We start from the raw sequence: 230,686 nt of genomic DNA, 5'->3' as shown, positions 1-230,686 counted from the left end.
GATGACCACCAGGGTCGAGTTCGAGCCGGTCGACCGCAGACGCCACCGCCCCGCAGCCTGACCCACCGCAGGCCGCGCCGGCAGCGAGCCACCCCTGCACTCCCGACCCAGCGCCCCCTCCGCCGACGCCTCTGCGCGCGGAGGGCGATCGGAGCAACTCGCATGACTATCACGACGATCAGCCCTGCCCGTCACCGGTCGCTCGGCGACCACACCTGGCAGGACCAGGCCGTCTGCCAGAGCACCGAGTACAACCCGGTGGACCCCGAGATCTTCTTCCCGGACCCCGACGAGACCGACAAGATCACCGCCGCGAAGTCGCTGTGCGGCCAGTGCCCGGTCCGCCGCACCTGCCTGGACGCCGCCCTCGAAAACGGTGACATCGACGGCATCCGTGGCGGACTTACCGAGGAGGAGCGCAGGTCGCTGCACGCGAAGCTCGCCCAGCGCCTCGACTACAGCCGCGTCAACGCCACCATCGCCGGGCGCGACGTCCACCTCACCAAGGACGAGCGCCGCGCGGTCGTACACGCCGCCTACCACCACGGAGTGACCGAGCAGCGCCTGGCCTGGCTCCTGAAAATCACCGAGGAGCACGCCCAGAAGCAGTACCGCGAGATTCGCCGCGCACTGCGCAACCGGGACCTGGACCAGACTCCGACGACCACCCCGCCTCACGAGACCGACGACGACCGCCTGGGCCGCGACGACTTCGGGACGGCGGCGTGACCGACACGAGTGCGCCGAGGACGGCGCACATCACCGGCTGGGACCGCGCGGTCGTCATCGCCCTGGGCGGCGCCGGATGCGCGTTGTCATACGACGCCCTCCAGCAGATGGCCGTCGCCATCCACGTCCGCGGTCTCCTGACCTACCTCTTCCCGCTGGTGATCGACGGCTTCATCGCCTACGGCATACGGGCACTCCTGGTCCTGCGCGACGCACCCCTGCGCGCCCGGCTCTACGTCTGGACGCTCTTCGGCACGGCCACCGCCGCCAGCATCTGGGCCAACGCGCTCCACGCGGTGCGCCTCAACGAGGAAGCGGGCTCGGCCACCGGGCTCCGGCTCGGGGACACGGTGGTCGCGGTGCTGTCCACCATCGCCCCGCTCGCGCTGGCTGGCGCGGTCCACCTCTACATCCTCATCGCCCGGGGCCCGGTCAAGGGCAGTGACCGCGAAGTCCTCGGTCAGGCTGACCGGCCCGAGGGCATCGCGGTCACCCGGACTGACCGGGTCGGTCAGCACGAGCCGCAGGCCGGTCAAGTCAGCGCCGGGCAGCCGGTCACTGCGCTGACTGACCGGCCGCGCCTGTCCCTGGACAAGCAGACCCCGGGTCCCCGGTCACTGACCGGGGACAGTGCCACGGCGGTCAACGGCAACGAGGACACCGGTGACACCGGTCAGTCGCACGAGGCCGCTGACCAGTCCGGACAGCCGGACACCGTGCCGTCGGTCACTGACCGCCCGATTGGAACCACGCCGGTCAACGGCAACCAGGACACCCTCGTGCCGCTCACCGACCGCCCGGTCGCCCTGTCGCCGGTCACTGACCGGGACACCCGGACATCCAGTGACCGGCGTCCTGACCCGGACACCGAGGAGCTGCTGAAGATCGCCCGGTCGGCGGTCAGGGCCGAGGACAAGCTGACCCGCAAGGTGGTCGCCCAGGCGATCCGAGGTCAGCAGATCCCCCTGTCCAGCGACACCTTGACCGCGCTGATGGCCCAGCTCCGCGAGCAGCACGGACAGCCGGTCACCCCTGCCCGGGACTGACCGGACAGCACGAAGCGGGTGGCCGCGCCGGACGCCCTCGCCGGTCACCCGCTCCCGGCCACGCTCCCCACATCCTCCAGAAGCGAACCGGAGCACACTTCATGCGTACTCACCCGGCCACACCCGCCGAGGTCGACTCCTGGCTGACCGTCCTGCACCAGCACGGTCACCTCTACCGCGCCCAGTCCGGCCCTGATACCACCTGGACCGTGCAACGAACTAGGGACAGCCGCGCCTGGACCCTGCACCACCCGGTCCTGGCCATGGACTGGATCGAGGAACTCGTCCGCGAAATCCGGCAGGAGAATCCGGAGACGCGCCGGTGACCGCCAACGACCCTGTGGCCACCACGGCCGGACAGCAGCGTGACCCCAACACGGCTCCGGGCGGAGCAAGTTGTCGCCTACGACGGTCCTACGGCCCGACGTACGCACTTGCCCCCGCCCCGGAGGGTGAGGGAGGCCCGGTTGGTCCCCGAGCGAGGGCGCACGGGGACCAACCGGACGACGGACACCAGGGGGCGCCCGTCGCCGGGGGAGAAGCAGACGACCGCGAGCAACCGAGCCCGAACACCCCCGCCTTCCCCGACCGCACGCCGCGCCGCCGCAGCCGCAACCCGAGTCAGCGCACCCGCAAGACGACCACCCGCCTCTCCGACACCGAGAAAGCCGAGATCGTCCTCGCCGCCACGCAGCGCGGCATCACCGTCGCCCGATTCCTCGCCGCAACCGCCCTCGCCGCCGCCCGAGGTTCCTCCACCTTGTACGCCAACGAACAACTCGACACCGCTATTGACGAGTTGGCCGCCCTGCGCACCGCCCTCTCCCGCATCGGCAACAACATCAACCAAATCGCCTACGTCTACAACGCCGGAGGCCAGCCCCGTCCCGGCGAACTCGACCGCGCCTTCGCGATCCTGATCCGTCTCTTGGCGCGTATCGACGACGCGGCTGACGCCCTGGTGAAGAAGCGACTTTGATGGTGCCGAAGATCCGGCGCGGTTCGCGGACCTACGGTCTGCTGGTCTATCTGTACGGCCCTGGCAAGCGTGACGAACACATAGACGCCCACTTGGTGGGGAGTTGGGACGGCTTCGCGCCCGACCCCGGACGCGACACCAGCCCCGACCCCAAGGTCACGCTCGCCCGCCTCGCCGCCGCACTGGACCTGCGCGTTAACCAGGCCGGCGACAAGGCCCCTGCCCAGCACGTCTGGCACTGCTCGGTCCGCACCGACCCCGGCGACCGGCCCCTGACCGACGCAGAGTGGAACACCGTCGCCCGCCGACTGGTCCAGGCGGTCAACCTCGCCCCCGAAGGCGATCCCGACGGCTGCCGCTGGGTCGCCGTACGGCACGCCGACGACCACATCCACATCCTGGCCACCATGGTCCGAGGCGACCTGCGCCGCCCCAGGATGAACTACGACTTCAAGAAGGCCCAGGCCGAATGCCGCCGCATCGAGAAGGAGATGGGCCTGCGCCGGCTCAAGCCCGGCGACGGCACCGGAGCCAAGACCCCCACCAGCGCCGAACGCTTCAAGGCCGAACGCACCGGTCGCCCCGAGGCCCCGCGCGAAACACTCCGCGAAGCCGTCCGCCAAGCTCTCGCCGGCGCTGCCACCGAAGAGGAGTTCTTCGTCCGGCTGCGCGAGGCGGGCCTGCGCGTGAGGATGCGATACGCCCCATCCGGTGACGCCCTCGGCTACAACGTCGCACTCCCCGGTGACCGCAACCGCGACCGCGAACCCATCTGGTTCGCGGGCTCCACCCTCGCCCCCGACCTCTCCCTCCCCAAGATCCGCCGCCGCCTGGCCGACAGCACCATCGAACAGACCACGCCCTCGGCCGCCGCCGACGGCCGACCCGACTGGTCCCCGCCCGCCCGTGCACGACGCAACGCCACCGGTATCGCCGAGCGCGCCACCGTCCTCCTCGACAGCGATGACGACGAAGCCGCAGCCCAACTCATCGGGGTCGGCGAACTCCTGGATGCGGTCGCCCAGACCTCCCCGGCCACCCCCCGCGCAGAATTGGGTTCCGCCGCCCGCGCCTTCGAGCGTTCCACCCGCAGCCACATCCGAGCGGAACGCGCTGACACCCGCGCGATCCGCTCGGCTGCCCGAGGAATCATCCAGGCCGGCAACGCACTAGGCCGAGGCGAGGACGGCGGCACCACCGCCATGCTTGTCTCCACCCTGGTCCTGGTCGCTCTCGCCGCCGCCCGCTGGCACTCCGCCCGCGGCCACGCCCAGCAGGCCCACGCCTCCCGACAGGCCGCCGAGCACCTACGAGCCGCCTATTACCAAGCTGCCGCCACACCCCTGCAGAGGATGCGCGACCAAGGTCGTGCCCTGCCCGGGGCCGAGCGGCGAACTTACGAGGACACCATCCGTGCGGCCCTATCGGAACTGGGGGTGCCTGCACACAGCACGTCGACGACGACCGACGCCCTGGCCGCCACCCTCGCCCAGGCCGAGCAGGCGGGCCATGATCCCAAGGCCCTTCTGCAGCAGGCCATCGACTTGCGCGAACTCGGCACCGCCGCGGACGTGAACGATGTCTTGGTCTGGAGGCTGCGCCGTCTCGCCCAACTTCCCGCTCACCCGCGCGAATCGACCCGCAACCCCCAGGCCAGCCGCACCAGTGCGAGGACGGCGCCCACGCCAGCAGCTCGCCCCACCAATCCTGGTCCGCTCGAGCGCCCACCTCACCGCTGACCGGAGTTGGGCAGGCAGGTCACCGGCTCGCCCTACTCGGTAAAACCCCTGGACAGCCGTTTGCACCGGCTGTTACGGATGGAATCGGAAGGACCCCGACCCGGAGATGACGCACATGCCCAGAACCACCGACCGTCCAGCAGAGCCGACACCCGTTCTGCCCGTCCTTTCCGCCGACGTTGATCCCCTGCTGCAACTCACGTACGAGACGCAGCCCCCCGGTGGCCCGGGGGCGACGCGCTGCCTCGGTCACCCGCGCGCACTGGCCCTGCGCGGGATTCCCGTGATGTGCACGGCTTGCCGTGCTCGCCGCGACTGGCTGCTCATCAACCACGGCCGCAACGTCTGGATCGTCTGCCGGTCCGGGAACCAATGGCTCGAACCCGAGATCAGCCGAGCCGACTTCGACGCCCTGATCGACATCCCGGACGGGACGACGTACCCCAGCGTCGAGCAAGGCCTCGCCGCGCTCGGATTCGACGGGGCCTTCGCCGGTACTTACCTGGACTAGTGCAGCGAGTCGCATCCGCTGCGACAAACCGCCGAGTGTAGAACTTGGCTTCTTTGCAGGTCAGTTGGGCTCTTGCAGCATGGCGCAGGCGAGTTGACCGTCAGGGCGTACCGGAAGCAACCGTGGTGCGTAGGAGACGACGGAGAACGGGTCAGCGGATCTTCGTGGGGTGACGTACGTGGTGGGGGTACCTTTCACTCGGCTCAGGTTGGCCCCGCACCGACCGGAGTTGTGCCTAGCCAAAGGCTGATCGAGTCAGGAACGGTGTGCTCATGAGGGTCAACTCCATCGCCGCGAACAACTTCTTGTCGTTCTCCAGCTTGGAATTGGCTCTAGGACCGGGCGTTACGGTCCTTACTGGGCCTAACGGCGCTGGTAAGTCGAACCTGGGAGCAGCCGTGGCCTTGCCCGCCCTGGTTGTGGAGCAGGGGCTGCGTGGACCTACAACGACGGACGCCTTGAAGCTTTTCGAGGAAGCTGGGTATGAAGGGGCGGACGCTTTCAACGTCAGCGTCGGTATCGAGTTTGATCAGCCGGACGAGCAGGATCTCGTACGGATGTTCATCGAGGCGTGCATCAACATGCATGCTCTTCAGAAGCTTCCTGTCGCGGAGGGCCGCGTGGCCGCGCTTGCGGCACTTGCACACTCCTCGGTTGCGGAGGACTCGGTCCGTTCATTGTTCTGCGGAACCCTCCAAGTGGCCTTCGCTGCCAGGGAAAGTTCTCCCTGGTGGGCTGCCTGGAACTTCGAGCATGAAGGTGAACCCTTCCAGCTCCTCCTGCGGGGTGCTCATGCCGGCAGCCTCTGGCCGGGGCACTTGGGGCCCTGGATGGATGTCGCCCTGACCGGTTTTCGCAGGTCTGTTCCGCCGCTCGGGTACAGCGAGACGACGGACGACCCGAGCTTTGAGATGTTGGAGTCCTTTGTCACAGAGGCCGAGCCGACACAGATTGATTTCGGGCGCATCCTGGCGACCTTGCCCCCTGAGGGAGCTTTCTCCGTCGATGTCCCCACACTCACCAACGGAAACGCCGCGGAACCCGCCAGCCTGCGCGCACTCAGGCGGGCGCTCGGTCAGGAGAAGCAACACCGCAGCGACTCCCACTTTGACTTCCGGCATGTGCTGGCGCACCTCCTACGCCAGCGACTTGTCCTTACCGACAACCGGCGCCTTCCCCTGGACCGGCACTTCCCGCTGGAGCGCGTCGGCGCCCCAGTAGACCTGCGTGACGGAAGTGCCGTGGCCGCTGAACTTCACCGGCTCAAAAACGGCGACCTCCGAGAACAGGAGATCTTCCACCGGACCGTCACTACCTTCAAGGACATCACGGGGCTGGACCTCCACCTGCGTAGCCGGCCGATCGGAAGCGACGAGCTGGAGATCGATGTCCTGGTCGGAACCCATGAGTCGGTGCGGATCGTGCATTTCGAGGGCGCGGGCGTCCAAGAGGCACTACTGCTGTCCACTCTCATTGCCGGAGACCCAGGCCGGTTTGTCGTGCTTGACGAACCGGCTGTCAATCTCCACCCGGCCCTTCAACGCAACCTGGTCCGTCATCTGGCCGATCTCCACGGTGTCGTGATCACTCACAGTCCCGATCTGGTCCCCAGCCAGTCGATCGACGATCTCGCTCGCGTTGTGCGGCTGACCCGAACTCCCACCGGCACTCACACCAACACCTTGCCGTCCGACCGTGAGCAGCAACTTGGCCAGTGGATCCAGAAGCTCGTGGTTGCCGACATCCGAGCGTTGCTCTTCGCCTCAGGAGTAGTCCTGTGTGAAGGGGCAACTGAGGTGGGGGCTTTGGGGCAGTGGTGGAGGGACGGCACCTCCTCCTACGACTCGCCCGAGTCCGCCAACATCGTCCTCATTGACGTTGGGGGCGATAGCTCCTTCGGCGGCTTCATCAACTACCTGGAGGCATTCGGCATCCCCTGGGCCGCTATCGCCGACGGTCCCGCGTTCTCACCGATGAGCGGGCTCAGTAAGCAGCTCACGAACCTTGGATTGGCTCCTTCCGAGCCCTGCCCAGACGACGCTGACGATTTTCCCGCCTGGAGGGGCTACTGGGAGAAAGCAGGGGTTTTCACCGTTGCCGATGCCTTCGGTGGGCCCGAGAAATCAGGGGAGTTCGAAGCCTTCCTGCAGCGAGTCGACAAGGACTTGCTTGAGCAGGTAGGCAAGGAGGTCACTGGCAAACCGCAGGTCGGCGCAGTTTTCGCCGCCCGTCGACCTGAACTGCCGGACGAGGTGAAGGACCTCTACGAACGAGTTCGATCCCACCTCGCAAGGCCGCGTACGGCGAATAGCTGACCTACTTCTCGGGGTCTGACCGGGTGGTCGGCCGCGGTTGCCGTTCTTCTGCAGCTCACCCCGAAAGCCGCAGCCGGGGCACTTGTCCTTGTCCTGGCTATGGCCCTTGTACCAGCGGTGGACGGCCGCATGCAGGATTGCTTCCTCCACCCATGCCTTGCCGTTGCGGTTTCATGCGATGACGCTGCCGACGATCGCCCGGACGGAGCGTTCTCATGCTGGAAGAGACTATGCAGGTCGCGACGAGTTTCTCGGCCTACGGACCGCTGACCAACGTGTCTTCACTGTTCGTCAGTTAGCGGGCGTACGGCAGGGCCGCCCCTGCCTGATCGGCGTGGGGCGGCCTTCTGCGGATTCAGTCAGACCTGGGCGAGGCGATTGGACAGGTCGAGGGCGGCGGTCGCGACCGTGAGGGCGGCGCACAGGCCGAGCACTTCGTGGAGGGTGGGGCGGACCAGGTGCGGCCAGTCGTCCGGGGCGGCGGGCCAGGAGGCGAGATGCACCTCGGTGGTGGCCAGGCCCAGGTGGGCGGTGACGTTCCAGCCTGTGAGGGAGGCCGGTTCCCAGTGCAGGCGAACGCGGCCGAGGGGAAGTCTCGGAGCTTCGGCGGCGAGCCAGGTGACGACGAGTGGTCCGTCGGGGAGGGCGGAGACGCGGTGGACCAGAGCGCCGCGCACTCCGTTAGGTATGGGGTGTACGGCGAGGCGGTGCAGCGGAAGGAGACGTACAGGACGGGGTTGCGACGGGATGCGAACCTCCTGGTGGTGTTGGTGGGAGTGGTCAGGCCCAGGCGAGGGCATCGCTGACCGCGAGCGGGAGGTAGTCCTCCTGGCCGTCGTCGGTGATGAACGCCTTGCCGTCCCGGACGACTACCTCGGCTCCCACGTAGTGGGCGAACGGGAAATCCGGATTGATGGCGAGGCGGATCGGCAGATTGGGGTCAAGGCCCTGGAGCTGGCGGAGCAAGTGACCAACGGTCAGGTAGTGAGGCACGGAGTCCTTCCGAGGCAGGGGTTGGTAGCGCCGTCAGCGGGTGGGGCTAGCGATGAGCGCGGCGAGGAATCCCGCAACAGCCTCGGAGGGCGTGTGGAGGCCGAACTCCTGGGTCCACGGGTCGCCTTCGGTGGGCTGCACCTGGACTCGCCAGACGATGCCGCGCTTCCAGGCGGTGGGGTCTTCAGGGAGCCAGCCGACGTAGACGCGGCCGTCCGGACTGGTCACGTGGACGTTGGCTTCGGGGGTGTCGACGATTGCCCAGCCCAGGGCGTCGAGGAGGCCGAGGACTTGGTCCGCGCAGTGGTCGGAGGAGAGCCAGTCGCGGTCCTCCACGGTCGGGCGGACGGCAGCGGGAAGGAGGGCAGCGGAGGCGTTCACGAGTATGCGATCCCTTCGATGACCTGCGGTTTTTCCAACACCCGTACGTTGACATGCGGTCTGCCGAAGGACGTAGTCGTTTCCCGGGGAACAGCGTCTGCCGTGGGCGAACTGGTCGACGGCGGCAGCGAGAACGTGTTTCCGGGAATGGATCGGTGGACGCGCTTGTCGTACGGGGGTTGCGGCGACGAGCCGCACGGGACCGAAGGGGGAACGGGGATGACGGAGTCGCGCAGACACTGGGACGGCGCCGCGTTGGAACGCAAGATCCGTGCCGCCGGGCGGCCGTGGACGGTGGGCGACATAGTGATGGTCGCCGACGGCCAGTGGGCTGTCGGAGTGCAATCCGATCGGCGGCGGGACGAGGACGCGGTGGTGGAGAACCGGATCGCGGACGGACGGCACGTCGAGTTGACGTGGGAGGAACTGGCCCGCGCGGTGGGCTCCCGTCTCCGGGATGCCCACCGTGACGAGGACGGCGCCTGACCAGTCAGCGGTGCGGCCCCGGTCCGGCCACCGACGGGCCGACACCGGCCGACGGAGCGGGTTGGTCGGGTGACCGGCCCAGGGTGCGTGGAGCGTGCGCGGAGCGGGCGACAGCGGCCTGGGCCAGCCGGACTGCTGGGGCCCGGTCGGCGGTCTCGGCAGCTTCACGCGCTTCGATCACGTAGCTGATGGCCTGTAGGGACGTACGGCTCTCCGCTTGAGCGACATGAAGGTCTGCCGCCGCGTTGGTGATCCGCTCCATATCGTAGAAGGTCGGCACGTGGCCTGAGCGGGTGAGGGCGTGCAGCCGGTCCTGGCGTACGGCCGCGGCGTTGTCGGTGACGACCAGGGCCGAGCGGATGTGCATGGCCGAGCGGAGGAGCGGGTCGTTGTTGGGGCGGCGGACCGCGAGGGCTTCGAGGTCGTCGATGGAGTGGCCCCAGGCTTTTTCGATCATGGCGGTCGCCTGGTCGAGTGCAGTGGCGTCGGGCATGGAGGAACTCCCGGTATTCGGGGTGCTGTTGCTTGAGTCAGAAATGGGCCCGGAGCCCCCGGGTTCAGCGGCTGTAGCGCCGCTGGGCAGGCGAACTGGCCGGCGGCAGGGTCCCGGGAAGGTGCGCGGGCTTGCCCGACCGGATCTGGGCCGATGTCGCCGTGCGGCTGCGGGCGGCCATGATTCGGAGGTCGGCGGCTGTCTGCGGGACGCGTGCGGCACGGTGGACTGCCTGGGCGACAGCGGTGCGGCGCACGTCGAGTGGGGTCGGAGCACGAGGGATCTGGGGTGTGGGGGGAGCGACAGGGGTGAGCGTGACCAGCTGCTCCATCTTGCGGTGGAGGCGGTGCCGTGAGCGGATCACGGGGGTTGGATCGGCCATGGCGGCTGCCGTCGCGGCGATGAGGTGGGACGGGGTGCGGGCGGTGAAGACCGCCTCGGCGCGCGTGCCCCAGCCCGGTGGCCCGGCCCACAGCGTGACGTTTTCGTCGTCCCAGGCGGAGAGACGGTTGTCGATCAGGACGCCTGCCTGCCCGTCGGGGGCGACGATCTCGACGGTGCCGCGTTCGGTTGCTTTACGGCGCCAGCCTGCTTCGATAAGCGGTCGGACGGCGTCCACCCAGTACAGCGAGGGGCTTGCCAGGAAGCGTCCGCTGCCGTCGTAGGGATCGGCCCCGGCGTAGTCGTGAACCAGGGCGCTGGTGAGGCCTGCGACGATCTCGGCCGGAGTGACGTGGTTGAAGGTTGCCGTCCAACGGGTCGCGGGGGCGGCTTCCTCGGCGGCAGTGATCTTCCACAGCTCGAAGTCGTCGCCGAACCAGCCGATACGGATCCTCTGGTCGGGCGAGGTGACGAGGAGCTGGCAGGGGCCCTCGTCGAGATGGTGATGTGGCCAGTGGGCGACGGGGGCGAAGCCTGCTTCTCCGGAGCCGTTGGAACCGGCCAGGTACCTGGGGCTGACCAGTACGTCTTCGAAGTGGTTTTGGTCGTAGGGCAGTTGGGGGCTCATCGTCGGGACTCCGGGGCGTGGGAGGACAACGCGCCCGCGTGCGCAGGGGGTTGGTCTGCCGGACTGCACGCGGGCGCAGTGGCAACGGGGAGATGCGGCTCACTCTCAGCGCCACGTGGATCACCGGCTCCGGGAGGATGCCGACCGGGTGGTGACGGCTGCCGGCACCTGCGGTTGAGGTTGCGGTGCGTGACTGAACAGGGCATTGAGCACTGCGGAGCTCCGGCGCAAGGCTGCCGCGGTTCGGATGCCGTCCGCCCCCGGCGTGACGTCGGTGTGAGTCCGGGTGACAGTCGTGACGCGGGCAGGGGGCGCCGAGTTCCTCCATGAGGAGACGGGGTCGCTCCAGTACTCCACAGCCCCGTAGACAGGACCCAGCGCCCGCCCGGCATCAGTCAGGACGTACGGGTCACCGTGGCGCGGACCGGTGCGCGCGACCAGCCCGTCGGCCTGAAGCCGGTTGAGTCGATTCCGGGTGTAGCCGTTGTCCAGGCCGGTCTCCTCAGCGATGTGGCCGAACCGCATGGGGCCGTTCGCGTCGAGGAGCTGGATCACGGCGGTCGAATGGCGAAGGTAGAGACGCTGCACGGCGTTCTCGACGCGTTCGGCGCCGGCCATGCCGCCGAGCGGCAGATGGGTCTGGGACCAGTTCGACATGGCGTCGTGAACCGAGGAGAGGGAATCGCCGAATGCGCTGAGCTGGTAGGGAGCACCGCGGTGGTGACCGACTCGGACGACCAGCCCATCAGCGTGCATCTGGGCCAGCCGCTTGCTGACGAACGTCTCGCTGATGAAGGGGAGTTGGGCGGCGATCTCACCCACACGCATGGGGCGACCCTGCTGTGCCAGGGTCTGCGCCGACCAGGTCGTCCACCTGGGTGCAATCAGGCCCAGAGCGTCCTCGATGCTCTGGGCGTCGATCCAACGGATCGAGAAGTCGGAGGGCTGTACGGGGGTGGTCATGGAGGAGTTCCTTCTGGGGGATCAGAGCGAGCGGGAACGCTTTGTGGCCGGGCCCGTCGCGCGTGTGGCAGATGGGCCGGCGGCCCCCGGGAGCGCCGCCGTGTTGCTGCGGTTGAGGGCGGCGGCGACGCGTGGCGCGGCGGCATGCGCTTCTCGCAGGGCCACCTCGCCTTTCGGCGTGAGTGAGAGGAGCTGCCCAGGCCGGTACAGGCCCTCGCTGGTGTCCTGGTCCAACAGCCCGTCGGCGACCAGTCGTTGGACTGTTTCGGGCCAGACCCTGTCGGCGGGGCGCTCGCCGCGCGCGTCGGACAGGGAGATGCAGCCGTAGACGCCGCTCTGGTGGAACCGCAACCCGCCGGCCTCGACAGCCTCCAGGGCCCTGAGTTGGAGATCAGGGGACACGGCCCAGTCATCGTCGTGGCCGGAGACTTGACCGTTGTGTAGGTCGGGGGCTTTTGCGTCTGCGGCCGGAGCAGCGTCCGGCTCGGGAAGGAGACGGCGGTACGCGGAGATCGACTGGACTAGTTGCTCGTAGGCCTCGTTCTGGGCCGAGACGAGTCGGCCTATCTGCTCGATCGCGGACCGCAGCGGAGTGTACGAGCTGGGTGCACCGTTGAATTCGCCTCGCGCGACCGGTTCGAGCACTCCGAGAGCGGCCCGGGTCGCGCGAGTCACCCGGCCATGCAGCTCGTCGAGTTCGTGGGCGGCCCCGATGACGAGCGTTGAGGCGCGGTACAGCGGATCACTCGGCCGGTAGGAGATGTTCAGGGTCCAGGGGTCCTCGATGCCGAGCATCTCGGAAACGAGGTGAGCGCCCGGCCGCTCGGTCGCGTCATGGGGGTTCACTCGGCGGACTCCATCCGGGCGAGCAGCGAACGGACCAGAGTGGGCAGGCTGTCGGGGCCGTCACCGGTCCAGACGTGGTCGGTCGCCTCGCCGAGGACGTACGCGGCGTCTTCGAGGAGGCCGCTGGAGATCTCCATGCAGGCGTCGGTGATCCGGGAGGCGGCGAGCAGGGACTCGGAGAGCACTTCGACGTAGTCGGCCGGAGGCAGCCCGGCTGCCTCGGCGGCGGTATGGATCGCCGCCAACTCCATTGTGCTGAAGGCGAATTCGGCGTTGCTGTCCTGCTTCATCTTGGCGGACGCCGCCGCGGCAGGGGCCGGGGTCGGTGGTTGCACGGGGATGCCCACGCGCGTGCAGATCTGGTCGACCGAGCTCGTCAACTCGGCGAGGGATTCGGTGAGCCACCCCAACGCGGAGGCATAGGAGGCCAGGGCGAAGAGACCCGCGGGCGTGGTGGGGAGCGGTTCGTCGGCCAGGAAGCCTTCGAGTCGGTCGTTCAGCTCGCAGACCACTCGGGGTCCGGCGGACAGTGCGCCCAGCACGGGGTGCAGGTGGGAACGGCTGATGGCCGTCGGGTACTCGGCGGTGAGGATCCCGGAGATGCTCTGTGCGGCATCGGTGAGGAGAGCCGCCAGTTCGCTGCGGGCCATGGGGGCGCGGTTGGCAGTCATTGCTGGGGAACCTTTCGGGGTGCGGAGGCCGCGGGTTGAGCTGTCGCTGGAGGGGCTGCGGAGACGGCCGTAGGCAGGTCGACCGCGCGGGGAGAGCGCGATCGGGCGGCCTGAACGCGGGCTTCGGTGGTGGAGGCCGTCTCGGTGTCCTGGCGAGGGCCGGTGCGCAGGTGGGCTGAGCGGTAGACCGCGTAGTCCTGTCGGCTGCCGGCGGCGACGAGATAGATCTCGCGCTTGTGGCTCGACGTAGGCGGGGCTGGGCGGAACTGGATGACCATCCGGTACGAGACGGACGGGTCGACGTAGACCTTGTGGAAGCCCGCGAGGCGGCCTTTCAGCGGCAGACAGTCGTCGCTTCCGTGGACCAGGTTCTGCAGTTCGAGAAGTGCCAAGTCCCTTATGTCGTCGGGGAGTTCACGCAGGTCCGCGATGGCGTCCGGGTGTGCGGCGAAGGCGAAGCGGGCGCGGCTCACATCGGCCTCCGCGGGGACGGCTGCCGGGCTGCTTCTGCCGACCGCGCGAGGTGGGTATCGAGGCCGGTCTTCGGGAGCGCGGAGACACCGGCCGACCGGGTGAGGGCGACGCCGGCTCGGAGGGCGGCGGCTTCGTCGCGGTATGCCGGCTGTGGCAGCGGATTGCTGCGGTCCTCCAGCCAGTTGCGGGCGGTGTCCTCGTCGGCGAAGGCACCCTCGCGCATCGTGTACGTATGGGCGTCCACGTCACCCTCTTCGAGGAAGACCCGAATCGGTGCCTGATCGGAGCTGGAGTCCCGGGTCAGCGTCCACGTCTCACACGGGTCGAAGTCCGAGGTGTGGCTGGCGAGGATCTCGTAGCGAGCGCCCGACTCCCGGATCTGCTGCTCGATCCGGACGGTGAGGTCGTCGGCGGGCTTCATGAAGTTCCCGTCGACCTGGGTGATCTGCTCGGGTGGGCAGCCGCGCTCGATCAGCCAGTTCTGCGCGAAGGCCACGGTGGCGTGATAGGCCGACTCGAAGGTGAACGTGTTCAGACTCAGATCCCGCGCGACCACGATCGCGACGACCTGAGGATCGCCCGGAATGCCCCAGGTGATGGATCGGTCGTGGGCGACGACGAAACTGTGCGAACCGTAGGGAGTGGTGTGGTGCCTGGCGAGGACCGTGAGGTCGCCCGGCCAAAACGCCTCCTCCGCACGCTCGGAGGCCGTGTCGGCGGGCTCGAAGTCGTCGAGACGGAAGTCGAGTTCGTCGGCCGCTGGGTCGGTGGGCCAAGAACCTTGCTCCGGATACGCGGAGTCCGTGTCGTTGGGCTCGAAGTCGTAGGGGCCGAAGGGGTGTCCGTTGGTCATGCCGCCAGTCCCAGGTCCTCGGGCGCGGGCGTGGCCAGCACTCGGTGGTTGGGCCGGGTCGGGCTCGTCGTGCATGCGGCGAAGGGGCCGTCGGGAGCACGGAGTTGGACCAGCGTGTGGTCGAGATGATCGCGGTGCCACGTCGAAGGACTGGACAGGCCGGCCTCGGCGTCGGTGAGCTGCTGCCACGCGAGCCAGAGGGCGTGCAGCCGGGCGACGGCCTCGGGGTGTTCGTGCCACTGCGCACACCATGGGCGGGTCGTGCTGATCTCCCGTCCGTAGACCGGGAGGAAGAGGTAGTTCACCCAGTCGCTGAGGGCGGCGAGTTCGACGCTGTAGGCCTCGCCGCCCAGGGCAAGGATGAACACCGACGTGGGCCCATCCGCCTCGGAGGCTGTTTGTGCCGTCGGAGCGTCGACACCCTGAGGCGCAACGGCGGGCTCGGAACCCAGGCGGTCGAGGATGACGCCGTGCTGCCTGACCTCGGACATGGTCTTGGCGAGGGTGCTGGCGAGGTCGTCGAGGTCCCCGTCCGGGACCCGGAACGGCTCCGGGACGGGGGCGGTCGTGCTGGTGTCGGACATGAGGGCGTGCTCCATCTGTGAGACGGCGACATGCCGAAGAGGGTCCGCAGAAACCGCGATTTGGCCCGGCCGGGAAACCCCGCTAGAGGGCGCTACGCGGTCGTGCAGCGCGGGCAACGGGGGAAGGGGGTCAGCAACTGCATTGCCCGGGCGGCTTGTTGAGGCACGACGCCGTTGCCGAGTGCAGTGAGCTGAGCCGGTCGGCCGAGCCCCGGAGTAGCGGTCACCCAGCCGGGCTCCAGGCCCTGCATCCACTCCACGAAGTCGGCGCGCAGGCGTCCGGCGGCGTCGGTGGGCGGTGGCGCGGGGCGGGTGAGGATCTCCCATCGGGCGATGGCGGCGGCGTACGCTCCCCATCGCCCGTCGCTTCCCCGGACTCCGGAGGCGTCTCCCTCCAGAGCGGCAGGACCTCCGCCGGCAGGGGCGGGTGCGAGCCCTTGCCCGGGTGGAGGCCGTGGGTGCCGGTGCTGCTCGCCCTCTTGGTGGGGAGCAGGGACGCTGCCGCGCTCGGCAGGGTCATGTCCCCGTTGCCGTGCCGCTGGTTCGGCGAGCCCTTGATCCCGTCCGATGCCTTCGGCGTGGGCAGGAGCCACTCCACCTCGTCGGCAAGGTTCGGGCCGTGGCCCCCGCTTTTCCTCTTTGAGGGGTGCTGGGAGCCGCCGTTCCTGCCGATGTTGCTGGTCGGCGTCTTGAACAGGGTGTTCGGCGGGCCATGCGGTGAGGAAGGTGCGCTCGCGGCGATGGGGGGCTCCGATGTCGGAGGCGCGAAGCACGAGCCATCGCGCGTCGTACCGGAGGTCGGCCAGGGATCCGAGTACGGCACCAAGTGCCCGCAGAGGAGGCTGGGTTGGGCCGTCTCCCAGACACCACGGGCAGAATTCCACGTCGCCAGGGGCGCCGGCGGGCGATGTGAGGAGTCCGCGGACGTTTTCGATCACCACCAGGCAGGGGCGGAGGGCTTCGACCGCACGGGCGACATGCAGCCACAGCCCCGAGCGGGTGTGGGCGTTGAGTCCGGCGCGGCGGCCGGCGACCGAGACGTCTTTGACAGGGGAAACCGGCCGTCAGGACGCACACCCGGGGGACGGTGGACCAGTCGACGGTCGTGATGTCGCCCAGGTTCGGGACACCGGGCCAGTGGCGGGCCAGGATGCGTGAGGCGTCCGGATTGACCTCGGCGTGCCAGGCTAGGGTGCCGCCGAGGGCGGACTGGACACCGAGGTCCAATCCGCCGTACCCGGAGCAGAGCGAGCCGATCAACGGCGGGCGCGCGATGGTGGGTTGCATGTCACCGGCCACGAGCTGTCCGGTCCGCAGGAGTTGCGGCTGACGGGGGAGCAGCGGGAGGTGAACCAGGAGTTGGAACTGTGCTTGTGGTCCGGCTGCGGGCGGCTTTGAGCCGCAGATTCGGAGGCGAGACCATCGCCGATGCGACGTGAAGGGAGTCGGCGGCTTCCCGTAGGGCTGTGTCCGCCATGTCGAGCGCGTCGCTGAGCACCAGTGTGGCCGCCTCTCGCGCATCCCGGGCATCGGGCTGGTCGCGGAGGTGCTCGGTCTGGTCGAGGAACGAGAGTTGATGGGCCATTGACCCGAGGGCGGATGCTGCGCGGCCCGCAGGTTCCAGAGCGGCGGCGAAGCCGGCGATGGCCCGGGCGGAGTGGGTTTCCCGGTCCTGGTCGGCGGCGCGGAAGAGGACTTCGTCGCCCAAGTTGGTTATCAGCTCGCCGAGTTCGGAGATCTGCCTGGCGATGGCGACGTTGTCGGGCGACCGGTGAAGGTCTCCAGGAACCGGCAGTTTGCCGCGCTGGGCGTCGAAGGCCGAGGCCGCGGCACGCAGGGCCAAGGCGTCGGAGAGGGGGGTGTTGTTCACGGTGAATCCCAAGAGAGGACGAGCGACGAACAAGGGGAGGTCAGCCGTGACCACGCGAGAGAGGACGCGTGGCGGTCGAGACGGGCATCGAACCGGTCCGCGCCGAGGGTGGCGGCGCTGGGCGCGGCGTGCTGCGGGCGAGGGCTGCGTGGGCCCGCGCCGGTGAAGGAACCGACGCCGTTGGTGTCCGAGAGGGAAGGCCGTTCGCGCTCTGCCATCGGGAGCGCACGTCGTCGAGCGGGCCCAGCGCGTGCAGAGCGTGGTTGATGAGCTGCCCGGGTGCCAGTGCCTCGTTCTCCGCCAGGGACCGCACGGCACGCGCGGAGGCGCCTGCCGTGCGGGTGACCGAGGAGCGGATGACCCGCTCGCCGAGCCACTCGGCGCTGCCGGCGCCCACGCCGTCGCAGATGATGGTGAGCTGATCGGCGGTCAGCGTTCCGTCGGTCAGGAGCCCGCGTCGCTGGGCCTCCCAGAGCAGGGTGATCCGGTCGATGGGCTCGCCTCGGTGGTGCAGCGCGCCGAGGCAGCGGTAGAGCTGCTGGTGGGCCGGGTCGGCGAAGTCGTCCGGCCGCAACCAGTCCACCACCTCGTCCATCGCCCCGAAACGCTCGGCCAAGACGGCCAGAAGGAACTGCTCGTCCTCAGCAACCCGGTCGGCTAGGACCACCGATGGAGCGAGCGGTGCAGTGACCGGCACAGGAACCGGCGCGACGGGGCGTGGTTCGGTGCCCCAACGCCGTGCGAGGTCACCGAGCACCTCGGCCAAGACATCGGCGTGGTGCAGGGCACCCTCGACCTCACCTAGAAGGGCGTCGGCACGAGCCGCCTGGTGGAGGCGGACGGCGTGTTCGGTGACGCGGCGATGGATCGCGCCCTCCAGCACCATCCGGCCGTAGACCGGGGCGTGTTCGGAGCGAGGGCAGGCCGAGATCAGGATGTGAGGGTAGGTGGCGGTCAGACCCCTTACGTGGCGGCCGGCCTCGTTGACCGCGTCGGTCACCCACGACAGCGACGGTACGGACTTCTCGGCTGCCACCGCCGGATGACCGCGGTCTCGGAGGGCGCGCAGAGCGGCGAACAGGGCTCGGTGGACCGGCCGGTGGAAGTGATCCGGGTCGAGCCAGTCGAGACGGGAGAGCTGGCCGGGCTCGATCAGTACCGAGCCGAGAACCGCCTGCTCGGCCTTCAGCAGCGGGTTCATCGCAGCAGCCCGAGGTGGGATGGCGGCGGATTGTCCTGCTGGGTGCGGAGATTGGCGATGACCTGGTCGGAGGCGGCCATCGCGGCGGCGAAGCGGTCCAACTCACCGGTGAACGACGGATCGGTGGCCAGGACCGAGCCGGAATCGGCGACCAGCCACCACTGGCCACCGCGCCGGACGGCCGGCGACTGGGCAAGGCGTTCGGAGCGCGGCGGAGAGGCGGACGGAGTGGGCGAGGACACGAGGTAACTCCTGAACAGGGGAAGAGGAAGGCCAGGCCGGTGAGATCGACGGCTGCCTGCACAGGGGTGTCGGAGCGGCAGCACCAGGGCGAGTTCGACGGGTGCGGCGCGGGGGTGACGAGCCCTCAACTGCTGGGCAGAGTCACCGTTGCGACGCGCGATCTCGCCGGACGCTGCGGTTCACGAGGGGGCAGGTCTTGATCGACTGGCAGGTGGTGGTGTCCAGCGCGGGAAGCGTGCTGGTCACGCTCTCGGGTGTGGTCGCTGGTGCGGTGCTCGCCAATCGCTCGCAGAAGCAGCACAGAACTCGTGATCGGCAGATTGACGCGTGTGCTGCCGTAGTTGCCGAATCCACGCGCGTTCAGATCGCAATTCTGCGTGCGTGGAGGGAGGGCGCAACGGTTGACTGGACCGCCTGGAACATCGCCTTGGGCACTATCTGGCTGGTCGGCACACCGCCGGTGGTGAGCGCAGCAGCACAAATGGACGAGGTCTTTTGGAGGTACAGCAACCAGTTCATCCGAGGGGAGACCGCCGACGAGGGAACCTGGGACACGGTGAGAGATCTCATGGAGGCCGCGCGTCTCGACTTCATCAATGTGGCAAGGGACATGTCCGAAGCCGGCGAGCCCATGACCGAGGTCCCAGTGCGTCGCCCTCTACTGCCGGATCCGCCGGGACCACCGGATAGCAGTAGCTGACCTCGCCCGTTGCCGGAGGACACCTGCGGGACCAGAATCCCGGCGGGCGCCGCGATCTCCCGCTCGATGCGGTCGAGATGGTCGTAGATGGCGCGCGGCTCCCAACCGGTGTCCGCGAAGATCGCCACGTTCAGGCCGGGCAGATGGCCCTCGGCGGCCATGAGCAGCAGGCAGGTCGACTGGACCCCCGCGCCGAGCGAGAGCATCTTGAGCGTCGGGGCGCTCATGCCGACAGCCCGAAATCGTCGCGGCCCACGGACTTGGCGAGGGCCCGTTCCGTGATGGCCTTTGTCGCGCGGGCGGAGGCTGGAGCGACGGCCTTGGCTGAGGGCTCTTTGTACCAGGGCCGCAGATCGAGCATGGCGACCCGGATGCCGGTGGCGAGCAACAGTGCCTTGCCCTTGGGGAGCGCGCGGATCGCGTCCGGGGGCAGGATCCGCTCGGTGCGCATGCTCACCGAGGTGGACTTGCCGCTCTCGCTGGTGGACACCGAGGTGGTCTGGACGTCGTGATCACCGATCTGCCTGCTGAGCCGGTCGGCGAAGTCGGCGTCGTCGATACCGCTTCCGATGATCTTGATGGTGGCGGCGGACCAGAGGGCGTCCATGCCCGCCTCGCCCCAGCACCGCTGGCCCTGCCGGTAGGACTGCAGGATCGTCATCGGGATGACGCCCCGGCTGCCCAAGTGGGAGTACAGGTCGGGGAGATCGGAGATCTTGCAGACGTTCGCGGCCTCGTCGAGGACGCACAGTGCGGGAGGGTCGAGGCGCCCGCCGGAGCGCTCGGCGACGACTACGGCCGCGCGCATCACCGCGTCGGCCGCTGCCGCGATGATGGCACTCGCGCTGCCGCCGCCGTCCTTGCTCAGCAGGTACAGGGTGTCGCGGGACGTGGCGAACGTGAACGGCTTGAACTCGGGGAGGTCCTTGCTGGGCGTGACCCAGGCCGCGACGTCCGGGTCGAGGAGGCAACTCGCGTACTGCCGCGCGGTTTCGTAGATGCCGTCCCGCGTCTCCGTGGCCCCGCTCACGGTGCCCTGGAGCTGGGCGGCGACCGCGTCGTGTCCGGCGTCGGTGAGCAGGTCGACCGGGGTGCGGTCGGCGGGGGAGGCGAGCCAGGCCAGGACGTCGGTGATCGGACGCCGGTGGTTCGCGGCGGCGAGGAACAGCGCGCCGAGGGTGTTGCTCGCGGCGGTGGACCAGAAGTCGGATCCGTTGGACTCGTCCACGCTCGCGGCGACGAAGTGTCCGGCGAGACGTTTTGCCCCGGCCAGGTCGCGGGCGTCGGCCAGGATGTCCCACCACATCTCTCGCGGGTGGTGGGCGATCTGCTGGGGGTCGAGGGTCCAGACCGTGCCAACCTCGGCGCGGGCGTCCACGGTCGCGGTGAAGGCGTCGGTCGCCGCCTTGTTGGAGGTCAGCAATACCGAGCCAGGAGCCGCGAGGATCGCGGGGATCGCCAGTCCGGAGGTCTTCCCGCTCCGTGGAGCCATGATCGCGACGATCACGTCCTCCCAGGATGCGCGGACGTCGGCCCGGCCGGGGGAGAGGGCGCCCAGCAGGATGCCGCGGTCAGCAGGAGCGACCTCTTTTGCACTCCTGGCCGTTCAGGGACGGCCGCAGGCTCCGGGCCTTTGCGGTGATCTCCTTGTTCATCAGCGGGGCGAGGTCCGCCTTGCGGGCGAGGCCGTTCTTCGCGCCGCCGCGCAGACGACGCCACAGGATCAGGCCGACGGCGGTCAGCGACACGGTCAGCAGTCCGGGGATGATCCGCGCGCTGACGAGCAAGGCTGCGGGACTCAAGGACGGCCACAGCGCCTTTGGGTGGAGCAGCGCGTCGGTGGCATTGAAGGGCGTCCAAGTTCCGTCGTGGAAAAGGGAGTTGGTGATGTTTCCGGTCAGCCAGGCCAGTGATCCGAAGGCGAGGGCGATGCCGAGTGTGCCGATGAGGAGGGAGAGGAGCGCGTCCGACCCGGTGGTGGTCGAGGGCGTGCTGGTACGCGGTGCAGGCACGGTGGTTCCTGGGGGTGAGCTCAGGCGGGTGAGGTAGGCGGGGCGCGCGGGGCTGTTCTGCTGGTCATCGGGGTAGCTCCTGTTTGGGAAGTGAGGGTGAGATCCGGGTCATCAGGTGCGGGGAGCGCGGGGCGGCGAGGGGTCGGCCGACGCCTGCGGGGGACTCGGTGAGGGCGTCGTACGGTGGGCGACGGCCTGTGGCGAGCCAGTCCGGGCGGCGCGCTGACGGTTCGTTCCTGGATTCCTCTCGGCGGGTACGGCGACCGTGTCGGTGCCGAGGGCATCGCCGAGCTGTTCATCGGTCCGCAGGGCGTTGACCATGTCGTGGTGCCGGGGGTCGGTGGGTTCGGCCGGGCACACGGCAATACCGACCACGGCGCTCTCCAAGGCCTCCTGGACGTCTCGGAGCATGCCGCGTGCGGCGGCCAGCCGTGTCCACGTCTCGAACGTCGCGTTGGAGTGCGGGTCGTCGAATTCCAGGCGCACGCGGGTCCAGTCAGCCGTTGCGGCGACCAGTTCGGTCAACTGCGGCAAGGCGCCGTTGACCTCCTCGATGAGCGCGGCGACCTCGCTGGGTGCAGCGGTCTCCGTGAGCCGGGCGATCATCCCGGAAACCGAGTGCGGGTCGGCGGACGGGCGTGGCAGGGGACGGACTCGTGGGGAGCTGTCAGATCCGGGAAGCGGGTCGCCGTAGGCGAGCCGGATGTTGTGCTGCATCGCGGCGGCGACGGCCTCGCCCATGCTCGGGTAGGACTGGGGCACGGTTGTTCCTCGCTCGTTGTGCTGGAGCTTCGCGCGGCGGAGAGATACGCGGCAGACGTGCCATCCATCTGGAGGGACGGACTCGGTGGCCGGGGACACGTCTGGTGGCGGAGGAGGGCAGCGACGAGTTCACGGTGTGACCGACAGAGTCAGACCGCCGGCGAGGGACGAGAGCCTGTTCCGAGCTGCTGCGGGACTGTCGGCGGTGACGATGAGGAGGCCGACCCGGGCGGTGCGGTAGTCGCCCGCCGGTGGCAGGACGACCCGCTCTCCCACGTCGCGGAGCCAGGTCAGTTGGTGCAGCCACAGAGGCCGCGGGTCTGGGACGACGGCCAGGTCCCGTACGGAGAGGATGCCGGTGGCCGGGGGATACAGGATCTTGATCGCAGCGGTGGCGTGGGCCGTGCGCGTCAGATCGGGAGTCCTCCCGCAGGCGACGTCGGCGGCGATCCGGGGCAGGTCGAGGCCGGTGGCTAGGCGGACGAGCTTGCCGATCAGGTCTCCGGCGATACGGGAGTTGACCTCGATGATCCGCGGACCGGAAGCGGTGAGGCGCATCTCTACGTGCTGGACGCCATCGGTGACACCCAACGCCCGGACGGCCTGGACGGCGATGGGGGCGACCTCGGGCAGAAGTGGGTCGCCGGCATCGACAGTGTGGCCGACCTCCTCGAAGTACGGAGGGAAGGCGACCTCCTTGCGGGTGACCGCCAGCGCGGTGGTGACGCCGTGCCGGGTGACGCACTCCACCGATATCTCCGGCCCTGACAGGTACTCCTCGACCAGCACACCGCTGCCCTCCGGTCCCTGCTCGCCAGCTCCGGCGGATGCGAACTCCCAGGCAGTGGGCAGGAGTTCGGGAGTGTCGACGCGTATGACGCCGATGCTGGCCGCGTGGGAGGAGGGTTTGAGGACGACCGGAAAGCCGGTGCGGACCGCGGCGGTGGTCGCCTCGGCCAAGGTGTCAACGCGCGTGGACGCGGCCGAGGGCACGCCGTGCTCGGCGAACAGACGCCGACTGGTCGCCTTGTCCCGGCAGGCGGTCATCGCCACCGTGCTGTTGCCGGGCAAGCCGAGGCGGGTGGCGAGTTCGGCGGTCGCCACCAGCGTGTACTCGTCCCAGGTGACGACTCCGGCGATGGAGTGGCGAGCGGCCAGGGCCAGGCCGGCGGCGACCACGGCCGTCGGATCGCAGGTGTCGGCGACCTCGTGGTCGACCACCAGGTGTTGCTGCCAGGTCGGCGGCTTGGTGTCGATCAGCGCGATCGGATACGCGGCGGCGGTCTGTTCGATGCAGTAGCCGCGAAAGACGGGATTGGTTCCGCCGACGACGATGAGCAGCGGCTGGGCGGATCGGGACATGGGAAAACCTCCATCGAACGGCAGTGGGAAAGAAAAAAGAGGAAGGAGCGAGGCGCGGGTTGTCGGCTAACGGCTCATCGCCGGGCGTCCGCGGGGGACGGTTCCTTGTTGCGTGTAAGAACCGGTTGCTGAAGCGGCTCGTACGCGATCCGGTGCCGCCGGAGACCGGCGAAGCATGCGCTCAGTGCCAGGCCCTGCACAGCCGCGCACGCCAGCAGCAGGTGCGGAATCTCAGCGGCGGGAACGGCCGCGATCAGGGCTCCGGCCAGCGGCAGAGGTATCACCACCAGGATGATCGTCACCGCCAGGGTGGAGCCGAACGCCCGTACCGGAATGAGACGGGAGCGCAGCGTGCGCAGGATGACTGTGATCGCACCTTCGCTGGCCATGACCACCGTCACCATCACGATGTACGCGGTGAAATCCGGGGCCAGTGCGGTCGCCACGCACGCGGTGGTCGAGACGCTGGCCGTCACCGCGCCGACCGCCCAGACGCCGAAGCGGTCGATCGTACGGCGGCTGGCCCACACGGCGATCAGGGAGGCAACGGCTGCCGCGCTCCAGACCGAACTCACGGCAAGGGCGGAGTGATGGAAGTGATGGATGACCATGATTGGGGCGGCGGCCTGAAGGACGCCCGTGGCCAAGTTGGAGGCGGCCAGGCCACCGACCAACCAGGCGAGCGCCGGGGTACGGCGCACGGTCGTCCACCCCGTCAGGAGACTGCTGGGCACCGGGGCGTGACCCGTAGCGCCTCCATCGGCCGACGTGGTCGCTGCAGCAGTCAGGGCCAACATCGCAATCGTGGCCATCAGTACGGTCGGGCCGAGCAGTAGGAGCAGACCTCCGAGAAGCGGACCGACGAGCATCGCGCCCTGGTCGATCCCTGTCTGCACGGCCTGTACGCGGTGCGCCGCATGCCCCAACCTGCGGCCGGCCTCGGCACCCAGGGTCTCCACCGAGACGAAGGAGACCTCTGTGAGTAGCCCCGAGACAGCGCCGAAGGCCAGGACAACGCCGGTGGTCGTCGGCCCAGTGCTCGGCAGGGCCAGCAGTACCGCACCGGTCAGAGCGACTAGGACCGTGCGGATCAGGTTGGACATCTGGAAGACACGGCCGGCACCCCAGCGGTCGACCAGCGACCCGGCGAAAGCGAAGGCAGCCAGTCGCGGCGACCAATCGAGCAGAAATGCCAGGCCGGTCAGGGCAGTTGAGCCGGTGGTGACAAGGACAAGCAGCGGAAGCGCGTAGGTGGCTGTCGCGCCGGCCAACGCGTCGGCGGCGCGCATGACGTAGGTGCGTGGCGGGCCGGAAAGGGGAGTGCGCGAAGGGATCATCCCGGTCACCGGGTCCGGAGGCTGGGAGCCTGCGGCGCGCGTACGGCCGTGTTGGTGCCCGCGGCCCCGGCATCGGGCGATGGGGAGAGCTTGGCCCTTGCCGCTGCGGGCGATGTCCCAAGAGCGGCGCATCGGGAGTCGGGGAGTTTCGGGGACAGCGGCTGGGTCTCGGCCTGAGGGTGAGGCGAGTTGCCGACATGGCGCAACTCACCTTCCCAGTCAATGAGTTGCGACTGCGCTGAGCTGACGAACTCCGCGGCGAAGTCGAACCGGTCGGCGAGCTGGTACGCCTCGTCATCAAGGTCGGTGATCTGCTCGCCTGCCGCCTCCAGCGCTTCCCGGATGCGCTCCAACGCGCCGTGTTCGGGGTGAAGGAGGTGGTCGACCACCCGGAGAAGGGCGGCTCCGCCCTCGGCTGACCTGATCTGATCGGTGAGTTGAAGGAGTTCAGCGCCGGCGATGTAGGGCCCGAGAGGATGTACCGGGGTGCTCGTTCGGGAGGCGTCGAGAGCGGGGTCGAGGTCGACACCGTAACGAGCGGCCTCGAGCATCTCGGCTGCGTGGGTGGCGATGGCGACGCGGTCAGCGGCCGGGGTGGTGGTGGGAAGGCGATGGCGTCGGCCGTACCAGTCCTCGATCTGCTGGAATCCGGCGTGCCTGAGGAGCGTGGCGGAGAGGTCGTCGGTGGCGCCCTTCGCCGAAACGCTGCCGCTGGGCTCGGCGGTGATGGTGATGGAAAGGGCAGGCACAGGGGTCTCCTCGGCGCGGGGTGTCGGGTGTGGAGCGGTGGGCTGGTGACCCAGCTCGGCGGCGAGGCGGTGGCACTCGGTTTGGAGGCGGAAGGCGTCGCGGTAGGCGTTGTGCAGGCTGCCGTCCTCGCGAGCGAGGGTGGCCACGACGTGCACTTGCCGGGGCTGGTTGCGCAGGGCGATCCACCGGCAGGCATTCGGATCGCCGTTCGGGGCGATCCCGGTGGCGGCCACCAGGCGGCGGGCGACGGCGGCCCACTGCGCGTCGGTGAGATCTGGTCGGCGGGGGTCGGAACGGACCGAACAGATCCATACCGGCCGTTCGGGAGCGCGGACCCCGAGGCGCTCGACGGGTGCGTTGAGGGCGTGGGCCAGGTAGGGCAGCGAATCAGGCTCGGCGAGCAGTTCAATCGGGGCACCGTGGCCGTCTCCCGCGATCAGCCGCGGGCTGGTGTGGTTACCGCGTTCACCCGGCCCGTACAGGTACGTGAGCAGGCCGACAGTGTCGCTGGTGCGCTGCAGGTGGGCGATCACGGCGTTTACCTCGAAGGGGCCTGGTGGACAGGAGCCCGGATGTTCGGGCTGTCGAGGAGAGAGGATCTGCGGGATTCGCGATTTGGCACGGCCGGAGATCGCTGGTAGAGGTCCGATTCATCGCGCCTCGCCGAAGGGCTCGGCGTCACACGGGGGCAGGAGAGGGGTGTCCCGTGCCGCTGGATCTTGACCGTTTGCCATCGGCCTTTGACGGACGCGAGTTTGTGTCATCGGAGTTTGATCACCACAGGTCAGCGACTCAACGCACCTTCGGTACGCGCCGGGGCGTGGGAAAACCCGTGGCGCGCTGGAGGTGCTTCTGCCTGCCTTGACGGTCATCTGTACGGGTGCAGCCTGTCGTCACCGTTCCGTCACAAGCAGTCGCCGCACGGAACCCTGCCGCTCTCCCGTCCCCTCTGCACTCACGTACCACGACCACTCGCACCGCGGGGCAACAACCGACGACCGAAACCCGCGGACGAGACGACTCAGGGGGACGACAGCATGCGGCAAAGCATCGGCATTCGCAGGGCGGCTCTGGCGACGACGGCGGTCACGGCCGTCGCGGCGGCGGTGACCGGCATCCTGCCCGGCACCGCCATGGCGGCGAGTACCACCACCTCCACCCCGCCGCCCGCCTGCCCTGCCTCCGCCCTCCAGGTCAGCGCCTGGCAGGCCGCCCACCCGCCCGTCGGGACCGGGACCGGGGCGGCGGTCGTGCAGTTCACCAACACCTCCGGGAGGACGTGCGTCCTGAAGGGCCATCCGACGGTCGCGGGCGCCGGCAACGGCTCCCCCTCCCACAACACCCCGCTCACGGTCACCCCCACCGGCAGGGCGACCACCGTGACGGTCCGGCCGCACCACAAGGCGTGGGTGAAGCTGACCTTCGTCCAGGTCCAGGGCGAGGGCGACGGCTACTGCGTGTCGGGCAAGACCCCGAAGGCGTATCCGACGATGGTCATCGGGCTGCCGCACTCCGGGAAGCACCAGGTCGCCCTGAACGACGGGTGGTGGGCCGAGTGCGACAACAAAGTGACCGTCACCCCGGTCTCGTCGGTCAAGCCTTCCTGACCCCCCGTCCCCACATATCGAGCAGCCTGCATGACGATCGCAAGGCTCTGACCTACACGAGGAACTGCACATAGGTGCAGGTCAGCGACTCAGCACACCTTCGCTGCGCTGAGTCGCTGACCTGTGGTGATCAAACTCCGATGACACAAACTCGCGTCCGTCAAAGGCCGATGGCAAACGGTCAAGATCCAGCGGCACGGGACAAGGGGGCCCAGCGGCCGGGCGCGTCAGCTTGGCGAGAAAATCGAACATGTGGCCTAATAGCTGTCATGGAGCACGTCCCTCTCCCTCCCGACCTGATCGAACTCCAGGCGGACTGGCAGCGCACATACGCAGAGCTCGCCGTGCCGCGCCCCGTGCACGTCACCACCCTTCGCCGCCGCCTGCATGTGCTGTCCGGTCAGCTGCTGTTTCACCCGTACTGGTCCAGCCCCCGTCGACTGCCCGGCGCGCGGGTGGAGCTGCGGCGGCAGGCCCGCGCACTGGGGCGGTTGCCGTGACACACCTGGTCCGACTCCAGTTCGCGACCGGCGGGCCGGCAGTCTCCGGGGAGTGGGCCGACGATGCGACAGCCCGCCGAACCTGGCGGGACTGGGTCGGGCTCTACGGCAGCGACGAGAAGGTCGTCATCCGACTGACCGAGGACGCTGACGGGAACGAACGTGTCCTCATGGCCTGGGAGCGGGGGCGCGTCGTCGGGACGGGATCGGACGGCGGTACCCGGTCCAAGAGCTAGTGGGCCCACATGCCGTCCGCTGAACCACCACCTCCAGAGGTTCGAGTGCTCCTGCCCGATGGGCAGGAGCTACGAGGTCGGCTACACGCCCGAGGACAGTTCGCCAGGTCAGGGTGGATGTACTGGGTAGCCCTGCCCATGTGGGCCGACGACCTCGACGCCGAGACCGTCGAGCCGCGCGAGTACCGCGTCTGGCTCACCCCTGACCAGGCGTCACCCGTCGATGGCGTCCGGTACGACGCCGTCCCCACCTACCCACTGCGCCGCGAGGAGCCAACAGCTCAGGCAGCCGACCGGTGGGCGTGGAAGATTCAGCGGGCCCCGGCCATCGGAGGTCGTCCCGCCGCGCATATCGTGCACGTCTGGGACTGTGAAGAGGCGCCCCGGGAAGCTGAGGAACTGGACGTATTCGCCGCGCTTGAGGTCCTGCGCCGCACTGGCGCCATGCCCTGTACCGAGTGTGGGGCGGATGCCTCCCTCGGGCCGCTGGCGTAGCCGGGACGAACCGCGTGTCGCTGCGTGCGCTCCCTCGCCAGGGGATGTCTGGGCCGCGCATACGGACACCTGAAGTCCAGCTGTCGCATTCCGTACCCGCCCACCGTCAATTCCCGTGAAACGGCTGCCTCAAGGCAGCGCGATTCCTATGCTGACCGGTGGCATACCGGTACGTCGGTGCTTTCTCCCTCATGCGTTTCGGCCGCCCGGCCGGGACTCCACGCAAGACAAGGAGAGAGGCAGATATGACGGAAAGCCAACAGGATCAGGCAGACCACGAAGGGTGGAGGGATTGGTTACGCCGACGGTTTGCGCGTGTCGGCCACAGCCGCTGGTTCCAGGCGATGAGCATGGCCGCAGCTAGCGCTGTTGTGACCTCGCTGACCACCAAGTTCGTCAGCCTTCTCTGACCCCTTCCCGGATGCCACACATCCGGGAAGGGGCGGCCAGAGGATCGCTGCTGCCGATCACACACGTGGCCCGCGCTCTAGAGCGCGGGCCACGTGCACTGTGACTCTCACCGGCGCGACGCGCATAACTTGACGCTTAAGAAACTACAGTGCATGCCGAAACATGAGATTGCAACGCCTTCCCGGTGAATGGCCAAGTCCGAGGCAGCCGTTGCCATGTACCGGCAGGTCCGTCACTCCCGCTTCCGAGTGACAGTGCGGCGTTGTTGACAAGCCGGTCCACCACAGGGAGTTAGAGTCGTCCGCGCGGCATGACCACCGCTCCCCGGAGAATCCTCGGCCCCTTCGTCTCCAAGCTCGGGTGAACCGGTCACCTCAACTGATGTACACAGCAACCCGCATGGGTCTCACACATGCATGTCCTGGGCCGAGACGTGCGGAGAGCCATGACTGAGTTCACGCAGGAAACTGTTCAACAGCGGTGCCTCTACACCGGCGAGAGCTGGCAGCACGCTCAACGCGCCCTCAGCCGACTCCCTTCTGGGGCAGGGCCTCTTCCATCCGCCCAGGCCCTGGCCCAGGAGAGGCTGGACGCTCGCGTTCTCCTCGGACTCCTGGAGTCCCGCAACGTCTACACGCGCTTCCCGCTCGGCATCACGGCGGTCCATCCGGAGCGCACACGGGTCACCCTGTGCGTCGAGAGCGAGGAACGCGCCGCCGAGATCCTCTTCAACCTCCTTCCTGCCTATCCACCAGGCAGCGAGGTATACGGGGTTCCCGGGCTGCGGATCGTCCGGAGGTCCCAGACGGGAATCGAGCTGCGCGTGCTCGGCGCTTCGGCCCGCCTGCGGCTGACCGGGTTGCCCTCGACCGTGTGGCGCAGCGCCGAGAGCCGCATGCTCGACGAGTGGCTCGACGGAGTGCAGCACTGCTGGCGCTCCTCACCACGGGGGTGGACGGAGGCCGAACGCGAGCACCAATCCATGTGGGTTGATGGGGACGGCCGATTCGTCCGTGTGCAGCGCCGTGGGGCGTGGTTGGGCAGCGGCCTGCTCCGTCGCATCGCCCTGCTGCACACCGTCGCCAACACCTTCCTCGTCGATGGCTACAGGGGTGCTGCATTCGACGCGGCGCGACTGGTTCTCCGGTGTTCGCAGCTACCCGACCAGGGACCGGGGCCGCACCACATCATCTCCGCCCTCCTGGACCCGGTGTTCGGGCTGCCCTTGGAACTCACAAGGTTCCGCGGTGACACCGACGAAAGCCACGTCGGCAAGCAGGACTTCACCCTCGCAGACATGGGCAAGACGGTCCTGCTGGAGTTGCAGACCGCCCGGGAACGGCCGCCCTTCTCCCTGCCGACCGACGTCTGGCAGGCCATCCTGCGTCGGCTGCCCTCCGAAGGGTTCCCAAACGCCCGGGCGGTCAGCGTGTTCGCAGGGCTGCGCGTTGGCAGCGGGACGTAGGGGAGAAGTCCACCCACAGGGCACCCGGCGTAGTCACTGGACAGTGAGGGGAGAGCCGGTGCCCGCAGAAGCGGGCACCGGGCGGTCAGAAGTGCGGGTTTTCTGTGGGCCGGTCGGCCTCGGTGGCGGCCTGGAGTAGCTCGGTGAGGTCGTCGGGTTCGGAGGAGCGCTGGTCGATTCACCACCCGGCGCTGGTGATAGTGCGAGCGGCCTCCTCGATCACCACCCACTCCGTCTCGCTGGTCTCGCCTTCGAGAACCAGGGCGGCGTAGCCGGCCGCGAGGACTTGGTGGCGACAGCGCACGCCCCAGGCGACGGCCCGCTCGGTTCCTTCCAGAGGTGGCATCCGGTACTGCTGCGACCAGGCTTCGGATTCGGCCTGTTCTTCGGCTCGCCTGGCCTTCAACCAGGCGGCCTTGTCCTGCTCGTCGCCCTCTTTGGCGGCCCGCCAGCAGTCGGTGCACTCCTGCTTGGCGAGCCACTCGGCGAAGCCCGCACGGCGGTCGGCCGCCCGGTCAGACAGGTCCCGCTCGGCCTGGTGGCCGCAGGAGTGAGTGATCTGCCAGATGGTCTTCACCCCCGGGGAATTCCGTTTGATGGGCGTTACGTTCGAGGTCGGGCTGCTGGTCTGGAGTGCTTGGCGGTGGTTTCGGGGACGCTTCCGCCGTCTGCGTCGTCTCAGCGTGTCCTGCGGATGGCGTCTGTGGCCGCCGTGGCGATGGCGACGGGAGCGCTGGAGGGCTGGGGCAGGTGCAGCAAGGTGGTCCCCGGCAAGTGGTGGGACTGGGCGGTGAGGGTGAGCTGGAGTACGGCGCAGCCGGCGGTCGTGAGCTGCTGGACGCGGGTGACGGCTTGAGCGGTTTCGTCGCTGCCGTACCGGGCGTCGGTGACGATCACGAGGAGGCGGCCGGCGCCGGGGTGGCTGAGTTCGAGGCCGTGGTCGAGCGCGTCCAGGGCATTGGCGAGGTTGTGACTGCTGCCGTTGGCATCGAACGTTGTCACGCGCTCTGGTGCTCGGTGGGTGGGTCGGGTCAATGCGGTCAGGTGCTTGTCGTAGGCGATGGTGGCGGTGCGGGAGTCGGGGTCGGTCAGGGCTGCTGCGCGTGCCACGATCCAGGCAGCGGACGCGACGGGCGCGCAGGCGGCACGCATGGAGCCGGAGACGTCGACGGCGATACCCACACGCAGGGGTGGGGTGGGGGAGTTCCGGCGGCGGGTGTGGGTGAACGGTTGTGCGGTGGGGACCGACCCGGCCGCGCGCTGGGCGTCGCGGGCGAGGGCCGCGCGCATGTTGAGGCGGCCGGGCGGGGTGGGGCTGGTGGTCCGTTCCTCGGTCCGCTCGCGGTAGGCGGCGGTACGCAGGGCGCGGCTCAGGCGCGCGGCGGCACTCTGCTCGGCGGCGGTGGGCCTGCGGGTGCCGGTGACCGGGTTGCCGTAGGGCGCCGGTGTGCCGTCGGGGGTGACGGTGGTGCCACGGGCGTTGAAGACCGACTTGGCGGTGGCGGCGGCTTTGCGTCGCTGGCCGGCCCGCTGGGCGCGGTCCTGAGCCTGCGCCTTGGACTGCGCGGCCATGGCGTTGGTCGCTGCGGCCTGTGCCGCGAGGTCGGCGGCGTCGGTGGCTGCCGTGCTGTCCATGACGACCCCCACGGCGCCGGACAGCAGATCGGTGAGGTTCTCCGGCACGGGCAGGGCGGGGGCCGCGGTGTCCAGAGCGTCGCACCATTTTTGAGCGTGCGCGAGCATGGTCGTGGCGTCGTGGTCGGCGCACTGGTGGGCTGCGGTCCAGATGCGGGTGAGTGTGGCCAGCAGGTTTGCGCCCAGCACCTTTTCGCACAGATCGGCGACGGCCCGGGTCTCGCCGGCGTCCAGGATGCCGACGTCACGGCGGCCGAGGACCAGGGCCGCCACGGCGGCGGCGTGCTCGATGCCCTGGAGGGTGGGGTGCGCTGTGTCGGGCATGACCAGGGTTCGGGCACTGGTGCGCAGGTACGTGCGGTCCGTGGGCCGCGTGATCAGGTGTGCGCCTTCGACGCGGCTCTCCTCCAGCAGGAGCGCGGCCTCGACGACACGGGGGTTGGCTCCGGCAGGCTTCGTCCAGACGGAGTGGGCCGCGTGCGCGGCCTCGTGGACGAACACTCCCCAGGCGGCGGGATACCGGTCCTCGTCGCCCACGATCCGCGGATGGATCTCGTGGGGCTTAAGCGGGGCGAACAGGCCGGCGTCGAACTCGACCTCGCCCAGCGTGGGGAAGAACGCGGCCGGTGCGCCGCTGCGCGTGCCGGGGCGGCAGGTGACGAGGAGGTCTGGGCGGCCGGAGAGGGCGACCAGGCGGTCGCCGAGTTCGGCTCCCACGCGCAGCCACAAGTGCGGGGAGGAACGGGGTTGCGCGGGCGGGGCGCCGTCGTCGTCCCATCGCGCGAGGTCGGCGTCGTCGTCCGGCGTGGTGGCGGGGGACTGGACGTGGTGGTGGGCGCTCATCGCGAGCGGCCCCGGTGTGCGGAGCCGGTGCTGCCCGGGGGCTGGCGGACGGCCGAGGCGGAGAGCTGCTTGCCGAGGGTGAGGGGCGCGACCTCCTTGACGCCGGCAGCCTTGATGACGGCAGCGGCGACGGCGTCGCGATCCTCCAGAGGAGCGATGCCGACGAGGTTCGCGAGCGCGGCTTTGGTGCCGAGGACGGCCTCGGTCTTCTGGTAGCTGAGCAGCTCTCGCAGTTGGGGGGCCCATCCCAGTTCGCCGAGTTCGACTTGGTGGGCGAGGTGTCGGGCGACCCGGACCACCCGGGCATCGATCCTCAAGGCCAGGGCGAGGTCATAGTCCGTGCCGATCTGGATCTGCACGCTGAACCGGCTGGCGAGCGCCTCCGTCAACACCGCCCCGTGGACGCCGGGGTTGTGGCCCGCCACCACGTAGAAGCCCGGCTCGGCCTTGATGGTCTCGCCCTTGTGGGCCTTGACCTGGATCTGCCTGCGCCCGTCCATCGCGGGATACAGCGCCGCCAGGACCTTCGGTGAGATCAAGGTGGCATCGTCGATCAGCAGGGCGCGGCCCTCGGTCATCGCGGTGACCAGTGGACCGTACTGGAAGACGTAGGCTCCCGCGTCGTCCTGTGTGTACTCGCCGATCAAGTCGCCGACCGTGGTGTCGCCGTCACCGGCGACGGTGAGCAGGTCCGGGAACGCCGCCTCGACCAGACTCGTCTTGCCGGTGCCCGGAGGGCCGTAGAGCAGCACCGGCACGTCGGCGTCGCGCAAGCGATTCAACGCCTCGACGTCGGGCAGATCGGCCAGCTCCCGGGGGTGGTAGACCTGGCCCCCCGCGCGGCGGATCGGGCCGGTCTGCCTGGGTGTGGCTGCCGCGGGAATGGTCGTGCGGGCCGTGGCCGCCTGGGCGCGGGGAGAGTGGGTGCCCGGTGGGCTGATCACAGCGGTCTGCGCGGCTGCGGCGGTTTTCGCGTTCGCGCGGAACTCCGGTTGTCCCCTTCCGCCTTGGTCGGCCTCGCCGCGTCGCACCAGGGTGAGGGCGGCGTTGCGGACGGCGCCGTGGGAGTGGCCCAGCTGCCTGGCCATGTCCCCGATGGTGAGCGTGTCCGCCGGCCGGTCGGCCAGCAGTCGGGCCACCTTGGCCCGTAGTTCGCCGCCCTTGGTGCGCGCTGGACGGGTAGGCGTTCCGGGTGTGGTCACAACGAGGCCCCTTCAACAGGTGCGGGTGCGGGCGGGGTTGGCGATGCGCGGGAGAGGCTGGCCGCTCTCGGAGCGGATCACGGACTGTGCCGACATCGGCGACCGGGCCGACCGGGGCGTACCGTCGGCGCTCACCGGCCGACCGAGGGCTCGGTCCAGGTGCACGGGATGGCCGGCGACGAGCAGCTCGCTGGCTGCCGAGCAGGCCCGTGCGTCCGCCCCGTACCGGGTTCCGTCGCTCGGCAGGCGCAGCCTGGCGTCTCTTCGAAGCCGGCCTGGAGCAGGATCCGCCGGGCGGCGGCGTTGTAGCCGGTGGTGGTGATCTCGCCGGTGATGGTGTGCCGGATCGTCATGAACGGCTCTGCTGGTGCTTCGGGCAAGGCGGATCTCCTATCGGTGGTGGCGGGAAAGCGGTGGGGTGTTGGGCGAAGGCGAGGCGGCCCGGAGCTTCCAGCACATCAACGGTGCGTGGCTCGACCACGAACGATGGGCAATGACTGCCGACATGCTCCAGGGCGGGCCTCACCGCCCCGCAGCTACCTGACTCGCCTTTCCGCACGTTCCGATAGCCGGGTGTACCAACAACGGCCATGTGAACTGCTCCTTACGGGAGTTGGGTCAGCGGTTGCGGGAGAGGGCGATGCGCGGGTCGACCGGTTGGGCCGCCGGAGCGGCTGTGGCGGGAGTGGGAACCGGCGCCTTGTCCGTGAGGCCGGTGCGGGCTGGGCTGGCGGCGAGCGCGGCCACGCTGATGGAGAACTCGTCGGTGGTGCGTCCATGGCCGCGTTTGCGAGGTGCGGTCGGCGCGGACGCAGGTTGCCGGTAGGGCGCCAGGTCCTGGGCGAGGAGGGGCTCCACTACGGCTCGGAGTCCGGACCGGTGCATCGACGACGCGACGTTGGCGACCTTCTTCAAGGCTTCGGTGCGCCCGATGGCGGTGGGCAGGGTGTAGACGCCCGCGTTCGGATCGTGCCGCCAGCCCTCGTCGAGCAGGGCGAGTCGGCCTGCGGTCGCGGAGAAGTGGTGGCCGGCGGATGCGACGATGCCGAGTTGTGGATGCTCGGCGAACGCGATCTCTGGTTCTGGGCGCGGAGGTTGGTGGCGGGCGGCAGGTGCCGCGGAGGTGAGTGAGGGGTCGAACGAGGCGTCCGCATCAACCTGGTAGCCGCCTTTGCGCAGCAGTGCGATGGCCCGGGTGGCGCGCTCCTGTCCGTCACGCTGCTGGTCGGCGAGTGCGTACAGCGTCGGGTGGCCGGGGACGGGGTGGAAGTCGAGGCGCTTCAACATCCATGTGCTGGCGGCGAGTTGCTTGGGGTTCGCGGCGACGATGCCGTAGTCGGGGTGGTGGCCGACTGCGACATCGGGACGCGAGTCGTGATCGGGGGCGGGCATGGCTGATCCATCCGGTGCGGGCTCGGAGAGCGGGGCGGTCGAGGGCCGGGATGGTTCTGCTGGTGAGGGACATGGAGGACTCCGAGGCGGGACGCGGTCAGCGACCGGGTGCGGACAGGGGATGGGTGGGCGGCAACGTCGGGCGCGCGGCCGAAGCTGCCGGCAGGTGGGCTGGGACCGTGCGCTGGGCGGTCGGCGAGAGTGCGAGAGCAGCACTCACTCGCGGCGGGGCACCGTCCGCCGGTGGTAGCACGCCGAGTTGATTCAGGTGCGCGTCGATGGCGGTGAGCAGGTTCGGGATGCTGCCACTGTGTCGGGCCTGGGGGCCGTTGGGTTCCGAGTCGTAGAGCACTTCGTGGATGGCGCAGTTGTCTGGGTGTGTGCGGGTCACCAGCCAGCTTTCGGGGTGCCCGGGTGGGTGCTTGGTCGGCGGTTCCTGGGGTGGCGAGATCAACAGTGCGCTGCCGTCGGGGAGTTGGGCGTGGACGATGTAGTCGCTGAGGCCGTACTCGACGGTGCACTCAAGGCCGCGCCGACGAAGGAGCGCGGTGAGGTGGCCGTACCCGTGGTCTCGTTCCGGAGGGTCGGCGGCTGCGTGATGGGATGGAGGTTCGCTGGTCCGCGCAGTGATGCGTGAGCTCTCCTGCTGGATGGTGACCTGGGGCTGATTAGCGTGCACGAGTGTTCTCCGTGGCCGGGTGCCCTAGTGGTTGAGGGTGTGAGGCGTGGGCGTGTGGGGTGGGTCGGGGTGGTGGCGTTCCACGAGGATCCGGTGATCGGCCGGTTTGGCCGTGCCGTAGATCGGTGCTAGGGACGTCAGCGGGACCTGCGAGGGACCGGCGGGTTCGGCATTGCGGGCGTGGACGGGGAGGCGGGCAGGGCCGCGTGGTTGCCGGAGGTGGATCGAGCGAGGGCGACCTGGGCGCGGTCGGTCTGTGAGGGCTGATCGGGATCCATCCGGTTGGCCAGGTAGTCGGCTGCCCGGACGAGCGCCGGGCCTTGGAAGGACAGTTCGTCTGCGTAGTGCCAGCCTTCGGAGTTGCGGATCTCCTTGGCCCGGCTCTCGTAGAGCTGCAGTGAGCCGGGTTGCGAGCCCTCCATGAGGGCCATGACCTGGTCCCATTCGTGCTGGATCTGGCCTGCTCGTTCGAGGGTGGTGTCGATTCCGCGCAGCCGCTGGAGGTCGTCGCTGATTGGCCCCTCGACGTAGTCGGCACCGTTGGCGGCGGCGCGGACGCCGGCCAGTACCTCGGGGCCGTGGGCGAGGAAGACCTCGACGTGATTCCACGCCTCGGCATCACGTTTCACTTTGCCGTCCGCATACTCCTCCTCGTAGGTGGGCCACCCGTCGTGGTCGCAGAAGGAGTCCGAGACCGCGTCCCAAGCATCGGACGCCTGCCTGATGCCGGCAGCGGCGGAGGCCAGTGCCGGGATGTGCCGGGGCCACGCCGGGGGGTCGGTACTCGCCGACGGCTGGGTTTCGTGGGAAGCGGGAGGGGTGGGCACGGTTGTCCTCGTTCCTGTGCCGGTGGTCACCGCGAACGCGGCGTTGAGCGGACGGTGTTCGGTGCGAGGGGCGCTGGAGTCTCGCTCTGCCGGTCGACGGAAGTCCCGCGGACGGACACGGCTGGGGAGAGACCGGCCGCCGCTGCCGTTCGACGTGAGCGGGCGTGGATCTCGTGGCCCACGGCCTCTCCCACGAGGTGCAGTTCCTCGCCGAGGTCGGTCAGGCGGTCGGCAAGGGTGTCCAGCTCGGTGGCACTGCCGCGGGCGTCGTGGGTGCGGCACCACTGGGAGGCGGTTTCGAGCATCTGGTGCAGCCGGGCCACCGCGCCGAAGTCCTCCGTGATCGCTTCGTGGAACAGCTCGCCGAACTCTTGGGGCCGGGCAGTGGCGAGACGCTCGTTCCAGTCGACGGCCGGTGCGGCGGTTCCCTGACTCACGGCCGGGGCCCGCTGGTCTGCTCGCGGTACGGGTGACGTCATGCCCCAACTTCCTTCAGTAGCAGGCATGTTGGGTTAGGCGGACATGCGGGCGTCGGTGTCGAACAGCTCGCGTTCGGCCGGGTGCAGGATGTGCTGGGTGATGAAGCTGCGGCCCGCGACCTTCCACAGGCCTCGGCCCTTGGTCAGGGCGGACACCGCCTGGGTCTCTACGCCGGTCAGGCCCAACAGGGAGGCGGCAGCGGCCAGTTGGTCCGGCTCTTGGCGGTAGATGATGCGGGTGGAGCAGTCGGCCAGGAGGCCCTCGGCCAGTACCCGGCCGCGTGAGCCGGCGTCGCCGGCGCTGAGCAGGTCGCTGAGGCGGTGGATGACCATGAGGTTGGCGATGCCGAGGCCGCGCGAGAGCTTCCACTGGGACTGCATGCGCTCCAGCAGGCCGACGTGCCGCATCACCCGCCAGGCCTCGTCGTAGATCACCCAGCGTCGGCCGCCGTCCGGGTCGGCGAGCGCGGACTCCATCCACGCCGAAGCGCAGGTCATCGCGAGCACCAAGGCGGTGTCGTCGCCGGAACCGCCGAGACGGGACAGGTCGATGGACAGCATCGGGGTGGTCGGGTCGAAGGCCACCGTCGAGGGGGCGTCGAACATGCCGCTCAGGTCGCCGTGCACCAGGCGGCGCAGGGCGTGCGCGAGGTCCTGCGCGGCGGGCCCCATGCGGCCGGCCTGATCGCCGAGGGCCCGGTCGAGACGCTCGGGGGAGCCGAGGGCGTGCGCGATGTCGCCGAGCAGCGGCACCGTGCCGTCGGCGTCGGCCTCGGCGACGACCAGGTCGAGGGCGAGGTCCAGGGCGGTGTGCTCCATCGGCATCAGATCGCGCTTCAGCACGGTGCGGGCCAGGGCCGCCAGGAGCAGGAGGCGGCGCTTGCGGACCTCGGTCGACCAGTCGCTCTCGCTCACCGAGGCGGGCCGGGCCGGGGCATCGAGGGGGTTGAGCCTGCCGGGGAGTCCCGGGCCGAGGGCGATGCTGTAGCCGCCGAGGGCCTGGGCGACGGGCGTCCATTCTCCCTTGGGATCGCAGGGGACGTAGACCCGGTAACCGTGGGCGATGGCGCGGGTGGCGATGGACTTGGCCAGTGCACTCTTGCCCATGCCGATGATCCCGGCCAGGACGGCGTTCGGGTTGGTGAAGCCCTCGATCCGGCCGCTGCTGTAGAGGGAGAACGGGTCGTAGCAGAAGGCCGCTTCGGCATGTACGTCCCTGCCGATGAAGATGCCTTCCGCGCCCAGGCCGCCCTCGGCGAGGAAGGGGTAGGCCCCGGAGACGGTGGCGGTGGTCATCCGGTGGGCGGGGAGGCTGAGTTTGCCGCCGCGGGCGGAGGAGGGGCCGGGGCGTCCGGACGGCGGGTAGGTGGGGCGCAGTTGCGGGTCGAGGGTCTGTTCGGCGCGGTGCTTCGGCGGGGCGGTGGCGCGGCGGGCCTTGTGGCGGGCTGCGGCGAAACCGGCGCGGGCGGCCCGCTGCTCGGCGCGGGATGCCTTGCGCGGGACGAACAGGGGGGAGGCGCTGGCACGGGTGCGGGGCATGAAGGTTTCTCCGGATAGAAGTCGGGTCAGCGGCGGACGAGGCCGGTGAACGGCGCGTGCAGGTCGGCCGGGGTGGTGCGGCGGCGGACCAGGTGCGCGGTGCGCTGGTGGCGCTGGCAGATGGTCAACTCCGGTGCACCTTCGGGCAGTTGGGCCTGGCACGCCTCGCGGTCGGGTACCTCGCCGGAGTCCGGCCGGGGTGCCGCGTGGTAGGCGGCGTGGACGTGGTCGGCGGCCTGCCAGATCCGCGTGCGGGCGGCGCGGAGGTGGTCGCCCTCGGCCGGGACGAGCTGTCCGGTGCGGCCGGTATGGGCGTCGAGGAGAGCGTGCAGCGTGACGAGGTGGGCGTGCAGGGCGTCCAGCTCGGCGCGCGTGGTGACCAGCGGACCGCCCGGGATGTTGAGCGCGTGATGGAAGTCGAGCGCGGCGGTGGCGAAGGGCACGAAGTCCTGCGAGGTCGGGCCGGCGGTGCGGGACATGGGGAGCGCTCTTTCGGAGGGGAGGGACGGGCGCCGTCAGGCGGCGAGGGCGAGCGGCATGGCGGCGGCGGTGAACGCTTCGGCCTGCTGCCAGGTGAGCAGCCGCAGATCGAGCTGGGCGCCGACGGCCGCGGTCTCCACGACCGCGCAGGCGGAACGGAGTTCCTCCTCGCTGTCGGCCGAGACGGTCAGCAGGCCGGTCAGGGCGACATCCGCGTGGCCCGCGATGAGCTGGCGCTCACGGGACTTGATGTCCTGGTACTCGATCGAGTCGGCCTCGGAGTCGACCTGGCCGCGCCGGGCGCGCTCGGCGGCGTCCGCGATGACGCTGGCCTTTTTGCGCTGGACGTCGCGCAGGGCGGCGTCCAGTCCCTTCGGCTCGTAGGACAGCGACAGGGTGCGCCGGATTCCGGCGGTGAACAGGAGCTGGTGCAGGAAGCCTGCCGAGGTCTCGGTGCGGGGCCAGTTCTCCACCCAGTACGTGGTGTGGAGGGCTGAGTCGGTCGCGATGTGGTCCGCCTTCTCGACGACCACGACGGGCCCGGCAGCGGCGGGCTCAGCCTCAGGGCGCCCGGCGGAGGACCAACGATCCAGCGCTGCAAGGGACTTGGGGTCGTAGGCCGTTCGTACGACGGCTGCGATCTCACGGGCGCTGAGCCAGCCGGTGGGGCTGAGCCCCGCGGTCCGCGCGGCCTGGTCGAAGGTCGAGGTCAACTGCGCCAGGACGCTGAAGGACCCGGTCAGGCCGCCTCCGGCCTGGTTGATCAGACGCCGTGCGGCCTTCGCGTCCAGCGAGATGGCGACGTAGGCCTCGTGCGGTGCCGCAGCCGGACCCGCGCTCTGGATCAGCTCGTTGTAAATCCCGCCCGCCACCGGAGCCTCGGGCTTGCCGTGTTCCTCCCAGTAGCGGCGCAGGGCGTCGCCGGAGTCCGGGACGGTGCGCTCGATCACCTGGATCCGGGCGACCTGCCCGGTGCGGGCGAGGGCGGCCAGCGCGCGTCCCCAGCCGGTGACGTTGGCGTTCTGGGTGCCCGGGTCGAGGAGCGCGTAGGCGCGGGAGGAGACCTTGACGACGGCGGTCAGCGTGCCGGTGTGCGGGTTGTGGACCGCGCCGTAGCGGCGGTCGGGGGCGGTGACCACCCGCAGACTGGCCGCGGTACCGGGCAGATGGAGGAGTCCTTCGCGGACCGGACGCCGGGAGGGACGGGTGAGCCAGATCAGCTGGCCCCGCATCCGGCGCAGGACGTAGCGAGTGGCGATCGGAGCCCAGTCGGCCAAGGCACGACCTCGGTGACGGACGAAGACGAACAAGGCGATGGCGGCCCAGAGAGGGATGAGTTCGAGAGCACCGGCCACGCCTCGGGTGAGGATCACGGCGAGCAGGAGGAGGCCGGTGAGAGTGACGGCGATCAGTTGCGGGGCGGTCAGGCCGAGCAGGATGCCGCGCCTGCTGCGGTGCGGGAACTTCACGGTGGCCGTGGTGACTTGGGGCTTGTCGGGCATGGTGGTTCCAGACGGTGGGTGCGGGCGGAGAGCGAGGCGCGCGGCGCTCTTCTGGCGGTGGAGGTCATGGCAGGACTCCGTATCTGGTGATCGGCGGTGAGGGGGGGCGGGCTGTGGGTGCAGCCCGCCCCCTATCTGTGCGTCGGTCAGGACCCCGAAGGCGGCTGGGTGGGGAACACCCAGTTCGTCGGTGTCGGTGAACCGGTTGCTGACGGATCGGCGGAAGGCGGCGGTGGGGCAGGCAGCGTGCTCCCGGCGTGGGTCATGCTGCCGCCCGGAGCCGACGCGCCGGCGAACTGACCGTCCGGGGCGCCTCCTTCAGTGCTTCCGCTGTCGCCCTCGCCGGGCCTGGTGATGAGCGGCGGGATGCCGGGGCGCTGGATCAGGGCTCGGCCCTTGTCGCCGGAGGCGTTGGGGTCCTCGCCGTACCGGAACCGGGTCTGCGGCTTGGGCGGGCCGCCGTCGATGCCCTCCTTGCTGAGGTTGCCGCCGGAGGGGCTGATCCCGGAGGCGACACCGTCGCTGCCCGCGCCGGGGACCTGGCTGGGACCCTGCGGTGACGGGGTTCCGGTCCGGGTCTGCATCGCCAGGGTGCCCGCGGTCTTCGCGGCTCCGGCGGCGACCGCCAGGCCGGCGACGCCGGTGCGGTGCACGTCGTCGTGGCCGCCGCCGTCGCTGGCCCAGTGGACGAACTTGTAGGTGGCGTACGGGCACAGCAGGACCAGCACCATCACGACGATGCCTGCCATCGCGTCGGACAGCGCGGCCATGCCGTTGCTGGTATCGGACTTGCCCATCGCCGAGACGCCGATGAGGAAGACGACGGTCATCAGGAGTTTCGAGACGACCAGCGTGGCGGTGGCCTCGATCCAGCCGCGCCGCCAGCGCTTGGCTACCTCCCAGCCGCCCCCGGATCCGGCGAACACGGCGAGCGCGACCAGGACCAGGACGCCGACCTTCCGGGCGACCATCACTCCCCAGTACATGAACGCGCCGATCGCACATCCGAGGGCGACCAGGGATGGCACGCCCCAGCCCAGGCTGTACATCGCCCCCAGTTCGCTGACCTTCACCACACGCCGGACCGCGTCGTCGACCGAGGTGTTGGCCGCCTGGAACAGACCGTCGGACAGAGCGTCGACCACGGTGACGGCGACGGAGGTGAAGGCGACGGCGCAGAAGGAGAACAGGACCCCGGTCATCGTGCCGATCGCGGCCTGGGCGAGGGCGCGTTCGTCGCGCCGCCAGGCTGCGGACATCAGCTGGATGCAGAACGTGCCGACGGTCAGCGCGAGCCCGATGGGCAGCAGGAGTTCGTAGTTTTCCCGGAACCATCCGGCGTTGAGATCGATGGCGGTGGTCTCGTCGACGGCCTTCGCGGCGAGATCCGCAGCGCTGGCGGCGAGTTGGCCCGCCGACTTCGCGATCCACGCTCCGATGCCGTCGGTGACGGTCCCGGCGGGGTTGGTGGCGAAGTCGACAGCACCGCACACCTTGTCCATCAGCGGGTAGTCGCAGACTCCCATGGCGCTACCTCCTTTCCGGAAAGAGGGGTCAGGGCGCGACGGACGGCATGACGCCGGCCAGGGCGCAGGAACGGGAGGGACGGCACTGGATGGCGAGCGTGGTGACACGGCTCTCTGCACCGCCGGCGGGCGAGCCGTTCCAGGCGATCGACTGCTTGCCGGAGACGGTCACGGCGTAGACGTACGCCTGCGTGATCGTTCCGGGATCCGCCTGGAGGGCCTGGGTGAACGAGTCCGGGAAGTGACCCTCGTTCACGGCGGCGGTGGCGAACTGGCCGTTGGCGGCCATCTCCTTCCACAGCACGGCCGAGGGGACGAGGGCGGTGACCGAGGCGGAGTCGGCGTACTTGGACTCGGTGGTCAGCCACCCGTGCAGCGCGGCCAGCAGCTGCGCCCGGGAGTATGCGCGGGTGTCGTAGGACCACAGCGCTACGGCGGCGGCCTTCCCGAACACGACCGGATCGTGGGTGTCCGGCGGAACCGGGAGGGAGCGCGGGTGCGCACTCGGGGAGGACGACCCGGACGGCGAAGCAGCCGAGGAGGAGGGGACGGCCGAACTCGCCTGCGTGGCCGCGGAGTTAGAAGCCTGCCTGTCGTCGCGGGTGAGATAGGCGGCCAGGCCCGCGAGGGTGACGAGGACCACCAGGGCGGCGGTGCCGAGCAGCACCCGGCGGCGCACGCGAGAGGCGCCGCCGGGGTTCAAGGAGTGGGCAGGCATCAGTGGACCTGCGTCCCCAGCGTGCTGAAGAACGCGACCACGCCGTTCGCGGCACCCAGCAGAAGGGCCGCACCGGCGCCGACCAGCACACCCTTCTTGCCATTGGCCTCGGCCTGGTGTCCGCCGGAGTGGTGGCCCCAGGCCCACACGCCCGCGCTGACGGCGAGTGCGCCGACCACGGCGATGATCCCGAAGAGGTTGATGGAGCCGATCACCTGCTTGAGGACGGAAAGGCCCGGCAGCCCGCCCTCGTTCGGTTTGATCCCGGGGTCGTAGGCGAGCTGGACGACCTTGTCGGCGAGAAACATTAAGAACTCCAGTTCGATTCAATGCACGCCAAAGCCCCGCGAGGGCGAAGCGGCGGTGCGAGAAGAAGAGAGAAGGGGAGGGGGAGCGCCGGTCAGGCGACTCGGCGGGCCGCGAGAATCTGCGGCTTCCAGGACGCGAGGGTCGCGATACGGACCACGTCACCGGTGTGCGGGGCGTTGATGATCAGGCCCTGGCCGATGAACATGCCGACGTGCTCGGGGACTTGGGCCGTCCCCTCGGTGAAGACGAGGTCACCCGGCTCAAGAGCGTCGACGGATACCGCCGTGCCCTCCTTGACCTGCGTGTACGTCGTCCTGGTCAGGGTGAGCCCGGCGGCCTTGTACGACTGCTGCATCAGGGAGGAGCAGTCGCAGCGGCCCATGGGGTTCGACCCGTGAGAGTTGGTGCAGTTTCCGCCCCACTGATACGGCGTGTTGAGCTGACCCAGTGCCCAGCGGATCGCTGTCCGGACCTTCGCCGGAGCGTCGGCGGGGATCTTGTATCCGGCCGGCACCGCGCCGACGGGGATGGTTCCGAAGTCGGTACCGTCTCCGTCGGCCGTACAACTGCCCGCGGTAGTCGTCGAATTGCTGCCGGTGTCGGCCGAGCCGGACACCGACGCGCTCGCCGACGCGCCGCTGGCCGTCGGCAGCAGGGGCGCGATGGCCTGCTGCAAGGAGGTGGCCAGGGGCTCCCACTTGGCGTAGGCATCCCGGAACCCGGACCTCTGCACCGCCTGGGCGGCCTGGGTGATGGACAGGGACTGCCAGCCCGGGACCTTCTCCAGGGCCTCGTAGAACTTGGTCGAGGCGTGTACCGGGTCGAGGATCTCGTTGGCGGTGCCCCAGCCCTGCGACGGACGCTGCTGGAACAGCCCCAGCGAATCGCGGTCGCCGTAGGTGAGGTTGCGCAGGCGGCTCTCCTGCAGGGCGGTCGCCAGGGCTACGATCTGCCCGCGGGCCGGGATGTTCATCGCGACGCCGGTGGCCTGGATCGTCTTGGCGTTGGGTACCTGCTCGGCCGGATCGTCCAGCCCCGCCACGGAGACGGTCTCCTTGGTGTCGCCGTCCAGGATCGCCTTCACCTGAGCGGCAACGGCCGTGGTATTCACAGCCTGTGCGCCGCCGGTCGAGCAGGAGGCCGAAGCGCTCCCGGCGCCGACGGCGAGGATCGGAACGGTCAGCAGCAGCGAACCGGACCCGATGAGACCGACGACGGCCCCGGTGGTCTTCTTCATCACCGCCGCCGTTCACCAAGACGGTGATGTCGGCCGGGCAGCGGTACTGGGTCGGGACGCGGGGGTATCAGGGCATGCTGCATCGCAGCGGCTCCTCGTGGTTCGCAGGAGGCGCGGTTGCCGACTTCTCGTGCAAGGCCGTCGGCACCGCGTCGATGTGAATCCGCCTCTCAGGGCGGGCCCGGGTCAGGGGAGTTGGTAGCTCCCGGACGCCGGTCTCGGGTCACGCGCGGCAGCCGGCCGCGCTCGTAATCTCAGGCAGTACACGCGGCCTCCTTACGGCTTCCGGAACGCAGGGGTCAACTCGCCGTCCGTGTAACTCTGTTGGACGAGATGGCACGGATAAGCACCGGTCAGTGGGGGAGGAGCGAGGCTCTGGCCCGGTGACTTGGCGAGACAGTAGACGGGGATTCCGGCCGTACCAAACGGCTCTCGGCCCCGAACCTGGAGCCCGAAACGGTTCATTGGGTACGGCCGGAAAACGGGGCTACCGTCCGGCGCAACCCCGCCCCGGACGACCGCTGTTGAGCGCGGTCCGGAGTGGGCCGAGTCCCGCCGTGCCCTGAAAGAGGCCCCGCACATGAGCTACACGCTGCACCGAGGCGACGCCCTCACCGTGCTGAAGACCCTCCCGGACGAGAGCGTCAACGCCGTCATCACCGACCCGCCGTACAACTCCGGCGGACGCACGAGTTCGGACCGCACCGGCCGTACCGCACGCGCCAAGTACGTCACCAGCAACAGTGCCCACGACCTGCAGAACTTCCCCGGGGAGAACCGAGACCAGAGGAGCTACCGGAGCTGGCTGACCGCCCTGCTCACCGAGGCGTACCGGGCCTCCACCGAGCACGCGGTCGCCGTCGTCTTCTCGGACTGGCGCCAGGAGCCGACCACGTCCGACGCCCTGCAGATGGCGGGCTGGACCTGGAGCGGCACCATCCCGTGGATCAAGCCCGCCAGCCGGCCTCGCAAGGGCGGGTTCAAGCAGTCGTCCGAGTTCATCACCTGGGGCGTCAAGGGCAGCCTGGCGAAGGATCGCGACCTGTACCTGCCCGGGCATTTCATCGCCTCCCAGCCCCGTAAGGACCGAGTCCACATTACCCAGAAGCCGGTCGAAGTGATGCAGCAGCTCGTGCAGATCTGCCCCGAGGGAGGCGCCGTCCTCGACCCGTTCACCGGCAGCGGCTCGACAGGCGTCGCCGCCCTGCGCGAGGGCCGGCGGTTCGTCGGCGTCGAGCTGTCCTCGCACTACGCCGATGTGGCCGAGCGAAGGCTCCGAGCGGAGCTGACCCAGGAGGACTTCGTCCTGGCGGGGCCGGAGGAATGAATATGAGATCTCAACACCGACTTCGCGGCCCACGTACTGACGGGTGGCCGGAACTGCAAAGCTCCGGCCGCTCCCTCGGCGGGTGTGGGGGTTGCAGATCCGGCTACAGGTCGTCGAGCAAGGTCGTGTCCACAGGATGACGTCGCGTCTCGCCGAGGTGCCTGAGGGGACGGCGTTGCGGCAGACAGCTTCGAGACAAGTAGGGGATCGACCACAACTGCATCGGTGTGCGCACGAGTTACGGGTGCCTTTTGGAATACCCGTTGTTTCGAAATCTCACGGTCAACTCATAGTGAAGGCCATAAACGGAGAGCAAAGAAAGCCTCCGGCGTCACAGGTGTTGCACAGAAAATAATGGTGACAAGCTGCCCTTTCCGCACCACCCGTCTATCTGGCTTGATGGGGTCCCTCGCGTACGAGCCTGGGAAGTGGACGTTGCCCCTCCGCGCCGGGGCGGGAAACCATGCGTGGTGCGGCATGTTCATGACCGGCTGAGTGTCGCGGTGTCACGATGTTTCGTGCCAAGGGGGCTGTGTCATGAACAGAGGTCGATTCAGGCTGCTCGGATCCGGGGTGGTGTTCGCTCTCCTCTGGGGTCTGACCTCCGCCGCCCCGGTTGTGGCGGTGGCCGCGCCGGCCTCGGGCAGCGCAGTCTCCTCCACGGCGAAGTCGACGACGACCGCGAAGCCGACGACGAAGCCGAGACCCGTCGAGCCGCAGCATGCGATGACGCTCGCGCAGCGCCGCACCGAAGTCGCGCACGATCGCTCAACCGGCGTGCGTGCCACGTCCGTTGTGTCCCTGCGGGGATCGCGCCCCAGCTCCACCGCGCTGCGCACAGAGACCGACAAGGCGCGTAAGACCGCCTCGGCACACGGCGCCGCCGCGACAACTGCCGTACACCCGGACGCGGTTGCAGCCACCAGCGTCTGGGGCGTGCCGGACAACGTGGTGATAGCGGGGCCGGGCGGTGATCCGCGGGCCTGGGCCGACCTGGAAGTCTCACCGGGTTCTTTCAACATGGGTGTGGTGGTCCCGGGCGAAACGCTGACGCTGGGCGCGGACATCTGGAACTCGGTCGACGACTACGACTCGACGAGCGGCACCTATCTCAATGTGACCGCGACGGTGCATGTCACCTGGGAGCTCTCCGGCTGTGGCGCGAACATCACCCTCGACGACGGCCAAGTCGTCACCGCGCCCTCCACCTTCACCCAGCTCAACACCACCAACGGCGGTCCGACGCCGACCCCGCCCCGGGTGTACGAGACGTACACGGTGCCGCAGGACTGCCCCGCCGGCGGAGGCAAGTACATCAGCCTGGACGTGGTCGGCACTGTGACGGACACGGGCGGCACGTCCGGTGGGACCACGGTCAACGCCTACACCTTCCCCTCCCTCCAGGCCGCCCAGACCTACGGTGGCCGCTGCGGCGGCACGGCCTCCGGTGCCGCCCGGCCGCAGGCGCTGGACTGCGACCCGGTGAACTCGGCGACCGGTGCTTTCTCCGAGGCGTTCACCGACACGACCGTGGCCGCCCCCGGCGTACCGTTCACGCTGTCGCGCAACTACTCGTCCAATGACGCGACTTCGGGCGCCCTGGGCACCGGCTGGACCCTGCCCTGGGAGACCTCCCTCGCGGTGGCCGCGAACGGTGACGTCACGGTCCGCGACGAGAACGGCGCCACCTTCACCTACGCCAAGACCTCCACCGGCACCTTCACCACACCCCTGCTGGCCCGCTCGACCCTCGCGGCGGTCTCCGGCGGCGGTTACACGCTGACCACGCTGGACGGCCAGGCGCTGACGTTCAGTTCGGCGGGGCTGCTCACCGGCAGGAAGGACCGTTCGGGGCAGGGGCTCGCATTCGCCTACTCCGGCGGGCAGTTGACGACCGTGACGGACTCCGCCGGGCGTGCGGTGAGCCTGTCGTACAGCGGTGGCACCCTCAGCCGGGTCACGCTGGCGGATGGCCGGCACGTGGACTACGCCTATTCCGCGGGCCGGTTGACGACGGTCACGGGTCTCGACGGCGGCACCACCACCTACACCTACGACACCGGCGGTCGGCTCTCGAAGATCAGCGATCCGCTCGGTCATGACGTGGTGAGGAACGACTACGACTCCTCCGGGCGCGTCCTCACCCAGACGGACGCCATCGGTGCGGCCACCACGTTCGTGTACCGGACCGGGGAGACGGACATCACCGCCCCGGACGGGGGCGTCTGGAGCGACCTGTACGCTGGCGGGCTGCTGACGGCCCGTTACGACCCCTTCGGCAACCGGACGTACTTCGGCTACGACGGTTACGGCAACCGCACCTCGGTCCTCGACCCGCTCGGCGACCACACCACCTCCACCTACGACGCCACGGGCCACCAACTCACCCGTGTCACACCGAATGTGACGGAGAAGTGGACCTACACGTCCGGCAACGTCGCGACCTACACCGACGGCCGCTCGGACAAGACGTCGTACGGCTACGACACTTCGGGCCGCCTGACGTCGATCACGGACCCCGCCGGCGGGGTGACCAACCTGACGTACACGGCGGCGGGTCTTGCCTCCTCGGTGACGACAGCGCGCGGCAAGAAGACGTCGTACGGCTATGACACGGCCGGAGACCTCACCTCCGTCACCTCGCCGCTGAACGAGCAGACCAACTACACCTACGACGCGTCCGGCAGACAGCTGACCAGTGCCGACCCGCTCGGCGACAGCACCGCCTACACCTACGACGCCGCGGACGACGTCACCTCGGTCACCGACCCGCGCGGCAAGAAGACGTCGTACGCCTACGACGCGGCGCACAACCTGACCTCCGTCACCGATCCCCTCGGCGCGGCCACGAGCTACGTCCACGACGCCGCGAACCGGCTGACGTCCGTGAAGGACGCGGCGGGCAAGAGCACCGCCCGTGTCTACAACTCGGCCGGTCTGGTCGCCTCGGTCACGGATCCGCTGGGCGCCACCACGAGTTACGGCTACGACAAGGCCGGCCATCTGCTGAGCACGATCACCCCGCGCGGCAACGTCTCCGGCGCCAACCCGGCCTCGTACACGTGGAGTTACGGCTACGACAGCGCGGGCGACCGGCTCACCGTCACCGACCCGACCGGTGCGACCACCGCCACCGCATACGACGCCGACCAGCGGCCCGTCAAGGTCACCGACCCGCTCGGCAGGGCGACCGCCTACACCTACGACGACGATGACAACACCACGAAGGTGACCAACCCGCTGAGCCAGAGCGTCAGTTGGACCTACGACAAGACCAACCGGGTCACGAAGATCACCGACAGGCGCTCCTACTCCACCAGTTACGGCTACGACGCCGACCACGATCTGACCTCCGTCACCTCACCGTTGGGCGCGGTGACGACCTACACGGTCGACGACGACGGCCGCCGTATCACCGCCACCGACCCCCGGGGCAACGTCTCCGGCGCCAACGCGGCGGCCTACACCTGGAGTTACGGCTACGACCAGGCCGGCAACCCGGTCACCGTCACCGACCCGACCGGCGCCGCCACCCACCGCTCCTACGACGCGGACGGCAACATCGCCTCCACGACCGACGGCCGCGGCAACTCCACTGCCTACGCCTACGACGCCGACGACAACCTCACCACCGTCACGGCACCCGACACCGGGGTGAGCGCGTACACCTACGACGCCTTCGGCGACATCACCGGCCGCACCGACGCCGACGGTCATGCGACGGCGTACACCTATGACGCCGACCACCGCCTGAACAAGACCACCGACCCGCTCGGCCGCGTCGACAGCCAGGCCTACGACGCCGACGGCGACCCGACCACCACGACCAACGCCCGCGGCCAGACCGTCACCACCGCCTATGACGGCCGCGGCCTGCCGACCGGCCGGACCTACAGCGACGGCACCACCGCCGTCTCCTACACCCACGACGCGGCCGGCCAGGTCACCGGTATCACCGACGCCACCGGCAGCCGCACCGCCACGTACGACACCGCGGGGCGGCTGCTCACCCTCTCCGCTCCCGGCAGCAGCACGCCGTTCACCTACACCTACGACGCCGACAACGACGTGACGGCGCGCACCAATCCGGACGGTTACCAGGCCACCTTCACCTACAACGCCGACGACGAGGTCACCGCCCAGACCGCCAACTCGGCCACCACCAAATACGCCTACGACGTGGCCGGGAACCTCACCACCACCACACTCCCGACCGCCAACGGCTATACGGAGAGCCGCACTTACGACGGTGCGGGCCATCTGGCGACCATCGCCTCGGCCAACTCCACCAGCACGCTGGCGAGTTGGTCGGCCACGCGGGACGCGAACGGCTCTCCGTCGACGGTGACGTCCACCCGCGCCGGCACCGCACAGCCGCCGACCGGCTACAGCTACGACACCAACGGCCGCCTGCTCTCGGAGTGCACCGCCCCCTCCGGCTCCACCGGCTGCCCCACCGGCTCCTCGAAGACCACCTACACCTACGACAAGGCCGGCAACCGCCTCACCAAGGCGACCGGTACCGCCGGCACGGGCTACACCTATGACGCCGCCGACGAACTGACCAAAGCCGTCACCGGCTCGACCACCACCGCCTACGCCTACGACGCCGACGGCGACCAGACCTCCGCGGGCACCACGACCTACAAGTACAACGCGGCGAGCCAGCTCTCCGGCGCCACCGTCGGCTCCACCGCGTACACCTACACCTACGACGCGGCCGGCAACCGGACCACCACCAAGACCAACGGCACGCTCTCCCGCACCACTTACTGGGATGTGAACAACCCGCTGCCCCAGGTCGCGGACGAGACCAGCGGCTCCGGCACGCTCATCGGCGACTACCGCTACGACGCCCTGGGCGAACCCCAGACCCTGCGCACCAGCGCCGGCACCTACTACGACCACCACGACCTGTCCGGCTCCATCACCGACCTCACCAGCTCGGCCGGAGTCGACCAGACCAAGTACAGCTACGACGCATACGGCACCACCACGGCCACCACCCTGGTCACCGGCGCACCCGCCAACCCCTTCGCCTACACCGGCCAGTACCAGGACCCCGCCGGCACCGCCCTCGGCTACCAACTACGGGCCCGCACCTACGATCCCAGCACTGGCCGCTTCACCAGCACCGACCCCGCCCCGAGCTCCGTCGCTGAACCGTCTACGTCCTCCTACGCCTACACCGACGACGACCCGACCACCCTCACCGACCCCTCCGGCGCCTGCCCCGAATGCGTCAGCGCCGCCGTCGGCGGCATCGTCGGCGGAGTCTTCGGCGGCATCAGCTACTCCCTCAGCCACCCCCACGACTTCAGCTGGAGCGGCTTCGGCACCGCCGCCGGCAAGGGCGCGCTGTACGGCTTCGGCGCCGGACTCCTCATGCCCGCGACCGGCGCGGCAGCCGCAGACCTCCTCGGCCTGGAAGAAGGCAGCACCGCCGCCACGGTCACCTCGGCCACCGTCAACGCGGGCGTGGGCGCGGCCTACACCTGGGCCTTCGACAACGCCCTGTGCGAACCCACCACCCCGGGCGACCTGCTCCTCGGAGCACTCGGCGGCGCTCTCAGCGGACTTGGCCGCGGTGGACTGGGCGAACCGCGTGCCGTGGTCGGCGGGGCGACGCCCGACGTAGCCGGAAACCGCATCATCAGCACGGAACAGACGCTCCAACAGAATGCGGCCTCGGTCGGGGCAAGGGATGTGGGTGAAGCGTTCAGTGGCATTTACAGCCCGTCCACCGGCAAACTTGTGGCCAAGCTGAGTGGCGAGGTCCCACCCGCTCTGGTGGTGCGTAACGGCGGACACAATATGATCAACAAAGATGTCTTTGGGCGCGCCGAAGACACTGTCGCCTTCACCGCCATCATCACAGAGGACGGGCTGAGGGTGACGTGGAAATCCCTGGGCGTCAACGCCATGAATCACGGAGAACTTGAGGCGCCGAACGAGTACCGCCAGCCGATCCTTGACCTGCTGGAGAGCATCACAGGACTTGGGGCGAGGGGGTGAATATGGAGGACGAGGTCGTCATTGGTGGGCTACCGGTCCCTCGGCAGTTGATCGCGCTGATCAGGGCAGGGAGATGGGCGCCTCCGGGGGAGGATATTCTCCGCGAGATCTTCGGGGAAGATCCGGAGCAGCCGTGCTTCTACGGCGAGCGCATGCTCATCGGTGAAAACCGCGTATGGCATGCGGAACCGGAGAACGCTGGACCATCCCGGCCGATCACAGAGGGCAATCTGGGAATACTCGTTGAGATGTCGCTAGTGATCGCGGATCTCGGTCCCTCGATGCCCATCGTGTTGGACTACCGAGAATCACTCGCATCTCCACGAGTTCTGTACCCGAGAGGTTTGACGTGGGTGCAGATCGCGGAGAACTTCGAGGAGTTGACGGGTCTTTTGCGTCTACAGGAATCTGTCTGAACAGGCCGTCAGCCCCGGCAAGACCCTGAAGGTGCAGATCTGTGCTGCTGTCGTCTGCCGGAGGAGGCCCTGAGTCCGAGCCGTAGTGGAGGTCCTCCGAACGCCCCGCGCGAGCTTCGGTGCTGTGCCGCTACCCCGAGGTTGTCGAGGAGCCCGCGGACCTGGCGCTCGATCTCGTTGCGGATGGGGCGGACATCGTCGATGGTCTGGCCGGCGGGGTCGTCCAGGGTCCAGTCGAGGTACCGCGTGCCGGGGAGGACCGGGCAGGCGTCGCCGCAGCCCATGGTGACGACGACGTCGGCGGCGCAGGTTCCGGTACTCCGGGCCGTAAACCGTTGCCGGACCGGGGGTGCTGCGCGGGTCCGCCGCGTGGTCGATTCCCTCTTCGCTTACCGCAGCTACGACCACGACATCTACCGCGACCAGGTCCGCGCCCGCGGCATCGTGCCGATCATCGCCCGCCGTGGCACGGCACCGGATTGGGCACCTACCGGTGGGTGGCCGAGCGGGCCTTCGCCTGGCTGCACGGCTTCCGCCGCTTGCGCATCCGGGGAACGCAGATCTGATATCCACGAAGCGTTCCGCGAACTCGCCTGCTGCTTCATCACCCACCGACAACTCTGCTTGTAATGCTAGGCGTTGTAAGTAGGTGCGCAGGTCTAGGTGGCGGGGGAAGATATTGGTGAGCAGGGCCACGCGCTACCTTTTGGTGAATGCGTAGCCGTCCAGGACCGCGCCGCCGAAATAGGTGAGTGGGAAGGCCCCGAACTCGACGAGGGATTGGCCGTTGACGGGGTCGAGGATCAACAATCCTTCGCCCTGCACCCCGGCGATGACGAGGGAGTGCGAGCCTCCGGAGTTCCAGGTGATATCGGCGACGGCTGGGCGGCCGGCATTGATCTCGCCGGCGATCTGCGAGAGGGCCAGGCTGGCGGGCTGGTAGCTGGCGTAGTTGCCGACTGTCTTGAGAGCGTCTGTCACGCCGCCGGACTTGAGATAGCGTCGGTCGACCCCGAGGCGGGGGTCGTCGAGGACGTACAGGGCGTCGCTGCTGTAGGGGTCCGCGTAGCGGTTGGCGAGCACCGGGTTGTCGTTGAGGGCTGTCTGGGTCGGGCAGGCCCCGGTGTCCGCTGGAAACCCATTGATCTTGTGCCCGATCTCCGTCATGACTTGGCACTGAGTCCAGGTGCTCGCCGGGTTGTAGAAATGGTTGACGCTGGTGCCCGCAGCGATCCAGCACCATTCGTTGCTCTCCTGGTACTGCATCCGCATACCGAGGTTGTGGCTGACATCGGGCACATAGGTCTGGGTCTCAAGAGGCTTGGCATCCAGGACCGTGATGTCGGTGACAATGGTCAGCGGTGCACCCCAGTCGACGTTCACGACGAAGGTGACACCGTGGTTGGGGTCGTAGGGCGGTCCGTGCGGAGCGATGTTCTCGACTGTGATGGACGCCGCGCCGATGAAGCGCACCTTCTCCGGCGTGTACTCCGACACGGTGACGATCACGACCGAGTCGTGATCGATGGCGCCCCAGTTGTAGTTCAGGGTGACCCGGCCATTGAAGGCACCCCAGTACTTCCGAATGGTCTGCGGCATCGGTGGCATCCCCGTCCCGGTGCTAGAAGTCCACCTCGACTGGCGGGCTGTCGAGAACGGTGATGTCGGTGACAATGGTCAGCGGTGCACCCCAGTCGACGTTCACGACGAAGGTGACACCGTGGTTGGGGTCGTAGGGCGGCCCGTGCGGAGCGATGTTCTCCGCCGTGATGGATGCCGCGCCGATGAAGCGGTGCTCGGCGTCCGGCGGCGTGCTCACCAGGTACTCCGACGCGGTGACGATCACTACTGAGTCGTGATTGATGGCGCCCCAGTTGAAGTTCAGCGTCACCCGTCCCTGGAACGGCCCCCAGTACTTCCGAATGGTCTGCGGCATCGTCCGGTGTCCCCGTTCCGAAGTCCGCGAGCAGTGATGCCCGCCCCGCGTATTGTGGGATACACGTGCCCTCCTGTCTACGAACTGGCACGAATTGCCAACGACTACGCAACCCGTCATCACCCACACGAACGAACCCACTAACAACGCCTAATAATATGATCCGATATACCGATGGGTGATGAGGTAACAGGTGAGTTTGAGGAACGCTTCATGGATATCAGATCTGCGTTCCGAGTGGATGCGTAGGGGGTGGGAGCCGTGCCGCCAAACGAAGGTCCGCTTGCCCACCCGCCAGTCCGGCATCGGTTTGCGGCCGCCGACAGTCAGCATCTCCTGCCAGCGCTCTCCCGGCGACGCTAGGCCAGCGAGGGGCAAGCGATTGCCCCGCCCCTTGGTGCGCTGCTTTTCCTGCAGGAAGGTTCTCCGGGGCGGTCATGTACGGCTTTCAACTGGCAGGGGAGCCCAACTGCTGGCGTGCCTCCCGTTCGTTTACCTCCGGCGTAGCCTGCTGTGGAGCATGGGCCGTGACGATGCGCATGGTCCGGACTCCGCACGCGATTTAGAGATCGGAGCCGGGCATGGCGAGCAACAGGCAAACGGATACGGCCGCGTTGGTGGCGATGCTCGGCGAGCACACCACAGTGAACGTCCGTCTGGCACTGATCGCGGACGCACAACGGTGGCAACTGCACCATGCTCAGGTCACCTTTGACGACGACACCCCAGTGACGGAGCGAGCCTGGCGCTACAGCACGGCGACCTTTCTAGAAGCGCGTCTGCCAGGCTCGACGGTCGCCGCGCTGCTGCGGGGCGAGGAGCAGGACGTTCGCGGCCTCCATGTGGTTTGCCTCGACCCGCCGTCCGCCAGCGCCTCCATTTATCGGCTGCGTGGTCAGCAAGAGTGGGGCCGGGTGACCACGCCGTGGCCGCGCACCGAGTGGACCATCAACCGGGACGCCAACGCCCTCCAGCCCGGCTACGACCTGCTGGTCGGGGACGGTCCCTCTTTCCTGAACTTCGATCAGGCTCTCAGCGCCTTCCTCTATCAGCGCTCCCACGACAGCAACGCGAGCCATGTAGACCTGTGGCGTATCGCCTTGCCGCAGCGGGCGGGCTGGTTGTCACAGATCACCATCGGGCCTGACCTACTGACGGCCGTCATCGACGGTGAGGTTCTGGATGGTGCGGTCCTGGAGCTGAGCTGGGCGTCGGGAAACCACGTTCAGCCTGTCGACGGCGCTGGCACCCTCAGCTTCGAACTGCCGCAAGGGCTCGTGCACGACAGCCTGTTGATGCTCCGCCGCGAGGACCAGTGGCTGGACTGGCGCAGCTTCCCGGCTCCTACGTATGGGCACGCCCGCGATGCGTCGGTTGTCTGGGAGCAGCCCGGCCCTGAGCTTGAGATCCTCCTGGCGAACGGAGAGGGGCAGCACCTGGAGTGCAAACGAGAGGTGCCGGAAGGTGACTCGCGCAAGAAGATGCTCAAGACCATCGCAGCCTTCGCATCGCGGGACGGCGGTACTGTCCTGATCGGCGTCCAAGACGACTTGCAGATCGTAGGTCTGCCTGAGAAGCCCAACTTCGATAAGCAGCTTCTCGAGGTCGTAGGCATGATCCGCGACAACTTGGAGCCAATGCCGCCCTACGAGCCGAGCCTAATCGACCACGAGGGCAAGACGATCCTGGCTATCGAAGTCGCCAGCGGGGGGCAGATGTACGCCTACCGCAACGGACAACGCCCGGAGTACTACGTCCGCGTGGGCCCCAATACCGTGCCCGCACGTCACCCTGAGATTGCCGCCGGATTCCGGCAGGCTCCGACAGCGACAAGGTGCTGAGTGCCGCTGGAGTGGCGCACCACACCGAGACGCACCGGTGAGGTCGATACCAGAACTGAGTGACGGCCGGGACGAATTGGCCATGGATGGCACCTAGGTAATGCGGTTTGTCCGCCGCGCCGGGAGCCCTAGGCTTCTGTCATGGCAACAAGCGATCACGTTCTGCGGCTCGTCCGGAAAGCACTGGACGAGTTCGACGATGCCCCGTTGGAGGTGTCGGTCCGTCGTGCTGTGCGCATCGCGAACCTGGTGGGTGACACCAAGTACGCGATTCGACTTTCGTTCGATCTCAAGCCTACGGGTGGGGATCGCGAGACAAACGGTGAGATCTCCCGCATGCTCATGCAAGATCCATCAACCTGGGGGTCGATGACGGGGCCAGCAGAGAAGGCCGTCACGGCGTGGATGAACGACAGAAAGATCGATGGCAGCGACAACATCGCCCCGCACTCACTTGCTGAGTTGGAGTTCTGGGACAACGAATTTGGAGCTCTGAAGGAGAGTGGCGAGCGGCTCGATTACGACATTGATCTGAAGACTCGCCAGCGGAAGACGCGGATCGTCGCCCGGACCCGGCACTTGACGTTCGCCTTGCTGTGTTCTTGGGAGCGCCGTTTCGACTACAGCACCATCAACGAGTCCATCTTCGACGGCTACCGCGTCAAGGTCGACGCGCTCCTTGCCGACGGAGTGCCTGAACTGCTGCAGCAGTTCAGCGCCGTCTACCGTCGCCTCCAGGAGGCAGCCGACAGCGCACCCGATCGTGACGTCACCGAAGAGCTGTCCCAGGCGATCACCACGTGCCGCCGCATCCTGAAAGCCGTCGTCGACCATGTGTTCCCGGCCCGTGACGAGCGGTCGGCAGAAGGACTGGTCCTCGATGACTCCAAACACCGAAATCGCCTGTCCGTGTTTATCAGGCAGGCTGTCAGCAGCGACTCCGATCGGGCTCTCCTCGACGCCATTGTCGCAGGCTTGTACGAACGGTTCACTGCCATCGACAAGATGACGAACAAGGCGGTTCACGCGAATGTCGCGATCGAGATCGCCAACCTCTGTGCGTTGAACACGTACATCGTCTGTGGCGAGACCATCAGCCTGCAGGCTCTGGCCTCCGACCGACAAAGCGACCCGACGCCTGCGGATGAGGCCGCCGGCGACACTGAAGCGGTAGGTCACTGACGCGCACCGAGACGCTGTATGCCGTCAGTGCCGCCGCGCGCTAGGACGGGTGGAGCTCGCGGATCGCCCAGGACGTGATCAAGCGGTACACCACGTAGCACTCAGCCGCCTGCGGTAATCCCAGGAGTCGGCACAGCCAATTGAGCGTCAGGCTGTCTCGAAAGCCCGTCGGATCAGAGGGCTCGCCTTCCCCAAGTCGGCCGCCGACGAGATGCGTAGCTCCAGGTCGCCCGTCCCGAGGTGGCCGATACCGCGCATGTCGCGGGAGAAGCCCTCCTCCAACTCGACCGTGTCCGGGTCGATTCGGAGGTAGACCAGGATCACCTCGTGCTTCGGACGGAAGAGCACCGAGGCGAGATTCATCATCCGCCGGTAGGCGACGTAGTGCCTGAGCGGAGAGACCTCAACCTCGCCCCAAGCCGTGAGTGCCTCGTCCAACTCGACGTACAGGTCCTGCAGGCAAGCCGGAGCCACGCCCGGGGCCGCCTGGACCGACGATTTCCCGCGGGTCTCGCCGACATCGGCTGCCCCTTCTCGCTCCCGTGGCTGCCGACGAGCCGGAGCGGGGCGGGGAGAACCAGGTACGGACTCGATCAGCAGCAGGCTCAGCAGCCCGCCGTCGAAGATGCGGTAGCGCACCAGGTCGATCCGTTCGTGCAGACGATGCACCGCGACCCGATCGTGGTACGAGAAGCCGGCCGCGATGCAGACCATACGCGGCTTCCTCCAGTCGATCGCCTCGGCCGCCTCGATGCCCAGCTTCTCCTTGACCAAGGCCTCGAACTCGTGATGCGCCGAGTCCAGCCATGACAGGTAGGAGACGGCCTGCGACACGACACCGCTGTCGGCGCCCTTCTTGTACTCGACGACCACGGGGGTGTTGTTCTCGTCGAGCCCGAGCGTGTCGATCCGACCCCGGTGCCACGGACCCGTTTGGTACTCCGAAGCCAGGAACCGGATCCCGAGCATCGACTCCATCCCCGCCTCGACCCGGCGTTGCAGCTCCACCTCCAACGCCACAGTCGAGCCCCGAAGCTCGGCGTCCTGGCCCTCGGCGTTCTGCCGGAACAGCATCAGGTCGGCCACCAGCATCCCCCCTTCGTGATCGGTACAAGGGGAGCAATCGAAATGGCCAAGGGGGTATTCCAGATGGAGGGTGTTCCCCTCGGACTGTCTTGTTGGGAGCGGGGCCGGACGCGCACGCGGTTCTGTGGGAGCCCGACAACCTGGCTACCGCTGCTGCTTGTTGCCAGCGGCGCCCCTCCGGTGGCCGCCTGGTGGCCGGACGCCTTTGGACGGTGCATCACGGGGTGGTACGGGTCAACCTGCGGCGCATCCTCTGATCAGGCAGAACGTCACTGGGCAGCACGACCAGGCACCGCACAACAGCACAACACGATCGCTCGTGGTCTTGTAATGCGTAGGTATGGTCACCTCCCGCAGGTGCGGGGAGCCCACCTTCTTCGCGAAGCCGTCGATGTCTCCCTGGGGACCATCCCCGCGCGTGTGGGGATGGTCTCCAGAACCTGGCGGTGCGCCTGTTCAAGGAAGCGCGCTCCCTGGCCGAATGCACTCTCTCCCAGCCTCGGAACCCGTCCCAGGCCAGGGACATTCCAGGGACTTCTCAGCGACAATCTGCGGCTGGTCCTGTCCCAGCCATGAATCCATGGCGGCCAGGCCGCGTCGACCGGCACCCGGCATGAAGTGAGGGTAGTGGTCGAGCGTGATCTTCGGTGAGGCGTGCCCGAGCCACACGGACGGGCTCACGACCGACTCGCCGGCCTCCAACTGCACACCGGAGTAGGTGTGCCGCAGGACATGGAACATGTCCTCGCGCGGCGCTGCGTAGATCGGACTCCGCCGGATCCGGCCGCCGTCCCGGCGGACCTTCTCGCCGATGGCCTGGATGAGACCAGCTCCTGCCAGCGCGGGTTTCGAGCTCTTGTCGTTCCACGTCCGGCCGCAGGGAACGCGTTCGGAGGCCTGCCGTACGGAGGAATCGCACTCCGCGCGGTCGTTGCCGGTCAGCGCTGCCGAATACGTCCGTGGCTCCCACTGTGGCGGAAGGTCTGTCGACCCGGTGACGCAACAGAGATAACGGCTGACACGCTTGTCCGTACCCGGGAATGAAGTCCGCCGGGAATGCAACGAAAACTAAGGATGCGCGAAGTGGAAGCCAAGCACCGCTGACGTGGTTGAACGCGTGCTCAGGCTGCTGCTACGGTTTTTTCGGTCACGAGATCTGCGTCACCATCTTGAAGGAAGGAGATGTCCGTGCATATCCGACCGGCTTGTCTCCTTCGCTCGCCCCAGTGTGCGTTCGGTGTCCCGGTCATTCGCCACGCCTTCGGATGGAGTTAGCCGATCCATTGGGCAGCAGCCCGCAGAGCGTCAGGTCCGCAACACCGTGGTGTTTCGGCGGGTGACGTCGTTAGGCGACAGGCTCCCCAGAGGATCGCAATCGCCACCCCTTCGCGGCCTCACGACGTTCTCCAGTGCCTTGGGCACGCCGTCACCGGGACCCGCGTAATCCAGCGGATCGAGTCCTTCTCATGCCCCCTGCACCGCTTGTACCGCTTCATGCGTTGAACGATGGCCATATTGTTCCCGCCATCGGTCTGTGCACCGCGCCCATGGACGACGCACAGTCAGAGGACGCCGTCCGGCACGCCCTGCGGGCTGGCTACCGCCTGATCGACACCGGCGCCGCCCACCACAACGAGCAGGGCGTCGGCCTGGCCGTCGCCACCGCGGGAGTCCCCCGAGAGGAGATCCCTGTCCTGACCGAGCTGCCCCGCCGGGACCACGGCTTCGAGGAGACTCTCGCGTCCTTCGAGCAGGCCCGCCGACGGCTGGCCCTCGACTACGTCGACCTGTACCTCATCCACTGGCCCCTGCCCCTGCTGGACCGCTACCCGGACTCCTGGCGGGCGATGATCAGACTCCGTGAGGGGGAGCTGCTCCGCTCGATCAGGGTGTCCCACTTCACCGCGGCACACATCCGGCGGCTGGAGCGGGAGACCGGCGTGGTGCCCGCGCTCAACCAGGTCGAGATGGACCCCCGCGTACCCGCAGGACGACCTGCGGGCCGAGCACGCCGAGCACGGCATCCTCACCGTGGCCCACAGCCCTCTCGGCCGGGGGAACGGCCTGGTCGAGGACCCGGCTGTACTGGCCGTCGCCCGCGCCCACGAGGTCACCCCGGCCCAGGTGGTGCTTCGATGGCACGTGCAGCTGGGTGTGGTCCCCCTGCCCGGATCAGGTGATCCGGGGCGACGGCTGGAGAACCTGGACGTGTTCGGCTTCGAACTGGCGCAGGACGATATGGCCAGGATCACGGACCGCCCACGAGGCCGTATCGGACACGATCCCGGGACCCACGAAGAACTCTGACCGCGCAGCCGACCGAGCCCGGTACCCGGGCATCCCACCTCCGGGTACCGACAACCACTTCCTGCAAGACCACGCCCTATTTCCCCCACCGGTGAAGAACAAGGACCGCATACATGACCGCGCCCACCGCACACACCCCAGAGCACATCCCGGAATACACCCCGGAAGAACTCGCCGTCTTCGAACAGCAGTGGATCGACACCGTCCAGGAGGACCAGGAGCTCACCCGGTTCGGCCTCTACCCACAGGGATCGCGCGACCGCGGCAAGGGGGAGCTCCAGGGCAGCTACCAGATCTACCTGCCGCCCGCCTACGAAGACGATCCGGATGCCCGCTTCCCGGTCGTCTACTGGCTGCACGGCGGCTTCGGCAACGCCCGCCAGGGCGGCGCCGCGGTGCAGCGGATCGACGCCGCGATCCGCGTCGGCGCCATGCCGCCGACCATCGTGGTGCTGCCGCAAGCCTTGCCCATCGGTTGGTACGTCGACTCCAAGGACGGCGCGCGCCCGGTGGAGCAGACGATCGCCGGCGACCTGGTCAACCATGTCGACGCCACCTACCGGACGATCCCCGGGCCGTGGGCGAGAACGATCGAGGGCTTCTCGATGGGAGGCTTCGGCGCACTCCACATCGGCTTCAAGTACCCCAAGATCTTCGGCCGGGTGTCAGCCATCGCACCGCCCCTGTTGAAAGACCTCTCGCTGGAGCCCGACGAGCGGGTCGCCAACACGTTCTTCGGAGACCAGGCGTACTACGACGCGGTCAGCCCCTGGACGCTGCTTCTCGCCAACTCCCCGGAGATCAGGAACCACTCGAAGGTCCGGCTGATGGTCGGCTCCCGGGACGAGCGCCTGGTCGGCGTCGTCCGTGAGATGGACGAGATGCTCGCCACGCTCGGGGTCGAGCACGAGTACCACGTGGTGGCAGGGGCCGACCACGACTATCCCGTACTCCTCGATGGTCTCGGCGAGCGGTACGCCGCCTTCTGGCGGAAGTGATCACATGACAGCTCCCAGCCTTCCCGTTCGGACCGAGCACGGCCAGGTGACGGGAGTGGTGTCCTAGCTGACCTCGGCCACTGTCTGCAAGGGCATCCCCTGCGCCGCGTCCACGGCCGGCGACAACCGCTGCGCCAGCGTGTCTGGAAGGGCGTGCGCGCGGCGGGCCGCTTCGGCGACATCTGCCCGCAGCCGGACCCCGTGCCGGCATGTCGCTCACCACTAGGCGGCCGACGAGATCCTCGCAGCCTGTGACGTCCGCGCCCGGGCCATCGACAAGGCGACCGGCATCGCCGTCGTCGACGTCAACGGCTTCGTGTTGTGCGCCCGTCGTTCGGCGAACACCCGGCCCAACACCGTCGAACTGGCCAGCGCCAAGGCGTACACCGCGGCCGTGATGGGCTGCCCCACCCAGCTCCTGGAGCCCTGGGCGGACAGCAGGCCCGTGCTCTTCATGGAGCTCTCCCAGCTCGGCAAGTATCCGATCATGGCGACCGACGGCGGAGTGCCCGTCAAGCGGGATGCGAAGTCGTCGGCGGGCTCGGCTTCTCCGGTGCCACCGGCGCCGATGACCAGCGGATCTGCGAGGAGGTACTGGCCGCACTCGGGTACGAACAACTGGACTTCGTCCCGCCCAAGCCGAGCCTGGATGCCGCGAGGGCCAGGTTCGAACAGCACGCCTGAGTCCCGTCGCCCTTGCTCGCACCCCAGCCGCCACATCGCACAAGCCCAGGAGGCCCCATGCGTCTGCCCCCGATATCTGAACCGACCCAGGACCAGGTCTCTCTCCACGCGCGGATCACGGACCGCCGCGGTGGGGTGCCGGGACCGTTCGCGGTGCTGCTGCACAGCCCTCACGCGGGCGACAAGCTGGAAGAGCTCGCCACAACCTGCATGCGCGACTCGCAACTCGTACCCCGGCTACGCGAGTTGACTCTGCTGATCGTCGCCCGCCGCCTCGACGCGCAGCACTCGTGGAACGCCCACATCGACAAGGCCGTTGCGGCGGGAGTGGACCGGGAGGCACTGGACCGGCTGGCCCGCGGCGAGCAACCGCGGTTCCCCCGCCCCGACGAAGATGTGCTCCACCAGTTCGTCACCCAGATCCTCGTAGAGCACTTCGCCGACGACGAGACATACGCGGCCGCCCTCGCGGAACTCGGCGAGAGCTGCCTGGTCGAACTGGTCATCGCGCTCGGCACCTTCGCCACCTTGGCCATGCTCCTGAACGTCTTCGAGGTGGACCTGCCGCCCGGCAGCGATCCGCCCTTCCCCGACGTACGGGATTTCCAACGGGTGCTACGCCCTGACCACGCCGATTCCCCGAAGGCCGAGCCACCCCCGTAACGGAGGCCGCCCCACTGGTTCCGTCAGCTCCTGGCCCCACGGTGGATTCGTTCCGGGCCGGCGCCGGCATGGAGGTCCTAGACCCTCCCACTGCCTGGTCGTCGCGAGCCACGCGTTCTCAGCCCCGCACATCATGCCGCCGGAGCGCGTCCCGGTGCGACCAGCCGTCGGATGGAGGAGTCCGTGCTCCCGGCGTCACGGCCGGTACGGCAGGTCCTGAGTGCCACATGGGCTTCCGCGCGATCGGCGCTGAGGAACCTCCGCGGTACGGATCGGCGCGGAGGCCTCGGCGTTGGCGGTGCGGCCGCAGCGGGAGTTGTGCATCCGCTTCGGTGTCCTTCACCCGGGAGGTGAATACCCGGCCAACTCCTCTGCCCGGATGCAGGCGACCTGGGTTCCTCCTGGCGCCGCCACGAGCGGCGGGCGTTCGCGCCGGCACGCGTCGATGACGTGGGGGCATCGCGCGGCGAAGGGGCAGCCGGAGCCGGTCGGGGGCGCCGAGACGTGCTCGCCGGGGGTCGCGACCGCCCGCCGGGCGGCCTGCCGGTCCGGGTCGGCGACCGGGACCGCTTGCAGCAGCGCGCGGGTGTACGGATGTCCGGGCTTGGTGCAGACGGCTTCCGCCGGACCGGATTCCATGACCGTGCCGCGGTAGAGGACGACGATACGGTCCGAGATGTGGCGCACGACGGAGACGTTGTGGGCGACGAACAGGTAGCCGAGCCGGTACTCGCGCTGGAGGTCCCGCAGGAGGTTGAGGACCTGGGCCTGGACCGACAGGTCGAGCGCGCTGACGGCCTCGTCGCAGACGACCAGGCGCGGTGAGGGCATCAGAGCCCGAGCGATCGCGATGCGCTGGCGCTGCCCGCCGGAGAACTCCCGGGGGTACCGGCGCAGTGCGTCGGGTTCCAGGCCCACCCGGGCCAGCATGTCGGCCGCCTGGTCGTGTGCGGTCTGCCCGGACGCGATCCGGTGTGCGAGCAGCGGCTCTGTCAGCGTCTGCGCGACTGTTCGGGTGGGGCTGAGGGAGCCGTAGGGGTCCTGGAAGACCACCTGCATGTCCCTGCTCAGCCGGCGCCGCTGCGACTTGCCGGCATGCGTGATGTCCTCGTCATCGAAACGTATGGTGCCCGCACGGGCCTTGGCCAGGCCGAGCACCGCGCGGGCGATCGTGGTCTTGCCCGATCCGGATTCGCCGACCAGGCCGACGGTCTCGTCGTCTCCGACGTCGAGGCTGACGTCTTCGACAGCGCATACGTGGCGCCGGCCGACGTGGTAGTCGACGCTCAGTCCTTGGACCGAGAGCAAGTTCGTTGTCATGGTGTCCTCGCCGGTTGAACCTTCTGCCAGTTGACGCATCGGACCTGGTGGAGCCCGTCGTCGTCCGGTGCTGTGCTGAGGAGCGGGATCGGTTCGCGCGTGCATTCCGGGCCGGCCAGGCTGCAGCGCGGCTCGAAGCAGCAGGCCTTGGGCCGGCGGGCCGGGGGCGGCACCATGCCCGGGATGACCGGTAGTTCACCGGTGCCGCTCCAGCGCTCCGGATTGCATTCCTGCAAGCCGAGTGTGTAGGGATGGTGCGGGTGGTGGAAGAGGCTGCGGATCGGCGCCTCCTCCACGATCTGGCCCGCGTACATGACGACGGCGCGGTCGCAGAGGTCGGCGACGACCCCCCAGTCGTGGGTGACGAGGATGACCGACATGCCTGTCTCGGCCTGCAAGGTGCGCAGCAGCGCGAGAATTTCGGCCTGCACCGTCACGTCGAGGGCGGTGGTGGGCTCGTCGGCGACAAGGATGCGGGGCCCGGTCGCGAGCGCTTGGGCGATGCAGACCCGCTGCGCCATGCCGCCGGACAGTTCGTGCGGGTAGCGGCGGAAGACGTCCGCGGGGTCCGGCAGGCGGACCTGCTCCAGCAACGTGAGGACCCTTTCGCGAGCCTCACGCCGTGACAGCTTCTCGTGTGCGCGGATCGTCTCCATCAGCTGGGAGCCGACACGGAACGACGGATCGAGACTGGACATCGGCTCCTGGAACACCATCGCGATTTCGCTGCCGCGGACATCGGTGAGCTGGCGTTCGGTCATCGCCGCGAGATCCCGGCCGCCCGATATGACGTGCCCGGAGCTGATCCGTCCGTTTTCGGGCAGCAGGCCCAGCAGGGACAGCGAGGTGACGGACTTGCCGCAGCCGGACTCGCCGACGAGGCCGAGCACCTCACCTGGACGCAGGGTGAAGGACACCCCGTCGACCACCGTGACCGGACCTTCGGGCGTGTCGAACTCGACGGTCAGTCCCCGCACGCTCAGCGCACCCGGTTCGGTGGCGTCCAGGGAATCCGGCGCGGCGGCCTCTGCCGGGCGTGTGCGCGGCGCCGCTGGGCGCCCGTTCTGCGCGGTCCCGGACCAGCGTTCCACGGCCGCGTCCCGCACCGCGTCGCCCACCAGGCCGAACGCCATGATGGTGAGCGCGATGATGCCGCCGCTCGGGACCAGCAGCCAGGGGTCCTGGTTGATGGCGTCCGAGGCTTCCCCCACCATCCCGCCCCAGCTCGGGGCCGGGGACTGGATTCCCAGGCCGAGGAACGCCAGACCGCTTTGCAGTGCCAGCGCGATCCCGGCGTACAGCGAGGTCTGCACGATGACGGGGCCGGCGATGCGGGGCAGTACGTGGCGGCTGACGATCCGAGGGTCGGTGACCCCGGACGTTCGGGCCGCCGCCACGTACAGCTCCTCGCGCACCGCGATGACCGCGCTGCGGATGACCCGGATGACTCCGGCGGAGCCGAGGATGCCGATAGTGATCATCGCCACCGTCATCGAGGAGCCGAACACCGACAGGACCGCGAGGGCCACGACGATGGTGGGCACCGAGAGCATCAGGTCTGTCACGTTGCTGACGACCCGGTCGGTCCAGCCGCCCAGGTAGCCGGCGGCGAGGCCGACGGGCAGGCTGACGACCAGCAGCACCGCGACGCATTCCAGTACGCCGAGCAGGGTGTCCTGGCCGCCGTACAGCAGCCGGCTGAGCACGTCACGGCCCAGCTCGTCGGTGCCGAGCAGGTGGGCTGAGCTCGGGGTGGCCAGGACGTGGTCGAGCTTCTGCGCGAGTGGCGGATAGGGGGCGACGACCGGGGCCAGTGCGCAGGCCAGGGCGAGCAGCAGGAGATACGCGGCGCTGATCACGCCGAGCGGTTTTCGCGCGACTCGCCGCAGGAAGGCGCCGGCGGCGAGCGCGCCCGGCCGCTCGGCATGGTCGGTCTGGGTGGTCACTGGTGTCTCACTTTCGGATTGAGCAACCCGTAAAACACGTCCAGGACCAGGTTCACGATGACGACGAGGACGGTGAAGTACAGCACCGCCCCTTCGATGACCGGTATGTCGTGCTGGTTGGTCGCGTTGACGGCGAGGCTGCCGAGCCCGGGGAGCACGAAGACCGCCTCGATGAACACCGAGGCACTCAGTGCGCTGACGAACGCCAGCCCGATCACGGTGACCACGGGAATGGCGCCGTTGCGCAGCGCGTGCTTCCAGATGATGGACCGGCGCGGGATGCCGTTGGCCCGTAGCGTGCGGATGTAGTTGCTGGCCAGTGCGTCCTTCATGGAGTCCCTGGTCTGCTTCGCGATACTCGCGATGCCGACGAGTCCGAGTGCGGTGACCGGCAGGCACAGCGCCCACAACCAGGTGCCGAACGACTGCGTGGGCGAGATGTAGCCGGTGGCGGGAAAGGCGCGCAGCACGACAGCGAACACCTCGACCAGGACCAGTGCCACCCAGAATCCGGGAAGAGCCAGGCCGACGAGGGACAGTGCTTCCACGAAACGGCCGAGCACTCCGCCGCGCACGGCGCTGACCACGCCGAGCAGGATTCCGACCACCGCGGCGAACACGGTGGCCAGCAGCACCAGGGAAAGCGTGACCGGGAGCCGCTGGTTCAGCGTCTCCGAAACCGGCTGGCCGGTGAAGACGGACGTGCCGAGACTCCCGTGGAGCAGGTTGTCGAGGTAGTGGCCGTACTGAGACCACAGGGGCTTGTCGAGGCCGAGTTGGTCCCGAAGCTTGTTGTAGGCCTCGGTGGACCCGCTCGCTCCGATGAGGGCGCGAGCGGTGTCACCGGGGACCAGCGATTCCAGCACGAACGTCACCGCGGTCACCATGACGAGCAGCGGGACCGACAGGGCGAGGCGCCGAGCTATCAGGGTCGGCATTACGGATGCAGCTCTACGACGTTGAGATGGGCGCCGGGCAGCTGGCTCGGGATGCCGCTGACCCCGTGGGAGAACACCACCGTGTCGATCTCGACGACGGGGACGGTGTACGCCTGCTTGACCGCGACCGAGGCGACGTCGGCCATCTGTGCGGCGAGCTGGGACTGCGAGGCCTTCGAGGCCTGGGCGAACTTGTTCAGGAACGAGGCATCGGTGGCGTGGTAGGGGTTGAGGCCCCCCTTGGCCGACCACAGCACGCCCACCTGGAGGAACATCGGCTGGCCGTTCCACGCCACGGACAGGGCGCCGGCCCGGTACATGTTGGTGGACATCGCCGGGTAGCTGGCTGATGACACCAGCTTGACCTTGACCCCGATGGCGGCCCACTGCTGGGCGATTGCTTGCACCATCTGCTTGGTCTGCGGATCGAACGACGTGTACGTCAGGGACGTGGAGAAGCCGTTCGGGTAGCCGGCCTGGGCCAGCAGCTGCTTCGCCTTGGCCGGGTCGTACGTGTAGTAGTTCGCCAGCGACGGCACGTACTCGTCGAAGCCCTTCGTTGTCGGCTGGTCGGTGGCCGAACCGAGCGCACCGTACACGGCCTTGGCGATGCCGGACCGGTCCACGGCGTAGTTCAGCGCCTGGCGGACCTGCGGGCTGGCCAGGGCCTTGGTCTTGGTCCCTTCGCGGTCGAGCAGGAAGACCCCGTTCCACTGCGTGGGACCGGTGTTGGTGACGGTCAGTCCTGCGGACTTGGCAGTCGGCATCTGTTGCGCCGAGCCGAACATCAGGTCGACCTGACCGGTCTGCAGGGCCGACAGCTCAGCGGTCTGGTCGGCGATGACCTTGATGACGACCTTCTTGTAGTGGACGCTCGACTTGTCGTAGTAGGCGGGGTTGGCGGTGAACGTGTAGTGCTCCCCGGACACCGTCGCGCCGGAGTCCAGGACGTAGGGGCCCGCGCCGGACGGCTTGCTGGTCAGCGAGCTCTTCGCTTTCAGGCCGGCCGGGCTGATGATGTCGCCCGCCAGGAAGTTCTGGGACAGCAGGAGCGGGAACTCCGGGTTCGCCGTCTTGCTGGTCAGGGTGACCGTGTCGGCTCCGGAGGCGGTGACTTTCACGCCCGCCAGGTTGCCCGTCGTCGGGCCGAAGCCGGTGGTGAAGTAGTTGATCGAGTCGGCCACGGCCTGCGCGGTGACCGGTGAGCCGTCGGAGAACTTGACGCCGCTGCGGATGGTCAGCTGGAAGCGCGTGTTCCCCTCACCGAGGTAGCGCCACGAGGAGGCCAGCCCCGGCGAATAGGTAGCGCTGCCGGTTTGCCTGATCAGCGGCTCGTAAGCGAGCTGCATCGGGTACAGGCCGTTGCCGTTGTCCGCGCGCGACGGGTCGAAGCTGGCCGGCGCCGAGTTCACCGCGATGGTCAGGGTGGTCGACTTGGCGCCGGAGGACGCGTTGGTGCCGCCCACCGCCCCGCCTCCGGAGCACGCGCTGAGGGCCATCAGGGCCATGGCGCCGACGGCAATCGGCCATACGGGCTTGCGGTTCGATCTTGGAAGCATCGTTGATTCCACTCCTTGATCACGATTTGCAGGTGCTGATGTAGCTGATGTACTAAAGGAGACCGGGGGATGGCCCAGTCAGTGGTGCCCGACGAGGTGGTCTGACCACCGCGTCAGGGCGCTTGCTCCCGGCCCTCGGTCGGTCCGAGGCCGGCTGCCGCGAGCAGGGTCGGCATCTGTGCCACCGTGCACGCGCCGGCGGAGAGCGGTTCGCGGCGCCGTCGTGTTCCGACCGGTATCTCTGGGTGAGGAAATCCGGCCCGTGCGCCTTGTCTCCCTCCGGTAGGAAGGGCGTCGGCGGTGTCTGGGGATTTGCCGCCGCTGACCCGGTAGGCGTCAAGCGGCAGATGGGATTGCGCACGGTCGGCGTTCATGCCGAGGGCCGTCCTGCCGAGGTGATGGGGAAGGCCGACAAATCGGTCGACATAGAGATACGTCGAATGCTCGGGTGAGCACAACTCCTGAAAAGCGAGGCTTTGTGATCGGCCGCGACCCGCAGCCGGGACCCGCGGATATGAGGAGAACACTGCTCGGCTGTCGCGGGTGTGCCCGAGACAGCGTTCGACCTCATCGGGTGGGCTGCAAGTCGCGGTGGACGGAGGGAGTTACCCGGCGGTCGCCGCGAAAGCGTGGTGTGGAACGCGGAACCCGGTTCCTGGCAGCACGGGCCCTACCCGGATCAGCAGGGTGGTGTCAGTCCGTGTCGTGCGCGAGGGAGCGGGGTGAACACGCTGCCCTGTTTCCACTTGGGCCGCTCGCACCATCCGGCCGAGTCGTCGCCCGCCGGCCTTCCGGCTCCGCAGCGGGGGCGTCCTGGCACGTCGGCACGGCCCTCGGGGCCGGGCCGTGCGCAGCGTGAGGTGTGACCTGTGACCAGCGATCCCGTCATCATGTCCCTCCTCTGCTCGGCAGCCTGCGGGGCCGTATGCCCTGCTGAGTCAGAGGGTTACGAACACGTGACGTCGCTGTCAACAGTTTCGCCTTGAGAACCTGAGGTCTCTGCTCATCCTTAGATTGCGCGGAGGGAATGTCCACGATGGGCTCAGACACTTTACCCTCGTCGAACCGGTGCCCCGCGGGGCACCACTTCTGGCGTTCGGATGCGCCATTCAAAGGGACAGCAGCCAGTCGGCTCCGGTTCAGGGCCGCGACTGGTGTCGTCCTGTCTGCCGGCACGGGGCCACGGCGGCCACCGGTCCGGATCACCCGTCGCGGATACCTGTCGTTGACGAAAGAAATTCCGATCTTGATGAGTGAACCTCTCAACCGTCAGCCGGTTCCGACCGAGTCGGGCCTGGTTGCCGGTACCCCGGCCAAGCTGCCTGGCGTCACCGTGTTCAAGGGGATCCCCTATGCAGCGGCTCCCAGCGGTCCGCTGCGATGGCGTCCGCCGCAGCCGCCCGCGCCGTGGACAGGCGTGCGAAACGCCGCGGACTTCGGTCCGGTCTGCCCGCAGACGCCCCGCGGCCAGAAGCTCCGGATGAGCGAGGACTGCCTGTCCCTCAACGTGTGGACGGCAGCGGAACCCTCGGACCGCACTCCGGTACTGGTGTGGATTCACGGAGGCCGGTTCATCATGGGCGCGGGCTCCGAGCCCCTGTACGACGGAGCCGCGCTCGCCGGCGCCGGGCTGGTGGTCGTGACGCTGAACTACCGGCTCGGCGTACTCGGCTTCCTGGCCACCCCCGAGCTCAGCGCGGAATCCGAGCACGGAAGTTCCGGCAACTACGGCCTGCTCGATCAGATCGCCGCCCTGCGCTGGGTGCGGGACAACATCGCGGCATTCGGCGGAGACCCGGACCGTGTGACGATCGCGGGCCAGTCCGCCGGCGGTGCCTGTGTTCAGGACCTGATGTACTCGCCGCCTGCGCGGGGACTGTTCCACGGTGCCATCGCCGAAAGCGGCGCTCGCCATCCGCGCGACCCGTCACTGGCCTATCTGGCCAGTTCCTACCGCACCCGGGAGCAGGCCGAAGCCGAGGGAACCCGGCATCTCCAGGACCTCGGCGTCGCGACACTCGAAGAACTGCGCGCCCTTCCGTTGCCGGACCTGCTGCGCGGCAATGACGCGGACCAGGCCGGAGGGGGCCACCAGCCTCCGCTGTTCCGGCCGGTCCGCGACGGCTGGGTGTTTCCCCACAGCTACGCCGAAGCGCTGGCTCTCGGGACGCAGGCCGATATCCCCGTCATCACCGGAACCAACAAGGACGAGGACGGCGCCTCCCCGAAACCGCACGTCAGCCTGGCGGAATACACCGCCTCCGCCCGCCGCCACCTCCGCGACAGCGCCGACGACTACCTCGCCCTGTACCCCGCGTCCACCGACGCGGAAGCCGGCCGGCAGTCCAGCGCAGCCGCCCGCGACCACGCGCGCACCTCCACCTGGCTCTGGGCCACCGAATGGGCCAAACACGCCCGCAGCCCGGTCTACACCTACTACTGGACGCACGTGCCACCGGGGCCGGACGCGGAGTCCGCAGGCGCCTACCACGGATCCGAGATCAACTACTTCCTGAACAACCTCTATGCCACCGACCGGCCATGGACGGCAGAAGACCACCGGATCGCCGACACGGTATCCCGGTACGTCGTCAACTTCGCCGCCACCGGCGACCCCAACGGACCGGCACTGCGGCAGTGGGTGCCGGCCGATCCAGCAGCCCCGGCGACGATGGAGATCGGCGACCGCTTCGGTCCCATCCCGGCCGCGGAGCCGCCCAGGCTCGACTTGCACCGCCGACTCATGGCGGACCAACGGGCCTGGTGACGCCCGCTCACACGCCAACAGACGCACCTGGATGAACACCCTCCGGCCAAGCACCGTGACGACCACCGTCACCCCGTCATGAGGGGAAAGCCAATGGCTCAGTACTTCGACGTGCCGACGATCCCCACCGGGTCGGCCACGCAACTCGTGTCCGTCGTCATCGAGGACGGCCGGCAGCACGGCCGGTCGTTCGCCGCCACCGTCGCCGACAACCGGGCGAGCGGCTGGATGCCGCAGGAGTCCGCCGTCTTCGACTGGTAGCAGCCGGGCAGCCGGCCGGCTGCCGCTTCACCTGAAATGAGAAGATCCATGCAAACCCGAACCCGCTGGGCCGTCCTCGGCACCGGCTACCTCGCCCAGACCGCGATGCCGGACCTCCAACGCACCGAGAACGTCGAGGTGGTGGCGGTCGGCTCGCGAGACGCCGAGCGTGCCGCAGAATTCGCCGGCCGGTGGGGCATCCCCCGCCACTACGGGAGTTACGAAACGCTGCTCGCCGACGGCGGTTTCGATCTCGCCTACATCGCGACCCCGCCGAGCACGCACGCACCGCTCGCCCGCCTCGCGCTCGAATCCGGATTCCACACCCTGGTCGAAAAGCCCTTCACCCTGAACGCCGACGAGGCCGCCGGACTCGCGGACCTCGCCCGCGAACACGGCCGGTTCCTGATGGAAGCCATGTGGACCCGGTTCAACCCGGCGATCCGCGCGGTCGGCAAACTCATCGGCGACGGGGCGATCGGCGAGGTGGTCAGCCTGCACGCGGACTTCGGGCTGCGCCTGCCGGCCCACCACAACGCCTACAACCCCGCTCTCGGCGCCGGTGCTCTTTACGACCTGGGCTGCTACAACGTGGCCTTGGCTCACCACGTGCTCGGCCCTCCGACCCGTATCGAGGCCCGCGGCGCCCTCTCGCCGGAGGGATTCGAGCTCACCGCCGCCGCCTACCTCGGCTATCCGGACTCCCGCTTCGCCCAGTTGGCCGTGAGCATGATCAGCCGGATGTCCCCAGTGGCCCGGATAGGCGGTACCGAGGGCGAGATCGTCATCGGCCCGACCTTCCTGAACCCAAGATCATATGAACTGATCCGCGAACACCGGGAGCTGTTCAACGTCGAACTCGAAGGGGCCGGCTGGGTCCCGATGTTCCGCGAGGTGAGCGAAGCCGTACAGACAGGACTGACCGAACTCGGCACCAATCCGCTCGCGGACTCGATCGCCGTGATGCGCACCATGGACGCCATTCGCCGCTCCATAGCGGCACCCGCTCAGTGACCAGAGGAGACCACCATGCCTGTCGTAGTGATTCAGTCCGCCGAATTCGGCATCTACCTCCGCATGGATGCGCGGGAGGTCACCAGCAAGGCCGATGACGGCTCCGGGACGGTCAACTGCCAGTACCAGATCGCGCCGTGGGAGATTTTCGAGATCTCAGCCGCTGACGACGACGGCGCAGTGACGATCGCCTCGGTCTCGTTCCCCGGCGTCTACCTCCGAATGGATGCCCACGGGGCGCCCCCGTTCGCCTCCGACAGCTCTGGAGGCACCGTCAACTGCCAGTACGGGGTCGGTGAGTGGGCGAAGTTCCGGCTGGAGGAGCAGGCCGACGGCACGTTCCTCATCGGCTCGGCCGCGTTCCCCGGTGCCTACCTGAGAATCGACGGGCGCGGCGTGAACGAGGCCGAACCCCACGGCGGGATCGTCAGCTGCACCTACGTCCCAGGCGGGTGGGAGAGGGTCCGCCTGATCCCGCAGTGATGCCTCCGTGCCGCTCGGTCCGGCAGTCCCGCCACACTTACCGATACGGAGCCTTTCGGTGACCATCAGCAAGCTCGATAACAGGACCGCCCTTGTCCTCAACGACATGCAGAAGGGCGTACTCCGCTTGCCCCTTGCCCCGCAATCGAGAGACGAGGTGGTCACACGGTGTGTCAAGCTTGCCGCTGCCTTTCAGCGGCACCGGCTACCGGTGATCCTCGTGGCGATCGGGGGCCCGGCTCCGGGCCGAGTCGAGCAGGACCTCGACCTGCCGGAGCCTCCTGGTCCCGACTTCGCCGAGATCATCGATGAGTTCGCCGACCAGCTGCATGACCTTGTCATCCCCACCTTCCGATGGGGCGCCTTCCACGGAACCCACCTCGACTCGGAACTCCGGCAGCGCGGCATCACGCAACTGGTATTCGGCGGAGTTTCCACCAGCTCCGGCATCGAGTCGAGCGCCCGGTCCGCATTCGACCTCGGCTACAACGTCAGTGTCGCCGTCGACGCGGTCTCGGATTTCGATGCCGCAGCCCACCGCAATTCGATCGGGCGGGTCTTCCCCCGGATTGCCGAGTCGGATGTCACCGACCGCATCATCGAGCTGCTCGACGGCCGCGCCCGGTAGACGAAAGATCAGCGAAGTCAGAGGGAATGGCCCCCGATGCCAGATCCCACCGAGGAAGCCCGCCGGCTCACCGCGGCCGGGACGGAGTGGATCGTCCCGGTCCGCCGTGGTGGGCTGAGGCCGGGACGGGGACATGGCGGGGCCCCGGCGGTGAGGTACGCGGGGCGCTGACCGGGATGTGCCACTGACGCTGGGACCTCGTTCTGGCCCGGTTCGCGTTGGTTCTCGGCCCTCCGCGTGGGCCGGGTCGGACGCGTACCGGGCCCGGCGCCTCCGCTGTGCGGATGTCGCGGTCGAGGGAGGGCGACGACTGCGAGGTCGGCCAGGCTGCGTTCGACGTGCGCCCACACGTCGTCGACGGGTTGAGGCTGGGCGAGTAGGCGGGCGGCAGGAACACCGTCAGCCATGCACGCTCAGCGATCAACTCCCGTATGGCGTGGGAGACATGCGGGTTGAGCCGGCCTCAGGCCAGCAGGCTCAGCGCCTTGACGAGTCGGTGGACGCCGTCGACCGGTGCCACCTCCGTCGATTCCTTGTCGTCACCGCTTGGGGCGCGCGGCGAAGAAGCGCCGGAAGAAATCCAGTTCGGTCGCGCTCGCGACTGATCGGGGGCTGAACGCGTCACCGAGTTCCATGGTCAGCGGCTCACCGTCGAACCGCCGCCAAACGGGCAGGTGGCCGCCGTTGGGGTCACCCGTCTTGAGGAAGTTCGAGACGTACGACGACACGACCCCTGCGATCGTACGGTCGTTGTGCGTCCACGGCCTTTCGGGATTCGCCGCCAGGCTGTTGAAGACGTAGTAGATCTCCGATCCGTGAAATGCCCCCCGCGTGCCGGCGTCGTGCCCGGCCGGAGCGTGCGTCCAGTAGTACGTGCGCGGCGCGGTCCCGCCGGCTCGCGACCATGCCTCCGCCCAGAGATAGGTCGATGAACGCGAGTGCGCGCGTGCCGACTCGTTCCAGCGCGTACGCGCCTCTTCGTCGCTCTGCGCGGGGAACAGCGAGAGGAACTCCTCCCTCATCTCCCCGTACACCGTGTGCGCGTGCTCAAGGTATTGCGCCAGGGTGGTCGTCGGCAGTGGCGATGCTCCGTCTTCGTCGAGATTGCCGCCCGTGATCACCGGGATGTCGCGGTGGTGAGCTCCCGCAAGCGACTCGTCGTACGTTCGCCGGAACACCACTTCGTCGAGCACGGGTCGGAACAACGGGGGACGATGACCGCCCGGCCCCGGTTCGTCCGCGTCGTTGCCCACGAGCAGTTGCTCCACGGGCAGCTCACGCAACTCGGCCAGGGCGTTGACTCCGTGCTTGTGCATCCACTCCTCGCCCTGGCTCAGGGCATCGTCGCGGCGCCGGTACGACGCGGCGACGAAGTCGAGGGAGGGGTCTCCCGGGTGAAGGGCACCGCTCTCCGCGATGGCGCCGTGCAGGAGGTCCTGGGACAGCGGCGAATAGACGAGGTCCATCACGCATGCGGCACCGGCGGACTGTCCGGCGACGGTGACGCGGCCGGGGTCGCCGCCGAATGTGGCGATGTTGCGTTGTACCCACTGCAGGGCCGCGATCTGATCGAGCAAGCCGTAGTTGCCCACGGTGCCCGCGGCGGCGCCGCCTCCCGCGATGGACTCCTCCAGGAGTTCGCCGGTCGCGAGGAAGCCGAAGACTCCACTGCGGTAGTTGAGGGTGATGACGACGACGCCGGTCGACGCGAGCGCCGCACCATCGAAGGTCGGGTCGCTTCCGTGTCCGGAGATGAATCTACCGCCGTAGATCCACACCAGGACGGGCCGTCGTTCGTCGTCGACCCCCGCGGTCCATACGTTCACGGTGAGGCAGTCCTCACTCATGGGGAGCGTCCCAGGCTCCGCGTTCTGAGGGCAGATCGGGCCGAATCGGGCCGCGTCCCGCACGCCCGACCAGGGCGTGGCCGGTTGCGGTGGGCGCCATCGATTCTCACCGGCGGTGCTCGCGGCGTAAGGGATGCCGCGGAAGACCGTGACACCCGGCTGTGCGGTGGAGGCGCCTCGTACGGTGCCGAGGTCGGTTACCGCGATGGGCGCGGTCGACTTCGCTGTCTGATGCACAGCTGCTGCTCCATGGTCGTTCGGTCCACGTGGATCTGTCCGGCTGGGTTCGTGCGCCGCGCTCAGTCGGCGCCGCCCGCGAGCACCTGACGTCGGATGGCGTCGATGCTCTCCATGACGGCAACCGTGTCTTCGAGGGGGTTCTCAGCCGCCTCCGGGTGTCCGCCGGAGACGGCGCGGGTCACCGCTCGGAACATCGGGGTGTATCCGGCCCCCTCCGGCTGGATCGTGACGGTCTCGCGGTCGTCGCCGATCGCGAGCTCGTAGGTCCATGGGTTCACGAAGCCCGGGAGGGTGATGGCGCCGGCGGTACCACCGATCACCGCGTGCTGGGGAAGCCAGCTGGTCATCGAGCAGGAGAGCTGTGCGAACCGGCCCTCCGAGTACTCCATGGTGGCGGCACAGGATGTGTCGAAGCCGTCCGCGGACGTCCCCGACGCGCTGATCCGGATCGGCGCGCCGCCCAGGAAGTGGTGGGTCAGCGCGACGTTGTAGATGCCGAGATCCAGAAGCGCTCCTCCGCCCAGCTCGGCGCGCCACGCGTTGTGGGCGGAATCCAGGTTGCGACCGAAGTTGGTCGTGACGGTGCGGATGTCACCGATCACGCCGTTCGCGACGTGTTCCGTAGCGGCTTTGACGACCGCGTTGAAGCGCGTCCACGTCGCTTCCATGAGGAAGGCGTTCCGCGACCGGGCGAGCGCGACCAGTTCCCTGGCTTCCTGCGCGTCGAGCGTGAACGGCTTCTCGACGAGAACGGACTTGCCGGCCAGGAGAGCCGCCCGCGCGAGGGGGAAGTGCGTGCTCACCGGTGTTCCCACGTAGACGACGTCGATGTCCGGATCCGCGAAGAGTGCCTCCGGGTCGTCGAACGCCCTGGGAATGGACCATTTCTGAGCGAACGCTGCAGCCCTGCCCGCGTCACGCGAGCACACCGCGGTGACGGCGAGGCCCTCGGTCGCGATCATGTCGGGCAACACCGTGTTGGCGATGTAACCGGTACCGACGACACCCCAGCGCATGACGTCGTTCCTGGGCGGTGTGGAGTTCAACCTTCGTTCCTTCTGTGTGGGTGTCCCGGGGGGTCCCTCGATACTCGCGGGGGCGACTCAGCGTGAGGCGGCCGAGAGCGCGTCGAGTTCCTCCGGGGTGAGATCGAGCGTTGCCGCCTCGACGAGTCCTGCGACCTGTTCCGGTGTCCGGGCGCCGGCCACGGGGGCTGTCACGGTCGGTTGGGCTATGAGCCACGCCAGTGCGACGGTGGACTGCGTGACGTGATGGTTCGAGGCCGCGGTGTCGAGCGCTTCCAGGACGCGGTCGCCGCGCTCGCCGAGGTAGCGGGCCGCGAACTCGCTGTGCTTCTCCGCCTGGGCGGCGTTCCTCACGACGCCGGCCAGAAATCCCGACGCGAGCGCCCAGTACGGCATGACGGCGAGTCCCTGCTTGGCGGCCACCGCCCCGAGTTCGCCTTCGTAGGCACGTTCAACGAGGTTGTAGTGGGGTTGGATCGCCACGGGGGCGTGAAGATGCTCGTCCTGAGCGATCCGCAGCCACTCCTCGACTCGCTCGGCACGGAAGTTCGACACCCCGATGCTCACGATCTTCCCCGCGTCCACGAGGGACGAGAACGTCTCGGCGACGTCCGCGAGAGGAACGCTCTCGTCGTCGTAGTGGGCGTAGTAGACGTCGATGCGATCTCTGCCGAGGCGCCTCAGTGAGGCGTCGACGGCGGCGAGGATGTTCTCGTGCCGCAGGCCGGGCAGTTGCGAGTGCTTGCCGACCTTCGTCGCGATCACGAATTCGTCGTGGACCGCACGGGATGTCAGCCAGGCGCCGATGACGCTCTCGGATGCCCCGTCACCGTAGCCGTCGGCGGTGTCGAGGAAGTTCCCCCCGCCGCTGCGGTACGCGTCCAGAACCTCGAACGCCTGCTGTCGGTCTGCCGATCGCCCGAAGGGTGTACCGCCGAGGTTGACGGGAAACACCTCCAGCCCGGTCGAGGCGATCGCTCTGCGTATGGGCGCCATGCGTGTGTGCTCCTTCTTCCTTTTGTGGGCCTTGTGCGTCACGCCACGGACATCGGGTCATCGGCGTCGACACTCGACAACGCGGCCCGGGCCACCGCCTCGTTGTCATCGGGAGCCGCGCCGCCGACGCCGAGACCGCCGACCACGACGCCGTCGAACCGGATGGGCAGGCCGCCGCGCATGTTGGTCTCCTCGTTGCCCGCGGCGAGCGCGAGAACGATGGCGTCGTGGTCGCTCATCCATCCACTCGGCCGGTCGTCCGCGCACGCCGTTTTCGCCGCCCGTCGGCTCGAACCCGCGTTGAGAGGGTTCGCACCGTCCGCGCGGCAGAACGCGACGACCTGCAAGCTCGGATCGACCACCGTCGCCACCAGGCGCAGCCCGCGCCGCGAGCCCTCGGCGATCACGCTCGTGACGATCTGAAGTGCGGCCTGATGGGAAATCAGGACCGGCTGGTAGGTCTTGGACACTATGAGCTCCTTCTTCTTTGGTCTTGGCCGAAGTCAGTCGAACGCGGCGAAATCTGTCTCGAAACCGAGTTCGTCGAGCACCGCGTCGCCGATGGCCTGGTCCTCGTCTCCGCGAGCGCCGGACACCCCGAAGGCACCCAGCAGACGGCCGTCCCGCTTGATCACGAACCCTCCGGGGCCCGTCATGATCGGATAGGGGCCGAGCGACGACAGCCGCGCGAGTGCGTCGGGGGTGAGGTGTGCCCATTGCTCCAGAAGGAGGGTCGGACGCTCCATGATCGCCGCCGTGTACGCCTTCGAGGTGGCGAGTTGCAGGACGAGGTCTCGAACGCCGTCGGCGCGGCGTGCCATGACGACCCGGCCTTCGAGATCGACGACGACGGCCGCGACCGGCTTTCCGATTCGGGCCGACTGCTTCACGCAGGCGCCGATGACCTGCTCGGCGATTGCGATGTTCATTCCTTGCGCACCTCTCATGGGGCGGCTTGTCCGTTGGGCGATGCTCGGGGTCGGGTGGCGGGACGTCCCGCCACCCGACCCCGAGGCGCTCAGTTGCGCTCCGCCGCGAACCGGTCGAGCGCTTCGGCGATGACCTCGTGATCGAGGGCGTCCTCCTCGCCCGAGGCGGAGATGGTCGCCGTCAGCACACCGTCGACGAAGATGGGGATGCTGCCGCCGGCGACGACGTACTCCTCCGGGAGTTCACTGCCGAAGCTCGGATCGGCGTCGCGCTTGAGTCGTGCGAGCAGCGAACTGTGGCCGAACTTGTTGACCGTCAGGATCTTCCGCCGTATGACGTCGGCGTTGAACTGCCCGGTGGTACCGAGTTGTGCCCGGTACGCCAGTTCGTCTCCGATGTGGACGTCGACGCAGAGGTTCACGCCCCATTCGAGGATGATGCCGACGGTGATCTCTCCCAGCCGGGTGGCGTCGTCGCGAACGAACCGGGGGAAGTCGCGATCGGGTTCCTTCTGGATCTCTTCGAGGGTGTAGGTGGGATTGGGACGGGACATACGTGTCTCCTGCGGTAGGGAAGGTGTGCTGTCGGTGTGCGTGCCGACGAGGATGGTCAGTGATCGCCGGGTCTACCCTCTGGCCCTCGACAGCAGAAGAGGGGCCCCGGCTGAACGTGCGACGGGCCTGGCACGCGTGAGCTGCGGGATCCACCGGAGCCCGAGGAGCGCCGTGACCGCGCCGCAGGCCGCCATGACCACCATCAGCGCGGTCGGGCCGTTGGCGGCGAGAGCCGGTACGAACACGCCGTATCCGGCGATGGCGAACCGGCCGATGCCGTAGGTCAGGCCCTGCGAGGTGCTGCGGATCTCGGTCGGGAAGATCTCCTGGGTCCACACGCGGAACAGGCCTTCTCCCGCCCATGCGAAGCCGACCCCGGTCGCGCAGAGCATCACGACGACCGACCAGAGGCTGAATCCGGCTGCGACTGGAACGAGGGATCCCACGACGGTGAGCGCGGTGCCGAGGATGAACAGCACCCGCCTCGCTGCGGTGCGATCGACGAGCCGCTGGAATGCGACGCCCGCCGCGATGAGCAGCAGTGTCGTCCCGACGGACACGATCGTCGCGGTGAGCACCGTCGACTTCGAGATCGTCGTGATCAGGTAGGTGCTGTACTGCCCGGTGATGTTGCCGGACACGGAGGAGAAGACGTAGAACACGGTGATCGCGATGAGCGCGCTTCCGTAGGGTTGCCTGAGGAGCAGCCGAAGATCCCGCTTCCTCCGCGCCCGCGCATCGACGGTCACATTGGCCTGCTCCCAGGCCGGCGACTCCTTCATCTCCCGGCGCAGGAACCACACGATCAGCGAGACGACCATGGGGTGGACGAAGAGCAGGCGAGCGCCGAGACCGCCCAGGTCCGACACGCCGATACCGATGAACTGGGTGAGGACCACGCCCGAGAAGAGGAACACCTGGCTCATGGCGACGGCCGATCCGCGACGGCCCGCACTCGCCTCCTCGAACACAAGGGCGACAGAGGCGGGTATGTCGGCTCCGAGCGCGAGCCCGGTGATCACGAAGCCGACTACGAGCACCGCCGGGTTCGGCGCGATGATGATGACGAGCATCGCCATTGCGCAGATCAGGAGATCGGCCGAATAGACCGCCCGCCGGCCGAACACGTCCCCGAGCCGGCCTCCGACGATCGCGCCGACCGCGAACGCCAACTGGAATCCGGAGACGAGTACGCCGATCATCCAGGGGCTCAGGTGGAAGACCGAGTTGAACAGAACGATCGAGACGCCGACGCTCACCGACGTCGTGCCGTCGAGGTACGACGCCATTGCGCCGAGTATGGTTGCGCGTTTCGAGTAGCGCGCTGACTGCATATCTGTCACTTGTCCGACGCCTTTGCTGTACCGCGTTGTACGCCTAGATCGGAAAAGGGGTCGCATCATTCTTTGACAAGCACATGCGGCTCCATATGCGCGACGACACAATACTGATAGTGCGCGTCGAGACACTTGGAGCCACAATGAGCGGCCCTGCGTGTTCGATCGCATGTCAATGCACGTCGTCGCGTGTGTAATCCCCCGGGTTGGGGTGATAAATCATCGCCCACGCAAGTGAGGAAACATCGGCGGCGATCTACTGGCCGTCGACGTGATGCTCTGACCTGTGTCTTCGGTCACGCACGAATGTGCGCCATCGCGTGGGTAACCCGCGGGTACGCAAGAGAGCTGTCGCGCTACAAACCACTGCCGCATCAGCGGCATTCCAATGGCTGACTGCGCGACGCCCAGACGTAGCTGTATATGCCCGCTTCTGACTAAGTGGGGCACAACTGCGCGGCGAAGGGTTCTACGCGGCAGGCAGGCGCGGCCTCTGATTCAGCACAGAGCTGATGCTCGCAACCATTCTCCGCCTCCTTACGATATGACAGCCAGATTAAGTCAACGTTTACTCGAAGGCAATAGGCCCCTGTGAGCAGTTCGAGCCTGTCGTCGGTGGTACCTGTTTTGCCCGGATGAGTGAACGGGCGCAACACGCTTGCGAGTTGCACCTGCGGATCGAGGCCGGGCACGGTAGGCCGATCGCCACGTGGCAACCGTTATCGTGCGCCGCGCGCCGCGGTGTGCCGGCTACGGCTTCACGGGGGTCGCCTGAAAGGCGATCACCTGGATGCCGTCGTGCCGCTCCGCCCATACCGCGGTACACCGGCTCTCCGACACCACGGGCTCGGCGTCGATCACGATGCGCGCCGAGAGCCGGTACACGACGACAGCCGTGGCTGCCTGCAGTGTGACCGACTGATCGGACACCGACAGGTCCTCGTACCGAAAGAGGCCGTCGCCGAGACTCGCCAGATAGGACTCACCTGTGTCGAGCCTGCCCGTCGTGTGGACGTAGGAGCACTGCGGGCTGATGAGCTCACGCAGACAGGCAACGTCGTTGGCCAGCATGGCCTGGATGCGGGTTCTCTCCAGCGTGCGTACCGAGTCGGCCGTGATGGTCATCGGGGCTGTTCCTTTCCCACGCGGGTCGTGGCATGCGGGCGGACGAGATCGCGGCCCCGGGTTCCTCGGCGCTACGAAGCGGCATCAGGCCGCGGGCGTGCAGCGTCACAGCTGACGAGAGGAGAGAGGGGAGCCGATCACGGCTCAGAAACCAGGAAGGCGGGCAGTACGCCTGCGGTGGGTGCGTCCGAACGCCAGCGCCAGTTGGAGGCCGCGCACCACGGTGAGGACGGTAGTACGCCCCGGACGAAACCGTCCCTTCGTTGCGTACAACCTTAGATTGCGGTCGATCGAAGGCCGAACTCGTTCACCCGCTGGACACGGGGGCCGAAGCTGACCAAGCTGAGATCTCACAGACCCGCGGCCCTCGTCGGCCGCCGCAGCGACAGGGAGGCATCGTGGAATCGGAATCGCCGATCTCATCGCGTGTCGGCTCCCGTGCTGCCGTCTGGGCCCACCATTCCGGAGTGGTCAACGTCGGCACCGTGGGCGATGACTCTGCCGGATGGTGCGAGCGTCCCAAGAAGAAATGACTCCGCGTCCCCGCTGCCGCAGGCAGAGCGGGGTTTTCGGAGCATGCCGTCATGGCCTTACGGTCCAGGTAAGGCCAGCGCCAGTCAGCGGGCTCCGTTCCACGTAAGAGGTAGGCGGGACCGCGTTGGCGGTACCGCATGAGGCCGCCTTGTGCCGCCCCCACGGCCGCATTCGAGTGGCCACGGCCGGCAGACGGACATTCCGGATCCGACACCCCCCCACGAGCTCGGCGGCATGTGACCGCCCACTCGTGGGGCGCTGTTTCACGCCCGGAGAGACGCCGGCCGACCCCCACACGGAGTTCGACATTTCAGGAGTATCGACCATGCATGAAACTTGCCGTCCCCTGGGTTCGACCGACCTTTCGGTGTTCCCCGTGGCGCTCGGCGGGACGGCCTTCGGCATGAAGGCGGGCACCCGGGAGTCACATCGACTGCTCGACACGTACCGGGCCGGTGGCGGCAACTTCCTGGACACCGCGGACTCCTACCGGCCGCCAGTAGAGGAAATCGCCGGATTCGATTCGGAATCCATCATCGGCTCCTGGCTGAAGACCTCCGGAGCCCGCGATGAGATGGTCATCGCCACGAAGGTCGGGAAGCACCCTGTGTATCCCGGCCTGCGCGCGACGAACATCCGACGCGCGGCTGAGGCTTCTCTGCGGCGGCTGCGCACCGACCGGATCGATCTGTACTTCGCGCACTTCGACGACCAGGGCGTCCCCCTCGAAGAGACCGCCTCGGCGTTCTCCGAACTGGTCGACGCCGGAACGATCCGCCATATCGGCCTGTCCGACTTCTCCGGCAAGAGAGTGTCCGAGTGGATGGACGTTGCAGCCAGGAACGGGCTGCATCCGCCCGTCGCTGTTCAGCCGCACTACAACGCCGTCGAGCGCAGCGGCTTCGAAACCGACCTGATGCCGGTCGCCCTGCACCACGCGCTGGCCACCGTCCCCTACCGGGGACTCGCCTCGGGATTCCTCACCGGCAAGCACCGGTTGGAGCGCGACGACGCTCGTAGCCGGTTCTCTCCGGCGGCGCAGTACGTCAACGAGCACGGCGCTCAGGTCCTCGACGCGCTGGACGAGATCGCGCAAGAACGCGGGGCGCAGATCTCGACAGTGGCCCTGGCATGGCTCGCGGCCCGGCCCACTGTGGTCGCGCCGATCTTGAGCACAGGCAACGCCGCGCAGCTGCCTGCGCTCCTCGCGGCTGCCGAACTCGCGCTGACCGACGCCGAGAACCGACGCCTCGACGAGGCATCAGGCCGCCTCGTGCCGCAGGGCTGAATATGGGTCGATACTCGGCGTCGGCGGGGCTGAGCCGGCCGTTCGCCGAGTGTCGCCGACACGGGTTGTGGCCAGGGGCATTGCCGGAACGGGGTGCGTCGGGTTCGCCTGTGGCGCCTGGTCATGTCCAGTAGTTCGTTCTTGCCCCGGAAGGCAGTACAGGCACGACGCCGGCGACCGTGTGGTTGTTGACGCCCCAGCACCACTTGTCGACGCTGTTGCCGTGCGGCGATTCCTTGTCGATGTGCCTGATCCCCGGGATCGGCGGGGCCGGGTGTACCCGCTGAGCACCCTGCTGTGCACGGCTGGAGCGGCCGTCCTGGCCGGAGCCCGGTCGCTGACCGCCGTCGGCGAGTGGTCGTCATGCCCGTCCTGCCGCACCGGATCCCTACGCCTGCGGCCATCGCGGTCCTGCTCATCGCCCCTCGCCTGGTTCACTGGATGGCTGCGTCAGCGCGCCCGCAAGGGGCCCGTACCAGTCGGCCCTTCCTCGCCTTGTCGAAGCGGCTGACGACCTTCCCGGGCGACGGCCATAGCCTGGGGCTTTAGCATTCCTGTTGACCTCGGCAGGAGCGCCGGGGCATTCGTGGAGGGGCGGCATGGATCTCGGCGGTCTCGACATGAACGCGCTGACGCCGCTGCACGCGCTGCTGGAGGTGCGGCATGTGACGCGGGCCGCCGAGCGGTGCCATATGAGCCAGCCCACCATGAGCGCCTACCTGGCCCGGCTGCGCCGCTACTTCGACGACGAACTGCTGGTCAGGGGCGCCGCCGGTTACGAACTGACACCGCTGGGGCACCGGCTGCTCCCGCTGGTGGCCGAGGTGCTCACGGCGGCCGAGAGCGTCTTCCGGACCCGGGCCGGCTTCGACCCCTTCACCAGCGAACGTCGCTTTGTGATCTCCTGCTCCGGCTATGCGACCAGTGTGATCGGCCGCCCTCTGAACGCCCGCCTCGGCAGCGGTTCGCCGGCGCTGTCGATCCAGTTCTGCGCGTTGAAGGACGGGTTCGCGGAGCGCGACCTGCTGGAGGCCGATCTGGTGATCGCCCCGCTGAGCTTCAGCGTCCCGGCCGAGAGCGAGAAGCTGTTCAGCGACGACTTCGTCTGCCTGCTGGACTCCGGCAACCCGGTGGCGGCGGAAGCCGAGCTGACGGCCGAGGTGCTCTCCGGACTCCGGCACGCGGGCGTGAGCCGCAGGTCGGGCACGCCGACCGTCGCGCACCGGCTCATCGACGGGCTGGGGGTGCAGGGGCGGCTCGCGGTGCTGACCGACGAGTGGGCGAACCTGCCCTGGCTCGTCCAGGACACGGACCTGGTCGCGCTGCTTCCCCGGCGGGTCGCCGAGCGGGCCTCGCGGGCCGGCGGCTTCACCATCCGGGAGGTGCCCGGGTACGACGGGGCGCGCTTTACCGAGTCGATGCTGTGGCACTCCAGCCGCAACGCGGACCCCGGGCTGCGGTGGTTGCGCGGCGAACTGCGTGCCGCGCTGGGCGCGCGCTGACCCACCACCCGCGGACCCCGCGAGAGGCACTCAGAGACCGTCGCCGCAGAGTTCCTCCAGGATCTCACCGACCTTCGACGCGACGGCCTCGGCGGATCCGCGCGCATAGCGGGAGTTCATCGCCTCATAGGTGCTGCGGTCGTAACTCGCGGCATCCGCCATGTACTTGGCCGCTCCGTTGGCCATCGTCATGACGAGGGTGCCCGCGAACGGGGAGTCCTCCTTGATGCCGAGGCCGGTCGCGCTGGACAGTTCCGCCCGCAGGGCGACCAGCACGATGTCCCCGATCCGCACCGCGTCGATCGGCACCTCCGCCTTGCCGTCCGGCTGGAAGGGGTAGTTCCGCACCGGGCGCAGGTCCTGCATACGGGCGGGCGCGACCTGCGCGTGGACGGTGGTGCTGGTGTTGACGACCCGCAGACCCCCGCCCGTACCGGTGCACCGGATCCCCTCGCTCACCCGGACCGTCTCGGCTCCCAGTCGCTCGCCGAGCAGGTCCACCAGTAGGTGACCGGCCTCGTGGACGTCGGCTCTCGTGTACGACCCACCCCTATGGGCGACATACCGGTTCGCGGTGAGGAACGGGGCCTGGTCGCCTGCCGCGCCGATCAGGAAGAGGGCGACGGCTCCGTCCCCGTAGGACTCCTCCACATGACGGCAGGCCGCGCCCGCCAGATCCGAGGTGACGAGCCTTTCGCCCGTCCGCGTGCGCGACTCGTTCATGACGGAGGACTGGACGGCGTAGTTCATCAGGATCGCCAGTGGCTGCCCTCCGTCGTCCTCGATACGGACGACGCCCACGCTCTTGTCGGACACGCCGGTCTCGTCGGCGCCGAGCCACCAGCCGTCCGCTGTGAGGACGTCCCGGTTGACGTTGACACCGCAGGTGCCGCGCCCGAACCCCAACCGGGCGGGCCGCATGGTCTGCCGGGCCTCCGTCACGGAACGGACCACGGCGTCCCGTACGGCCTCCCGTAGCAGGGCGTCGCTCCGTCCGCCCGTTCCCGCTGCCTGAAGATGCGGGGCGGAGAAGGTGTGGCTCGCGCACACGACGGTGTTGCCGCCCGCGACGTGGCCGGCCGTTGCGGCGGCCTCCCGTAGCTCGCGCACCGCGTCGTCGGGAATCGACGTCAGCTCGACCACGACGAGGGCGACGCGCTGCGACCCGTCGTCGAGGAGGACCGCCCTCGCGTGCAGGCTGTCGTGTTCGCCGGTGAACCCGTCGAGGGGATAGGAGTCGGGGGGAAGGTCGATGACCGACTTGCCGGCGCCGGCCGCGAGTTGGGGGCCGGTCACCGCAGCGTGCCCTTGATCATGCCGACCAGGCCGTCGACGATGCCGGTCTCGGCGTACCCCTGCACGATGGGGCAGCCGTTGACCTCGAAGGTGTTCCGTGCGTACGACTGGTCGTCGGCGAGGTAGCCGATGCGGTCGTTGGCGATGGAGATCAGCAGGGTGTTCGCGAGGGGGGACTCCCGCTGGAGCCGCCGGTAGATGTCGGTCACCACCTCGCCCGACACGCCGGCCAGGGCGACCTCGTTGATGGTGACAAGGCCCAGCCGCAGGTCGACCGAGTCGACCTTCTCCTGGATCATGTCCTCCATCACGTCCACGCCCTCCTTCATGGGACAGGCGAGCACCCGTTCCGCCGCGCCGATGCGGACCGTGGAGGTCGACTCCCGGATCCCGCCCGCCACCCGTACGGCTTCCGCGCCGACCATCAGCCCCTGGGCGGCCATCGCCTCGTAGGCGAACACCCGCTCGTCGTCGGTGGCGCCCCGCAGCTTGCCGAGGGCGACCCTGGGCGACTGGTCGCCCACCGGCCCGAGGGTCCACAACGCCACGACACCGCCGCCGAGGTGCCGCTCGACATACGCGGTGGCCGCCCCCGCGAGGTCGGCGCTGACCTCCTCCGTGCCCAGCACCACGGTGGAGTGCACCGCGTAGTTGAGCAGCACCGCGATCGGGTCGCCGGTGAGGGTCTCGAACCTGAGCACCCAGACGGTTTTGTCCGACGGGCCGTCGGGGTTGACGCCCATGGACCACTTGCCCGCGATGTACTCGTCGCGGTTGACGTTGACATCGGCGGTCCCCTTGCCGAGGCCGAACCGGGCCGGCTGGGACGACGCCCTGGCTGCTTTCAGCGCGCTGATCATCCTGTCGTACACCCAGGCGGTGTAGGTGTCCGACTCCGGAGGTCCCCCGTGCGCGAGCGCTCCCGGGGAGACCAGGCCGATCCGGGGGGCGCTGTGGGTGTGCGTCGCGGTGATGACGATGTGGTCGAAGGGGATGCCGAGTTCCCGCTCGATCCGCTCGCGGACCGGCGTCATGTCGCCCGCCTCGATCAGATCGGCCGACAGCAGAGCCACCTCGTGCGCCCCGTCGTCGAGGACGAGCGCCCGGAGGTGGATCGGGTCGTGCACACCGGTGAACGAACCGCCCAGCGGATTGAGATTGGTCAGGTCCTCGGGCGTGATGTCGACTTTGGCGACACCGACCCGTAGATTCCCTGATGCGGACGAATTCAAAGGTGACTCCTGGTCTTTCCGGGCGAGACTGAAGCCGGCCGAGACGTCAGCCGGACGAAACCGCTGCTACGCCTTCTTCTGCTGCAGAGCCGGCTCGCGCATCGAGGTGAACTGGCAGTTAATGATCTTCGACTCTTCGCCGGCCGGTTCCCATACGACGGTGAAACGGTTACGGAGGGCCAAGACCCCTTCCGCCACCTCCACTTTCATGTCCTCGACCCCGCTGATGAAAGCCAGCCCTCCCAGGAAACGGATGTCCTCCTCCGTGCGCTCGATCGACAGATACTTGGTCCGGGCGTTCCCGATGTAATCCAGGATTTCTTCCTTGGTGTTGATGTTGCCGTTTCCGTGTATCCAGACCACTCCGTCGTCGAGGAGAGCCGCCAGGGCTTCGCCATCCGCGCCGAGCATGGCATCCCGACGGGAGCGGTCCAGTCGAAGGATGGTGTTCGCGTCCGTCATCTCAGGCTCCTGTACAAAGGTCGAGCCGGGATTCCCCGGGATTGATGGGAACTCTTCCATTCACGGCGGGGAACCAGCAAGACCAGGGGAATGGCGATCCCCTATGTTCGCTATAGGGGATCCTGATGAGGCGGCGAGGCGGGCCGTCGGCGGGTTCCTGCGGGTGCCTACCCGATCGCCCGCGATGCCGCTGAGCAGGGGCGAATGCCTCTGAGGCGGCTACTTTCGGCGTCGGCTGCAAGCCCTCCGCGGCCACCTCTTGTCGATTTCCGTACGCACATCTTGCGTTACCGGAATCTTGCGTCCGTCGCGTCGGGGGTGGCACGGTCTCCTTAGCCGGCCCACCTGGCCGCGGACCGCTTACTCGGGAACCCGCCGACGAGCCCGTGAGCGCCGCACCACCGCAACGAGGTCCGCCGGGTGACCCCGCGCAGACCCCGTGCGAGGAATTCCAGTGAAAGCATTCAGCGGATATTCCGCGAATTACGGCGGTAGGCATACTGCTTGCCATGTCTGAGTGGACAGCTCGTCGAACTCCGAATGTTTTCCCGCGTGGCCCGTCCCCGGTCAGGTTCGAAGACCCCACAACGTAGTGAGGAATCAGCGAGGATGCCCAAGGACCAGAGCTCGCCCCGCCCCTGGTACATAGCCACTCTCGGCGGCATGGCTTCCTATCTCGAAGGCGCGACCATGGTGAGCCTTTCCATGGCCGTCATTCTGCTGCAGAAGCAGCTCGGACTCAGCGCCTGGAGTGTCGGCGCGCTCAGCGCCTCACTCACCCTGAGCTTCTCCACCGGGGCCATTGTCGGCGGCCGTCTCGGTGACCTCTTCGGACGCCGGGTGATCTACTCAGCCGACCTGGTGATCTACGCCCTCGGCGCGCTGATCGTCATCCTTTCCTCCAACCAGGCCGTCCTGTTCGCCGGCGTCATCGTCACCGGTCTCGCGATGGGTGCCGACATCCCGGCCTCGCTGGCCCTGGTGGCCGAGGAGGCGCCCCCCGGACGACAGGGTGCGGCAGTGGCGTACTCCCAGACGCTGCTCATGACGGGCGTGGGGGTCTCCCTGGTCATCTCCAACTTCGTTGCGGATGCGGGCAGTCTGGGCGCGCGGCTGCTGTTCGGCCACCTTCTGGTGGTCTCGGTCATCGTGTGGGTCCTGCGCCGCGGCGTAGCAGAGTCGTCGGCCTGGCTGAAGAGCCGCGCCGGGAAGAACTCGACCGGGCCGCGGCAACTGAAGGAGGCCTTCCGCAAGCCGCACGGGACCGCTTTGCTGGCCACCACCCTGTTCTTCGTCATCGGCGGCATCATGCCGAACACGCTGACGCAGTTCGGCCCGTACCTGATCGTCAACCTCGGGCACTCCACCATGCAGGTCTTCAGCACGATCGGAACGGTCACCTTCGTGGTGGGCCTGGTGATCGCGCTCCTGCTGCAGCGCTTCGCGGACACCAAGTCCCGCACCGTGTGCCTCGCCCTCGGTCTGGTCGCCCTGGTGGTCGGCCCCCTGGTGGCCATCCTGGGCAACTTCTCCGTGGCATCCCTGACCGCCCTCTTCATCCTCAACACCATCGCCGGAAGCTGGGCCGGTGACGGCATGTACCGCATCTTCACCCAGGAGATCTTCCCCACCGAGATCCGCAGCACGTCCCAGGGGTTCACCTACGGCATGGCCCGCTACTGCATGGCCGGGTTCGGCCTGCTCACCCCCGCACTCGTGGCCTTCTCACCGACCCTGCTCATGCTGCTCCTCATCGGCCTGGGGCTGGCCGCCGCGGCCATCGGCCTGCTGTGGCTTCCGCGGATTCCGCGCCACGGTCTCAACGAGCAGACCTTGGTGACCGTCCCCGCCGACCGCACCTCGGTGGCCGCTCACTCATAGCTCCCTACGTACACCCCCGTACAGCAGAAGGAAATGTGACCCTGTGTCTCCCGTCCCGCTCCGCACCCTCAACGACGGCGGCGTCATCCCTGCCCTCGGCCTCGGCACCGCTCCTCTGGACGACTCACGGACCGAGGAGGCGGTGGCACACGGCCTCCGTGTCGGGTACCGGCTGATCGACACAGGCGCCGTCTACGGCAACGAGGGCGGCGTCGGCCGGGCCGTCGCCGCCGCCGAAGTCCCCCGTGAGGAGATCCGGGTCCTCACCAAACTCCCCGGTCGCCACCACGGCTACGACGCGACCCTGGCCTCCTTCGAGGAATCCCGCGGCAGGCTCGGCCTGGAGTACGTCGACCTCTACCTCATCCACTGGCCGCTGCCGCGCCTGGACAAGTACGTCGACTCCTGGAAGGCGATGATCAGGCTTCGCGAGGAGGGACTGGTCCGCTCGATCGGAGTGTCCAACTTCACCGCCGAGCACCTGGACCGCCTGGAGAAGGAGACCGGGGTGCTGCCCGCCGTCAACCAGATCGAGATGCACCCCCAGCTCCCGCAGGAGGAACTGCGCGCCGTACACGCCGAGAAGGGCATCGCCACCCTCAGCTACAGCCCTCTCGGCCGCGGCACGGGACTGGTCCAGGATCCCGCGATCGGGGCCGTCGCGGCGGCCCACCGGGTCACCCCCGCCCAGGTGATCCTGCGCTGGCACCTCCAGCTCGACACGGTCCCGCTTCCCCGGTCGGGCGATCCGACGCGGCGGCGCGACAACCTCGACGTGTTCGGCTTCGAACTCTCCGCGGACGAACTTGCCCGGATCGGCGCCCGCGCCCGCGTCCGGATCGGCTTCGACCCGGAAAGCCACGAAGAGTTCTAGCCGGCGCTCAGGCCCGGACACGAAAGACCAGACACGAAGGAGAAGACGAATATGCGTTTGTCAGCACCGACCGGGACCGGCCCGGAACAGGCTGAACTCGGAGAGCGGATCAGAAGCCGTCGCGGGGCCGTCGGCGGCCCCTTCCTGGTGTGGCTGCGCAACCCCGCGCTCGGCGACCACCTGGAAGCACTCGGTACGTACTGTCTCCGCGAGTCCTCACTGCCGCTGCGACTGCGGGAGTTGGCGTTGCTGGTCGCCGCTCGCCACTTCGACGCGCAGCACTCGTGGAACGCGCACCTGGCCAAGGCGGTCGACGCCGGGGTGGACCCGGCCGCGCTGCAACGCCTGGCCCGCGGGGAAGAGCCGCGGTTCAGCAGCCCGGACGAGGAAGTCCTCCACCGCTTCGCGTCCGAGGCGCTTGAGGGGCACTTCGTCGGCGACGAGACCTTCGCCGCCGGACTTGAGCACTTCGGGGAGCCCGGGCTGGTCGACCTGGTCGCTGCTCTGGGGACCTTCTCGATGTTCGCGATGGCCCTGAACGTCTTTCAGGTGGACCTGCAGGCCGACCACGATCCGCCGTTCCCGGACATCAAGGGATTCCGCCGGATGTAGCGGGGCGGCAGACGAGTCGAGCTGTACGCCGGGTTTTGTCGCCGACCATCGCGATGTTCGGTACGCCTGCGGCGAGGGCGAGTTGCTTGGCGAGTGTGTCGCCGACGGTCACGGTGAGATCGACGCCGTTCTCGGCTGCCATGCGCCCGACCTCGCGGTGAGTACTCCCCAGATTCTCCCCGGGGAATGGTCCTGTGCGTGGCGGCGTAGGCGATGCCGGCGGAGAAGCGTTGGCTTCCTGACGGGTGGTGAGGTGCAGATGCGCAAGCATGCGCAGAACGCAAGCAAAGATTGCGCTACCGTGCCCTCGCCACCCTGAGATTCACTCTGCTAGCTTCCGCCTGGGCCAATTCGGCCATGAATTCTGCCCCCGTCTCCATCATGTCAATCACGCAGAGAAGGATTTTCTGCGTTGTCACTAGAACATTCCAGTTTCATGGCTGGGTGAACGTCGGACGAAAGCGAGCCTCGTGAGAACGGCTGCGCTTCAGGACGGCATCGCTTTACGCAAGGTCAAAGGGGCAGAATTGGGCGCGAGGGTGTCCATCGCCTTCACCTTCAATGCCGACGATGTGGGTCACGTGGTCGATCGTGCCGGAGATCTGGTCTCCGTGCTCAACTACGCCGGCCACGGTGTCGAAAGGCCACCCCACTCGGTCAGCGCGACGATGAAGTGCGCGTTGATCGGCCTGGTCGGTACTGGCTTGGTGCAGATGCTGACTGGCGATGCCTACGCCGAACCCGAAGTACCGCCGACGACGTGGTGTGGGACGCGCGTGCCTGGGCGTCAGAGCCACGCAGAGTCCGACCTCTGCTTCCTTCGCATCCGCGCTACCACCCAATTAGCCCCGCTGAGCAATACACGCGCATCCTGCGACCCGTCTGTGCCTCGTCAAGTCGACTGTTCGCCCTTACCCAGATCCGCATCACCATCATCTGCCTCCGCGACGACAACCCCGTACCTCGTCCCCAATCGCAGGGTTCCCCTGCAACAGCCCAGCGCTGTCTGCCTCGACACTGACGTCATGCGCAGCAGAAAGGCTCCCTCCTCATGCCCGTATCCAGCAGACGACTGCTCGCAACCGCCGTTGGGCTCGGCCTCCTGGCAACCGGATGCACTCTGGATCCCACCGACAGTGCCCATTCCACCGGCCCTGTCGTCTTAGGGTTCATCAACGGCGGCACCACTTCGTTCCATACCTGCCTGCAGACGGCGGTCACGAAGACCACATCGAACAACCTGGCAAAAGTGCGGACGGCCGATTCGCACGGGAGCAAGTCTGCGGAACTGCGCAACGTGCGGGACATGATCGCGCACAAGGTCGACGCCATCATCCTGCTCAGCGTGGACGCCAGCGCCCTGGACGCCGACATTGCTGCAGCGCACAAGGCGAAGATACCCATCACTCTGATCGCGGTGACGCCTTCGGACGACAGCGAGATCCTCGGCGCCGTCATCAGCGACCTGCCCGGGATAGGCAAGTTGGACGCCCAATGGGTCGACGACGACGCCGCGGGAAAACCGGTCAAGGCCGGTGTTGTCTCCGGCGACGGGAGTACATCGTCCAACTTGATGGTCGACGGATTCACCAAGAACCTGGCAGCCAATGTGCAGGTGGTGGGGGAGGAGCGAGGCATGTTCGACCGGGCGACGGCCAAGGCTGCCGCAACCAAGATGATCCAGGCTCACCCCGACCTCCGGTACGCGTTCGTGGCCAACGAGGACATGGCCTTCGGTGTACGGCAGGCGTTCGATGCGGCGGGCGCCCGCAGCGTGAAGATCGTGACCGTCAACGGCACCGACCAGGGACTCGCCGCGCTCAAGGACGGGAGGTTCGCGGCGACGGTCTCCAACTCGGTCCAGGACTTGGGAGCGCTGGCGGTGACACACACGCTCGCTCTGCTGCGCGGGGAGGAGAAGGACAAGATTGAACACATCGATGCCCGTCTGGTGACCAAGGCCAACGCGGACACAGCGCCCCTGTATTGCGATACGGATGACTGATCGGCCAAGTCAAGGGGGCGGCTGGCAGCTGCGTTGAACGGCGAGCTGCAGGGCGCCTGAAGGCGTCGAGGAGGCCGTCGGCTTCAGCCTTGATTCCTCGCGGCATGCCAGGTGGTCGGGATCGGCTGCCAGGAGTTGGGCGGCCAGGTGGCGAAGTTTTCCTGGGTTCCCTTGCGGCAGGGCTAACGCCGACGGCGACAAGGGCCTCACCAACTCCGTGGAGACCAGGTGGACGAGTCCGGGATGGCGTTCCACCGCGCACACGTGATGATCGTCGACCTCGTCCGCAACGCTCCTGAGCACGTTCCGGCAGTCGTTCGTGCGCGAGGCACACCACCTGGCGGCGGTGTGCCTCGCGCGGCTGTGGTGTCGGCGAGCCGGTCAGGGGCTGCGGCGGCGGAGCAAGGTCGAGATGGTGACCGCTGCCACGAGGACACCTCCGTAGAAGACCGAGGAGACCCACGCTTCCAGGCCCAGGAGTTGGAGTCCGAGGATGCCGGTCGCGAGGAAGTAGATGCCGATGAAGGTGCCGATCGGGTTGAAGCGTCCGGGCAGGACGATCGCGGTGCCGAGGAAGACCGAGGCGAAGACCGGCAGCAGCAGGGTGTCGGAGGTGGTGGGGTTGTAGCCGCCCAGGGCCGCGACGGAGACGACCGCGCCGACACCGCACAGGGCGCCGGAGGCGACGAAGGAGCCGAAGCGGATCCGGTTGACGCGGATGCCGGAGAGCCGGCTGACTTCCCTGTTGGCTCCGACGAAGCGGATGTGGCGGCCCAGTGGTGTGAACGCCAGCAGATAGGCGAAGCCCGCCACCAGCACCACACCGTAGTAGAAGGAGACCGGCAGCCCGCCCACGGAGTACAACGCGATCTTGCCGAACCCGGTCGGCAGGCCGCTGACCGTGTTGAGGTGCGACAGCCACAGGGCGATGCCGCCCAGGAAGGTGCCCATTCCCAGGGTCACCACGATGGTGTTCACCCCGACCACGACGACGAGCAGGCCGTTGACCACGCCGACCACGATCGCGCCCACGACGGCGACGAACGCCGCCGGCCACACTCCCCACCCGTGCTCCACGACCAGAACGGGCAGGATCGTGGCGGAGAACCCGAAGACCGCCGGGACCGACAGGTCCACGAACTCCCCGACGCAGACGGTGCACAGCAGGGCCATGGTGAGGAACACCAGGGCCTGCTGGGAGCCGAAGATGGTCTGGAAGGTGCCCTTGGTCAGGAACACCCCGGGCTCCGCGGCGGCATACACCGCGATCATGGCGACCCAGATGCCGATCACCGAGTAACGCGAGGCGAAATGCCCTGCGAGGGCGGAGGCCGATGTCAGCTTCCCGGTCGGCGCCGCCTTCGGCGCGGCAGGGGGTGTGTCGGTGTCTTGCCGGCTGGTGATGTCCATCAGTCGTCCTGCCCCTTTTCTTGAGGTCTTGTGTCGTCGCCGAAGACCGCGTGGACGATGGCGTCCTGTTCCAGTTCGCCGCCCAGCTCCTTGGCGACCCGGCCGTCGCGGAACACCAGCACCCGGTCGCACAGCACGGCGAGGTCGACGGGGTCGATCGAGGCGAGGACGATTCCGCAGCCGTCCCGCGCGGCCTCCCGGATCGCGTCGATGATGTCGTGGCGGGCGCCGACGTCGACCGCCTGTGTCGGTTCGTGCAGCACCAGCAGGTTCGGTGCGCCGGCCAGCCACTTGCCCAGCAGGACCTTCTGCTGGTTGCCGCCGCTCAGTGTGTGGACCGGCGCCTGTGGGTGCGGGGGCCGGATGTCGAGTTTCGCGATCATCGCGGCGGTCTCCTCGGCCTGCCACGCGGAGCCGGTCCGCAGTCGGCCGCCGCGGCCGCGCACGCGCGGCAGTGTCAGGTTGTCCGCCACCGAGAGTCCGCCGGCCACCCCCGCCTCCAGGCGGCGCTCGGGTACGAACGCCACCCCCGCGTCCACGAACTCCTCGGTGCAGCCACGTCTGCGGTCGAGGGCAAGGCCGCGCCCGTGGACCGACAGCGTGCCGGCGCCGGCGGGGCGTGCGCCCGCCAGCGCCTCGGCCGCCTCGACGAAGCCCGAGCCGATCAGCCCGGTCAGTCCGAGGATCTCGCCACGCCGGATGTCGAGGTCCAGGCCGGTCACGGGGCCCACCGCGAGACCCCGCGCCGAGGCGACGACCTCGTCCTTGACGTGGCTCTCGACCCGCTCGTGCGTCACGAGGTGACGTCCGAGCATCATGCGGGTGAGCGAGACCTCGTCCACCTCGCTCGTGGGCAGGCCCGCCTCGACCACGGCGCCGTCGCGGAGCACCGTGACCCGGTCGGTCGCTTCGACGACCTCTTCCAACTGGTGTGAGATCAGCAGGACCGAGGTGCCCTCGTCGACGAGCGACCGGACCAGCTCGAAGAAACGGGCCCGCGCCGATCTGCCCAGCGCCCGGGTCGACTCGTCGAAGACGATCAGCCCACCCCCCGGGCGGTGGTCCTGCACCGCCCGGGCGATGGCGACCACGGCCCGGTCCTCCGCCGAGAGCTGCCCGACCTGACGGCCGACCTCCAGGGGCCGGTCCAGCCGGGCCAGGACCCGCTCGGTCGCCCGCTGCTCCTCGCGGCGGTCGATCCGCCGCGAGAGCCGGCCTGCCCGGTAGTGCCCCAGCCGCACGTTCTCCCACACCGTCAGGTCGTCCACCAGCCCGCTGTTCTGGTGGACGACCGAGACTCCCGCCTCGCGCTGCTGCATCGGGCGCACGGGCAGCGCCAACTGCTGCCCGTCCACCGCGATGGAAGCTCCGGGGTCGGGCGCGTACACACCCGTGAGGATCTTGACGAGGGTGGACTTCCCGCACCCGTTCTGGCCGACCAGCCCGTGCAGCTCTCCGGGGGCGATCCGCAGATGTACCCCGCGGAGCGCCCGGGTCGAGCCGAACGCCTTGGACAGCTCGGCCACTTCCAGACGATGGCGCGGTGCCGTGTCCGGCGGATCGGTCCGCGAGCCCGCGCTCACGGTGTGCGCCTCGTTCGTCACCCGATGCCCCAGAGCTTGGCGAAGTCCGCCTGGAAGGAGCCGTCGCCGAACCACTCACCCGAGGCCTGGGCCGCGGCCGTCACCTTGATGCTGCCGATGTTCTGCTTGGTGAACAGCCGCATGGGCTGGGCTTCGTCGATGGGCCCGGACTCGGTCATCATGCGCAGGAGTTCGTCGGTCACGCCGTAGCCCATGTAGAGCTGGTCCGCGGCCACGACCGCCTTGACCGAACCGGTCTTGATCAGGCCCAGCCCGTTCACCGAACCGGCCGCTGTGGACACGGAGATGTTCGAGGAACGTCCCGACTGCTGGACGCCCTGGAGGGTGGCCTGGAGGCTGTCCTCGAACTCGGTGTAGTAGTAGTCGGCATTGGGGTTGCTCAGGACGTTGGAACTCGCCTTCGAGGCCAGCAGGGCCGGCGTCGAGGCGGTGATCTCCTTGACCGTGACCTTGCAGCCGGGGCAGTACTTCTTGTAGATCGGCAGCGAGTCGGCCACCATCTTGATGGCCGTGGGGCTGTCGGCGTTCTGCGCGATGATCAGATTGGCCTTGCCCTTGGAGGCGGCGATGATCCACCAGGCCATCGCGGTGGGCTGAGAACCCGCACCCGGCACATAGCTCACCTGGTTGCTGTTCTTGACTCCGGCCGGGGGGTTCTGGTCCGCGATGACGATCGGGATGCCCTTGGCCTTCGCGGCGTCGAGGGCGTTCTGCGCCATGCCGTAAGGGATCGCGTCCAGGATGATCCCGGCCGCGTCCGCGGTGATCGCCTGCTGGACGCAGGACGCGATCGCGGTCGGCTGGGCCTTGCCGTCGCACACCTGCTGCGAGAGGCCGGCCTTGGACAGCGCCTGCTTCGTCGACCCGGCCGTGGCGACGAAGGCGGGGACCTGCTGGACGATCGGGATGTAGAAGACCTTGCGGCCCTTGAACTTGTCCACGCCCGGCACACTCGCGGTGGGGACGGGGTAGGTCTTGGCGACGGCCTGCAGGGCCGCCACCTTCGCCTCGGCCGTGGCAAGCCCCGATGCGGAACTGTCCTTGCCCGATGTGGTGGAGCCGGAACCGGAGCCGGAGCCGGAACTGCCGCAGCCTGCCAGCATCGCCGACGCGGCGAGCACAGCCGTGCACGAGGCCAGCCACCTTGTTCTGATAAGCGTCATTGCTTATGCCTCCATGGCCGAGCGTCCGTACTGCTGTGAGCGGACGCTGGTGGTGTCTGGAACCGCCCACCGTCACTGCGCGGGCGGAGAAAGATATGAGAGGAGCGCGTTCAGGCCCTGATCCGCGGCTCGCGCCGCGGCGGCACCTCACACCTGAGCCAGATCGGGAAGCGGACCGTGGGTTGGTGCGGTCGCCTAAACGTCCTCGACCACGTAGCGCTCGTTGATCACAAAGACCGCGGATTGATTCGGATCGGGCGGTCGGCCGGTAGCCGAAGATTCCCGGCTCGGAGCCACGATGACGCCGAGCACTTCGACGGCTCATTCCCCCGCGTCCGAACCGAGTACGGCGCAGTGATCACGATCTGCATCGTCAACCCCTGTCTGCCACAAAGGCCCAGTTCGCGGACCAATTCCCGTCAATGGCCGAAAGTGTGTGCATGTCGGCAGGCACGCGGAAGCGCATCGGCAACAAGTTAAGTTTGCGAGCCGCGCACGGGCTGCGGTCTCCCCCAGAGGCTTTCCTCTTGGTCGTGGACGACCTGGACGCTGGATCCATGGAGTTCCAGAGACCAGAAGTTCTCGCCGACGCCGTCGTGCTGTACAGCGCCGGTCCGGGGCGTTCGGTGGCAGCCGTGGCCAGGGATCCGGGTGTGAACCACGAGATGCCGCGCCTGTGGATCAAGGCTGCCGAAGAATCCGAAACGCTGTCCGTGCGTGCGCAAGCCGGACGGAAGCAGTAAGTGCGCAAGCAGTGGGCCAAGCATGGACAGGGCCTGCTCTGGATGGGAGGGCAGGCGATGCGGAGCTGGGCATCCGAGATTGCTGTTACGGAGCGAAGGAGGCCGGTTGTTCGTTGGTTGCCGCGATGTGATCTGACTCGTTCCTGGGCGAGTTCCCTTGGCCCGCCTCCCTCCCGGTGAGCAGGCTTCAGCCGAAGCCCACAGGCCGGCACTGTGCCGAACCGAGTTTCCCAGCTCAGGCCTCGCGGTCGCGAGTGGGTTCTGTTACGATCACTAGATCGATATAGTCAGGGTAGGCGTGTCGCCTGATGTGACCCTGACGGTCTTCCGCTCCGTCAGCGTCCGCCGTCCAGGTTCGCCGCCTGCGAGATGGCTCCGCCCAACCGCATCGCCCCATGTTCGACGCGGCCCGGAGGGACACCGGTGCCGTGGACGACCGGAGGACCGCCATGGACCGCCTGCTTCTCATGCGTTGTTTCGTCATCGTTGCCGACCTCGGCAGTTTCAGCGGCGCGGCCAAAGCGCTGGGATCGTCGGGATCACTGGTGTCGCGGCATGTCGCCGAACTGGAGCGGCAGGTCGGCGTCCGGCTGGTCAACCGCACGGCCCGCTCGGTGAGCCTGACCGAACCGGGCCTACGGTACGCCGAGTTCGCCTCCCGCATCATCAAGGAGATCGACGCCGAGGACTCCATCATCGCGGACCTGCACGACCGGGCGGAGGGCGCGCTCAGCATCATCTGCCCGAAGTGGATCGGGAGCCTGGACCTCGGCGACGCCATCGCCGCGTTCTCCGCCGCGCACCCGAAGATCCAGATCCGGTTCGAGCTGGGAGGCATGTCCGACCGGACGTACGACTTCCTGGACGGTGGTTTCGACCTGGCGTTCCACACCCGGGACCTGCGGGACTCCAACGTCCGGCTGAAGAAGATCGCCTCGCTGCCCTTCGTCCTGTGCGCGTCGAAAACGTACATTGACGAACGCGGCCCCCTGACGCACCCCAACGACCTGGCCGCCCATGACTGCCTGGTGCACGTCAACGACCCCGTCTGGCGCATCGGGCACGGCCCCACCTCCACGCTGCACAAGATCCGCAACGTGGCCTTCTCGTCCAACTCGTACATCGCCCTGCAGAAGGCGGCCCTGCACGGGCGCGGCATCGCCCTGCTGCCGCAGCGGTCCGCCTACGACGATCTCGTATCTGGGGCCCTCGAGGTCCAGCTGCCCCACCTGGCGGCACCCGACCGGCCGCTGTACGCGATCCACGGGCCAGGGCCGGGTACCCAGCGCAAGATCACGGTCTTCCTGGACTACCTCGCCCAGTGGTTCGCGGAGAACCCGATTCCCACGATCGGCCGCTGACATCCGCCGACACTTGCGCGGAGCGAAAACTTATATTCTGCCCCCATGCGGATCCAGTACGTCTTGGCCCCTGGCTGGACCGACGACCTGGAGTCCGTGGACGCCCAGGGCGGCTTCGTGGCGGGACTCGGCGCGGTCGAGCAGGTCGACGTACTGCCCTTCCATAAACTCGGCGCCGCGAAATACGAAGCCCTCGGCATTCTCTTCCCGCTGCTCGACAACCCGGTGCCCGACCTCGACCTGATCGAGAACGTTCGCGAGCGCTTTATGAGGCACGGAGTCCAGGCCTACTGAGCGCCGAGCCATGACTGGCATCAGCTTCATGTGCGGCGGTTTGACGGTGACGACAACTGTGGACGCCGTCATGGTCGGTTGGTAACGCGGCCTTCCCCACCGGATCACGGGGCGCCCGGCACTCGGTTGTCGGCCGCGCTAGATGTCGCCCGAGGGTAAGAGCGAGCAGCCCTAGGTCGACTATCTGCCTGTGAGAGGAAGCGACACGGAATTGCCTCTGGCATTGTCGATGCTTGTCGGATCCGTAGGGGGAGCTCTGGGTGCGGGGATGTCCATGCCTTGTAGCGTTGCGGCAATGGGTGTGGCGGGTGAATGACGGTGGCAACGCTTGCGGCCATGGCGTTCTTGGTGGCCGCTTGGTGGCCGGACGCCTCTGGACGGTGCGTCACGGGGCGGTACAGGACAACCGGCCGTACATGCTCTGATCAGGCCGAACGTCACTGGGCAGCACGACGAGGCACCGCACAACACGATCGCTCATGGTCTTGTAATGCGTAGGTATTGCCACCTACCTATGAGTGCGGGGAGCACATGTTCGTCTCGGCTACCGGGAGCCCGGACTAGGGACCATCCCTGCAGATGCAGGGAGCAGCCGATCTCTTCGGACGTGGCGGACAGCACGCTAGGACCAACCCCGCGGGCGTGGGGATGGTCCCCCGCCGTCGGCGGGGACGTTCGAGCCGAAGGAGTGCTCCCCGCACCCGCGGCGACGGTCCTCAGAACCGGGCTGTGCCCCTGCTCAAGGAAGCGCACTCCCTGGCCAGATGCCCTCTCTCCCAGCCTCGGAACCCGTCCCAGGCCAGGGACATCCCAGGGACTTTTCAGGGACTTTCACGCCTGTCTCAGGGACTTTTCAGGGACTTTCCGCCGCGTAAGCAGGGAAGGCCCTGACAGCGCTGAAAGACAAGAACGCGCTGGTCAGGGCCTGTACCTTCAGCATTCGATGATGTTCACCGCGAGGCCCCCGCGCGCCGTCTCCTTGTACTTCACGGACATGTCCGCGCAGGTGTCCTTCATGGTCTTGATGAGCTTGCTGGCCTCGACGTACACGTCCGCCCTCCCATCCCGTTGGCAGGCCCGACGACGGCAGCGCGCATTTCACTGCTCATCTCGACGCGCTCTCGGGCGGGGCCGTCGCGGATGCTCTCGGCGGGCGCCTCGGTCGGCAGGTCACCGACCCGGACGGGGGGCAGCCGGATGATCGAAGGAGCGCCGGTACGTGTGGAGGTCCGGGCTGGAACTGGCCGTAGCGGTGTAGTGCGCTTGATGCGCGTGCCCGGCGAGGACTGAACTCCGAATCTCAGGAACGCCAGTGGCGCCGTCGGTGCGGACATTGCGGGGCCCCTTGGGCGAGCACTCTCCGTGAAGGCTGACGGTCACTCGGATATCTCTGATGCATCGTCACCAATTTAAGATCATCTTGCACGCACGTTGCGCAAGATGATGAAAAACAGCGATGATCAATGGAGGGTCCTGCAAGTGTGTAACAGCAGGTCAGCAGGCATTTGGGAGTGTCGTGCCCCTCATCTCCTAGGGGCACGACACTCCACCGGTCAGATGTCCGTGATCTCCGGTACGACCCGCTCGCCCAACAGCCGCAGCGCGGCAAGCCGATCGGCTCCCCGGACCGGTCCGATGACGTGGTCGAAGCCGAGGTGCTCCAGTCGGCGCAACTCCGTGAGCAGGGCGTGGACGTTCTCGCCGCGGGTGCCGGGGTCGAGCGGGAGCAGGACCGTCTTCTCGATCTCGGCGTAGTCGCGACCGACGTCGTCGCAGTGTCTGCGGAGGACGTCGAGTTTGTGCTGGAGGTCGGGTTCGTGGAAGAGGTTGCAGGCGTCCGCGTACTCCGCGACGAGGCGGAGCGTCTTCCGCTCGCCGGAGCCGCCGACGAGGATCGGCGGGCGTGGACGCCGCACGGAGGCGGGGGAGTTGAGGGTGCGCTCCAGTCGGTAGTACCGCCCTTCGAAGGGCTTCTCGTCCTCGCTCCACATCTGCAGGCAGATCCGCAGCGTCTCCTCCAGTCGCTCGAACCGCTCCGCGACCGGCGGGAAGGGCAGGCCGAGTCCGCGTGCCTCGGCGAGGTTGAAGCCGGCGCCGACGCCGATGCCCAGGGCGGCGCGGCCCTCGGAGAGGACGTCGAGGGTGGTGACCATCTTGGCGAGCAGGCCGGGTTCGCGGTAGCCGACCGAGGTCACCAGGGCGAGGAGTTCGGCGCGTTCGGTGGACGCGGCCAGGTAGCCCAGCGTGGTGTACGCCTCCAGCATCTCCTGCTCGGAGGCGCCCACGATGCCGATCTGGAAGAGGTGGTCCATGACGGCGATGCGGGTGAAGCCGAACTCGTCCGCCGCGCGGGCGAGTTGGCCCACGTGGCGGGCGATGCCTGCCGGGCCCCCGGGCCGGGTGAAATCCGCGATGGCGATGCCGAGGTTCATGCGGGCCTTCCGTCGTGCGAACCGCTGGATCGATCACCATCGAGTATGTCGGGAGAGATATATGCTTTGTCAAGCAAGGAAATGGACAGAAGGAAAGAGGCGGAAGGGGAGAGGCCGCAGGGCGGTCGATTCCCTTCCGCCCGGTACCGCGTGGCGCCGTTTCCACCGGGCCGGCCGGTCGGCGCCACGCGGCTGTCCGTCGTCGGAGGCTCAGGCGCGTACCGGTTCGCGCTGGCCGGCCTTGTGCTGGCGGCGCCGCTCCTCGAACGAGGCGAAGACCGCCGAGACGCCGTAGACGAGGCTGAACAGGCCGAAGACGGTGGCGAGGGAGACCGCGCCGATGTCCGGGCGGACGAACAGGGAGAACGCGAAGACGAGCGACACCGCGCCGGTCAGGAGGTACAGGGTGCGCTCTCCTGCCGTCTCGTCGCGCTGGAAGGCGAGGGCTATTTCCATGGCGCCGGTGGTCAGTGCCCACGCCGCGATCCAGATCGTGAGCGCGAGCGCCGTGATCCCGGGCCATGCCAGCGCGACGATGCCGCCCGCCAGGGAGAGCCCGGCGAGCAGCAGCCAGCCGAAGACCGGCCCCACCCTGTCGCTCGCGAAGGCGCGGGCGCTGTCCGTCGCCGCGGTCAGGAACGCGTACACGGCGAAGAGGATGACGAAGGCGTTGATGGTGATGCCGGGCCAGGCGACGGAGACCGCGCCGAGGGCGACGGCCAGCAGCCCGCGCCAGAGGAGCACGTTGGGTGAAGTGAACATGGTCACCTTCCACATACGAGGGTGTCGCCTCGTTCTTCGCCCGAGGCCGGGGTTCGCCAGGAAGGCTAGAGTCGCGCCTCCCCGGCGCGATCTGTCATACGACTGCATCCGCTACTTCCTTACTCCTCTACGGTCGGCACAGAAACCCGTGCGGTCATCTGACCGATGTGCGCGGCGAGTTGGGGCGCGAGCATCGGTGCCTCCCGGCCTACGGCCTGTTGACGAGGAGCCGACGTGATCAGTGGGACCGACGGCCGTGACAGCCCGCCGACCTCGGTTCCGGTGATCGAGGATCCGCCGCGACGGACCGTCCGGCGGGCGGTCGATCTGTGGCGCCTGCTGGTGTCCCTGGCCGTCCTCGTCGTGACGGTGCTCCTGGCCGTCGCGACCCGCGACTTCGTCCGCGCCGCCCAGCAGGGCCTCCTCACCACGGCGACCGCACTGCCCCCGACCCTGCGGGACACCCTCGTGGGAACGGTCCAGGCCGTCGCCCTCCTCGCACCGGTCGTCGCCCTGGTGGTGTGGTGCGTACGGCGACGGGCCGAGCCTGTTCTACGGGTCCTGCCCGCGGCGGCGCTGGCTGCGCTGGGCGCGTGGGCGCTCACGCACCTGGCGTTGGCGCGGGGGAGACCGGACGCGTGGCCGGAGGTGCTGGACGGCCGGGACGGCCTGGTGCAGGCTGGCTGGCCGTCGGCCGTGTATCTGGCGGCCTGTGCGGCGGCGGTCGTCGCGGCGGGACCGTGGCTGGGGGCGCGCCAGCGGCGGGCGCTGTGGTTCCTGGCCGTCGGCTGCGGTGCGCTGAGTGTCGCGGCCGCCGCGATCGTTCCGCTGGACGCCGTCGCCGCCCTCGCGGTGGGTGGCGCGGCCGGGTCGGCCGTACTGCTGCTGGCCGGGGCTCCCGCCGACCGCCCGGCGATACAGGCGGTCGCCGACGCCCTCGCCGACTCCGGGATTTCGGTCACCACGCTGCGTGAACTGCCCCCGGAGGAGCAGCACTTGGGGGAAGGGACCGTCTACAGCGCGGTGACCACCGACGGTTCACGGCTGTCCGTGCGGGTGCTCGCCGCCGAGGACCACAACCGTGACCTCTTCCACCGGCTCGCCCGGCGCACACTGCTGCGCCATCCTGCCGACGCCACCGCCCAGTTGCCGCTCGGAGCCGCCGAGCACGAGCTGCTGATGCTCGTCTTCGCGGCCCGCACCGGCGCCCGGGTGGACGAACCGGTGATGGCGTACCCGGTGGCCGGGGTCGGCGCGCTGGTGGCGACCGTCGAGCAGGACTCCCGTGCGCTGTCTGCTCTGCCGGACGGGGAGTTGACCGATCAGCTCCTCGTCGGGGCGTGGACCTCCGTGGCCCGGCTCCAGGAACACCGCCTGGGGCATGGGGAGTTGCGCCCCGAGCACATCCGCGTCGAACCGGACGGTGAGAGCCGGCTCTCCGCGTTCGCGCGCGGCCGACTCAACGCGCCGCCCGACATGCTCGGCGCCGACCTCGCCGAGCTGCTGGCCACGACCGCCGTACGGGTCGGCCCCCGACGCGCCACCGCGTGCGCGCTGGCCGGGCTCGGGCCGGAACTGCTCGCGACCGCGCTGCCGTACCTCCAGCCGCTCGCGCTGATGGGACCGGTACGGCACGCCGTCGCCCGCTACGACCAGGCCCGCGCACGGGCGGCCGGAGAGAAGGCCGGACGGCGCACGCTCCGCGCCGGCGGTCGGCCCAGTCTGCTGCGTGACCTCGCCGCCGAGGTCTCAACTGCCAGTGGTGCCAAGCCGGTTCCGCTCGCGCATCTGGCACGGTTCACGTGGAAGAGCGTCCTGGGACTGGCGGGCGCGTTCCTCGTACTCCACCTGGTGCTGCCGCAGTTGGCCAACGCACCGGCAGCTCTCGACGCGCTGCGGGACGCGAACTGGTGGTGGGTGCTCGCGGTGTTGCCCATCACCTTCCTCTCGCAGGCGTTCTCGACCTGCCTCCAACTGGGCACCATCCCGGACCGGTTGCCGTTCGGCCCGACCTACCAGGTGCAGTTCGCGAGTTCGTTCCTGAACCGGATCACCCCGAGCAATGTGGGCGGCATGGCGCTCAACCTGCGCTATCTGCAGAAGACGGGGATCGAGACCGGGGCGGCCACGGCCTCCGTCGGGCTGCAGAGCCTGGCCGGCGCGCTCTCCAACACCGTTGTCGCCGCCGTGTTCTTCGCCTGGGCGGGGCGTGGTCACGCGGGAGTTCACCTGGATCTGTCCGCCGGGCGGTATGCGCTGTGGGCCGTCGCCCTGGTGCTCGCCGCCGGGGGCCTGCTCGGCTTCACTCCGCCGGGCCGCCGCTTCCTGCGCGACAAGGTGTGGCCGTTCCTGCGCGCGGCCGGATCGACCGTCGCCGGGCTCGCCACCGAACCGGGCAAGGTCGTCGTGGGTGTCGTCGGCGCGCTGGGTCTGCCCCTCATCCAGGTCGTCGGCCTGGCGATGAGCCTTCACGCGCTGGGCGGCGGTCCCCCGTTCATCCAGGTCGGTGCCGCGTACATGGCGGCCCGGCTGATCGCCAACGCGGCCCCCGTGCCGGGCGGGCTGGGAGCGCTGGAGGCCGGGCTCATCGCCGGTCTGACGGCGCTCGGCGTGGCGGCGGGGGCGGCCACTTCGGCGGTGCTCGTGTACCGGCTGCTGACGTTCTGGCTGAACGTGCCGCTGGGCGCCGTGGCTTTGAGTTTCGTGCAGCGGCGGGGCTACGTGTGACGAGTCGGCGTATCAGGGAGTCGTACGCTGGACGGGCCGGGCGGCGCCGCCTTGCAGTTCAGGGCGCGGTCACATGACCGAAGCCCTGCCGTGGGGATTCTCCTACGATTCCGCTGGTGAAGACATGGAGCGTCCTGGAAGTCTGGGGAGACGCGTGTACGAAGCCGGGCTCCTCGGTCGCGACCGGCAGGTGCGGGTCCTGCACGACCTGCTGGGCAGGCTGCCCGCCGCCGGAGGCGCCCTGGCGCTCGAAGGCGGTCCGGGCGTCGGCAAGTCCGCGTTGCTGCGGGCCGTCGCGGAACGCGCCCGGTCGGCGGGATGGCGGCTGCTGGAGGTGGCCGGGGGTTCGGACGACACTCCCTTCAGCGGCCTGCGCGCGTTGCTGCGGCCGGTGCTCGGCACGGCGGAGTCCCTGCCGGTGGGACAGGGCGGCATCCTGCGCTCGGCGTTCGACGGCGGTTCCGGACCGTCACCGGAGACCCTGCGGGTGGCCCTGGCCGCGTTCAACCTGCTCACGGCGTCAGCGGCCGAGCGGCCCGTGGTGCTGGTCGCCGACGACGCGCAACGGCTCGACGGGCCCACCCGGGACGTGCTGGCGTTCTTGGCCCGCAGGGTCGACGACAACCCGATCGTCGTCCTCGCGGCCCTCCGCGCCGGACGCCCCCTGCCGGGTGTGCCCGTGCTGGACGTGCCGGTCCTGGACGAGTCCTCGGCGCGACGGCTGCTGACCCGTCACGCGGCCGCACTGCCTCCCGTCGTCCGCGAGCGCATCCTCGGTGAGGCGCTCGGCAACCCGCTCGCCCTGGTCGAACTGCCCTTGGCGTGGCGTCCGTCGGGGCCGCCGGGATCGTGGACCCACCTGCCGGTGACCTCCGCGCTGGAGACGGCGTTCGCGTCCGGCCTCGGCGAACTGCCGGACCAGACACGGGACGCCCTGCTGGTCGCGGCCGTCGACCAGGCCGGAGACCTCTCGGAGATCCTGGCGGCGACCTCCGTCCTCGCGGGGCGCGCGGTCGCGGTGGACGTGCTCGACGGCGCGATCGCGGCCCAGCTCCTGCGGCTCGACAGGACGACCCTGCGTTTCTGTCATCCCGTGGTGCGTTTCGTGGTGTTGGGCGCGGAGACACAGACCCGGCGGCAGGCCGCCGACGCGGCTCTGGCGCAGGTGCTGACCGAGGATTCGGACAGGCGCACCTGGCATCGCGCCCAGTCCGTCAACGGCCCCGACGACGAGCTCGCGGATGAACTGGCCGACATCCACGCCTCGTTGCTCCGGCGGCACGGAGTCGTCTCGGCCATCCGGGCCCTTGAGCGTTCGGCGCAGCTCACCACGGACTCGGTCACCCGGGGGCACCGGTTGCTGGCCGCGGCCGAGCACGCGTACGGCCTCGGGCGTATCCGCCTCACCCACTCGCTGATCGAGGGGGCCGAACACCAGCGACTCGGCGCCGCGGACCGGGCGAAGGCCTGGTGGCTGCGGGACCTCTCGGACGCCGAGCCGCAGCCCGGTCCGGCACGGGTACAAGTGCCGCCGGACATCGGCGAGTTGTCGGCGTGCGACCCTGACCTCGCCCTTGACCTGCTGCTGAGCGCGGCACTCCACGTTCACCGCACCGCGGCCGGTCCTGCCGCGCGGGCCGGGGTCGTCGAAGCCGCCGAGCGCATCACCTCCACGGACGACGCCCGCCACCTCGCGGCCCTGGCTCTCACCGAACCCGTGCGCCACGGGCGGGAGTTGACCGACCTGCTGCCCTCGCACGAGACGGTCCGGGACCGCCCCGACGCCGACTGCCTACGGCTGCTCGGCATGGCCGCGCACGAGATCGGCGATCCGGTCCGCGCGGTCGACCTGCTCGGCCGGGCGGCACCTCTCCTCCGCGAACAGGGCCGGCTCGGCCTGCTCGCGGAGACCCTCCTCACCGAAGCCGCCGACCTGCTGTTGCTCGGGGACTGGCCGCGTGCCACTCGACTCACCGAAGAGGCACGGCGGATCGCCGCCGGGACCCGACAGCCGGCCGTGGTCGCCACCCTCGCCGCCACGGACGCGATCGCCGCCGCCCTGCGTGGACAGGCCCTACGCGCACAGGAGTTGGCCGACACGGTGGCCGCATGGCAGCGCGCCGACCTCGTCCCGACGCTACGGCTGGCGCGTGGCCTGGCGCGGCTGGGGGAGGGGCGGTACACCGAGGCCTACGACGAGTTGCGGCCGCTTCTCGACCGGCCGCCCGAGGACCTGCGACGGCAGGGCTTCGCCGCGCTGACGCCGTTCGTCGTGGCCGCGGATCGGGGCGGCAGGCGTCAGGAAGCCGCGCGTGTCCTCGCGGCCGTGGAGGAAGCCGCGCGGGTGACTCCGGCCCCGCTGTTGCACGTCCAACTGCCCTACGCCCGTGCGGTGTTGGCATGCGACGCGGCGGCCGAGGGGCTGTACCTGGCCGCGTTGGACCAGGACCTCTCGCGCTGGCCGCTGGTCGAGGCGCGGACGGAGCACGCGTACGGACAGTGGCTGCGACGCCATCGGCAGGCCGCCCGGTCCCGCGCGCTGCTGCTCTCGGCGCGGACCGCCTTCGACCTCGTCGGCGCCTCCGACTGGGCGGGCCACAACGCGGCGCACGGAGCCGACAACCCGCTTCCGTCCATCGCCGAACTCCTGTCCCCCCAGGAGGTGTTGATCGCGCGGCTGGCCGCGGACGGGCTCTCCAACAGGGAGATCGCGGAACGGCTGTACCTGTCCCACCGCACGGTCGCCGCGCATCTGTACCGGGCCTTCCCCAAGCTCGGCATCACCTCGCGCAGCGAGCTGGCCCCGCTGTTGAGGCCGCCCGGCGAGGACGGTCCGGCGGTCGGGTGACGCGGGTCCGGATCCGTCCCGGCGTCATTCCAGGGCTACTTGCGCCTCCGCCTGGGCGCACGGGGCGACCGCAGGAGCGCGCTGCGCTCTCCTTCCGACATGCCGCCCCACACACCGTAGGACTCGGGGCCGTTCATCGCGATGCGGGCGCAGACCTCGATCACGGGGCAACTCCCGCAGACGGCCCGGGCCTTCTTCTCCCGCGCCCGTTTCGCGGTGCCGCGTTCGCCGGGCGGGGAGAAGAAGACGGAACTGTCCATGCCCCGGCAGAGGGCGTGCTGCTGCCAGTCCCAGTAGGCGGCGAAAGGGCGGTGGCGAGGGATCATGACGCTTCCTCCCGGTGACGGGTCGATCCGGTGCGGATCATCGTCGTCGCCGGGGCTGCGTCATGGCTTCAGTCGATTGACCGATGGGCGGTCGGTATCGGCTCGGAGTCGTTCATCTTCGCCCGGTTCTGCGCCAGGAGTGTCTTTACGTCCTGCTCGACCTGCTCGGCGCTGATCCCGAGGACATGGCCCATGTGGGCCGACCACACCTCGGAGCGGATGTTGGTCTCGAAGTCCAGGTCGGCGCGGACCTTCTCGCGGATCGCCTGGCGGTTCTGGCTCACCATCACGAAGGTCGACAGGAAGATCGCCTCCAGGCTGACGATCATCGTGAGCAGTCCGAACGGGTAGGGGTCCCAGACGGCGGACGGGCCGAACAGGCCCTCGTTGAAGGTGATCCAGACCGCGAACCACAGGGCGTGCAGATACACGAACTGCATGGTTCCGGCGAAGGTGGTGATCGCGTCGGCGATCCGGTCCTGGGTTCCACGCATGCGCGCGAGCACGGCCTGCTCGTTCGGCAGTCGTATGTCCAAGCCATTGGTTCCAGGGGGCACGGGCACTCCTTGATCCGCTGCTCACGAGAGACGCCCGTCAGCGTAGGGACGGGCCGGGCGGGTTCCTTGGGTCAAACGACTGCGGGCGCGGCCGTACCGCAGGCCTGTACGCCGTCCATTGAGTCGATTGACCCAAGCGGGCCGGGGCGGCGCGACGGAAGAGTGACGGGCAGTTGAGGCGTGTACCTCGGTACCTCGCGTCATCGAGCAGGACGTATCCGTCAAGGAAGGGATCACCATGTCGGACCCGACGCCGCAGAAGAACGCCACCTCGGACGGCCCCGCCGGCCGCCTCGCCGAGCTGTCCCAGAAGGCCCAGGATGCCCAGCGCACCGTGGCCGCGAGTGTCGCGGAGGACCGGCAGAAGCTGTCCGCCGCGGTCGCCGACGCGAAGGACAAGGCCGAACAGGGCGCGCAGCGGCTGCAGTCGAGCGGTCAGCGGGCCAAGGCGAACGTCACCGGAAGCTGGAACCAGGTACAGACGTCCTGGCAGGACCACGTGGGCTCGGTCCGCACGAAACTGGAGGACCGCAAGGCCGAGCGCGACGCGAAGCGGCTGGACCACGCCGCCGACGAGGCCGAGGACTACGCCGCCGACGCCGTCGAGTTCGCGATCGCGGCCGTGGAGGAGGCGGAGTACGCCACGCTGGACGCGGTGCTGGCGCGGGTCGAGGCGGACGAAGCGGCCGAGGCCGCGCAGTGACCGTCGGGCTCTGACGCGCCCGCGGGTGCGGCGGCCGGCCGGACGGCCGGGGCGGCGGGTCGTGGGACACCACCCACGGCCTGCTGTTCTTCGCGGGTCGGTACGGCGTGATGTCGCCCCCCGCTCCGTCGTCGCGCGGTGGTTCCGACGCGACGGCGGGGCGGCCGTGTGGGTGGTCACTGCCGTCGGCTCGGAATGCTGTGACCGGGAACATCGACCCCTGTCACCGGATCAGCGACGATCTTGTTGTCGAGGGAAGAGCACGCGCATTCCCTCGCGCCGACTGGATATATTTCTTTAGGCAAGCAACTTGACGGAGGGAAGTCGGTGACCTCACGGCCTGGAGCGGACCTGGTCGGTCGCGCGGCCGAGTTGCGGCTGCTGGACGCGCTGTCGGCCGGGCGGGACGGGGGGTGTCCCGGCCTGCTGCTGCGCGGCGGCCCGGGGGTGGGGAAGACCGCGCTGCTGGACGCCGCCGCGGCACGGGCCGTAGCGGATGGGACGCGGGTACTGCGATCCTCCGCCGTGGAGTTCGAGGCCGGGATGACCTACTCGGCGTTGCACCAACTGCTCTATCCGCTGCGCCGGGACGCCGAGCGGCTCGCCGGGCACCACCGTGATGTCGTCGACCGCATCTTCGGGCTCGCGCCCGGACCGTCGCCGGATCCGTTGGCAGCCGGGACCGCGGTACTCGCGCTGCTCGGTGAAGTCGCCGTGGAGCGGCCCTTGTTGATGGTCGCCGACGACGTGCCGTGGATCGACCGGGCCAGCGCGGCCGCGCTGGGTTTCGTCGTCCGCAGGATCAGCGACCATCCGATCGTGTTTCTGGCCGCCGCCCGGACCGGCGCGGACAGCTTCTGCGACCAACTCGACCTGCCCGTAAGGGAGATCGAGCCGTTGGCCGAGCCGGAAGCGGTCGAGTTACTGGACGGCCGGTGGCCCGAACTGGGGCCGTCGGTACGGCAGCGGATGCTGGCCGAGGCCGCGGGGAACCCGCTCGCGCTGCGGGAGTTGCCGAAGGAGCTGAGCAGCCGGCAGCGCTCGGGTCACCTCCCGCTCCCCGCGCTCCTGCCGTTGTCCGGGCGACTGGAGGCGGCCTTCGCCTCCAGCGTCGAGGGACTGCCCGCACCGACCCGAACGGCCCTTCTCATGGCGGCACTTGATCCCGGGATCGGCCGGGCCGTGATCCGGCGGGCCGCGGGGGATGCCGATGGCTTCGACGCCCTCGCCCCGGCGCGGGAGGCCGACCTGCTCCAGGTCGACGCGCGCGCCGACCGCATCACCTTTCGCCATCGGCTGACCCGCGCCGCGATCGTGCACCTGGCCTGCCCCGGCGAACGCCGTCGCGCCCACCTCTCCCTGGCCGCGGCCCTGACCGACGTACCCGAGCGCCGGGCATGGCACCTGGCCGAGGCCACCACCGGACCGGACGAGACGCTGGCCCGGGCGCTGGACGAAGCGGCCCTGCCCGCCTGGCGGCACGGCGAGCCGGCCGGCTCCGACCGGCGGCGAGGCGCCGCGTCCGCCGCCGCCGCCGTCGCCGCGCTCGCGCGGGCCGGTGAACTCAGCCCGCACCCCGAGGACCGCTCCCGCCGATTGGCCGAGGCCGCCTACCTCGCGACCTTCACCGGCCAACTCGAAGACGTACCAAGGCTGTTGGCGGATGCCGGACGGGCCGCCGACCCGCCGGGCGGACTCGCCTTCGCGGCCACCGCCCAGCTCCTCACGCACGACGAGGGTGACATCGATGCCGCCCACCGCCTCCTGGCCCGGGCGCTCGACGAAAACGCCGCCGGCGCCACGGACGACGACTGGGACCACTGCGGAATCCTGTACGCGCTGCTCCTCGTCAGCGTCCACACCCACCGCCCCGAGCCGTGGCGGCTCCTCAAGACCGCGCTGGACCGGTTCGAACCGACCGCGATGACCGCGATCCGCCTCTGCTACGAGGCGTACGTCCACCCCACCACCGCCTCCGACGCGTTGCGCAAGGGCCTCGCCGACGCCTTCGCGGCGCTGCCCGCCGACGCGGCACCCTGGGAACTGATCCCCCTGGCCTTCGCGGCGATCGCGATGGACGCCCTGTCGGACCATCGGTACCTGGTCTCCCGCATGATCGAACGCGAACGCGACGGCGGTGCGATCGCCATGGCCGTCCCCGCGCTGATGCTGCTCTGCCACGACTCCTACGTCCACGGCCGGTGGGACGAGGCCGAGAGCCTGGCTCAGGAGGGGCTGGACCTGGCGGCGGCCCACGGCTACCGCTTCTGGGAGCGGCAGATCCGGGCCCTGCTCGCGCCCGGCGCGGCGGCGCGCGGGGACGGGGACCTCGCCCGGACCCGCAGCGAGGAGACCACGACCTGGGCCGCACCCCGCGGCATCGAGGTGACGGAGGCCTACGCCCACTCGGCCCGCAACCTCGCGGCCATGGGCCAGGGCGACTACGAGGAGGCCCACCTCCAAGCGGGCCGGATCGATCCCTCCGGCGCACCGAGCACCGGCATCCCGGGCCGGTGGCTGGTCCTGAACCTGGTCGAGGCGGCCGTACGCACCGGCCGTACGGACGAGGCCCGCGATCATGCCGCCGCCGCGCGGACGGCGGGCATCCACCGGATCTCCTCGCGCACCGCGCTGCTCTGCGCCGGAGCCGAGGCCGTGGCCGCCGACGAGGACGACGCCGGGCCCCTGTTCGAGGCCGCCCTCGCCCTGCCCCACGCGGCCCGCTGGCCGTGGGAGCACGCGCGCATCCAGCTCGCCTACGGACAGTGGCTGCGCCGCACCCGCGACCACCACGCCCGCCGCCATCTGAGCGCCGCCCTCGAGACCTTCGACCGGATCGGCGCGAAGGCCATGGCCCAGCGGGCCCGCAACGAACTGCGCGCCACCGGCGTCGTCATCCCCAGCGGGCCCGCCGCACCGGCCGCCGCGCTGACCGTGCAGGAACGGCAGATCGCCGAACTGGCGGCCGTGGGCCTCACCAACCGGCAGATCGGCGAGCGGCTGTTCCTCTCCCACCGCACGGTCGGCTCCCACCTGCACCGGCTGTACCCCAAACTCGGCATCACCTCGCGCGCCGCGCTCCGCGCCGCCCTGGAGGCCATGACACCCGGAGCCACGGCGCGGGCCACGGGTCCGGCGGTACCGTAGAACGAACCCTTCTGATCAGTGAGCCGGAGAAGACATTGGTCGACAAGGAGATCAGGGCCCTGGCGACCGTGCTGCTCGAACGCGTCGGGGAACTGGCGAAGGAGATGGCGGCGCGGATCCGCGCCGGCTCACGGGAGTACCACTACGACGCGGTGCCCGCGGCGGACCTGGAGGAGGCCTGCCGGACCCACGTGAGCAACGCGCTCCAGGCACTCACCGGGCAGGTACCCCTGGACACGGAGGCCGCGGCCGACATCGGCCGCCGCCGCGCCCGGCAGAACGTGCCGCTGCCCACCGTGATGACGGCCTACCGCGTCGGCGTGAAGTACTTCTGGGAGTCGGTCGTCGCCGAGGCCACCACAACCGCCCTGGTGGGCAACGACGTTCTGGTCGCGGCCGCCACCGCCATGTGGGAGATCCAGGACGGCATCACCGAGGCCATGGTCACCGGATACCACGACGCCGTGGCCCAGCGGCTCCTCGCGGGCGAGCAGGAACGCTCGGCGCTGGTGGAGGCCCTCCTGGAGGGCAGGAGCATGGACGCCGACGCCGTGTGGTCCGCCGCGGAGGTCCTCCGGGTGCCGCGCGGCGGTCCGTTCACCGTGGTCGCCGCCGAGGTGCCGCGGATCGGCCGGCAGGCCCTGCCGGACATCGCGGACCTCCTGACCCGGCGCGGCATCCGCTCCGCCTGGCGCCTGCGCCCCGACCTCCAGCTCGGCATCGTGCACCTGCGCACCCCGCGCGATCTGCCCGACCTGGTCGAGGTGTTGCGGGACCACGCGGTACGACGCGTGGGCGTGAGCCCCTCCTACGACGACCTCAACCGCACCGGCGACGCCCTGCGCTTCGCCAAGGTCGCGATGCGCGGCGGTGACGCGGGGACCAGCGCCGTGACCGTCTTCGACGACTCACCGCTCGCGGTCGCCACGGCCGGCGCACCCGACGTCATGGCCCGCGTCGCCACCCGGGTCCTCGGCCCCATCGAGGCCCTGCCCGCCGACGAACGCGCCCTGCTGCTGGACACGTTGGACGTCTGGTTCGACTGCGGCGGCTCCGCCGAGGAGGCCGCCAAACAGCTCTACGTCCACCCCAACACCGTCCGCACCCGCCTGCGCCGCATCACCGAACGCACCGGCCGTTCACTGACCGACCCCCGCGGCATCACCGAACTCGCCCTCGCCCTGCGCGCCGTACGGCAGACTCCGAGGCCCCCGACCCCGGAGCCGACCGACAGCACACGGAAGTCCTAGGCCGCGGTACCGCCCGCGTAGTCGCTCTTGAACGTCGTCTCGACGGTCGTGGCGACGGACTGGGCCACTCCCGTGCCGGTGAGGATGATGCCCAACTCCCGGTTGTTCGAGAGGGAGTTGCTGCTGATGTTCATCGAACCCGCCTCCACCTCCTGGGTGGACAGGCCGTAGTCGGCGACCATGGCCTTGGCGTGGATGTAGAAGCCGTCCGGGTCGGAGTAGCCGACGACCGTGCCGCCGGCCGCCTTGACCGCGGAGACCTCGCTCGCGTAGTCGCCCGGGGTCTCCAGCACCACCCGCACGGTCACGCCCGCCTTCGCTCTGGCCACGATCGCGTTGACCACCGTGCTGTCGCTGAACTCCAACTCCTCGACGTCCAGCGTCTTCGTGGCCGCGTTGATCACGGTCAGCAGCCGGGTGCGCGAGTCGGTGGGGGACCAGAGCAGATGGTCGCCGTCGGTCGGGGTGATCGTCGTGCCGGCGTAGTCCGCGTTGAACACCTTCTCGATCGCGGCGACATCACGTGTGTCGTCGGTGAAGACACCGTAGTCGCGGCCGGTCGAGTAGTACTGCGAGGTCAGATTGCCGGTCAGGACGAGCGACTTGGTGGCGTCCACGGTGATCGTCTTTTGGTGCGTGTAGACGAAGCTGGACGGCGACCACACCACACCCACGCCCGCGTTCGTCAGCGCCGTGTACGCCGAACTGTTGGCGGACTGGTGCGCGCGGTCCAGGACCACCCGCACGGTGACGCCCTTCTTCTCCAGGGCGATCAGGTCGTTGACGGCCGTGGTGTCCTCCAGCTCGTACATCGTCATGTCGAGCGAGGAGGCAGCCGAGTTGATGAAGTCGTAGATGGTCGGCTGGGTGGTGCCGGCCTGAGAGAAGGCGAAGGCGGTGTAGGTCGCGGCGTTGGCGGGGACAGCCGTGACGAAGAGGGTGGCGCCGGCTGCCAGCGCGACACCCGCGCGGCCGAGGAACGTCCTCAACATGCGTGACTCCTAGTCGAGTTGATGCCCACGTGGGGGGTGGCGGGCAGGTGCATGACACCACGCGCGTAGAACGCGGAGGAAGAGAAGCCGGGTGAACTCGGCGTTGCCTGCCGTGAATACGGCCGGACAAAGGGGACTTCGGCCAGGTGGGGGCCGGTTCATGGGGTTCCCGCGAGTTAGCAAAAACTTCGTAGCCACAGGATCCCGGGTCAACGACAGCGCCCCTGAAGGGGCGCGGGGAACTGCGCGACCAGCCCCGACGGCGCGGCAGCCAAACGACGGCATATCGGGGCACTACCAGCGGAGCGCCTAGGCTGCGCACCGACCCACGCATCAACACCAGGAGCACCCCGTGTCCAACCCCCCGTACCCAGACACCCACCACCCGGACGAGCACCCCGCACCCCACCCGCTCCTCGCACCCGTCCTCGCCCTCCTGGGCACCTGGCACGGCCAAGGCAAGGGCGAATACCCCACCATCGACGGCGACTTCACCTACGCCCAGGACGTCACCTTCACCCACGACGGCCGCCCCTTCCTGCACTACGAGGCCCGAGCCTGGATCCTCGACGCCGAAGGCGCACCACTCCGCCCGGCAGCCCGCGAGAGCGGCTGGTGGCGCCTGCAACCCGAGGGCCGAGTCGAGGCACTCATCACCCAGCCCACCGGCATCGCAGAGATCCTCGTCGGAACCGCCACCGCCGGCACGATCGACCTCACCACCCACCAGATCGCCCTCACCCCCACCGCCAAGAACGTCACCGCCACCCGCCGCCGCTACACCCTCACCGACGACGCCACCCTCACCTTCACCCACGACCTGGAAGCCGTGGGACAACCCCTGCAACACCACCTCGCGGCGCAGCTCCACCGCACGGACTGAAGTGGACTGATCAGAAAGCCTGTTCACGGCGTTGCTTTCCGAATATCCGATCGTTGATCTCCTCATGCAGTGAGCGGTGCCCGAGCGGCATGGAGGCGTGGATCGACAGTGGTGCCCGGCGGCCTCCCGTGGGCAGGCGAACGGAGAGCCCTGTGCGCATGAGTGACCTTCAACGGTGCGAGATCCGGCCCGGCCGACTCGTCGAGTGGACGCTGCACCCGGCGGCCGTAGGGGCGGCGCGGGCCCTCCCGGACGACGCGCGGCCACCGGCGTACGTGCAGGAGTCCCACATCCGGACGGCGCGCTCGGTGCGCGAGGACGGGCTGTTCGTGCCGACCTGGCTCGGTACCGCTTTCGACATGCCGGGGCGGATCGAACTCGACGTGCTCCAGGGCGCGTTGCGGTCCTGGATGCTTCGGCACGAGACGCTGCGCAGCGGCTTCCGGTGGGCCGGTGACGAGATGCGCCGCTTCACCCTGGACGCCGACGCCGTGGCCCTGCACCGTGAGGACGTGGGGGAGTTCGCGGACGCGGTGACGCTGACCCGGTACCTGCAGGACCGTTTCGATGTGACGGCCGACGCGCTCACCTGGCCCAACTTCCTCTTCGCCGCTGTCGTCCGCGACGACGGCACGAGCGTCTACCTCGCCTTCGACCACAGCAACGTCGACGCCTACTCCCTCCACCGCATCGCCGGCGAGGTCCACGAGCTGTACGCGGCCGGCCTCGCCGGGAAGGCCGTCGAGTCGGCGCCCGTCGCCAGTTACATCGACTTCTGCGCGGGCGAGCGCACCGATGCGGACCAGATCGACGACACGCACACCGTCGTGTCCCGCTGGCGCGAGTTCATCGCCCGCTGCGACGGCAAGCTGCCGAACTTCCCCGTCGACCTCGGCCTCGACCCCGAAGGCCCGCTGCCCACCCAGAAGTTCCTCCAGGAGATGCTTGTCGACGAGACGGACGCGGCGGCCTTCGACGCGTACTGCCGCCCCTACGGCGGAAGCCTCGTCGGTATCCTCGCGGCCGTCGCGCTGGCCGCCCGCGAGATCAGCGGCCTCGACGTGTACCGCACCGTCGTCCCCTTCCACACCCGCGCCAAGTCCCGCTGGGCCGACTCGGTCGGCTGGTACGTGGGCGGCGCCCCGATCGAGATCCCCGTCCAGCACGCCACCGACTTCGACCACGCCCTGCGCATGGTCCGCGCCACCCTCCGCGAGAACCGCCCGCTGGCCCGCATGCCCATCGCCCGCGTCCTGCGCCTGCTGGGCGCCGACTTCCGGCCCACGTCCCCCGACCTGTACTCGATCGTCTCCTACGTCGACTCGCGGGCCCTGCCGGGTTCGGAGCGCTGGCAGGAGCTCAAGGCGTACGGACTGATCCGGGTGTCGTACGGCGACCAGGTGTGCGCGTGGGTGACCCGGGTCCACGAGGGACTGCAGTTCGCGTGCCGCGTCCCGGACAACGTCATCGCGGACAAGAACATGCGGCTGTGCATGGAGCTGGTGCGGGAGCGGCTCGTCGAGGTGGCCCGGCAGGCCCTGCCCGCGGCGGTCGGTCCCGCCTAGGGGCGGGCGGGGGCGCGCGGCACCTCACCGTACCGACCTGCGCACGCGCGCCCCATGTCCGAACAAACATGGTGCAGGACCGTTGACCGACCGGACGGACGGGACCTACGTTCTCTGCAGGCGAAAGCGCTTGCCATACCCCCGCCGTTCATCCGACGCGGCCCGATCGGTCGTGCTCTCGTGCCGTGCCGTCCGTCCGTTCCCCCCACCCTCTGCCGGACGGTGCAACAACTCCTGACCTCAGACAACGATGTCCACGCCCCACTCAGGAGGCATCGCCATGACGCCACCCAGTTTCCGGAGACGAGCTGTCCTCGGCGCCGCCGCGGGCGCCCTGTTCGCCCCCCTTCTCGCCGGCTGTTCCGACGGCAGCGGAGCGAGCACGGCGGCAGGCGGGAAAGTGACACTCACCTTCGCCTGGTGGGGCAACGACGACCGTGCGCAACGCACCAACGCCGCCGTGGCCCTCTTCGAGAAGCGCCACCCGAACATCACGGTCCGCACCTCCTTCGCCGGCTACCCGGCGTATGTGCAGAAGCTCGCCACCCAGGCGGCGGGCGGCGACCTGCCCGACGTGGCCCAGCTCGACTACCGCCAGATATCCCAGTACGCGGGCAGCGGGACCCTCCTCGACCTCGGCCCCTACGTGAAGAACGGCACGCTCCGGACGGCCGACTTCGAGAAGACCCTGACCCGGACGGGTGTCTACGACGGCAAGCAGTACGCCCTCCCAATGGGCAAGGGCACGACCGGCATCGTCTACGACGCTACGGTCTTCAAGAAGGCCGGAGTCGCGACGCCCCAGCCGGGCTGGACCTGGGACGACTGGGCCGAGGCGGGCAAGAAGATCACAGCGCTCGGGATGAAGGGCCCCAACGGGCATGCCTTCACCGGCCTTTCGGACCTCGGGGTCAACGAGGACGCCTTCGAGACCTGGCTGCGCAGCAGGGGCAAGGAGTTGTACGCCTCCGAGCACCGACTCGGCTTCACCGCCGACGACTTGACCGACTTCTGGACCTTCACCGACAAGCTGCGCCGCGCGGGCATCGTCTCGCAGGCCAGGGACACCGCCCAGGTCGGCGGCGCCGTGGAGGACACCCCGATGGGACGCGGCATCGCGGCGACCGACTTCAACTGGGACGCCCCCTTCCTCGGCTATCCGCCCCTGCTCGGCGACCAGGTCCACTTCGCGCCCGTCCCCACGACCGACGGCAAGGTGGGCCAGTACTTCAAGCCGACCATGCTCATCGGCGCGGGCGCGGGGACCCAACACCCCAAGGAGGCGGCCGAGTTGATCGACTTCCTGCTCAACGACCCCGCCGCCGGCAAGATCCTCGGCGTCACCCGCTCCACACCCCCGAACGAGAAGATCGCCGAGTCCATAGGCAAGACCCTCACCGGCCCGGAGAAGGAGGTCTACGACTACGGCCGCACGATCGCCGCCCACGGCACGGACGCGCCCCCCATGGCACCACCGCGCGGCGACGTCGTCCTCCAGGTCTCCTTCACTCGCGACTACCAGCGCGTCTCCTACGGCATGGAGAGCCCGCGAGGCGCCGCCGAGGAGTACGTCGCCGAGGCGAAGCGGGAGCTGCGATGACCACCACGGCAACCCCACCGTCCCGCACCGCACGAGCCATCGCGACCCCACCGGAACAGCGCAAGCGCGGTCAACGCGGCGGCCCCGCCTACATCTTCCTCACGCCATGGATCTTCGGAGTCGTCCTCCTGACGCTCGCTCCCATGGCCGTGTCCCTGTATCTGTCGTTCACCGACTACAACCTCTTCGACCCGCCCAAGTGGGTCGGACTCCGCAACTACAGCGACATGTTCACCGCGGACCCGAGGTACTGGCGCTCGGTCGGCACCACCCTCCTCTACGTCGTGGTCGCCGTCCCCCTCAAACTCGCCATCGCGCTCGGCGTCGCGCTGCTGCTCAGCAACACGCGCAAGGCCAAGGGTTTCTACCGCTCGGCGTTCTACGCCCCTTCGCTGCTCGGCGCGAGCATGGCGGTCGCGCTGGTGTGGCGGGCGCTCTACAACGACGGCGGCACCGTCGACGAACTGCTGTCCTCCATCGGCATCCACACCGGCGGCTGGGTCTCCGACCCGCACCTCGCGGTGTTCGTCGTCGCGCTGCTCTCCGCCTGGCAGTTCGGCGCCCCGATGGTCATCTTCCTCGCCGGACTGCAGCAGATCCCGGCCGACCTGTACGAGGCCGCCGCCCTCGACGGCGCCGGACGCCGGCGGCGGTTCGTGTCCGTGACGCTGCCGATGCTGTCCCCGGTGGTCTTCTTCAACCTCGTCCTGGAGACCATCCAGTCCTTCCAGGTCTTCACCCCCGCCTTCGCGATCAGCGGCGGCAACGGCGGACCGGCCGACTCGACCGAGTTCTACACGCTCTACCTCTACGAACGAGGCTTCACCGCCTCGCACATGGGCTACGCCTCCGCCATGGCCTGGGTCCTGCTCCTGGCCATCGGCGCGGTCACGCTCGTCCTCTTCAGGACCTCGCGCTCCTGGGTCTTCTACGCCAACGAGGGGGCCTGATGGCCACGACCGTGCCCGACTTGAAGAGTGCCACCGGCCTCAAGACCAACGCCGGCCGTACACGCGCCGCGGCGATCGCGAAACACCTCGGCCTGGTGGCCGTACTCCTCGTCCTGCTCTACCCGTTGGTCTGGCTGCTCGCCACCTCGCTGAAGCCGGCGAACGAGGTCCTCACCAGCCTCAAGCTGCTGCCGAGCCACATCGAGTGGTCGAACTACACCACCGCCCTCGACGGAATCAGCGGCGTCTCGATATCCCGCCTCCTTCTCAACTCCCTGCTGATCAGCGTCGGTTCGGTCATCGGGAACGTCGTGTCCTGCTCCCTCGCCGCCTACGCCTTCGCCCGGCTGCGCTTCCGGATGCGGGGCCCGATGTTCGGCTTCATGATCGCCACGATGATGCTGCCGCACCACGCCGTGCTGATCCCGCAGTACATCATCTTCAACAAACTCGGCATGGTGGACACCTATTGGCCGCTGATCCTGCCCAAGTTCCTTGCCACAGAGGCCTTTTTCGTCTTCCTCATCGTCCAGTTCATGCGCGGCCTGCCCCGTGAACTCGACGAGGCCGCCCGCATCGACGGCTGCGGACCGTTCCGCATCTTCTGGTCGGTGGTCCTGCCGCTGACCCGCCCGGCCCTGATCACCACCGCGATCTTCACCTTCATCTGGAGCTGGAACGACTTCTTCACCCAGCTGATCTACCTCTTCGACCCGGAGAAGTTCACGATCACCCTGGCCCTGCGGAACTTCGTCGACCAGTCCAGCACCTCCGTCTACGGCCCGATGTTCGCGATGTCGGTGATCTCGATCGTGCCCATCGTGCTGTTCTTCTTCGCCTTCCAGCGCTACCTGGTCGAGGGCATGGCGACCTCCGGACTGAAGGGCTGAGCCGATGAGTTCCCTCGCACCCCAACGCCGTGAACCGGGCGAGCTGTTCGGCCCCCGCTTCACCCTCTTCGCCGACATGCTCGCCGTCGGCCTGGCCGCCACGGTCGCCTCCGTCCCACTGATCACCGCTCCTACGGCGTTCGCCGCGTCCTGCGCCGTCCTGCGCCGGTCGATCCGCGAGGACCGGCCGGTGACCATGGGGGAGTACGTCGGTGAGTTCCGGGCTCCTGGACTGCGCCGTGTGCTGTTGGCGGGCGTGGCGGTGTTCGCGGCGGTGACCTTGGTCGTCCTCGACCTCGCACTCGCGGGGGCGGGTCTCCCCGGGGCCCGTCCGATGTCGTGGGCGCTGATCGCCGTCGCGGTGGCGGGACTCGTGGTCGCCCTGCGCGCCGCCGCCGATCCGGAGGTGGCACGCGGCTGGCGCCCGGCCCTGAACCGGGCCGCGACCCGCTCCGCGGCGGATCCGATGGGCTGCGCGCTGATCGTGACGGCGGCCGGACTGTGCGTCGCGTTCGTGTGGATGCTGCCGCTGCTCGCCCTGCTGCTACCGGGGCCACTGGCCTTTGCGATCACGGCAGTCGAGCTGCGTAGCGAGCCTGCCCACGACGGAGGCGACGACGCTGGCGTCGGTTCGGGAGGCTGACGGGCGCCTCGCCTTTCGACGCGTGGCGAGATCCCGTCGGACCCTGTCACTGCGCCCTCTGGCCGCCTTCCGTACCCCCTTCTACGGTCGGAGGAGAGGCCGGCGAACGCCGGCATCCCCTCCCACGGAAGACGCCACATGCACGTCCAGATTGTCCTGTTCGACGGCTTCGACCCGCTCGATGTCGTCGCTCCCTACGAGGTCCTGTACGCCGGTGGTGCCGCGTCCAATGGCGCGGTCACCGTGGAACTCGTCTCGGCCGAAGGGCCTCGGGAGGTTGTGAGCGGTACCGGTGGCCTGGTGTTGCGGGCCACCGGAACCCTCGACCCGGCTCGCTCCGGCCTCGTCCTCTTGCCGGGAGCGTCCGGGCGGGTGGGGGAGCCGGGCGAGGTGCCCGACATCGACGCCGGCGGTGAACCGGTGTGGCGGCAGGACGAGTTCATCCCCGTGCTGCTCGGCCGCACCCTGACCACCGAACTGCCCGGTCTGCTGAAGGCCGCCATGGACAACCCGCGGATCACCATGGCCGCGGTGTGCGGTGGCTCGCTGGTGCTGGCCATGGCCGGACTCATCGAGGGCCGCAACGCCACCACCCATCACCTGGGCCTGGACATGCTCGAAGCCACCGGCGTCCACGCCGTCCACGCCCGCGTCGTCGACGACGGCGACCTCGTCACCGGCGCAGGTGTCACCTCCGGCCTCGACCTGGGCCTGTACCTCCTGGAGCGCGAGATCGGTCCGCGGATCGCCCACGCCGTGGAGGGACTCTTCGCGCACGAACGCCGGGGCACCACCTGGCGGGCCCAGGGTCCGACGCCTGCCGCCCTGTAATTGCCGCCGCCCACCACAAGAAAGAACCACTCATGCCCATCGAAGGCGTCTGGGACCTGACCATCGCCACACCCGTCGGCCGCATCAAGCCCGTCGTCGAACTGAGTCGGGACGGCGACGAGTTCACCGGAGTCGCGCACGGCGCGGGCGAGGAGGTGCCCCTCCGGGACATCGTCGTCGACGGCGATCGGATCACCTGGAAGCAGGCGGTCACCAAGCCGTTGCGCCTGAACCTGACCTTCGCGGTCACCGTCGACGGTGACGCCCTCACCGGTACCTCGAAAGCCGGCCGTCTCCCTGCCTCCAAGGTCACCGGCCGACGCCGGGTCACCGGGACGGACTGACCCGCTCGGCCCAGCCGCTCCAGGCCGGGATCGCCTCGCACGCCTCCCGCCAGGCGGCCGGGATGCCGCCCGTCCCCGTGCGGGCCGCGACCACACCGCCCACGATCGCGCAGGTCGTGTCCCGGTCGCCCCACCCGGCGACGGTCTGCCACAACGCCTCGGGCAGGTCGCCCAGTCGGCCCGCGGCGGACCACAGGGCGAACGGCACGGTGTCCGGCGCCGAGATCAGAGTCCCCGAGCCCAGGACGGACGCCGCGTGCCGTACCGACGTCCTCTCGGAGAAGTTCGCGGCGACCAACAGGCCGGAGCGGACGTCGCCGTCCGGCACGTGCGAGGCGACCTCGCGCAGGAACTCGGCGCGGGGCGCGGCCTGTTGACCCGCACCGGCGGCCGCCAGCGCGGCGGCGACCGCCACGGCGATGGCCCCCGCGACGGCTTCCGGGTGAGCGTGGGTGGTGAGCGCGGACAGCCGGGCCTGCTCGGCGGCAACCTTCAGGTCGTCCTGGAACCAGGCCCCGAGCGGCGCGACCCGCATCGCGGCACCATTACCGTAGGACCCTTGTCCGCCGAACTGGCCGGTGGTGACCGCCTGCCAGTCCTCGCCGTCGCCGATGCGGCGCAGGATGCTGTGCATGGACGGGCCGTACCCCCGCCTTGGGTCCCGCTCGTACTCGGCGGCGAACTCCCGTGCCATCAGGTCCGGTTGGACCTCACCATGGGCCACCAGATGGGCGAACAGCACGAACGCCATGGCCGAGTCGTCCGTCCACAACCACGGCACGGGGCGCAGTTCCCGCGCGGCCCACAACTCCTCGGCGTCCTCGTCGGACCGCGTGAACCAGCCGTCACCGAAGGCGTCCCCCATCACCAGCCCGTCGAGGGAGGCGTGGGCGTGGTGCGGACTGCTCATGGCGGGGCTCCTGTCAATGATCGGCGGGCACCGCACATCGTAGTTAAGGTGCCGGGATGGAACGGATCTTGGTGGTCGGGGTGACAGGCGCGGGCAAGTCGACGCTCGCGCGGGCCGTGGGCGAGCGGCTCGGCGTGCCGTACCACGAGATGGACGCCCTCTACTTCACGGGACCCAACTGGACGGTCAACGAAGGCCTGACCGACGACGTCCTGCGCCTTACCTCCGCACCCCGCTGGATCATCGACTCGATCGGCTCGCCCGAAGTCCGCGATCTGCTCTGGGAGAAGGCCGACACGGTGCTCTGGCTGGACTACCCGCGGCGCGTGATCATGCCGCGCGTCGTGCGCCGGTCGCTACGGCGCACGGTCACCCGCGAGAGCATCTTCGGCGGCAACAGGGAGACTTGGGCGGGCTGGTTGAGCCGGGAACACCCGGCCTGGTGGGCCTGGTCCCAGCATGCGGGCCGGTGCCGCGAGATCGAGAGTCGTACTCGCGACCAACGCTTCGCACCGCTCACCACACACCGGTTCGCCCAACCCGCCGACACCGAGGCCTGGTTGGCGTCCTTGGGCTGAACCCCTCGGCCGCTCAGAGGAACGGCGTGCCCGCGTCGAGCCCGGACAGCACCCGGCCGTACAACTCCAGGTTGGTCGTGGGGTTGACGAAGGAATGCAGGTTGAGCGCGTGCAGGTCACGTACCGCACGCTGGACGGGAACCTCTCGGTGAAGGGAGGACGCCCCGGACGCGGAGGCGATGAGGTCTACGGCCTCCTTGCACAGCCGCGCCGCATAGCCGTTCTGCGCCCGGATCCTGGCCCGGTCCGCCTGGGTGTACGGCTCGCCGTTCTCGGCCCCGGCCTCGATCCGGGCCACGAACTCGCGGGCGAGCAACTCGGCACAGGAGATCTTCATCGCCGCCTCAGCGATCTGCAGATGCGTGACGCCCGCCTCGTACTGCCGCTCGTGGAAGGTGTAAGTGATGCCCCGATGGTGGATCCGCTCGGTGAACTCGGCGAGGGCCGCCCGGGCCAGACCCAGCGCGTTCGGCGCCGTCCAGGCACAGAACAGCAGCAGCACAGGCATCCGGTAGAAGGGGTCGTCGGCGTTGGCCTTGGAGGCCAAGTCGCCGCGCAGCAAAGGCCCTACGGGTAGCACGCGGTGAGCCGGCACGAACACGTTCCGCGCGACGACGCTGTTGCTGCCGCTCCCCGCCAACCCCGAGACGTACCAGTCGTCGAGGATCTCCAGATCGGACATCGGTACGGCGGTCCACAGCAGCTCGGGCGGACCGCCGGCGGACTCGACCCGGGCCGTCAGCAGATGCCAGTCGGCGTACTGACAGCCGGTGGCGAAGGCCGACGTGCCGTTGACGACGTAGCCGCCGTCCGTCGCGACCGCGACGGCATCCGGGATGAGCGTGCCGCCCACCCGCACGTCCGGGCTGGTGAAGATCTCGTCCTGGGCCTCGTCGGAGAAGAGCGCGGCGATGTACGAACAACCTGCCTGGATCAGCGCCATGAACCCGGTCGAACCGCACCCGGCCGCGATCTTGCTCAACACCTCGACCTGCGTACTCAGCCGACTCTGGTAACCCCCGTACCGCCGTGGGACGTTCATCCGGTAGACCCCGGCGTCCGTCAGCGCCGCCACCACTTCCCCCGTCACCCTTCTCTCCTGCTCGGTGCGCAACGCGTGCTCGCGGAGGAGGGGTTGTATCGCCTGTACGCGCTCGACGAGGCAGGCATCTGACGGGGGCGTTGATAACGGAGCCATGGACGACCTCCGGGCGCGACGGGCCCTCACCGTGACGCGGATCGGGTGAGGTGTCAACGCCCGTGTTGTCGGGGGCTGTTCACGGAGTTGGGCTCAGGGATCGGTAGAAGTCCAGGTGACTGCGGGCCGCCGCGTCCCAGGTGTGGCGGGCGGCGAGGGCACGTCCGGCGGAGCGCCGGGCAGGGTCCTCGGTCGCGAGGGCGTGGCCGAGTTCGATGGCCAAGTCCTGTGGTGTGGCGGCGAATTGAGCGGCCGCGCCGAACACCTCACGCAGCACGGGCAGATCCCGCACGACCAGTGGAACTCCCGCCGCCAGCGCCTCCATGGCCGCGAGACCGAAGCCCTCCTTGAGAGACGGGAACGCGAACGCGTCCGCCGCCGCGACCAGCGACGGCAGCTCGCTCTCGTCCACCTGCCCCAACACCACCGGCTCTACGGCGAGTTCGGCGGCCCGCGCCTCCCAACTCGCCCGGTAGTCGCGGTAGTCGAAGAGCGTCTCGCCGCCCGCGATGACCAGGCGGACGTCGGGACGGGCGGCGCGCAGGAGAGCGTAGGCCTCCAGGAGGTCCAGTGAGCCCTTGCGGGGTTCGATGCCGCCGACGGTGAGGACGTACGGGCCGAGGCGGGAGCGCCAACTCGCTTGTGCGGCCGGGTCGGTGGCGGCGAAGCGCTCGTAGGCAACGCCGTTGGGAATGACTTGCGCCTCGATGCCCCAGCCGACCGCCAGCTCACCGGCGACCGCCTCCGACACGCAGACGTGTGCGTACGGCTCGACGATCGCGCGCTCGTGGCAGGCGGCCAGTTCGGGGGTGGTGAAGTGGTCGAGGTGGTGGACCGTGCGGACGCAGCGGACGGCCGCGTTGGCGCTGATGCAGTCCTGGGCGTGGACGACGTCGTAGGGCGTGGGGTCGAAGGCGGTGCGGAGGGTGGTGATGGAGCGGAGGATGCGTTCGCCGACGGTTTCCCCCGGCGGGCCGTCGGGGAACGGGATGATCTGGACGCGGACCGCCGGGTGCACCGGGCGGAAGAAGCCCGAGTCGCCGCCCCGGCCCAGGGTCCACACCGTGACGTCCTCGCCCAGTGCCGCGAGGGCCTCCGCGAGGGCGAGGGTGTGGACGACCCCGCCGCGCGGCTTGGTGGAGTAGCTGAGCAGGGCGATCTTCACGTACGGGACTCCCGGTAGGCGTCGGGGCGGCGCTCGTCGAGGTGGCGCAGGACGCGGCGGGCCCGGTCGGTCTCGGCGGCGACGTCGATCTCGGCGACCGCGAGACCGGCCTTGGACCAGGTGCGGGCGAGGATGTCACCGCCCGGACCGACCACCTTGGCCTGCCCGAGGAAGCGCATGCCGCCCATCGCACCGGTCTGGTTGGAGGAGGCGAGGACGACCTGGTTCTCGGCGGCGCGGGACTGGTCGTAGAGGTCGAAGAGGCGGGCCTGGCGGTCCTGGGCCATGCGCGGGGCGCGGTTGGTGATGCTGGTGGGCCAGGCGGAGAGGCAGGCGAGGATCTCGGCGCCGTCCAGGGCCAGGGAACGGGCCGACTCGGGGAAGGTCTTGTCGTAGTCGATCAGCATGCCGAGGCGGCCGACCGGGGTGTCGAAGGCGTCGAAGCGGTCCCCTGCCGTGTACGCGGTGACCTCGCCGGCCGGGAGGTGGACCTTGCGGTGTCGGCCGAGGACTCCGTCGCCGCTGACGCACACGGCGGCGTTGTACCGCTCGTTCCCGCCGTCCTCGCAGTAGCCGACGCACACCACCATCTCGGCCGCCAGCCGGGCGACTTGGAGGATCAGCGGGTCGTCCGGCTTGAGGGCCGGGGGCAGGGTCTGGGGGTCGGGGTGGCGCAGGTCGGCGAGGTAGCCGCCGAGGGTGGCGTCCGGCAGTACCAGCAGTCCGGCGCCGTTGCCACGGGCGTCGTCGATGAGTTTCGCGACGCGGGCCAGGTCGAACTCCAGGTCGCGGCCGAAGTGGGCGGCCGCGGCCGCGATCCGGATGGTGCTCATACGGTGACTGCTCCCGGGGCTGGTCCGTAGGTCTCGGGCCGCCGGTCGCGCAGGTGTCCCATCGACCGGCGGGCGGTCTCCAGGGCCTGTACGACGTCGAGTTCGGCGACGGCGATGCCGGCCGTCACGCCCGTGTCGGCGAGGATCTCGCCACCCGGGTCGACGACCTTGGCACTGCCGACGAAGCGTAGCGACCCGAACGTGCCCGCCTGGTTCGCGGACAGCCACACGATCTGGTTCTCCAGCGCGCGGGCCCGGTCGAACAGGTCGAAACGCCGCTTCCAGCGGTCCTGTTCGAGATCGGCGCTCGCATTCGTGCGAGCGCCCGGCCAGGCCGACACGCACACCCCGATCTGGGCGCCGTCCAGCGCCAGGGCCCGCGCCGACTCCGGGAACGCCTTGTCGTAGCAGATCATCATCCCGAGCCGACCGACCGGTGTGTCGAAGGCGTGGAAGCGGTCCCCGGAGGCGTAACTCGCGTCCTCGCTGAGTGGTTGGTGGACCTTGCGGTGGTTGCCGAGGACGCCGTCGCCGGTGACGCAGACGACGCTGTTGTACTGCCGACCGTCCCCTGCGGCTTCGCAATATCCCGCTACGACCGTCAACTCCCCGGCCAGGGCGGCCAGTCGGCGGATCTCCGGGCCGTCGAGGGCGAGAGCGGGCGGCCCCTCGTCCAGTTCACTGTGGTCGTCCAGGCTGAGCAGGTAGCCGCCCAGGCACGCCTCCGGCAGGGCGAGAAGCCGTACACCCTGCTCGCCGGCCTCCTTGATCAGCCGTTCGGCGATCGCGAAGTCCTCTTCCAGGTCGCGGCCGAACTCGGCGGCCACGGCCGCCATCCGCAGCGTGCTCATGCCGTCCCCATTCCGGTCACCGCGGAGGCGACCGCCTCGGTGATCTCTCCGTCGGGCCAGCGCAGCCCGACGCCTTGCCCGGCGGTCAACTCCCCGCACACCGCGCCTGTTGCGGGCCCGGCGGGCAGCGGTGGCGCGTCGAGTCTGTCGGCGGTCAGCATCGCGTAGCCGGGGAAGCAGGTCAGCCAGTCGCCCATCGAAGCGTTCGTGGGACGTGGCACTTCGGCCACGTCGAGCACCGCCCCGCAACCGCTCGCCTCGGCGAGCATCCCGAGTGTGCCGGCGATCCCGGCCATGGACACGTCCTTCGTGGCGGCCGGTCGCACGGCGGCCACCGCCCTTGTCATCGTGCGCAGTTCGTCCGTACGGCGATGGGTGGTCGAGTCCCACTGGCGGCCCCGGTAGCCCGCGCGCCAGCCGCCGACGAGGTCGGCCGTGAGCCGTACGGCGTGTCCCGGGCGTCCACCGCCGCCGGGCACGGACCGGTCGGTGCGACCGAGCGCGGTCACCGACAGGGCGGCGGGGACGCCGAGTTGGGTGTGACCGCCGAGCACCGGAACGCCGTAGGCCCGCGCCGCCCGGGTCAGACCGGCGAGTATCAGAGCGGCGTGCGCGGCATCGCGTGCGCCCACCGCGTCCAGCAGTCCGACCGGTGAAGCACCCATCGCCGCAAGGTCGTTGACGTTCACCAGGACCGCGCACCAGCCCGCCCACTCCGGGTCCCGTTCGACCATCGACGGCACGATCGCGTCGCACGCGGCGATCACGTCGGTGCCGGGGACGGGTGCGCCGTCGTCACCGACGAAGCCGGGCGGTGCGGGGAGTTCGGCGAGCAGTGGACCCAACGCGGCTTTCGTGGCCGCGACTTGGGCCGCGATCCGCGTGATGGGCCAGCGCATCAGGACGTGTGGCGTACCGACGACTTCGGTGGTCCGCACCGACTGCCAGCCGAGACGGCGGAAGAGCACCTCGTTGCGGGCCTGTACGGTCGCGTCGAACCGCAGGACGCCCTCCGCCTCGGCCCGTGCGCAGGCCGCCCGGACCAGTGCCGCGCCGATTCCGTGCGGGCCGCGCGCCTGCGGGGCGACGACGAGTCGACCGCCCTGCCACCAGCCGAGGTCGGGACCGTCGTCGACCGGGCCCAGCCGCACCCCGCCGACGACCGTGCCGTCCGGGGCCCGGACGACCAGGACGACGGTACGGGCGTCGGCGTCACGGTCGTCGAGGTCGTCGCCGGTGAAGAGACCCTGTTCGTGGACGAAGGTTTCCGTGCGCAGCCGTCGGTAGGCGGCCAACTCGGCCTTGTCGGCGGCCTGTTCGATGTGGAAGGCGGGACGGCGGTCGAGTGTGCTCCGGTCGCCGAGCAGTGCCAGGATGTCGACCGGCCCGTCCATCGCGAGGGGTGCCGCGGAGCCGTCCAGGTACAAGGTCATCACCCGCCCGCCGACTGCAGGACACTGCACGCACCGCAGGCCGCGCAACCGGCCTTCTGGTCGGCGCCGCTCATCCCCGCCGCGCGCAGCCTGGCCGCGACGCTCTCCGTGACGTACGTCAGGAGTTCGGCGCTCGGTGCCGGGATGCCGTCGCGGGCGGCGAGCGTGCCGGCCATCGGGCGGAACGGGACGACGAACGGGTACACGCCGCGGTCGATCAACTCGGCCGCACCCGCGATGAGTTCGTCCGGGTTCTCGCCGAGGCCGACGAGCAGGTAGGTGGAGACGCGGTTCGGCCCGAAGACCCGCACCGCCTCGGTCCACGCGGCCTCGTATTCGGCCATCGGTACCATCGACTTGCCCGGCATCCAGCGCCGCCGCACCTCCTCGTCGAGGGATTCGACATGGATGCCGATCGTGGTGGCCCCGGCGTCGTGCAGTGCGCGGATCCAGGCGAGGTCGCCGGGTGGTTCGCACTGCACCTGGATGGGCAGGCCGGGGACTGTTTCGAGGACGGCGCGCACGGAGCGGGCGAGATTGCGCGCGCCCCGGTCGGGGCCGGTCGTCGTGCCCGTGGTCATGACCATCTGCTTGACGCCGTCCAACCGCACGGCCGCTTCGGCGACCTCGGCGAGCTGCGCCGGTGTCTTGGCGGCGACCGTCGCGCCCGAGCGCAGGGACTCCTCGATGGTGCAGAAGCGGCAGCGGTCGGACTCGGCGTAGCGGATGCAGGTCTGGACGACGGTGGTGGCGAGGACGTCGGCGCCGTGGAGGCGGGCGATGTGCTCGTAGGGGGTGCCGTCGGCGGTGGTCAGGTCGTAGAACCTCGGGCGGTTCACGGCGGTCAACGCGAGCCCGGTGTCCGTGAGTTGTCCGTCCTCGTCGCCGAGCCACACCTTGCCGTCGCGTACGCGGTAGGGGCTGGCGGGGTTGGTGGGCAGTGCGGCGTTGGCACCGTCGACGAGGACGTGGCCGTCGCCGCTCGGACCCGCGCCGTCGGGCCGCCGTACGGGGGCGTCCAACGCGACGCCGTGCAGGGCGAGTTCGGCTCGGGTCAGGATGCGCACATCCACCGCCGTACTCGTCGATTCGGTGCCAACGCTCACAGCGGACCCCTTACAGCTGGTAGGTGGAGTTGATGATGGCGCCCTTGCGCGCGTAGTGGATCAGCGCGTCCTGGACGTCCAGCGGGTGGGTCGGGATGACGCCCTCGATGAGGTCCTCCTCGCGGGCGCCGTGCAGGGACAGGCCGAAGCGGCAGCAGAACACCTTGCCGCCCTCGGCGATGAATGTCTTGAGCTGGTTGTTGATGTTGTGCTCGCCGGGGAACGCCGAGTTGCCGGTGGTCGGGAAGCCGCGCGTGGCAAGGCAGTTGAGGGAGCCGGGGCCGTAGAAGTAGATGGCCGTCTCGAAGCCCTTGCGCAGGGCGCGGGTCGCCTGGAGGACGGCGACGAAGGAGACCGACGACTCGTGGGCGATGCCGTGGACGAGCGTGAAGTAGGTCTCGCCGTCCTCGGCCTTGTAGTCGGGGAACACCTTTGTGGCGCCGTAGATGCTGGTGCCGTCGGGGAGGGACGGGTGGGGGATCTCGTTGAGGGACTGCTGCTCGATCTCGCTGAGTTCGACGGTTTCGGACATGGCTGTCTCCTTGTGCGTACCGGACTTGAGATGGAGAGGGGAGTCGGTCAGTCGTAGAGCGCGGCGAACGTGTCCCGGAAGACCAGGTCGCCGAGTTCGCCGCCGCCGGTCGCTTCGGCGAGGCGGGCGTACTCGCCCGTGAAGTCGCCCCACGGCTGGTCGCTGGCGAAGAGCACCCGGTCGTGGCCGATACCGCGGCGCTCGATCTCCTGGGCCAGCCAGCGGGGAGTGAAGCCGATGGCCCAGGAGAGGTCGGTGTAGACGTGCTTGCCGGCGGTGATCCAGTCGAAGAACCGGGAACCGGCGAGCTTGATGTGGCCGCTCATCCCGCCGCCGAAGTGCACGAGATGGACGGGGACTTGATCGGCGTACCAGTCGACCAGGTGGCCGACCTCGTCGATGTCGGAGGCGGCGCCGGGGGAGGTGTGCACATGCACCACCAGCCCGTGCCGGGCCGCCTCGGCGAAGATACGGTCCAGGTGGGGACGGCAGGCCGGGTCGGTCGGCCGTCCGCCGAGCAGGAAGCTCAGCTTGAGCGCCTTCACGCCTCGCTCGCCCGCCAACTCCAGTGCCTGCGCGGTGCGTTGCTCGTCCTCGGGGCGCGGGGAGACCCACAGTCCGGCCCGGATACGGTCGTCGGTCTGGGCGGCCTCGATCGCCAACTCGTTGAAGGAGAAGGCGATCGCGGGGTCCGGGACGCCGTAGTTCGGGATGACCAGGGCGCGTTCGGTGCCCTCTGCGTCCAGGTCGGCGATGAGCTGCTTGACGGTGGCGCGGGCGGTGGTGTCGGGGTTGACCGGCGGGCCGCCGTAGAAGGGGTAGGCGGGGAGGACGCCGATGTGGCGGTGTGCGTCGTAGACCATGAGTGTCGTCCCGTTCCTCGTCCTCGTCCGGTTCTTCTCCTCGTCCTTCTTCTTCGCCTCAGCCGATCGGGAGGGCGGAGGCCAGTTCTGTGGGGGCGCCGGTGAGGGTGCCGCAGACGTCGGCCAGGCGGCGGGATGCCTCGATGTGGTTCGCGAGGAACTCCGCGTCCCTGCCCACCGCTTCGAAGCGTCCCGAACCCCACGAGTGCTGCCAGGGCAGGCCGAGGAAGTACAGGCCGGGGACGCTGGTGGCGCCGCGCCAGTGCATCGGGTAGCCGCGGCCGTCGAAGACCGGGGCCTCTATCCAGCGGTGGTCGCGGCGGAACCCGGTCGACCAGACGACGGAGGTGATGTCGGCCTGGGCCAGGTCGAGTTCGCGCGGCTGGTCGTCCGGCTCCCACACGGGTGTGTAGCGGGGCTCGTCCGGTGCCGCGATCCCCTGGGCGGTGATGTGGGCGTCGATGGCGTCCTTGATGCCCTCCGCCACAGCGTCCGCGTGGTCGAGGTTCACCTTGAGGTCGTCGGCGAACTCCAGGGCCGTACTGCTGACTTCGGTGAGCCGGCCGTACAACCGCATGCCGTCGCGGGCGAAGGCGCGGAGGTCGATGTCGCGGCCTCCGTCGCGTCCGGTGACGTAGTGGTTGACGCGCATGCGGACCGCGCCGGCGTCGTCGAAGTCGTCGATGCTCTTCGCGTAGTGGCCCATCTCGTCGAGCCACGCCACACAGTCACGGCCCCGGTAGAAGCGGGCCACGCGCGGGGCGCTGCCGACGGCGAGGTGGACCTGGCGTCCGGCGAGATGCAGGTCCTCGGCTATCTGGCAGCCGGACTGGCCGGTGCCGACCACCAGGACGGCGCCCGGGGGGAGATGAGCGGCGTTGCGGTAGCGGGAGGAGTGGACCTGGGTGACGGAGTCGGGCAGGCGCTGGGCCATCGGCAGGAGGGAGGGGGTGTGGTAGGGGCCGGTCGCTATCACCACCTGGTCGGCGGTGAAGTCCCCCTCGGTGGTGGTGAGTTCGAAGACGCCGCTCGGGGAGCGGCGCAGGCGGGTGACCGTCACGCCCTCGACGAGCGGCGGGTGGAAGTGGGCGACGTAGCCCTCCAGGTACCGCACGATGTCGTCGCGGACCATGAAACCGTCGGGATCGTCGCCCTGGTAGGGGTAACCGGGTAGTCTGCACTGCCAGTTGGGGGTCACCAGGCAGAAGGAGTCCCAGCGGCGCTCGCGCCACTCGTGTCCGACCCGGTGGGCCTCGATGACCACGTGGTCGATGCCGCGTTCGCGGAGTTCGTGGCTGACGGAGAGTCCCGCCTGGCCACCGCCCACCACGGCCACCGAGTAGTGCATGCCGTCCAGTCGTGTCGCCGGGCTCATCGCGGGCTCCCGTCGGCGCCGGTGAGGGACTCGACCGTGACCTTGGCGTCGGTGACATCGCCGTAGGCCGCGGCCGTCCGCTCTATCAGGGCGAGTTGGCCGGAGGCGCCGGTGCAGTGGAAGCCGAACTTCTCCCGTACCCGCTCCCCGGCGATACCGAGCGCAGTACGGCTGCGCTCGACGAATTCGGTGAGCTCGTATTCGGCGCCCGGGGTGAAATAGTCCTCGACTATCGTGGAGGGTGAATAACAGCGCTGGCTCAGACCGTCGGGCCAGCGCACATCGAAATACATCTCGGGCATGACATCCTCCATGCCGCGCGCCGAGGTCTTGCCACCTCGCCGCTCTCCATGGCGACCAACTTCAGCCCTGGGGATTTCCGAACGAAGTCATCGGGAACAAAGGGGAGTTGCGAAAACCTCACCGCGGCTCAGGGGCGGTGTCAGCTATTCGTTACCGCCCGTTGACGTTTCGGCGGACGGCCAATGGGCGAGCGAGATCATCCCCATCACCCGGCGTATCAGGTAGAAGGCCAGCGGCAGTTCGACGAACACTGCCAACGCCGCCGACCACCAGACCTCCGATGTGCCGAAGGCGAGGGACACGTCGAACCACGCGTCGCAGATCAGCAGCACCGACGTGGCGAGCGCCGCTAGGATCACGGCACGGTTCCGGCGCCAGCCGAGCAGCGCGGTGGACGCCATCGCGACCACGAGCAGGACGTCGAAGCCGACCCAGGTCAGGCGCCACTGGTGGACCTCGTACCCGGACGGCAGCGTCACCGCCAGCAGGACCGTCCACGGGACGAGTCCCACGGCACAGACGGTGAGCAGTTCCAGGGTGTGGCGCCGGTGTCGGCGTACCCGTTCCAGCACGTCGGGCGTCGGAGTAGGGGCCTCGACCCGGTTGCGGGTGTCGGCGTTTATCGCGTCGCTCACCTCGACTGCTCCGTTCTCAGACGTCCGATGGTGATCCAGTAGGGCAACGCCTCCTTCGGCGTCGTTTCTTCCCGAGGGCGGCGGGTGCGGATTCCGCGCCTCCGGATCGCCGCAAATCGGATGGATCTCCCCAATAGCGGAGGAAGGGAGCGGCGGACTAGACTCGCGCAACCAACGATCCGGGGAAGGTCCGGCATGCGACGGTGGGCGGAATTCGTTCTTCGGCATCGCAAGGCGGTAGTGGCGTTCTGGGGTCTGGTGCTGGTCGCCGGCATCCTGCTCGCCGGTCGCACCACGGACCGGCTGACGATCGACTTCTCCCTGCCGGGCCAGCCCGGCACCGTGACCGCGCACAAGATCGAGGACGCCTTCGGCAGCGGCGGCGACACCAATCCCTATCTGGTGGCGGTCACCCTCCCGGCAGGGCAGACGATCACCGGTCACGAGACGGACGTAGGGAAGGTGTTCACGGCCGTCGCCACGGCGGTACCGGGCGTGCGGGTGATCGACGAGGCGAACACCGGAGACAAGGCCTTCCGGACGAAGGACGACCGCACCGCCTACGCGCTGGTCTTCTACCGGTTCAACCCGTCGCCCAGCCAGAAACCGCTGACCGACCCGATCCGCGCGGCGGCGGAGAAGGCCCAGCCGGCGGGCGCGGTGATCGGGGTGACCGGCGAGGACCCGCTGGCCTCCGGCGGCGACGACGGGGGCGGACCCGGGGTGCTCGGCGAGACGCTCCTCGGCGCCGTCGGCGCACTCGCCGTCCTCGCCTTCGTGTTCGCCTCCTTCCTGGCCCTGCTGCCGCTGCTCGTGGCCGCGGTGTCGATCCTCGCGACCTTCGTGATGCTGCTGCCGCTCACCTACGCCACCGACGTGTCGTTCATCGTGCAGTTCCTGGTCGCCCTGATCGGCCTGGGCGTGGCGATCGACTACTCGCTGCTGTTCGTCACCCGCTGGCGCGAGGAGCGCGACCGCGGCCGGGAGAACCACGAGGCGGTCGTGGTCGCGATGGAGCACGCCGGGCACGCGATCGTGTTCAGCGGCGTCACGGTCGCCGTCGGCCTGCTCTCCCTGGTCGTGCTGCCGGTCCCGTTCCTGCGCAGCATGGGCTACGGCGGCGCGCTCATCCCGCTCGCGAGCGTGCTGACGACGCTCACCCTGACCCCTGCGATCCTGGGCGGCATCGGGCCGAAGGTCGACTGGCCCAAGATCCGGCACGAGAACCGGGCGAGCCGGTTCTGGAGCCGCTGGACCGCCGCCGTCGTACGGCGCCGGTGGATCGCGGCCGGCGCCGCGCTGGCCGCGCTCGCAGTCCTGGTCGGCGTCTTCCTCGGCATCAAGATCGGCCTCGCCTCCTCGGAGTCGCTGGCCAAGAGCGGCCCCGCGTACGGCACTTTGCAGACCCTGGAGCGGGGCGGCGTCCCGACCGGCGCGCTGACCCCGATGGAGGTCCTGGTCAGTACCGACCAGGTGAAACCCGTCGCCGCCGCGCTGGGCAAGGTCGACGGTGTGACCAGCGTGCTGGTGCCGACCGGGACGGCGGGCAACCGGGGCGGGCAGAGCATCGTCGTCGTGATCCCGGACACCGAGACGGTGAACTCGAAGAGCGTCGACGTGGTCAGACGGGTCAAGACCGCCACCGAGCATCTGCCCGGAGTCGTCGGTGTCGCCGGTGTCGGCGCGGCACAGATCGACTTCCTGCACGCCGTCTACGGCAACTTCCCGCTGATGCTCACGATCATCGCGCTGCTGACGTACGTCCTGCTGGTGCGTGCCTTCCGCTCCCTGCTGCTGCCGCTGAAGGCGGTGCTCCTCAACCTGATCTCGCTGGCGGCGACACTGGGCCTGATGGTGCTGTTCTGGCAGGACGGACACGGCTCGAACACGCTCTTCGGGATCGCTGCGACCGGGGCCGTCACGTTCTGGATCCCGATCATGATCTTCGCGTTCCTGTTCGGACTGTCCATGGACTACGAGGTGTTCATCCTCTCCCGCATCCGGGAGGAGTACGACGCCGGACTCTCCACCGACGACGCGGTCGTCGAGGGCATCGGCCGCACCGGCCGGCTCGTCACCAGCGCCGCACTCATCCTCTTCCTCGCCTTCGCCGCACTGGCCTCGGGACCGGGCACCGACCTCAAGACGCTGGCGACCGGCCTGGGTATCGGCATCCTGCTCGACGCGACCGTCGTGCGGATGCTCCTCGTCCCCTCCCTCGTCTCCCTGTTCGGCGGCTGGAACTGGTACCTGCCCGCGTGGGCGGCCCGCCCGCTGCGGGTGTTGCCGTCCAGCCCGCACCCGGAACCGTCCGAGCCCGCGCCGACGCCGGCCGCGGACTAGGTCCTCTGCCAGGGCCCCCGACCGAAGCGGAACGGCGTGAGCACGTCCGGCCGGCGACCGGTGCGCACGTAATCGGCGAGATGGTGTCCGGTGACGGGCCCCAGCGTGACGCCGAGCATGCCGTGCCCCGTCGCCGCGAAGGCGTTGTCGTGCCCGGGGACGCGGTCGATGACCGGGAGCCCGTCGGGGAGGAAGGGCCGGCCGCCCACCCAGGGGTCGCGGATGAGGCTCACCAAGTCGTCGGGGTCGTCGAACCAGCGGCCCAGATAGTGCCGGCTGGCGAGCGCGACCGCGACGACGCGGCGCCAGTCGAGACGGTTGTTGTTGCCGCTCAGTTCCATCGTGCCGCCGATGCGGGTGGTGAGACCGATCGGCGAGGCGACGGCCCTGCGCTCGCCGAAATACAGCGTGTGCCGGGGCGCCGGGTCCAGGTCGACGGAGAAGCTGTAGCCCTTCCCCGCCTGGAGCGGCAGGGGATGCCCGAGCGAGCCGAGCAGATCCGAGGAGCGCGTGCCGGCCGCGATGACGGCGGCCGAGCAGGGGATCTCGCCGGTCGCCGTACGCAGCGCGGTGACACGGTCTCCCTCGGTGCGGAACCCGGTGGCCTCCGTGTCCTCGTGGATCTTCACGCCGGACGCGGTGAGCGCCTCGCCCAGGGCGCGGGCGAACGCCTCCGGATCGACCACGCCCTCGCCCTCGACCAGATAGGCGGCACGGACGCGGTCGGACAGCGCCGGGTCGAGGAGGCGGGCCTCGTCGCCCGTGACCACGTCGTCGGGCAACGGGTAGCGGCCGTGCGCCATCTGCCGCTGGACGGCGAGGTGATGGCGGGCCTCGGCGGGGGAGAGGAACGCGTGCACCATGCCCGGCCGGGTCAGACCGGTCTCGACGCCGGCCGCGCGCAACCCGTCGAAGAGGTCGAACGTGGTGCGGTTCAGCTCGGCGATCGCCGTGTAGCCGCGCCGGAACGCGGCCGGGGTGCTGCTGCGCCAGAACCGCCACAGCCACCGGACGAAGGCCGGATCGGGCAGCGGTCGCAGATACAGGGGCGAGTCCGGGCGGCCCAGGGAGCGGAGCGCGTAGCGCACCACGCCGGGGGCCGGGACCGGTGTCGAATGGCTGAGGCAGACCCAGCCCGCGTTGCCCCGGGACGCCCCGGAACCCAGGGCGCGCCGCTCGACGACCTCCACCTCCAGGCCGGCCTCGGCCAGGTAGTAGGCCGTGCACAGGCCCACGACGCCACCGCCGACCACGACGACCGGACCGCCGTTCCCGGTCATGACGTCGATCCGTAGGAGGCGAGGAACTCGCGGGTGCGGGCCTGTTCCGGGTGGTCGATGACCTGTTGCGGTCGGCCCTCCTCCACGATCCGGCCGCCGTCGACGAAGACGACATGGTCGGACACCTCGCGGGCGAAGGGGAGTTCATGCGTGACCAGCAGCATCGTCATGCCGTCCGCGGCCAGTTCGCGCATCACGCTGAGCACCTCGCGGGTGGCCTCCGGGTCGAGGGAGGAGGTGGGTTCGTCGAAGAGCAGCACCTCGGGCCGGAGCGCCAACGCGCGGGCGATGGCGACGCGTTGCTGCTCGCCGCCGGAGAGCCGGTCGGGCAGGGCGAGGCCGCGATGGGCGACCCCGACCCGGCGCAGCAGAGTGACGGCCCGCTCCAGGGCCTCCGACTCCGGTACGCCGGCCTTGCGTTGGGCGACCACGATGTTCTCCACGGCCGTGAGATGGGGGAAGAGGTTGAAGCGTTGGAAGACCATGCCGACCGTGCGGCGCAGCCCGGGCAGGTCGCGGCAGACGATGCGGCCGTCGCGGTGCACCACCTCACCGGCGACCTCGACCGTGCCCCGGTCGGGCCGCTCCAGCAGGTTGACGCAGCGCATCAGCGTCGTCTTACCGCCGCCGCTCTGCCCGATGACGCTGACGATCCGGCCGCGGTCGACCTCAAGACTCACGTCGTCGAGCACGAGCCGGCCGTCGAAGGACTTGCTCAGCCCCTCGATCCGAACGATCGCCTCGGTAGCGGCAGTTGGGGCGGTCTTCGCCGTGGTGACGGGCTCGGTCATACGGCCGACTCCTTCAGGTTGGCCCCCGTGCCGAGCTCGGCGGCGAGCAGCTCCCGCGCCGTACGCACCCGGCGCCGTCGCCAGGGGGACAGCGGGACGCCCGCGCGCACCTTGCGCTCCAGCAGCAGAAGGAGTTGGGAGAGCGGGTAGCACAGGGCGAAGTAGATGGCCGAGATGACCAGGTACACCTCCAGCGCCCGGAAGGTGGCGGACGTGATGAGCCGTCCCTCCGACATCAGCTCGGCGGCGGACACGGTGACCAGGAGCGAGGTGGACTTCAGCAGGTCGACCAGCATGGTGTTGGTGCCGGCCAGCGCCTGCCGGACCGCCTGCGGCAGCACGATGTGGACGAAGATGCCCACCCGGCCCAGCCCCAGGGCCTCACCGGCCTCGGTCTGCCCTTCGTGCACCCCGCTGATCGCGGACCGGAAGATCTCGGACAGATAGGCGGCGTAGAAGACGACGAGACTCAGACACCCGGCGGTGAACACGTCCAGCCGGACACCGGCCGAGGCCAGACCGAAGTAGGTCAGGAAGATGATGGCCAGCAGCGGGACGTTCTTGAAGATCTCCGTGTAGACGGCGGCGACGGCACGCGCGGGCCATGCCTTGCTGAGTCTGAGCAGCGCCACGACCAGGCCCAGCACGACCGCGCCGGTGAAGCTGACCACCGTGTACGAGACCGTGCGCCAGAGCGCGTCGATCAGGTCGGACCGGTAGTCGGACCAGGGGACTTGGAAGAGACTCGACATGTCGGTTCCTCACTTCCCGATGGACGGCGGCGTCCAGTCGTTCGGCCGGTCCACACCGCGTCGGGCGGTGGCGACGTCGGCGGCGGGCTTGAGGAACTGCTCGGGATCGCCGCCGTACTTCTTGACGAGCTTCGCCAACTCGCCGTTCTTGTACATGGCGTCGATCTGCGCGGAGATCGCCCGCTCCAGCTTCGTGGCCTTCTTGGGGAGGTAGAAGCCCGTCTGGTAGGGCTCGAAGTACTGGAGGGCCGGCTTCGCCTTCACCTCGGCGGCGGTCGGCGGGGTCAGGTACTCGGTGGCGATCTTCAGGTCGGGGCGCTGCTTCTGCGCCGCGATGATGATCAGCGGGTCGAGGAAGCCGACGTCGATCCGGCCGGCGCCGAGGTCGTCGAACACGCCGTTGGCGTCCGGGTAGGCGTGCAGCTTGGCGCCGGGCACGGCCTGGATCGACTTGACCCAGACATAGCCGTCGACCGTGCCGAGGTTCAGGCCCTTGAGGTCGGCGACCGTCTTGTAGGTCTTGCCGCTGCGGACGGCCATCGCCGGGGGCGAGTAGTACGGCGGGTCGGTGAACAGCCCCTGTTTCTGCCGGTCGGCGGACCAGGCGACTCCGCCGACGGTGATGTCGACGCGGCGGGACTGGACCCCGGCGAGCATGCCCGCGAAGTCCGTTACCTGGGGCTTGATTTCGAGGCCCAGCTTCTTGGCCACGTAGGTGAGGATGTCGCCGTCGAGCCCGACGATCTTCCCGCCCTGCTCGGTGGTGTACGGCGCGTACGGCTGGACGGCCACTTTCAGGACGCCCGGTGTGAGCGTGCCCAGGGCGGCGGTCTTCGCGGAGACGTTCTTCGGGGCGTCGTCGCCCCCGGAACCACAGGCGGCGACGGTGGACAACATCAGCGTCGCGGACAACGCGACGACAAGCGGGCGCACACGGATCATCGGCACGGGCCTTCCGTATCGGCACTGAGGAATCGGCACTGAAGGGACCCGCCGTTCACCGCGCTGTGCCCTCGGCGGGAAGTGATTGGGCCCAAACGCTAGGCATCAAGCCGCCGCACGTCATCGTCCACTTCGTACGAAGTTGTGGCCGGATTCATGCGGCCCCCTGTACGGTGCGTCCAATCCGGCTCGCCCGCGACGGGAGGAAACCCCGTGCTCAGCCCGTCACTCGCCCAGGAGATCGCCGGGGACACCTCCGCCGTCATCGGCTTCAACGTGCTGATCACCGACGCGGAGGGCATCGTCATCGGCAGCGGGGACAGCAGCCGGGTCGGCAGCTTCCACGAGGCGTCCGTCGACGTCGTCCGTACGAAGGAACCAGCCACGCACAGCGCCTCCCAGGCGCAGCAACTGCGCGGCGTACGCCCCGGGATGACCCTCCCGCTGATCACCAACGGGCAGGCTGTGGGCACGGTCGGCATCACAGGCACACCCGCCCAGGTCCGCCGCTTCGGGCTCCTCGTCAAACGCCAGACGGAGATCCTGCTCCGGGAGTCCGTGATGCTGCGCTCCCGGCTGCTCGCCGAACGGGCCGCCGAGAAACTCCTCACCGACATCGCGTCCTACAACCCCCAGGTCGTCGAGGGCGACTTCCTTGTGTTCCGCGCCGCCGAACTCGGCTTCGACCTGCGGCTACGGCGGGTCGCCGTCGCCTTCGAGGTGAGCGTGCCCCATCCGGCGCCCCGCCGGCAGGGCGGCACACAGACCCGGGACATGGCCCTGGTCCGCTCCGAACTGCTGCGCACCGTGGGGGAGATCTTCGCCGACCCCCAGGACATCGTCGCCTCCACCGTGCCCGGCTGGATCGGCGTCCTGCACCGGCTCCCCGTCGGATGCTCCACGCCCTCCCTCGTCGCCGACTGCCGACGGGTCACCGATCTCATCGCCGCCCAGGACGGGCTCGTCGCCCGCGCCGGGATCGGTGAACCGGCCACCTCTGTCGGCGGGTTGCACGACTCCTACCAGGACGCGTGCGACGCGCTGCGGCTCGGTGCGCGCTTCGCCGAGGCCGCACCCGTCCACCTGATCACCGGCCTGCGGGTCCACCAGGTGGTGACGGCGGTGAGCCAGGCGGCCCGCAACCGCCTGCTGGATCTCACCGCCACCGAACTGCGCGCCCAGCCGGACTGGCCGGCCCTCCGCGACACGGTGACCGCCTGGTGCGAGAGCGGGTTCAACCTCGTCCGTACCGCCGAGGCCCTGCACATTCACCGGAACACCGTCGTCTACCGGATGAACAAGATCGAGCAGATCACCGGCCGTCCCCTGCGGGAGTACCGGACGGCCATGGCCCTCTATCTCGCGTGCCTGGCCGACCGGTTGGGCGGTGGAACGGTCCGCTGAGCGTCAGGCCGACGTGCCCCGGGTGCGGAGCATCCGGCTCACCTCGTCCGAGCGTTCCAGGAGCGTGAGGCGGACCACCGGAACCGCCTCACGGGAAGCCTCACGGGCCCGCTCGATGTACGTCGGGTCGATGCCGTGCAGCGGGAAGAGGCGGTGCGTGTAGCTCATCGCCAGGATCATGCCGCCCTGGTGGAGCTTCGGGACCGCCTCCAGGTAGCGCTCGGCGTAGGGCGCCAGCAGCTCGTCCTGGCCGGGGCGCCAGAAGGCCGCCGCTACCAGGCCGACCGAGTTGATGGGGACCGTACGGTCCACGACCAGCCGCTGCCAGACCTCCGCCTTCGTCGCCGCGTCGGGCAGGGCGGCCCGCACGGTGAGGGCGCGGAGCCAGGCGTCGGGGTCCGGGTCGCGGGTGAGCAGACGGTCGGACTCCGCCGTGACGTCGCCGCCCAGTTCCGCCTCGCGGATCAGCGCACGCCAGTGCAGGTCCACGTCGGCACCGGCCTGGTCGCGCAGCCAGGCGAGATCGTCCGCGGTCGTCGCGGTACGGGCCAGGCCGCGCAGCGCGACCTGACGGCGGCCGGGGTCCCCGGCGAGGTAGCGACAGGCCGCCGCCACCGCCGCCGACAACGCGACGCGCTCGGCGGGCGGCGCCCAGAGCTCCGCCACGTTCGCGGCGAGGGTCAGATACGGCTCGATCACCGCGTCGGACGTCTCGGCCGCCAGCACCGAGGTGAGGCACCGCCCGGCCTCCGCCGCCGTGGCCTCGCCGGTCGTCAGCATGTCCCACACGGTGGCCGAGGCCACGCCCCGGGAGATGGCCGTCGGCAACTGTGCCGCCGTACGGAAGAGGGCGTCCCTGGTCGTGGGGTCCGGGCGGGTCGTCGCGAAGGTCAGGTCGTCGTCGTTGATCAACAGGACGTCGGCGGTGGGCGGGAGGTCGGTGATCGTGGTGCGGGGCTCCGTCACCTCGACCCTGACCAGCGCCCGGCGTTCGAGCGCGTCGCCGTTCCTCGCGTAGGCGCCCACCGCCAGGACCTGCGGACGCGGGTCGGCGGCGGACACCAGCGTGACCGTGTCGCCGTCGCGCTCCAGGGTGAAGCGGTCGGTGCCCGCCGTCTCCAGCCAGGCCGTGCGCCAGGCGTCCAGGTCGCGGCCACTGGCCTCGGACAGGGAGTCGATCAGGTCCTGGAGCGTGGTGTTGCCCCAGGCGTGACGGGCGAAGTAGGCGGCCATGCCGGTCCTGAAGTGGTCCTCGCCGACGTACGTCTTGAGCTGCTGGAGGACGGACGCGCCCTTGGGGTACGTGATGTTGTCGAAGATCGACGCGGCCTGGGCTACGTCGTGGATGGGCTGGTGGATCGGGTGCGAGGCGGGGCCCTGGTCGGACAAATACGCGCTGATCTTGCCGATCATCAGATGGCCCGCCCACGCGTCCGTGTGCCGGGTGGCGCGCTCGGCCGCCCAGTGGCAGGCGAACTCCGCGAACGCCTCGTTCAGCCACAGGTCGTCCCACCAGCGCATGGTGACGATGTTGCCGAACCACATGTGCGCCATCTCGTGCAGCAACACCCGTGCCAGCAGCCCGTGTTCGGCCGGGGTCGGCGCGGCCCGCCGCAGGAACACGTCCGACCAGGTCACACAGCCGTAGTTCTCCATCGCCCCGCCGAACTCGGGCATGAACACCTGGTCGTAGCGGCGCTGCGGGAACGGCATCGCGAAGGCCTCGGCGTAGAAGGCGAGGCCCTGGCGGGTGAGGGTGAAGATCTCGTCGGCGTCGCGGTCGAGGACCTCGGCGAGTGAACGGCGGGAGTACAGGCCCAAGTTGTGGCCCTCGACGTCGCGGCGGACCTCGTGGAAGGGGCCCGCGTTGATCACCGTGTTGTACACGGACAGGGGCGGGGTGTCCGGGAAGGTCCAGCTGCGGGCCCCGTCCAGCTCCTCGACCTGCGCGTCACCGGAGTTGCTGGTGACGGTCCATGCGGCCGGGGCCGTGACGGTGAAGGCGTGCGGGGCCTTGAGGTCGGGCTGGTCGAAGCAGGCCCAGACGAAGCGGGCCTCGTCCGGTTCGAAGCTCATCCACACGTACACCTCGCCGTCGGCGGGGTCCGTCGCCTTGTGCACGCCCTCGCCGGCCGTGGTGTCGGCCTGCACGCTCTCCACCCGCAGCACGTTGTGCCCGGCGAGGCCGTGGAGGTGGATCCGCCCGTCCTCGGCGGGGGCGAGTCCGACCCCGTTCAGCGTCGCGCTCAGCACCTGTGCCGCGCAGTCCACGAAGGTCTCCGCGCCCGGCTCGCGGCACGTGAACGTCACGGTGGAGACGGAGCGGACCTCCGGCCCGTCGGGGAGTGCGGTCAGGTCGACTTCCACGTCGTACCGCTCGACCGCGATCAGTTCGGCCCGGCGTTCGGCTTCGGTACGGGTCAGGCTTCGGATCCCCATGTGTCCTCCCTGGTCAGACAGCGGCCGTCAGCGTACGACGGGGATCGACGGGGAGCGCAGGGGTTTTCAGGGGTGTCGACCTCGGCCATCGCTTTGTGCGCAGGGAGACGGAGTCGGCGACGCGGCCGGCGCTCGTCCCCGCCCGACCGCCGTGTCGCACGCCGCCGACCCCGTCGTATCAGCGCCCCCGACTGTCCCTGCCCCTCACCGCCCCCGCAGCCCCGCGCTGATCACCCGCCCCGTGCGACGCGCGGTCTCCGCGAGCCGTTCCAAGCGGTGGGCCGGGTCGGTGAGGACGCACAGGGCCGCGACGGGAGTGCCGCGCAGTCCGAGCAGCGGAACTGCCGCGCAGCACACGCCCGTTACGACTTCCTCCCGGTCGAACGCGGCGCCGCGCTCCCGTATCGAGTCGGCGTCCCGTGCCCAGGACGCGGGAAGCGGACCGAGCAGGGGTGCCGGTACGGCCGTGGCCACCAGGACCTTGCCCGCCGCGGTGAACCACGGCCAGGTCATCCGGGTCTCCAGCGGATCGGGCCGGCGGGCGTCCTCGGGACACCACTCGACCATCAGCGTCTCGCCCTTCCACAGCACGGCGATGCCCACCGTCGTAGCCGTGACCTGCGCCAGCCGCCGCATCGGTTCCCGGGCGGCGGCGCGCAGCCGGGGATGCGGCTGCCACGCGCGCCCCAGGCGGAACATCCGCGGTCCCACCCGGTAACTCCCTCCGTTCCGCTCGACCGCGCCGAGGTCCGCCAGCTGTTCCAGCAGCCGGTACGCGGTCGTCTTGGGCAGCCCGCACTCGGCCGCCAGCCTCGTCGGCCCCGCCTCCACGGCCCGCTCCACCGCCTCCAGCAGCGCGAAGGCGCCCTCCAGCACGCTCCTTCCGCCGACGCTTCCCGTGGCGGCCGGTAAGGTCTCCGGCCGCCTTACCGGCACCCGTGTCCCAGGTGCCATCACTCCCCGTGTGATCACACGTCTCGCCCCCGTTTGCCTGTTGCGCAGCCGCCAGGCGACGGCCCTGCCGTCGTGCCCGGACGGGACGCGGTCCGCGCCCCGTCCGTTCCCCAGCAGATTCGCACCGGTGTGTGACGGGAAACCTTGTCGAAGGCTTGTCGCGCCGCGTACACGTCTGTGGAAAAAAGGAGGAGGCTTCGTGTAGGGGGAGGCGTGCACCATGGTGGACGTGCAGTTGCTCGGGCCGGTGGAACTGTCGGCGGAGGGGCGCGCGGTGGAGGTGGGACCGCCCCAACGCCGCACCGTGATGGCCGCGTTGGCCGTGGGCGTCGGCCGGCCCGTCGCCGTCGACGTGGTCATCGAGCGGGTCTGGGGCCCGCACGCGCCGCACGGCGCGCGTGGCGCGGTGCACGCCCATGTCGCGCGGATACGGCGGATGTGCGAGCAGGCCGCCGAGGCCGCGAGGGAGCCCTTATTGGTGGTGCGCCGTTCCGGCGGATACCTGCTGGAGGCCCGCCCGGACCAGGTGGACGTGTACCGGTTCCGGCAACTGGTCGACCAGGCGCGGGCGGCGGGACCGGCTGAACCCGCGCGGGCGGTACTGCTGCGCGAGGCGCTCGACCTGTGGCGCGGGGAACCGCTGTCCGGGCTGAACGGCGAGTGGGCGGCCCGTATGCGCGAGGCCTGGCGGCGCCAGCACCAGGACGCCGCCGTCGGCTGGGCCCGCGCGGAACTGCGCCACGGTGAACCCGCGTCCCTCATCGGCCCGTTGACCGGCCTGCTCGGCGAGTACCCGCTCGCGGAACCCCTCGCCGAAGCCCTGATGCGTGCCCTGCACGAGACCGGCCGCAGCGCGGAGGCCCTGGACTGCTACGCCGCCGTCCGCAAGCGCCTGGCCGAGGAATTGGGCACCGACACGGGACCGGCCCTGCGCCAGCTCCACCAGTCGATCCTCCGCGGCCACCGCTCCGCGTCGACCCCGCGCCCCGAACCGTCGGCGGTCATACGGCAGCCCGAGCCGGCGGCGGTGCCCCGGCAGACCGAGTCATCGGGGGTACTGCGACAGTCCGAACTGCCCGCCCAACTCCCCATGGCGGTACGGGGATTCACCGGGCGGGACGGTGAACTCGCCCGTCTTGCCGCGATCCTCGCCTCGGCCGAGGGAGAGTCCGCCGCCGTGGTCATCTCGGCGGTGTCGGGCATGGCGGGCGTGGGGAAGACCGCCCTCGCCGTGCACTGGGCGCGGAGGGTCGAAAGCGCCTTCCCGGACGGGCAGTTGTACGTGAACCTGCGAGGCTTCGACCCGCAGGGATCGGTGGTGCAGCCGACCGAGGCCGTACGCGGGTTCCTGGACGCGCTCGGGGTGCGGCCGGAGCGGGTGCCGCCGGGGCTTGAGGCCCAAGTCGGCCTGTACCGGAGCCTGTTGACGGGGCGTCGGATGATGGTCGTACTCGACAACGCCCGTGACGAGGAACAGGTCCGCCCGCTGCTGCCGGGCGCCGTCGGCTGCATGGCGCTGGTGACCAGCCGCAACCGGCTGACCGGGCTGGCCGCGACCGAGGGCGCCCATCTGCTCGCGGTCGACCCGCTGACACCGGCCGCCGCACGGGACGTGCTCGCGGAACGGCTCGGCGCGGGCCGGGTCGCGGCCGAACCGGCGGCGGTCGCGGACGTCGTCACCTGGTGCGCGGGACTGCCCCTCGCGCTGGCCGTGGTCTCGGCCCGTGCCGCCGCGCAACCGCATCAGCCCCTGGGGACACTCGCGGAGGAACTCCGGGAGGCGGGCGGCCGGTTGGACGCGCTCGACGGCGGCGAGGAGTCCAGCCAGGTACGCGCGGTGTTCTCCTGGTCCTACAGCGCGCTCAGCCCCGCCGCGGCCCGGCTGTTCCGCCTGCTGGCACTGCACCCGGGACCCGACCTGGACCAGCGCGCGGCCGCCGCGCTGGCCGGGGCACCACCCGAGCGCGTCCGGCCACTGCTGTCCGAACTGACCAGCGGACACCTGCTGGTTGAGCACGCTCCGGGGCGGTATGCCTTCCACGACCTGCTGCGTGTGTACGCAGGGGAACTCGTGACCGCGTACGACGACGAGTGGGAACAAAGGTCGGCGGTGCACCGGATGTTGGACCACTACCTGCACTCCGCGCGCGCGGCCGACGTGTTGGTGACCCCGCAGCCCAATCCGGTGGAGTCGCCCGCGCCCAGACCCGGCGCTAACGCGGTGGAATTCGAGGACTACGGCCGCGCGTTGGCGTGGCTAGTCGCTGAACACCCGGTGCTGCTGGCCCTCGTACGGCAGGCCCAGCGCGGGTTCGACGCGCACGTGTGGCGGCTGGTCACCGTACTGACCACCTTCCTGGACCGGCACGGATACTGGCAGGCGCTGCTGACCGCCGGGCACCGCGCGCTGGCGGCGGCCGAACGGGAGGGCGACCGGGCCGGGCGGGCGAACGCCCATCGCGGACTGGGCCTGGCCCTGGACCGGTTGAAGTGCCCGGAACCGGCCCGGGAGCACTATCTGCGGGCCCTCGAACTCTTCGCCGCGGTCGGCAGCGACGCCGGCCAGGCCCGCACCCATCAGCATCTCTCGCGGATGTCGGGGGGCCAGGGCAACGCCGAACTCGCCCTGGAACACGCCTACCGGAGCCTGGAGCACTACCGGGCCGCGGGCGACCGGGCAGGGCAGGCCGCCGCGCTGAACCACATCGGCTGGCGGCAGGCGCACCTCGGCGACCATCTCCGCGCGCTCGGACACTGCGAACAGGCCCTCGAACTCGCGCGGTCGGCCGGGGACGTGGACGGGCAGGCCCACATCTCCGACAGCCTGGGCTACATCCACCATCAACTGGGCGGCTATCAGCAGGCAGTCGACCGGTACCGGCAGGCCGCCCAGTTGTTCCACGCGACGGGGGAGCGGCACAGCGAGGCCGCCTGTCTGACCTGCCTCGGCGACAGCCATCGCAGCGCGGGCCAGTCCGACGCGGCCCACGAGGTGTGGACCCGCGCGCTCGCCCTGACCACCGAACTCGGCCTGCCTGACGACGATCCCATCCGCGCCGGGTTGCGGGAGCGAGTCGGGGACGGTTCCCTGCCGTAGCGGACAGGGCTCAAGTGCAGGGCGCGGTGGCCGAGTTCGGCACCGGGGCTTCGGCTCGCGGCTTGAGACGGCGGCTCAGGGCGATCCCCGCGGCCGTGCAGGCGCAGGTCAGCCACCAGGTGGAGTGCCAGTCGCCGGTGCGGGTGGCCAGCCACGCGGCGGCGGTGGGGCCGACGAAACTGCCGGCGTTGAAGAGCTGTTGGATCAGGCCCATGGTGGCGGGAGCGGAACCGCCGGCCGGCGTCAGCTCACCGATCATGCGCAGCAGGGTCGCCGGTATCGCACCGCCGGTCAGCGAGAAGACCGTGACGCACACGAACTGCCAAGCGGTACCTGCCGGGAGGCCGTGCCAGTCGACGGCGAACGCCGACACGGACATGACGGCCATGAGGACGAACGCGGGGACGATGAGCGCGCGGGTCGGCAGGCCGCGCTTCATGAGCGCCGCCGTGGCGATCGAACCGACGGCGTTCGCCGCGCCGACCAGGGCGCTGAGCACGCCCGGCCAACTGCCCGTCATCCCGCCGTCGCGGTAGATGGTGGGCAGGAACCCGACCACCGCCATCCACGGCAGGGTGTAGCAGGCGAAGACGAGACCGGCCGTCCAGGGGGCCGGTGCCCGGACGGTACGACCGATACGTCCGAGAGCGTTCGTCGCGCCACGCACACCACCCGCGTCGTCCCGGGGAACCCGGGCCAGGACCCACGGCAACGGCAGCAGCGCGATCACGGCCATGCTCCACCACCACACCCGCCACGGCATCACCTGGAGGGCCAGCGCCCCGATGATGAGCCCGGCGAAGGTGGAGATCCCCTGGTAGGCGCCCCAGAACCCCATCGCCGTGGTGAAGCGGGCGGGCGGAGCGGTGCGTCGGATCAGCCCCGGGCCCGTCACCGCCACCAGGATGAAACCGGCCCCCTCGACCGCCCGCGAGACCAGCAGCGGCGCCGCCGACCAGGCGAAGCCACCGCCCGCCGAACCGAGGAACAGCAGCACCAGCCCCGCGCTCAGACAGCGCCGCTCACCGATCAGCTCGGCCAGCAGCGAGACGGCAAGTCCCCCGAGCATCCCGGCCAGTTGGACGATCCCCAGCAGGGTCCCGGCCTGGACCAGACTCAGCGACAGGTCGTGCCGCAGGAACGGGAGCGCGGGCGGGACCTTCCAGACCTGCAGCCCGGCAGCGACTCCGGCGGCGACGACGACGATCCAGGAACTACCGGTGCCGGAAGGCGGTGTCTTCGAGGCCATGGCGGGCGGTCCTTCAGCAGGGCGGAGGTGTGAACGGCCCATCAGGTTGACCACAGGCCGAGGCATCGGCGCAATACATGCTCTGCCTACTGCGACAGATGCTCAGCCTCATGGCCATTCGGTGGCAGAATGCACACCATGACGCTGATGGACCCCTTGGACGCCCGGATCGTCCTGGCCCTGGACGACGACCCGGACGCGACGATCCTCGCCCTCGCCCAGACCCTGGGCGTGGCCCGCAACACCGTTCACGCGCGGCTGCGGAGGATGGCCGCCGAGGACGTGCTCAAGCCCGTCAGCCGACGCGTCGACCCCGCCGCCCTCGGGTACGGCCTGGTGGCGTTCATGTCGCTCGCGGTGAGCCAGGCCGAGCCCGAGAGCGTCCACGAGGGACTGCTCGACCTCCCTGAGGTCATCGAGGTGCACTACACCACCGGCGACGCCGACCTCCTCGCCCATGTCGTCGCCAAGGACACCACGGACCTGCACCGCATCACCAAGGCGATCCTCGCCATCGACGGAGTCGACCGGACCAGCACCGCCATCTCTCTGGCGGAGGTCGTCCCGTACCGGCCCCGGGCCCTGCTGCACCGCCTGGCGAAAGGACGAGCCACCTAGAGCTCCAGCTCCAGCACGGGGGAGTCGCAGCGGCTCACGCAGATCATCATCGTGGTGGCGGTGGGGCGCTCGGACGGCTCGATCACCGTGTCGCGGTGGTCCGGAACCCCGGCCGTGACCGGTGTCTCGCAGGTGCCGCAGTAGCCCTCCTCGCAGGAGTACGGCACGTCCGGGAGCTTCTCCCGGACGACCTCCAGCACGGAACGGTCGGCGGGCACGGTCAGCCGCAGGCCCGAACGGCTGAGCACCACTTCGAACTCTCCGCTCGTGGCGCCCAGTTGATCCGGGATCGCGTCGGTGGTCGCGCTGAAGCGTTCCAGGTGCAGTGCCCGCATCGGGTCAGCCGTACGGCACAAGGTCGTCACCGCGTCGAGCATCGGTTGGGGACCGCAGGCGTAGACGGCGTGCGTGGGCGGGGTGGCGGCGAGTTCGGCGGCCAGGTCCGGGAGGCCCGCCTCGTCCTGCGGCACGAGCAGCACCCGGTCGCCGCCCAACGCCACCAACTCCTCGGCGTACACGAGCCGGGACCGGCCGCGGGCGCCGAGGATCAGCCGCCAGGGCAGGCCGCGGGCGGTGAGTTCGCGGGCCATCGGCAGCAGCGGGGTGACGCCGATGCCGCCGGCCAGCAGCAGATAGCCGGGTGCGGGCACCAACGGGAACCTGTTGACCGGCCCGCGCACCTCCAACTCCCGTCCCACCAGGGCGGTTTCGTGGACCTCCCGCGAGCCGCCGCGCCCCTCGGACACGCGGTGCACGGCGACCGTCCACGCCTCGGTGTCCGTCACCTCCCCGCACAGCGAGTAGGCCCGCCGCAGCCCCGAGGGCAGGGTCAACTCCACGTGTGCGCCCGGCTCCCAGGCCGGCAGGGCGCCGCCGATGGGCCGGGTCAGCCGGAGTTCCAGCACGTCGTGGGCGACCCAGCGGGCCTGTCGGACCAGGAGCCGCTGTGTTGTGGCACGGGGGGAGTCGAGGTCAGAAGACACGGAAGTACTCCCGCTGTTCCCAGTCGGTCACCTCTTGGCTGAAGCGATCGATCTCGGCTCGTTTGATGCTCGTGTAGTACGCCACGAAGTCCTTGCCGAGCCGGTCGGCGAGCATGCGGTCGGACTCCAGCGCGTCGAGGGCCTCGCCCAGTGAGCGGGGGAGTGGCTCGGCGTTTGCCGCGTAGGGTTCGTCGGCGGCCGGTCCGGGCTCCAGGCCGCCTGCCACGCCCTCCAGTCCGGCGGCGAGTTGGGAGGCGAGGTAGAGGTAGGGATTGGCGGCCGGTTCGCCGATCCGGTTCTCCAGACGAGTGGATGACGGTCCGTCACCCAGTACGCGCACCATCGCCCCTCGGTTGTCGCGTCCCCAGACCGCACGGTCCGGTGCCAGCGACAGCGAGCGAAAGCGCTTGAAACCATTGAGAGTCGGCGTCGAGAACGCGCTCGTGGCTCGAGCGTGCCGCAGCAGCCCGCCGAGAAACGCCGTCCCGTACGGCGACAACGGCGGCCCGGACGCGGTGAGTTCGCCGCCCTCCGGTGCGAAGACACCCACCCCGTCCCGCAGCACGCTCTGGTGCAGATGCCAGCCGCTGGAGAACGCGCCGGGCAGATGAGGGCGGCACATGAAGGTGGCGTGATGGCCGTGGCGGGCGGCGACCTGCTTGACGGCGCTGCGCAGCAGGACCATCGCGTCGGCCGTGCCCAGGCCGTCGGCGGGCTGGAGCGTCAACTCGACCTGGCTCGGGCCGAATTCCACCTCCAGGCTGCGCAACGGCAGGCCCAGGCCCTCGATGTTGGAGCGCAGGACATCGAGGATGGGGTCGAGTTCGTCGTAGCGCAGCTCGCTGAGGTACTGGTAGCCGTGGTTGAGCATGCCGACCTCGGGCGCGGCGCCGGGCTGGCCCTGGTCGCCGGGGCCCAGACGGGGATCGTCGAGCCGGAAGAGGTGAAACTCCACCTCCAGCCCTGTGCGGTAGGTCAGTCCGTCGGCCTGGTCGAGGACCGAGCGCAGCAGCCCGCGCGTGCACAGCGGGACCGGCGCGCCGGTGGTGAAGCGCAGGTCGCACAGCAGCCAGCCCGTGCCCGGCGACCAGGGCAGCATCCGGAAGGTCAGCGGGTCGGGCACCATCACCATGTCGGCGGCGCCGCGCAGTTCGGGCAGCCCGAGCGGCGTCTCCTTGGTGAAGAGCGGGAAGACGGTCCGCCCCGAGGTGTCCTTGGCGAGCAGGGACGAGGCGATGCCGGTGCCGTCGCGCAGCACGTTGGGCAGTTCGCCCATCGTGACGGTCTTGCCGCGCAGCAGACCGTGCTGGTCCGCGAAGACCAGCCGTACCACCGTCATCCCGCCGCTCTCGGCGCGTTCACCCATCTCCCGTGCGGCGGCGGCCTGTTCGGCGTTCCACAGGCCGTGCCGTTCGATGAATCCCACGCGGCTCAGCCGTCCGTTCCCAGCGGCTGCGCCCAACTGCTGTCGGCGCGCTGCTTGTCGGTGACGGCCGTCCAGTGCTCCAGCCAGCCGTCGGTGGGGCCGATCCCGTCCAGGGCGACCGGTCCCTGCAGCCGTCCTGCCTCCTCGGCGGGCAGCACCAGCGGCGGGTCCTCGCCGCGCTCGACGGCGGAGATGGCCTCGCCGAGCATCCGGCGGTACATCACGATGGCCTTGTCGGAGCGGCCCAGATGCTCGCGGGTACGGTCCTGGACGGCTCCCTGTCCCTCGACCGCCCACTGGTCGTGCACGTTGATGTCGAAGCCGAGCCCGGTGTACGTCGTCGTGCGCTGTTCCGCCGGGTCGTAGCCGTAGCCGTTCGCGCGGCCGAAGCGCGGCCGGTAGTCGGGCAGGGTGACCGCGCCGACCCGCTGCCGGCGCATCTCCGCCTGGTCCACCGGGCCTCCGACGCTGGTGAACAGGGCATACCAGTAACTGGAGTTGTCGTCGATCGGCACATGCCACTGAGTGATCGCCGTCTCTGCATCCAGCGGGATGTGGAAGGCGTGCGGGAACACCTGGTGGGTGATGCGGACATGGGTACGGCTGCCGTCCATCGGCAGGCCCTGGGTGTCCGTGCCGTCGAGGGTGCGGCGTGCGGTGAGGCGGATTCCGTACGGCGTGCGGGCCGCGTCGATGTCGGGGCGGCCGTACTCGCGCAGGATCTTCGTCATCGGGAGGTCGGTGCCCTGGGAGGCGGCGCGGAACTGTTTGCCGTAGCCGTCGGCGGGGTCCTCGTCCTGGAAGAAGCGGTGGAGGTAGGAGGCGTGGGCCGGGTCGATGCCGACCTCCAGGGCCTGGAGCCAGTTGCACTCCAGCAGGCCCTTCCAGGCGAAGGCGTGGTCGGCTGGTGCCTGGAAGCAGTCCAGGGCGGGGAGTTGGGGCGGCTCGCCGGGGCCGAGGTAGCCCCAGATGATCCCGTTGATCTCGCGGACCGGGTAACTGCCCAGCCGTACCCGGGACTTGAGCGGACTGTCGACGGGCTCGGCGGGTGTGTCGAGACAGGAGCCGTCGCGGGCGAACAGCCAGCCGTGGAAGCAGCAGCGCAGCCCGCCGTCCTCCAGCCGGCCCAGGGCCAGGTCGGCTCCGCGGTGCGGGCAGCCGCGGTCGACCAGACCGAGTTCGCCGTGCTCGTCACGGAACAGGACCAGGTCCTGGCCCATCACCTTGGGCGCCACCAGCGGTCGTGCGCCCTCGAGTTCCTCGCTGAGGGCGATCGGCTGCCAGTAGCGGCGCATCCACTCACCGGCCGGGGTACCGGGCCCGGTCCGGGTGAGCCGTGTGTTCTCTTCCTCGCGCATGGGACGCCTTTCGGGGGAGGGGAGGCGCGGTCAGCCGCAGCAGTGGTCCGGGGCCGAAGGGCTCGGCGTGTGGCAGGAGTTGGGTGCGGGCACGTCCAGGGCCGGGTTGCGGTCGAAGAAGCCGTCGGGCTCCAGGCGCAGCCGGGCCTTGGCCACCGGCATCACCGGCCACTCCTCGGGGCGCGGGAAGTGGTGCGAGCCGACGGTGGCCCACAGCACGAGGTCCGTGCCGTCCAACGACCGGTTCTCCTCCTGCCACTTGTGGACGCCGTCCGCGCCCGGCTCGGCCTGGTTCGGGTATTCGCCGCCGACGAACCGTCGGTCCGCGTCGTAGGCCGTGGCCCACAACTGCCGCCCCACGAACGGGGCTCGGCGGGCGCACACGCTGTCCTCGCGCACCGGCAGCACCGCCGTGTTCTCCAAGTGCACGCGGTACGCGGTCGGTTCGCCCATCCGGTTGCGGGACTCGGTGCTCTCCACCCGCCAGTGCAGCCCGCGGGACGGATCGGTGCGCCGGGCGCCCTCCGACTCGCTGAGGATCGGACGCAGCACGGTCCGGGCCGCGTTGCCGTAGGGATCGAGCACCGGGTCGGGCTCGTGCTCGGCGGTGACCTCCACCAGCCGGTTGGGATCGCCGTCCACGGCCATGTCGAGGCGGACGCTGAAGAAGTGCTGGTGGTTGGTGACCGCGACGTTCGGCGCGACCCGGCGCGCGTACGGCGTCGCCTCGTCCTCCTCGACGCCGGTGGCGGACAGGATGCCGGTCATCTTGATCTCCAGCATCACCGAACCGTCCTGGTACAGCGACCAGTAGAAGCCGTAGTCGTAGTTGGCGACGGTGGCGAACGCCGAGATGATCAGCCGGCGCGAACGGCGCACCTCCGTACGGCCCGTGCGTCCGTCGTGGTGCTTCCAGAGGATGCCGTCGTCCTCCTCGTGCACGCACACGGCGTTGGGGATGAGGCGGGGGACGCCGTCGCCGCCGAGCACCGCCGCGTCGAAGTACTGGATGACACCGAGGCAATCGCAGCCCAGGGCAAGGGAGTTGGTGAGCGGGCCCGCGCCGTACTCGCCCCAGTCGAAGAAGTTCTTGCGGTACTGGGTGGACGCCGTGTCGAAGTACGGGACGTACATCTCGTTGACGGCCGCACGCCGGATCACCTGACGCGGACCCTTCCCGGCCGCGGCGAAGGCGAGGTCGTGCAGCACGAGCCCCTCGCGATGACTGAAGCCGACCCGGACCGACCACCCCTGCCAGTCGATCCGCTGCCCGGTGACGGTGAAACTCGGCCCCTCGGGCTGGACGACCTCCAGCGGCTTCAGCCCCGCCCGCTCGTCGACCGTCCCGGCCGCGAACACGCCCGACTCCTCCGACAGCGGCACCACCCCGTGATCCTCGATGTGCAGGATCTCCATGGTCTCCATGTCGATGATCGGCACCACACCCTGCACCGGGCGGGCGTAACCGTTGTCGTCCTCGGAGGTCCGGTGCCAGACGCTGCCCCAGGTCAGCCGGCGTCCCGCGTACTCGGGCGGCTCGAATCCGCCGATCGACTCCGGGTCCACCATCACCAACGACACGTCGTGGATACCGCGCAGCGCCAGCGCCTCGCGGAAGCGCGGGTCCGCCCGGCAGGCGGCAGCGGCCTGCCGCGCCTCCTCGGAGGAGCAGCCCGGGCTGCGTACGTCCAACTCCCGCCAGGCGGTGGTCTGTGGCTTGTCGCCGAGTTCGAGATCGACCTCGAAGGCGTGCCGCGTGGAGGTGGAGAACACGACCGCACGGGCCCGCCGGGTGTCCCCGGGCGCGGCGCAGCGGGCGTGGTCCTCGTCCAGTGCCACACCCCAGAAGCGCGCATCGTCGGGAACCCGCGTGTCGGCCCTCAACACGCCTACAGCCGTGGCCAGTTCGGTGACGGTGAGCGGATCCAGCGGGTGGGGTGCGTCGGCCGGTACGGGTTCGGGGGCGAGAGTGCTCACTGCGGGTTTCCTTCCAAGGTGGTGCCGCCGTCGGCGCGCGGATCGGAGGCGCCGTCCAGCCGACCGCCGGCGGACAGTCGTACGGCCTGGGTGTGACCGGCCAGATCGGTACGGCCCGGCGCCACGACGACCGGAACCACCGATCGGAACGCGCCCTCGGTCGCCGGGACGGACCCGGGCTCGGCGAGCAGCGTCGGTGTCTCGTGGCCGATGTCGCGGGCGCCGACCACCCACCGGGGCCGGTCCAGTACGGCGACCGGATCGGCGGCCGGATCCATCAGGTCGGGCACGGTCTGGGCGAGGATCTGCGGCTGCGCCCGACCGCCCTGGCAACCGGCCGCGAGCAGCAACTCGGCGGACCGGCCGAGTACCGGGCACAGGGTGTGCGGAGGCCGCAGTCCGGGGCCGATGAGGGCCGGATGGCCGGGCAGCAGGCTGAACGCCGAGCCCCGGTTGTGCAGCACGATGCCGGTCTCCGGATCACAGATGCCGGAACCGAGGGTCTGGTACACGCTCTGGATCAGCGAGACGGCCAGTCCGGAAGCGTCTACGGCGGTGATCGCGACGGTGTCCCCGGCGGCCCGGAAGGACGGCTCGGGCGGTCGCGCACCGGCGAGCGGAGGCGGGCGCAGCAGTCCGTCCAGGTCGATGGGAGACGGGCCGAGCGGGTCACCCAGCAACAAGTCCCTTGCTGCCGAGGCGTCTTGGCAGCGAGCGGCCAGCGCGCCGGTACGCTCCGGTTCCGGCAGCTTGGCCACTGAGGCCGCGGTCTCCAGTACGGCCAGCAGACTCGCCCCCTGGCTCGGCGGGGGCGCGGTCCACCAGCGAGTTCCGGCCACGTCCAGCGTCAACGGCTCGACGCTCTCCGCCTGATGGGCCGCGAGATCGCTCGCGGTGAGCGGACTTCCGGCCCGGCGCAGCCCGTCCGCGAGTGCTTCGGCGACCGCGCCCCGGTAGAAGGACGACGGATCGTCGGCGAGTGCCCGTAGTACGGCGGCCAGTTGGGGCTGGGGAAGCGGGTCGCCCTCGTCGAGGGGTACGCCGTCGGAGCCCGTCAGCAACGCGGTGAGCCCGGGGTCCGCGCCGATCTGCGGGGCCCGCTCACGGATGGCGCGTGCCAGACCGGCTGACACGGTGGCCCCGCCCTCGGCCAACTCGGCCGCATCGCGCAGCGCCTCGGCCAGGGCGCCGGGCGTGCCGTGGGCCTCGGCCAGCGCGGCCCAGCCCGCCACCACACCGGGCACGGTCACCGTCTGTGGCCCCTGCGCGGGCATCCGCCGGTCGGCGGCGCACAGCGCTTCGACGTCTACGGCCTCTGCCGCGGCCCCCGCCGAGACCAGCGCGCGGACCGAGCCACCCGGGGCGTGCACGAGGGCGATCAAGTCGCCGCCCAGGGAGCACTGGTGGGGGTAGACGACGGTGAGGGCGGCGGCCGCCGCGAGCGCCGCGTCCACGGCGTTGCCGCCTCGCTCGGCCGCGCGGCGGGCCGCCGTCAGCGCCGCCGGGTGCGGTGCGGCCAGGGTCAGCGGGGAGGCGGCTGTCATGCCGCGTCCCTCGGGAGGAGCACGGTGCGGGAGGGGGCGGCTTCGGCGCCCTGGAGGGGCAGGGGGAGGGAGAGCATGTCGTAGACCCCGGCGGGTGCGTGGAGGAGGTCCACGACCTCCAGGATCAACACCTCGGCGGCGCACAGGAGTTGGTGGGTCTCCCAGTGGGTGGTGTAGGCGACCGCCTCGATGCTCAGGTAGTCGATGCCCGCGGTGCGCACTCCGGCCTCGATAAGGCGTTCCGCGCCGTCCGGGGCCAGTCCGACCCACTCCCGGGCCTTCCACGGGCTGCGCAGGACGCCCTCGGAGTTGCTGGTGCGCAGCAGTACGCGTTCCTCGGTGCCGAGGCCGGCCGCGTCGAGGTCGGCGGCGGTGATCTGTTCCTTGACGTGGGTGAGGTCCAGGACCCGTGCGGTTCCGTTGAGGGCGGTCAGGTCGAGCCGGTCGACCGTCTTGCCGCCGTCGATGAAGTGGGCCGGAGCGTCGATGTGGGTGCCGGTGTGGGCGCCGATGCGCCAGCGGCTGACGTTGGAGGGATCGCCGGCGGTACGCGACTCGACGATCTCCACCTCGGGGCGCCGGCCCCAGTGGAGCATGCCGGGATGGATGGGAACGGACACGTCGATCGCCTTGGCGAAGTCCAGATTCATGCGGCCCTCCTATTGGATGCGGATATCATGGAAGTGGATCCAAAAATGAGCGGCTGTGGACGCCCCCGGCCGCGTGGGAAACTGCTCCACCACCGCGCAGCCCCCGACCGCCCCCGAGAAGGGTTTGACCGACTCCGATGACGCCTGAGACTGACGAGAGTCCCCTCGTCGACGACATCGCGGCCCGCATCCGCGCGCGGATCATGAACGGCGAGCTGGCGATCGGCAAACCGCTGCGCCAAGCCGCGCTGGCCACCGAGTTCGGCGTCAGCCGCACACCGGTGCGCGAGGCGCTGCGCCAACTGCAGAACGGCGGGCTGATCGAGATGCAGCCGAACCGTGGTGCGGTCGTGCGGGTCCCCGCGCCCTGGGAGGTGCGCCAGGCCTACGAGGTACGGGCCGAGCTGGAGGGCATGGCCGCCCGGCGCGCGGCCTCCCGGATCACCGAGCGTGGACTCGCCGCGCTGCGCGAGCACAACGCGGTGCTCTGCGAGGCGCTGGTGCGGGCCGAGGACGAGGTGAGGGGTGCGGGCGGACTCACCACCACGGCCGCCAACGACTGTTTTCACACGGTCATCTGCGAAGCGGCCGACAATCCCTGGCTGACCCGGATGATCGACCGGATCAACGAGAGCTTTCCGCGCAACGTCTCCTCGCTCGCCCTCGCCGGCGACGAACGCCATCGGCAGCTGAACATCCGTCAGCACGAGGCGGTGATCGAGGCGTTGGCCGAGCACGACGCCGACCGTGCCGACGCGTTGATGCGCGAGCACGTCATCAGTTCCGGCGAGCATCTGACGGCCTGGTACGAGCGCCGTTCCCAGACCGTGTTCCACGGCTGAACGGCGGGCCCTCACGGGGTACCGCCGGGGAACAGCCGGGCCGGGGAGAGGAAGTCCAGGTCCGGGCGGGCGATTCCGCACACGAGGTCGGCCAGTGCCTCGCCGATCGCCGGTCCGAACTTGAACCCGTGCCCCGAACACGCCGACGCGACCAACACCTGCGGTGCGCCCGGTACTTCGCCGACGATGAAGCGCCGGTCGGCGGTCATCGTGTAGAGGCAGGTCAGGCTCTCGGTCACCGGCCCGGCACCGGGCAGCACTTGGGCCACCGCCTCGGCGAGCAGGGCGAGTTCGTCGGCGGTCGCTTCGGGGCGGGGTGCCTGTGGGTCCCAGGGTGGGCCGCTGTCCAACCCCGCCTTGAGGCCGCGGCCGTCGGTCGCGGGGAACCCGTACAGGAGGCCGTGCGGCAGGTCGACGGAGAAGCTGCCGAGGCCGGAGGGGCCGAGGGGACCCGCCGGGTCGGCGGCGAAATAGGCATTGACGATACGAGTAACCGTCAAATGCGTTGCGAGGGACGGGACTTGGGCCACCGTCCAGGGGCCGGCGCACAGCACCAGGCGCCGCGTGCGCAGGACGGCCTTGCCGGTGCGGACCACGACCTCGTCGCCGTCCGGTTCCCAGCCGAGGACGGGGGCGTGGTCGTGGATGTGCGCGCCCGAGCGCTCGGCGAGGGTCAGTTGGGCGCGCAGTGTCTCCTGTGCGTCGATGATGCCGGCGCGTGGATCGTGTACGGCCGTGAAACCGGAGGGCAGTCGCAGTCCCGGGAAGATCCGCGCCGCTTCCTCGGTGCCGACTTCACGGCAACCGGGGCCGCGCAGCGGATCGGGTCGGTCCTTCGGCGCCGCGTACAACCCGCCTGTGATGTCGAGCAGTTGGGCCTTCGAGGCGCCTTCCAGCTCCGACCAGGCCCGGTAGGCGGTGTCGACCAGAGCGTCCCAGTCGGGGTGGGGATAGGCGCGGCGGATCATCCGGGTCTCCCCGTGCGAGGAACCCAAGTCATGGCCCAGGCCGTACTGTTCGAGCCCGATGACGTCGAGTCCGCGTGCGGCCAGGTGACGTAGGGCGGCGCTGCCGTGCACGCCAAGGCCGACCACGATGGCGTCGTGGCAGCGGGAGTTGAGGTGTGGGGTGGACGGGGTGGGGGCGGGGGCCGGGTCGGTGGCCGTGGGCGGTGTGGCTGAGGGGGATGGCGTGAGCGTTGCAGGATCGACCCCTTGCACCGCGTTCTCCGCCCCCGAGTCCCGCTGCCCCATGGCCGACGCCGTCCCGCGTCCACGCAGGCAGACGATCTCCCGCACAGCCTCCACCAGCGCGTCCAGATCGTCCTCGTCGTTGTAGACGTGGACGGATGCCCGGACCACCTTGGTCAGACCCCGGTGGTCCATGTCCCAGCGGCCGTGCCCCGCCGGTACCGCGATCAAGTGAACGCGACGGTAGGCGAGTTGGCGTTGTACCTCGGAGGCGTCCAGGCCGTCGACCACGAAGGTGACGATGGCGCCGCCCGCGGCAGGGGGGTCGGTGACGTGTACGTTCGGCAGGGCGGCGAGACGTTGCCGTAGTGACGCGGCCAGGGTGGCCAGGTGTTGGGCGACGGTGTCGACGCCGAGTGTGCCGAGGTCGGTCAGGGCGGCGCCGAGGCCGAGGCGCAACGCGTGGGCCGCTTCCCAGAGTTCGAAGCGTTTGGCGTCCGGGACCAGTTCCCAGCTGCGTTCGGCGGTCCAGCGGGCGCCCCGGACGTCGGGTGCCTCGGGGGCGAGCCGGTCCAGGAGTGGGCGGCGGACCGCGAGCAGGCCCGTGCCGCGTGGGCCGCGCAGGAACTTGCGGCCGGTTCCGATGAGCAGGTCGCAGCCGATGACGCCCATGTCCACCGGCAGTTGGCCGAGTGACTGGGTCGCGTCCAGCAGGTAGGGAACGCCGTGGGCTCCGGCCAACGCGCCGATCGCGGCGGCGGGTTCGACCAGCCCCGAGGACGTCGGCACATGCGCGGCCGTGACCAGCGCGGCCGGTCCCGCGCGCAACGCTGCCTCCAGGGCCTCCAAGTCCACCGCTCCGTCAGGGCCGTTGGGCAGCAGCTCGACCAGGACACCGTGGTCGCGTTCGACCGACAGCAGATGCAGCGCGCTGCTCACGTAACTGGACCGGGCCGCCAACACCCGGTCGCCGGGCCGCAGTCGGAGCGCCGACACGGCCCGCTGCCAGCCGGCCGTCGCGCTCTCGACGAGGGCGACCTCCTCCAGCCGGGCGCCGAGGAGTTCGGCCGTACGCGCGTAGACGGCCTCCAGCGCGGGAGCCGCGTGTTTCGCGGCCTCGTAGCCGCCGGACAGGCTCTCCGCGCGGAGGTGGTCGATGACCGCCTCGACGGTGCCGTTGGCGAGCAGCGCCGCACCGGCCGAGTTGAAGTGGTGGCCGGTGAACGAGCCGGGCGTACGGGCGCGTTCGGCCGCGACGTTCAGGGCGCGCGGGGGCGGCGGGTTCGGGGGCGAGGCGGCCGTCCCGGCCGTCACGGGCGCGCTCACAGGGCGATCGTCACGCTCTTGAGCTCGGTGAACCCGTCGACGGCGGCGTCGCCGAGGTCCCTGCCGAGGCCTGACTGCTTCATCCCGCCGAAGGCCACGGCGGGGTCGAACTCGTTGTACGTGTTGACCCACACGGTCCCGGCCTCCAGCGCGGCGACCGTGCGATGGGCGCGGGCCAGACTGCCGGTCCAGACGCCGGCGGCGAGGCCGTACTCGCTGTCGTTGGCCAGCGCGATCGCCTCCTCCTCGGTGTCGAAGGGCATGATCGTGGCGACCGGGCCGAAGATCTCCTCCCTGGCGATCCGCATGTCGGGGCTGACCTCGGTGAAGACCGTCGGCGGCACGAACCAGCCCGGCCCGTCCGGGAGTTCACCCCTCACGGCCACCTCGGCGCCCTCGGCGCGCCCGAGCTCGACGTAGCCGGTGACGCGGTCGTACTGCTCCTGCGACACGAGAGGACCGATGTTGATGCCGCCGGAGAGCCCCGGCCCGATCCGCAGTGCCTCCACCGCCGGCACCAGCCGGTCCAGGAACTCCTTGACGATCGTGCGCTCCACCAGCAGCCTGCTGCCCGCCGTGCACATCTGCCCGGAGTGCCCGAACACCGCGCGCACGGCGTTCGGTACGGCGGCGTCGAGATCGGCGTCGGCGAAGACGATGTTGGGGGACTTGCCGCCCAGTTCGAGCGTGAGGCGCTTCAACGACGGCGCCGCCGCGGCCATGATGTGCCGCCCGACCTCGGTCGAACCGGTGAAGGACACCTTGGCGACACCGGGGTGAGAGACCAGTTCGGCACCTGTACGGCCGTCACCGGTAAGGACGTTGACCACGCCCTCGGGCACGCCCGCCTCCAGACAGAGCGCGGCCAGCCGCAGCGCGGTGAGCGGGGTCTGCTCGGCCGGCTTGACGACGACCGTGCAGCCGGCGGCCAGGGCAGGGGCGAGTTTCCAGGCCGCGATCATGAAGGGGAAGTTCCATGGCAGTACGGCGGCCACCACGCCCACCGGTTCGCGGACGCTGTACACATGCCGGTCGGGACCGCCCGCGTGCACGGTGCCCTCCAGCCGGGTCGGGGTGCCCGCGAAGTGACGGATGGCTTGGAGCCCCAACTCCACATCGCCGCGGGCGCGTTCGATGGCCTTGCCGTTGTCCAGAGTGTCCAGCACGGCCAGTTGCTCGGCGTCGCGCTCCACCAGGTCGGCGAGGCGCAGGAGGATGTCACGGCGTTGCCGGGGCGGCAGCCCGCGCCAACGGCGGTCGCGGTGTGCGGTGTTGGCGGCCTCGACCGCCGCCGACACCTCGGCGGGGCCCGCCTGCGCGACCGTGGTGAGCTGTTCGCGGGTGGCGGGGTCGAGCACCGGGATGTGTTCCGTCGCGGTGCCGGTGGTCCACTCGCCGCCGATGAGCATGGGCTCGCAGTCCGGCAGTCGGGGGATGTCGATACTGGGGTCCACCTTGCTCTCCTTCACGCCTGGCGTCCGGGACGGTGAGTGGGGTCGGGCCACGGCTCATGGACCGCCGTGGACACCGCCCGGGCAGTGGTCAGGACACAGCGGTCGAACTCCGCCTCGCCGTGCTTGGAGTTGGCGTCGGTGACGTCCCTGCCCCAGACCCCGGTCTCGCTGACCTGGTCCATGCGGTAGTCCCAGAACGAGTCGACGTCGACGTGGGAGGTGGCCCGTTCCATCCGGACCAGCTCCGGCGCCAAGTGCAGCATCACGGACGTCTCGAAGAAGTTGGCGTGCATCAACGCCCGGCCGTAGGTGACGTGTCCGTCGACCTCGGGCCCCGGGTACATCGTCACGTACCCCAACGCCCTTACCCGCGCGTCCCGATGACGGACTCTCAGTTTCTCCGCCGACACGTCGAGCGCGCCGTTGTTCCAGATGTGCCCGTTCAGCAGCACGAACTGCCGTACTCCGGAGGCGTAGAGCGAGTCGATGACGTCCTCGACGACGGAGATCATCGTCTCCGGCCGCAGCGCGACCGTCCCGGCGAAGTCGCCGTGGGACGCGGACACCCCGAAGCTCAGGGGCGGTACGACGGGCACGCCGGTCAGCGCGGACACGCCCAGGGCGACCGCCTCGCAGATCCGGGTGTCCACGGCGAGCGGGAGATGTGGGCCGTGCTGCTCGGTGGCGCCCACGGGGATGATGACGGAGTCCTGGGCTGCGGCCGTGGACTCCGCTTCCGCCCAGGTCAACTCCTCCCACAGCACCGGCGATCCGGAACCGCCCAACTGCGCGGCGAGTTCGGGGACATCGAGCCCGGTGGGGACGGTTCGTCCGGACGGACCGGTGACGAAGACGGACGACATGGCTCTCCTCTCCTCGGGACCGATGGCGTTCGTCATCGGCATGGGCCCTTCTCGGGAACGACGGTGCTCACCATCGGCGTCGGCTCTTCTCGGGCAGCAGATCCAGGGCGCGCAACGGGACGGGCTTGTCCCCGTCGACCGTGGTGACCCACACGGTGGCGTCCGGGGAGTAGTCGCTGATCAGTTCGCGGCACACCCCGCACGGCGCGATGATCCGGAACCACCCCGCCGGCTTGATCTGTACCGAGACCACCGACGTGATGTTCAGCTCCGCACCGGCGGGCAGGGCGCCCCGCGCGGTGCCCATGGCCACGCCCTCGGCGCAGATCGAACTGCGCCGGCAGGAACCCTCCACATGCACGCCGGTGTGGACCCGCCCGTCCGCGGTACGCAGCGCGGTCGCGACCTCGTGGCGGCCCGACTGCCACACCTTGGCCAGCAAGTGCTGTGCGACGGCGAGGAGTTCGACGTCGTCCTCGTCCATCGACGGCGGTACGGAAACGGGCCGCACACCCGCGGCACTCATACCGTCAGTCCCAGCAGCCGGGCCATGTTGCCGCCCTCGACCAGCGCACGGTCCTTCTCGTCCTCGACCGCCTTCGCGATCTTCATCCGCTCCAGGTCGAAGTCGGAGCCGGGCCACTCGCTGCCCATGAGGATCTTCTCCGGCCCGAGCCGTGCGTAGGCCCGCTTCACGTCGCTCATCAGCGTCGCCGACGTCTCCAGGTACACGTGCGGCTGCCGTTCGGCGACGATGATCGCCTCGGGTACGTTCCACACCGCCCCCATGTGCGCGATGATCGTGGGGACTTGGGGGTGGTCCCGGGCGATCTCCTCGATGGCCAGCGGCGCGCAGAACGCGTCGTCGAGCGCGTTGATCAGCACCAGCAGTCCGCGCCGCGCGCACGCCTCGAAGACCGGGTCGAGGAGGCCGTGGTCGGCGACGTGGTAGCCGTGCAGGCTCGGGTGCAGCTTCAGGCCCACCAGACCCGCGTCGGCCATCCGGTCGATCTCGTCGAGCGCGTCGTCGGCCTGCGGCATCACCTGCCCGAAGCCGAAGAACCGGTCCGGGTACGAGGCCACCAGCGAGGCGATGAAGTCGTTCTCGATGCGCTGCGCGAGCGAGCACACCATCGCCATGTCCACCCCGGCCGCGTCCATCCGGTCGAGGATGCGGCGCGGCTCGAACGGTTTGTACGGCGGCGGGGCCTGGCCCTTGCGGGCGCCGGTGAGGTAGTCGGAACGGCCGCGGACGTCCTGAGTGGTGTTGTACGCGTCGATGATCAAGGCGGTTCGTCCTTACTCGCTACTCGCGACGTGCTGCTCGCTTGAGACCAGGGGCAGATGGCAGCGCACACTCCGACCCGGCGCGATCTCGCGCAGTTCGGGCGCGCTGGTGCGGCACCGTTCCGTGGCGATCGGGCACCGGGTGCGGAACAGGCAGCCCTCGGGCGGGTTCGCCGGATCGGGCAACTCGCCCTCCAGTACCTGCTGTTCGCGGATCTCGCCAGGCCGTAGGACGGGAACGGAGGACAGCAGCGCCCGGCTGTAGGGGTGTGCGGGGGCGGCGAAGAAGGCGTCCCTGGAGGCGACTTCGATGATCTGGCCGAGATACATGACCGCGATCCGGTCGGCGATGTGCCGTACGACGCCCAGGTCGTGCGAGATGAACAGCATCGTCAGGCCGCGGTCGCGGACCAGGTCCGACAGCAGGTTCAGCACCTGCGCCTGGATCGACACGTCCAGCGCGGAGACGGCCTCGTCGGCCACCACGAACTGCGGTGACGACGCCAACGCCCGTGCGATGCCGATGCGTTGACGCTGGCCGCCGGAGAACTCGTGCGGCCTGCGCCCGCCGGCCTCGGCGCCGAGACCGACCAGGTCGAGGAGTTCGGCCACCGCCTTCGCGGCCTCGGCGCGGGTGGCGCCGCGTGACCTCAGCAACGGTTCGGCGACGATGTCGGCGATCCTGCGGCGCGGGTTCAGCGAACCGAACGGGTCCTGGAACACCATCTGCAACTCGGCCCGCGTCCGGCGCAGTCGACCACCGCGCAGCCGGGTGAGGTCGGTGCCGTCGAACTCGATCCGGCCCGAGGCGGGCTCGATGACCCGCAACAGGGCGCGGCCGAGCGTGGACTTGCCGCACCCCGACTCGCCGACCAGACCGAGGGTCTCGCCCTGGAGGATGTCGAGGTCGACGTCCCGCAGCGCCCTGACCCGGCCGCCCGCACGTCCCGGATACTCGACGCGCAACTCGCGGGCCTGGATGAGCGCGGCGGTCATGCGATCCCTCCCTGGGAACGGGCCGTGGCGCGGGCGGGGGAGGGCAGCACGCATGCGTCCAAGTGGCCGTCCTCGCCGTGTCGTTGCCGCAGCACGGGCCGCTCGGAACACGCGTCGTGGACGAAGGGGCACCGGGGCGCGAACGCGCACCCGGCCGGCCGGTCCACCCCGGTCAGCGGACTGCCCGCGATGGTCGGCAGCCGTCGTACGACAGGACCGTCGATCGGGGGCACCGAACCCAACAGGCCCATGGTGTAGGGATGTTGGGGGTGGAACAGCACCTCCTCGCGCAGCCCCTGTTCCACGATCCGGCCCGCGTACATCACCGCCACCCGGTCCGCGACCTCGGCGACGACGCCCAGGTCATGGGTGATCAGCAGGACGGAGGTGCCGTGGTCGCGCTGGACGCGTTTGAGGACGGCGAGGACCTGGGCCTGGATGGTGACGTCGAGTGCGGTGGTGGGTTCGTCGGCGATCAGTACGGCCGGGTCGTTGGCCAGGCCCATCGCGATCATCACGCGTTGCCGCATGCCTCCGGAGAGCTGGTGCGGGTAGGCGCGTGCCGTGCGGTCCGGGCCGGCGATGCCGACCTCGCCGAGCAACTCCACCGCCCGGCCCATCGCCTGACCCCGTGTCACATCACGGTGGGCGCGGATCATCTCGGAGACCTGGGCGCCCGCCCGGTGCAGCGGGTTGAGTGCGGCCAGCGCGTCCTGGAAGACGACCGCGATGTCCTTGCCGCGCACACCGCGCAACTCCCGCTCCGACGCGGCCACCAGGTCACGCCCTTTGAAGGCCACCTCTCCGCTGATGTGCGTGCGCGGACCACGGTTCAGGCCGACCAGGCTCATCGACAGGGCGGATTTCCCGGAGCCCGACTCGCCCACCAGCGCGAGGACTTCGCCCTGGCGGAGGGTCAGGTCCACGCCGTCGACGGCGGGCAGTCGACCGCCCGGAACGTCGAACTGGACGCGCAGGTCCCGGACTTCGAGCACCGGCGCCGATGTCATGAGCCTTCGCCCACGGCCGTGGCCGCCGTGTGGATCAGGTCGGCGACGCGCTCGGGCCACACGAGGGTTGTGTAATGACTGCCCGGTACATGCTCGACGGTGGCCTTCATGCGGGCCGACATGTCGTTCTGGATCTCCGGGCGGAGCGTGCGGTCGTCGTCCGCGACCAGATACCAACTGGGCAGCGTGCGCCAGGCCGGTGTGCCGGTCGGCTGCCTGAAGATGAGGTTCTCCGCCTTGCGTCCCTCCGCCTCCACCACGGCTCGCTGCTCGGGCGAGAGATCGGGGCCTATCTCGGCCCAGAACGCCTCGCTCGTCTCGGACTTCCACTCGCCGTTCGGGCCGCGCCGCATGTACTTGGAGATCTCGGCCTCCTCGTACCGCTCGACGATCTCGTTGACCGTCTCGCCCTCGTCCGGCCCGAACGCGGCTATGTAGACAAGGCCTTTGACCCGCGGGTCGCGGCCGACGTTGCTGATGACCGCGCCGCCGTAGGAATGTCCGGCCAGCAGTACCGGGCCCGTCGTCTCCTCCAACACGGCCGCCGTGTTGGCGACGTCGTCCTCCAGGGAGGTCATCGGGTTGGTGACGGTGAACAGCCGGTGGCCGCGGGCCGCCAGCAGGGGCTGCACCGCCGACCAGGTCGTCGGCCGTCCGCCGGCGCCGTGGACCAGCACGATGTCCATGCGGGTCATCCTTTCCGTAGCCGCGGATCGAGGACCGTGTACAGCAGATCCACCGCGTGGTTGACCAGGGTGAAGAGGAGGGCGATGGCGAGGGCGGCGCCCTGCACGACGGGGTAGTCGCGTTGCAGGACGCCCTGGACGAGCAGGCGGCCGACACCGGCGTACGAGAAGACCGTCTCGGTGATCACCGATCCGCCCAGCAGAGAGCCGAACTGGAGCCCGAGGACGGTCACGATGGGCAGCCAGGAGTTGCGGAGGACGTGGTGGCGGATCACCACGCCCTCGCTCAGGCCCTTCATCCGGGCGGTCCGCACGAAGTCGTCGTCCAGGACCTCCAGCACGGAGGCGCGCACGATGCGGGTGATGAACCCCGCCATCGACAGCGCCAACGTGACGGCGGGCAGGATCAGATGCTGGATCCAGGGCCACACCAGCTCGGGGCGGTTCTGGAGAATCGCGTCCAGGAGAACGAAGTTGGTGGTGGGGTTGTAGTCCAGCGAGCTGGGCAGTCGGCCGAGGACGGGGAGCCAGCGCAGCCACACGCCGAACACGACGATGCCGAGCACGCCGAGCGCGAACCAGGGCAGTGAGAAGCTCACCGTGGCCACGGCCCGGGTCGAGTTGTCGATCCAACTCCCCTTGCGCAGCGCGGCGATGACACCGGTGACGACTCCGAGCAGGACCGCGATCGTCATCGCCGCGAGCGTCAGCTCGATGGTCGCGGGGAGCGCGTCGCCGAGCAGACCCAGGACGCTGTTGGAGCCGTAGAACGAGGTGCCGAGACGGAGATGCACCAGGTCGTTGAGGAAGCTGCCGTATTGGGCCAGGAGCGGCCGGTCGAGGCCGAGTGCCTTGTTGACGCGTGCCTCGTTCGCGGCCAGTTGGGACGCTGAGAGGTTGTTGCCGCCGGCCGCGAGGGAGGTCGCCGGTGAGCCGGGCAGCAGGCGCATCGCGAGGAACACCAGGCTGGCCAGCGCGAACAGCACGACGGGGATGACCGCGAGCCGTCGTAGGACCAACAGGGCTGTTCCCGCTGCCCACTTGGGGCGGGAGAGGGGGAGCAGTGCGGTGGTCATGCCGGCCCCCGTACGTCGAGGGCGTCGCGCAGGTCGTCGCCGACGAAGTTGCAGGCGACGACGAAGAGGAGCGTGAACGTCGCGGGCAGGACGACCAGTCGGGGTGCCGTGTAGAGGAACTCCTGTCCCGCCTGGACCATGTAGCCCCAGTCGGGCTGCGGGGGTTGGATGCCGAGGCCGAGGTAGGAGAGACCGGCGGCGAAACCGGCCGCGATCGACAGGGTCATGACGACCTGCGCGAGCATGGGTCCTGCGATGTTCGGGAGGAGTTCGCGGGCGAGGATGCGCGGAGTGCGGGTGCCGCCCAGCTTGGAGGCGACGACGTAGTCACGCGCCGCCTCGCGGGCCGTCAGAGCGCGGGCCAGCCGGGCCAGACCGGGCGCGAGGGACACCCCGATCCCGAAGACCAGGCTGACCGTGCCCGGTCCCGCTGCCGCCACGAGCAGGATCACCAGCAGGATGGACGGGAACGCGAGCGCGAGATCCACGATCCGCATCAGCACCTGTTCCACGACACCGCCCGCGTACCCCGCGACGAGCCCGATCCCGGTGCCGACGACCGCCGCGAGCGCGGTCGCCGAGAACGCCACGAGCAGCAACGGGCGGGCACCGTGCACGAGTCGGGCGAACTCGTCCCGGCCCAGGTCGTCCGTGCCGAACAGATGGCCGGACGACCCCATGGGCAGCAGCGCCGACGACGTCTGCCGCAGCGGGTCCGCCTGCACGAACAGCGGCCCTGCGACGGCGACCAGCACCAGCACGGTCAGGACGAGCCAGGACAGCACGGCAGGCCAGGACCGCGCCAACCGGCGGCGACGCCAGGCGGCGAGGACCATCCGCCCGATGGAAGGGGACGAGGAGGGCCCTACGGTCGCCACGGGTGGTGGAGCCGTCGTGGTGTCAGACACTGGCCTTCTCCATGTAACAGCGGTGGTTGGCCAGCGCCGCCGTGTTCATGTGCTTCACGTGCGAGCCGCTGACCACCAGGTTGGCGAAGCAGGCCAGCATCGACAGGACCATGTAGTCCTCGGCCCAACGGCGTTGGATCTTCGTGTAGGCGGCCGTGCGCTGCGCACCGAGGGGCAGGTTCTTGGCCGTGTCCAGCTCCGCCTGGAGCGAGGCGGCGTCCTTGAGCGTGTCCATGCCGGTGATGGTCGCGCCGTAGAGGCCGGTGGGGCTGGCCATCGCCCCGACCATGTCGTTGGCGTCCGGGACGTAGGTGTTGCGCTCCCAGATCATCAGGTCGTGGTAGTCGTCCTTGCCGTCGAGGAGCCGGGTGAAGTAGGTGGCCGGGTCGACGGAGGTGGTGACCACCTTGAAGCCGACGTCGGTGAGGTTCTGGGCGACGATCTGCGCGGCCTTCGGGTGCCAGGAGTCGCTCGCCGCCATGAGCCGGATGCGGCGGCCGCCCGCGCCCGCCTCGGCGACGAGCTGCTTCGCCTTGGCCGCGTCCTGGGTGCTGAGGTCGGCGAGGCTGGTGTCGTAGCCGCTCTGCGCGGGCGGGATGGCGTAGCCCGTGGGCAGCGCACCGACGCCGTAGAAGGCCTGGTCGAGGATGGACTTGCGGTCGATCGCGAGGTTGATGGCCTGGCGGACCTTGAGCTCGGGGACGCGGCGGGCGTCGATCATCAGGATGGCGTTGGCGTTGTACGGCGTCTTGTAGACCGTCACCGAGTCGTCCTTGCGCAGCTGCGCGGCGGCGGAGTACGGGGTGAACTGGGTGGCCGAGATGTCGCCGCTGAGCAGGGAACTGACGATCGTCGACGGATCCTGCACCTGGCGCAGCACCAGCCGGTCGACGGGCGGTCTGCCGAGGCGGAAGTCGTCGAAGGCCGTGAGGGTGATCGACTGGCCGGAGGTGGCGGCGGAGAAGGCGAAGGGGCCGGTGCCGACGAGGTGCTTGCCGATCTCCGCGCCGTACTTCTTCAGCGCGGCCTTCGAGATGATGCGGCCACCGATGTCGGAGAGCTGGCCGAGGGTGGTGCGGTCCGGCTTCTTGAGGACCATCTTGACGGTCATGTCGTCCGGGGCGGTCAGCGAGGCGACGTTCGCGCCGAGGTCGGACAGCGGGCGGGTGGCGCCCTTGGGCAGGGTCTTGTCCTTCTCGTCGAACTGGCGGCCCAGGCTGGCCAGGACGTCCGCCGAGGTCAGCGTGGTGCCGTCGTGGAACTTGACGTCCTCGCGCAGGGCGAACGTGTAGGTGAGCTGGTCGTCGGAGATCGTCCAGCTCTTGGCCAGGTCCGGGGTGGGCTCGTTGGTCTCGAAGGAGATGAAGGTCAGGCCCCGGCAGATGCAGTCGACGGCCATCCAGTCGCCCAACGAGGTGTAGAACGACGGGTCGTTGGCCGCGCTGGTCGCGTCGATGGCCAGGGTCAGCGTGCCGCCCTTGCTGCTTCCCTTGGCATCGTCGGCCGCGGCACCGCAGGCACTGAGCAGGGCGGGGAGCCCGAAGCCGACTCCCACGCCGAGGAGCCCCGCGCCCCGGAGCATGGTGCGGCGCGACGCCGTCGACGGGGCGGAGCCGGGTGAGGACGATCCAGCTGACTGGTCCGGCATGTGGGCCTCCTTGGGCACCGATCCTCGAATAATGGATCTCAAAGTGTCGAGATTGGATCCAAAAACATGGTCACGGGCCACAGAGTCTCTCTCGTGTCCCGGGTGTTAAAGGCGTGTGAACCGGGCTGTGGGGACGGCGCCGGTCAGCACCGGCTATGCGCTCGGTCGGCCCATGCGGCGGATCAACTCCGGCCAGACCACGGGATCATGACCGGGAATGAGCTCGTAACCGCGTTCGGCGGCGATGCTCTTGAGCCGGCGGATGGGCTCGACGGTGCTCTCCGGGTCGACCCCGATCGAGGCGCCGATCGGGCGCTCGTGCTCGATGTTCTCGGTGAGATCGGCGGCGTCGAAGGCGAACACGAAGCCGCCGCCGTCCGCGAGGTCGACGACGAAACTCTGGTGTCCGGGGGTGTGCCCGGCGGTCAGTACGGCGGTCACGCCCGGCGCCAACTCCACGTCGCCGTCGGCCTGTTGCCAGTCGATCCGCGGGTCGTCGAAGTCGACGCGGAAGATCGAGTGGCGCTCGGCCTCCGGCCGCCCGGAGAGGCCGTAGGCGAGTTCCTCGCGTTGCACGTGCACCGGCACCCGTCCCGCGAAGTGCTTGAGCCCGCCCGCGTGGTCGGCGTGCAGATGACTGACGGCCACGGCATGGATCGCGTCCATCGGGATGCCGGCCGCGTCGAGGGCCTCCTCCAGGGGCTCGCCCGGGCCCGGCAGGATCGGCCGGTAGTTGGGGGAACCGTAGAAGCGTCGGCGCAGGGCCGGGTCCCGGATCAGTGCCGTGTTGAAGCCGGTGTCGAGCAACAGCCAGCCGCCGTCGCACTCCAGGAGCACGGCCGGTACGGGTTCACGCAGCCGTTCCTCGTACGGGGCGCCGTGCACGGAGACGGACTTGGGGAGCTCCTCCCAGCCCAGCAGCAGGGGCACGATCCTGCGTACGCCGTGGCGGGTCATGAGGGGTGCGGGTGGGGCGGCTGGCGCATCGGCGTGATCCGTTCCGGGAGTGCATCATGGACGCCTGCGGGAGTGGGGGCTCGCCTGCGCGGGGATGGGCCATGGGGATCCACACTTTAAGTATGTGGATCCCAAAGGCGGTTGCGGAGAGATGAACAAGTTCTCTCCCCCTCCCTTTTCAGACCGTCCTGCCGCGCAGTGTCTCCTTCTTGGCCCGGTTTCCGCAGGTGCCCATGGAGCACCAACGGCGGTTTCCGGGGCGGGAGGTGTCCAGGAACAGGGCGCCGCAGGTCGGGCCCGCGCAGTTGCGGAGGCGGGCGAGCGACGGCGTGGTGACGAGGTCCAGGGCGTCGCGGGCGACGAGGGAGAGCGTGGCCCGGACGGGGTCGTCGGCGTGCCGGGTGAGCTGCCCCGCCGAGGTGAGGCGCGGTACGGGGACGGCGTGCGCGGCAGCAGAGTTGACCCGGTCGCGGGAGTGGGCGTCGGGCGTCAGGCCGGCCCGTGCGTCGACGATCAGGGTGTGGACGGCCTCCCGCAGCTCCCGCGCGTTCGCGGCATCGAGGCGCCCGGCGGCGTCGGCGCAGGGGCCGCACTGCCGCACCCACGCCAACAGGGCCTCGGCGTCGGGGAGTTCCTCCACCACGTCGGGTGAACCGCGGTGGCGCAGGGTGCGGACGAAGTCCAGGCAGAGGCGCCCGGCGCCCTGGCGGAAGCGGGGAGTTGCTGGCACGGGCCCACCCTACCTCCGTAGAACCGGTTTAAGTGGTGCCACGGGACAGGCTCGCCTGCTACCGTCGCCTGAACCAGTAAAACCGGTTCTCACGTGAGGTGTGTCCGTGCCCCGCTGGGTGATCCTCGTCCTGTCCCTCGCCTGCGGTGTGGGCGTCTCGACCATCTACTTCCCACAGGCCATCAGCTCGCTCGTCGCAGCCGACCTGGGCGTCTCCACGGGCTCGGCGGCCCTCGTGGTGACCGCGGCCCAGTTCGGCTACGCGGCGGGCATCTTCCTGCTCGTCCCCCTCGGCGACCGGCTGCCGCACCGGCCCCTGATCGTCACCCTGCTCACGCTCACCGCCGCCGGACTGCTCGCCGCGAGCGCCGCGCCCTCGCTTCCGGTGCTGGTCGTCGCGAGCGCGGTCACCGGCGTGACGACCGTCGTGCCGCAGATCATCATCCCGATGGCCGCCGGACTCGTGCCCGCCGAACGCCGTGGAGCCGTCACCGGCACCCTTCTCAGCGGCCTGATCGGCGGCATCCTTCTGGCCCGCACCTTCAGCGGCACCCTCGGCGAACGGCTCGGCTGGCGGGCGCCCTACATCGTGGCCGCCGTGATCGTCCTGGCCCTGGCCGCGATCCTCTCCCGGGTCGTCCCGGACACCGAGCCGTCCACGCGGCTCGGTTACCCGGCTCTGATAGCCGCGCCCCTGAGCCTGCTGCGCACCGAACCCGACCTCCGCCGCTCCTGCCTCTACCAGGCCACCGTCTTCGCCGGCTTCAGCGCCGCCTGGACCACGCTCACCCTGCTCGTCACCGGACCGACCTACGCCATGGGTGCCCAGGCGGTGGGCATCCTCGGGCTGGTCGGCGCGGCCAGCATGTTCAGCACCCCGCTCGCCGGCCGGCTGGCCGACCGCAGGGGCCCCGACAGGGTCAGCCTTCTCGCCATGCTCGGCGCGATCGCGTCGGCGGCGGTGCTCGTGCCCGCCTATCGGGGAGGCACCACCGGCCTCCTGGCCCTGGCCGCGGGCATGCTGCTGCTCGACGTGGCCGTCCAGTCCGGCCAGGTCGCCAACCAGGCCCGCATCTTCGCCCTGCGGCCCGAGGCCCGGGCCCGGATCAACACCGCGTACATGACCTGCGCGTTCCTCGGCGGCAGCGCGGGTTCCTGGCTCGGTGTGCGGACCTACGACCGGTTCGGCTGGCGGGGTGTGACGGGCCTGGTCGCCGCGCTGGCCGTGGTGGCACTGGCCCGTCACCTGCTCCACCTGCGCCGTGCGCGACGCGACAGGAGCCCCGGCCTCCCGGACCGGTCAGGATTCGAGAAGCGCGAGTCCACGCCCCGCCCGTAGCGTGACCGCCACGGACGTCACCGCGCATCGATGCCGGAAGCGGACGTACCGCTCGAAGCTTGGTTAGATCGAGCCGGGCGATGTCCGCCGAGAGACCGTCGGCGGCCCGGCACAACGGAGGGAAGGCACGATGAGCAAGGCCACGAGGACGGATACGCAGCCGGCCGGGCTGCACGCTGCCGACAGCCACGACCTGATCCGCGTGCACGGGGCGCGCGAGAACAATCTCAAGGACGTCAGCATCGAGATCCCGAAGCGCCGGCTCACGGTGTTCACCGGTGTCTCCGGCTCGGGCAAGAGCTCGCTCGTGTTCGACACGATCGCCGCCGAGTCGCAGCGGCTGATCAACGAGACGTACAGCGCCTTCGTGCAGGGCTTCATGCCGACCCTCGCCCGGCCCGAGGTCGACGTCCTCGACGGGCTGACCACCGCGATCATCGTCGACCAGCAGCGGTTGGGCGCCGACCCCCGCTCCACGGTCGGCACCGCCACCGACGCCAACGCGATGCTGCGCATCCTCTTCAGCCGGCTCGGCAAGCCGTACCTCGGCTCGCCCAAGGCGTTCTCCTTCAACGTCGCCTCGATCAGCGGCGCGGGCGCGGTCACCATGGAGCGCGGCGGGCAGAAGGTGAAGGAGCGCCGCAGCTTCAGCATCACCGGCGGCATGTGCCCACGCTGCGAGGGCCGCGGCTCGGTCACCGACCTCGACCTCACCCAGCTCTACGACGCCTCCAAGTCCCTTGCGGAGGGCGCGATCACGGTGCCCGGCTACACGGGCGGCGGCTGGAACTCCCGGCTCTACAGCGAGTCGGGCTTCTTCGACCCGGACAAGCCGATCAGCAAGTTCACGAAGAAGGAACTGCAGGACTTCCTCCACCGCGAGCCGACCCGGATGAAGATCGCGGGCATCAACATGACCTACGAAGGTCTGATCCCGCGCATCCAGAAGTCGATGCTCGCCAAGGACCGGGAGGGCATGCAGCCGCACATCCGGGAGTTCGTGGACCGCGCGGTCACCTTCACCGTCTGCCCCGAGTGCGACGGCACCCGCCTCAACGAGGGCGCCCGCTCCTCGAAGATCAAGCGCATCAGCATCGCCGACGCCTGCGCGATGCAGATCAGTGACTTGGCCGAGTGGGTCCGCGGCCTCGACGAGCCGTCCGTGGCGCCGCTGCTCACCGCCTTGCAGCAGGCTCTCGACTCGTTCGTCGAGATCGGCCTCGGCTATCTCTCGCTGAACCGGCCGGCGGGCACGCTGTCCGGCGGTGAGGCGCAGCGCGTGAAGATGATCCGCCACCTCGGTTCCTCGCTCACCGACGTCACGTACGTCTTCGACGAACCCACCATCGGACTGCACCCCCACGACATCCAGCGCATGAACGACCTGCTGCTGCGCCTGCGCGACAAGGGCAACACGGTGCTCGTGGTGGAGCACAAGCCGGAGACCATCGCGATCGCCGACCACATCGTCGACCTCGGCCCCGGCGCCGGTACGGCGGGCGGCACCGTCTGCTTCGAGGGCACCGTCGAGGGACTGCGCACCGGCGGGACCATCACCGGCCGGCACTTCGACGACCGGGCGTCGCTCAAGGAGTCGACGCGGAAGCCCACCGGCGTGCTGGAGATCCGGGGCGCCGCGGCGAACAACCTCCAGGACGTCGACGTCGACATCCCGCTCGGCGTCCTCGCCGTCATCACCGGTGTCGCGGGCTCCGGCAAGAGCTCGCTGGTGCACGGGTCGATCCCGGCCGGCGAGAACGTGGTCTCCGTCGACCAGGGCGCCATCCGCGGCTCGCGCCGGAGCAACCCGGCGACGTACACCGGACTCCTCGAACCGATCCGCAAGGCCTTCGCCAAGGCCAACGGCGTGAAGCCGGCCCTGTTCAGCGCCAACTCCGAGGGTGCGTGCCCCACTTGTAACGGCGCCGGGGTCATCTACACCGACCTGGCGATGATGGCCGGCGTGGCCACCACCTGCGAGGACTGCGAGGGGAAGCGGTTCGACGCGTCGGTGCTCGAGTACCGCTTCGGCGGCCGGGACATCAGCGAGGTGCTCGCGATGTCGGTGACCGAGGCCGAGGAGTTCTTCGGCGCGGGCGAGGCGGCGACACCGGCCGCGCACCGGATCCTGACCCGGCTCGCCGACGTCGGCCTCGGCTACCTCAGCCTCGGCCAGCCGCTCACCACCCTCTCCGGCGGCGAACGCCAGCGCCTCAAGCTGGCCACCCACATGTCCGAGAAGGGCGGCGTCTACGTCCTCGACGAGCCCACCGCCGGCCTCCACCTCGCCGACGTCGAGCAACTGCTCGGCCTGCTCGACCGGTTGGTCGACTCCGGCAAGTCGGTCATCGTCGTGGAACACCACCAGGCGGTGATGGCCCACGCCGACTGGATCATCGACCTCGGCCCCGGCGCCGGACACGACGGCGGCAAGATCGTCTTCGAGGGCACACCGGCCGACCTGGTCGAGGCCCGCTCCACGCTCACGGGGGAGCACCTGGCGGCGTACGTCGGCGCCTGAGCACCACGGCCTCAGCGCAGGGTGGCGACCGCCGTGCCGTGGAGGACCTCCTCGGCACGGTCCCACGACCAGCCGTTCTCGACCACGAGCGTGCGCCACCCGGTGGGACCGAACCAGTACCAGAGGAGGTCGCCGGTCTCCTTCGCCGAGTGGGGCGGCGGGGGAGTGAGGGTGTGCAGATGGCGGGCGGCGGTGTGCAGCGCGTCCCGGTACGCGGCCGTCGCCCGCTCCCACAGCTCCTCGCCGTTCTCGTGCACGGGCAGCGCCTTGCGGATCGCCTCGTGCACCGCGAACTGCCCCTCGTTGCCCAGGCGCGTCCCGTGGGCCAGCGCCTTGAGGACCGCCTCGGGGGTGCGCAGTTCGAGCACCTCCTTCATGGCCTGCTCGTAGCCCGAGGCGAGCACGCCCTGGTCGACGATCAGGTTCAGGATGTCGCTCTTGCTGCCGACGCTCGCGAACACCGTCTTCGAGGCGACACCGGCCGCCGAGGCGACGTCGGCGACGGTGACGCGGCCGTAGCCGCGCTCGGCGAACAGCTCCGTGGCGTGCCCGAGGATCAGCGCGCGCGTCCGTGCGGCGGCTTGTTCCCGCAGCGGGGAGACGTAACGGCGCGTGGGAGGCATGCCGTCATCGTACGGCGATGAATTCAATAGGCGTCCTGTAACCTCAATTGCTGTCGGCCGGCAACACCCCTCATGACGCACCTCCCTCGAAAGGGATCACGCAATGGGCATGGACGCCACAGCACTGGCCCACGGGCTCTTCCGCATCCTCGCGACCGGAGATCCGGTACTGGCGGCGGAGGTGGTGCACGAGGACTTCCACAATCGCGAGTCGGCCGTCTCGCCCACGGCCTGCGCGCTCCCCGGGCCCGCCGGAGTGCTCGCCTCCAGCGCGTGGATGCGCTCCGCCTTCAGCGACCTGGACTTCCCCGTCCTCGGCATCGCCCACAACGACGAGCAGGTCTGGCTACGGCTGCGCATGCGGGGCCGTCACACCGGACCCTTCGTCCGCTTCCGTGACGGAGCGCTCGACCAGGCGATACCTCCCACCGGGCGCGACATCGACTTCGAGCAGATCCACGTGCTCGACCTCCGTGACGGGAAGGTGATCGGGCATGAGGCGGTGCGCGACGACGTGGCCATGCTCGGGCAACTGGGCGTCTTCCCGCCGAGCCCCGCTGTCGGGCTGAGCATGCTCACGTGGCGGGTGACGGGGAAGGCCTCGCGTGCCGCCGCCGACGTGACGGCGAAGGCTGACGAGGCGGCCGCCGGGGCGACGCGGTAGGTCCCGGCACAGAGCGACCGAGCCGAGGGTTCCCACCCCGCGATGACCCTCGCCCGCCCAGGGACGACGACCAGGGTGTCCCACCGGTGCGACCGACCCGCCGCGCGCGACACCGTGGCTCCAGGCGGCGGTCCCGCAGGGTGAACGCGGGCGCCGGGCCCTGGACGGCAGGAGTGATTCGGATGGCGAAGGTTCTTTTCGTGCTGACCGGAGCGACGTACTGGGTGCTCAAGGACGGCACCCGGTACGCGACCGGGTACTGGGCCGAGGAGTTCGCGGCCCCGTACAAGCTGATCACGGAGGCGGGTCACGAGGTCGTGGTCGCGACACCGAACGGCGTGACACCCAACGTCGACATGATGAGCCTGCGCCCCTCCATGGCGGGCGGTGAGCAGGGAGCGCTCGACCTGGAGGAGATCATCCGGTCGGCGGAGGTGATGCGTCGGCCGCTCCAGCTGTCGGACGTCCGGCTCGAGGACTACGACGCGGTGTACCTGCCCGGCGGCCACGGCCCGATGGCCGACCTGGCGCTGGACGCCGACGTGGGGCGGATACTCACGGCGCAGCTCGCCTCGGGCAAGCCGCTCGCGATCGTGTGCCACGGCCCCTCCGCGATCCTGGCCACCAGGATCCACGGCGAGTCGCCCTTCAAGGGCTACCGGATGACCTGCTTCACCAATGACGAGGAGGAGGGTGTCGGCCTGGCCTCCCGGGTCACCTGGCTGCTGGAGACGGAGCTGAAGGACAAGATCGGTGTCGAGTTCAGCCGCGGCGAGATCTGGAAGCCGTACATGGTGGAGGACCGCAACCTCATCACCGGGCAGAACCCGGACTCGGCCGCGGTCCTCGGGGAGCGGCTGCTGGAGTTGCTGAAGTAGTGCCGACGCGAGTCACTGGTGCCTGGGCGAGAGGCTGTACCTCCCACATGCAAGGAAGCCGGTCGTGGCGCCCGGGACGACCGGCAGTGGAACCTGATCAAGACCGTCCTCCAGGGGGCGGCACTCCGGCATCCCCACAGGCAGGACGGTTCACATGATCAACAGGCGAGCTCTCGGCAAGACCATCGGGGCGGGGGCCATGGGGACCGCCGCGGCGTCCCTGGCGGGATGGTTCAGCTCGTCACCCGCGTCCGCCACTTCCTCGGGGAGCGAGGCGTCAACTGCCGGGCGGGCGACGGGCCGTACGTCCTTCGAGTCGCTCAAGCGGGTCAGGGCCGGGGAGTTGGACATCGGCTACGCGGAAGTCGGCCCGGCGAAGGGCCCGGTGGTCGTCCTGCTGCACGGATGGCCGTACGACATCCACAGCTACGTCGACGTCGCGCCGCTGCTGGCCGCCGAGGGGTACCGGGTGATCGTGCCCTACCTGCGGGGGTACGGCACCACGACGTTCCGGTCGTCGAAGACCTTCCGCAACGGCCAACAGGCCGTGGTCGCCCTGGACATCGTCGCCCTGATGGACGCCCTGCGGATCGAGAAGGCGCTGCTGGGCGGCTTCGACTGGGGTGCGCGGACGGCCGACATCATCGCGACGCTGTGGCCGGGGCGCTGCAAGGCGCTCGTCTCGGTGACCGGCTACCTCATCACCAACCGGGAGAAGAACAAGCAACCGCTGCCGCCGGCCGCCGAGTTGGCGTGGTGGTACCAGTACTACTTCGCCACCGAGCGCGGGGAACTGGGCCTGGCCCAGTACGGGCACGACTTCGCCAAGCTGATCTGGCGCAACGTCTCCCCGACCTGGCAGTTCGACGACGCCACCTTCGACCGCACCGCGAAGGCCTTCGAGAACCCGGACTACGTCAGCATCGTGATCCACAACTACCGGTGGCGGCTGGGCCTCGCGTCGGGAGACCCGCGCTACGACGGCATCGAGACCAAGCTCGCCGCAGGCCCGGCCATCGCCGTGCCCACGATCACCCTCGACGGTGAGCTGGACCCCTTCACCCCGGCGGGCGACGGGAGCGCGTACCGCGCCAAGTTCACCGGCCCCTACGACCACCGTGCCCTCGCCGGCATCGGGCACAACGTGCCGCAGGAGGCACCCGAGGCGTTCGCACGGGCCGTCCTGGACGCCGATCGTCTCTGATCTCGTTGACCAGGGAGACTCCCTGGCGCGAACCGGGGCCGAAGGGGCGAGTCTGGTGGCGTCGGCAGTTCGTCCGAGAACGGAGGCGCAGCTCATGGACATGAAACTCGAAGTGGTCGTGGTGCCGGTCGGGGACGTGGACCGGGCCAAGGACTTCTACACGGCGTTGGGCTGGCGGCTGGACGCCGATGTCGCCACCGGCGAGAACTTCCGGGTGGTGCAGGTGACCCCGCCGGGCTCGCCTGCCTCTGTCATCTTCGGCACCTCGGTCACGTCCCAGACGCCGGGTTCGGCCCAGGGCCTCCACCTGGTCGTGGACGACATCGACGCCGCCCACGACGAACTCAAGCGGCTCGGCGCCGACCCGAGCGACGTGTTCCACGACGAGGGGGGCGTCTTCCACCACGCCGGGACCGACGCCCGGGTGCCCGGTCCGGACCCCAAGCGCAGCAGCTACGGCTCGTTCGTGTCGTTCAGCGACCCGGACGGCAACGGCTGGGTTCTGCAGGAGATCACCACCCGGCTTCCGGGCCGCCTGGACCCCGCGGCCACGACGTTCGCCTCCGCCGAGGACCTGGCGAGCGCTCTGCGCCGTGCCGCCGCGGCGCACGGCGAGCACGAGGCGCGCACCGGCGCGGAGGACCCGGACTGGCCCGACTGGTACGCGCGGTACATGGTGCGCGAGCAGGCCGGGACCGAGTTGCCGTCATGATTACGCCGGCCTGTCGGGCGTGGGGGTCACCTGCCGTCGGTGCGGATACGCGTCGAGGCCTACGGGGTCCGCCGCACCGACGTTCCCGCGGATGATCCCCGGTGACGCCCGGTTCCGTGTCGTCCTCGACATGAGGAAGTGAGACCGCCATGTCCGAGAAACCGCTGGCCGGATCCGTCGCGCTGGTGACCGGTGCCAGCAGTGGCATCGGTGCCGCGACAGCGCGCCGGCTGGCCCAGGAGGGCGCGGCGGTGGCGCTCGTCGCACGGCGTCGTGAGCGCCTGGACAGGCTCGCCCAGGACATCGCGCGGCTGGGCGGCCGGGCCGACGTCGTGGAGGCCGACATCAGCGACCCCGAGCAGGCGTACCAGGCGGTCCAGGTCACGCTCGGGCGGCTGGAGCGGCTCGACATCCTGGTCAACAACGCCGGGATCATGCTGCTCGGCACGGCCCTGCACGCCACGATCGAGGAGTGGGACCGGATGGTCTCGCTCAACGCGACCGCGCTGCTCCACGTGACCCACGCCGCCGTCCCGTACCTGATCGACGCGGCCACCACCTCACCGCGGCAGGTGTCCGACATCGTCAACGTCGGCTCGACGGCCGGACGCGTCGCCCGCCCCGGCAGCAGCGTCTACAACCTGACGAAGTTCGGCCTGAACGGCTTCACCGAGGCCCTGCGCCAAGAGCTGCTCGTGGAGCGCGTCCGGGTCGCCGTGGTCGAACCCGGCACCGTACGCACGGAGTTGGTGGACCACCTCGGCGAGGCCACCCGCGAGGCGGCTCTCCGGCAGGTCAGCGGCATCGAACCGCTGCGCGCGGAGGACGTCGCGGACGCGATCGCCTACATCGTCACCCGGGAGCGACGCGTGGCCGTCAACGAGATGCTGGTCCGCGCCGGTGACCAGACGTGGTGACCGCAGGTGAGGAGGACGGACCCATGAGCCAAAAGCACGGCCACGCCGGCGACCACGACTACGACGTCATCGTGATCGGCGGAGGATCGCCCGGCGAGCACTGCGCCGGCGCCCTGGCCGAGGGCGGTCTGCGGGTCGCCCTGGTGGAGCGTGAACTGGTCGGCGGTGAGTGCTCGTACTGGGCGTGCATCCCGTCGAAGACGCTGCTGCGCCCGGGCGAGGCCGTGCACGGTGCGCGAGAGGCCGCGGCGAGCGCCCAGGTCGACGTCGAACAGGCCCTGGCCTGGCGGGACTTCATGGTGTCGGACTACTCCGACGCCGGGCAGGAACGCTGGCTGGCCGACACCGGCATCGCCCTGCTGCGCGGCACCGGGCGGCTGGCGGGACAGGGCGTCGTGGAGGTGGCCGGAGCCCGCCATTCCGCCGAGCACGTGGTGGTCGCCACGGGCGCGGCACCGGTCATGCCGCCGGTCCCGGGCCTGTCCGCACTGACCGGCGTGTGGACCAACCGCGAGGTGACGGGCATGAAGGCGGTCCCGCGCCGACTGGTCGTGCTCGGCGCCGGACCCGTCGGCGTGGAGATGGCCCAGGCCGTCCGCCGGCTGGGCGGCGAGGTGGTCGTCACGGCCCACGGCGGGTACGTCCTGCCCCGCGAGCCCCAGCCCCTGGGCGAGGCGCTCGGCGAGGTGCTGCGCCGCGACGGGGTCGAGCTGGTACTCGGACCGCGCACCGTCGCCGCCCGGCGCGAGGACGAGGACTACGTCCTGACGCTCGACGACGGGCGGGAACTGCGCGGCGATCACCTCCTCGTCGCCACCGGACGCCGCCCGCGCGTCGATGACATCGGCCTGGACACGGTGGGCGTGAAGGCCGACGAGCACGGCATTCCCGTCGACTCGCGGCTGCGTGCCGCCGAGCGGCTGTGGGTCGTCGGCGACGCCACCGGCCTGTGGATGCTCACCCACGTCGGCAAGTACCAGGGCGAGGTCGTCGCCGCCAACATCCTCGGCGAACCCCGCGAGGCCGACTACACGGCCGTGCCCCGCGTCGTCTACACCGACCCGCAGGCGGCGTCGGTCGGTGCGGGCGAGGCACGGTTCAGCGCCACCGTCCCGATCTCCGGGGTGGCCAAGACCGCGGCGTACACCCGCGCCTACGCCGACGCCAACGGGTTCCTCACCCTGCTCAGCGACGGCCGGGTGATCACCGGCGCCCACGCCCTCGGCCCGGAAGCGGGGGAGTGGCTGCAACAGGCGACCCTCGCCGTCCGCGCCCGCATCCCGCTGGACGTGCTACGGGACACGATCCAGCCGTTCCCCACGTTCTCGGAGATCTACGTCGCCGCGCTCAAGGACCTGCACGACCAGATCGGGGCCGCGGAGCGAAAGGCGTCGCCGTGACGCGCTACCACACACTGAAGGTCGACGACCTTGAGATCTTCTACCGCGGGGCCGGACCGCCCGACGCCCCCGCCCTGCTGCTCCTGCACGGCTTCCCGTCCTCGTCGCGGATGTACGAGCCGCTCCTCGGGCGCCTCGCCGACCGGTGGGGACTCATCGCGCCCGACCTTCCCGGGTTCGGCCACAGCAGTGCTCCCGCGCCGACCGGGTTCGCGTACACCTTCGATCACCTGGCCGAGGTCATGAACGGCTTCGTGGACGCCCTCGGCCTCCAGCGGTACACGCTCCTCGTGCAGGACTACGGCGGGCCGGTCGGGTTCCGCATGGCCATGGCGCACCCGGAGCGGCTGGAGGCGCTGATCATCCAGAACGCGGTGGCCCACGAGAGCGGGCTGGGGCCGCTGTGGCAGACACGACGTGCCTTCTGGTCCGACCGTGCCACCCACGAGCCGGCACTGCGCGAGAACTTCCTGTCCCTGGCCGCCACGCGGGGACGACACCTCGGCAACGACCCCGCGACCGACCGCTACGACCCCGACCTGTGGACGGACGAGTACGCCTTCCTGAACCGGCTCGGGCAGGCGGAGATCCAGCTGGAGCTGTTCTACGACTACCGCACCAACCTCGCCGCCTACCCGGTCTGGCAGCAGTGGCTGCGCACCCGCCGGCCCCGCACGCTCGTCCTCTGGGGACGCCACGACGCGTCGTTCCGGGCGCGGGAGGCCGACTCGTACCGGGCCGACCTGCCCGATGCGGAGATCCATCTGCTCGACGGCGGCCACTTCGTGCTGGACACCTGCGCCGACGAGGCCGCAGAACGGATCCGGGCCTTTCTGACGTGACATCGTCACCGGCCGCAGACCCGCATCGAATCCGCGGCTTGAACGCGTCCTGCCACGAGGCGGCGACCGGGCCTTTGCCCGGTCAGGATTCAGGCCGCGGGCCCACCGCTGTAACGTGCAGTGTGACCAGGGGGCAGACCGCGACGAAGGCGGGCAACCGTGGCGCATGCGGAGCACAGCTCACGGGACAGGGCAAAGCACGGCCTCCTCGGCAGGCGGACCGAGTGCGCCCGGCTCGACCGGATGATCAGCGCGGCCCGTGGCGGGGAGAGCGGCACGCTCGTGGTCCACGGCCCACCCGGCGTCGGGAAATCGGCACTGCTCGACTACGCGACCCGGTCGGCGACCGACCTGCGCGTGCTGCACGCCGTCGGCATCGAATCCGAGATGGAGCTCGCGTTCGCCACGCTGCACCAGCTGTGCGTGCCGTTGCTCGACCGCCTGAAGAACCTTCCCCAGCCGCAGCGCGCCGCACTGGAGACGGTGTTCGGCATCCGCGCGGGCCCACCGCCCGATCGCTTCCTGGTCGGGATGGCGGTGCTCGGCCTCCTCTCGGACGCCTCCGCGAAACACCCGCTGCTCTGCCTGGTCGACGACGCGCAATGGATGGACCGGGTCTCCGCGCAGATCCTGGGCTTCGTCGCCCGCCGGCTGCTCGCGGAGTCGGTCGCCCTCGTCTTCGGAGCCCGCGAAAGGCCCCAGGACCTGCTCGGACTACCGGAGCTGGAGGTCACCGGGCTGCGTGACGCCGACGCCCACACCCTGCTCGATTCGGCCACACACACCCGGCTCGACCAGGACATCCGAGACCGCCTCGTCGAGGAGACCAAGGGCAATCCCCTCGCCCTCCTCGAACTGCCCCGCGGCCTGACCATCACCCAACTGGCCGGTGGATTCGGCCTCTTGAACGGTGACACGCTCCCGGGCCGCATCGAGCAGAGCTTTCTGAGCCGGATCGAAGTCCTCCCGGACGAGACCCGGCTGCTCCTGCTGATCGCCGCCGCCGAACCGGTCGGCGATCCCGCCCTGGTGTGGTCGGCGGCCGGCCGTCTCGGTGTGACACCGGAGACGGCCCTCGCCGGCGGCACGGACGGGCTGCTGTCGTTCGACATACGCGTCACGTTCCGGCACCCGCTCGTCCGGTCGGCCGTGTACCGCTCGGCGACGGAGGAGGACCGCCGGGCCGCGCACCTGGCCCTGGCCGAGGTCACCGACCCGAAGGCCGACCCGGACCGTCGCGCCTGGCACCTCGCGTCCGCCGCCGCGGGCCCGGACGAGTCCGTCGCCGCCGAACTCGAACGCTCCGCCGACCGCGCGCAGGCACGCGGCGGGCTGGCCGCGGCGGCGGCGTTCCTCCAGCGATCCGTGGCACTCACCGGCGACACGTCACGGCGCGCCGAACGGGCGGTGGCCGCAGCCGACGTCAGCCTCCAGGCCGGTGACCTCGACGCCGCCCGCCGGTTCGTCGACATCGCGGACCAGTACGCCCAGAGCGAGTTCCAACGCGCTCGGGCCCAACTCGTGCACGGCCAGATCACGTTCGCGGCCGGCCTCAACGAGGAGGCACCACCGCTGCTGCTGACGGCCGCACAGCGACTGGAGCCCTTCGACAAGGACCTCGCGCGCGAGACGTACCTGATGGCCTGGGGCACATCGGCACTGGTCGCAGCGGACGCCGACAGCCTCATGGCGATCTCCCGGGCGATGCGGGAACTTCCGGCGGCGAGGGGAACTCCCGGCACCCTCGATCTCGTCATCGAGGCCTGCGCGCTGCTCGTCACCGACGGCCGCGCCGCCGCCGTTCCCGCACTCCGCCGGGCCGTCACGGCACTCGCGGATCTTCCCGCGCCCGACGTGCTGAAGTGGGGCTGGGTGGCCAACGGCGTCAGCGCGGCAGTCTGGGACGACCGGGCCATGCGCAGCATGTACGGCCGGGCCGTCGAGGTGGCGCGCACCGCCGGCGCCCTGACCGAACTCCCCTTGTGTCTAGCGTCGTTGGGCATGGCGACCACCTGGACCGGGGACTTCGACGCCGCCGAGTCGATCGTCGACGAGGCGGACATCGTCGCCGCGGCGACCGGCGTCCCCCTGGCGCCGCACGTCAAGCTCAGGCTCAGCGCACTGCGGGGTCGTGGCGCCGATGCCGAGGCCCTCATCGCCGCCACCGTCGAAGAAGCCGGTGCGAGCGGCCAGTTGATGGGAGTCACGGTCGCCCACTGGGCCGCCGCCGTCCTCTACAACGGCCTCGCCCGCTACGAACAGGCCATGCCCGCAGCGCAGATCAGCAGCCGGATCGCCGAACTGTGGGTCTCCGTCTGGGTGTTGCCCGAACTCGTCGAGGCGGCGGTGCGCGCCGGAGAGGAAGAGGCCGCCGGTGACGCGCTCGCACGGCTCACGGACGCGGCGGAGCCGTGCGACACCGACTGGGCGCAGGGGATCCTGGCCCGCTGCCGGGCCCTGCTCACCGCCGGAGCCCCCGCGGACCGCCTCTACCGCAGGGCGATCGAGCGACTGGGCCGGACACAACTGCGCCCCGAACTGGCGCGTGCCCATCTGCTGTACGGCGAGTGGCTGCGCCGGGACCGTCAACGGAGCCACGCCCGGGGGCACTTGCGTACCGCCTACGAGATGTTCGTGTCGATCGGCATGGAGGCGTTCGCCGAACGGGCCCGCCGGGAACTGCTCGCCACGGGGGAGACCGTCCGCAAGCGCACGGTCGAGGCCTCGGCGCGTGCCGAACTGACGCCGCAGGAGAAGCAGATCGCCTCGCTCGTGCAGGACGGCTTCTCCAACCCGGAGGTCGGCTCCCGCCTGTTCCTGAGCCCGCGAACCGTCGAGTGGCACCTGCGGAAGATCTTCACCAAGCTGTCGATCACCTCCCGCAGACAGCTCCGTGACGTGCTGCCCCGCGGTGAGTACGAGGCCGCACAGGAGTAGGGGCTCACGCTCAGGGGATCAGCTGCTGGCCGCCGTCGATGTCGTAAGTCGCCCCGGTGAGTGCCGTGTTGGTCATCAGGTGCAGGGCGAGTGCGGCCACGTCAGACGGTCCCACCACCCGGCGGATCGGCAGCGTGGCGCGCAACTCCTCCCGACGGCGCTCCAGTTCGTCGCCGAGCAGCCGCGCCGACAACGGGGTGTCGACGAACCCGGCGGCGATCGCGTTGACCCGGACCGGGGCGAGTTCGAGGGCGGCGTTCGCCGTGATGGCCGGCAGACTTGCCGCCGCGATGGCCGCGATGCTCAGACCCACGCCGGGGCGGCGGGCGTGCGTGCCGGTGATGTACGTCAGCGACCCGCCGGGACGGACACACGTCGCGCACTCCCGCGCGATGCGCAGCGAGCCCAGCAGATGCTCGTCGAGCACGCTCCGCGCCTCGTCGAAGTCCATGTCGACGATCGGCGCGTAGAGCGGTCCGCCGCCCGCGACCAGGACGTGGTCGACCGGCGCGGGCAGCTCCGCGAAGAACCGGTGGAGCCCCGTGGCGTCACCCAGGTCGAGCCTCGCGGCCGACGCGCCGAGCTCGTCCCGCGCGGCGTCGAGCCGCCCCTGGTCACGTCCGGTGATGACGATCTTCGCGCCGGCCGCGTGCGCCTGGCGTGCCGTCTCCAGCCCGATGCCGGAGCTGCCGCCGATGACGACGACGGTGCTTACTGAGAGGTCGTTCACTGCTGCCTCCGTAGCTGGATGGAGATCACGGCGACCGGCGGGCCGTGGCGGCGCTGGATACGCCGGTTGCCCGGACGCGTGTCTGGTCGCTGGGGTGCCGGGTGAGCGGCAGGGACCGCACGACTTCCGCAGCTGCTGCCGGAACACGGGCGAGGCCGTCCTCACGCGCGGTCATCTCCTCAAGGGTCTCGCCGCTCGGTCCGTACGGCACCTCCACGACGAGCGTGAGCAGGAACTCCTGACCGCTCTCCGAGCGGTGACCGCGTCCGCGCGCCGGGCGCCACAGGCGCGGCACCTGCCCCCGCGCGGTCGGCTCACGGGTGTGCGCGGCCTCGCGCCCCGGAGGTTCTCCACCTCGTCCACCGGTGTCCCGCCAGGAACCCGGGCCGTCATCGTGACCAGGTACTCCATGCCGACCAGGGTGTCGCAGGTCCTCCGTCCCCTGTCGATCGTTCCGGCACGGACCAGTGAGTTCTACGGGCGCGAGGGTCACCGATGCCGCGGGACGGTGGAGGAAGTCACCCACCGTCCCGCGAGCCGTAGCGCCAGGGCGCCGAACTTCCGCACGGCGCGACCTCCTCGTGGCCGACCGAGGGAATCGCCATGTCCAACCACTTCAGCGCGGCCTATCTCAAGTTCCCGGGCGACGACGCGCGCCTGGACCTGACCGACCTGTTCGCCTTCCCGGTGCCCGGAGAGCCCGGCAGAACGGTGTTGATCATCGACGTGAACCCGTTCGCGACGGGCCTGAGCGCGACCCCGCCGTTCCTGATGAGTGCGGAACTCCACCCCGACGCGGTGTACCGCATCAACATCGACAACGATGGTGACAACCAGGCCGACGCCGCCTTCTCGTTCGTGTTCACGGAGGCGGGCGACGGCAGGCAGACGGGCACGGCCTACTACGCCACCGGCGCCGACGCCCGGAGCACCGAGCCGACCGGCGAGGTGCTCGCCAGCGCCGTACCGGTCGGATTCGACGCGTCGGCGCAGCCCGTCGAGGCGGGTCGCTGCCGGTTGTTCATGGGCGTACGCAGCGATCCGTTCTTCGCCGACGCCGAAGGCGCCCTGCACGGCTTCGTGTGGACCGGAGCCGACGCCTTCGCCGACAAGGACGTGCAGTGCATCGCGCTGGAGGTGCCCGACGACATGCTCGGCCCGGATCCGCTGATCCACCTGTGGGCGACCGTCGGCGTGCGCCGTGACGGCACGCTCGTACAGGTGGACCGCGGCGGGCAGCCGACGATCAACCCGTTCATCAATCCCGACTACGCCAAGGACGCGTACAACGCCGGGCATCCGGCGGACGACGTGGCGAAGTACCTGGAGCCGTGGTCGAAGATCCTGGAGGGGAACGGCTATCCCCCCGCCGAGGCGAGCGCGGCGGCCGCCACCGTCCTGCCGGACGTCCTGACCTACGACCGCGGCCGGCCCGCCGTCTATCCCAACGGGCGCGGCCTCACCGACGACGTCTTCATCGCCCGGATGACCTTCCTGACGAACGGAAAGGTCACCTCGGGCGGGGTGCCGCCGCACGACGACCTGCTGCCCGGGTTCCCCCACCTCGGGCCTCCGCACCGGTAGAAGTGCCCCACCCGAGCGGGCCTGCCGACAAGGCAGGCCCGCACCGTCACCACCCGGAGGGCCACCATGGACGTTCCCGTCAAGAAGGTCGCCGTCGTCACCGGCGCGTCACAGGGCATCGGTGCCGGCCTGGTCGAGGCGTACCGCAAGCTCGGCCACTCCGTCATCGCGACCTCCCGCGGCATCACCCCCTCCGAGGACCCGGACGTGCTCACCGTCCAGGGCGACATCGCCGATCCGGCCACGGCGGAGCGCGTCGTCACCGCGGCGATCGAACGGTTCGGCCGGATCGACACCCTGGTCAACAACGCGGGCCTCTACCTCGCGAAGCCGTTCACCGACTACTCCCGGGAGGAGTACGAGGCGGTCGTCGGCGTCAACCTGACCGGGTTCTTCCACATCACCCAGCTCGCCGTCCGGCAGATGCTGCGTCAGGGCACCGGCCACATCGTCCAGATCAGCACCAGCCTCGCCGACCACGCCAACTCGACGATCCCAGCGGTCCTGGCCTCGCTGACCAAGGGCGGGCTTCAGTCCGCCACCAGGGCGCTCGCGATCGAGTACGCCTCCCGCGGCATCCGCAGCAACGCGGTCGCGCTGGGCGTGATCAGAACTCCCATGCATCCGGAGACGTCCGCGCCGCTCGCCGCGCTGCACCCGCTCGGACGGATGGGCGAGGTCGGCGACGTCGTCGACGCGATCGTGTTCCTGGAGAACGCGACCTTCGTCACCGGCGAGATCCTCCACGTCGACGGCGGCCAGAGCGCCGGCCACTGAACTCCCCACACTGGTGGGCTTTGTGAGCAGTAGTGGCGAAGTATCGATTCGGCTAACACCCATCCAGGTTGTGTATGAATTGTGTGCGTGGCGTGATTGAATCATGCACAACTCGGCCTGGTGGCTTGAAGTCGACCGTTCGGTTCCCCGTGTCCTGTGACCTCAGCAGGATGTCCGCGCGCTCGTGCAGGACCGCCCGGCCGAGCCGGTACGAACGTGCGGCAGGGGCGGGAGTGGTCGATCCGCGCGCGCCCCTGCCGTAGCGCATCCTGTGTCCCCGCGCACCTTCAGACCGGAGGCCGCGCCCGGTAGGAACCGCAAGCGTCCGCGGTCCGCCGGACGGGAGCGTGCGCCACGTCACCGTGCCGGCACACCGCGACTGCGGTGCCGCCTGCCGTCACGTACGTGAAGGGAACCCTCCATGACCACAGCCGCCGCCGCGACTGTCTCCGACTTCTACTACGGCGCGGTGACTCCGGTCGCCGCCTATCTGATGGCGTGCCTGGGAGCGGCCCTCGGGCTGCGCTGCACGACCCGTTCGCTGCGCCGTCCGCAGCACAGAGCCCGCTGGCTGGCGCTCGGCGCCGTCTCGATCGGCTGCGGCATATGGACCATGCACTTCATCGCCATGATCGGCTTCAGCGTCGAGGGCGCGCTCGTCAACTACGACGCCACGAAGACGCTGTTGAGTCTCGTCGTGGCCATTGCCGTGGTCGCCGTAGGAGTGTTCCTCGTCGGCTACCGGGGCGGATCCCCGCTGAACCTGGGTGTGGCCGGCGCGGTCACCGGGCTCGGTGTGGCGGCCATGCACTACCTCGGAATGGCCGCCATCCACACGAACGGCACCCTCCGCTACGACCCCGTGACCGTGGCGCTCTCCATTGTGATCGCCGTCGCGGCCGCCACCGCGGCGCTGTGGGCGGCGGTCTCGATCCACACGCTGTGGGCGAGCCTCGGCGCGAGCCTGGTGATGGGCGTCGCCGTGACCGGCATGCACTACACCGGCATGGCCGCGGTCTCCGTCCACATCACCGGTCTGGCCGGTTCCTCGCAGTCCTCGGCCGACCTGGTCGCGTTCCTCCTTGTCATGCTCGCCGGTCCGCTCCTCGTCCTCCTGGTCGCCGCCGTGATCGTCATGTTCGACCCCGACATGATGCTCGGCGAGACCGACGCGAAGACGTCGGAGCCCGCGCCCGCCCCGCTGTTCGGCGGCGACTCCGTCTTCCCGCCGAGGGAGCCGGCCCAGTCGGCCCAGCCTTCGCAGGGCCGCACCTCCTGGTGATCCGACGTCGACACCGCTTACGGGCGTACGGACCTCGTCCCGGGCGCCCGTCAGCCGGGAGTCGCCGCCGGACGCCTGCGGAGCACGGATGCCGAACTGCCGTACAGGCAGGCCCTATCGCACCTCTGCCCATGCGGCCACGAGTTCCGGGACGTACACCGTCGCCTGCACGTCCGTGCACGCGCGGGCCATGCGCGTCCGCAGGGTGTCGATGTCGGCCTCCTCGGCCGTGGCGATGCCGGCGCGCTCCATCACCGGCAGGAGGCTGCGCGCCGACTCGGCGATGAGTGTCACCGCCGCCGAGTCGGGGCCGCCGGTGGGGACGGCGACCGCCACGCCGGGGTCGGTCAGCCCGGAAAGCCTTAGGACTTCGGCCAGTTGCTCGCCCATGTCGGGGTCGCGGCGGCCTTCTCGGAGCGCCGCGCTGATCCACTCAACGGTTTCCGTCACCAGCGCTACCGCGGGTATGGCGCGTGTCCGCGAAATATTGAAGTCCTGGAACGTGACGACGCCACCGGGCCGCACCAACCGTGTCAGTCCCTTCACCGTGGCCACCGGATCGTCGAGATGAATCAGGATCAGTCGTCCCACCAGGGCGTCGAAAGGCTCGGACAGGTCGAGATCGGGGAGTGTGCCCTGCTCGAAGGTGACATTCCCGGAGGACAACGCGGCCGCGTTCTCCCGCGCACGTCCCAGGACGCCCGGGTCCATGTCCACGCCGAGAACCCGACCACGTGAGCCGACCACGCGCGCGGCGGCCAGGGACACTTCGCCGGTACCGCAGCCGACGTCGAGGACGCGCATTCCCTCCCGCAGGCCCGCCGTCCTCAACAGATATTCGGTGTGGCTGTCGTACAGCGAAGCCTGTATGCCGAGCCTGTCCGCCTCCTCGGATGTATTTCCCATCACGTAGGAACTCGGGTGCTTCTCAGTCATTCCTGGTCCGTTCATTACTCTGGGATTTCTGCAGTCAGCAGTAACGGAGTGTAGGAAGCGACCGGTTGGCGGTCTTCGGTGTGACCATGGAGTCATGGGGCGGATTTCTGTGGAATCCACAGTCGCCGTCAGCCGGTGATTCCGACGACCGAGCGGAGGAGTCCGGCGAAGGTGCGCGGATCGGCGCCGGTGAGCTTGTGCCACTGGCCGAGCCGGTAGGCCACGGTGTTGGGGTGGATCCCGAGGGCGGTGGCGGTCCGGGCCAGCGACGACCCGGAGTCGGCGAAGGCGATCACCGTCTCCGCCAACAGGGGTTGTCCGCCGGTGACCCGGCGGACCTCGGTGAACAGAGGGTGCAGCCGCTCCCGGCTGTCGATGAGGCTCGCCTGGAGCCAGACGTCCTCGAACGACGTGGCGCGGCCGCCGCGTTCGGCCACGGCGAGGGCGCGCTCCGCGTCGGTGATGCTCATCTCCGCGCCGGCGAGTCCGGACCGGTCGAGACCGATGCCCACGCGCGCGTCGTCGCCCAGGTTGATCACGCGGGTGGCCAGGTCGGCCGGGTCGACCCGCTGGGTGACGGCGACCATGAGCTGCCCGCTCAGGCCGCAGGAGACCCTTCCGGGAAGCTGTCGTGCCGCACGTTGCAGCAGGCCGAGGTGTCCTTGGGCGGCCCACGGGGCAGCGGGCGTGCACAGGGCGCGGAAGTCGCCGTCCGGGTCGAACCCGAGTTCACGCGCGATCTCCGCGGTGTGCTCGCGGGGTGCCCCGCCGGTGCGGAGCAGTTCGAGGAAGCGCTGCCGCAGACCGGCCTCGCGGCCGTACCGTGACTCGGCCTCGTCCGCGAAGGTGTCCGCGACGACGCCGCTGACCGACCGCACCCACGACCACAGGGGCGCGACCAGCTCGATCGCGGCGTCCTCGGCCGCCGTACCCCGCGCCGCGGCGCGCAGTTCGTCCCACAGTCGGCGGGCGCCGATGTGGAAGGTCGCGAGCGCGTCCTGGACGGGCATGCCGTAGTACGCCCGCCTGCGTGACTCGGACTGGAACTCCAGCAGTTGCTCGGCCGTCGGCTCCACATCCAGGGCGAGACCCCTCAGGAGGGCCTGGAGCCGGCTGCGCACGGTCCGGCGTTGCTCGGCCAGCGGGAACGCCGCGTACGAGGGGAGCTCGCGCCTGATGTCGTCGGTGACGACGACGCTGAGCTCCTCGATGCGCGACAACAGGGACTCGCACAGCACGCGCAGCGGATGTCCGTCGGGCCGGACCGGAGAGGAAGTCACGCGGACACTGTCGAATCGACAAAGAGTCCATGTCAATCCTCCTCACGCGGAGTGAAGTGACAGGTGCGACTCGTGTGCCGGGCGGCTCGGCGAGCCGGACCCGCCGTTGCCTACCCAGAGTTGGGTCAGGCTGCGCGCGCGACGGCTGACCATACTGAGTTTCGTGAAAGGGAAAACGCAGCTCGGGGAATTTCTGCAGGCCCGGCGTTCCCACCTCCGTCCTGAGGACGTCGGGGTGGCCACGTACGGGGAGCGGCGGCGCGTGCCGGGGCTCCGCCGCGAGGAGTTGGCGCTGCTCGCCGGGGTGAGCGTCTCCTACTACACACGGCTGGAACAGGGACAGGCGCCGAGCGCGTCACCGGAAGTCCTGGACGCGCTGGCCTTCGCCCTGCGGCTCGACGAGCCGGAGCGGCGCTATCTGCACGACCTGGCCCGCGTGGGCAGACAGCGACCGGGAGGCCGACGCCCCGCGCCGGAACGGGTGACGGAAGAACACACCCAACTCCTGGACGTCTTGGGGGACGCGCCCACGCTCCTGCTGGGCCGGCGCAGCGACGTGCTGGCCTGGAACCGCCTGGGACACGCGCTGTTCGCCGGTCATGTGGACCCCGGTGCCCCGGACCGGCCGACCCAGCGGCCGAACATGGCCCGGCTGGTGTTCCTGGACCCGCACACCCGCGACCTGTACGCGGACTGGCCGAGCAAGGCCAGGGCGGTGGTGGGGCACCTCCGCCTGGTGGCGGGACGGTTCCCCGACGACGCGGCACTGCACGCGCTGGTGGGCGAACTGAGCGCCAAGAACGCCGAGTTCGCCTCGATGTGGGCCGACCACCGGGTCAAGTCGCACCTGCTCGCCTCGTACGAGATGCGCCATCCGCTGGTGGGCCCGCTCACGGTCGTCCAGCAGACTCTCGGCCTCGGGCGCGGCACCAGCGTCGTGGTCGCCACCACCCCGGCGGGCTCGTCCGCACGAGCGGCACTGACCCTGCTGGCCCAGGCCGCCGTACCGGACGAGTCGGTGAGGATGCCTGCCCGGGCCGCCACGGACTGACCCGCGCGCTCGACAACTCACCACCTACCGGCGGCACTTCACGGCTGCGCGCCTGCTCACCACCGTCCTGACGGGCGGCGGTCCAGGCCGCCGTGCTGCCGGAGTCGGCGCGGAGAACTGCTCGGGCGTGCCGCGGACCGACCCGCATACCCGACAACTCCCCGCCCACGCACCGCACTTCACGGCTTCGCGCCCGCTCGCCGCACCACCGCGTCGGCACGGCGCTGCCGTACGCCCGAAAACCACTGACCACAGAACCGACTCACCCCAAGGAACCGACCCATGCTCAAGAAGCTCACCAAGTCCGCCCTGTCCGCGGCCGTCGTCGTCGCGGCCGGCGTCGTGACGCTCGGCCCGGCTCCCGCCTCGGCCGTCTCCGCGCCGCTGAGCGATGCCCGGATCGCCCGCCACTTCGACCTGGCCAAGGGGCAGACGCCGGAGAACGTCGTGCTCGCTCCCGACGGCAGCGCCTACGTCACCTTCGCCGCCGCCCGCCAGATCGCGCGCCTCTCGCCCGACGGCACCACGCAGATCCTGGCCACCCTGCCCGCACCGGCGGACGGCGGGGTCCACACCCCGGTCCTGGGCTTCGCCCTGACCACCGGCATCGTCCGTACCCACGACGGCACCCTGTACTTCCTGTACGCCACCGGTACCGCCGACCTCACCGGCGTATGGCGGCTGCGCCCCGGCGGCACGCCGGAGCGGATCGCCGCGCTGCCCGCGGACGGACTGCCCAACGGCCTTGCCCTGGACGCCCGTTCGCGCACTCTCTACGCCACCGACTCCGTACGCGGCACCGTCTGGAAGGTGCCCGTTTCCGGCGGTGCACCCACCGCCTGGTCCACCGCCCCCGAACTGGCGTCGACCGGTTTCCTCGGCGCCAACGGCCTGAAGATCCGGGACGGGGCACTGTGGGTCACGAACCTCGACCGCGGCACCGTCCTGCGTATCCCCGTCCTGCGGGACGGACGCGCGGGCAGGGTCCGGACCGAGGTCACCGGCCTGCCCGGGATCGACGACTTCGCCTTCACCGGCCGCGGTGACCAGGTGCTGGCCACCCTCAACGGTTCGAGCGAGGTCGTGCTCGTCGAGCCGCACGGCAGCCCCACCACGGTTCTGACCGCGGCCGACGGCCTGCAGAACCCCACGTCGATCGCCCTGCGCGGCGACACCGCCTACGTCCTGAGCGCGGCCTACGTCACCGCCGACGACCCCAACCTGATACTCGCCCACCTCAACCACTGACCACTCCGGCGGACCGGGCGCGTAGGGCCAACTCGGGCCCTACGACGCCCCGTTCGGCCCCGCCTGCGAAGTCTCGGGCGTCTCCGCTGGAGCGGTTGGCAGACCTGCCGGTGACGGTTCGGGTTCCGCGTCCGGCTTGTGGCCGCCGCGCAGCGCCGAGGCGACCGCGGAGACCAGGGCCATGCCGGCGGCGACGCTGAAGACGATGGTCAGGCCGTGGTGGAACGGGCCCGAGACCAGTTGGGGGAAGAAGGTGTGGCCGGTCAGGACGGCGCGCTGGGCCGCGGTGACGTGGTCGAGGGTTCCGTTGGACGCGAGCAGGTGCTGGATGGGGTTGTTGCCGAGGAACGTGGCGAACAGCGTGCTCACCGGAGGCAGCGACGCCGCCTGCTCTGCCGCGCCGGCCGGTACCCCGTGGATCTGGAGTCCGTGGCTCAGCGTCCTGGGCAGCGAGGTCGCGAGCCCGGACACCATCAGGGAGAAGAACACGCCGATGGAGAGAGCCGTGCCCGAGTTCTGGAAGGTGGACCGCATGCCCGAAGCGACACCCCGGTACTCGCTCGGCACGCTGCCCATGATGGACGACGTGTTCGGCGCGGAGAACATGCCCTGGCCGAGCCCGTTGAGCAGCAGAAGTGCCGCGAACATGCCGTAGTCGAAGTCGATGGGCAGTGCGAGCAGACCGAGGAAGGAGAGCGCCACGACGATCAGCCCGACCGTCGAGAACATCCGGGCGCCGAACCGGTCCGACAGCCATCCGGACACGGGTCCGGCGATGAGGAAGCCGACGGTGAGCGGCAGCATGAAGATGCCAGCCCACAGCGGGGTGTCCTCGTAGTCGTAGCCGTGCAACGGCAGCCAGATGCCCTGCAGCCAGATGATCAGCATGAACTGCAGCCCGCCCCGCGCGATCGCGGTGAGCAGGGCGGCCAGGTTGCCCGCGGCGAAGGCACGCACCTTGAACAGGGCCAGGTTGAACATCGGTTCGGCGATGTGCGTCTCGACGTAGCAGAAGACCAGCAGCAGGACGACACCGCCGATCAGACCGCTGAGCACCCACGGGTTGCCCCAGCCGGTGGCGCTGCCGCCGTAGGGCTGGATGCCGTAGGTGATGCCCGCGAGGAGGATGCCGGCGCCCGCCGCGAAGGTGAGGTTGCCCAGCCAGTCGATGCGGCCGGGACGGCCCGCCGAGGTCTCGCGCAGGCTCAGGTAGGACCAGATCGTGCCGGTGATGCTGATCGGCACGCTCACCCAGAACACCGCGCGCCAGTCGACGACGGCCAGTAGACCACCGGCGAGAAGGCCGAGGAACTGGCCTGCCAGCGCGGTGATTTGGTTGATGCCGAGCGCCATTCCGCGCTGCCGGGCGGGGAAGGCGTCGGTGAGGATCGCGGCCGAGTTGGCGGTGAGCATGGAACCGCCGAAGGCCTGCACGACGCGCCAGAGGATCAGCCACATCGCCCCCGCTCCCGCGCGGAACGGGTCCAGGGACAGCGCCACGGACGCACACGCGAAGATCAGGAAGCCGATGTTGTAGATCTTCACCCGGCCGAACATGTCACCGAGCCGGCCGAGTACGACCACCAGTACCGCCGAGACCAGCAGATAGCCCAGGATCATCCAGAGCAGATAGCCGATGTTGCCCGGCGCGAGCGGATCGAGGCCGATGCCGCGGAAGATCGCGGGCAGCGAGATGATCACGATCGAGGCGTCCATCGTGGCGATGAGCACGCCGAGGGTGGTGTTCGAGAGTGCGACCCACTTGTAGTTCGGCCCGGGGGGAGTGTCCTTACGACGCCCCGAAGGCACGGTGCTCAGCAGCGACGGCCGTCCGCCCCCGTTCCCCTGTCCGTCGCCGGGTACGTGCGCGCGCTCGGTCACAGTCGCTCCGCCAGTCGGTCGAGGAGGGGCAGGGCCGACGCGAGGGTCGCGCGCTCCTCCGCGGTGAACTCGTCGAGGACGGCCCCGAGCCGGTGGACCGACGCGGAGCGCCGCTCGGCCAGCACGGCACGTCCCTCGTCCGTGATCGCGAGGATGCTCCGCCGCCCGTCCGCGGGATCGGGGCTGCGACGGACCAGCCCGCGCTGTTCGAGCAGCGCGAGGGTGCTGGCCATCGCCTGCGGGCGTACCCGCTCGGCCTCGGCGAGGGATGTGGGCGATTCGGAGCCGTCGCGGGCGAGCCGGGCCAGGACCGAGACTCCGGAGAGCGACACGTCCCCCACAGCGTGCGCCTGACGCAGGCGCCGCGTCACCCGGCCCACCGCGAGCCGCAGCTCCGACGCGAGCCGGGCCGTGTCGTTCGGGCTGTTCACCTTCATGGTTACTAACAGTAGATTTATCAGCCTGAACTGCTCAACCAATTGTTAGTAAATCGCGCGAGGAGGCTGTCGGTGGAGAGAGGACGCCCTACAGGACTGTTCGTCGGACTGTGCACCCTGGACGTCATCCAGCTCGTGGACCACGCACCCGGCTCGAACGAGAAACTCACCGCTCGGGACCAGGTGGTCGCCGCAGGTGGCCCGGCGGCCAACGCGGCTGTTGCCTTCGGCCACTTGGGCGGCGCGGCCACGCTCCTGACCGCAATCGGCGCCCACGCACTGGGAGTTGGGGTGACGGCCGACCTGAACGCGCTGGGCGTGACCGTCGTCGACCTGGCGGCCGACTCGGCGGAGCCACCCGCGGTCTCCTCCGTCCTGGTGACCGCGTCCACCGGAGAACGTGCCGTCGCCTCGACCAACGCGACGGCACACCGACTCGCCCCGCCCGACGACCTCGACGCGCTGGTGACCGCCTGCGACATCGTCGAGTTCGACGGCCACCACAGGGAACTGGCCGTCGCCGCGGCCCGCTCCGCGCGCGCCCTCGGCCGGAAGACCCTTTTCGACGGCGGCAGTTGGAAGCCCGGCACCCAGGACCTGCTGCCGTTCATCGACGTGGCCGTCTGCTCGGCCGACTTCCACCCGCCCGGTACCAGCACGCCAGCTGACACGCTGCGCTTCCTGCGGGAACACGGGGTCGGCTGGTCGGCGGTGAGCGGGGGAGCGGACCCCGTCGTCTGGGCGGGGCCGGGCGGCGAAGGCGCGGTGGACGTGCCCTCGGTCAAGGTGGCGGACACGGTGGGCGCGGGTGACGTCCTGCACGGGGCGCTCGCGTACCACCTCGTGTGGGGCCGCCTGACCTCGGAGGTCTTCGCGGAGGCGCTGCGCGCGGCGGCCGTCGTGGCCTCCCGGGCCTGCGCCTCCTTCGGCACGCGCGCGTGGATGCGGGAGGGGTGACCCGGGCCGTCGCGTGCGGGCCTGAGAAGATCATCAGGAACGTATGTGTCACCGGACCGTACGAACCACGGGTGGGAAACATGATCGTCGCAGTGCTGCTCGGTGTCCTGGTCCTCGTCGTCGGCGGGTGCGCGTGTGTGTTCTGGGCCGAGCGCGGCGGCCCCCGCTGGGCCCGTGTCGTGGCGACCGTGACCCTCACCGCGAGCGAACTCCTGCGCGGCTCCGGCAAGAAGCGGCGCCGGGGCCTGGACCCGAACAGCCAGGGCGACGAGTAGCAGGGCCGGGCCGCCGCGGGAAGCACGGAACCGGCCGGGGAACTCGCCGGGACGGAACCCTTCTCCGTGCCCCAACGTGCCTAGACTGAGCCGTCGTTGATCGTTTCACGGACGGTCTCAGGAGGACCATATGCCCCGCACCCCGTCTCGACGCACCGCTCTGCGCGGCCTGGTCGCAGGCTCAGCCGTGGTGATCGGCTTCGATCCCTTCACCCGTAGCTGGGCGGTGACCGACACCGGCCGGCCGCTCACCGGCCTCCCTCATCTGGACGGGACGCTCCACACCGACGACGCATCGCTCAGCGCCGACGCCGACGACTTCGGGCACATCGTGCACCGGCGTCCGGCCGCGGTACTGCGGCCCGGCTCCGTGCGGGATGTCGTCGCGATGGTGCGGTTCTGTGATCTGCACGGACTCCGCGTGGCCCCGCGCGGACAGGGCCACGGGACGAACGGGCAGGCACAGGTCGAGGGCGGTCTGATCATCGAGACCGAGCCGCTCGCCTCCATCGGCCCGGTAGGGACGGGGAGTTCACGCGTCACGGTCGGCGCGGGCGCCAAGTGGAGCGACGTGGCCAAGGCGGCCATCGCCCACGGTCTGACCCCGCCCGTCTTCACCGACTACCTCGAACTCTCCGTCGGCGGCACCCTCTCCGTCGGCGGCCTGGGCGGCCAGAGCCATCAGCAGGGCGCGCAGGTCGACAACGTCCTCGAACTCGAAGTCGTCACCGGAGCAGGGGAGTTGCTCCGCTGCTCCCCGACCCGCCACCCCGACCTCTTCCACGCCGTGCTCGCCGGTCTGGGCCAGTGCGCGGTCATCGTCGGCGCCACCCTGCGCCTGGTCCCGGCCCCGGAGACCGTACGGCACTACCTCCTCCCGTACGACGACCTCCAGACCTTCCTCGACGACCAGCAACTCCTCGCCACCGAGGGGCGGTTCGCCTACCTGGAGGGCCAGGTCGGCGCGGACACCGCCGGGGCCTTCAACCAGTTCGCCATCGAGGCCGTCGCCTACGGGCCGCCGGTGGGGGACACCCCCGACGACACCACCCTCCTGCGAGACCTGCGCTACGTCGCGTCCGGCGCCCAGATCACCGACCTCGGCTACTACGACTTCCTCGACCGGCTGGCCGCCTCCGTCGCCGCTCTGAAGGAAGCGGGCCTGTGGGCCTACGCGCACCCCTGGCTCAACCTGGTCATCCCGGGCCGTAGAACCGCAGACGTGGCCGGCACCCTGCTGGACGCCCTCACCCCGGCCGACCTCGGACCCGGCGTCGTCCTCCTGTACCCCCTGCTGCGCGAGCACCTCCGCACCCCGCTGCTGCGGATGCCCGACGACCCGATGCCCTACCTGTTCGCGGTCCTGCGCGCCGCACCGCCCGAGGACACGGCGACCGTACAACGACTGCTGGCTGCCAACCGGTCCGCGTACGAGACGGTCCAGGCGGCCGGCGGCACGCAGTACCCGGTCGGCTCGATCCCCTTCCGACACGCCGACTGGAAGCGGCACTTCGGGCCGGTGTGGAAGCGGTTCGCCGAGGCCAGGAGGACGTACGACCCGAAGGGGATCCTGGTGCCGGGGCAGGGCATCTTCTGAACGCCGATGCGGTTCTAGCCGGGAGGCAGGTCCGCCAACGCGTCGCGCAACGCGGCGCGGGAGGCCACGCCCAGCTTCGGGAAGAGCTGGCGCAGGTGGGCGGCGACGGTGCGCGGGGAGAGGAAGAGGCGCTCGGCGATCTGCTTGTTGGTGAGACCGGCCGCCGCGAGGAGGGCGATCTCCCGTTGCTGGGGTGTCAGTGACGCCGGGCCACTGACACCGGCGGCTCCCACGGACAGGCCGGTCGCCCGCAGCTCATTGCCCGCCCGGGCCGTCCAGGGGCGGGCACCGAGCCGCTCGAACGTCTCGATGGCGTCGGCGAGTTGGACACGCGCCTCCGTCGTGGCCTTCACCCGGCGGAGGCGTTCGCCGTGGGCGAGCCGGACCCGGGCCAGTTCGAAGGGCCAGCGCTCGGTGCCGGGTACGGCGAGCGCCTCCTCGAACAGGCCGAGCGCTTCCTGGTCCACGGCCGCGATCGCCGCCGACGCCTTCACGAGCAGGGCGAGCCGGGGCGAGATCGCGGCGATACCGGCCTCAAGTGCCGCCGCCGCGTGGGCCGTTGCCTCCGCGGTGCGGCCCGTTCTGACCGCGGCCTCGACGAGATCCATGACGACGAACAGGGCCGGCGGGACGTGCGAGGCGAGCTCCCCCGCGGGGCTGATGGCGCACGCGTGCCGGTAGGCGTCCTCGAACCGGCCCTGGCCGAGCGCTGCCAGCGCCCTCGCGTGCGAGGCGCACGACAGGTAGGAGCCCACACCGCGCGGTGTCGCCCACAGGGTCATCTCGTCCGTGAGGGCTTTGACGGCGGTCTCGTCACCTCGGGCGGCGGCGACCAGCGCCCGCTGGTACAGGAACTCCGTCGACAGCAACTGGTAGCTGTGCGCTTCGCCCAGATCCCGCCCCTGCGCGGCCTGCGCCTCCAACTCGTCCCATTCACCTGCCGCGAAATGGTCCCGGCCCAGGTACACCAGCCCCTGGATCTCCACGGTGAGCGAGCTGTTGTCCCGCCCGTCGCGCAGCACGCGCCGCAGCGCCGTCCTGCACGCCGGCAACCGGTCCACGTAGAGAGAGGTCATGGCGAGCCGGATGATCCGGACCGGGTCGGCCTCCTGGTCGAGGGAGGCGATGGCCTCGTCGAGCCTGCCGAGCGCGGGCGGTGCCGTGCGCGCAGGGTCGGCCATCGTGCTCAGGGTCAGGGCGAGTTGGTCCGGGATCTCCGGCTTCAGCAGGCCGAGCGCCCGGTGCAGCGGCTTCCACAGTTCTGTGCGCTGACTGCTCTGGCACAGCCAGGCGAGGGTGTACAGCGCGTCGATCATGGTGGGATCGGCGGCGTCGTACGGCTGGTGCTGCATGCCGATCGCACCGACGAGCAGCCGGTGGGCGGTGTCGAGGTCGCCCTCACCGCTGAGGAGGATGTGGTGGGCGGCGGCGACCGCGGCGACCAACGGTCCGGCCCGTCCGCCGTCGGCCAGCCGGGCCTCTTCGAGCAGACGGGGCACATCTCGCAGATCGCCGGTCAGATCCGCGCCGAGATAGGCGGCCTCCGCGATCCGGCGGCTGCGCTCGTAGCCGCGCGGGCTCAGCTCCGCGGCGCGCAGCAGCGCGGCGATGGCACCGCCCGCGTCACCGCGCCGCACGGTGTCACGTGCCACTTCCTCCAGCAGACTCGCGACTTCCTCGGTCGGCTCGACCGTGGCACGGGCGAGGTGCCAGGCGCGTCGCTCGGGGCGGTCGGACCAGTACTCCGCCAGGGCGCGATGCACCTCGCGGCGCTGTTCGCTGGTGGCGAGTTCCACCACGGCGGACCGCGTCAGGGGATGGCGGAACACCAGCCGGCCGGTGGTCGCGTCCACGAGCCCGGCCCGCTCCGCGGGCGCCAGGTCCTCCATGCCGGTCCGCTCGGACGTGGCCGACGTGAGGACACGCAGATCGCCGGTGCCGTCCAGAACCGCGTACAGGAGAAGCAGCCGGGTCGACGCGGGCAGCGTCTCGACGCGGGACGCGAACACGGCCTGGAGACGGCGGCTCAGCGGCAGCAGCTCGGGCACCGCGGCTCCGGAGCGCTGCGGGGCGGTGAGCGCGTCGGGCAGTTCGAGCAGGGCGAGCGGGTTGCCCTGCGCCTCCGCCAACAGCCGCTCCCGGACACGTGGGGCCAGGGTCGGGGTTCGCGCCTGGATCAGCGCCGCCGCAGCCGTCGTGTCGAGAGGCTGTACGTCGTGATGGGGGACTCCGCCGCGTTCGAAGAAGCTGCCTTCTCCCGACCGGTAGGCGCCGAGGAAGCCGACCCGGCTGCCGGCGAGGCGGCGGGCCACGAAGCCGAGCACCACGGCGCTGGCGCGGTCCAGCCACGGGAGATCGTCGACGATCACCAGCAACGGGCGCTCCGCGGCCACCTGGACGAGCAGGCTCAGCGCCGCGTTGGACACCAGCAACTGATCCGACGGTGCGCCCTGGTCCAGGCCCAGCGCGACGCTCAGGGCTGTGCGGTACGGGTCGGTCAGGCGGTCGAGCCCGGCCAGCAGCGGCTGAAGGACCTGGTGGAGACCCGCGAAACTGATCGTGCTCTCGAACTCCACACCGGCGGCACGCACGACCCGCGCGCCCGCGCCGCGAGCCTGTCGGGCCGCGGCGTCCAACAACACCGTCTTGCCGACACCGGCGTCCCCGGACAGCAGCAGCGCCCCGCCGGAGACCGTGGCCTCGTCGACGAAACCCCGGACCAGCCCGAGGTCGTGATCACGGCCGATGAGCATCTCGGCCGGATGCGACGCCGGAAGCCCGTGCCCGTCCCCGTCCATGCGCGTCTCCCTTCCGGCCTCGGAACTTTACGCCCGCCTCTCATTGTCACCTCATGAACAAGCCGCCGTTGACGTCGAGTGTGGCGCCGGTGATGTACCCGGTGTCCTCCCCTGCCAGGTGTCCCACGAGGGAGGCCACTTCCTCCGGCCGTCCGAACCTGCCCACGGGCATGCGGTCGGCGGCGCGCTGCAACGCCTCGGCGGGAAGATCGTCCATCACGGGCGTCCGTACGGCCGCGGGAGCGACGGCGTTGACGGTGACGCCGTGGGGAGCGAGTTCCTGGGCGAAGACCTTGGTCAGCACCAGAACGCCCGCTTTCGCCGCCGCGTAGTGCGGGCCGGCGACCAGTCCGCCCTGCTGCCCAGCGAGTGACGCGAGGTTGATGACCCGGCCCCAGCCGCGCTCCCGCATCGCCGGTGCGCAGAGGCGGGTGAGGACCAGGACGCTGCGCAGGTTGGTGGCCATGAGGGCGTCCCACTCGTCGAGATCGACGTCCCACACGGTGCCGGGTGCCGTACGCGCCGCGTTGTTGACCAGCACGTCGGGGCTGTGCCAGGCGGAGGACACCGCCCGCACGGCGCGCTCGGTCCCCTCCGGGTCGCTGACGTCGGCGTGCACCGCGATGGCCGAATCCCCTTCAGGATCGAGGGACTTGGCCAGGGCCTGCGCGCCGGTCCCGTCCTGGTCCAGCAGTGCCACGCGCAGGCCGCGGCGGTGCAGTTCGGCGGTGATCGCGGCACCGATGCCACGGGCGGCGCCGGTGACCAGCGCGACCTTGCGGTCCGCGGTCGGGCGGGTCGGGTCTGCTGATGATCGGGGCGCACTCACCGGTTCGGGTCTCCTTCGCTTTGCGCTGCCGGGATCGGACGGCGTCTGTGTGTCGGTACATCGGTATGTCGGTACGTCGGTTTGGGGATCAGACGACGTCGGTGTGGGGGAGGGGCCGGCCGAGCAGGACGCGGCCGTAGAGCTCCCGGCTGGTCTCGACGCTCAGCGCCGCGTGGCGGGAGGCCGTCCCGATGTCGCGCCAGGCGCGTTGCAGCGGGGAGTCGTCGGAGAAGCTGCCGGCGCCGGCCGTGTCGAGGAGGAGGCTGACCGCGTCGCGGGCGCAGCGCATGGCGTGGCTCCCGTCCATCCTCAGCCGAGCCCGGGTCTCCAGGTCGGGGCGCCGACCCTCGCGTGCGGCCTTGTCGATCTCGTCGGCCGCGCGCCGTACGTGCAGTCTGGCGGTGTCGATCAAGGTGGCCGCCTGGGCGACATTCATCTGGTGAGGAGCCGCCTCCGCCGTGTAGGTGTGCAGCGGAGAGACCGACCGCTTTCCGCCCGCGAGGTCCCGGACGACCAGTTCCAGAGCGCCGCGGGCGATGCCCACGCCCGTACCGACCAGCGGCAGATTGATGGACAGCGGGAAGACGACCCGGGCCTCGCCCGGATGACGGTCGACGCCGATGCCCTCGGCGATCTCGGCGAACGACACGAACCGCTCGTCAGGGACGAAGAGTTGCTGCGCCAGCGCCGTCCGGCTGCCGGTGCCGCGCATGCCGGCCATGTGCCAGGTGTCCGACACGGTCACGTCGGACGCGGGGACCAGGGCCAGCCCGCGTTCCGGCCGGCCGCGGTCCTCCCGGACGATGCCCAGCAGTACCCAGGCCGCATGATCGATGCCGGATATCCACGACCACCGTCCGCTGAGTTCGAGACCGCCGGGTACCGCCGTGACCGAACCGGACGGATTGGCGGCCCCGCAGAGCAGGGCATCCGGCTCCGCCTCCCAGACCGACGTCCGGACGGCGTCGGGCAGTTGGGAGGCGAACAGCGCGGCCCCATACGTGATGCCGACCAGCCAGGAACTCGACGCGCAGCCCGCGGCCAGCTCGGCACACACGTCGACCGCCGTACGCACACCGGCGCCATGGCCGCCGTAGCGGCGCGGCGTACCCAGGGTGAACAGCCCGGCCTCGCGCAGGGCCTTCGCGCTCGGCTCGGCCAACGTCCGCTGCTGCTCGGTCTGTTCGACGTGGGCCGCGACGACCGACGCCGTCTCCCGTGCCACATGGACGAGTTGGGCCTCGGTGACCGTCTCGGTGACAGCCTCGGCGGCACTCTGCGGTAATCGATCGCGGCTGTTCCCGTGAGTCATCGGGGTTTCCTATTCTGGCGTCTGATCCGCAACGAACGGTGCTGCTCCGAGCGGGGTCAAGCCGCCGTGCAACAACATCATCTTACCTGGAGGTGTTTCCTCCGGATAAGCTGGAGCCGGCGTCCGTGGCTGAGCGCCGTTCTTGTCACGTCTGCTCAACTGCCAACTGGCCAGGTCGAGTTGGCGCGGCCGTCGGACCCTGAACGCAAGGGAGAACATGTGAAGATCGTCGTGGTGGGCGGCGGTGTCGCCGGTCTCGTCACCGCTCTGAGCCTGCACGCCGCGGGGATGACTCCGCTCGTCTGTGAGTCCGCCCGCGAACTGCACGCGGTCGGTGTCGGCATCAACCTGCTTCCCCACGCCGTACGCGAACTCACCGAACTCGGGCTCGGCGACGCGCTGGACGCCATCGCGCTGCCGCCGGAACGGTTGGTGTACTGCGACCGTCAGGGACGCCCGATCTGGGAGGAGCCTCTTGGTCTGGCGGCCGGGTACCGGTGGCCCCAATACTCCGTCCACCGCGGCAAGTTGCAGATGCTGCTCCTGGACGCGGTCCGCACGCGGATCGGGCCCGACGCGGTCCGCACCGGCATGGCATTCGAGCGCGCCGAACCCTTTGGGCACCAAGAGCCGCTTGAGCGTCAAGAGCCAGGCGTGGCAGCGCACTTCACGGACCGGCACACCGGCGCGCCCGTCGTGATCGAGGCCGATGTCCTCGTCGGCGCCGACGGCATCGACTCCCGGCTGCGGGCCCAACTCCATCCCGGAGAAGGGCCTCCGCGCGGGAACGGCGTGCGGATGTGGCGGGGCATGAGCCGGTACCCGCACATCCTCGGCGGGCGGGCGATCGTGGTGGCCGGCGGTCGACCCGGGGACAAGTTCGTCGCCTACCCCGTCGCCGACCCGGCGATCGAGGGCGGACCAACGCTGATGAACTGGGTGCTGGAGATCCGTCGGCCGGAGTCCGGCGAGGGTCTGGACCGCTCCAACCGGCCGATCCCGACGGGCGAGGCGCTGGCCGGGCTGTCCGGGTGGGAGCTGCCCTGGGTCGACCTGCCCGAACTGATCCGTGGCTCCACCGACATCTACGAGTACCCGATGGTGGACCGGGACCCGCTGCCGCGCTGGAGCTTCGGCCGGGTGACCCTGGCCGGGGACGCCGCCCACCCCATGTACCCCATGGGCATGAACGGCGGCTCCCAGTCGATCGTCGACGCACGTGTCCTGGCCTGGGCGCTCTCCCGGCACGACGATCCCGTACGGGCCCTGGAGCAGTACGAGAACCTGCGCAGGGAACCCCTGAACCAACTGGTGCTGGCCAACCGTGAGTTGGGACCGGAGAAGATCATCGCCATGGCCGAGGAGACCGGCGGCCCGGTGCCCGTGGAGCATGCGACGGCTGTGTCGCAGGGGTACAAGAAGCTCGCCGGGTGCACGACAGCCGTGCTCAACTCCAGGGATTCCTGGTCGGTTTCGCCGGTGACGCCCTGAGGGTCGGTGCCTCTGAGAGTCGTGGCGGAGCGGGCTTCAGTGCGCCTCCTCGTGCCGGGGTCGCAGCCGGGCCGGAGCCTTTCCGCCGCCCGACGCGGTGGTGCCGCGTGCGGCGGCACGGGCCGGGCCGTCGGGGATCGTGAAGGCGAAGACGGCGGTCGCCGCGGCGAGGGCGGCCAGGGTCAAGTAGGCATGCTGGTAAGCGGAGATGGGTGGATTCGCGGCGGCTGCCGTGGGCGTGCTCAGGACCAGGGCCGTGGTCACCGCCGCCGGCGCGAAGGCGCCGCCGGTCTGCCGTACGACCGTGTTGAGCGTGGACGCCTGGGCCAGGTCCTTGCGGGAGAGGGTGGCCAGCGAGGCCACCGTCGTCGGCATGAAGACACCGCCCATGCCGATACCGAGCAGGAACATGTAGCCCCGGAAGGTCCACAGGCCGGTGTCCTGGTCGCAGGTGGCGAGGAGCAGCAGGACCGCGCTCACCATGGCCAGGCCCGAGCCGATGATGATGCGGGGGCCGACCCTGGAGTAGAGGATCCCGGCGACCTGGACGGTCAGCAGCACGCCGAAGGCCTCGGGGAAGGTGCTCGTGCCGGACTCCAGCGCGGAGCGGCCCTGCCCCTGCTGGAGGAAGAGCGGGCCGAGGTACATCGCGCCGAGGATCGGCACCAGGCCCACCAGATTGATCAGGTTGGTGTCCCGGAAGAGCCGGTCCGCGAAGAGCCGTAGCTTCAACAGCGGTTCGGAGACGTGGAGTTCGAAGACGATGGCGGCGGCGAGCAGTACCGCGCCGAGTACGAGAGCGGTGACGACGGAGGGGGAGGTCCAACCGCGGTTGGGGCCCTCGCAGACGCCGAACATCACGCCGCCCATGGCGGCCGCGCTCAACAGCAGCCCGGTGAGGTCGAAGCGGCCGGGCCGATGGCCGCGGTGCCCGGCGAGGAACAGTGCCCCGAACACCACGGCGGGCAGGCCCAGCGGCAGGTTGACGTAGAACACCCAACGCCAGGACAGGTGGTCCACCAGCAGGCCGCCGAGCATCGGTGCGGCGGCCGGGGCTATCTGCTGCGGGATGATCATGTACCGCGAGATCCGCACCTGCTCCCAGGAGTTGAAGGTGCTGAAGAGCAGCGAGGAGGCCGCCGGGAAGAGCACACCGGCGGACAGGCCCTGGACCGCGCGGGAGGCGACGAGCTGACCGAGGCCGGCCGCCGCGCCGCACAGCAGTGACGAGACGAGGAAGGCGCCGAGGGCGGTGAGCAACACCCGCTTGGCGCCGAACCGTTCGACCAGCCAGGCGGAGGCGGGGATGGCCATGGCCAGGCAGACCGGATAGACCACGACCACCCCGTCCAGGGCGGCCGTCGTCAGCTGGAACTGACGCGCGATCGAAGGGAGCGCGACGGTCGTGATCGCTCCGTCGACGATCGCGATGAACGTCACGCAGACGCACATGACGGGGACGACGAGACGCTGGCCGGGGCGGCGGAGGCGGAGCCGGCGGAGGTCTGGGGAGCGAAGGGGAGGGGCGAGGGGGACGGGAGGGCGTCGGAACGGCAGCACATGCTGAGCATACTCACTATGTGAGTGCTCATTGAAGCGGCCCGAGGCTCGTACAATCGGCCCTCACCACGGAACGGGGAACGCCATGGCAGTGCACGGCAGCAGCGACATCCTGGTCGACGAGCTCTACGAGACGACGCACCAGCTGCGCCAGTTCGTCGAGACCCGGCTGCGCGCCAACGGAGCCTCGGTCGCGAGACTGCGCGCCCTGCGGATGCTCGCGCACGCCGAACAGCCCCTCCGCATGCGGGACTTGAGCGAAATGACCGGCGTCGCGGCGCGGACCACGACCAGCATCGTGGACAGCCTGGAACGCGACGGTCTGGTGGAGCGCGTACGCCATCCGCACGACCGTCGCGCGTTCCTGCTGCGCCTCACCGACGAAGGCCGGGAGTGCCACCGTGAGGCGGAGGAGATCGACGGCCTCGCGCTCGCGGAGGCGACGGCCGAGCTGGACGCGGAGGACCGCGCGCAGCTACGGACCCTGCTCGCCCGCATCCGGAAGGCGACGGCTTGAGAGCCGGAGGCCGCGTGTGCTCAGGAGGCGGTCCAGTCGCGGAGTTGGCGGGCGATCCGGGCGAGGCCGAGGTCCCCGGACGCGGTGTCGCGGACGAGGGCCACGGCCGCCTTGGGCGGGTAGTCCGGGCGACGCCCGTTCAGGATCAGGTAGGCCTCGGTGGCATGCCAGGCGAAGGCCTCGTTGGAGTGCTCCAGGCACGGCAGCTTCGCCAGGGTCTGCAGCAGCGCGGCCGCCTTGAGATGCAGCGAACCGTAGATGTCGCGCTTCATCGCGCGGGCGTCGACCCGGGCGGCAGCGGCGTAGAGCGGGCCGTAGTCGTCGACCTGGGGATCGCGGTCGAGCAGTTCGGCGGCGTGCAGCAGGAAGGTGACGTCGAGCGCGTGCGGCGGTTCGGGCTGGGTCACGCGGCGTGCCCCTGCTCCTGGCGCTCGAGGTCACGACGGGCGTCCGCCTCGGCCGCCCGTTGCTCCGCGCTGGGATCAGCGCTGCCGGGCTCGGCCGCGAAAGCCGCGCCGCTGTGCGCCATCGACTCCTTGAAGCCCTCGAGGAACCGCTCCTCGACGGCCGTCGCGCGAGCGTAGGCGGCCGAGAGGATGTACTCCTGCAGGCTGACCCCGGCCTGCTTGGCGGCGGCCTCGATGGCCGCGCGCTGCCGGGGGTCTCGGAAGCGGAGGTTCATGGCTTTCGGCGTGTTCGGCATGACGTCCACGGTACCAGTGGTACCACGCGCGGGGGCCGGTGTTTCCTACACGGGGGTATGGCCCTCCAGGTAGGTGCGCACGGCTGCCGGCAGCCCGACGGCGATGGCATCGGCGAACGACGCCCAGCGCAGCTGCCCCGCGGTGAGCTGAGCCTCCCCTGACGGATCGTCGCTCAGCAGCTGGCACACCACGGCCGACCCACCCCCGGACTCTGACTCCAGAAGGCTCGTTCCGTCCACGAGATAGCCGGTGAGTTCATACACCGCCCGCGCGGCGGCGGCCTGCGCCGTCTCGGCCTCCTCGGGAACACCGGACGGCAGACTCCACCCACCCTGCACATCCACCAGCAGCACACGCCCGTCGTTCACGACGAGCGCGTCCACCGCATCCTCGGCGACCTGCTCCAACGCCATGTCTCAACCGTCCCTTCGTTCGTGCAAGGCGTGACCGTTCGTCCGGTCATGCCCGAGCCGGTTTCCTACCCGGGACTGATCGGTTCACGCGGTACGGCCGCACCGGGAGACGCCGACCCGGCCCGCGAACCCGGCGGTCCCCTCGATATGGGCCAGGCCTCCCTCGCATCAGGACACGACCGGCGACACCGCCCCCGCCCCGACCTACGTTGGGGCCATGATCCGCTCCACATCCTCGCCCACGGCCCCCAGCGCAACCCGTCCATCCCTCAGCCCCAGTTGGTTCGCGGCCGTGATGGGCACCGGCATCGTCGCCAACGCGGCGGTCACCCTCCCGCGGAGCCTCCCCGGGGTGCGGACCGCTGCCACGGTCGTCTGGGCGGGCGCCGTACTGCTGCTGGTCCTGCTGGCCGTCGGCTACCTCCGGGGCCGGGCGCTGCGGTCGCACGCGGGGGATCCGGTCGTGGCGCAGTTCTTCGGCGCACCGCCGATGGCACTCCTCACGGTCGGCGCCGGAACGCTGCTGCTCGGCCGACGGGTGATCGGGCTCGACGCCGCGCTGGACGTGGACCGGGTGCTGTGGGCGCTCGGCACCGCACTCGGCCTCGCCACCGCCTGCACGGTCCCGTACCTGATGGTCACCCGGCACCGCTTCGCGCCGGACGCGGCGTTCGGCGGCTGGCTCATGCCGATCGTGCCCCCGATGGTCTCCGCCGCGACCGGCGCCCTGCTCGTCCCGTACACCCCGGCCGGTCAACTCCGACTCGCCCTGCTCCTCGCCTGCTACGCGATGCTCGGCCTGGGCCTCGTCGCAGCGCTACTGGTCCTGGCCATCCTCTACGGCCGCCTCGTGCACCACGACGCACCCACCGGCGCCATGGTGCCAACGGTGTGGATCGGCCCCGGGGCCCTGGGCCAGGCGGTGACGGCACTCGGCGCGCTGGCCACGGCGGCACCGACCGCACTGCCCGCGCTCTACGCCCGGGGCGCCGAGGGACTCGCGCTGCTGGGCGGAGTCCTGGTGTGGGGCTTCGCCCTGCTGTGGCTGGCGCTCGCCACCGCCCTGACCGCACGGACGATCCGCGCCGGGCTGCCGTTCGCGCCCACCTGGTGGTCGTTCATCTTCCCGTTCGGCGCGCTCGTGACCGCCTCCAACTCCCTTGCGGCGCGCACGGGTTCGCTGTTGTTCATCTGGCCGGCCGTGGCGTTCTACGTGCTGCTCGTCCTGGCCTGGATCGTGGTGGCCGGTGGCTCCCTGCGTCACGTCGCCGCCACCAGGACTGCGCGGTCGGCGACGCGGGAACTGAGTAACTCCCTCACGTAGCCGGGCTAGTTGACAGCGCCATTGCGCAGTTCCGCGAGGCGGGCCATCTGCTCGCCCATCCCCCGGGTTCCGGCCAGCGGGGTGAGGGCGTGCGGCCAGACGGAGTGGACGAGGCCGACGTGCCGTGCGCCGCCGAGGGCGACGACCGGGTCGAGGAGCACGATGCCCCGCAACGTCGCCTGTTCCAGAATGAGTTGGGATGTCACGGCATCCGTCGTACCGTGCGGAGTGTCGTACGGCTCGACCACGTCGTCGAGGTCGAGCAGGCCGTACCGCGCGGACAGGATCAACAGCCGATCCGGTCGTAGCGCGTCGGCAGCCTTGCGGCACGCGCGGTGGTACGAGCCGGTGTACAGGTCGGCGGCGCGTGCGGGCCGGTCCAGTTTGCGGCTGCCGCACGGGATGACGACGAGTTCCGGCTTGAAGTAATCGAGTTGGGGTTGGTCCTTCGGGGTCATGCCTGCCTGTCCTGTTCTGTGCTCGCGATAGCCGTGTCCGAGTCTGCGCCGGTGCCCGTTCCCGTGCCCGCTCCCGTGCCCGTACCGGTCGTCCGGAAGCTCGTCCGGAACGCACCCGGCGTCACCCCCAAGTGCCGTACGAACGCCCTCCGGAGAGACTCGGCCGAGCCGAACCCGGTGCGCCGCGCCACCACCGGCAGGGCGTCGTCACCGGTCTCCAGCAACACCTGGGCCGCCTCCAGCCGGACCCGCTCCACATACCGGGCCGGGGTAGTCCCCACCTCTTCGTCGAAGAGTCGGCTCATATGGCGGACGCTGACGCCCGCCCGCCGGGACATGGCGGCCAACGTGTGCTCGGCGCCGGGGTTCGCGGCGACCGCGTCCAGCACCCGCCGGAGCATCTCCACGCGGGAGTACGGGAGTTGGGAGCGGACGCTGAACTGCGACTGCCCTCCCGGCCGTTGCATGAAGACGACCATGTCCTTGGCGACCGCCCGGGCGACCTCCGCACCGAAATGCTCCTCGACGAGCGCCAGGGAGAGATCGATACCGGCCGAGACACCCGCCGAGGTCATCATCGGACCGTCCCGCACGAAGATCGCGTCCGGCTGGACCCGCACGGACGGGAACCGCACGGCCAGTTGCCGGGACTGCCGCCAGTGCGTCACGGCCCGACGCCCTCGCAGGAGTCCGGCCGCGGCCAGCAGGAACGCGCCGGTGCACACCGACGCGGTACAACGCGCCATGCCGTGCAGCCGTCGCACGGCATCCAGGAGCGCCTCGTCCTTGATCACCGTCTCCCATTCCGGACCGCCCGGGACCACGAGGACGTCGTACGGCTCGCGTATGTCGCCCACGGCGAGGTCGGCCCCGATGCGGGTCCCGGCAGAGGTGATCACCCCGGCGCCGTCCTCGGACGCGACCTGCACCCGATAGCGGCCGCCGAACTCGTTGGCCGAGGCGAACACCTCGATCGGGCCGGTCACATCGAGCAGCCGGACGCCCGGGAAGACGAGGACGGTGACGGTGAGGGGGCCCGTTCCGGGACGGTTGTGGTTCATGGAACAGCCAGCATGCGTCGGCGACCGGTGCCGGTGCCACGACTGGTTTCCTCTCTGCTGGGAGGCGGTGCCTCCCAGCAGACCTTGCCGGGGTGCCGGCCCCGGTCGTGCCCGCTCATCTACGACAACTACGAGGCGGGCAGGCCCGGTTGACCCATGACCGGCAGGCGCAGGGACGTGTGCGCCAGATCGACGGTGATCGTCGGCCGGTCGGCCGCGCCGCCGGCGATGCCCCAGTCGGTGCCCGCGACGATCAGGGCCAGCCGGTGCCCGGCCGGGACGATGTGGTCGACGCTCGCGAGCGTGAGGGTGAGGGAGTACGGCTTGCCGGGTGTGAGGGGCTGGACCGTGTGTGCGTCCGCGGCGGTGCCGAGTGCCGCCCAGCCCCGGCTGAAGACGGTGCTCGTGACGTGCTTGGTCTTGGCCGCAGTCTTCTTGTAACAGCCGCTGTCCTGGGGTGAGTTCGTGCCCCAGCAGGACGTACCGGAGACCGTGGAGACGCCCAGACCGGCGGTGTCGTAGGCCCGGATGGTGGCCGGGCCCAGGTCGACGAGGACCGCCGACAGGTTCGCGGTCGCTGTCGTCGAGGTCGCGGTGACGGTCACCTGCGAGGCGCCGGAGACGCGCAGTGGTTTCGTGAGGGGCTCGGTGACGAAGCCCGCCTTCTCGCCGGTCGGCTTGTCGATGTGCGCGGCCCAGTCGAGTTCGGACTTGTCCGTGGCGTCGGTGAAGGTCTCGCTCCCGCCGCTTCCGGGTTTCGTGCCGAGCGTGCCCACGCCCGCCTGTGCGCCCTGAACGGGGAGGAGGCTCACGGGAGTTGTGGACTTCGGCGGCCAGACCGCGTCCGTTGTCCAGTGGTCCGGAGTCCGCTCGATGTCTGCCATCGGCGCGCGGTCGATCCCGTTGTCGTAGCCGAGGAGTGCATGGTCGAACCAGTGGTGCAGGGTGTCCACCCACTGCGTACGGCGGTAGTCGAAGGGGTCGACGTGGCCGGTCTGGGAGAGCCAGATCTTGCGCTCGACGCCGTTCTTCGCGAGAGCGTCCCACCACTGGCCGACGTTCTTGGTGCGGACGGCGAGGTCCTGTTGACCGTGCACGACGAAGACGCTCGCCGTCACCTTCTTCGCGTCCGCCACATAGTCGCGTTCGGCCCACATCGCCGACCAGTCACCGGACTTGGCCGCCGCGCCGCCGAGCGGCTTGTTCACGGCGGCGCAGCGGACGCCGGCGGCATCGCTCTCGACCGTGCGGATCAGCGTGCCAGGGGTGGGCGCGTTGCCGACCAGTCCGGCTCCCTGGGAGAAGTAGGCGTCGTACCAGGAGGAGATGGAGCTGATCGGGACGATCGTCTTCAGGCCCTTCACTCCGGTCGCGGCGACCCCGTTGGCGATGGAACCGTCCCAACTCTTGCCGATCATCCCGGTGTTGCCGTTGGTCCAGCCGGCCTTCGTGGGGGTGGTGCCGGTATGCGTGGTGTAGGCGTGGGCGCGGCCGTTGAGCCAGTCGACGACCGTCTTCGTGGACTGGATGTCGATGGGTCCGCCGGCGTCCGTGCAGCCGTCGGAACGGCCGGTGCCGGGGAGGTCGACGGCGACGAAGGCATAGCCGCGCGGGACGAAGTAGTTGTCGTAGAAGAGCGGGAAGCCGACCGGCCGGCCCTTGGCGTCGTAGGTCTTCTTCTGGTTCTCGTTGCCGCGGCCGCAGCAGGAGTAGTACGGACTGGCCTCCATGATGACCGGTATCTTCCGGCCTTTGGCGGCGGGTTCGGCGGGGCGCACGATGTCGACGGCCACGCGGTCGCTCTTCCCGTCGCGGTCGTCGTCGCGCCCGGTGTCGACCCAGACGGTCTCCCGTACGGCGTTCTTGTACGAGTAGACCGGTTTGCTCTCCCCGGAAGGGCCCGCGGAACTCGACGCCCCCGCCCCCGTTTTGGCCGTCGAGGCCGCGCCGACCGCCTTCTCGACCGTGGGGTTCGCCGAGGAGGAGCAGCCGACCAGCAGGGCGGCGACCGCGGTTGCGACGAGGGCCGACAAGGCGAACTGCCTCCGGGGAGGGCGTTCGTGGGATGAGGTCGTGGAAAGGTTGGGGTGCACGTATGGGTAACGGGCCGGCCCTCGCCGGAGGTTGTCGTGACGGCGGCGGGACTTTCCAAGTCGCCCTGTGCTGAACCGTCCTGACGTAGCGTCAGCGCAAAGGGCGATTGTCGGACATGTGTCCCGTTCTGCTGGCAGTAGGTGGTATGCCGGTGGAAAATGCGGCTACGAGGCAGCCCGCGCACCATTCCATCAGGATGTGATCCGCATGCTTCTCACCCAGGACGACTGGTACGAGACCTCGCGCGACCTCGACTGGACCTTCTCCTACGTGGACCGTGCCGCCGCCTTCCCCGCGGAGTGGACCGGCGCCGAAGGCATCCCCGAGGACGCGTGGGACGCCTGGGAGGAGCCCTTCCGTGTCTCGTACCGGGACTACGTGCGCGTCCAGCGGGAGAAGGAGTCCGGGGTCAAGGCGGTGAGCAACGCCCTTCAACGGGCCGGGAGTTACGACCAGTTACCCGCCTCCCATGTCGCCGCCTCGCAGATGCACATGGGACTGATCACGATGGTCGAGTACATGGCCGTCACCATGCAGAGCCGCTTCTGCCGCTTCGCCCCCTCCCCGAAGTGGCGCAACCTCGGTGTGTTCGGACTGCTCGACGAGACCCGGCACACCCAGCTCAGCCTGCGCTTCTCGCACGCCCTGCTGAAACACGACACCCGCTTCGACTGGGCCCAGAAGGCGTACCACACCAACCAGTGGGCGGTCGTCGCGGCGAAGAGCCTCTTCGACGACATCATGCTCAACGCCGACTGTGTGGAAGCCTGCCTCGCCTCCAACCTGACCCTCGAACACGGCTTCAGCAACATCCAGTTCGTCGCCCTCGCCTCCGACGCGATGGCCGCCGGCGACGTCAACTGGTCGAACCTGCTCTCCTCCATCCAGACCGACGAGGCCCGCCACGCCCAACAGGGCTTCCCCACGCTGGAAGTGGTGATGGCCCACGATCCGCAACGCGCCCAGCGGATCGTCGACGTGGCGTTCTGGCGCGCCTCCCGGATCTTCCAGACCCTCACCGGACCGGCGATGGACTACTACACGCCGCTCGACAAACGGAAGATGTCCTACAAGGAGTTCATGCTGGAATGGATCGTCGACCAGCACGAACGGGTGCTGGAGGACTACGGGTTGAAGCGCCCCTGGTACTGGGACGACTTCCTCTACTCCCTCGACAACGGCCAGCACGCGATGCAACTCGGCCTGTGGTTCTACCGGCCCACCCTCTTCTGGAACACCAGCGCCGGCGTCTCGAAGGACGAACGGGCCTGGCTGAACGACAAGTACCCCCAATGGGAAGCGAATTGGGGCGTCCTGTGGGACGAGATCATCCGCAACATCAACGCCGGACACATCGACCGCACCCTCCCCGAGACCCTCCCCGCGCTGTGCAGCGTCACCCAACTGCCCCTCGGCACCGCCATGTCCCGCGAGCGGCTCCACCCCGTCTCCCTCGTCCGCGACGGCCGGATCCACCACTTCGACAGCGAGATCTCCAAGTGGTGCTTCGAGCAGGAACCCGAGCGGTACGCGGGCCACCGCACGGTCGTCGACCGGTTCGTCGGCGGCGACATCCAGCCCATGGACCTGCCGGGCGCGCTGGCGTGGATGGGCCTCACCCCGGACGTCATGGGGGACGACACGGACGGCTACCGCTGGGCACGCGAGTACGCCAACGACCCCAAGGCATAAGGGGATTCACCCACATGGCACTGTTCCCCATCGTCGGCAGACTGGTCGGCGACTTCATCCCGCACCTCGTGGCCGTCGACACCGACGACACCATGGACACCGTCGCGGAGAAGGTGGCCGTGCACAGCGTCGGGCGACGGGTGGCGGCTCCGCCCGGCGTCCCGTCGTACGACGTGTATCTCGACGACCGGAAGATCGACCCGTCGGTGACACTCGGCGAACTGTCCCTGCTGCCCCTGCAATGGCTGGACGTGCGGTTCCGTGACTGAGGAGGCTCCCGACTGCCCCGACTATGTGCCGGTGGCTCCCCAAGACGCCTTGTGGGACGGCGAGATGGAGCCCTTCGAGGTCGACGGCACGGAGATCCTGTTGCTGCGTGTCGAGGGCGACTACCTCGCGTACCAGGGCACCTGCCCGCACCAACGGCAGTCCCTCGCCGAGGGCGATCTCGACGGCACCGTCCTGACCTGCGCCTTCCACCTGTGGGAGTTCGACGTGCGCACCGGCCGGGGCATCAACCCGCGCGGCTCCTGCCTCGTACGCCACGCCACCCGCATCGCCGACGGCCAGGTGTACATCAGCCGCCGCCCGTCCGACGAAAGGCCGGCACCCACCCCATGACCGTCTACGAACTCGACAGCGACGCCCCGCTCGACCCCGTCCTCGTCGGCCCGGTGCTGCGCTCCGGGCCCCTGGCGGACGCCGTCATCGAGGCGGTGTCCGACGACAACCCCGACCGGGACGTGTACGTCGTGGACCGCGACGACTACGTCCGCGTCCACACCCCGCACGAGTGCCGGCTGACCCGCCGCAGCCTGGAGGAACACCTCGGCGGAACCTTCCAACTCTCCGCCCTGGAGATCGAGATGCCCTCCTTCAAGGGGCGGATGCGCTCCCGGTCGCAGGAGTACATGTGGTTCAACAGCGAGTGACCAGGCAGCCGGCGATCAGGTAGAAGTCAGTGACAAGGTCAGGAGAAGCCATGGCACAGCAGCGTGACCGGCAGCGCGCGACCCGCCTGCGCACCTGGAGCGCCTTCGGCGACCTGGGCCGCCGTCCCGGCGAGTACGAGGTCCTCACCCACGGCATGAACCACACCATGGGCGCCACCCCGCTGGAACTCCCGCCCGAGGCGCACGGCAACCGCTGGCTGCGCGACCACCGCGACGGCATGGCCCTGACCGTGCCCGACTGGGACGCCTTCCGCGATCCCGACCGGGTGACGTACGGCAGCTATGTCGCGATGCAGGACGACCGCGAGACGTACGTCGAGGGGTTGCTCGAACGCTTCGACAAGGAACAGCACGACGAACGCCTGACGGCCCGTCAACTCGACCTGCTGGCACTGGCGGTGACTCCGGCCCGCTACCTCGTCCACGGCCAGCAGATGCTCTCCGCCTACCTCCAGCAACTCGCCCCCGGCAGCTACATCGCCACCTGCGCCGCCTTCCAGACCGCCGACCAGCTCCGCCGCGTCCAGCTCCTCGCCTACCGCACCACCCAACTCGCCCGCGCCCACCCCGACCGCGCCTTCGGCCTCGCCGAACGCACGACCTGGGAACACCAGCCGGAGTGGCAACCGTTCCGCCGGGCCGTCGAGGAGTCACTGGTCGCCTACGACTGGGACGTGGCCCTGGTCGCCTTCCAGTTCGTGGTCAAACCGGTCACCGACGCCGTACTCCTGCACGGCCTGGCCCGTCGCCTCGACACCGTCGGCGTCCCCCTCGACTCCCTCATCACCGACGACCTGTACCGCGACGCCCAACGGGCGGCCCGCTGGACCCGGGCCCTCCTGAAATTCCTGACCGACGCGGACCCGGGAAACCGAGCGGTTCTTCAGGGGCACCTCGACACCTGGGCCCCGCATGGCACCGCCATGGCCGCCGCGGGCGCCCGACTCCTGGGCGCGCCCGACATCGAGGCTGCGGCGCTTGACGCGTGGGACGAACTCCTGGCGGCCGGCGGGCTTACCCGCCCCCGGACGCCGTAGGCGCTCAGGACGGACGCCCGCCGAACTGCCAGTCGTGCACCTCGATTTCGGCATACCGGTCCCGGGTCAGCACGGCACGCGCCGTCTCCGGGTCCGGTGCCCGGAGCAGCGCCGCAGTGCCCAGCCAGGTGGCACCGTCGTCGGACAACAGGGGCCCGTACGCGATGAGTTCGTCCCGGCCGGGCGGCACCGCCAGGTCCACGGCCTGTCCGGCGCCGAAGCCGAGCACCAGGTAGCGGTTGCCACCGGTCCGGCCGCCCGGGAAGTCCCACATGGTGCGCCCCAGCGTGTTGCGCCACCGGCGCAGCAGCACGTCCCGGTACACGCCGGCCTGATAGTTGGGCTCGTCGAAGGCGAACGCGCGGGCGGCGGCGGGATCGGGCAGGTCGAGGATGTGCACGCTGCCGGTGGGGGTGTCACCGTCTTCGGCGAGCGTCGGACCCCGGGCGATCATCTCCTTGGCGTACCGGTCCATGTAGGACCAGTGCCGTTCCACCAGTTCGTCGCGCAGGGTGAGAGAACCGGGCCGGTCGCGGTGGTAGCAGAGGAACTCCATGCCCGAAGGATCTCCTCGGGGAGGTGACCGGGTCGAGCGGGTTTCCCCGCCCGACCTTGCGACCAGGTCTGGTGGATCAGACGGTCACGATGTCTCTGCTTCCGTTCCCGGGCCACCGCTCTCGCAGGTCGTCAGGAAGTCGATCAGCGCCGCGTTCACCTCGGCGGGGCGCTCCTGCTGGGTCCAGTGGCCGCAGCCGGACAGCTCGATGGGCGGGCGCACCAGGCTGGGCATGAAGTTCGGGAGCTGGGCGATGATGTCGCGCGCGCCCGGGAACGCGGGGACGAGGTCGCGGTCGCCGAAGATGTACAGGGCGGGGCGGGTGATGACGGCGTTGTTCCAGGGCGCGGTCAGGTCCCAGTTGCGGTCGAGGTTGCGGTACCAGTTCAGGGCGCCGGTGAAGCCCTTGGAGAAACTCTCGGTCAGGGCGTCGAGATCCTCCTCGGTGAGCCACTCCGGCAGCACCTCGGGGTCCTCCATGGCCGCGAGCCAGCCCTTCTCGGGGTCGACCAGCGGCTGCATGATCTCGCCGGAGGGGGAGGCCGAAGCAGAGGCGGAGTAGAGGAACTTACGCAGTGTGGTGCGGGTGTCCCTCGCGAACTCGGCGTCGGCGACGCCCGGTTGGTTGAAGTAGTTCCAGTAGAAGCGGCCCTGGAAGATCTCCTGCATCAAGGCCATCGGACGCTGCGCCCCCCGGTACGGCGGCGGCACGCTCAGCCCGGCCACCCCGAGCACCAGGTCCGGCCGCAGCAGCGCGGTGTGCCACGCGACCGGCGCACCCCAGTCGTGCCCGACGACGTACGCCTTCTCCTCGCCCAACTCCTGGATCAGGCCGACGACATCGCCCACGAGGTGGAAGATGGTGTACGCGTCGACCTCGTCCGGGTGGTCACTGCCGCCGTATCCCCGCTGGTCGGGGGCGACCACATGGAACCCCGCGCCGGCCAGTGCGCCGATCTGGTGGTGCCAGGAGTGCCATGACTCCGGGAAGCCGTGCAGGAGGATCACCAGGGGGCCTTCGCCCTGCTCGGCGATGTGCAGGCGGATGCCGTTCACGTCGACAAAACGATGCGTAACCATGCGGACGAGGCTACGTGTCGTGCCCGGTCAGCCGCGTGGCGGGTTTCGGCCTAACGGCCGGGCGGCTGCGCCTCGTCGGTGTCCTGCTCCTGGTAGGAGTAGCGCTGCTCTTTCCACGGGTCGGCGATGTTGTGGTAGCCGCGCTCCTCCCAGAACCCGCGCCGGTCCTCGGTGAGGTACTCGATGGCGCGCAGCCACTTGGGACTCTTGTAGCCGTACAGATGCGGCACCACCAGGCGCAGCGGGAAGCCGTGTTCGGCGGTGAGGGGCTCGCCGTTGTGGTGGGTGGCCAGCAGGGTCTGCGCGGCCGTGAAGTCGGCGAGGCGGAGGTTCGTGGAATAGCCGTACTCCGCCCACGCCATGACATGCGTGACCTCCGGCGCGGGCGGCACCAGCTCCAGGACGGTACCGGCGGGGATGCCGTACCACTCGTGGTCGGTGGAGGTCGGGCCGGACGCGCAGTGCAGATCGGCGACGACCGTGACATGCGGCAGCGGCGCGAGCTCGTCGAACGTCCAGAGGTGCTCGGCGCCGTCGGCCGTGGCACCGTGGACGCGCAGGTTCCAGCGCTCGGGGCGGAAGCGGGGGACGGGCCCGTAGTGCGAGACCGGCCAGCCGTGCACATGGCGCTGCCCGGGCGGAACGGGACGGGAGGCGGCGGCCTCGGCCGTACCTTGTCGGTCGCTTGCCACGGGTGACGCCCCTTCTCCGCTGGTCTCCTGGTTACGGCTACCTTCCCCGAGCAGCGTAGGCGCTCACGCGCGACGGGACCGACGCCGGGTCCCGGTGCGCGTGAGCGCGCCGCCCGACCGTGGAGTCGCCGCGTCAGACGGTCGCCAGGGACACCTCGGTCGACTTGATCAGCGCGACGACCGTCGAACCGGTCCGCAGACCCAGGTCGCCGACCGCATCCTTCGTGATCGCCGCGGTCAACTCGCCCCCGTCGACCGTCACCTTGACTACGGCCATCGCCCCGCCGGTGGCGACATCGCTGACCGTGCCCGGCAGCTGGTTGCGGATGGACACCCCCTCCACCCGACTCGTGGCGAGCGCCACCTCCGTGGACTTCATCATGGCGCGCACGGCCGTACCCTCGGCGAGCCCCAGGTCCTTCACGGCCTCCAGCGTGATCGCCGCGGTGAGGTCCTGGCCGCCGTCGAGGCGCACCTTCACGGTCGCCATCACCGCGCCGGGCGTGACGGCCGTGACGGTGCCGGGAATCTGGTTGCGGATGCTCAAGCTCATGACGGAACGCCTCACAGAGAAGAGGAAAGGTCTCGATTGCCGGATTTCTTACCGGCTGTGCGTCCACAAGCTAGCCGCTCCCGCCGCGCCCGTCACAGACCCCGTCGCATCCGCCACCTGCGAGTTCGCTTCGTCCTGGCAAATCCGAGGAACCCGCGAACAAGGTGACGGCGACCATCGGCATTCGGCTGTTCTGTCGGTGGGATGCGCGCATGCCGGGGCGATGAGGGGAATCAGCTGGCAGATACGAGTCGACTTCGACCTATGGCCTCGTATCCGCGTTTCGATCCGGCCGTCGTCCGGGTACCGTCGTGCGGGAGGTGGTGGCCCGTGATCCAGATCGTGGAGCACGCACCGCAGGAAGGCCCCTACGCCATCGGCACCGCGATCGAGGCCGCCGGGCTGCCGACGCGGGTCTGCCGGACCTGGGCGGGCGACCCGGTGCCGGACACGGCCGACGACCTGGTGGGCCTGGTGGTGACGGGCGGGGCGATGGCCGCCTACGAGGACTTCCCCGGCCGTGGCGCCGAACTCGCCCTGCTGCGCGCTGCGTTGGAGGCCGAGGTGCCGGTGCTGGGCGTGTGCCTCGGCGCGCAGTTGCTGGCCGTCGCGGCCGGTGGTGTCGCCCGGCCCGGCAACGGCACGCAGGTCGGCTGGGCCGACGTACGGACGACGGAGGCCGCGCGCGGCGACGCCCTGTTCGGTGCCGTTCCCGAGCGGCTGCGGGTGCTGCACTGGCACGGCGACACGATGGACCTGCCGGCCGGGGCGACACTGCTGGCCTCCTGCGACCAGTACCCGGTGCAGGCGTTCCGGGTCGGGGGCTCGGCGTGGGGCATGCAGTTCCATCTGGAGGTGGACGAGGCGGCGGTCGGTGCCTTCGCCGACGCGTTCCCGCAGGAAGCGGCCACCGCTCCCGGAGTCGTGGAGAGCGCGCCCGCCGAACTCGCCGTGCTGGCCCGCCACCGCGACGGCGTGTTCCAGCGCTTCGCCGCCTTCGTCGCGGAGCGCGCCGAACTGACGGCGACCCGCGCCTTCTTCACCCGGCGGGCGGCCACCTGGGAGGAACGGTTCGCGGACGACGGCCCCCGGTACGCGGCGGCCGTCGAGCAGATGGAACTCCGGCCCGGCCGGCGTGTGTTGGACCTGGGCTGCGGCACCGGCCGCGCGCTCCCCGCGCTGCGCGCACAGGTCGGCGACGCAGGCCTCGTCGCAGGCATCGACCTCACACCCGCGATGCTCACCGCCGCGCTCCGCGAGGGCCGCGACAAGGAGGGATGCCTGCTCCTGGCCGACGCCTGCCGGCTGCCCTTTCCGACCGGGGCAGTGGACGCGGTCTTCAGTGCGGGCCTGATCAACCATGTACCCGACCCGGCGACGGCCCTGCGCGAATGGGCCCGAGTCACCGCCCCGGGCGGCACCCTGCTCCTGTTCCACCCCTCCGGCCGCGCCGAACGCGCCGCCCGCCACGGCCGCCCCCTCGACCCGGACGACCCCCTCGCCGAGGAGAACCTCCGCCCCGCCCTGCGCGCGGCCGGCTGGGACCTGTCCCGCTACGAGGACGCCCCGCACCACTTCCTGGCCCGCGCGTCACGCATCGCCGGGTGGAGCGAGCCCACCGAGGAGAATCACATTGCCGAGAACGATCTAGCTGGCTAGGTTCGCCCCATGGCTGATGACGAACCCACGCGGGCCGCACGCCTGCTCGATGCCCAGGCCAAGGCCGCACTGCTCTTCTCGGAGGTCGAGGAGCGCGGGCTCGTGGCGCCCGGTGAGGGGGAGCGGGCCGTCAGCGACCGGGTGCGTGACCTCGCGAACGAGCTCTTCGGGACCACCCGGCACTGGCACAAGCGGATCGTGCGCTCCGGGCCGAACACGCTCGCGCCGTACAAGGAGAACCCGCCGGACCGGGTGATCGGCGCGGACGACATCGTGTTCGCCGACTTCGGGCCGATCTTCGAGGAGTACGAGGCCGACTTCGGACGGACCTTCGTGCTGGGCGACGACCCGGCCAAGCACCGGCTGCGCGACGACCTGCCCAAGGTGTTCGCGGCCGGCCGGCGCTTCTTCGAGAACACCCCGGACATCACCGGCGCCCGCCTGCACACCGAGGTCGCCCGCCTTGCCGACAAGGCCGGTTGGGAACTGGGCGGTTGGCACGCCGGGCACCTGGTCGGCGAATTCCCGCACGAGACGATCGAGGGCGCGCACGTCGAGTCGTACGTCACCCCCGAGAACGACACCCCCATGCGCCGCACCGACAAGACCGGCCGCGCCTGCCACTGGATCCTGGAGATCCATCTCATCGACCGGGAACGGGGGTTCGGTGGGTTCTACGAGGAACTGCTCACCCTCTGACGGTAGTTGGTTCGGCGATGGTTGATCCATGGGGACTGTGACGGCGCTGTACCGGTATCCGGTGAAGTCGATGTTGGGTGAGGCCGTGATCGCTGTCGCGGTGACGGAGAACGGGCTCTCCGGGGACCGGGTCTACGCCGTCCTCGACGGGACGGGCGCGGTGGGCAGCGCCAAACACCCGCGGAAGTGGGGCGAGTTGCTGCGCTGCCGGAGCCGACTCGACGATTCCGGTGCGGTCCGCGTCGTCCTGCCCGACGGCACCGCGCTGCCGGTTGAAGACCCCGGCCTGGACGCGGAGTTGTCCAAGCTGCTGGGCCGGCAGGTGTCCGTCTCCGGCGTCGTTCCGGAGCACAGCCGGCTGGAGCGTGCCGTGCCCGAATACGAGGGCGGAGTCCCGGATGTTGTACGGGAGTCGGCGACCGTCGACGCGACGGGGGAGAGCATCACGACGGGCGGGGTCGCGCCGGGCACGTTCTTCGACTTCGGCCGGGTCCACCTCGTCTCCACGGCCGCCCTGAACCGGATGCGCAGCGTGTATCCCGCCGGGGACTTCGACGCGCGCCGCTTCCGGCCGAACCTCGTCGTCAACACCCTTGGCGGGCCCGGCTTTCCGGAGGACGACTGGGTCGGGTCGCGCCTGCGCGTGGGGGAGGCGCTGTTCCGCGTCCTGGTCCCCACACCTCGATGCGTGATCCCCACCCTCGGCTACGACGAACTCCCGCCGGACCCGGGCCTCATGCGCGCGGTCGCCCGGGAGCACCGCATCCCGGTGTTCGACCTCGGCCGGCTGTCGTGCCTCGGCGTGTACCTGGACGTACTGGAGGCGGGGACGGTGCGGGTGGGCGACCCGATCGCGTTGGAGGAGACGGCCGCCTGACACCCCCAACGACGGGTCAGTCCTCGGTCCTGCCGAAGCGGTACTTCAGGTGCGTGGCGAGCGGAGTCTCGACCACCCTGACCGACTCGACGCGCCGCGGTCCCGCGCCCGGGCCCTCGAAGAGCCGCAGGCCCGCGCCGAGGAGGGCGGGCACCACATGGAGCTGGAGTTCGTCGATGAGCCCCTCCGCGAGATACTGCCGCACCGTGCTCGCGCCGCCCGCGATGTCGACGTTCCGGTCGCCGGCGACGACCCTTGCCTGGTTCAGGGCGCTGTGGATGCCGTCGGTGACGAACGTGAAGGTGGTGCCGCCCTCCTTGACGAGGGTCGGCCGGGGGCGGTGGGTGAGGACGGAGACCGGGGTCCGGAACGGTGGATCGTCGCCCCAGAACTCCTCACCCGTGTCGTACATCATCCGGCCCATCACCACAGCTCCGGTCGCGTCGAACCACTCCCGCATCAACTCGGAGTCGCGGTTTTCCTCCCCGCCGGTCATGCCCTGGCGCTCGCGCCAGCTCGCCAGATTGTGGATCCACTCGAAGAGCGGCTCGGCGCCGTCGCCGCCCGGGTTGTCGACGCTCACGCCGGTGCCGGCGATGTAGCCGTCGAGGGAGATGGCCAGATCCGCGGTCACGGTCACGATGGTGCTCCTGAGTCGTGGAGGTGCTGCTGCTTCCACTCTCACGTTGATCGGGAACCGGCGCATTCGACATGCCTCCCCTCCTGAGCAGGGAAGGCCTTTCCTGAGTAGGGGGAAGATCGGGTGCGTTACTCGACGGTGACGACCATTTCGGCCGGGGCACATTCCGGTGCCGAGGCGATCAGGCGGATCTTGCCGGGCCCGGTCGGGCGGAGGACCGCGAGGGCGCGCCCTTCGTAGGTACGGCGCTCGGTCACGTCGAAGCGTTCCTCGGTGGAGGGGTCCGCGCTGCCGAAGCCCAACAGGACGCCGGCGCCGGAGACTTCGAGGCGCACCGGGCGGTCGGCCGCTGTGTGCAGGGTGCCGTCCGGGTCCGTCAGGGTGAGGGTGACGTACGCGAGGTCGCCGCCGTGTGCCGTGAGGTGCGGGCGGTCGGGTGCGGCGCGCAGTTGTACGGGGCCGGCCGCGGTGCGCAGGGTGTGGCGGCCGGTCTCGGCGCCGTCGCGGTAGGCGATCGCGAGGAGTTCGCCGGGTTCGTACGACGTCTCGAACTCGGTGCGGAAGCGATGGCCCTTGCCCACCGGTTGGCGCCCCAACGGGCTTCCGTTGACGAGGAGTTCGACCTCGTCGGCGTCGCCGTAGACCTCGACCGTGACGGGTCCGCCTTCGGAGCCGGGCCAGGTCCAGGTGGCGACGGTGTCGCTCCAGGCCCACGGCGTCCCGGCCCAGGTCCTGCCGTGGTGTTCGGGGCGCCGGACCGCGATGTAGGGCTCGGTGCGCAGGCCGAAGACGATCTCGCGGTAGTAGGAGGCGGGCCGGCGGTGGCCGGTGATGTCGAGGTCGCCGCAGCCCGCGAGCAGGTACGGGTACGGCGCGGTGTGCGAGGGGCGCGGGGCGTCCGGGGTGAGGTACTGGGGGCGGCCGATGCCGACCTCGCCGAGGTAGTCCCAGCCGGTCCAGGTGAAGTCGCCGATGACGTGGCCGAGTTGTTCGACCAGGCGCCAGTTGCCGTCGATGCGGGTGGGGAAGGTCTCGGTGCCGAGGATGACGCGGTTCGGGAACAGGTCGCGGTCCAGGGTGTAGCGGGCCTCGGCGTAGTTCATGCCGGCGACGTCGAGCACGGCGAAGGACTCGGCCGTCTTCTCGGTGACGAGGCCGGAGGCGCTGATCGCGTTCATCATGTCGCCCGCGTCGGACATGAGGGTGTTGATGCCGGCGCCGTCCTGTGGTGCCTGCTCTCTCATGGCCCGCAGTTCGGACATGACGGCGAGCATGCCGTTGACGGCGTTGGTGACATAGCGCGTGGGGTCCAACGAGCGGACTCTCTCGGCGAGTTGGCGCCCCCGTGCGGCGCCGGAGGGGGCACCGGTCTCGGGGATCTCGTTGCCGATCGAGTACATGATGACGCTGGGGTGGTTGACGTCCTTGGCGACCATCGCCTCGATGTCGCGCTCCCACCACTCGGGGAAGGCGAGGCTGTAGTCGAAGTCGCTCTTGCCGGACGTCCACACGTCGAAGGCCTCGTCCACGACGAGCATCCCGACGCGGTCGCACGCGTCCAACATCGCCTTGCTCATGGGGTGATGGGACATACGGAGCGCGTTGAACCCGGCGTCCTTGAGGAGTTGAACCCGCCGTTCCTCGGCGCGCGCGAAGGTCGCCGCGCCCAGGACCCCGTTGTCGTGATGGACACACGCGCCGCGCAGCTTGACCGTCTCGCCGTTGATCCGCAGCCCGTGCCGCGGGTCGAGGCGCAGCGAGCGGACACCGAAGACGACGGTCTCGGCGTCGAGGTCCTTCAGGGTCACGGTGGCGGTGTACAGGGCGGGTGTGTCGGTGCTCCACAGCAACGGGGCCTGGACGTAAAGGCGTTGGCGTACGACCGCGGGCTCGCCCGGCAGCACCGTCGCCTTCGAGGCATCGCTCGCGACGACAGTTCCGTCGGCACCGCGGACCTCGGTGACGACATCGACCGTACGGATCGCGATCGAGTCGTTCTCCACCCTCGTCGCGACCTCGACCACCGCCCGCTCCGCGTCGATGTCCGGGGTGGTGACACGGACCCCGTCGGGCGCGATCCGGACCACTTCACCGACGAGCATCCAGGTGTCGCGGTAGATGCCCGCACCGGTGTACCAGCGTGAGTCACGGTGGGCGCGGGCCTCCACGCGGATCTCGTTGTCCTCGCCGAAGCGCAGGAAACGGTCGGCGTCGACGTGGAAGTGCGAGTAGCCGTACGGGCGTTGGCCCGCGAAGTCGCCGTTGATGTACACGACGGCGTCGCGGTACACGCCCTCGAACTCGAAGAGGATCCGCTTGCCCCGCTGCTCCTCGGGAACGTGGAACGTCTTGCGGTACTCGTGGGTCCCGCCCGGGAAGTACGCCCCGGCGCCGCCTTCCATCGTGGCTTCGCCGCGCGGCGCCGTGCGCTCCTGCCCGATCATCGCGTCGTGCGGCAGTATCACCGGCCTGAACGGCGCCTTCGTACCGGAGAGTTCGGCGAAGGGGTTGACCTTGGGGCGGGCCTGCCAGCCTTCGTTGAAGGACGTGCGCTTCATGGGGGCTCCGTGAGCTGAGGGGCGTTGACCGGTTCCGGGGGAGCGGGGCTCAGGCCTCGCCGGGTGGCGTCGCGGCCGGTCCGGCCACCCGTGCACGCAGCCAGGCTCGGCCGCGCTCCAGCAGGGCCCGGGCGATACGGGTGCCGGGAGCCCAGGTCTCGAAGCCGTGCGGAGCACCGGGGACGAGGTCGAACGCGCAGTCCACGCCAGCGTCGCGCAGGCGGTCGGCATAGGTGCGGCACTCGTCGGCGAACAGGTCGATGTCGCCGACGCCGATCCAGGCCGGTGGCAGTCCGCCGAGGTCGGCGCGCCGGGCCGCGACCGCGTGGTCGGGGACGGGGGAGGCACCGGGTCCGGTACCGAGATAGGCGGCCCAACCGGTCCGGTTCGCCGCGTTGTGCCACACCCGGTGCCGCACGTCGTCCAGTTCGCGCCGCGCGGCGGTGCGGTCGTCGAGCATGGGGGAGAACAGCCACTGCGCGACCGGCTGGATTCCGCCGGCGTCGTACAGCCGCTGTGCCAGGCAGGCGGCCAGACCCGCGCCCGCGCTGGCGCCCCCGACGGCGACACGCGCCGGGTCGACCCCGAGTGACGCGGCCGATTCCTGCACCCATCGCCACGCTGCGGAGACGTCGTCGAGCGCGGCCGGGAAGGGGTGTTCGGGGGCAAGGCGGTAGTTCGTCGAGACGACGACGAGGTCCGACTCGCGGGCTGTCAGGGCGCAGAACGCGTTGTCCTGGACGACGTCGCCGATGACGTACCCGCCGCCGTGCACCCACAGCAGTGCCGCGCCCGAACCGCCACCGGCGGGCGTGTACACGCGCAGGCCCCGACCCTCGTCGAGGACGCGGACGTCGACGCCCTCGACCGGTCCGCCCGGCCCGTGCCGGACGACCAGGGCACGCACCACGCGCCGTCCCCACGTCCGGCGGACCGGCAGCCGCGGCATCCGCGCGACGGCGCGCCGC

Annotated in this window: 207 protein-coding genes and 7 pseudogenes (2 of these 214 only partly in view); 88 read left to right on the top strand and 126 right to left on the bottom strand. The window is 69.8% G+C overall.

Annotated elements, in window-relative coordinates; all coding sequences use genetic code 11:
- The 8 genes from OG504_RS03770 to OG504_RS03735 all read left to right on the top strand — a co-directional run.
- Positions 1-61 carry the end of an ATP-binding protein gene (locus OG504_RS03770; protein ID WP_329348945.1) on the top strand. Its footprint begins 647 nt before the window's first position, so the window shows 61 of its 708 coding nt (coding positions 648-708); the start codon falls outside the window, past its left edge; its stop codon occupies positions 59-61.
- 101 nt (positions 62-162) lie between these two features.
- Entirely contained in the window at positions 163-729 is a 567-nt protein-coding gene (locus tag OG504_RS03765) for a WhiB family transcriptional regulator (RefSeq protein WP_405988400.1), read from the top strand.
- The gene (locus OG504_RS03760) at positions 726-1,775 is read left to right on the top strand and encodes a DUF2637 domain-containing protein (protein WP_405988399.1); all 1,050 of its coding nucleotides are present in this window, start codon (positions 726-728) and stop codon (positions 1,773-1,775) included. Before OG504_RS03765 ends, OG504_RS03760 begins: the two co-directional genes overlap by 4 nt.
- 101 nt (positions 1,776-1,876) lie before the next feature.
- On the top strand, positions 1,877-2,101 hold the full coding sequence (locus OG504_RS03755; protein WP_329348941.1) for a hypothetical protein: 225 nt from the start codon (positions 1,877-1,879) through the stop codon (positions 2,099-2,101).
- Positions 2,098-2,754 (top strand): MobC family plasmid mobilization relaxosome protein, encoded by a 657-nt coding sequence (locus tag OG504_RS03750; RefSeq protein ID WP_405988398.1) that lies wholly within the window; start codon positions 2,098-2,100, stop codon positions 2,752-2,754. The genes OG504_RS03755 and OG504_RS03750 overlap by 4 nt, the downstream gene beginning before the upstream one ends.
- Positions 2,754-4,493, top strand: coding sequence for a relaxase/mobilization nuclease domain-containing protein (locus tag OG504_RS03745; protein WP_405988397.1), 1,740 nt, complete (start codon positions 2,754-2,756; stop codon positions 4,491-4,493). The genes OG504_RS03750 and OG504_RS03745 overlap by 1 nt, the downstream gene beginning before the upstream one ends.
- A gap of 106 nt (positions 4,494-4,599) precedes the next feature.
- Entirely contained in the window at positions 4,600-5,004 is a 405-nt protein-coding gene (locus OG504_RS03740) for a hypothetical protein (protein ID WP_405988396.1), read from the top strand.
- Positions 5,005-5,276: 272 nt separating this feature from the next.
- Entirely contained in the window at positions 5,277-7,319 is a 2,043-nt protein-coding gene (locus OG504_RS03735; protein WP_405988395.1) for an AAA family ATPase, read from the top strand.
- 359 nt (positions 7,320-7,678) lie between these two features.
- Here OG504_RS03735 and OG504_RS03730 read toward each other — a convergent pair whose 3' ends face one another.
- The 3 genes from OG504_RS03730 to OG504_RS03720 all read right to left on the bottom strand — a co-directional run bounded on the left by OG504_RS03730 (position 7,679) and on the right by OG504_RS03720 (position 8,693).
- A complete protein-coding gene (locus OG504_RS03730; RefSeq protein WP_405988394.1) occupies positions 7,679-7,996 on the bottom strand; it encodes an esterase in 318 nt (105 codons plus the stop codon).
- A gap of 103 nt (positions 7,997-8,099) precedes the next feature.
- Complete coding sequence (locus OG504_RS03725) at positions 8,100-8,285, bottom strand: hypothetical protein (protein WP_405988393.1); 186 nt, start codon at positions 8,283-8,285, stop codon at positions 8,100-8,102.
- A gap of 60 nt (positions 8,286-8,345) precedes the next feature.
- On the bottom strand, positions 8,346-8,693 hold the full coding sequence (locus tag OG504_RS03720) for a DUF317 domain-containing protein (protein WP_405988392.1): 348 nt from the start codon (positions 8,691-8,693) through the stop codon (positions 8,346-8,348).
- A gap of 219 nt (positions 8,694-8,912) precedes the next feature.
- On the opposite strand from OG504_RS03720, the gene OG504_RS03715 reads away from it, so the two are divergent.
- Positions 8,913-9,179 carry a hypothetical protein gene (locus tag OG504_RS03715; protein ID WP_405988391.1) on the top strand — a complete coding sequence of 89 codons (267 nt, stop codon included), beginning with the start codon at positions 8,913-8,915 and terminating at the stop codon, positions 9,177-9,179.
- A 4-nt stretch (positions 9,180-9,183) separates the two neighbouring features.
- On the opposite strand, the gene OG504_RS03710 is transcribed toward OG504_RS03715, so the two are convergent.
- The 13 genes and pseudogenes from OG504_RS03710 to OG504_RS03650 all read right to left on the bottom strand — a co-directional run bounded on the left by OG504_RS03710 (position 9,184) and on the right by OG504_RS03650 (position 18,385).
- The gene (locus tag OG504_RS03710) at positions 9,184-9,672 is read right to left on the bottom strand and encodes a hypothetical protein (protein WP_405988390.1); all 489 of its coding nucleotides are present in this window, start codon (positions 9,670-9,672) and stop codon (positions 9,184-9,186) included.
- A 64-nt stretch (positions 9,673-9,736) separates the two neighbouring features.
- Positions 9,737-10,681 (bottom strand): DUF317 domain-containing protein, encoded by a 945-nt coding sequence (locus tag OG504_RS03705; protein WP_405988389.1) that lies wholly within the window; start codon positions 10,679-10,681, stop codon positions 9,737-9,739.
- A 120-nt stretch (positions 10,682-10,801) separates the two neighbouring features.
- Positions 10,802-11,644: a winged helix-turn-helix transcriptional regulator gene (locus tag OG504_RS03700; RefSeq protein ID WP_405988388.1), complete on the bottom strand. Its 843-nt coding sequence runs from the start codon at positions 11,642-11,644 to the stop codon at positions 10,802-10,804.
- 21 nt (positions 11,645-11,665) lie between these two features.
- Positions 11,666-12,490 carry a large ATP-binding protein gene (locus tag OG504_RS03695; RefSeq protein ID WP_405988387.1) on the bottom strand — a complete coding sequence of 275 codons (825 nt, stop codon included), beginning with the start codon at positions 12,488-12,490 and terminating at the stop codon, positions 11,666-11,668.
- Positions 12,487-13,161, bottom strand: coding sequence for a hypothetical protein (locus OG504_RS03690; protein ID WP_405988386.1), 675 nt, complete (start codon positions 13,159-13,161; stop codon positions 12,487-12,489). Before OG504_RS03690 ends, OG504_RS03695 begins: the two co-directional genes overlap by 4 nt.
- Complete coding sequence (locus OG504_RS03685; protein ID WP_405988385.1) at positions 13,158-13,634, bottom strand: hypothetical protein; 477 nt, start codon at positions 13,632-13,634, stop codon at positions 13,158-13,160. Before OG504_RS03685 ends, OG504_RS03690 begins: the two co-directional genes overlap by 4 nt.
- Positions 13,631-14,488: a glycosyl hydrolase gene (locus OG504_RS03680; protein WP_405988384.1), complete on the bottom strand. Its 858-nt coding sequence runs from the start codon at positions 14,486-14,488 to the stop codon at positions 13,631-13,633. Before OG504_RS03680 ends, OG504_RS03685 begins: the two co-directional genes overlap by 4 nt.
- On the bottom strand, positions 14,485-15,072 hold the full coding sequence (locus tag OG504_RS03675; protein WP_405988383.1) for a DUF4913 domain-containing protein: 588 nt from the start codon (positions 15,070-15,072) through the stop codon (positions 14,485-14,487). The genes OG504_RS03680 and OG504_RS03675 overlap by 4 nt, the downstream gene beginning before the upstream one ends.
- A gap of 92 nt (positions 15,073-15,164) precedes the next feature.
- The gene (locus OG504_RS03670) at positions 15,165-16,061 is read right to left on the bottom strand and encodes a DNA cytosine methyltransferase (protein WP_405996243.1); all 897 of its coding nucleotides are present in this window, start codon (positions 16,059-16,061) and stop codon (positions 15,165-15,167) included.
- 118 nt (positions 16,062-16,179) lie between these two features.
- A pseudogene (locus OG504_RS03665) lies at positions 16,180-16,359 on the bottom strand (DNA methyltransferase); the annotation flags it as partial.
- A 1-nt stretch (position 16,360) separates the two neighbouring features.
- The gene (locus tag OG504_RS03660) at positions 16,361-16,942 is read right to left on the bottom strand and encodes a hypothetical protein (protein ID WP_405988382.1); all 582 of its coding nucleotides are present in this window, start codon (positions 16,940-16,942) and stop codon (positions 16,361-16,363) included.
- Between the two features lie 40 nt (positions 16,943-16,982).
- Positions 16,983-18,143, bottom strand: a complete 1,161-nt coding sequence (locus OG504_RS03655) for a DnaB-like helicase N-terminal domain-containing protein (RefSeq protein WP_405988381.1) — start codon at positions 18,141-18,143, stop codon at positions 16,983-16,985.
- Positions 18,140-18,385: a hypothetical protein gene (locus tag OG504_RS03650; protein WP_405988380.1), complete on the bottom strand. Its 246-nt coding sequence runs from the start codon at positions 18,383-18,385 to the stop codon at positions 18,140-18,142. The genes OG504_RS03655 and OG504_RS03650 overlap by 4 nt, the downstream gene beginning before the upstream one ends.
- A gap of 197 nt (positions 18,386-18,582) precedes the next feature.
- Here OG504_RS03650 and OG504_RS03645 point away from each other — a divergent pair, with 197 nt between their 5' ends.
- On the top strand, positions 18,583-19,086 hold the full coding sequence (locus tag OG504_RS03645; RefSeq protein ID WP_405988379.1) for a hypothetical protein: 504 nt from the start codon (positions 18,583-18,585) through the stop codon (positions 19,084-19,086).
- A 223-nt stretch (positions 19,087-19,309) separates the two neighbouring features.
- Here the strand turns inward: OG504_RS03645 and OG504_RS03640 are convergent.
- The 5 genes and pseudogenes from OG504_RS03640 to OG504_RS03620 form a co-directional block, all read right to left on the bottom strand.
- Positions 19,310-21,098 (bottom strand): annotated as a pseudogene (locus tag OG504_RS03640) (type IV secretory system conjugative DNA transfer family protein).
- Between the two features lie 111 nt (positions 21,099-21,209).
- Entirely contained in the window at positions 21,210-21,860 is a 651-nt protein-coding gene (locus tag OG504_RS03635; RefSeq protein ID WP_405988378.1) for a hypothetical protein, read from the bottom strand.
- A 129-nt stretch (positions 21,861-21,989) separates the two neighbouring features.
- Positions 21,990-23,222 (bottom strand): acetyl-CoA carboxylase biotin carboxylase subunit family protein, encoded by a 1,233-nt coding sequence (locus tag OG504_RS03630; RefSeq protein WP_405988377.1) that lies wholly within the window; start codon positions 23,220-23,222, stop codon positions 21,990-21,992.
- A 74-nt stretch (positions 23,223-23,296) separates the two neighbouring features.
- Positions 23,297-24,511, bottom strand: a complete 1,215-nt coding sequence (locus OG504_RS03625; RefSeq protein ID WP_405988376.1) for an MFS transporter — start codon at positions 24,509-24,511, stop codon at positions 23,297-23,299.
- 53 nt (positions 24,512-24,564) lie between these two features.
- Complete coding sequence (locus tag OG504_RS03620; RefSeq protein WP_405988375.1) at positions 24,565-25,842, bottom strand: hypothetical protein; 1,278 nt, start codon at positions 25,840-25,842, stop codon at positions 24,565-24,567.
- A 504-nt stretch (positions 25,843-26,346) separates the two neighbouring features.
- Here OG504_RS03620 and OG504_RS03615 point away from each other — a divergent pair.
- The 5 genes from OG504_RS03615 (at position 26,347) to OG504_RS03595 (ending at position 30,023) form a co-directional block, all read left to right on the top strand.
- A complete protein-coding gene (locus OG504_RS03615) occupies positions 26,347-26,916 on the top strand; it encodes a DUF4232 domain-containing protein (protein ID WP_405988374.1) in 570 nt (189 codons plus the stop codon).
- 269 nt (positions 26,917-27,185) lie between these two features.
- Positions 27,186-27,416: a hypothetical protein gene (locus OG504_RS03610; protein ID WP_405988373.1), complete on the top strand. Its 231-nt coding sequence runs from the start codon at positions 27,186-27,188 to the stop codon at positions 27,414-27,416.
- Positions 27,413-27,652, top strand: coding sequence for a hypothetical protein (locus OG504_RS03605; protein WP_405988372.1), 240 nt, complete (start codon positions 27,413-27,415; stop codon positions 27,650-27,652). The genes OG504_RS03610 and OG504_RS03605 overlap by 4 nt, the downstream gene beginning before the upstream one ends.
- A 117-nt stretch (positions 27,653-27,769) precedes the next feature.
- A complete protein-coding gene (locus OG504_RS03600) occupies positions 27,770-28,147 on the top strand; it encodes a DUF6233 domain-containing protein (protein ID WP_405988371.1) in 378 nt (125 codons plus the stop codon).
- Positions 28,148-29,003: 856 nt separating this feature from the next.
- Positions 29,004-30,023, top strand: a complete 1,020-nt coding sequence (locus OG504_RS03595; RefSeq protein WP_405988370.1) for a hypothetical protein — start codon at positions 29,004-29,006, stop codon at positions 30,021-30,023.
- Positions 30,024-30,108: 85 nt separating this feature from the next.
- Here the strand turns inward: OG504_RS03595 and OG504_RS03590 are convergent.
- From OG504_RS03590 to OG504_RS03520, 15 genes and pseudogenes are all read right to left on the bottom strand, one after another.
- Positions 30,109-30,600 (bottom strand): annotated as a pseudogene (locus OG504_RS03590) (hypothetical protein).
- A 101-nt stretch (positions 30,601-30,701) separates the two neighbouring features.
- Positions 30,702-32,501 carry a hypothetical protein gene (locus tag OG504_RS03585; RefSeq protein WP_405988369.1) on the bottom strand — a complete coding sequence of 600 codons (1,800 nt, stop codon included), beginning with the start codon at positions 32,499-32,501 and terminating at the stop codon, positions 30,702-30,704.
- Positions 32,498-33,640, bottom strand: coding sequence for an AAA family ATPase (locus tag OG504_RS03580; RefSeq protein ID WP_405996242.1), 1,143 nt, complete (start codon positions 33,638-33,640; stop codon positions 32,498-32,500). The genes OG504_RS03585 and OG504_RS03580 overlap by 4 nt, the downstream gene beginning before the upstream one ends.
- 194 nt (positions 33,641-33,834) lie before the next feature.
- Positions 33,835-34,056 (bottom strand): hypothetical protein, encoded by a 222-nt coding sequence (locus OG504_RS03575; protein WP_405996241.1) that lies wholly within the window; start codon positions 34,054-34,056, stop codon positions 33,835-33,837.
- A gap of 265 nt (positions 34,057-34,321) precedes the next feature.
- Positions 34,322-35,095 carry a hypothetical protein gene (locus OG504_RS03570; protein WP_405988368.1) on the bottom strand — a complete coding sequence of 258 codons (774 nt, stop codon included), beginning with the start codon at positions 35,093-35,095 and terminating at the stop codon, positions 34,322-34,324.
- Positions 35,096-35,192: 97 nt separating this feature from the next.
- A complete protein-coding gene (locus OG504_RS03565; protein WP_405988367.1) occupies positions 35,193-35,774 on the bottom strand; it encodes a hypothetical protein in 582 nt (193 codons plus the stop codon).
- A gap of 137 nt (positions 35,775-35,911) precedes the next feature.
- Positions 35,912-36,601, bottom strand: a complete 690-nt coding sequence (locus tag OG504_RS03560) for a hypothetical protein (protein WP_405988366.1) — start codon at positions 36,599-36,601, stop codon at positions 35,912-35,914.
- Between the two features lie 26 nt (positions 36,602-36,627).
- Positions 36,628-37,080 (bottom strand): hypothetical protein, encoded by a 453-nt coding sequence (locus tag OG504_RS03555; RefSeq protein ID WP_405988365.1) that lies wholly within the window; start codon positions 37,078-37,080, stop codon positions 36,628-36,630.
- A gap of 33 nt (positions 37,081-37,113) precedes the next feature.
- Complete coding sequence (locus tag OG504_RS03550) at positions 37,114-38,619, bottom strand: ATP-binding protein (protein ID WP_405988364.1); 1,506 nt, start codon at positions 38,617-38,619, stop codon at positions 37,114-37,116.
- A 26-nt stretch (positions 38,620-38,645) separates the two neighbouring features.
- On the bottom strand, positions 38,646-39,098 hold the full coding sequence (locus OG504_RS03545) for a DUF6238 family protein (protein ID WP_405988363.1): 453 nt from the start codon (positions 39,096-39,098) through the stop codon (positions 38,646-38,648).
- A gap of 36 nt (positions 39,099-39,134) precedes the next feature.
- Positions 39,135-40,601, bottom strand: a complete 1,467-nt coding sequence (locus tag OG504_RS03540) for an SCO6880 family protein (RefSeq protein WP_405988362.1) — start codon at positions 40,599-40,601, stop codon at positions 39,135-39,137.
- A 146-nt stretch (positions 40,602-40,747) separates the two neighbouring features.
- Positions 40,748-42,127: an ATP-binding protein gene (locus OG504_RS03535; protein ID WP_405988361.1), complete on the bottom strand. Its 1,380-nt coding sequence runs from the start codon at positions 42,125-42,127 to the stop codon at positions 40,748-40,750.
- A gap of 28 nt (positions 42,128-42,155) precedes the next feature.
- The gene (locus tag OG504_RS03530) at positions 42,156-42,845 is read right to left on the bottom strand and encodes a hypothetical protein (RefSeq protein ID WP_405988360.1); all 690 of its coding nucleotides are present in this window, start codon (positions 42,843-42,845) and stop codon (positions 42,156-42,158) included.
- Complete coding sequence (locus OG504_RS03525; RefSeq protein ID WP_329553670.1) at positions 42,845-43,153, bottom strand: DUF6112 family protein; 309 nt, start codon at positions 43,151-43,153, stop codon at positions 42,845-42,847. The genes OG504_RS03530 and OG504_RS03525 overlap by 1 nt, the downstream gene beginning before the upstream one ends.
- A 92-nt stretch (positions 43,154-43,245) precedes the next feature.
- Positions 43,246-44,391, bottom strand: a complete 1,146-nt coding sequence (locus OG504_RS03520; RefSeq protein WP_405988359.1) for a C40 family peptidase — start codon at positions 44,389-44,391, stop codon at positions 43,246-43,248.
- Positions 44,392-44,971: 580 nt separating this feature from the next.
- Here OG504_RS03520 and OG504_RS03515 point away from each other — a divergent pair.
- The 4 genes and pseudogenes from OG504_RS03515 to OG504_RS03500 form a co-directional block, all read left to right on the top strand.
- Entirely contained in the window at positions 44,972-45,718 is a 747-nt protein-coding gene (locus OG504_RS03515) for a DNA-methyltransferase (protein WP_405988358.1), read from the top strand.
- Positions 45,719-46,255: 537 nt separating this feature from the next.
- On the top strand, positions 46,256-51,733 hold the full coding sequence (locus OG504_RS03510) for a DUF6531 domain-containing protein (protein WP_405988357.1): 5,478 nt from the start codon (positions 46,256-46,258) through the stop codon (positions 51,731-51,733).
- A 2-nt stretch (positions 51,734-51,735) separates the two neighbouring features.
- Positions 51,736-52,149, top strand: coding sequence for a hypothetical protein (locus OG504_RS03505; RefSeq protein WP_405988356.1), 414 nt, complete (start codon positions 51,736-51,738; stop codon positions 52,147-52,149).
- A 381-nt stretch (positions 52,150-52,530) separates the two neighbouring features.
- Positions 52,531-52,779, top strand: a pseudogene (locus tag OG504_RS03500) (IS5/IS1182 family transposase); the annotation flags it as partial.
- Positions 52,780-52,848: 69 nt separating this feature from the next.
- Here OG504_RS03500 and OG504_RS03495 read toward each other — a convergent pair.
- Positions 52,849-53,757, bottom strand: coding sequence for a hypothetical protein (locus OG504_RS03495; protein ID WP_405988355.1), 909 nt, complete (start codon positions 53,755-53,757; stop codon positions 52,849-52,851).
- A gap of 13 nt (positions 53,758-53,770) precedes the next feature.
- Positions 53,771-54,085: a hypothetical protein gene (locus OG504_RS03490; RefSeq protein WP_405988354.1), complete on the bottom strand. Its 315-nt coding sequence runs from the start codon at positions 54,083-54,085 to the stop codon at positions 53,771-53,773.
- Positions 54,086-54,666: 581 nt separating this feature from the next.
- Between OG504_RS03490 and OG504_RS03485 the strand changes: the two genes are divergently transcribed.
- Together OG504_RS03485 and OG504_RS03480 are read left to right on the top strand one after the other, a co-directional pair.
- Positions 54,667-55,926 carry a helix-turn-helix domain-containing protein gene (locus OG504_RS03485; protein ID WP_405988353.1) on the top strand — a complete coding sequence of 420 codons (1,260 nt, stop codon included), beginning with the start codon at positions 54,667-54,669 and terminating at the stop codon, positions 55,924-55,926.
- A 141-nt stretch (positions 55,927-56,067) separates the two neighbouring features.
- Positions 56,068-57,108, top strand: a complete 1,041-nt coding sequence (locus tag OG504_RS03480) for a hypothetical protein (RefSeq protein WP_405988352.1) — start codon at positions 56,068-56,070, stop codon at positions 57,106-57,108.
- Between the two features lie 147 nt (positions 57,109-57,255).
- Here OG504_RS03480 and OG504_RS03475 read toward each other — a convergent pair whose 3' ends face one another.
- Positions 57,256-58,194, bottom strand: a complete 939-nt coding sequence (locus OG504_RS03475) for a DUF5655 domain-containing protein (RefSeq protein WP_405996240.1) — start codon at positions 58,192-58,194, stop codon at positions 57,256-57,258.
- A 1,466-nt stretch (positions 58,195-59,660) separates the two neighbouring features.
- Between OG504_RS03475 and OG504_RS03470 the strand changes: the two are divergent.
- From OG504_RS03470 to OG504_RS03455, 4 genes and pseudogenes are all read left to right on the top strand, one after another.
- Positions 59,661-60,501: pseudogene (locus OG504_RS03470) on the top strand (aldo/keto reductase).
- A 113-nt stretch (positions 60,502-60,614) separates the two neighbouring features.
- Positions 60,615-61,499 carry an alpha/beta hydrolase-fold protein gene (locus tag OG504_RS03465; protein WP_329257879.1) on the top strand — a complete coding sequence of 295 codons (885 nt, stop codon included), beginning with the start codon at positions 60,615-60,617 and terminating at the stop codon, positions 61,497-61,499.
- Between the two features lie 238 nt (positions 61,500-61,737).
- Positions 61,738-61,962, top strand: a pseudogene (locus OG504_RS03460) (heme-binding protein); the annotation flags it as partial.
- Positions 61,963-62,240: 278 nt separating this feature from the next.
- The gene (locus tag OG504_RS03455) at positions 62,241-62,846 is read left to right on the top strand and encodes a carboxymuconolactone decarboxylase family protein (protein WP_405988351.1); all 606 of its coding nucleotides are present in this window, start codon (positions 62,241-62,243) and stop codon (positions 62,844-62,846) included.
- A gap of 339 nt (positions 62,847-63,185) precedes the next feature.
- Here the strand turns inward: OG504_RS03455 and OG504_RS03450 are convergent, their stop codons facing one another.
- The 4 genes from OG504_RS03450 to OG504_RS03435 are packed head-to-tail and all read right to left on the bottom strand — an operon-like array spanning position 63,186 to position 68,609.
- Positions 63,186-64,166, bottom strand: a complete 981-nt coding sequence (locus OG504_RS03450; protein ID WP_405988350.1) for an ABC transporter ATP-binding protein — start codon at positions 64,164-64,166, stop codon at positions 63,186-63,188.
- Positions 64,163-66,112, bottom strand: coding sequence for a dipeptide/oligopeptide/nickel ABC transporter permease/ATP-binding protein (locus OG504_RS03445; protein ID WP_405988349.1), 1,950 nt, complete (start codon positions 66,110-66,112; stop codon positions 64,163-64,165). The genes OG504_RS03450 and OG504_RS03445 overlap by 4 nt, the downstream gene beginning before the upstream one ends.
- A complete protein-coding gene (locus tag OG504_RS03440; RefSeq protein ID WP_405988348.1) occupies positions 66,109-67,050 on the bottom strand; it encodes an ABC transporter permease in 942 nt (313 codons plus the stop codon). The genes OG504_RS03445 and OG504_RS03440 overlap by 4 nt, the downstream gene beginning before the upstream one ends.
- The gene (locus OG504_RS03435; protein ID WP_405988347.1) at positions 67,050-68,609 is read right to left on the bottom strand and encodes an ABC transporter substrate-binding protein; all 1,560 of its coding nucleotides are present in this window, start codon (positions 68,607-68,609) and stop codon (positions 67,050-67,052) included. The genes OG504_RS03440 and OG504_RS03435 overlap by 1 nt, the downstream gene beginning before the upstream one ends.
- Before the next feature lie 1,249 nt (positions 68,610-69,858).
- Between OG504_RS03435 and OG504_RS03430 the strand changes: the two genes are divergently transcribed.
- The 5 genes from OG504_RS03430 (at position 69,859) to OG504_RS03410 (ending at position 73,762) form a co-directional block, all read left to right on the top strand.
- The gene (locus tag OG504_RS03430) at positions 69,859-71,376 is read left to right on the top strand and encodes a carboxylesterase/lipase family protein (RefSeq protein WP_405988346.1); all 1,518 of its coding nucleotides are present in this window, start codon (positions 69,859-69,861) and stop codon (positions 71,374-71,376) included.
- Between the two features lie 93 nt (positions 71,377-71,469).
- Positions 71,470-71,637 (top strand): hypothetical protein, encoded by a 168-nt coding sequence (locus OG504_RS03425; RefSeq protein ID WP_405988345.1) that lies wholly within the window; start codon positions 71,470-71,472, stop codon positions 71,635-71,637.
- A gap of 48 nt (positions 71,638-71,685) precedes the next feature.
- Positions 71,686-72,651 carry a Gfo/Idh/MocA family protein gene (locus OG504_RS03420; protein ID WP_405988344.1) on the top strand — a complete coding sequence of 322 codons (966 nt, stop codon included), beginning with the start codon at positions 71,686-71,688 and terminating at the stop codon, positions 72,649-72,651.
- 15 nt (positions 72,652-72,666) lie between these two features.
- Entirely contained in the window at positions 72,667-73,134 is a 468-nt protein-coding gene (locus OG504_RS03415) for a fascin domain-containing protein (RefSeq protein ID WP_405988343.1), read from the top strand.
- Between the two features lie 58 nt (positions 73,135-73,192).
- On the top strand, positions 73,193-73,762 hold the full coding sequence (locus OG504_RS03410; protein WP_405988342.1) for an isochorismatase family protein: 570 nt from the start codon (positions 73,193-73,195) through the stop codon (positions 73,760-73,762).
- Between the two features lie 539 nt (positions 73,763-74,301).
- On the opposite strand, the gene OG504_RS03405 is transcribed toward OG504_RS03410, so the two are convergent.
- From OG504_RS03405 to OG504_RS03370, 8 genes are all read right to left on the bottom strand, one after another.
- Complete coding sequence (locus OG504_RS03405; protein ID WP_405988341.1) at positions 74,302-75,846, bottom strand: carboxylesterase/lipase family protein; 1,545 nt, start codon at positions 75,844-75,846, stop codon at positions 74,302-74,304.
- 62 nt (positions 75,847-75,908) lie between these two features.
- The gene (locus OG504_RS03400; RefSeq protein ID WP_405988340.1) at positions 75,909-76,895 is read right to left on the bottom strand and encodes a Gfo/Idh/MocA family protein; all 987 of its coding nucleotides are present in this window, start codon (positions 76,893-76,895) and stop codon (positions 75,909-75,911) included.
- Positions 76,896-76,952: 57 nt separating this feature from the next.
- Positions 76,953-77,870 carry an aldo/keto reductase gene (locus OG504_RS03395; protein ID WP_405988339.1) on the bottom strand — a complete coding sequence of 306 codons (918 nt, stop codon included), beginning with the start codon at positions 77,868-77,870 and terminating at the stop codon, positions 76,953-76,955.
- Between the two features lie 38 nt (positions 77,871-77,908).
- The gene (locus OG504_RS03390; protein ID WP_329257917.1) at positions 77,909-78,340 is read right to left on the bottom strand and encodes a heme-binding protein; all 432 of its coding nucleotides are present in this window, start codon (positions 78,338-78,340) and stop codon (positions 77,909-77,911) included.
- Positions 78,341-78,373: 33 nt separating this feature from the next.
- Positions 78,374-78,799, bottom strand: a complete 426-nt coding sequence (locus tag OG504_RS03385) for a heme-binding protein (protein WP_405988338.1) — start codon at positions 78,797-78,799, stop codon at positions 78,374-78,376.
- An 89-nt stretch (positions 78,800-78,888) separates the two neighbouring features.
- Complete coding sequence (locus OG504_RS03380; protein WP_329257923.1) at positions 78,889-79,353, bottom strand: heme-binding protein; 465 nt, start codon at positions 79,351-79,353, stop codon at positions 78,889-78,891.
- A gap of 72 nt (positions 79,354-79,425) precedes the next feature.
- Positions 79,426-80,643 carry an MFS transporter gene (locus OG504_RS03375; RefSeq protein ID WP_405988337.1) on the bottom strand — a complete coding sequence of 406 codons (1,218 nt, stop codon included), beginning with the start codon at positions 80,641-80,643 and terminating at the stop codon, positions 79,426-79,428.
- 798 nt (positions 80,644-81,441) lie between these two features.
- Positions 81,442-81,816 carry a nuclear transport factor 2 family protein gene (locus OG504_RS03370; RefSeq protein ID WP_405946039.1) on the bottom strand — a complete coding sequence of 125 codons (375 nt, stop codon included), beginning with the start codon at positions 81,814-81,816 and terminating at the stop codon, positions 81,442-81,444.
- 859 nt (positions 81,817-82,675) lie between these two features.
- On the opposite strand from OG504_RS03370, the gene OG504_RS03365 reads away from it, so the two are divergent.
- The 3 genes from OG504_RS03365 to OG504_RS03355 all read left to right on the top strand — a co-directional run bounded on the left by OG504_RS03365 (position 82,676) and on the right by OG504_RS03355 (position 85,140).
- The gene (locus OG504_RS03365) at positions 82,676-83,638 is read left to right on the top strand and encodes an aldo/keto reductase (protein ID WP_405988336.1); all 963 of its coding nucleotides are present in this window, start codon (positions 82,676-82,678) and stop codon (positions 83,636-83,638) included.
- Positions 83,639-83,687: 49 nt separating this feature from the next.
- Complete coding sequence (locus OG504_RS03360; RefSeq protein ID WP_405988335.1) at positions 83,688-84,149, top strand: transposase family protein; 462 nt, start codon at positions 83,688-83,690, stop codon at positions 84,147-84,149.
- A gap of 88 nt (positions 84,150-84,237) precedes the next feature.
- A complete protein-coding gene (locus OG504_RS03355; protein ID WP_329257932.1) occupies positions 84,238-85,140 on the top strand; it encodes a LysR family transcriptional regulator in 903 nt (300 codons plus the stop codon).
- Between the two features lie 30 nt (positions 85,141-85,170).
- On the opposite strand, the gene OG504_RS03350 is transcribed toward OG504_RS03355, so the two are convergent.
- The 3 genes from OG504_RS03350 to OG504_RS03340 form a co-directional block, all read right to left on the bottom strand.
- Positions 85,171-86,436 carry a hypothetical protein gene (locus tag OG504_RS03350; protein ID WP_405988334.1) on the bottom strand — a complete coding sequence of 422 codons (1,266 nt, stop codon included), beginning with the start codon at positions 86,434-86,436 and terminating at the stop codon, positions 85,171-85,173.
- The gene (locus OG504_RS03345; protein WP_405988333.1) at positions 86,433-87,668 is read right to left on the bottom strand and encodes a neutral/alkaline non-lysosomal ceramidase N-terminal domain-containing protein; all 1,236 of its coding nucleotides are present in this window, start codon (positions 87,666-87,668) and stop codon (positions 86,433-86,435) included. The genes OG504_RS03350 and OG504_RS03345 overlap by 4 nt, the downstream gene beginning before the upstream one ends.
- A 66-nt stretch (positions 87,669-87,734) precedes the next feature.
- Complete coding sequence (locus OG504_RS03340; RefSeq protein WP_405988332.1) at positions 87,735-88,130, bottom strand: nuclear transport factor 2 family protein; 396 nt, start codon at positions 88,128-88,130, stop codon at positions 87,735-87,737.
- 609 nt (positions 88,131-88,739) lie between these two features.
- On the opposite strand from OG504_RS03340, the gene OG504_RS03335 reads away from it, so the two are divergent.
- From OG504_RS03335 to OG504_RS03325, 3 genes are read left to right on the top strand one after another with little or no spacing between them, the layout of a single operon-like run.
- Complete coding sequence (locus OG504_RS03335) at positions 88,740-90,011, top strand: MFS transporter (protein ID WP_405988331.1); 1,272 nt, start codon at positions 88,740-88,742, stop codon at positions 90,009-90,011.
- A gap of 43 nt (positions 90,012-90,054) precedes the next feature.
- Positions 90,055-90,885, top strand: a complete 831-nt coding sequence (locus OG504_RS03330; protein WP_405988330.1) for an aldo/keto reductase — start codon at positions 90,055-90,057, stop codon at positions 90,883-90,885.
- 51 nt (positions 90,886-90,936) lie between these two features.
- Positions 90,937-91,497 carry a carboxymuconolactone decarboxylase family protein gene (locus OG504_RS03325; protein WP_405988329.1) on the top strand — a complete coding sequence of 187 codons (561 nt, stop codon included), beginning with the start codon at positions 90,937-90,939 and terminating at the stop codon, positions 91,495-91,497.
- Here the strand turns inward: OG504_RS03325 and OG504_RS03320 are convergent.
- Positions 91,475-91,639, bottom strand: a complete 165-nt coding sequence (locus OG504_RS03320) for a hypothetical protein (protein WP_329257952.1) — start codon at positions 91,637-91,639, stop codon at positions 91,475-91,477. The genes OG504_RS03325 and OG504_RS03320 overlap by 23 nt on opposite strands.
- A 909-nt stretch (positions 91,640-92,548) precedes the next feature.
- Between OG504_RS03320 and OG504_RS03315 the strand changes: the two genes are divergently transcribed.
- Positions 92,549-93,502 carry a sugar ABC transporter substrate-binding protein gene (locus tag OG504_RS03315; RefSeq protein WP_405988328.1) on the top strand — a complete coding sequence of 318 codons (954 nt, stop codon included), beginning with the start codon at positions 92,549-92,551 and terminating at the stop codon, positions 93,500-93,502.
- A 381-nt stretch (positions 93,503-93,883) separates the two neighbouring features.
- On the opposite strand, the gene OG504_RS03310 is transcribed toward OG504_RS03315, so the two are convergent.
- The 3 genes from OG504_RS03310 to OG504_RS03300 are packed head-to-tail and all read right to left on the bottom strand — an operon-like array spanning position 93,884 to position 97,679.
- Positions 93,884-94,912, bottom strand: coding sequence for an ABC transporter permease (locus tag OG504_RS03310; RefSeq protein WP_405988327.1), 1,029 nt, complete (start codon positions 94,910-94,912; stop codon positions 93,884-93,886).
- Positions 94,912-96,516: a sugar ABC transporter ATP-binding protein gene (locus OG504_RS03305; protein ID WP_405988326.1), complete on the bottom strand. Its 1,605-nt coding sequence runs from the start codon at positions 96,514-96,516 to the stop codon at positions 94,912-94,914. The genes OG504_RS03310 and OG504_RS03305 overlap by 1 nt, the downstream gene beginning before the upstream one ends.
- Positions 96,513-97,679 carry a sugar ABC transporter substrate-binding protein gene (locus OG504_RS03300; protein WP_405988325.1) on the bottom strand — a complete coding sequence of 389 codons (1,167 nt, stop codon included), beginning with the start codon at positions 97,677-97,679 and terminating at the stop codon, positions 96,513-96,515. Before OG504_RS03300 ends, OG504_RS03305 begins: the two co-directional genes overlap by 4 nt.
- A gap of 533 nt (positions 97,680-98,212) precedes the next feature.
- On the opposite strand from OG504_RS03300, the gene OG504_RS03295 reads away from it, so the two are divergent.
- The 3 genes from OG504_RS03295 to OG504_RS03285 all read left to right on the top strand — a co-directional run bounded on the left by OG504_RS03295 (position 98,213) and on the right by OG504_RS03285 (position 100,077).
- Positions 98,213-98,422, top strand: coding sequence for a hypothetical protein (locus OG504_RS03295; protein ID WP_329257958.1), 210 nt, complete (start codon positions 98,213-98,215; stop codon positions 98,420-98,422).
- A gap of 449 nt (positions 98,423-98,871) precedes the next feature.
- Positions 98,872-99,783, top strand: a complete 912-nt coding sequence (locus OG504_RS03290) for a LysR family transcriptional regulator (protein WP_405988324.1) — start codon at positions 98,872-98,874, stop codon at positions 99,781-99,783.
- A gap of 45 nt (positions 99,784-99,828) precedes the next feature.
- Complete coding sequence (locus OG504_RS03285) at positions 99,829-100,077, top strand: hypothetical protein (RefSeq protein WP_405988323.1); 249 nt, start codon at positions 99,829-99,831, stop codon at positions 100,075-100,077.
- A gap of 933 nt (positions 100,078-101,010) precedes the next feature.
- Here OG504_RS03285 and OG504_RS03280 read toward each other — a convergent pair.
- The 3 genes and pseudogenes from OG504_RS03280 to OG504_RS03270 form a co-directional block, all read right to left on the bottom strand.
- A pseudogene (locus OG504_RS03280) lies at positions 101,011-101,160 on the bottom strand (L-serine ammonia-lyase); the annotation flags it as partial.
- A gap of 470 nt (positions 101,161-101,630) precedes the next feature.
- Positions 101,631-102,509 (bottom strand): LLM class F420-dependent oxidoreductase, encoded by an 879-nt coding sequence (locus tag OG504_RS03275; RefSeq protein WP_405988322.1) that lies wholly within the window; start codon positions 102,507-102,509, stop codon positions 101,631-101,633.
- A gap of 210 nt (positions 102,510-102,719) precedes the next feature.
- A complete protein-coding gene (locus tag OG504_RS03270) occupies positions 102,720-103,271 on the bottom strand; it encodes an HdeD family acid-resistance protein (protein WP_405988321.1) in 552 nt (183 codons plus the stop codon).
- A 234-nt stretch (positions 103,272-103,505) separates the two neighbouring features.
- Here OG504_RS03270 and OG504_RS03265 point away from each other — a divergent pair, with 234 nt between their 5' ends.
- Together OG504_RS03265 and OG504_RS03260 are read left to right on the top strand one after the other, a co-directional pair.
- Positions 103,506-105,998: a flippase-like domain-containing protein gene (locus OG504_RS03265; RefSeq protein ID WP_405988320.1), complete on the top strand. Its 2,493-nt coding sequence runs from the start codon at positions 103,506-103,508 to the stop codon at positions 105,996-105,998.
- A gap of 154 nt (positions 105,999-106,152) precedes the next feature.
- Complete coding sequence (locus OG504_RS03260) at positions 106,153-108,846, top strand: AAA family ATPase (protein WP_405988319.1); 2,694 nt, start codon at positions 106,153-106,155, stop codon at positions 108,844-108,846.
- Between the two features lie 35 nt (positions 108,847-108,881).
- Here the strand turns inward: OG504_RS03260 and OG504_RS03255 are convergent, their stop codons facing one another.
- Positions 108,882-109,172, bottom strand: coding sequence for a WhiB family transcriptional regulator (locus OG504_RS03255; RefSeq protein WP_405988318.1), 291 nt, complete (start codon positions 109,170-109,172; stop codon positions 108,882-108,884).
- 68 nt (positions 109,173-109,240) lie between these two features.
- On the bottom strand, positions 109,241-109,708 hold the full coding sequence (locus tag OG504_RS03250) for a DUF1003 domain-containing protein (RefSeq protein WP_405988317.1): 468 nt from the start codon (positions 109,706-109,708) through the stop codon (positions 109,241-109,243).
- 259 nt (positions 109,709-109,967) lie between these two features.
- Between OG504_RS03250 and OG504_RS03245 the strand changes: the two genes are divergently transcribed.
- The 3 genes from OG504_RS03245 to OG504_RS03235 all read left to right on the top strand — a co-directional run bounded on the left by OG504_RS03245 (position 109,968) and on the right by OG504_RS03235 (position 114,829).
- Positions 109,968-110,432 carry a hypothetical protein gene (locus OG504_RS03245; RefSeq protein WP_405988316.1) on the top strand — a complete coding sequence of 155 codons (465 nt, stop codon included), beginning with the start codon at positions 109,968-109,970 and terminating at the stop codon, positions 110,430-110,432.
- A 327-nt stretch (positions 110,433-110,759) separates the two neighbouring features.
- Positions 110,760-113,579 (top strand): AAA family ATPase, encoded by a 2,820-nt coding sequence (locus OG504_RS03240; protein WP_405988315.1) that lies wholly within the window; start codon positions 110,760-110,762, stop codon positions 113,577-113,579.
- A 35-nt stretch (positions 113,580-113,614) separates the two neighbouring features.
- The gene (locus OG504_RS03235) at positions 113,615-114,829 is read left to right on the top strand and encodes a PucR family transcriptional regulator (protein ID WP_405988314.1); all 1,215 of its coding nucleotides are present in this window, start codon (positions 113,615-113,617) and stop codon (positions 114,827-114,829) included.
- Here OG504_RS03235 and OG504_RS03230 read toward each other — a convergent pair.
- On the bottom strand, positions 114,826-115,821 hold the full coding sequence (locus OG504_RS03230) for a phospholipase D-like domain-containing protein (RefSeq protein ID WP_405988313.1): 996 nt from the start codon (positions 115,819-115,821) through the stop codon (positions 114,826-114,828). The genes OG504_RS03235 and OG504_RS03230 overlap by 4 nt on opposite strands.
- Before the next feature lie 352 nt (positions 115,822-116,173).
- On the opposite strand from OG504_RS03230, the gene OG504_RS03225 reads away from it, so the two are divergent.
- The 8 genes from OG504_RS03225 to OG504_RS03190 all read left to right on the top strand — a co-directional run bounded on the left by OG504_RS03225 (position 116,174) and on the right by OG504_RS03190 (position 123,527).
- Positions 116,174-116,704 carry an FABP family protein gene (locus tag OG504_RS03225; RefSeq protein WP_405988312.1) on the top strand — a complete coding sequence of 177 codons (531 nt, stop codon included), beginning with the start codon at positions 116,174-116,176 and terminating at the stop codon, positions 116,702-116,704.
- Positions 116,705-116,862: 158 nt separating this feature from the next.
- Positions 116,863-118,269, top strand: coding sequence for a condensation domain-containing protein (locus tag OG504_RS03220; RefSeq protein WP_405988311.1), 1,407 nt, complete (start codon positions 116,863-116,865; stop codon positions 118,267-118,269).
- 280 nt (positions 118,270-118,549) lie between these two features.
- Positions 118,550-119,869, top strand: coding sequence for an ABC transporter substrate-binding protein (locus OG504_RS03215; RefSeq protein WP_405988310.1), 1,320 nt, complete (start codon positions 118,550-118,552; stop codon positions 119,867-119,869).
- A complete protein-coding gene (locus OG504_RS03210; protein WP_405988309.1) occupies positions 119,866-120,819 on the top strand; it encodes a carbohydrate ABC transporter permease in 954 nt (317 codons plus the stop codon). Before OG504_RS03215 ends, OG504_RS03210 begins: the two co-directional genes overlap by 4 nt.
- Complete coding sequence (locus OG504_RS03205; protein WP_405988308.1) at positions 120,819-121,709, top strand: carbohydrate ABC transporter permease; 891 nt, start codon at positions 120,819-120,821, stop codon at positions 121,707-121,709. Before OG504_RS03210 ends, OG504_RS03205 begins: the two co-directional genes overlap by 1 nt.
- 4 nt (positions 121,710-121,713) lie before the next feature.
- Positions 121,714-122,352, top strand: coding sequence for a hypothetical protein (locus OG504_RS03200; RefSeq protein WP_405988307.1), 639 nt, complete (start codon positions 121,714-121,716; stop codon positions 122,350-122,352).
- Between the two features lie 138 nt (positions 122,353-122,490).
- Positions 122,491-123,183, top strand: a complete 693-nt coding sequence (locus OG504_RS03195) for a DJ-1/PfpI family protein (RefSeq protein ID WP_405988306.1) — start codon at positions 122,491-122,493, stop codon at positions 123,181-123,183.
- Positions 123,184-123,215: 32 nt separating this feature from the next.
- Entirely contained in the window at positions 123,216-123,527 is a 312-nt protein-coding gene (locus OG504_RS03190) for a hypothetical protein (protein ID WP_405988305.1), read from the top strand.
- Here OG504_RS03190 and OG504_RS03185 read toward each other — a convergent pair.
- On the bottom strand, positions 123,511-124,437 hold the full coding sequence (locus OG504_RS03185; RefSeq protein ID WP_405988304.1) for an ADP-ribosylglycohydrolase family protein: 927 nt from the start codon (positions 124,435-124,437) through the stop codon (positions 123,511-123,513). The two genes, OG504_RS03190 and OG504_RS03185, sit on opposite strands and share 17 nt — an antisense overlap.
- Positions 124,438-124,493: 56 nt before the next feature.
- Here OG504_RS03185 and OG504_RS03180 point away from each other — a divergent pair, with 56 nt between their 5' ends.
- Entirely contained in the window at positions 124,494-125,015 is a 522-nt protein-coding gene (locus OG504_RS03180; protein WP_405988303.1) for an AAA family ATPase, read from the top strand.
- A gap of 13 nt (positions 125,016-125,028) precedes the next feature.
- Here OG504_RS03180 and OG504_RS03175 read toward each other — a convergent pair whose 3' ends face one another.
- The 11 genes from OG504_RS03175 to OG504_RS03125 all read right to left on the bottom strand — a co-directional run bounded on the left by OG504_RS03175 (position 125,029) and on the right by OG504_RS03125 (position 135,309).
- A complete protein-coding gene (locus OG504_RS03175; RefSeq protein WP_405988302.1) occupies positions 125,029-126,213 on the bottom strand; it encodes an acyl-CoA dehydrogenase family protein in 1,185 nt (394 codons plus the stop codon).
- Between the two features lie 79 nt (positions 126,214-126,292).
- A complete protein-coding gene (locus OG504_RS03170) occupies positions 126,293-127,378 on the bottom strand; it encodes an MSMEG_0565 family glycosyltransferase (protein ID WP_405988301.1) in 1,086 nt (361 codons plus the stop codon).
- A complete protein-coding gene (locus OG504_RS03165) occupies positions 127,375-128,211 on the bottom strand; it encodes a carbon-nitrogen hydrolase family protein (RefSeq protein ID WP_405988300.1) in 837 nt (278 codons plus the stop codon). The genes OG504_RS03170 and OG504_RS03165 overlap by 4 nt, the downstream gene beginning before the upstream one ends.
- Positions 128,208-129,062 carry a carbon-nitrogen hydrolase family protein gene (locus tag OG504_RS03160; protein WP_405988299.1) on the bottom strand — a complete coding sequence of 285 codons (855 nt, stop codon included), beginning with the start codon at positions 129,060-129,062 and terminating at the stop codon, positions 128,208-128,210. Before OG504_RS03160 ends, OG504_RS03165 begins: the two co-directional genes overlap by 4 nt.
- Positions 129,059-130,495, bottom strand: coding sequence for an MSMEG_0567/sll0787 family protein (locus OG504_RS03155; protein WP_405988298.1), 1,437 nt, complete (start codon positions 130,493-130,495; stop codon positions 129,059-129,061). Before OG504_RS03155 ends, OG504_RS03160 begins: the two co-directional genes overlap by 4 nt.
- Complete coding sequence (locus tag OG504_RS03150) at positions 130,495-131,601, bottom strand: MSMEG_0568 family radical SAM protein (RefSeq protein WP_405988297.1); 1,107 nt, start codon at positions 131,599-131,601, stop codon at positions 130,495-130,497. Before OG504_RS03150 ends, OG504_RS03155 begins: the two co-directional genes overlap by 1 nt.
- A gap of 10 nt (positions 131,602-131,611) precedes the next feature.
- Complete coding sequence (locus OG504_RS03145; protein ID WP_033279770.1) at positions 131,612-132,133, bottom strand: MSMEG_0572/Sll0783 family nitrogen starvation response protein; 522 nt, start codon at positions 132,131-132,133, stop codon at positions 131,612-131,614.
- Between the two features lie 47 nt (positions 132,134-132,180).
- A complete protein-coding gene (locus OG504_RS03140; RefSeq protein ID WP_405988296.1) occupies positions 132,181-132,996 on the bottom strand; it encodes an amidohydrolase family protein in 816 nt (271 codons plus the stop codon).
- Positions 132,997-133,054: 58 nt separating this feature from the next.
- Positions 133,055-134,371, bottom strand: a complete 1,317-nt coding sequence (locus OG504_RS03135; protein ID WP_405988295.1) for an MSMEG_0569 family flavin-dependent oxidoreductase — start codon at positions 134,369-134,371, stop codon at positions 133,055-133,057.
- Positions 134,368-134,673 carry an MSMEG_0570 family nitrogen starvation response protein gene (locus OG504_RS03130; RefSeq protein WP_405988294.1) on the bottom strand — a complete coding sequence of 102 codons (306 nt, stop codon included), beginning with the start codon at positions 134,671-134,673 and terminating at the stop codon, positions 134,368-134,370. Before OG504_RS03130 ends, OG504_RS03135 begins: the two co-directional genes overlap by 4 nt.
- A gap of 144 nt (positions 134,674-134,817) precedes the next feature.
- Positions 134,818-135,309 carry a hypothetical protein gene (locus tag OG504_RS03125; protein WP_405988293.1) on the bottom strand — a complete coding sequence of 164 codons (492 nt, stop codon included), beginning with the start codon at positions 135,307-135,309 and terminating at the stop codon, positions 134,818-134,820.
- A gap of 195 nt (positions 135,310-135,504) precedes the next feature.
- On the opposite strand from OG504_RS03125, the gene OG504_RS03120 reads away from it, so the two are divergent.
- Entirely contained in the window at positions 135,505-137,652 is a 2,148-nt protein-coding gene (locus tag OG504_RS03120; RefSeq protein ID WP_405988292.1) for an MMPL family transporter, read from the top strand.
- Here the strand turns inward: OG504_RS03120 and OG504_RS03115 are convergent.
- The 4 genes from OG504_RS03115 to OG504_RS03100 are packed head-to-tail and all read right to left on the bottom strand — an operon-like array spanning position 137,649 to position 141,417.
- Positions 137,649-138,932 (bottom strand): NAD(P)/FAD-dependent oxidoreductase, encoded by a 1,284-nt coding sequence (locus OG504_RS03115; RefSeq protein ID WP_405988291.1) that lies wholly within the window; start codon positions 138,930-138,932, stop codon positions 137,649-137,651. The genes OG504_RS03120 and OG504_RS03115 overlap by 4 nt on opposite strands.
- The gene (locus tag OG504_RS03110) at positions 138,929-139,723 is read right to left on the bottom strand and encodes an amino acid ABC transporter ATP-binding protein (RefSeq protein ID WP_405988290.1); all 795 of its coding nucleotides are present in this window, start codon (positions 139,721-139,723) and stop codon (positions 138,929-138,931) included. The genes OG504_RS03115 and OG504_RS03110 overlap by 4 nt, the downstream gene beginning before the upstream one ends.
- A complete protein-coding gene (locus tag OG504_RS03105; RefSeq protein ID WP_405988289.1) occupies positions 139,720-140,475 on the bottom strand; it encodes an amino acid ABC transporter permease in 756 nt (251 codons plus the stop codon). The genes OG504_RS03110 and OG504_RS03105 overlap by 4 nt, the downstream gene beginning before the upstream one ends.
- A 9-nt stretch (positions 140,476-140,484) precedes the next feature.
- Positions 140,485-141,417, bottom strand: a complete 933-nt coding sequence (locus tag OG504_RS03100; RefSeq protein ID WP_405996239.1) for a substrate-binding periplasmic protein — start codon at positions 141,415-141,417, stop codon at positions 140,485-140,487.
- Between the two features lie 213 nt (positions 141,418-141,630).
- Here OG504_RS03100 and OG504_RS03095 point away from each other — a divergent pair, with 213 nt between their 5' ends.
- Positions 141,631-142,821, top strand: a complete 1,191-nt coding sequence (locus OG504_RS03095) for a CdaR family transcriptional regulator (RefSeq protein ID WP_405988288.1) — start codon at positions 141,631-141,633, stop codon at positions 142,819-142,821.
- 3 nt (positions 142,822-142,824) lie between these two features.
- Here OG504_RS03095 and pepN read toward each other — a convergent pair whose 3' ends face one another.
- Positions 142,825-145,260 carry an aminopeptidase N gene (gene pepN / locus OG504_RS03090; RefSeq protein ID WP_405988287.1) on the bottom strand — a complete coding sequence of 812 codons (2,436 nt, stop codon included), beginning with the start codon at positions 145,258-145,260 and terminating at the stop codon, positions 142,825-142,827.
- A gap of 204 nt (positions 145,261-145,464) precedes the next feature.
- On the bottom strand, positions 145,465-146,136 hold the full coding sequence (locus OG504_RS03085) for an IclR family transcriptional regulator (RefSeq protein WP_405988286.1): 672 nt from the start codon (positions 146,134-146,136) through the stop codon (positions 145,465-145,467).
- 298 nt (positions 146,137-146,434) lie between these two features.
- Between OG504_RS03085 and OG504_RS03080 the strand changes: the two genes are divergently transcribed.
- Entirely contained in the window at positions 146,435-149,311 is a 2,877-nt protein-coding gene (locus OG504_RS03080; protein ID WP_405988285.1) for an AfsR/SARP family transcriptional regulator, read from the top strand.
- Positions 149,312-149,321: 10 nt separating this feature from the next.
- Here the strand turns inward: OG504_RS03080 and OG504_RS03075 are convergent, their stop codons facing one another.
- Complete coding sequence (locus OG504_RS03075) at positions 149,322-150,560, bottom strand: CynX/NimT family MFS transporter (protein ID WP_405988284.1); 1,239 nt, start codon at positions 150,558-150,560, stop codon at positions 149,322-149,324.
- Positions 150,561-150,698: 138 nt separating this feature from the next.
- Here OG504_RS03075 and OG504_RS03070 point away from each other — a divergent pair, with 138 nt between their 5' ends.
- On the top strand, positions 150,699-151,178 hold the full coding sequence (locus OG504_RS03070) for an Lrp/AsnC family transcriptional regulator (protein WP_405988283.1): 480 nt from the start codon (positions 150,699-150,701) through the stop codon (positions 151,176-151,178).
- Here OG504_RS03070 and OG504_RS03065 read toward each other — a convergent pair.
- From OG504_RS03065 to OG504_RS03040, 6 genes are read right to left on the bottom strand one after another with little or no spacing between them, the layout of a single operon-like run.
- Positions 151,175-152,161 carry a PDR/VanB family oxidoreductase gene (locus OG504_RS03065; protein WP_405988282.1) on the bottom strand — a complete coding sequence of 329 codons (987 nt, stop codon included), beginning with the start codon at positions 152,159-152,161 and terminating at the stop codon, positions 151,175-151,177. The genes OG504_RS03070 and OG504_RS03065 overlap by 4 nt on opposite strands.
- On the bottom strand, positions 152,151-153,587 hold the full coding sequence (locus OG504_RS03060; protein WP_405988281.1) for a glutamine synthetase family protein: 1,437 nt from the start codon (positions 153,585-153,587) through the stop codon (positions 152,151-152,153). Before OG504_RS03060 ends, OG504_RS03065 begins: the two co-directional genes overlap by 11 nt.
- A gap of 5 nt (positions 153,588-153,592) precedes the next feature.
- Positions 153,593-154,945 (bottom strand): Rieske 2Fe-2S domain-containing protein, encoded by a 1,353-nt coding sequence (locus OG504_RS03055; RefSeq protein ID WP_405988280.1) that lies wholly within the window; start codon positions 154,943-154,945, stop codon positions 153,593-153,595.
- A 30-nt stretch (positions 154,946-154,975) separates the two neighbouring features.
- On the bottom strand, positions 154,976-156,922 hold the full coding sequence (locus tag OG504_RS03050; protein ID WP_405988279.1) for a primary-amine oxidase: 1,947 nt from the start codon (positions 156,920-156,922) through the stop codon (positions 154,976-154,978).
- Entirely contained in the window at positions 156,919-158,466 is a 1,548-nt protein-coding gene (locus OG504_RS03045) for a gamma-glutamyltransferase (protein WP_405988278.1), read from the bottom strand. The genes OG504_RS03050 and OG504_RS03045 overlap by 4 nt, the downstream gene beginning before the upstream one ends.
- The gene (locus OG504_RS03040; protein WP_033279785.1) at positions 158,463-159,116 is read right to left on the bottom strand and encodes a cyclase family protein; all 654 of its coding nucleotides are present in this window, start codon (positions 159,114-159,116) and stop codon (positions 158,463-158,465) included. Before OG504_RS03040 ends, OG504_RS03045 begins: the two co-directional genes overlap by 4 nt.
- Positions 159,117-159,253: 137 nt before the next feature.
- Here OG504_RS03040 and OG504_RS03035 point away from each other — a divergent pair, with 137 nt between their 5' ends.
- On the top strand, positions 159,254-159,958 hold the full coding sequence (locus OG504_RS03035) for a GntR family transcriptional regulator (protein WP_405988277.1): 705 nt from the start codon (positions 159,254-159,256) through the stop codon (positions 159,956-159,958).
- An 11-nt stretch (positions 159,959-159,969) separates the two neighbouring features.
- Here the strand turns inward: OG504_RS03035 and solA are convergent, their stop codons facing one another.
- From solA to OG504_RS02970, 13 genes are all read right to left on the bottom strand, one after another.
- Positions 159,970-162,474 (bottom strand): N-methyl-L-tryptophan oxidase, encoded by a 2,505-nt coding sequence (gene solA / locus OG504_RS03030; RefSeq protein ID WP_405988276.1) that lies wholly within the window; start codon positions 162,472-162,474, stop codon positions 159,970-159,972.
- Positions 162,471-163,928, bottom strand: coding sequence for an aldehyde dehydrogenase family protein (locus OG504_RS03025; RefSeq protein ID WP_405988275.1), 1,458 nt, complete (start codon positions 163,926-163,928; stop codon positions 162,471-162,473). Before OG504_RS03025 ends, solA begins: the two co-directional genes overlap by 4 nt.
- 11 nt (positions 163,929-163,939) lie before the next feature.
- Positions 163,940-164,833 (bottom strand): creatininase family protein, encoded by an 894-nt coding sequence (locus OG504_RS03020; protein WP_405988274.1) that lies wholly within the window; start codon positions 164,831-164,833, stop codon positions 163,940-163,942.
- A 25-nt stretch (positions 164,834-164,858) separates the two neighbouring features.
- Positions 164,859-165,317, bottom strand: a complete 459-nt coding sequence (locus tag OG504_RS03015; protein ID WP_405988273.1) for a cytidine deaminase — start codon at positions 165,315-165,317, stop codon at positions 164,859-164,861.
- Positions 165,314-166,078 carry an amidohydrolase family protein gene (locus tag OG504_RS03010; RefSeq protein ID WP_365302983.1) on the bottom strand — a complete coding sequence of 255 codons (765 nt, stop codon included), beginning with the start codon at positions 166,076-166,078 and terminating at the stop codon, positions 165,314-165,316. The genes OG504_RS03015 and OG504_RS03010 overlap by 4 nt, the downstream gene beginning before the upstream one ends.
- Before the next feature lie 12 nt (positions 166,079-166,090).
- Entirely contained in the window at positions 166,091-167,074 is a 984-nt protein-coding gene (locus tag OG504_RS03005) for an ABC transporter ATP-binding protein (RefSeq protein WP_405988272.1), read from the bottom strand.
- Entirely contained in the window at positions 167,071-168,084 is a 1,014-nt protein-coding gene (locus OG504_RS03000; RefSeq protein ID WP_405988271.1) for an ABC transporter ATP-binding protein, read from the bottom strand. The genes OG504_RS03005 and OG504_RS03000 overlap by 4 nt, the downstream gene beginning before the upstream one ends.
- The gene (locus tag OG504_RS02995) at positions 168,081-168,770 is read right to left on the bottom strand and encodes an alpha/beta hydrolase (RefSeq protein WP_405988270.1); all 690 of its coding nucleotides are present in this window, start codon (positions 168,768-168,770) and stop codon (positions 168,081-168,083) included. The genes OG504_RS03000 and OG504_RS02995 overlap by 4 nt, the downstream gene beginning before the upstream one ends.
- A 5-nt stretch (positions 168,771-168,775) precedes the next feature.
- Positions 168,776-169,846 carry an ABC transporter permease gene (locus OG504_RS02990; protein ID WP_405988269.1) on the bottom strand — a complete coding sequence of 357 codons (1,071 nt, stop codon included), beginning with the start codon at positions 169,844-169,846 and terminating at the stop codon, positions 168,776-168,778.
- Complete coding sequence (locus tag OG504_RS02985) at positions 169,843-170,754, bottom strand: ABC transporter permease (protein WP_405988268.1); 912 nt, start codon at positions 170,752-170,754, stop codon at positions 169,843-169,845. The genes OG504_RS02990 and OG504_RS02985 overlap by 4 nt, the downstream gene beginning before the upstream one ends.
- Positions 170,747-172,402: an ABC transporter substrate-binding protein gene (locus tag OG504_RS02980; protein ID WP_405988267.1), complete on the bottom strand. Its 1,656-nt coding sequence runs from the start codon at positions 172,400-172,402 to the stop codon at positions 170,747-170,749. Before OG504_RS02980 ends, OG504_RS02985 begins: the two co-directional genes overlap by 8 nt.
- Positions 172,403-172,555: 153 nt before the next feature.
- On the bottom strand, positions 172,556-173,359 hold the full coding sequence (locus OG504_RS02975) for an N-acyl homoserine lactonase family protein (protein WP_405988266.1): 804 nt from the start codon (positions 173,357-173,359) through the stop codon (positions 172,556-172,558).
- Between the two features lie 178 nt (positions 173,360-173,537).
- Positions 173,538-174,089: a CGNR zinc finger domain-containing protein gene (locus tag OG504_RS02970; RefSeq protein WP_405988265.1), complete on the bottom strand. Its 552-nt coding sequence runs from the start codon at positions 174,087-174,089 to the stop codon at positions 173,538-173,540.
- Between the two features lie 106 nt (positions 174,090-174,195).
- On the opposite strand from OG504_RS02970, the gene OG504_RS02965 reads away from it, so the two are divergent.
- Entirely contained in the window at positions 174,196-175,428 is a 1,233-nt protein-coding gene (locus OG504_RS02965) for an MFS transporter (RefSeq protein WP_405988264.1), read from the top strand.
- 130 nt (positions 175,429-175,558) lie between these two features.
- Positions 175,559-177,949 (top strand): ATP-binding cassette domain-containing protein, encoded by a 2,391-nt coding sequence (locus OG504_RS02960; protein WP_405988263.1) that lies wholly within the window; start codon positions 175,559-175,561, stop codon positions 177,947-177,949.
- Positions 177,950-177,960: 11 nt separating this feature from the next.
- On the opposite strand, the gene OG504_RS02955 is transcribed toward OG504_RS02960, so the two are convergent.
- A complete protein-coding gene (locus tag OG504_RS02955; protein WP_405988262.1) occupies positions 177,961-178,572 on the bottom strand; it encodes a TetR/AcrR family transcriptional regulator in 612 nt (203 codons plus the stop codon).
- A 109-nt stretch (positions 178,573-178,681) separates the two neighbouring features.
- On the opposite strand from OG504_RS02955, the gene OG504_RS02950 reads away from it, so the two are divergent.
- The 8 genes from OG504_RS02950 (at position 178,682) to OG504_RS02915 (ending at position 188,126) form a co-directional block, all read left to right on the top strand.
- Positions 178,682-179,236 (top strand): ester cyclase, encoded by a 555-nt coding sequence (locus tag OG504_RS02950; protein ID WP_405988261.1) that lies wholly within the window; start codon positions 178,682-178,684, stop codon positions 179,234-179,236.
- 182 nt (positions 179,237-179,418) lie between these two features.
- Positions 179,419-180,114: a type 1 glutamine amidotransferase domain-containing protein gene (locus OG504_RS02945; protein ID WP_328675249.1), complete on the top strand. Its 696-nt coding sequence runs from the start codon at positions 179,419-179,421 to the stop codon at positions 180,112-180,114.
- A gap of 154 nt (positions 180,115-180,268) precedes the next feature.
- Complete coding sequence (locus OG504_RS02940; protein ID WP_405988260.1) at positions 180,269-181,318, top strand: alpha/beta fold hydrolase; 1,050 nt, start codon at positions 180,269-180,271, stop codon at positions 181,316-181,318.
- A gap of 94 nt (positions 181,319-181,412) precedes the next feature.
- Positions 181,413-182,030 (top strand): VOC family protein, encoded by a 618-nt coding sequence (locus tag OG504_RS02935; protein WP_405988259.1) that lies wholly within the window; start codon positions 181,413-181,415, stop codon positions 182,028-182,030.
- A gap of 149 nt (positions 182,031-182,179) precedes the next feature.
- Positions 182,180-182,947, top strand: coding sequence for an SDR family NAD(P)-dependent oxidoreductase (locus tag OG504_RS02930; protein ID WP_405988258.1), 768 nt, complete (start codon positions 182,180-182,182; stop codon positions 182,945-182,947).
- A gap of 23 nt (positions 182,948-182,970) precedes the next feature.
- Positions 182,971-184,347, top strand: coding sequence for a dihydrolipoyl dehydrogenase family protein (locus OG504_RS02925; RefSeq protein WP_405988257.1), 1,377 nt, complete (start codon positions 182,971-182,973; stop codon positions 184,345-184,347).
- Positions 184,344-185,189, top strand: coding sequence for an alpha/beta fold hydrolase (locus OG504_RS02920; RefSeq protein WP_405988256.1), 846 nt, complete (start codon positions 184,344-184,346; stop codon positions 185,187-185,189). Before OG504_RS02925 ends, OG504_RS02920 begins: the two co-directional genes overlap by 4 nt.
- Before the next feature lie 159 nt (positions 185,190-185,348).
- Positions 185,349-188,126: an AAA family ATPase gene (locus OG504_RS02915; protein WP_405988255.1), complete on the top strand. Its 2,778-nt coding sequence runs from the start codon at positions 185,349-185,351 to the stop codon at positions 188,124-188,126.
- A gap of 10 nt (positions 188,127-188,136) precedes the next feature.
- On the opposite strand, the gene OG504_RS02910 is transcribed toward OG504_RS02915, so the two are convergent.
- Both OG504_RS02910 and OG504_RS02905 read right to left on the bottom strand, forming a co-directional pair.
- Entirely contained in the window at positions 188,137-188,856 is a 720-nt protein-coding gene (locus tag OG504_RS02910; protein ID WP_405988254.1) for an SDR family oxidoreductase, read from the bottom strand.
- Positions 188,857-188,881: 25 nt separating this feature from the next.
- A complete protein-coding gene (locus tag OG504_RS02905) occupies positions 188,882-189,151 on the bottom strand; it encodes a hypothetical protein (protein ID WP_405988253.1) in 270 nt (89 codons plus the stop codon).
- A 308-nt stretch (positions 189,152-189,459) separates the two neighbouring features.
- On the opposite strand from OG504_RS02905, the gene OG504_RS02900 reads away from it, so the two are divergent.
- The 3 genes from OG504_RS02900 (at position 189,460) to OG504_RS02890 (ending at position 192,499) form a co-directional block, all read left to right on the top strand.
- Positions 189,460-190,440, top strand: coding sequence for a DUF4331 family protein (locus OG504_RS02900; protein WP_405988252.1), 981 nt, complete (start codon positions 189,460-189,462; stop codon positions 190,438-190,440).
- A gap of 66 nt (positions 190,441-190,506) precedes the next feature.
- Positions 190,507-191,217 carry an SDR family NAD(P)-dependent oxidoreductase gene (locus tag OG504_RS02895; protein ID WP_405988251.1) on the top strand — a complete coding sequence of 237 codons (711 nt, stop codon included), beginning with the start codon at positions 190,507-190,509 and terminating at the stop codon, positions 191,215-191,217.
- A 421-nt stretch (positions 191,218-191,638) separates the two neighbouring features.
- Positions 191,639-192,499 carry an MHYT domain-containing protein gene (locus OG504_RS02890; protein ID WP_405988250.1) on the top strand — a complete coding sequence of 287 codons (861 nt, stop codon included), beginning with the start codon at positions 191,639-191,641 and terminating at the stop codon, positions 192,497-192,499.
- A gap of 114 nt (positions 192,500-192,613) precedes the next feature.
- Here the strand turns inward: OG504_RS02890 and OG504_RS02885 are convergent, their stop codons facing one another.
- Together OG504_RS02885 and OG504_RS02880 are read right to left on the bottom strand one after the other, a co-directional pair.
- Positions 192,614-193,435 (bottom strand): class I SAM-dependent methyltransferase, encoded by an 822-nt coding sequence (locus OG504_RS02885; RefSeq protein WP_405988249.1) that lies wholly within the window; start codon positions 193,433-193,435, stop codon positions 192,614-192,616.
- Positions 193,436-193,563: 128 nt separating this feature from the next.
- A complete protein-coding gene (locus OG504_RS02880; RefSeq protein ID WP_405988248.1) occupies positions 193,564-194,715 on the bottom strand; it encodes a PucR family transcriptional regulator in 1,152 nt (383 codons plus the stop codon).
- A gap of 163 nt (positions 194,716-194,878) precedes the next feature.
- On the opposite strand from OG504_RS02880, the gene OG504_RS02875 reads away from it, so the two are divergent.
- Both OG504_RS02875 and OG504_RS02870 read left to right on the top strand, forming a co-directional pair.
- A complete protein-coding gene (locus tag OG504_RS02875; protein ID WP_405988247.1) occupies positions 194,879-195,766 on the top strand; it encodes a helix-turn-helix domain-containing protein in 888 nt (295 codons plus the stop codon).
- A 282-nt stretch (positions 195,767-196,048) separates the two neighbouring features.
- Entirely contained in the window at positions 196,049-197,014 is a 966-nt protein-coding gene (locus OG504_RS02870; protein WP_405988246.1) for an SMP-30/gluconolactonase/LRE family protein, read from the top strand.
- Between the two features lie 39 nt (positions 197,015-197,053).
- On the opposite strand, the gene OG504_RS02865 is transcribed toward OG504_RS02870, so the two are convergent.
- Complete coding sequence (locus OG504_RS02865; RefSeq protein WP_405988245.1) at positions 197,054-198,895, bottom strand: MFS transporter; 1,842 nt, start codon at positions 198,893-198,895, stop codon at positions 197,054-197,056.
- Positions 198,892-199,332, bottom strand: coding sequence for a MarR family transcriptional regulator (locus OG504_RS02860; protein ID WP_318021164.1), 441 nt, complete (start codon positions 199,330-199,332; stop codon positions 198,892-198,894). The genes OG504_RS02865 and OG504_RS02860 overlap by 4 nt, the downstream gene beginning before the upstream one ends.
- 72 nt (positions 199,333-199,404) lie before the next feature.
- Here OG504_RS02860 and OG504_RS02855 point away from each other — a divergent pair, with 72 nt between their 5' ends.
- The 3 genes from OG504_RS02855 (at position 199,405) to OG504_RS02845 (ending at position 202,161) form a co-directional block, all read left to right on the top strand.
- Positions 199,405-200,289, top strand: a complete 885-nt coding sequence (locus tag OG504_RS02855; protein WP_405988244.1) for a PfkB family carbohydrate kinase — start codon at positions 199,405-199,407, stop codon at positions 200,287-200,289.
- Between the two features lie 80 nt (positions 200,290-200,369).
- The gene (locus OG504_RS02850) at positions 200,370-200,564 is read left to right on the top strand and encodes a hypothetical protein (protein WP_405988243.1); all 195 of its coding nucleotides are present in this window, start codon (positions 200,370-200,372) and stop codon (positions 200,562-200,564) included.
- Positions 200,565-200,694: 130 nt separating this feature from the next.
- Positions 200,695-202,161 (top strand): FAD-binding protein, encoded by a 1,467-nt coding sequence (locus OG504_RS02845; RefSeq protein ID WP_405988242.1) that lies wholly within the window; start codon positions 200,695-200,697, stop codon positions 202,159-202,161.
- Positions 202,162-202,175: 14 nt separating this feature from the next.
- Here the strand turns inward: OG504_RS02845 and OG504_RS02840 are convergent, their stop codons facing one another.
- The 3 genes from OG504_RS02840 to OG504_RS02830 form a co-directional block, all read right to left on the bottom strand.
- Complete coding sequence (locus tag OG504_RS02840; RefSeq protein WP_405988241.1) at positions 202,176-204,959, bottom strand: ATP-binding protein; 2,784 nt, start codon at positions 204,957-204,959, stop codon at positions 202,176-202,178.
- Between the two features lie 46 nt (positions 204,960-205,005).
- Positions 205,006-205,788 carry an SDR family NAD(P)-dependent oxidoreductase gene (locus OG504_RS02835; RefSeq protein WP_405988240.1) on the bottom strand — a complete coding sequence of 261 codons (783 nt, stop codon included), beginning with the start codon at positions 205,786-205,788 and terminating at the stop codon, positions 205,006-205,008.
- An 88-nt stretch (positions 205,789-205,876) separates the two neighbouring features.
- On the bottom strand, positions 205,877-207,100 hold the full coding sequence (locus OG504_RS02830) for an acyl-CoA dehydrogenase family protein (protein ID WP_405988239.1): 1,224 nt from the start codon (positions 207,098-207,100) through the stop codon (positions 205,877-205,879).
- Positions 207,101-207,319: 219 nt separating this feature from the next.
- Here OG504_RS02830 and OG504_RS02825 point away from each other — a divergent pair, with 219 nt between their 5' ends.
- Positions 207,320-208,591, top strand: coding sequence for an FAD-dependent monooxygenase (locus OG504_RS02825; protein ID WP_405988238.1), 1,272 nt, complete (start codon positions 207,320-207,322; stop codon positions 208,589-208,591).
- A 36-nt stretch (positions 208,592-208,627) separates the two neighbouring features.
- Here the strand turns inward: OG504_RS02825 and OG504_RS02820 are convergent, their stop codons facing one another.
- Positions 208,628-210,043: a DHA2 family efflux MFS transporter permease subunit gene (locus tag OG504_RS02820; RefSeq protein WP_405988237.1), complete on the bottom strand. Its 1,416-nt coding sequence runs from the start codon at positions 210,041-210,043 to the stop codon at positions 208,628-208,630.
- A 193-nt stretch (positions 210,044-210,236) separates the two neighbouring features.
- Between OG504_RS02820 and OG504_RS02815 the strand changes: the two genes are divergently transcribed.
- Complete coding sequence (locus OG504_RS02815) at positions 210,237-210,668, top strand: MarR family winged helix-turn-helix transcriptional regulator (RefSeq protein WP_405988236.1); 432 nt, start codon at positions 210,237-210,239, stop codon at positions 210,666-210,668.
- 20 nt (positions 210,669-210,688) lie between these two features.
- On the opposite strand, the gene OG504_RS02810 is transcribed toward OG504_RS02815, so the two are convergent.
- The 3 genes from OG504_RS02810 to OG504_RS02800 are packed head-to-tail and all read right to left on the bottom strand — an operon-like array spanning position 210,689 to position 211,785.
- A complete protein-coding gene (locus OG504_RS02810; protein ID WP_405988235.1) occupies positions 210,689-211,075 on the bottom strand; it encodes a fic family toxin-antitoxin system, toxin component in 387 nt (128 codons plus the stop codon).
- Positions 211,072-211,371 (bottom strand): DUF1778 domain-containing protein, encoded by a 300-nt coding sequence (locus OG504_RS02805; RefSeq protein WP_405988234.1) that lies wholly within the window; start codon positions 211,369-211,371, stop codon positions 211,072-211,074. Before OG504_RS02805 ends, OG504_RS02810 begins: the two co-directional genes overlap by 4 nt.
- A 45-nt stretch (positions 211,372-211,416) precedes the next feature.
- On the bottom strand, positions 211,417-211,785 hold the full coding sequence (locus OG504_RS02800) for an NUDIX domain-containing protein (protein WP_405988233.1): 369 nt from the start codon (positions 211,783-211,785) through the stop codon (positions 211,417-211,419).
- A 217-nt stretch (positions 211,786-212,002) separates the two neighbouring features.
- On the opposite strand from OG504_RS02800, the gene OG504_RS02795 reads away from it, so the two are divergent.
- Positions 212,003-213,109: a C4-dicarboxylate ABC transporter gene (locus OG504_RS02795; protein WP_405988232.1), complete on the top strand. Its 1,107-nt coding sequence runs from the start codon at positions 212,003-212,005 to the stop codon at positions 213,107-213,109.
- A 5-nt stretch (positions 213,110-213,114) separates the two neighbouring features.
- On the opposite strand, the gene OG504_RS02790 is transcribed toward OG504_RS02795, so the two are convergent.
- The 3 genes from OG504_RS02790 to OG504_RS02780 all read right to left on the bottom strand — a co-directional run bounded on the left by OG504_RS02790 (position 213,115) and on the right by OG504_RS02780 (position 216,625).
- A complete protein-coding gene (locus OG504_RS02790; protein WP_405988231.1) occupies positions 213,115-213,567 on the bottom strand; it encodes a DUF6884 domain-containing protein in 453 nt (150 codons plus the stop codon).
- Positions 213,564-214,628 (bottom strand): GlxA family transcriptional regulator, encoded by a 1,065-nt coding sequence (locus OG504_RS02785; protein ID WP_405988230.1) that lies wholly within the window; start codon positions 214,626-214,628, stop codon positions 213,564-213,566. Before OG504_RS02785 ends, OG504_RS02790 begins: the two co-directional genes overlap by 4 nt.
- Before the next feature lie 128 nt (positions 214,629-214,756).
- Positions 214,757-216,625 (bottom strand): Xaa-Pro dipeptidyl-peptidase, encoded by a 1,869-nt coding sequence (locus OG504_RS02780; RefSeq protein ID WP_405996238.1) that lies wholly within the window; start codon positions 216,623-216,625, stop codon positions 214,757-214,759.
- Positions 216,626-216,929: 304 nt separating this feature from the next.
- On the opposite strand from OG504_RS02780, the gene OG504_RS02775 reads away from it, so the two are divergent.
- Genes OG504_RS02775 through OG504_RS02755 form a run of 5 tightly spaced genes read left to right on the top strand, consistent with a single transcriptional unit; the run spans position 216,930 to position 220,404 of the window.
- A complete protein-coding gene (locus OG504_RS02775; protein ID WP_405988229.1) occupies positions 216,930-218,414 on the top strand; it encodes a toluene monooxygenase in 1,485 nt (494 codons plus the stop codon).
- A gap of 14 nt (positions 218,415-218,428) precedes the next feature.
- Positions 218,429-218,683 (top strand): toluene-4-monooxygenase system B family protein, encoded by a 255-nt coding sequence (locus OG504_RS02770; RefSeq protein WP_033279816.1) that lies wholly within the window; start codon positions 218,429-218,431, stop codon positions 218,681-218,683.
- Positions 218,676-219,035: a Rieske 2Fe-2S domain-containing protein gene (locus OG504_RS02765; RefSeq protein WP_405988228.1), complete on the top strand. Its 360-nt coding sequence runs from the start codon at positions 218,676-218,678 to the stop codon at positions 219,033-219,035. Before OG504_RS02770 ends, OG504_RS02765 begins: the two co-directional genes overlap by 8 nt.
- On the top strand, positions 219,032-219,346 hold the full coding sequence (locus OG504_RS02760) for an MmoB/DmpM family protein (protein WP_366432813.1): 315 nt from the start codon (positions 219,032-219,034) through the stop codon (positions 219,344-219,346). The genes OG504_RS02765 and OG504_RS02760 overlap by 4 nt, the downstream gene beginning before the upstream one ends.
- A gap of 50 nt (positions 219,347-219,396) precedes the next feature.
- Positions 219,397-220,404, top strand: coding sequence for a toluene hydroxylase (locus tag OG504_RS02755; RefSeq protein WP_405988227.1), 1,008 nt, complete (start codon positions 219,397-219,399; stop codon positions 220,402-220,404).
- 4 nt (positions 220,405-220,408) lie between these two features.
- Here OG504_RS02755 and OG504_RS02750 read toward each other — a convergent pair whose 3' ends face one another.
- From OG504_RS02750 to OG504_RS02735, 4 genes are all read right to left on the bottom strand, one after another.
- A complete protein-coding gene (locus tag OG504_RS02750; protein WP_405988226.1) occupies positions 220,409-220,960 on the bottom strand; it encodes a YciI family protein in 552 nt (183 codons plus the stop codon).
- Between the two features lie 84 nt (positions 220,961-221,044).
- The gene (locus OG504_RS02745; RefSeq protein ID WP_405988225.1) at positions 221,045-222,040 is read right to left on the bottom strand and encodes an alpha/beta fold hydrolase; all 996 of its coding nucleotides are present in this window, start codon (positions 222,038-222,040) and stop codon (positions 221,045-221,047) included.
- 50 nt (positions 222,041-222,090) lie between these two features.
- The gene (locus tag OG504_RS02740; protein WP_405988224.1) at positions 222,091-222,732 is read right to left on the bottom strand and encodes a molybdopterin-dependent oxidoreductase; all 642 of its coding nucleotides are present in this window, start codon (positions 222,730-222,732) and stop codon (positions 222,091-222,093) included.
- 133 nt (positions 222,733-222,865) lie between these two features.
- Positions 222,866-223,285 carry a molybdopterin-binding protein gene (locus OG504_RS02735; RefSeq protein ID WP_405988223.1) on the bottom strand — a complete coding sequence of 140 codons (420 nt, stop codon included), beginning with the start codon at positions 223,283-223,285 and terminating at the stop codon, positions 222,866-222,868.
- A gap of 330 nt (positions 223,286-223,615) precedes the next feature.
- Here OG504_RS02735 and OG504_RS02730 point away from each other — a divergent pair, with 330 nt between their 5' ends.
- The 3 genes from OG504_RS02730 to OG504_RS02720 are packed head-to-tail and all read left to right on the top strand — an operon-like array spanning position 223,616 to position 226,520.
- Positions 223,616-224,944 (top strand): methyltransferase domain-containing protein, encoded by a 1,329-nt coding sequence (locus tag OG504_RS02730; protein ID WP_405988222.1) that lies wholly within the window; start codon positions 223,616-223,618, stop codon positions 224,942-224,944.
- Between the two features lie 9 nt (positions 224,945-224,953).
- A complete protein-coding gene (locus tag OG504_RS02725) occupies positions 224,954-225,643 on the top strand; it encodes a M24 family metallopeptidase (RefSeq protein ID WP_405988221.1) in 690 nt (229 codons plus the stop codon).
- 28 nt (positions 225,644-225,671) lie between these two features.
- Complete coding sequence (locus tag OG504_RS02720; protein WP_405988220.1) at positions 225,672-226,520, top strand: MOSC domain-containing protein; 849 nt, start codon at positions 225,672-225,674, stop codon at positions 226,518-226,520.
- A 16-nt stretch (positions 226,521-226,536) separates the two neighbouring features.
- Here OG504_RS02720 and OG504_RS02715 read toward each other — a convergent pair whose 3' ends face one another.
- From OG504_RS02715 to OG504_RS02705, 3 genes are all read right to left on the bottom strand, one after another.
- On the bottom strand, positions 226,537-227,160 hold the full coding sequence (locus tag OG504_RS02715) for a dihydrofolate reductase family protein (protein ID WP_405988219.1): 624 nt from the start codon (positions 227,158-227,160) through the stop codon (positions 226,537-226,539).
- A 128-nt stretch (positions 227,161-227,288) separates the two neighbouring features.
- Complete coding sequence (locus OG504_RS02710; protein ID WP_405988218.1) at positions 227,289-229,718, bottom strand: glycoside hydrolase family 2 TIM barrel-domain containing protein; 2,430 nt, start codon at positions 229,716-229,718, stop codon at positions 227,289-227,291.
- A 49-nt stretch (positions 229,719-229,767) separates the two neighbouring features.
- Positions 229,768-230,686: the 3' portion of an alpha/beta hydrolase gene (locus tag OG504_RS02705; protein ID WP_405988217.1), read on the bottom strand. The gene runs 29 nt beyond the window's last position; only the last 919 of its 948 coding nucleotides appear in the window; its start codon lies beyond the right edge, outside the window — the gene reads right to left on this strand; its stop codon occupies positions 229,768-229,770.

The sequence above is a fragment of the Streptomyces sp. NBC_00986 genome (assembly GCF_045162565.1).
Taxonomy (GTDB): domain Bacteria; phylum Actinomycetota; class Actinomycetes; order Streptomycetales; family Streptomycetaceae; genus Streptomyces.
The sequence above is the reverse complement of the archived record's forward strand: the minus strand, read 5'-3'. Positions and strand labels throughout refer to the sequence as shown.

Coding starts and splice junctions, on each gene's coding strand:
- OG504_RS03765 (WP_405988400.1), top strand. CDS start 163: ATGACTATCACGACGATCAGCCCTGCCCGTCACCGGTCGCTCGGCGAC.
- OG504_RS03755 (WP_329348941.1), top strand. CDS start 1,877: ATGCGTACTCACCCGGCCACACCCGCCGAGGTCGACTCCTGGCTGACC.
- OG504_RS03745 (WP_405988397.1), top strand. CDS start 2,754: ATGGTGCCGAAGATCCGGCGCGGTTCGCGGACCTACGGTCTGCTGGTC.
- OG504_RS03740 (WP_405988396.1), top strand. CDS start 4,600: ATGACGCACATGCCCAGAACCACCGACCGTCCAGCAGAGCCGACACCC.
- OG504_RS03735 (WP_405988395.1), top strand. CDS start 5,277: ATGAGGGTCAACTCCATCGCCGCGAACAACTTCTTGTCGTTCTCCAGC.
- OG504_RS03715 (WP_405988391.1), top strand. CDS start 8,913: ATGACGGAGTCGCGCAGACACTGGGACGGCGCCGCGTTGGAACGCAAG.
- OG504_RS03710 (WP_405988390.1), bottom strand. CDS start 9,672: ATGCCCGACGCCACTGCACTCGACCAGGCGACCGCCATGATCGAAAAA.
- OG504_RS03705 (WP_405988389.1), bottom strand. CDS start 10,681: ATGAGCCCCCAACTGCCCTACGACCAAAACCACTTCGAAGACGTACTG.
- OG504_RS03700 (WP_405988388.1), bottom strand. CDS start 11,644: ATGACCACCCCCGTACAGCCCTCCGACTTCTCGATCCGTTGGATCGAC.
- OG504_RS03690 (WP_405988386.1), bottom strand. CDS start 13,161: ATGACTGCCAACCGCGCCCCCATGGCCCGCAGCGAACTGGCGGCTCTC.
- OG504_RS03680 (WP_405988384.1), bottom strand. CDS start 14,488: ATGACCAACGGACACCCCTTCGGCCCCTACGACTTCGAGCCCAACGAC.
- OG504_RS03675 (WP_405988383.1), bottom strand. CDS start 15,072: ATGTCCGACACCAGCACGACCGCCCCCGTCCCGGAGCCGTTCCGGGTC.
- OG504_RS03655 (WP_405988381.1), bottom strand. CDS start 18,143: ATGAACCCGCTGCTGAAGGCCGAGCAGGCGGTTCTCGGCTCGGTACTG.
- OG504_RS03630 (WP_405988377.1), bottom strand. CDS start 23,222: ATGTCCCGATCCGCCCAGCCGCTGCTCATCGTCGTCGGCGGAACCAAT.
- OG504_RS03625 (WP_405988376.1), bottom strand. CDS start 24,511: ATGCGCGCCGCCGACGCGTTGGCCGGCGCGACAGCCACCTACGCGCTT.
- OG504_RS03615 (WP_405988374.1), top strand. CDS start 26,347: ATGCGGCAAAGCATCGGCATTCGCAGGGCGGCTCTGGCGACGACGGCG.
- OG504_RS03610 (WP_405988373.1), top strand. CDS start 27,186: ATGGAGCACGTCCCTCTCCCTCCCGACCTGATCGAACTCCAGGCGGAC.
- OG504_RS03600 (WP_405988371.1), top strand. CDS start 27,770: ATGTACTGGGTAGCCCTGCCCATGTGGGCCGACGACCTCGACGCCGAG.
- OG504_RS03595 (WP_405988370.1), top strand. CDS start 29,004: ATGACTGAGTTCACGCAGGAAACTGTTCAACAGCGGTGCCTCTACACC.
- OG504_RS03585 (WP_405988369.1), bottom strand. CDS start 32,501: ATGAGCGCCCACCACCACGTCCAGTCCCCCGCCACCACGCCGGACGAC.
- OG504_RS03575 (WP_405996241.1), bottom strand. CDS start 34,056: ATGACGATCCGGCACACCATCACCGGCGAGATCACCACCACCGGCTAC.
- OG504_RS03570 (WP_405988368.1), bottom strand. CDS start 35,095: ATGCCCGCCCCCGATCACGACTCGCGTCCCGATGTCGCAGTCGGCCAC.
- OG504_RS03555 (WP_405988365.1), bottom strand. CDS start 37,080: ATGACGTCACCCGTACCGCGAGCAGACCAGCGGGCCCCGGCCGTGAGT.
- OG504_RS03550 (WP_405988364.1), bottom strand. CDS start 38,619: ATGCCCCGCACCCGTGCCAGCGCCTCCCCCCTGTTCGTCCCGCGCAAG.
- OG504_RS03545 (WP_405988363.1), bottom strand. CDS start 39,098: ATGTCCCGCACCGCCGGCCCGACCTCGCAGGACTTCGTGCCCTTCGCC.
- OG504_RS03540 (WP_405988362.1), bottom strand. CDS start 40,601: ATGCCCGACAAGCCCCAAGTCACCACGGCCACCGTGAAGTTCCCGCAC.
- OG504_RS03535 (WP_405988361.1), bottom strand. CDS start 42,127: ATGGGAGTCTGCGACTACCCGCTGATGGACAAGGTGTGCGGTGCTGTC.
- OG504_RS03530 (WP_405988360.1), bottom strand. CDS start 42,845: ATGCCTGCCCACTCCTTGAACCCCGGCGGCGCCTCTCGCGTGCGCCGC.
- OG504_RS03525 (WP_329553670.1), bottom strand. CDS start 43,153: ATGTTTCTCGCCGACAAGGTCGTCCAGCTCGCCTACGACCCCGGGATC.
- OG504_RS03520 (WP_405988359.1), bottom strand. CDS start 44,391: ATGAAGAAGACCACCGGGGCCGTCGTCGGTCTCATCGGGTCCGGTTCG.
- OG504_RS03515 (WP_405988358.1), top strand. CDS start 44,972: ATGAGCTACACGCTGCACCGAGGCGACGCCCTCACCGTGCTGAAGACC.
- OG504_RS03510 (WP_405988357.1), top strand. CDS start 46,256: ATGAACAGAGGTCGATTCAGGCTGCTCGGATCCGGGGTGGTGTTCGCT.
- OG504_RS03505 (WP_405988356.1), top strand. CDS start 51,736: ATGGAGGACGAGGTCGTCATTGGTGGGCTACCGGTCCCTCGGCAGTTG.
- OG504_RS03495 (WP_405988355.1), bottom strand. CDS start 53,757: ATGCCACCGATGCCGCAGACCATTCGGAAGTACTGGGGTGCCTTCAAT.
- OG504_RS03490 (WP_405988354.1), bottom strand. CDS start 54,085: ATGCCGCAGACCATTCGGAAGTACTGGGGGCCGTTCCAGGGACGGGTG.
- OG504_RS03485 (WP_405988353.1), top strand. CDS start 54,667: ATGGCGAGCAACAGGCAAACGGATACGGCCGCGTTGGTGGCGATGCTC.
- OG504_RS03480 (WP_405988352.1), top strand. CDS start 56,068: ATGGCAACAAGCGATCACGTTCTGCGGCTCGTCCGGAAAGCACTGGAC.
- OG504_RS03465 (WP_329257879.1), top strand. CDS start 60,615: ATGACCGCGCCCACCGCACACACCCCAGAGCACATCCCGGAATACACC.
- OG504_RS03455 (WP_405988351.1), top strand. CDS start 62,241: ATGCGTCTGCCCCCGATATCTGAACCGACCCAGGACCAGGTCTCTCTC.
- OG504_RS03450 (WP_405988350.1), bottom strand. CDS start 64,166: ATGACAACGAACTTGCTCTCGGTCCAAGGACTGAGCGTCGACTACCAC.
- OG504_RS03440 (WP_405988348.1), bottom strand. CDS start 67,050: ATGCCGACCCTGATAGCTCGGCGCCTCGCCCTGTCGGTCCCGCTGCTC.
- OG504_RS03435 (WP_405988347.1), bottom strand. CDS start 68,609: ATGCTTCCAAGATCGAACCGCAAGCCCGTATGGCCGATTGCCGTCGGC.
- OG504_RS03430 (WP_405988346.1), top strand. CDS start 69,859: ATGAGTGAACCTCTCAACCGTCAGCCGGTTCCGACCGAGTCGGGCCTG.
- OG504_RS03425 (WP_405988345.1), top strand. CDS start 71,470: ATGGCTCAGTACTTCGACGTGCCGACGATCCCCACCGGGTCGGCCACG.
- OG504_RS03420 (WP_405988344.1), top strand. CDS start 71,686: ATGCAAACCCGAACCCGCTGGGCCGTCCTCGGCACCGGCTACCTCGCC.
- OG504_RS03415 (WP_405988343.1), top strand. CDS start 72,667: ATGCCTGTCGTAGTGATTCAGTCCGCCGAATTCGGCATCTACCTCCGC.
- OG504_RS03395 (WP_405988339.1), bottom strand. CDS start 77,870: ATGGCGCCCATACGCAGAGCGATCGCCTCGACCGGGCTGGAGGTGTTT.
- OG504_RS03385 (WP_405988338.1), bottom strand. CDS start 78,799: ATGAACATCGCAATCGCCGAGCAGGTCATCGGCGCCTGCGTGAAGCAG.
- OG504_RS03380 (WP_329257923.1), bottom strand. CDS start 79,353: ATGTCCCGTCCCAATCCCACCTACACCCTCGAAGAGATCCAGAAGGAA.
- OG504_RS03375 (WP_405988337.1), bottom strand. CDS start 80,643: ATGGCGTCGTACCTCGACGGCACGACGTCGGTGAGCGTCGGCGTCTCG.
- OG504_RS03370 (WP_405946039.1), bottom strand. CDS start 81,816: ATGACCATCACGGCCGACTCGGTACGCACGCTGGAGAGAACCCGCATC.
- OG504_RS03365 (WP_405988336.1), top strand. CDS start 82,676: ATGCATGAAACTTGCCGTCCCCTGGGTTCGACCGACCTTTCGGTGTTC.
- OG504_RS03355 (WP_329257932.1), top strand. CDS start 84,238: ATGGATCTCGGCGGTCTCGACATGAACGCGCTGACGCCGCTGCACGCG.
- OG504_RS03340 (WP_405988332.1), bottom strand. CDS start 88,130: ATGACGGACGCGAACACCATCCTTCGACTGGACCGCTCCCGTCGGGAT.
- OG504_RS03335 (WP_405988331.1), top strand. CDS start 88,740: ATGCCCAAGGACCAGAGCTCGCCCCGCCCCTGGTACATAGCCACTCTC.
- OG504_RS03325 (WP_405988329.1), top strand. CDS start 90,937: ATGCGTTTGTCAGCACCGACCGGGACCGGCCCGGAACAGGCTGAACTC.
- OG504_RS03320 (WP_329257952.1), bottom strand. CDS start 91,639: ATGGCAGCCGAGAACGGCGTCGATCTCACCGTGACCGTCGGCGACACA.
- OG504_RS03315 (WP_405988328.1), top strand. CDS start 92,549: ATGCCCGTATCCAGCAGACGACTGCTCGCAACCGCCGTTGGGCTCGGC.
- OG504_RS03310 (WP_405988327.1), bottom strand. CDS start 94,912: ATGGACATCACCAGCCGGCAAGACACCGACACACCCCCTGCCGCGCCG.
- OG504_RS03300 (WP_405988325.1), bottom strand. CDS start 97,679: ATGACGCTTATCAGAACAAGGTGGCTGGCCTCGTGCACGGCTGTGCTC.
- OG504_RS03290 (WP_405988324.1), top strand. CDS start 98,872: ATGGACCGCCTGCTTCTCATGCGTTGTTTCGTCATCGTTGCCGACCTC.
- OG504_RS03285 (WP_405988323.1), top strand. CDS start 99,829: ATGCGGATCCAGTACGTCTTGGCCCCTGGCTGGACCGACGACCTGGAG.
- OG504_RS03275 (WP_405988322.1), bottom strand. CDS start 102,509: ATGAACCTCGGCATCGCCATCGCGGATTTCACCCGGCCCGGGGGCCCG.
- OG504_RS03270 (WP_405988321.1), bottom strand. CDS start 103,271: ATGTTCACTTCACCCAACGTGCTCCTCTGGCGCGGGCTGCTGGCCGTC.
- OG504_RS03255 (WP_405988318.1), bottom strand. CDS start 109,172: ATGATCCCTCGCCACCGCCCTTTCGCCGCCTACTGGGACTGGCAGCAG.
- OG504_RS03245 (WP_405988316.1), top strand. CDS start 109,968: ATGTCGGACCCGACGCCGCAGAAGAACGCCACCTCGGACGGCCCCGCC.
- OG504_RS03230 (WP_405988313.1), bottom strand. CDS start 115,821: ATGTTGAGGACGTTCCTCGGCCGCGCGGGTGTCGCGCTGGCAGCCGGC.
- OG504_RS03220 (WP_405988311.1), top strand. CDS start 116,863: ATGAGTGACCTTCAACGGTGCGAGATCCGGCCCGGCCGACTCGTCGAG.
- OG504_RS03215 (WP_405988310.1), top strand. CDS start 118,550: ATGACGCCACCCAGTTTCCGGAGACGAGCTGTCCTCGGCGCCGCCGCG.
- OG504_RS03210 (WP_405988309.1), top strand. CDS start 119,866: ATGACCACCACGGCAACCCCACCGTCCCGCACCGCACGAGCCATCGCG.
- OG504_RS03205 (WP_405988308.1), top strand. CDS start 120,819: ATGGCCACGACCGTGCCCGACTTGAAGAGTGCCACCGGCCTCAAGACC.
- OG504_RS03200 (WP_405988307.1), top strand. CDS start 121,714: ATGAGTTCCCTCGCACCCCAACGCCGTGAACCGGGCGAGCTGTTCGGC.
- OG504_RS03195 (WP_405988306.1), top strand. CDS start 122,491: ATGCACGTCCAGATTGTCCTGTTCGACGGCTTCGACCCGCTCGATGTC.
- OG504_RS03190 (WP_405988305.1), top strand. CDS start 123,216: ATGCCCATCGAAGGCGTCTGGGACCTGACCATCGCCACACCCGTCGGC.
- OG504_RS03185 (WP_405988304.1), bottom strand. CDS start 124,437: ATGAGCAGTCCGCACCACGCCCACGCCTCCCTCGACGGGCTGGTGATG.
- OG504_RS03180 (WP_405988303.1), top strand. CDS start 124,494: ATGGAACGGATCTTGGTGGTCGGGGTGACAGGCGCGGGCAAGTCGACG.
- OG504_RS03175 (WP_405988302.1), bottom strand. CDS start 126,213: ATGGCTCCGTTATCAACGCCCCCGTCAGATGCCTGCCTCGTCGAGCGC.
- OG504_RS03165 (WP_405988300.1), bottom strand. CDS start 128,211: ATGAGCACCATCCGGATCGCGGCCGCGGCCGCCCACTTCGGCCGCGAC.
- OG504_RS03160 (WP_405988299.1), bottom strand. CDS start 129,062: ATGAGCACGCTGCGGATGGCGGCCGTGGCCGCCGAGTTCGGCCGCGAC.
- OG504_RS03155 (WP_405988298.1), bottom strand. CDS start 130,495: ATGACCTTGTACCTGGACGGCTCCGCGGCACCCCTCGCGATGGACGGG.
- OG504_RS03145 (WP_033279770.1), bottom strand. CDS start 132,133: ATGTCCGAAACCGTCGAACTCAGCGAGATCGAGCAGCAGTCCCTCAAC.
- OG504_RS03140 (WP_405988296.1), bottom strand. CDS start 132,996: ATGGTCTACGACGCACACCGCCACATCGGCGTCCTCCCCGCCTACCCC.
- OG504_RS03135 (WP_405988295.1), bottom strand. CDS start 134,371: ATGAGCCCGGCGACACGACTGGACGGCATGCACTACTCGGTGGCCGTG.
- OG504_RS03130 (WP_405988294.1), bottom strand. CDS start 134,673: ATGCCCGAGATGTATTTCGATGTGCGCTGGCCCGACGGTCTGAGCCAG.
- OG504_RS03120 (WP_405988292.1), top strand. CDS start 135,505: ATGCGACGGTGGGCGGAATTCGTTCTTCGGCATCGCAAGGCGGTAGTG.
- OG504_RS03115 (WP_405988291.1), bottom strand. CDS start 138,932: ATGACCGGGAACGGCGGTCCGGTCGTCGTGGTCGGCGGTGGCGTCGTG.
- OG504_RS03110 (WP_405988290.1), bottom strand. CDS start 139,723: ATGACCGAGCCCGTCACCACGGCGAAGACCGCCCCAACTGCCGCTACC.
- OG504_RS03105 (WP_405988289.1), bottom strand. CDS start 140,475: ATGTCGAGTCTCTTCCAAGTCCCCTGGTCCGACTACCGGTCCGACCTG.
- OG504_RS03100 (WP_405996239.1), bottom strand. CDS start 141,417: ATGATCCGTGTGCGCCCGCTTGTCGTCGCGTTGTCCGCGACGCTGATG.
- pepN (WP_405988287.1), bottom strand. CDS start 145,260: ATGGGGATCCGAAGCCTGACCCGTACCGAAGCCGAACGCCGGGCCGAA.
- OG504_RS03080 (WP_405988285.1), top strand. CDS start 146,435: ATGGTGGACGTGCAGTTGCTCGGGCCGGTGGAACTGTCGGCGGAGGGG.
- OG504_RS03075 (WP_405988284.1), bottom strand. CDS start 150,560: ATGGCCTCGAAGACACCGCCTTCCGGCACCGGTAGTTCCTGGATCGTC.
- OG504_RS03070 (WP_405988283.1), top strand. CDS start 150,699: ATGACGCTGATGGACCCCTTGGACGCCCGGATCGTCCTGGCCCTGGAC.
- OG504_RS03055 (WP_405988280.1), bottom strand. CDS start 154,945: ATGCGCGAGGAAGAGAACACACGGCTCACCCGGACCGGGCCCGGTACC.
- OG504_RS03045 (WP_405988278.1), bottom strand. CDS start 158,466: ATGACAGCCGCCTCCCCGCTGACCCTGGCCGCACCGCACCCGGCGGCG.
- OG504_RS03040 (WP_033279785.1), bottom strand. CDS start 159,116: ATGAATCTGGACTTCGCCAAGGCGATCGACGTGTCCGTTCCCATCCAT.
- OG504_RS03035 (WP_405988277.1), top strand. CDS start 159,254: ATGACGCCTGAGACTGACGAGAGTCCCCTCGTCGACGACATCGCGGCC.
- OG504_RS03020 (WP_405988274.1), bottom strand. CDS start 164,833: ATGCCGATGACGAACGCCATCGGTCCCGAGGAGAGGAGAGCCATGTCG.
- OG504_RS03015 (WP_405988273.1), bottom strand. CDS start 165,317: ATGAGTGCCGCGGGTGTGCGGCCCGTTTCCGTACCGCCGTCGATGGAC.
- OG504_RS03005 (WP_405988272.1), bottom strand. CDS start 167,074: ATGACCGCCGCGCTCATCCAGGCCCGCGAGTTGCGCGTCGAGTATCCG.
- OG504_RS03000 (WP_405988271.1), bottom strand. CDS start 168,084: ATGACATCGGCGCCGGTGCTCGAAGTCCGGGACCTGCGCGTCCAGTTC.
- OG504_RS02995 (WP_405988270.1), bottom strand. CDS start 168,770: ATGGACATCGTGCTGGTCCACGGCGCCGGCGGACGGCCGACGACCTGG.
- OG504_RS02990 (WP_405988269.1), bottom strand. CDS start 169,846: ATGACCACCGCACTGCTCCCCCTCTCCCGCCCCAAGTGGGCAGCGGGA.
- OG504_RS02980 (WP_405988267.1), bottom strand. CDS start 172,402: ATGCCGGACCAGTCAGCTGGATCGTCCTCACCCGGCTCCGCCCCGTCG.
- OG504_RS02975 (WP_405988266.1), bottom strand. CDS start 173,359: ATGACCCGCCACGGCGTACGCAGGATCGTGCCCCTGCTGCTGGGCTGG.
- OG504_RS02960 (WP_405988263.1), top strand. CDS start 175,559: ATGAGCAAGGCCACGAGGACGGATACGCAGCCGGCCGGGCTGCACGCT.
- OG504_RS02955 (WP_405988262.1), bottom strand. CDS start 178,572: ATGCCTCCCACGCGCCGTTACGTCTCCCCGCTGCGGGAACAAGCCGCC.
- OG504_RS02950 (WP_405988261.1), top strand. CDS start 178,682: ATGGACGCCACAGCACTGGCCCACGGGCTCTTCCGCATCCTCGCGACC.
- OG504_RS02945 (WP_328675249.1), top strand. CDS start 179,419: ATGGCGAAGGTTCTTTTCGTGCTGACCGGAGCGACGTACTGGGTGCTC.
- OG504_RS02940 (WP_405988260.1), top strand. CDS start 180,269: ATGATCAACAGGCGAGCTCTCGGCAAGACCATCGGGGCGGGGGCCATG.
- OG504_RS02935 (WP_405988259.1), top strand. CDS start 181,413: ATGGACATGAAACTCGAAGTGGTCGTGGTGCCGGTCGGGGACGTGGAC.
- OG504_RS02930 (WP_405988258.1), top strand. CDS start 182,180: ATGTCCGAGAAACCGCTGGCCGGATCCGTCGCGCTGGTGACCGGTGCC.
- OG504_RS02925 (WP_405988257.1), top strand. CDS start 182,971: ATGAGCCAAAAGCACGGCCACGCCGGCGACCACGACTACGACGTCATC.
- OG504_RS02900 (WP_405988252.1), top strand. CDS start 189,460: ATGTCCAACCACTTCAGCGCGGCCTATCTCAAGTTCCCGGGCGACGAC.
- OG504_RS02895 (WP_405988251.1), top strand. CDS start 190,507: ATGGACGTTCCCGTCAAGAAGGTCGCCGTCGTCACCGGCGCGTCACAG.
- OG504_RS02890 (WP_405988250.1), top strand. CDS start 191,639: ATGACCACAGCCGCCGCCGCGACTGTCTCCGACTTCTACTACGGCGCG.
- OG504_RS02885 (WP_405988249.1), bottom strand. CDS start 193,435: ATGACTGAGAAGCACCCGAGTTCCTACGTGATGGGAAATACATCCGAG.
- OG504_RS02870 (WP_405988246.1), top strand. CDS start 196,049: ATGCTCAAGAAGCTCACCAAGTCCGCCCTGTCCGCGGCCGTCGTCGTC.
- OG504_RS02860 (WP_318021164.1), bottom strand. CDS start 199,332: ATGAAGGTGAACAGCCCGAACGACACGGCCCGGCTCGCGTCGGAGCTG.
- OG504_RS02850 (WP_405988243.1), top strand. CDS start 200,370: ATGATCGTCGCAGTGCTGCTCGGTGTCCTGGTCCTCGTCGTCGGCGGG.
- OG504_RS02845 (WP_405988242.1), top strand. CDS start 200,695: ATGCCCCGCACCCCGTCTCGACGCACCGCTCTGCGCGGCCTGGTCGCA.
- OG504_RS02840 (WP_405988241.1), bottom strand. CDS start 204,959: ATGGACGGGGACGGGCACGGGCTTCCGGCGTCGCATCCGGCCGAGATG.
- OG504_RS02830 (WP_405988239.1), bottom strand. CDS start 207,100: ATGACTCACGGGAACAGCCGCGATCGATTACCGCAGAGTGCCGCCGAG.
- OG504_RS02820 (WP_405988237.1), bottom strand. CDS start 210,043: ATGTGCGTCTGCGTGACGTTCATCGCGATCGTCGACGGAGCGATCACG.
- OG504_RS02815 (WP_405988236.1), top strand. CDS start 210,237: ATGGCAGTGCACGGCAGCAGCGACATCCTGGTCGACGAGCTCTACGAG.
- OG504_RS02805 (WP_405988234.1), bottom strand. CDS start 211,371: ATGCCGAACACGCCGAAAGCCATGAACCTCCGCTTCCGAGACCCCCGG.
- OG504_RS02800 (WP_405988233.1), bottom strand. CDS start 211,785: ATGGCGTTGGAGCAGGTCGCCGAGGATGCGGTGGACGCGCTCGTCGTG.
- OG504_RS02795 (WP_405988232.1), top strand. CDS start 212,003: ATGATCCGCTCCACATCCTCGCCCACGGCCCCCAGCGCAACCCGTCCA.
- OG504_RS02790 (WP_405988231.1), bottom strand. CDS start 213,567: ATGACCCCGAAGGACCAACCCCAACTCGATTACTTCAAGCCGGAACTC.
- OG504_RS02785 (WP_405988230.1), bottom strand. CDS start 214,628: ATGAACCACAACCGTCCCGGAACGGGCCCCCTCACCGTCACCGTCCTC.
- OG504_RS02775 (WP_405988229.1), top strand. CDS start 216,930: ATGCTTCTCACCCAGGACGACTGGTACGAGACCTCGCGCGACCTCGAC.
- OG504_RS02770 (WP_033279816.1), top strand. CDS start 218,429: ATGGCACTGTTCCCCATCGTCGGCAGACTGGTCGGCGACTTCATCCCG.
- OG504_RS02760 (WP_366432813.1), top strand. CDS start 219,032: ATGACCGTCTACGAACTCGACAGCGACGCCCCGCTCGACCCCGTCCTC.
- OG504_RS02755 (WP_405988227.1), top strand. CDS start 219,397: ATGGCACAGCAGCGTGACCGGCAGCGCGCGACCCGCCTGCGCACCTGG.
- OG504_RS02750 (WP_405988226.1), bottom strand. CDS start 220,960: ATGGAGTTCCTCTGCTACCACCGCGACCGGCCCGGTTCTCTCACCCTG.
- OG504_RS02745 (WP_405988225.1), bottom strand. CDS start 222,040: ATGGTTACGCATCGTTTTGTCGACGTGAACGGCATCCGCCTGCACATC.
- OG504_RS02735 (WP_405988223.1), bottom strand. CDS start 223,285: ATGAGCTTGAGCATCCGCAACCAGATTCCCGGCACCGTCACGGCCGTC.
- OG504_RS02725 (WP_405988221.1), top strand. CDS start 224,954: ATGGCTGATGACGAACCCACGCGGGCCGCACGCCTGCTCGATGCCCAG.
- OG504_RS02720 (WP_405988220.1), top strand. CDS start 225,672: ATGGGGACTGTGACGGCGCTGTACCGGTATCCGGTGAAGTCGATGTTG.
- OG504_RS02710 (WP_405988218.1), bottom strand. CDS start 229,718: ATGAAGCGCACGTCCTTCAACGAAGGCTGGCAGGCCCGCCCCAAGGTC.